We start from the raw sequence: 199358 nt of genomic DNA, 5'->3' as shown, positions 1-199358 counted from the left end.
GCAGCGGTAGTTCAGTTGGTTAGAATATCGGCCTGTCACGCCGAGGGTCGCGGGTTCGAGTCCCGTCCGCTGCGCCATTTATCTTTTTTCCTGAGATCAAGATATTTGGAAGTATAGGAATTTGAAAGAGAATTTTGTTTTCTTTTATCTTCTGATAAAGTAATATTGTGATGATCCTCACTCAGGGCGCTTAGCTCAGTTGGTAGAGCGTCTGCCTTACAAGCAGAATGTCGGCGGTTCGATCCCGTCAGCGCCCACCATATACAACGCAGCGGTAGTTCAGTTGGTTAGAATATCGGCCTGTCACGCCGAGGGTCGCGGGTTCGAGTCCCGTCCGCTGCGCCATTTATCTTTTTTCCTGAGATCAAGATATTTGGAACTGTAAGAATTCAAAGTTTTTGATTTTTAAAGATCAAATATTATATGCTTTGTATAGCTTATCCCCATCTTTAGGATAGAACTTAAAATTAAATCATCGATTTTCTATAGGTTCAAACAGAGTTAACAACTTTGTTCATCCTCGCTCAGGGCGCTTAGCTCAGTTGGTAGAGCGTCTGCCTTACAAGCAGAATGTCGGCGGTTCGATCCCGTCAGCGCCCACCATGTTTTCCGATCTAGTTATTTGTTTAGAACTTCTATATAATATATAAGCATAAGTATTTTAAGAATAAATTTTCAATGAGAAATCCATATCAACGTAAAGCTGCGTCCGCAACTCAAAAAAACTCAGTACAAACTCTAGATCAATACAAACATTTTGTGGAAACGATTGTTTCACAAACTAAGGTTTTTGTACTTTATGATGATGGTTGGGCTTTATGTGCATCACCTACCGGGCAACAGTCTTTAGCCGTTTGGCAAAGCCGAAATTCGGCACAAATTTTGATTAAAGATAACTGGAGCCGTTATGCGGTTCAAGAAATTGAACTCATTGTTTTTATTGAACAGATGATTCCTTTTATTAAACAAAATAATACTGCGATTTCTATAAATTTAACCCCAGAAGGGCAAAATATTTTAGTTTCAACAAATAAATTTCTACTTGATATAAAGAATTATTTATATCGAATGTATACGACTCAACCAGAACTATTTCAAAACAATAAGCGCTTGCCTTTACCACGTAAAATTCGCTTACATTAGTAAAGTCGTATACATAATCAACGTGATTGCGTTGTGCATTTTAATATTCGCCTAAAATCCAACCACTGATATAGGCAAAATACTCTCTTAACCATGCGTTATAGCGTGTCGTGAGTGGGGTTTCAGCGCCTACTGTAATGAAATTGTGATAGCCTTGTTTTCTTGCGATTGCTGCGGCACGTAAAGTATGAAAATCACTGGTGACAATTGCAATTTTAGAATTTAAAGTCAAATCATGTTCTTTTAAAATCGCTTGGCTATTTTTAAGATTTAAGTCAGTACTGGTGCTTTTATTTTCTTGTAAGATTCTACTGGCTTTGATTTGCAGATTTTCTTGTAAATATTGCGACATAATTTCTGCTTCAGTTTTTTCTTCACCAAAATCTAAACCACCACTGACAATGATCCAAGCCTGTGACTGTTGTTTGGCAATTTTACCCGCTTGATCTAAACGTTTTGCAAGAGTCGGTGAGGCTTTTCCTTGGGTAATGCCACTGCCTAACACAATAATTGCTTGTAGATTATTTTCTGCTGTATTTTGTTGGGATTTTAAGTGGATATAACCAAAGAAGCCGATTAAGCTGACAGACCAAAGCGTAAATAGAACCCATCCTAAACGCCAGATTTTCTTTAACTTTAAGTGTTGTGCTAAATACTGCTGAATGTGTTGGCTCCATAGCGCTGTAGTGATAAAGACTAAGCCAATCAGCAAAGGGAGTATTGTTCCTAAGTGGATTTTTTTATATAAAATTAAAATAAATCCATCGAGGAATAAGACAAATCCCAGCAAAAAAAAGACAATGCGGAAGAGTTTATTGTTATTCATGGGTGAAAACAAATCATTAAAAATTAGTCTAATTCTAAACGAAATCTGTGCATTTATTATATATGAATCAAAAAAAACCGAGCAATTGAACTCGGTTTTGGTGGGTAAATTTATTCAATAGCCCCTAATAAACATCACGACGATAACGACCATCTAAACGTAATTGTTCAACTGTGTCTTCTCCAAGGATATCAATTAAAGCGAGATCAACATCAGTCGCCATACCATTGATACTGCCACAGACATAGATCACCGCATCATTGGTAACCCATTTTTTCAGTTCTTCGGCATGATCACGCAGTTTATGATGTACATAAATTTTTTCAGCTTGATCACGAGAGAAAGCTAAATCAATACGTTTTAGCATTGCTGTATTTTGCCAAGCTTGAATTGTATCTTTAAAGAAATAATCGTTTGCTTGTTGGCGTTCACCAAAAATCAACCAGTTTTCAGTATAGTCCATACGGACACGGGCATGAATCAAACTCATTAATCCAGCAATTCCTGTACCATTTCCAATGCAAATAATCGGACGGTTATCCGTAATTAAATGGAATGATTCATTATTACGAATTCTCAACGCAATTTTATCACGTAATTGAACATGTTCCGTCAGCCAACCAGAGCCTAGACCAAGTTCACCTTGAGCATTCAGTTGCTGGCGAACTACTAAACGCAATACTTGCTGACTTGGAATACTGGCAATCGAATACTCACGAGTAGGTAGTGTAGGGAGTTGTTCTAGTAAATGCTGCATGTTGGCAAAAGGTTCAACATCAACCGTTAAATCGCGATCCCAAAGTGCTTCTTGAATACTTTGCTCGAGTGAATCCACGGTTGTATCTGCATGAACTTGATATTTATTTAAAAACAATTGAATACGTTCAGGACTATTCCCAGTTTGAATTTCTGCAATATCGCCAGCTTGCCAATCCGTATCATAGCTTGTTTGTAATTCAAGATTAAATGCGGGTGCGCCTAAGCTGTTTGGATTGAGTAATTCTCGTTTTGTTAGACGCCATTGATCAAATACTTTATCAATAGACATTGTTTGTAGATCGAGTTTTGTGGCTTTTGCTAAAGCATCATTCCAATGTTGGATATCTGCATTATTACCATTGTTGACTTCAAGCGTAGCAAACAATTGTTGCGCGCCAGAATGTTTTAACCATGCATCTATGCGATGCCCAAAGCTACAATAGGTCTCAGGATAGTCTTGTGAACCCAATGCTAGAACCGCATATTTCAAATGCGAAAGATCCAATGATGTAGCCATAAGCTTTTTCTCAAAGTGCGAGGCTAAGTCAGGTGCTTCACCTGTACCATAGGTACTTGCAATCAAGAGAATTTGTTTGGCTTGCTTGAGGTCATCTTCAGAGAGTTGTTGTACAGCTTTTACTGCTGTTGGCTGATGGGCTTCTTGCAGACTGGTTGAGGTGCGCCATGCCAATTGCTCAGACATTCCTGTTTGAGAGGCATAAGCAATTAACCAAGGTGTTGCGTTGGGATCAATTTGAATCGCTGAACCAGATTGTTTTGCAGCAAGGGTGAGTCGCTTTTGCTTACGACGTTTTAAATACAGCATCCATCCAGTAACAAAAAATAATGGCATTGCCAATGCTGCAAGCATTGCGATGAATTGAAAAACTGGGCCAAAGAAACTACCACGGTGCACAGGGAGCATACTTCCCATGATTTTTTCATTGAGTGGTTTACTTTCGTATAAGTCTAATTTTTCAATTTGTGCAGTTTGATAGTTATAGGTTGCTTTGTTTCGTGCACGCTCATGTTGTGGAATAGCATCAACAAAGGTGAGTTCAACTTTACCATCTGGCTTTTTAGGAATCGAAACAGTTAGTGTCGAATAGTCACGTTTAATTTGAGCATTAAACCCATTCCATGTTTGAGTAAGTACATGTTGAATTTGTTCTGGTTTTAAACCTTCTTTATTCTCATGCTTATTTTCACGGCCTGATTGTGCTTGATGACCTGCCGTTGGATTTTGCTTTTCGCCATGTTGTTGTTGAGGATTGCCAGAAGCTCCTTGACGTCCTTGACCTTCTCCACCGCGTACCGCTTGCATTTCAGGCTGAGGTCGTTCAACCCCCATTACTTTAAACATACCATTACGCCACCAGTCATACGACCAATACAGCCCTGTACATGCTAAAAGTAAATAAAAGATCACCACCCATGTTCCGACAACAGCATGTAGATCCCAAAGGAAATTACGACCTTTGAGTTTAGGCTTAATGGCAAACCATTGTTTAAAAGAATGCTTTTTCGGCCAGCGTAAATAGAGCCCACTGAGTACAAAGAAAATTAACATCAAGGTACTGGCACCAGTAATTTGTTTACCGACTTCACCCACAGTTAAGTTACGATGTAATTGCTGTATAAATTGAAAAAAATCTTTGCCTTTCACTTCAGGAAGAACTTCGGCCGTATAAGGGTTTACCATCATGGTATAACCTCTACGTGCGCCTTCTTTGACAATATTAATATTTGAAGCTTCTTCAGCGGCTTTCGCAACCGTAATACTGTTGATCTTCATTTCAGGGTTTTGGGTTTGGAAATGCTGATAAATTTCAGCAGGCGTGAGTTTTGCCTGATTTTCAACTTTTACCGTGTAGCTATCTGGGTTTAACCATCTTTGAATAGGTTGTTCATAAGAATAGATTGCACCAGTCACTCCCATAATTGAGAGAATTAAACCAGCTGTAATCCCTAGAAACCAGTGAATTTGAAAAAAAGTCTTTTTAAACATGGCAATGCAAAGGGCAGAATATTTTGATAGCAAATTATAGCTGAATAAATCGGAGAGATAATGAATTTTGCAGATAATATTTATTCTCATTATCATTTTTATTAAAATAGCGAAGTACAAAAAAACCTCCAAAAATGGAGGTCTTTTAAAATTTTAAATTAAAGTGTCTTGGGTTCACCAACAACTTCTTTTAAATGTTTACGCAGTGTTTCAAAGGGGAAATTCTTGCTATTCATACGTTTAGGTAGAATATATGCGCCTTGTTGGCCTTTTACTTTAAAGTTTACCAGTAAGAATTCAGGGGTGTTGTACCATTCATAAATGTCTTTCCAAGCGACTGTTCCAACACCTTCTTGTACACCCATTTGTTGACGCATCACAATACCGCTTGGCTGTACACCTAATTTTACACCTTTGATTTCCTGAACTGGAAATTCATTCATCTTGCGTTTTACATACCATTCAAGACCGAACTTGCGAACCAAAAGATAGATGGCAACTGCAGCAAGAACCACCCAAAAAATAATGGTTGAATAGTTTTTAATTAAAGCGATGCCAAGTAATGAGAGTATGACTGCTACACCCATGATTGCCCAAGCTTTAATCCCAATTTTATTGGTACTACGCCAAATTGCAAGTTGAGCGCCGCGTTGTTCGGCTTCCGAAACTTCGTACGGAACAGGTTGTAAGGTATAAGCGTAAATATTCTTGGCAGTCATAGTGTCAGTAATGTATGTAAATCTAGTCAGAGTTTAGCACTAAATCTCAAGATTTAGTGCACCTATTGTACCAAATAACGATGCAATTTTGATGCAGATTTATAAAGAAGCCAATTCAGTAGATTGATCATCTCGTTCATGGCTTAAATTCTGTTTCAAGCTACTCAGTTGCTTTAAAATACTGAACATTAATGACAATTGTTGAAGAATAATGAGTGATTTAGAGTCTTCTGACTCGGATTGGCTTAAACGGGCACGAATGGCTTTCAACATATTATGTGCGGTTAAATCAGGCATTTCATCCCGTAATAAAGCCCCAGAGATATCATCTAAAGCTTGATCCAATAGATTAAGTACCTGTTGGTCTTTCACTTGCTCACGATGTGCACCGAGTGCTGCGATATAGCTAAGAAAGGTATGATTTAGACATAAGAACTCAAAAGCTAAGCTTTTTTGACTTGGGTCAAAATCTGGTTCAGTGGCAAGGGTTGAAATCAGTGAGGCAACATCTGCATCGCGATTATGCGCAGCACGACGAACAATTCGATAATCTAAACTATTGTTGCGTCCCTGATGATATTGAACGACAACGTTTGCCAAATAATTGCATTGAGCTTCCAGTGAGCGTTGAATGGTGCGGGGTAAACGACGGAACTTCCAGTCAGGGAAAATAAAACTGACACCGAACCAGGCGAGGGCACAGCCAATAACAGTGTCGATCATACGGGGCAGAGCGGCTTCATACCCCAATCCGTCCAAGTTGAAATTGATCAATGCCATGATGGTAATAAAGGCTGTGGCTTGGGCATATTGTTTACTGCGTAAATCAAAAAACAATACACCACTGAGTACGAGTAATAAGAGTTGTCCTTCAATAGATGGCACAAAATACAAAATCATATAACCTAAAATAATACCACCCAATGTTCCAATAATCCGTAATCTCAAACGACGCTTGGTGGCGTTAAAGTTCGGTTGACTGACAAACAGCGCGGTTAATAGAATCCAGTAACCGTATTCAATATTGGTGAGTTGCACAAAAACGTAGCCAATAAACAAAACAATCGAAACGCGAATTGCATGTCTAAAAAGTACAGACTCGGGGGTTAAATTTTGTTTGATTCGAATGGCAATATCATCCCAACCTTTGAGGTCATCATCTTTGAGTTGGTTTTCAAAATTTTTACTTTGATCGTATTTTATATGTCGTTCAGTTTCGAGATTTTGTAATTGTGCATCAATCGACTTTAAGTTTTGATAAAGCGCAAACAGTGAATTGACCCAAATTAAGTCATAATTTTCTTCTTTTTTGAGTTTATCCAGCGAGTATCTGAGGTTTTTAAAAGCATGCTCAAAACGGACATTATGCTGGTAGGTGGTACGGTGTAAGATACTATCGCTTAGATCCTTGCAGGCTTTGCCTTGCAGCGCTAAAATGCGTTGAAAACGAAATAACACATCACTATGTTCAAACATTTTGGCCAGCTTTTGATAATCAATATGTGCTGAATCGGCCCGTTCATGAATATCTTGTGCAACAAAGTAATATTGTAAACTACGACGCGTATCTCGTTGACCTCGGTCACCCTTTAAACGCGTCAACAAGGCAGTACGCATATCATTAAAAATGCTGATGAGCTGCCCATTTTCCATAGACAAACTAATCATACTGTCTTGATAGCTGGTTGGTGTCATATCGACATCAAACAAATTGGATTTGGAAAATAGAAAATTACCTAATGATGAAAAACATTGAGACAATTTGTCTTGAACTTGCCGTACAGGGAACAGTAAAAAACTGATGGTTGAAATAAGCCCATACCAAATTGCACCAACCACCAATAGACTTGGCTGGATATACCATTGATCAAATAAATGCACCCCAAGCATAGAATACACAGAAACCACCAAACAGCCATAAGAAATGGTGGCATAGCGACGTCCCAAGGAACCCAATAAAATCCAACCGATACAAGAAACAATCAAACCTAAGGCAAACAGAATAGGGTAAGGAAAGAGCAGGCTCACTGAGGCAGCGGTGATAAAGAATCCAATATAGGTATAGATCAAATTCATGATACGTACAGAGAAGCGATCGTCTATATCACTGAGACCTGCTGCAACCACACCTAATGTAAGAGGAATAGTCATTAACTGCTGCCCCAACAGATAAGGTACAAATGCAGTCCCTGTAAAGGCAATGATCATTCTCAAGTTATACATGAAACTTGTGTTGTAGGTTGCTTTTCTGAGTTTTAACAGCCAAGTGTTCAAAGGAAATCCTTGTTAAATCAATAGGGTGTTATTTACTTGGGCAATGCGATTTGGCTTATATGGCTTTTCACTTATCTTTGTGACAAATCATACAATGGACAGTGTAAACTTGTCTGCAACATTCCTTATCAAATTATAAACCATCTATGTCTGAAAAAAACGTTGGTCAGCAGTATTCAACGGGCTGGATTATGCTTTTGGCTTTATTTACCTCTTTGGGCCCATTATCCATTGATATGTATTTGCCGGCATTGCCACAAATGGCGCAAGATTTTAATGTGACGACCCAGCAGATCGCCAATACCTTGCCGGCGTATTTTTTTGGTCTTGCTGTTGGTCAATTGATTTATGGACCAATCAGTGACCGTATCGGGCGTAAGAAACCGCTTTATTTTGGTATGACCTTGTTTGCTTTTGCTAGCTTGTTGTGTGTTTTAGCACCTGATCATTGGTCGTTGATTGCCGCACGTGTTTTACAAGCCTTAGGGGGCTGTGTGGGGGTGGTGATGGCACGGGCTGCAATTCGAGACCGTTTAGATGTGCAAGGTTCGGCGCAAGCTTTTTCCAGTATGATGATTGTGATGGGGATTGCCCCAATTCTTGCTCCAACCTTGGGTGCAGTCATTCTACAATTCTTTAGTTGGCAAAGTGTGTTTATCGCTTTGTTTATAATTGGATTATTTTGCTTGTTTTGTGTACATTTTTTCTTTAAAGAAACACTAGAATCAGAACGCAGGTTGCATCTCAATTTTAAACAAGTTTTTATCCTCTATGCTTCTATTTTTAAAGACCGAAGCTTTCGTTTTCCAATGTTGGCAGGTTGTTTTACCGGAGCAGCATTATTTTGTTATATCAGTTCCGCAGCAGCAGTGTTGATGGATGGCTATCATTTAACTCAGCAACAGTTTGCTATTGCCTTTGGTTTTAATGCTTTCGGTATTATTTTGCTGTCTTCTATCAATAAGCATTTAGCCAACCGACTCTCGGTGATTCTACGTTTAAAAATTGGTGGTGTGATTCAAGTAATAGGTGGGCTGATTGTTGTCTATGCAGGTTTCATGTCTATTGCGCCACTGGCGATTGTGATGTTGGGTTTATTCCTTACGGTTTCAGGTATTGGTTTTACTGGGCCGAATGCGATGGCATTAGCGATGTCTGGACAAGGCTCAAGAGCAGGAACTGCAAGTGCAATTATGGGCAGTATGCAGTTTGCTTGTGGTCTATTGGGTGGTGTTATATTGAATTTTCTCGTATGGAATCATTTATTGAATATGGGAATTTTGATGTTGGCTTTTACAGTCGCTGGGTTTATGGCGATTTTAAAAGTGGCTCAACAGTTCAAAATGAAGCAAACTTCACATTGAGCAGATGTTTAACCAGAGATTGTCTTACTTATTGACAATACAAAAAAGTGAAAATTGTTTTATCAACTACAAGGTGATTTATACATTTTTATTGAGGCATGATTTTAATTGCAAGTTTTAAAATTTTTTTGTCTTAGAACGAGTACACAAAGCACATGTAAGTTTTATCAGCAGAAACGCTAGAAACATAAACGCCAGAAAAACAAAAGCCGACGATTCGAGTGATGAGTAAATCGTCGGCCAAAATACTTCGTTATAAAGATTCAGGCTGCTAAGTTGAATCTTAAGAAGCATAAGTTTTTAGTTTCTCTGAGAGAAGGTCTCCAAATTTTTTTGCGGATGCCGTGCAATCAATTTGGTTGCTGCAGACCTTATACTTATATAACGACAACAGTTTCAAATTGGTTGACAAGAAAATGAAAAAAAGTTGAAAAAAAATTATAATATTGTTCTTTATGCAATCAAGGCTGTATTCATGGTGTCTTTAAACAAATATTTTTTGTGGTTTTTGCTGCTTTGTTTAGTCTTGACCATGGTTGCAGGTGTATTGGCTGCATTATTGCCCAATGAAATTGCTGGCGTTTTAACCGCAATACCTTATTTGATTGCGATGATTATCGTGTTATATCGTTTTCTCAAACAACAACGCCGTGCGCCTACAGACCAAGAGCGTAAAAAACTGACCCTTGGTTATACTGCAATATTTTGGGGCTATAATTTACTTGGGGTATTTGCGGGTGTTTGGTTTTTTTCTCAGAATGATCCAGAAGTGTTGAAAACCTTTGTGATGTATCTGCAAAATACTCAATTTTTGCTCACTGCATTGATCATGTTGCTGATGTTAGCAATCCCTTTATATTTAATTACCTATTGGTTTTATGGAAAGCAAGCGCAGCGTATGGCAGCTAAAATGTTTGGTCAATGAGCTATTTAAATTGTTGACTTTACTTTGAGAAATCAAAGTCATTGATGAAATTTGTATTAATACAAATAAGTAAAAAATAAATCTTATTTTTAAGCTATGGATATGCTGTTAGTGTACGAACATATCCATAAATTCGCGTAATTCTTGAATGGCAATTTCAATGTCTGTTGTTAACCACGTCGGTTCAAAGATCCCTGCATAATGTTCTAAACGATCTTGAGGTACAACAAGTCGTATAGGGCAGTCTTCTTCAAGTAAACGCCATGGCACGATTGGAACTTCGTTATCCAGAAATGGCACAATATTGCGAATATCAATAATCATGGCATTGATACATTCTGGGAATGGCATAACTGATAATTCATCTGTACGGCGACGGAAATACTCCAAATCGCCCCATTTTAGAATATAACTTGGCTTATTAAATTCAATAATTCCAATGAGATGATCATCTCTTGAGGTATGTGTGAAGCATTGATGAGTGACATCAGTGTCCAAGTCCAACTCGACACTTTGTCGTTGATAAGCCATATCTACAATAGCCAAAAAATGGGGTACATATTATAGCTCATTTATCTTTCAAGAACTGCCCGAATTAAAATTTACTTTTGCTTAAAATATTTTTACACACAGATCACAAATAGCCTGTTAGTATAAAAATACATCAATTGATGGAGGTGGACGTCATGAAACACGATTTCAATAAACCATCTTATGTAACAAGTACTGAAGATATAACGCATAAGAATCGCTTACCCATTTATATGCTAATTCTTGTGGGGCTATTTCTCGTTTCCTTGCTTGTTTACATGATCGCTGACTGGCTTTAATTTTTATTTATCACATATAAATAAAATATTCATAAGACAAGACTCTAGCTTTAAAGCTGGAGTTTTTTATTTTTTGCATGCTTTTGTTGTATTTATGCAGTTAAATTTGCTCGTTATATAAGCAATAGATAAAGTAGAAGAGTAATTCATCAAGTATTCAATTCAAATAAAGAATGTTGCTTAAAGTCATTTGAGCACGCTCATATTGCTATAAATCTATAACTTGAGGGAATAAAAATGAATGAAATTTTACAAACAAGGGGTCGATTTGATGCCATGTATTATTGGGATCAATTCCATCCGATTCTTGCTGCTGTAGCCATCCTTATTGTTGGATGGATTATTGCACTTATTGTTGCAGCAGGAATTAAAAAAATCCTAGAAAAATTAGGTACAAATACAAAATTATCTTCCGCAACAGGTCATCGTTCAAATATTGAAAATATTCTTTCACGAATTATTTTTTGGGTCGTGATGGTGATTGCTGTGATTGGTGCATTAAATGTGCTTAATCTTACCAGCGTAAGTAGCCCATTCAGTTTGATGATTCAGCAATTCTTATTATTTATTCCACAATTACTTGCTGCTGTAGCTATTGGATTTATTGGTTGGATTGTAGCAAATCTGGTTAAAGTTGGTTTAAAAAAAGCGTTGGATCGTACTCAGCTTGATGAAAAATTAAGTGCAGATGTGGGAGTGAGCCCGATCAGCCAAAATATCGCTGATATTGTTTATTGGCTCATTTTATTACTATTCTTACCAATTGTTTTGTCAATTCTAGGTTTACAAGGTTTATTGCTTCCAGTGCAGAATATGTTGACTGAAGCAGTCTCTTATATTCCAAATATTTTCATTGCGGGTGTAATCGTCTTTGTAGGCTATATCTTGGCAAAAATCCTACGAGGGATTGTCGAAGGTTTAATCAACAGTTTAAATTTACAAACCCAAATTGAAAAGGTAGGACTATTTAAAAACTCAAATCAAGGTTTAGCTAAGTTTTTAGGTTCTTTTGTTTTCGCAATTGTCATGATTACTGCTTTAATTGTGGCATTTGAAGCACTTGGTATACAAGCTATTTCACAGCCGGCAACCGCTATGCTGGGTGAAATCATGTATGCGATTCCACATATTATTGCAGCTGGATTAATTTTAATTGTGGCTTATGTGGTGTCTCGTTTTGTGGGGCGTTTGGTTTCAGAAGTTGTTGCTGGAACAGGTGTTGATGAGATTCCTGCAAAATTAGATTTGCAACGCTTTTTGGGTGACACTAAAGTTTCTTGTATCATTGGTTATCTGATTGTTTTCTTTACCATGTTATTTGCAGTTTCCGAAGCGGCAAATCGACTTGGATTTGAACAAGTCAGTCATTTGATCTCCATGTTTATTTACTTTGGTGCCAACATTTTGTTAGGCGCAGTAATTTTGGTGATTGGTTTTTGGTTGGCCAATATCGTGGCGAATGTGGTACAGCGTGGTGAGTACAATAGCTCAAGATGGTTAGGCAACTTGGTTCGGGTTTTGATCATGGGCTTGGTTATCGCAATGGGCTTAAAAGCTATGGGAATTGCTGACTCGATTGTTAACCTTGCATTTGGTTTAACCTTGGGTTCTGTTGCGGTTGCTTTTGCATTGGCTTTTGGTCTAGGTGGCCGTCAACCTGCAGAACGCGTTTTAACCGATTTAATTGATAAAGCCAAGAAAGAGGCAAATCAGCCGAATCCTTTAAAGCAAGAAAATACTTATTCATCACAGCCAAGTAGTACAGATGCTACGCAAGTAACAGCAGATACTCCTACGATTGAAAATGAGTACAAATCACTTACTGATTCGCTCAAACAGGATAAAGATGACCCGAATTAACATTTAAATTCTTTTAAAGATCGATCAGGATTGATGCTTGATCGATCTTTTTATTTTTAGGGCAAAAGTGAGAGGAAAATAAAGATGTCAAAGAAAAAGCCAAATAATTTTATTGCGCCGATTGTGATTGCAGGAATCACTGTAGGTTTTTTAGCAAGTGCTTATAAATTTGTATTTGCAAAACCCAAAAAGCAACCATCAGAAATCGTTAAGCAACAACATGAATCTCAAAACAAATCTCAAGAGTGATTGTATTTGCAACGCATGAATTTTATCGGCTTTTTTAAAGAAAATAGATAGACATCAGATGATTTATTGTCTAAATTTGATGGATAAATATGTAGGCGATATAAAATTTATATATCTGATAAATATCATTTTCAAAGGAATTGAAATGAAGATAATCTTTTTTTTAAACAAAATTCATCAGTCGTTATTTGCAAAAAACAATGATCTAAAGTCGATGGACTTGGCGATTCAACGGGTGACGCAGAAGCAGCAAATCCAAAGCCATCTTATTTTATTTAAAACAGATTATTTAGAATAAGCTTTCTATTGATCACTTTAGATTAAACATATTCTGAAGCGGCATGTGCTGAAGCCCATGCCCACTGAAAATTAAAACCGCCTAAATGACCTGTCACATCTAATATCTCACCAATAAAAAATAAACCTTTTTGTTTTTTACTTTCCATGGTTTTTGATGAAACTTCAGCGGTGTTGACACCACCTAAAGTGACTTCTGCAGTACGATAACCTTCAGTGCCAGAAGGCTTAACTTCAAATTGCTGTAATTTATTGGCTATATTTTCTAGTTTTTCATCACTTAATTGTCCAATCGCCGTTTCAGCCCACTCGGACCAAATGAGATTTTGGAGTTCAATCACCACACTTTTAGGTAGATGTTCAGTCAGTAAGGTTCTGATTAACACCTTCGGTTGGCTTTGCTTTTTGCGCTTTAAAAAATCAAACAGCTCAAGACTTGGTAGAAAGTTAATGTGGAATGCTTGTCCTGCATGCCAATAATTTGAAAGTTGTAATGAGCTTGGTCCGCTTAAGCCACGATGTGTAAACAACAACGCTTCAGTAAATGCAATTAGCTCGTTAGAAAGCGTGGCTTCAACCGCATTCCCGCTTAAACGAGTCGTAACTTCTTTAAATTGATCTGAAAAAGTGAAGGGAACTAAACCTGCGCGTGTAGGATAGATATGATGCCCAAATTGTTTGGCAATTTCATAGCCGATGCCAGAGCCACCCAATGTTGGTATAGATAAGCCACCTGAGGCAACAACAACAGATTCAGCTTGAAAATAGCCTAAATTGGTGGCGACTTGAAAAGTCTGATCGTCAACGGTATTTATCGCTTTGACTTCACAACTAGTTTTGATCTCAACACGATGTGTTTTTTCACATTCGTTGAGCAGCATGCTTAAGATTTCTTTTGCGCCATTTAAGGTAAACAGTTGTCCATGTTTGCGTTCTTCGTAGTCAATGCCATATTCACAGACCATTCCAATAAAGTCCCAATTGGTATAACGCGTCAGGGCAGAGATGACAAAATGTGGGTTATGTGAAATAAAATTTTCAGGCTCGACATAAAGATTGGTGAAGTTGCATTTACCACCACCTGACATGAGGATTTTTTTACCAATTTTATTGGCTTTCTCAACCACTAAGACTTTACGACCACGGGCAGCTGCTTTTGCCGCAAGCATTAAACCTGAAGCACCTGCGCCGAGGACAATCACATCATATTGGTTAGAAGACATATTACACTCATGGAATCTTTGAGCATGGGATTATAGACAAATTTAAATTAATTTTCAGGACAAATATAAACTGATGTGATTCAGCTACGTCCTTGCAAACCACCACTATGCAGGATCAAAATTTTTGAATTTTCTTTAAAGTAACCTTTTGAAATCAAATCAAAAACTCCATAAAACATTTTTCCAGTATAAATCTGTTCAAGCGGAATGCGATATTGCTGCTCAAAGTTATTTATAAAGCTAAGTAATTCATCATTGGTTTTGGCATAACCTCCAAAACAATAATCATCCAATATTTGCCAATTTTTTTTATGAGTGAGTTGACTGATATCTTGTTGTAAAAAATCACCTTTAAGTGCTGAAAATCCTAAAATTTCCTGCTGCGGTGAACTTGCGTTAATCAGACCGGTCATTGTGCCACCTGTTCCTACCGCACAGCAAATTACATCATAATGATTTAAATCTTTTATAGTTAAAATTTCCTGACAACCTTGTATAGCAAGCTCATTGGTTCCACCTTCAGGAATAATATAAGTGTTCGGATAATGTTGGGTTAATTCATCTATCCAGTCATGATTATTTTTTTGCCTATATTTTTCACGTGAAACAAAAACTAGCTGCATACCCAATTGTTGTGCTGTTGTCAGTGTCGGGTTGAGCGGTTTATGCGCTAACTCCTCACCCCTAATTATGCCGATGCTTTTAAATCCAAATAACTGTGCTGCATATGCTGTTGCAGCGATATGATTGGAATAAGCACCACCGAAAGTCAGAATCTGTTTTAGGCCAAGCTGACGTGCTTCAATCAAATTATATTTGAGTTTAAAAAATTTATTGCCAGAAATTTGTGGATGGATTAGATCAAGCCGTTTAACTATAAGTTGAACAGATCCAGCAACATCTAAATTTTGGTAGGGAATAGCTTGGGCAATATGATCAAACATGCTGATTTTTAACTGAATGGGGTTATATGAATCGCTTTGAATTAAGCCTGTTCAAGATATTCTAATCAAACCTGTAAAACAAGACAGGTTTGATTTAGTTTCATCCCTATATGCGTTTTTCAATCTCTAGGTTTTTAACTCAAGCTTTTCAATTAGGCGGATCATGGAGTGCTGGTATCTACGGAAGTCACTACAGACATCCCTGGTCGTAAAAATTCTAAACCTTTCTGATTGGGATCAATCGCGATTCGCACAGAAATACGCTGCACGACCTTGGTAAAATTACCTGTGGTATTGTCAGGTTTAAGTACACTAAACTCAGCACCAGCAGCAGGAGAAATCTGTTCAATACGGCCAGTAAATTTTTGATGTTTCATGGCATCTACTGTAAATGATGCTTTTTGTCCGATGTGCATATCGGCAATTTGTGTTTCTTTGAAATTGGCAATCACCCATGTTTGTTGTGGAATCAGATACATTAACTGGGTTCCAGCTGCAACATATTGTCCCACACGAGGGCTAACTTCGCCCAACTGCCCATCCATTGGTGCCGTAATCAGGCTGTAATCCTTTGTCGTTACCGCTTGATCAAATTGTGCCTTGGCATTGGTGACTTGTGCTTTTAAGCCCGATTGAGCCACTTGTGCTGTTTTTAATGCTTCTTGAGCAACCAATACATTGGCTTCAGCTTGTTTGAGTAAGGCTAAATTATTTTTTACATCCGCAGCCGCTTTGTCTTGCTCTGTTTTGGAGGTTGCACCACTATTTCCCAATTGTTGATAACGATTGAGCTGTGCTGTTGAAAGTTCATAACTTGCTTTGGCTTGTTCAACTTTGGCTTGTGCAGCCACAATGTCCGCTTTACGTTGTTCAATAGTTTGGGTTTGATTGGCTAAAGTGGTGTTGGCTTGATCAACTCCAGCTTCAGCCTGAGTCACTTTTTGATCATAGGTTGTAGTATCAATATGCATTAACGGCTGACCCTTTTTGACATGGTCAAAATCAGTCACCAACACATCTTTGACATAACCATTAATTTGAGAAGATAAAACTGTGGTTCTGCCTTTGATATAACTATTGTCGGTGGATTCTATGGTGCTATCAAAAGGACCAATTTTCCAAGCGCGCATAATCACAGCAATTCCCACTAACAAGACCAAGAGCATCAACAGCAATGTTCTTTTCGCTGTTGGAATAAGCTTACTGGATGGTGGTGGCGCTGCTGCTGTTGCAGGTGCTTGTGGTGGTGTAACTGCTGTTTGCTCTGTTGGTTTTTGATCTTGCGACATAAGAATTCTCAAATATTTTTTAATACATAGCGTGACATCATGGATCATCTGATCTAGAAATAGCCTGAGATCTGTCTAACTGCTATTGAGGAGCTGTTGCTGTTTTTTGAGTTGATAGCGTGTCCAAGCAATATTAAAGCTACTCCAAATCAACAGTAAAATGGCGAAAATTCCATTTAATGCAATCACATCATTATAGGCACGCACTTGCGCTTCTCGTGTCACAATCTGGTTTAAATTGCGATAAGCTTGGTTCTGTTCAAGTGCTACATCTAAAGTATATTTATTGGCTGCTTGCTGATAGGCTGCAAGTCGTTGTACCACCAATGGATCAGTTGGTGACAAGTCACTGACAATTTCAGCCCGATAATTTTGGGTGCGTAATTGTTGATAGGTTGAAAAAAATGAATTTCCAATTAAACCACCAAAGCTTTGTGTTGCAGAGAACAACACCACAAAAGTGACCATGTGTGATGGGCCTTTTTGTAAGGCATTAATAATCCCTGTCAGCAATAATGGTCCAATAAACATACCACTGGCAAAGCCAACGATAAATTGGCTGCGGTAAAAATTTTCTGGTCGTACATCATTGGTGAGGTGATAGTCTAGAGCGCAGGCAATAAGAACCAAGACCACAGCACCGACCAAGTGCCATGAGATGCGTTCTCTTTTAAAGGTCATGGCGCTAAAAACCGTGCCGAGCACAATGCCAAGAAAAATTACGCTATACAAGGTAACGAACTGATCAGGTCCCATGCCCATAGTTTTTAAAAAGTTAACAGCCGCATAACTTTGCTCAGACATAAGCAAACGAATTGCCAATGCACCAAACACAAACTTAAGTGTGGTGGCTGAGCCTAGCCAACGAGTGATGATAAGTGGATTGACACGGTAATGTTCATAAGTCAGTCCTATAATAATAAGACTGAATCCAGCAATTAAGGCATAACCTAACCATTTGACTTCAAACCACCAAAGGATTGGGCCTTGGGTCAAGACGATACATAGCAGCGCAAAACCGGGTGCAAGTAAGGCAAAAGTGAAAAAATCCTGTTTTTCAAAGACTTCGATTCTTAAGCTGCGTGGCAGTTTTAAAGAAACCACCATTGCCAAACAACATATCGCTAAACCTAACTCAAAGGTATAGAGCACAATCCAGTCATTTACATCGACCAGAGATGGGGAAATGATCCATGCTAGTGGAATACCCAATTGCTGAAAGCCCAGTGCGAGATAAATTCCTCGCCCAAAGTTTTCTCGTTTAAAGGCCTGCATGATGTAATACATGCCTAAAGAACTAAGAGGGGCAGCAACTAAACCACTGATCACACGGACAAATAATGCCATTTCAAAGGTATGCACAAAGATATGCAGCAGCAATACACAAATAAAAAGCACTAAACCAATTTCAGAAAAAAGCCGTAATCCATATTGTTGTCGAGCTTTAAACAGAATCATGTTGGAACTAATATTTGCCATCACATAAGCTGCGGGAATCCATGCGGCTTCTGAAGGCGTTAGCGAGTATTCACCCTGAATAAGTGGTAAATTTGCGGTAATAAAACCATTACTTAAACTGCCTGAAATGGCAACAAACAGACCAATAAAAAAATAAATCAGTTTTTTATGTGTTGGATGAGCGATAGCCGCAGGCGAACCTGGTAAGGTTGGACGCTCTTCAGGTGTCCAATCTGGAGCGGGTTCAAGTAAACGTGGCGATTTATCCATAACTGCCTCAATTACGCCTTGATGCCATCAATTAGTAAGTCGACTGCCCGTGCGGCCAGTTGAACTTGCTCTTCATCGGTTAATCCTTGAAAGGAAGCTCTTAGAATACCCGTAATCAGCGCATAATCTTTTGGGGTGAGATCTGGTCGGCAAATATGATGGTTAATGGCTTGATCAATCAGCGGTTGAAGAATTGCATCACGCCGTTGGTAAATATCCACCATACTTGGGTCATTACGATCAATCACGCGCCAATATTCCATCAATGCGGTGAGATAAGGCAGATTCTCGACATGGTTGCGAATTAACCGAATCAAACCATCAGGATATTCTGAAAAGCTTTTTGCACGTTCATCTAGACGAGTTAATGTTTGTTCCATTAAGGCGATGACCAACTCACGGCGATCTTGAAAATTTCGATAAAAGGTTGCTCGTCCAACACCAGCTTCATCAATCACAAGCTGTAATGGCGCACGAATCCCTTGTTTACGGAATATTTTCAGTGCAGCATTGAGCAAATCTTCGCGATTTTGTGCCGCTTGTTTTTGACGTATACGCATAGGGGAAATTGCATTAAATTTTATTATGATATTTAACGGACATTTTTGTCCGTTGTAAATTACTAACTCTGTGGATTTTTGTAAATAGCAGCTTTAAAGTGAATGAGATTGGTTAGAATGACTTATGGCAATGATTAATAAATCGTATAAATAGGTTTAGATTTCTAAATATTTACCCTTTAAAATAAAACAATAAGTGTGCTGAAATTGTGAAAATTTTTAAAAATATTGTTATTTCGATCTGCTGCATCGGTGTATTAGTTTTCAATGCCTGTACGCCATCTGAGAAAAAAGCAGATCAGGCCACATCTTCAAGAAAATCATCAGATCAACAGATTGAACAACAATTCAAGCTTTGGAAGGCGCAACAAGACCCCCAATTATTGGCAGATTATTATCAGTTTATGTCGCAGTATTTAAAACATCCGCCTAGTCTGATGGAGCTGACAACCAGCCGAAACTATATGCCAGAACAGTGTTTCTCAAAACGTTTTGCCATTCCACCTAAAGCCTTTTGGAAAAATGTGGTGAGTAGTTTGCAATTGGTAGAAAAATTAAATCGAAATGACTATTTTAAAACATATACGATTTCAGCGATCTATCGTGCCCCTGAATTAAATAAATGCATAGGTGGGGCTGAAAAAAGTAAGCATTTAAGTAATTATGCAGTTGATTTTCATGTGCTATCTCCCAAAGAAACGATTAAAAAAGATCGCGAAGTATTACTTAAAAAAATGTGTCATTTTTGGCAAGTGGAAGGCAAAAGTTATAAAATGGGTTTAGGCGTTTATGGTAATAATCGCTATCATATTGATACTCAAGGATATCGTACTTGGGGTAAGGACTTTAAATCGAAAAGTTCGCCGTGTGTAAAAAGTTAAAATTGTATTTTTTGAGCAAGAATTGAACTTGCATCTATATTAAAAAATGTTGAGATATCGGGAACGTTATTTATGTTGAAAATAATAAAGAGTTGTTTATTTGCTCTGCCTTTTTTGAGTAGCTGTTCTGCTTTTGCGCAAGCTGATACTGCTGTCGAAGTTGATTCTGAATACGAAGTATTGGGGCGTGCAGGAAAACTGAAAATTCAAAAAGAGTCGTGTACTCAGTATGGTTCTAGTTGTGACTATGTGCTCTATGATGCGAAAGGAAAGAAGCAGGTATTAATGGAAAAATGGAGTAAAACCGCAAACGTTTATCAATTTAATCCAAATTTAATGGGTTTTTTGTTGGGGGTAACAGGAAGTGAGTATAATCTCACTGTGATTAACGATAAAAACCAACAAAAAGATTATGGCAGTTTTCTTGCGATGAATGCGCAGCAAAGTTGTTTTACAACTTTTGAATCGAATTTAAAAAATATGCCAAATTCATTGGTATTTTATAGCATTCCTGATTTTCGGGTACGTTTAGTGCTCAATAACAAAGTGCCGCAATTTAAAAAACTGAACTATCCTACAACGGCGAATTTTGAGGATAATGGTGATTTTTCATTTAACTATAATATCAAGATCGGAAACGAGATGGGGGTACAGGATGTCATCATTCAAAACCCGTGTCAGTCTGATTATCGGGTGATCATGAGCTAACAATAAAATAAAGTTATTAATTTTATTAAAATTCATTATTTTTATTTTTAAATTGAGTTGTCTATTGTAGTTTTATTCAACAAGAAGGACACGATAATGACCACTCAACAGCAAGTTAATCAGTCACAATATCAAAATAAATCAGAAGCATACTTAAATAGCCAAGTACATGCACAAGGCATTGAGTTTGAAAAAATGCAAAATTTAATCCAACAGCATCAATTAAAGCGAGTTTTGGATCTTGGCTGTGGCGGTGGGCATGTGACTTATCAGATTGCAGCATTGACTGAGCAAGTGATTGCTTATGATATTACGCCTGAAATGGTCAATCTTGTGACTGCGCAATCTCAAAACAAGGGATTCAATCATGTCATAGGGCAGGTTGGTGCGGCAGAACAATTGGACTTTCCTGTTGAGCATTTTGATTGTGTGATCAGTCGTTATTCTGCGCATCATTGGCAAAGTATCACTCAAGCGATTCATGAAATTTACCGTGTATTACGCGCTGATGGTAAAGTAATCTTGTTTGATATTATTGGTAATTCTAACCCTATTTTAGATACCTTTATTCAGACTATAGAAACCATTCGTGATCCAAGCCATGTTCGAAATTATAGTTTGGCGGAATGGGTAACAATCGTTGAACAAGCGGGCTTTAAGGTAGAAACCATTGAAAAGCAAAGTTTACAGTTAAATTTTCAAAGTTGGGTAGAGCGTATGCAAACACCCTTAGAGGGGATCAATACCATTCGCTATTTACAGTCCAAAGCCGCTGATCAAGTACAACAGTATTATCAGATTCAGCAAGATGGTACATTTACCAGTGAGGCTGTATATTTGGTATTGAGTAAAACTTGATTAGAAGTCTGATGCCAAAAAAAATAATCAATACAATATTTCCGATATTATTTAGCATGATGGCTTATACAAGCAGTAGTTATGCTGAGCAGATTCATCGCACAGTGGCGAAGATAGGACAATTTTCAGTCATTCAGCAAACATGCGATGAAGATGCAAATTATCATTGTGATTTTGTACTCTATGAAGGTGATGATTATAGATTGCCCTTGGTCATGGATTGGGAGCGTGGTTTAAATGTCGAAAACCAAACCGAGGATTTCTTGCATTTAAGCTATGGCTATACTTTTAATGTTCATCATAGTCTTTTCATTTCGAAGGTAGGGATTGTTCAGGCTTTAGACAACGTTGTTGCTGTGGATGAAAACACCGGATGTATCGCTCGATTTGAATTAAACGATGCGCCTATGATTATTTTCCAAAAAGCATTTAACGCGAAAATTTTAAACAAAATTCAACTTCAGCCAGAGCAACACCCTAAAATTGAGTCTGTAAGTGTAGATGCTTTTCAATATTTTAGTGACATGGAGTTTGATGGAAATGGTGGCTTTCACTACCGTTACAAAAATAAAAATGGTGAAGATCAAGCTGTTTTAATGATACATTCTTGTGATGTATAGCTACTTTCTATAGATAGACACCTTTTGAAATAAAAAATAGCTGTATTTTTAATCAGAACTGTTATGCTCGAACTATAAATAAAACAAAAAATGGAGGAGATGCTATGAAAAAGCTAGCCATCAGTGTGAGTGTAATACTTGCAGTATTTTTGGTTGGGTGTGAAAAGAAACCACCTACACCAACAAAAACTGAAGTTCGTTCAATCCATATTGCAGGTATGCCTGTGTATGAAAAAGATTATCGTCTCAGTGCTCGTTCAGTGGATTCACAACCTTGATTTGTATTCAAAATATAAAAACGAGTGCATGAAAAGAGGATGCACTCGTTTGGTTTTAATTCTATTTAACTCAGTTGATTTTAAATGAATTAATGAAAAACAGTTTCTAAAGCTTTTAATCCGACTTTAGGATCAAGTAATCCATTATAGATCTCAGGAATTTTACGTTCTACGCCAAAGAACTCATAAATTGCAATCATGGCACCACGAACAGAATATTCAACAGTAAAAACCACATCATCTTCAATTTCAACAAATTGGCCCAAGAATGCGAAGTTTTTTGCACCTTGTGGAATAACCTGTGGGCGGTCACCAGGCTTACGACAGGCAAATAACGCCGATGCATAAGGCATCATTGCAGTTGTTACAATGGTATTTGCTAGAACATGCTCAAGAATGTCATCAAAACCGAGTTGTAGAATTAGTTCAGTAAGTATTTCATTACCTGTTGCTTGTGACATTGGTTTTTTGATGTAGTCACCAGTTTGATCAATTTGAAAACCATAACCCCAGAGGGTAAATGTGCCTTTTGGCAAATTTGCAAAATGAGGTTGAGCAGGTACTACAATTGATAAATGCCAGCCCGATTCAAACCAAGTCATCAGTGCCCCAGTACCTGGCTGGTTGCCTGTGTAATCAATGATGCGATTTAACAGAACATCATCTTTCATGGTGAGGGTAAAAGACTCCCATTTATGTTCATCAATGTTGCCATAAAAGGTCATTGGTCGACCAAAGTCAGGTGCTTTTTTCGCAAGGGTTTCCCATAGCGTCCAACCATGATCAAGTCGATCACGAATAAGCGCTGGAACATCATCATTCCCTGCATAACGAGAATCTGCTGTAATTGAACCTAAAGTAAATATGGCTAGATCATTCTCTTGAAGGTCAATTTGCTCTGTACCTTCAGGAAGGTTGACATACAAGCGTGTTGCACGACGCTCTAGGGTTGCTTCATCGGTTTGAAAGTCTGCATCTGTCACATAATTGCTAAAACGAACGTCTACGCCTTGTGCAATCAACCAACGTTGTAGCGGCAAAATCATTGAATCATATTGGTTGTATTTAGTTCTTTTTACTCCAGCTAGGGTATGAATGCGTGGTAACTCTTGGATAAAACGTAAGAAATAGCGACGAAGTTCTGCAGCACTGTGCCATTTTTGGAAGGCAAATGTAGTGCGCCACATACGCCAAAAGTTCGTTTCAAAGAAGGTCTCATCAAAAAACTCATCAATACGACGACTGCCAATTTTTTCTTCTTTCGCTGCCAATAAGCGTAGCATCTGCGCACGATGGCGTGTATTTAAACCCAGTTTAGCGGCGTCTGAAATCACATGTTGCGCATCAATTAAACGGGCTTGTGCATGAGTTTTGACTCGTTCATTGAACTCACGACATTCTTCACGAACAGAAATTTCAGGATTTTCTAAGGATGGAATACTCGAAAATAAGTCCCAAAGGCATAAATATGTTTCATCTGTTAGCATCCGCCCACCACGGGTAACCCATGCTTGCGCAGCATGTGGTGTATGACCGCCATCCATTGAACCACCTGAGACATCTAACTCTTCGAGAATGTGGATATTTTTAGCGGGTACTTTAGCATCACGTATGGCAAATGCGGCAGCTGCCATTCCTGCAATTCCACCACCAATGATCCATAGATGTGCTTGGTTTGCATCTAAACGATTCGTTTTGTTGTTGTGCATTTTTTACCCCTAAGTATAAATATTGATTTTGGATAATTTAAAACCATAGTTTTATTATGGTTTTTTATAGCCTATAAATACATGAAAATGGAAGTTAATTTTTGTGATTAAAATGGTCGATTTCATAATTTTTTAGGATGTTTTATATACGTTGATGATTTTATTGATATAATTAAAATATTGAAAAATAAAATTTTTATTGAGTTTTTGCTCTAAAATAATTTATTTGCTCTGTGCATAATAATACACAAGTGTATTTAAATTCATGATTGAGACTTTAATGAATTTGCATTGAATAAAAGCGTGGTCGCGAAATAATAAAGATTTTTATATCTTCAAAAATCGGTTGTAGCGTAAAATATCTATTCTTAAAAATAGTTTGGGTTGGGGTGTCTCTTGGAATCATTATTGATTTTAGGTTCAATTGCATTGGCATTAATGCTAGGCGCAATTAGCCCTGGTCCTACATTTGTTTATGTGGCTAAAAATTCAATTGCGATTTCTCGTAAACATGGTCTGTTTACCGCTTTAGGGACTGGCACGGGCGCAGCTTTATTTGGTTTTTTAGCTGTAATGGGGTTACAAGCAATTTTATTGGCTGTACCTTCTGCATATTTAGCTTTAAAAATTTGTGGTGGTCTGTATTTACTTTGGCTGGCCTATAAAATCATTAAACATGCTAAAGATCCAATGGCACAAGCATCTGACTCATCCACGGTGATGAGTTATCAACAAGCGTTTCGTCTAGGTTTAATTACTCAATTAAGTAATCCTAAAATTGCGATTATTTTAGCCAGTATTTTTACTGCGCTTTTACCCAAAGAAATTCCAACGTATTTTTATTTTGTTTTGCCTATCTTGTGCTTCTTTATCGATGCAGGCTGGTATTCACTGGTTGCTGTTGCGCTTTCAGCGGAAAAACCGCGTCGTGTTTATTTAAAGTTTAAAAAAGTCTTCGATCGAATCGCGGGTGGTGTTATGACATTACTTGGTTTAAAGCTAATTTTTGGTATGAAATGATTGTTTTTACTAACAAAAATAGTTATGCATTTTATCAGTAAATTCTATTTGTTAAAAATTAATTAATGGTATGTTTATTTTTTATTATATATTTATTCATTATAATGGTTCAAACCTTAGAGAGATGTAATTTTGAAAAAAATATTATTGATTGCTGCCTTAAATGGCTTGGTACTTACAGCTTGTTCTACCACTGAAAGTTCTAAAACCATCCAAGCACCCCAAGTGGCTGTAGCGACTTCAGCGGTTAAATATTCAGGTGTGAAAACAGCAGTTTCGATTGGTAAGTTTGATAACCGCTCAAGTTATATGCGTGGAATTTTCTCTGATAATGTAGATCGTTTAGGCGGTCAAGCAAAAACGATTTTAGAAACACACTTGCAACAAACAGGTTATTTTTCAGTCTTAAATCGAGACAACTTATCTGAACTGCAACAAGAGGCTGGTTTTGGTAAAGCATCTCAATCAATTAAGGGCGCACGTTATGTGCTTACTGGGGATGTGTCTGAATTTGGGCGCAAAGAAGTGGGCGACCATCAATTGTTTGGGCTATTAGGGCGTGGTAAAACTCAAATTGCCTATGCAAAAGTCAATATTAATGTTGTTGATGTAAATACAGCAGAAGTTGTCCATTCTGTGCAGGGTGCAGGTGAATACGCGCTCAGTGAACGTGAAATTTTAGGTTTTGGTTCTACAGCATCTTATGACTCAACTTTAAATGGTAAGGTTCTAGATCTGGCTGTACGCGAAGCGGTTAATCACCTTGTCACAGATATTCAAACAAACAAGTGGTCCGTACAATAGGTTTGAATAAATGAAACGGGTTTTATTATTCTTAAGTTTTTTTTCTACGTTAACTTTAGTTGGGTGTGCATCTGGAACACACTCTTTATATAGTTGGGGCGGATATCCACAGCAGACTTATTTAATGCTGGCGGTTCCTGAAAAAACTTCGCCTCAGCAACAAATTTTAGCGCTCGAAAAAGATGTTGAGAAAGCAAAAGCAAAAAATGCTGCAGTGCCGCCAGGTTTATATGCACATCTGGGGCTGTTAAATCTTAATATTCAAAATGGCCCACGTGCAATTCAGTATTTTGAGTTAGAGCGCCAAATTTATCCTGAGTCAACTGTATTGATGGATCGTTTATTGAAGAAAATGACCACTCAATCGACTGAGGTAAATTCCAAATGAAAAATATGAAACAATTATTCATCCTTGGTTTACTGATGATGCTTTTTACAGGTTGTGCGGTGTCACCTAAACAAAATCGTGATTTAGCAGCATATCGTGAGCATATCCCTAAGTCGATTTTGGTACTTCCTCCAATCAATGAGTCTCCTGATACCCGTGCAACCTATGGATACTGGTCAACAGTAACATTGCCTGTGGCTGAGGCTGGTTATTATGTATTTCCAATTTCGGTTGTTGATATAATGTTTAAAGAGAATGGGGTGACCAATGGATTTGATGCTCAAGCAATCCCACCTCAAAAGTTAAAAGAAATTTTCGGTGCTGATGCTGCGTTATATATTAAAGTTAAAGAGTATGGTTCTAAATATCAGGTGATTCAATCTGTAGCAGCAGTTGCAGTAGAAGCCAAACTTATAGATTTGCAAACTGGCACATTACTTTGGCAAGGTGAGCAGAGACTTCAGCAAGCCAATGATAATAGTAATGCTGGTTTGATTGGCGCATTGGTGGGTGCTTTAGTTGATCAAATATCTAATCATCTGTCAGACAAAGCCTATACTTTATCCAATACTGTAAGTTCGCAACTATATTCACCGAGTATAAATCAGCAAAAAGGTCTGTTATATGGACCACGATCTCCAAACTTTAGCCAAAATGCGGCGAAACCTTAAGTACTGGTATTGTTTGTAGGTATTAAATAAAAACCCCAATTAAAAATTGGGGTTTTTATGTTTAATGCATATTGCTGATTAGTGCACCATAGAAATCTTGTCTAAGAAGAATTTGGTTCTTTCGTGACGCTCATCAGGCTTATTAAAAAAGTCATCTGTTGCACAGTCTTCCAAAATCTTACCTTGATCCATGAAAATAACCCGGCTTGAGACTTTACGGGCAAAGCCCATCTCATGAGTTACACACATCATGGTCATGCCTTCTTTTGCCAATTGACTCATTACTTCAAGCACTTCACCCACCATTTCAGGGTCTAATGCAGAAGTAGGTTCATCAAATAACATGCACACAGGATCCATACACAGACCGCGAGCAATTGCAACACGTTGTTGCTGACCACCAGACAGTTGTCCTGGGAACTTGTTTTTGTGGGCTGCCAAACCAACGCGATCTAAATATTGCAACGCTTTTTTCTCAGCCTCTGCTTTAGAACGATTTAATACCTTAAGTTGTCCAATGGTTAAATTATCCAAAACAGTCATATGAGGGAATAATTCAAAATGTTGGAAGACCATTCCCACACGAGAACGGAATTTAGCCAGATCAGTTTTTGAGTCTTTTAACGCAGTTCCATCAACGACAATATTACCTTCTTGGAATGGTTCTAATGCATTCACAGTTTTAATCAGGGTAGATTTACCCGAACCTGAAGGCCCACACACCACCACAACTTCACCCTTTTCAATTGAAGTAGTGCAATCTGTAAGAACTTGAAAATCTCCATACCATTTTGAGATATGTTGTATTTCTATCATTGGCATATTGATTCTCCAATTATCGAATTATTGCTATTTTTTGATGTAAACGCTTCACAAGTCGTGAAAGCGCAAAGGAGATACAGAAGTAAACAACGGCTACAATCAGGTAGAAAGTTGCTTTGGTTTCAGCACCGTAGGTATTTGCTAAGGTATTGGCATTACCCAAGAAGTCTGGCGCACTAATCACGTAAACTAATGATACGTCTTGGAAAAGTACGATAGATTGAGTCAGAATTACAGGGAGCATGTTTCTGAAAGCCTGCGGTAACACCACATTAGACATGGTTTGTCCATAAGTGAAACCAAGTGCATAGCCTGCATTGACTTGACCTTTAGAGACAGACTGAATGCCTGACCGGACGATTTCTGAAAAGAATGCGGCTTCAAAAATTGCAAAGGTCACCACACTTGAAAACAGTGGGCCATAATAAGTATCCGACTGAAATTCAAAAATCTTTGGCAATAAAAAATAAAAAATGAAGATGACTTGAATCAGTGGCACACCACGGAAGAAATCGACATAAACTTTAGCAAAATTACTAGCGACTTTATTGTTAGATAAACGCATCATGGCCAAAGGTGTGCCAATCAGAATTCCACCAATAATGGATAAAATCGTCACAGTAACTGTAAATTTAAACCCTGCGAGTAGCGTTTGAATGACATCTTGATTTTGTAAAATACTAAAATCCATGACTATTTACCCCCCGAGCCTAGGCCAGGAACAGCCATACGTTTTTCAACCCAAGCCATGATCAATTTAATGGTATAGGTAATGACTAAGTAAACTGGTGTCGAAAGAATAAGAATAACAATATCTTGAGATGTTTCTTCACGCATGGTTTTAGTATAAGCAAAGAAGTTCAAAACACTGAGCGCATAAAGCACCGCAGAGTTTTTGAAAATATTCATTGCTTCAGAAGTGAGCGTTGGCCAAACAATACGATAAGCGACAGGGAGAATGACATAGCGATAACTTTGGCTTTGATTTAAACCAATTGCAAAAGCTGCATTTTTTTGTCCATTTGAAACCGTATTAATGCCAGAGCGTACTTGTTCAGCAATACGTGCAGCGGTATACAGACCGAGTGCAAATACCCCAACCACTGCGGGATTGTCATTGAGAATATTTTGCCACCATCCACCATGAACCATCTCACCACTACCCGTACTTAAGCTGAGTGGGAGTAATTGCGGGAATACGAATGCCCAGAAAAACAGTTGTACGATCAAGGGAATATTTCGGAAAAGTTCGACATAGCAGGTACCAATAAATGAAAGCGGTTTATTGGGTAATGTGCGTAAAATCCCGATCAGAGAACCAAGAAGAAATGCAATGAAAAATGCAGCAATCGCGGTCCACACCATTGTCCAAACACCTGAACCTAGGAGTTGTAACCATGTTGGTGCATCTGCAACCGGGGAATAACTTTCACCACCAATTGCTTTACAGACAGATTCAGCCCATGCAGCTTTATCAAGACTATATTCATTCGAGGGGAGACAATAAGCTGTCCAGTTAAGTGAGCCTACGGACATGTGTGCTCCTTGTATTTTTAATTTTATAAAAATTTATAGACCAGACTTTAAATATAATCTGATCTATAAACCGTTGTTTTAAACTACGTTTTTAGTTAATACCAGCATCCGTAGGATTCGCTTTAAGTTTTAAATATGATGAGCTCATTGGCATATTTAAATTGACATTTTTAGGTGCAATTGGTGATTGGAACCATTTTTTATATAGCGCCGCCATTTGACCATTTTTCCACATCGTCGTTACAGTTTTATCAGCAATTGCTTTATATGCTGCATCGCCTTTAGGTAACATAATGCCGTATGGTTCTGAAGAAAGTACTGGACCTACAATTTTAAAATCTTTTGGATTTGATGATTTTGCGATTAACCCTGCAAGAATATTATCATCCATCACAAATGCAGCAGCACGCCCAGAAGCCACCATTGCAAATGAGTCTGAGTGATCTTTACCATAAACATTGTTTACGTTAACTTTTTCGCCTTTCTCACCCATTTTGATATATTTGTCAGATGTTGTACCTTGTGTGGTAACTACCGCTTTACCATTTAAATCTGCAATCGTTTTAATTGGTGCACTCGCTTTAACTGCCATGCGTACTTCTGTTGCATAATAGTTTGTAGAGAAGCTTACTTGTTGTTGGCGTTGAATAGAGTTTGTCGTTGTACCACACTCCATATCAATGTTACCTGCTAACATTTCCGGAATACGCGTAGAAGAAGTGACAGCTTTATATTCAACTTTAAGATTTGGCATTTTGAGCGTTTTTTTCAGCTCATTGGCAAAGTTATTACAAATATCGACTGCATATCCCATTGGTTTACCACCAATAACATAGGAAATTGGATCAGATGACTCACGATATCCAATAATCACTTTTCCTGATTGCTTGATCTTTGCTAATGTGTCTGCAGCTTGAACCTGTGAAAAAGCACCGCCAGCCATAAGTACACCAAGCGCTGTGGTTAAAACTTTTTTTGATAGTGTTTTTGTAGATAGTGTCATTTTGAGTTCTCCATTACATGATTTTTTTGGCAGTTTAAGCCGCTCGTTTCTAAAATTAAGCAGTTATCGTGCCAAACCTTTTCCTTGAAACTACGATTCATCATATTTCTTTATATCATTATTTTTATACTCACTATTCCAATAAGTAAAGGATAAAAATAATAAATTTCAAAAACTAGAAATGTGACTGTTCTCACAAAGTGGAAACTATTTTATTTAAATATTTTGAAATAAATAGCCCTAAAGCCATTTATTTTTGCTTATAAGTTTTAAATCACTATTTATATAATTGATGACTATTTCAGCGCACCTAGAACTGATGATTTTTAAAAAAACTGAATAAAAAAACGACATAATTATAATTTATCTTTAATTGATAAATAACAAACATTTTTATGTAACGTATTCATTTTTTTTACTAGTCCTAATCTATTTCCTGTGATATAAAAAATGAGTAGGCATGAATTTTGCATTGCTTATTCACATAAGATGAAATGAAATAATACAGTGTGGGAACTATGGGTATGAAGTTATCGGTTGGATTAAAAGTTGCAAATTCGTTGTCGCTTACGCCACAACTGCAACAAGCCATTCGATTACTGCAATTATCGAGTTTGGAGCTTGAACAAGAAATTCAAATTCAACTTGATAGTAATCCTTTGCTTGAAAAGGTTGAAGAAGAGACACATGAAAGCCCTGAAAATGTAAAACAAGAACAACACGAGTATGAACTTTCAGATTCTTTAAATGCCAATCACTTACCTGATGAGTTGCCTGTAGATACGGATTGGGATGATGTCTATACCCATCAAACAACAGCTATGGAGCGCCCTGAGTTTGAAGATCGTGAAGATAATCGTCATTCAGAAGCATCATTAAAAGAGCATATGTTAGGGCAAGTTAATTTATTGCATTTTTCTCCAGTCGATAAATTGATTGCATATTGTATTGTGGATGCTCTAGATGAAAAAGGATTTTTGGCTGCCGATATTGAAGAAATAGTGAGCTCTGTACAACATCTACTACAACAAATGGATTATGACATTGACGTTGAAGAGGATGAGGTTTTGGTGGTTTTAAAACATATCCAACGCTTAGAACCTCTTGGTATTGGTGCTCGTAGTCTTGCAGAATGTCTTTTTGTACAAATTGAGGCTTTACCTACAACTACATTGTTTAGGAAAGAAGCGCTGATGTTGTTGAAACATTATGAGCTTTTGGTGAGTAATGACTTAAATAAATTGATTAAGCAAACGGGTTTAAATGCTGAGTTATTAAAATCAGCAATTGATTTATTGAAAACACTTAAACCTTATCCGGGTGCTGAATTCGACCAAAAAGAATCAGATTATCAAATTCCAGATGTGGTTGTGTCTAAGAAAAATGACCATTGGTATGTCCAACTTAACCCTGATATTTTACCAAAACTTCGAATTAACTCATTTTATTCAGGCATGATTAAACGTGCTGATCAAAGCGATGATAATCAATATTTACGCAATCAAATGCTTGAAGCTAAAAACTTTATCAAAAGTGTCGATGAGCGTCACAAAACTTTATTAAAAGTTGCAAGTTGCATTGTGCAACATCAACGTGAGTTTTTGGAAATCGGCGCTGAAGGAATGAAACCCTTGGTATTGCGCGATGTTGCAGAAGAAGTTGAATTACATGAGTCCACGGTTTCTCGTGTCACCACAAATAAGTTTTTGTTGACACCACGTGGCTTATTTGAGCTGAAATATTTCTTTTCTAGCCATGTGGGAACAACTACTGGGGGAGAGGCATCGTCGACTGCCATTCGAGCAAAAATCAAAAAACTTGTTGCCGATGAAAACCCACGTAAGCCATTGTCAGACAATACAATTGCCAATTTATTAAAAGAAGAGGGAATTGATGTGGCAAGAAGGACAGTCGCAAAATATCGTGAATCGTTACATATTCCGTCTTCATCTGACCGAAAAGTGTTGATCTAAATTTTAAAGTGTGGCTATTCTAATTGTTCATTATGACGAAATAATGAATCGCTTTTTGTCTTTTGGAGTAACTTAAATGATTGCATGATATAGAGCAAAGTTTTCCTTAGCGAAGGCTGTCATGAGATCGTTTGGGTTATGACTTTCATATTCCTATATAAGGAGAGGGATAAAGCTATGCAAATTACAATCCGTGGACATCATTTAAGTATTACACCCGCAATAGAAGAAAACATTCGAGATCGATTTACCCAAATGACCAAGCATATTGATCAGGTGAACAGTATGCAGGTCAAACTCAGTAAAGATCATCAATTGGATAAAAGATCAAAAAAAGGCAGTGCAAATCATATTGCAGAGGCAATTGTTCGTTTGCCAGGTATAGAGCTTTTTGCTCAAGCCACAGCAGATGATATGTATAATGCGATTACAAAATTGACTGACAAATTAAAAAGGCAATTACACAAGCATCGTAAAATGCAGTTGGATTATCAACCTGTAGAGATTTTAGCGACGTAAAATTGATATTTTTAAAAAGAGGTTGCAAAGACCTCTTTTTTTTATCTATATTTTTTGTACGAGTTAATGAATTATTTCGGTGAGTTATAGTAAAATAGCCAGTTTTTACACTGTCAGTCCTATAAGAGGTCGATGCAATGAATAGTGAACAGCTCACTGAAATCTTAAAAGCAGCTTTTCCTGATGCTGAAGTTGCTGTCAGTGGACAAGCAGGTAAATTTGACCTCCGTATTGTCGACAATCAGTTTGAAGGGAAACGTCCAGTTCCTCGTCAACAAGCTGTTTATGCGCCACTTAACTCTTATATTGCCAGTGGTGAGGTACATGCGGTAACTATTCGTGCAATGACTAAAGAAGAATGGCGCAAAGCCAGTATGTTTGGAGCTTAAGCGTCAATGGATAAATTTGTCATTCAAGGTGGTGTAAAACTCGAAGGTGAAGTTCGTATTTCTGGTGCAAAAAATGCGGCTTTACCTTTATTGGCTGCAATGATTCTTGCAGATACCCCGATTACATTAAAAAATGTTCCAGATCTTAAAGACGTTCGTACTTTAGTCAAGTTGATTGGTGGTTTAGGTATCACCATGAATTATGAGGGAGACACGGTTGTCGCAGATACATCTACACTGGATAATCAATTTGCTCCCTATGAACTGGTTAAAACCATGCGTGCATCTATTTTGGTGCTTGGTCCACTCTTGGCGCGCTATGGTAGTGCAAAAGTTTCACTTCCTGGTGGATGTGCGATTGGCTCACGCCCTGTTGATCAGCATTTAAAGGCTTTAGAGGCTTTGGGTGCACAAATTGAGGTCGAAGCAGGCTATGTACATGCCAAAGTGGATGGCCGTTTAAAAGGTGGCGAAGTCATCTTTGATATGGTGACTGTAGGTGGGACTGAAAATATTTTAACTGCAGCAGTATTGGCAGATGGTGTTACTACCATCCGCAATGCAGCCCGTGAACCTGAAATCACAGACCTTGCACTTATGCTCATTAAAATGGGTGCAAAAATTGAGGGTTTAGATACAGATACATTAGTAGTAACTGGTGTGGAAAGTCTACATGGTTGTGAATATTCTGTGGTTGCTGACCGTATTGAAACGGGCTCATATTTAGCCGCCGCAGCCATAACGGGTGGTAAGGTAAAAACCACACATACTGACCCAAATCTTCTTGAATCTGTTTTAGATAAATTTGAAGAAATGGGTGCAGAAGTCACACGTGGTGAAGACTGGATCGAATTGGATATGCTGGGGAAACGTCCGAAAGCAGTTAGCTTCCGTACCTTGCCCCATCCAGAATTCCCAACGGATATGCAAGCACAAATCATGGCGGTAAATGCCATTGGACGTGGTTTTGCAACAATTTCTGAAACGATTTTTGAAAATCGTTTTATGCATGTACCTGAGTTAGCTCGTATGGGCGCAAATATTCAGGTTGAAGGTAATGATGCTGTTGTAACAGGTGTGGAAAAACTATCTGCTGCGCCTGTTATGGCAACTGACCTACGTGCTTCGTTTTCTTTAGTTTTGGCTGCTTTAGCTGCTGAAGGGGAAACCATCATTGATCGTATTTATCATATTGATCGTGGTTATGAAGATATCGAAGCAAAGTTACAAGGTCTAGGTGCCCAAATTAAGCGAGTGAGCGAGTAAGTTAATGAGCGATATGAGAAACGATGATCCAAACTTTGACGTAATGGGCAATTTTGATCATGGTTTAACTTTGGCATTGAGTAAAGGGCGTATTTTAAAAGAAACGTTGCCTTTACTTGAAACTGCTGGAATTAACTTATTGGAAGATCCTGATAAATCTCGTAAGTTGATTTTTCCAACCACACATAAATCCGTTCGTATTTTAATCTTGCGTGCTTCTGATGTACCAACTTATGTGGAAAATGGTGCAGCGGACATAGGTGTAGCGGGCAAAGATGTGTTGATGGAACATGGCGCTCAAAATGTCTATGAACCATTGGATTTAAAGATTGCCAACTGTAAATTAATGACAGCTGGTAAAGTAGGCATGGTTCGTCCTAAAGGGCGTTTAAAAATTGCCACTAAGTATGTAAATTTAACTCGTCAATATTATGCAAGCTTAGGTGAGCAAGTTGATGTGATTAAACTTTACGGCTCAATGGAATTAGCCCCATTGGTTGGTTTGGGCGATTATATTGTTGATGTGGTGGATACTGGGAACACTTTGCGTGCCAATGGTCTAGAGCCTTTGGAAGAAATTTGTAAAGTCTCTTCACGTTTAATTGTGAATAAAGCGAGCTTTAAGCGTAAGCAAACTTTATTAAATCCAATTCTTACTCAGCTTGAAAAAGCAGTAGAAGAGCGTCAAAAAAACAATTAATCCATTCATGTTTGTTCAATAAAGATGCCGTCTAATTTTAGGCGGTTTTTTATGTAATTTATGTTAAAAAATAACCATGCATGAATCAAAAAAGAGCTTATGAAAACACCTCAACAACGCAAAGAACAGTCTATTTTAAAACTTAAAAATTATTCAATTCCTTATATTGACTGGTTACCTGTGATTGAATCTGCAGAAGATGTTCAAGCACGCAGTGCAGAACAAATTGCAAAACGCGCGATTGCTTGTTTATGGGTGATTCAGGTCGCATGTGACCTGAATAATGATCAATATGATGATGAAACAAAGATATTTATATTTGATGTTTTAAAAAAAATGCAAGTTTTTGATGCTTTAACAGAAAAAGAACAGGCAATTTTAAATCGTGATGCTTCCGCACAAGATGTCATCAATATGGTGTGGAAATATGAAGCATATTGGGTGCTGTTATGGGCTTTGGGTATTGTGGATGATTTGAGTTATCCGGTAGATATCGTTGATTGTGATTTTGCAATTCAAGCCGTTTCATCGTGCGATACATTTGCTGCATTTATGGAAAAAGTCCAATTACGAGATATTGAAGAAATCTTAGATCAGGCTGATTTAATTTATCGTTATGATTGGGCATGTGTAAATGCGCGTTTAAAGCAACAGGATGCACCTGAAAATTTAAATTCATCTGTTGTTGTGGAACGGCATGGCGCCTTGAACTGGCTGATTCAGACTGATAGTGACTGGGATTATCCTGATGTGAGTACCTAAATAAAAATTTGCTATATCAAAAGTCATTTGCAATCAAACTTTCCTCTGAAAGTAAATTGAAATGTTGCGGTGATGTTGCCCACAAGATACTTAAAACAAGGTAAACTAAATCTTTCTTAAACAACCTTGTGGGTAAATTGATGCGACGTTTATCGACTCAAGAGCAGAACTTTAAACAAGTCTTTGCTGACTTGTTAGCTTTTGAAACAGTGAGTGATCCTGAGCTTTTAAAAACAGTAGACCAAATTATTGCAGATGTGCGCCTACATGGGGATGCACATGTACTTAAACTCACTCAACAGTTCGATCGACATCCAGCGCATCAATTTTCAGATTTAGAACTGACACAAGAGCAACTTAAAGTTGCATTTGAAGGTTTAACTTCAGAAGTACGTGAAGCTTTGGAAATGGCGGCCAATCGTGTTCGCTCATTCCATCAGGCTCAAAAACAAGACGGTTGGTCCTATGTGGATGAATTAGGAAATACCCTTGGTCAAAAAGTTACCCCTTTAGACCGTGTGGGTATTTACGTTCCAGGTGGTTTGGCTTCTTATCCATCCTCTGTGCTGATGAATGCTCTACCCGCGCACGTGGCTGGGGTAGCAGAAATTATTATGGTGGTGCCTGCGCCAAATGGTGATTTAAATCCTTTGGTATTGGCGGCTGCTTATTTAGCGGGTGTAAGTCGTGTGTTTACGATTGGCGGTGCGCAAGCAGTTGCCGCACTTGCTTATGGAACAGAAACGATTCCTGCGGTAGATAAAATTACAGGACCGGGTAACCGTTTCGTTGCTGCCGCAAAACGTGCTGTTTTTGGTCAAGTTGGTATTGACATGATTGCAGGACCTTCTGAAATTTTGGTTTATGCAGAAGGTCATAATGACGCTAAATGGTTGGCGATGGATGTTTTGTCACAAGCTGAACATGATACGGTTGCGCAAGCGATTTTTATTACGCCTGATGAACAGCTGTTAAATGATGTCGAGCAAGCCATTGAAGAACATTTGGCTACATTACCCAAAGCTGAAATTGCACGAACTTCGATTGCAAATCGAGGTGCTTTGGTCTTGGTTAAAGATCGCCAAGAAGCCATTGATTTGATTAATCAAGTTGCGCCTGAGCATTTGGAATTGTGCTTAGATGATGCTGAGCAGATGTCAGAAAGTATTCGCCATGCAGGTGCAATCTTTATGGGGCGCTATACACCAGAAGCGATTGGTGATTATTGTGCGGGACCTAACCATGTCCTACCTACTTCTGGTACAGCACGTTTTTCATCACCTTTAGGTGTTTATGATTTTCAAAAACGTTCAAGTTTGATCATGTGTTCTGAGCAAGGAGTTAAATCGCTTGCTAAGGCCGCAGATATTCTTGCTCAACAAGAAAATTTAGATGCGCATGCCCGATCAGCTAGATATCGTTATCAATAATTTACCAATGGCCCAGTATCCGTACAAATCCTTCTCCCTTAGGGATAAGGTGAGGATGAGGGCGTAAAAATTTAACTGACTTACGTTTGGGGATTCTATTGAAATGCCCAAACCCTCTCCTAGAGTGAGAGCGCTTATATAAAGTAAGTCATGTGAGAAAAAATACGAGATAAAAATGCCAAATATTAGCCCTGAGCAAATGCGTTTTTGGAGTCCTGAAGTACGTGAGTTAGAACCGTATGTCCCAGGTGAGCAGCCTAAAATCCAAAACTTATTAAAACTGAATACCAATGAAAACCCATATCCACCATCGCCAAAAGTGGTTGCAGCAGTTCAGTCTGTACTTATAGATTCTGCAGATGTATTGCGCCTATATCCAGATCCAGATGCATCAGCACTCAAACAAGCGATTGCTAAGCAACAGCATGTAGCAGTAGAAAATGTCTTTGTTGGTAATGGTTCGGATGAAGTTTTAGCACATATTTTTAAAGCATTTTTTGTTCAAGAAAAACCAATTCTATACCCAGATATTACCTATAGCTTTTATCCTGTTTATAGTCAGTTTTTTGGAATTTCAACCCAAACTAAAATCTTGCCTTTAAATGAGAATTTTGAAATTGATGTGGCTGATTATAAACAGCCGAATGGTGGGATTATCATTACCAATCCCAATGCACCAACCAGTATTGCATTAGAGATATCTGCAATTGAACAAGTCTTGCAAGCCAATCCAGATTCTGTAGTTGTGATTGATGAAGCGTATGTAGATTTTGGTGCTGAGTCAGCCGTGAATCTGGTGGAAAAATACGAAAACTTAGTCGTTTGTCAAACCACTTCAAAATCTCGCTCTTTAGCTGGTTTACGAGTTGGCTTTGCAATTGCACAGCCACATTTGATCGCCGCATTGGAAGCTGTAAAAAATAGCTTTAACTCCTATCCAATTGATCGTTTTGCAATTGCAGCAGCTGTCGCATCATTTGAAGATCAAGAATACTTTGCAGCACAATGTCAAAAAGTGATTGTAAGTCGTGACAAACTTGTTGCAGATCTAGAGTTGCTAGGATTTAAAGTATTACCATCCTCAGCCAACTTTATTTTTGCTTGTTTACCCTCAAAAGATGCTGGTGAATTGGCAAAAGCATTACGTGAACATGGCATTATTGTTCGATATTTTAATAAGCCACGGATTGATCAATTCTTACGTATCACTATTGGTACAGATGAACAAAATCAACGCCTTGTTGATACGCTAAAACATGAGATTTTAGTCTAGAATTCATTTTGAGGTTGATGCCATGTGTTGAGTAAATCTAGCATGGCAGAAACTTTATCAAAACATTCTTGATATTCTGCATTACAATCTGAAGCAATGGTGATCCCACCACCTGCCCACAATGAAACTTCATCTTGATATTTTTGAATTGAACGAATCAAAATATTCCAAGAACCAGTTCCATCAAAATTAAAATACCCCAGTGAGCCGCAATAAGCGCCTCTTGGTGCACTTTCGAGTTCTTCAATAATTTGCATCGCGCGAATTTTGGGTGCGCCGGTAATTGAACCGCCTGGTAGTGCGGTGAATAAAACCTCAAATGGATTTACATCCGATTTTAAGGTTGCAGTGACTTCACTTACCATATGATGTACCTGCTTAAAAGATTCAATATTAAACAGTTTTGGGGTTTTTACTGAACCTGTTTCAGCATATACACTTAAATCATTGCGTAATAAGTCCACAATCATGACATTTTCAGCCTGATCTTTTTCAGAGTGAATCAAGGTATTTTTTGACTGCTCATCTAAAATTGGATCGTCATAACGAGGCATTGTCCCTTTAATGGGTTTGGTGGTGATTTTACGATCAGTCTCGAAATCAATAAATAACTCAGGTGAACAACTGAGTAACTCAAAATCATCAATTTTTAAATAACCTGAATAAGGGGCATCAGTGAGTTTCCAAAAATTTTCGGCTGTATCTAACAGTGAACCGTTTGCTTTTCCTATGAATTCTTGAGTTAAATTAATCTGATAACAATCACCAGCTTTAATATATTTTTGAATTTGTGCAAATGCTTGATCATATTGTGATTTTGTCCAAGTCGCACTACATTTTGATAAAAGTTTAAATTTTTGATTATTTAAGGATTGTGTTGCTAATAACTGTTGTATAAATTTAAAAAATGCTTCTGCGCAAGCTTCTAAACTATAAAAAAATAATTGCCCTTTTTCTTGTTTAATAAAGGTTTTATAAATCCCCACATAAAAATTGGGTTGAGATTTTGTATTAGCGTCAATGTGTTGCCGACTGGCATAGTTGTAATCAATAAAACCCATATATCCCCCCTGAAAAGTATGCTGTGTTTTTGGGGCAGATTGAGTTGTGAAATTAAAAAAGTGATTCAAAGAAGGATTGGTTTTGTCTTTTTGATAATGTGTAAAATGATTTCTTGAATAGCTAAAAAGTTGTTGCTGGATTGAAATGCAATATTGTTCAGGTGAAAAAGCAATAATGTCTTCACCTGAGTTTTTTAAATAGATACAACCGAATAATGAATCAAGTCGGTGTAATAAATCTGCAATGCCATTTGATGGAAAATCTAATAACTTCCGAAACATAGGGAGGTTTAACTCGAGCGCGAAAAGGGTTTGTAAAGCATTATTCTACCTGAAAATAGGACTTATAAAAGTGTTTACCGTTTATCGGTTTAATTGGCTTTTTGATAAACAGCAGTTGAACAAAAAGTAACATACAGTTAATTTAAAAGGGCAAAACGGACTACTCAAGGATTGGTGTTCTAAGTTGTAAAACAACTAAAACAACAGGGAACTACGGAGAGTGGTTAAAAATGAAAAAAAATGCTCTTGGGAGAGTACAGGTTATGAAATTATTTACTAAACTTGCTTTGGTTTCAGCTATCGCTATCAGTTCAAATGCAATGGCAATGCAAGCAATGGATGATGCAGCACTCAGTGCAACAACTGGTCAAGATGGTATTTCTATTGGAATTGGTATTTCAAAAGTTGAAATTGATAAAGTTCATGTGTTTGATGGTGATGGTTTATCTGCAACAGCTAAATTGGCGGATGGTGTAAATGGTACTACCGATGGGACAGCTATCACGGGTGGTACGGCAACAGCTGGTGCAATAACAATTAATAATATTGTATTAACTGCAAATACTGCATCTTTATTACAAAGCCATAATTTGGCAGATATTACTATTGATACTGATGGTAATGCGGGTAGTCCATTCCTAAATATTGGTGCTGCGGTTTCAGGTTTAAATATTTCTTTGGGTAAAATTGAAGTAAATGATGTAGATGCAACGACTACTACAAGCCCTTATAAAGTGGGTACTGGTACTGCAACTATTTTAAATGGTTTAACTTTGACTACGGGTAAAACTGCTGCAAATATCCAATTGGGTAACACTCCACAAGGTGCGATGATTAAATTGGCTGGTAGCATGACTGGTGGTTTAACAATTAGTAATCTTTCATTGCATGATGCATCAACTGGTGGTGGTGGTGATATTGTTCTTGGATCAATTAAATTGACAGATACAGGTTCTAATAACTTATCTACTGATGCAGCTATTGCTGTACGAGCAACAGGTGTGAGCGGTGCTACTGCAGATGGTCTTCAAATTACAGCGATGACTAAACCGACTGATATTTATATTCAAAAAATTCAACTGGGTAGTGCGTCAGCAGCTTCAATTGGTGATATTGCGATTAGTGGTTTGAAAGTTTATAACGGTAGTGCTGGTACAACTCCAGGTGCTGTGATCACAATTTCTGGTCACTAAGTTTAGTTATTAGAAAATGAAAGACGCATGCAACGCATGCGTCTTTTTTTTACAAAAAAGCTGAGTAAAAGCGACAAAAGTTGAAAAAAAAACTGTTTTTTTTTTCAAAAAACGTTATCTTCTAATCACAGGGAAGTAGAGTGTTCACTCTAAAAATAAAATCAGCACTTTAGGCAAAATACTGCCGATACTTGATAGTTAAAATTATGTTAGAAATTACTTTAGGTTCGGCATTAATGTATTATTTTGCCAACCATGCCCTAGATGTGAAACCCAAGCCAAAGGATGCAATTTACTATACTGAGCTTGCGGATTCCAGAGATAAATCGTTTACACGTAACCATCGTGAAATGGTACATGTTAAACCCGCCTTGGAAAATCAATTCCGTGGCATTGTACGTCAAGCATATGACTATAGCTGTGGTTCTGCTGCATTAACAACACTGTTAAATGGTTATGTTGGGACAAATTTAACTGAACAGCAAACCATGGAAGGCTTATTACGCTTTGGAGAATACAATCGTATTATTGAGCGTCGAAGTTTCTCATTGCTGGATATGAAGCGTTTTGTTGCTGCAATTGGATATGAGAGTGGTGGTTATAAGGGGGAGTTCACCGATTTAATCAACCAAAATCAACCCGTAATTGTTCCGATTTCTTATGCTGGTTTTAAACATTTTGTTGTATTTAAAGCATATAAAGATGGCCGAGTTTATGTCGCGGATCCTGCATTGGGGAATATTAGTTTTGATCAAGAGCGATTTAAGGACGTTTGGGAAAACAACACATTATTTGTGATCAATGCTCCTAAAGATCAACAACGGAATATGTTGGCCTTACAGGATGCCGATATGCGCCATGTGGATGATGCAACTATTAACCGCTATGCTTTAGTTGAAGCACAATATTCAACCGATTATACCAATAAATTAGCCGATAAGGCTTCTACGATGCGTAAGGTGATTGACCAAGATACCAAGTCTGCGACATACAATCAGCCAATTACATCCTATATGCGACTCTATTATAAACGTAAGTAAAGATGGATTAAAAATTACATAACTGAATTGGATTTTTGGAATAGGAATAATATGAATAATCAATGGATGAAAAGAACTTTACTTGCAATGAGTATTCAGTTTGCAATTGGAAGTTTATATGCAGCGGAGACAGATACAAGTGCTGAGGTTGCAGTAGATCAGGCTACAAGCACAGACAATAACAGTTCTGAAAACACGAGCCAAACAGTTCCTGTTACAGATGTTAAAGAAGATGTAATAATTAATAAAGATGAAACAAAATCTTTAGCACCTAAGCCTGGTACGCAAGCGGCAGAAGCATTACAGAAAAAAGAAGGCGATGCCTCACAAGAAACTAATTTACAAGAAGTTTTTACATCTAATGAGCGTCAATACTCTTTAATTAAAAAGGGTGAAATCTCAACTTTTTATGATTTAGATTATTCATACTATCGTGATTCACAGTTAAATTTAGGGATTAATGAAGGAACAGCCTACCAGCTCCGTGTTGATGAGGATGCTAGCCATACCATCAGTAATACTTTTACTGCGCAGTATGGGGTACGGGATAATTTAACCTTTACCGCATCTATCCCTTTTATTGCCAAATCAGATAGCTTGAAAGATGCCACGGCTGCAGGTTTGGGGGATATTAATTTAGGTGCTCGTTGGGAACCTTTCCCACTGAAAGCAGGACGATTACCTTTAATTTTATTTGGTAGCTTATCGACTAAAACTGGTGACAGTCCATATGAAATAAACCCTGAAAAAGACCTTTCAACAGGTAAAGGGTATTATTCAGTAGGAGTCGGTGCAAGTACCCGTAAATATATCGATCCAGTCGTACTCTTTGCATCTGTTTCTGCTAATTATGGATTTAAAGAAACTGGCTTGAATCAAGTCCGTGGTGGAGGTAATGCTAATGGGCAAGGTGGGGATCAGACTTATCAACGCGTTTTAGAAGAGTTTGATCCTGGTATGACAGGTGGTTTCTCTTTTGGTTTTGCATATTCATTTAACTATGATGTTTCGATGACTATGTCATACCAACAATCATTTAATATGAATACTTCATTTAAATATAAACCCACAGAAGGACTTGCAGATTCATATAAAGCAGCTGACCAATCTAGTGGAATGTTTTCAATTGCTTTAGGGGTTCGTGTTAATCCAGATACGATTGTAAATGGAACATTGGGTATTGGTTTAACTGAAGATTCACCAGATATTTCACTTGGCTTGTCTTTCCCATTGGACATCTTAGGCTTCGGTAAGAAGAAAGCTCACTAAAGGAGTGTAAAGTATGAAAAACATACGTTTGCGCCCATTAGTTACAGCGATTTTATTAACAGGGTGTTCGACTCAAGTATTTGCACATTTAGGACTTAACCTATCTGTAGATATACGCTCATTAACAATGGGGAATGCGGTAACTGCAGACCCACCGGGGATCAGTGCGATTCATTTTAACCCTGCCGGGTTAACTAAACTCAAAGGTTTGCAAACTGATGTACAGGGAATTATTGCAAACTTTGATGTACAGCGTGAATTTTCAGCCCCTCCTGGTTATAACGTGTTTGGGTATTCTGATGATCCTCTCATCTGTAATGATACGCCAGATAATCCTTCAAGTCTTTGTACAGATTATAAGGATTCAGTGCGTGGGGACGTGGAATACGCAAGTTTATATATTCCTATTCTAAAGAAAGTGGTGGATTTGGGGCCCGGTTGGCCAGTTTTAGCACCAACGGGGGGGATTTCTTATAATCCCCCTGGCTCAAAATTGACCTATGCAACAGCTGCATATGCTCCAATGGTTGCAGGCTTTGGTTCGGAAGATGGCAATCCTGGTAATTTTATGGGGCAACAAGTTGCGATTGAAAGGATAACCTACTTATCTCCATCTGTTGCCTACCAAGTCAGTGATGAACTGTCTATTGGTGCTTCAATAGGAATGTCATATAACGCAATGGCATTAAAAACCGATTTAAGATTTCCGAATGAAATGATCGGCGTTTTACGAATGATTGATGAGTCTGTTTGTGGTCCTTTCCGAAATAATTCAAATGTGATTACTGATCTCCTGCTATTTGGTATTTGTAATGCCGATGAAGGAATGAATCCTTTTGGCCAATTCGGAAAAATGCAGGTTAGTCTGGAGCAGAGTTTAAGTCCAAGTTATAACTTAGGCTTAATGTGGGAACCTACAGAGAATTTTGGTTTTGGTATGGTTTATCAAAGCTCAGCTAAAATGCGTATGAAAGGTAAATACTTTATCGACAATGCTAATGCACCACGAGAGCTGATAAAAGGTTTGAATTCTTCGGCAACAGGGCAAATTCTTGCTGCGATTTTAGGTTTTCCTGGTTATATCCCACCAACTGAATCTGGTTTGATTTCAATGGATTTGGAATATCCAGCTCACTTCCAAGCGGGGATAAAATATAAGGTTTTACCTGATTTACAGGTAAACTTTGACGTGGGCTGGACAGATTTTAAAGCATGGGAAAAGTTTCAGTTCGAATTCGATCGGCAAATTTCAGCATTAAAAATTGCAAAATTATTATCTAATCAAGTTACAGATACATCATTGGCTTTTCCATTGGGCTTTAAGTCTCCATGGAGTTGGGGCATCGGTGTTGAGTATTCTGCAAATGATCGCTTAAAGCTTCGTGCAGGTTATGAACCTCGTGCTAGTGCAATCCCAGATGATAAGCGTAATACCATGGTTCCGATTAACAATGCGCAATTATTTGGTTTAGGTTTGGGCTATCGTTTTGATGAAGATACGGATATTGACTTGTCTGTGGGTTTCCTGCGTAGTCGAGATAATATTCCTGCAAACACAAGTAGTTTGGCAAACAAAACAGGGGTAGATAACTTGCTACTGAACCCTTATGCTGGTTTGAATGTAAAAACCAATACAAAAGTTACAATTCTAGGGATTAACTACAGAACGAGATGGTAATGCGTTTAAACCTTGAAAAAAAAACAGTCGTAACCTCTTTGTGGCTAGCTTTAAGTTTTAGCTCAGCCACATCTGTTTCTTATGCTGCCAATTTTTATACCATTATTGGCCCTGATGGGCATCCAATGATTGTTCAGAAGCCTGAAACTAGTCCCAAAGGGGAAGTAAAGCAAAAAAACAAACAAATACAAGAAACTAAAGTTACAAAGTCAAATGTGCAAGGGATAGAAACCCTACCTGTAGTTAAACATAATCAGAAAGAGATTGAGCCGAAGAGTGCTTCATTGACTGTTCCGACTTCTCAGCCTGCCAGCCAACCTCCTTTAATGGATAACAACAAAGCTAAAGCTCAAATGAATCCTGTTCCGGCAACAGATCAGTCTTCATCGTCAGTATCACGAAAAACAACTCCTCAACTTGTCGTCGAACAGTCTTCACGGAAGCCCATTAGTACTGTTCAACAAAAAAATAAAGTCGAAAAACTAGCGAAAGAGAGTACACCACGCCAAGATGAAGTAAAGATCAATCAAGAGGTTGTGCCGAAAAATACTCAACCTGTAGAAGATCAGCATTTTACTGTCATTGATGGTGAAAAATATGTAAATAATGAGTATTTAGAAGATCGCGAATTCAATTTAGAAGGTAAAAAAAGATTTTATATGACGCCAGAAATTGGCGCAGTTCATGGGCGATATGAAACTATTGAACGACAAAAAGGGCTTAGTGCGAGTCTTTTAAACCGTATTCGTGGGAATTCAGAATCTGAAGAAAAGAAGCCCGTTGTTTTATCTTCTACCTATTTTCGTTTAGCTAAAGATGAGGTTGTTCAAAATTTAGAACAATCATGTTTCTCTGGAAAAAAATTAGTTAAAGCGAAAGATTTATCAATAAAAAATCAAGAAATTGGGCTTTGGCCAGTCGCACCAATTAAAGAAAGTTTTGCCTATGAAGTGGTGAAATTAGACCCTAAAGTGCAAAATGTATTATTAACATCGTATGCATCTTCTTCAAAGATCCAAAGTTATTATTGGCCATTAGTTGTATTTTTAGATGGACAAGGTTGTGTCCTTGAAGGTGTGAGTGGTTTTAAAAATGATGAATCTCACGACAATAATTTACAATACGCAGCGATGGAAGGCGTTTTAAGAAAACCTGATCAGGCAGTATATCTATTTTTAACACCATTATCCTCAGCATTAGATGTGGAAAATAAACAGTTAACAAATCATGGACAAATTAAGCTGAGTGTTATTCAGTAAGGATGAAAATATGAAAAAAAGATTATTAGCCCCTTTCGTTTTAACGAGTTTAGGCTTAGCACTCGCAGGTTGTGGCGGTGAAAGTTCGACAGTGAATGAAGATCCTTATAAAGGCATTAAAACGTATTCAAATGGTTGTGATGCTGATACTACAGAAAAATGTTTAGGTTTTTATGTTGACTATCCTGTTGATGGTTTAAATTTTGATTGTAGTACCGATACGAAAAATCATTATGTAACTAAACTTGAGGGTGGGTTAGCACTTGGTGGTTGTTTAATTGGAGATAAAGCGAAGTTCTTTATCCAAGGTTCTGAATCGGAAAGAAAAATCATTTTAGGTGATGTTGATCTTGCAAAAATTCGTCCGTTGAAAGTTCGTGGTCAACCTGCTGCTATTGGCTTGATCGATATTGCAAGTGCCATGACAGGTAAACAACCAGAAAGTATGACCATGAGTGATGATACGTTCAAGGTGATGGTTGGGTTGGTCCGAGTTTTCCAAGCGATAGGATTGGAACAGGATGCCAATCAAATAGGGGATGTACAACCAATTGAATTATCAGATAATATTAAAAATAATTTAAAAGCAGTTGATGCCAATATTGTCGTAACTGATTTTATTAATGGCAGTTATGTTGCAAAACTAAAACCATGGATCAATGTAGAAGCTGTTAATGAGGCTTCGGCAATTGCGACTGCGCAACGTTTGGTTCAACAGTCACTGGTTAATATTTATTCGACAAATTTCCTTATATTTAGTGGTGCGAACGTTGATATTCAAGGCTTTACAGGTAAAAGTGATTTAAGTACCAAGAATGAATCTATTGCCAACATGTATGTTGTTACTGACCGTCAAGGCTATACCTCAGGATATGCTATGCAATGGGTTGGCGTACCTCAAAAAGTGGAAGAGAGTACAATTGCTGACTCACTGTTAAAATTTTTACTGCTAAATCAAGTTGTTCCACAAAAACTTAATGTAAATGCCCAACAAGGTTGGATTAACCCACTCACACGTAAAATTACATCTCCACTTGTGTTTAAAAAAGATCAAAGTTCAACGGATAAACTTGAAATTTATCAGGGAGCTTTGCTGAATAATACCAATGTTGCTGGCACAGAGTATATGTATAAGCGAGCAACAGGCGCAACAACAGCACCTACCGATCCAACAGTATACGGGAAATGGCGTCAAACTTTAAATGGTGATCAGCTTTCTGGGGGGATTGATATTTATAAAACTAATCCTGCTAATTACTTAGATCGCAAAGTTTTCCTGACTAAAAATACAGTAAAAACTGGTGAAAAATATTACTTCCCACTGTATGCAAATATTACATTTACGTTTGATAACAAAGAAGTTTCTCCAAATACGCAAACACTCGGTATTGTGATTGATGAAAATGGAGATATACGTACCAATTTAGGTAAAAATAGTGCTCTAAATTCAGATACATGTGCTGATGTAGATCCAAGCACTTATATTGACAAAGAAACAGGGGTACAACAATATCGTATTGGAACCACAGGTACAGCCTATATTAATGGGAATGTTGAAAAGTCGATTACAATGCGTATGATTTTAGCAAATCCTGTATTTGGCAGCCTTGATGGTGCATTAGCAGGTTTAAATGAAACATTAGTGATTACACCAACTAGCGGTACATCTAATGATGATTTAGCCAAAGCATCTGTATCTTCAGGTGGTATACGTTTAAATCTTCAGAGATTAATCAATGAACAAAACACATCCAGTGGTGTAAATATTACCAGTTGGAATGGGGATCAAACGATTACTGCAACATGGGTAAATCTACAGGCAGTTTATCAATCAATCTATAACAATGTTGAAGCAAATAAAGAGAAAGTTACAGCTGAGCAAAAAGAGTTAGCGAAACGTTTATCGGGGACATTAACTGTAAGTTTACCGCAGTGTTATAGCATTAAAACCAAGTAGTTTATGTCGATTAAAAAGCCTCAATTCAAGTGATTAGAATTGAGGCTTTTTTTTACTCATATTTTTAATACTGGGCAGTTGATCAAAGGAATATCTATTCGATATTATCCTGTTTGGTCTAATCGAGTGCCCAAAGTTTCAAGATGCATTGGAAATGTATTGGTTTTCCGGTCTTCAAAATAATGTCTTAAGGTGCGTTCTACACTTGGAAAAGCTAAATCGTTCCAAGGAATTTCATGTTCATCAAATAAACGACTTTCAATGGTTTCTTCACCAGCACCAAATACACCATCTTTTATTTGTGTTTTAAATAAAACATAAACTTGCCCAATCCGTGGAATATTATACATGCAGTAGAGCTGTTCAATCTCAACCTCAGCTTCAGATTCTTCACGTGTTTCACGAGCTGCGCCTTGTTCCATGGTTTCAAATAGTTCCATATAACCAGCAGGCAAAGTCCATAGTCCATAACGTGGTTCAATAGCACGCCGACAGAGTAAAACTTTATTTTCCCAGATCGCCAGTGCACCACAAATAACTTTGGGGTTAATATAATGAATGGTGCCACAGTGTGTACAAACTTTACGGATTTTTTGATCACCTAAAGGAATTTTTTCTATGGTTGTATGACCACATGCACTGCAAAAACTCATAAGCTTCATTAAAAATGTGAGATAACTCAGCATAACTGAAAAATTCTACTTTCGCATCATTTATAGCCTTATCGATAAAATTTCCTATATGATAGAACAAGAACAAAAAAGATAGAGTGAGATCAATGAAGGATGATGAGCTAACCCAAGTATTGCAAAATAGATTACGTTTTGGCAAAAGAACCTATCCAGCCAATGCCGCAGTGCTCATTGCTATTACTCAAGAAGCTGATCCTAAAATTTTGCTGACAAGACGTTCTGCTTACTTATCAAATCATGCTGGAGAAGTTTCCTTTCCTGGTGGTAAACGCGATCCAAATGATACCAGTAATATCGTTGTGGCTTTGCGAGAAGCATGGGAAGAAACCGCACTCAATCCATTTGATGTCAAGCTGATTGGTGATTTACCCATGGAGCGGGCAAAAAGTGGAATAACGGTAAAACCTGTGGTGGGATTAATCCCGCCTGACATTCAGTTGATTGCTCAGCCAAGTGAAATTGATCGTATATTCTATGCCCCGATTAAAAAAATGATGGAATCACAGCCTATTCCTTATGAAGTACGTTTGGCACATCAATCGGTGTATTTTCCCAGTTTAAGAATTGAAAATGAAATCATTTGGGGTTTAACCGCTCGAATTCTGATTTCATTATTTAAATATGGTTTGGATTATCAAAAAAACTGGCCGTTTTTATTGAACTCTCCATCTTTTAAGTCACAAATATTCAATAAGAAGTAATGCTAAAAAGTTATGATCAAAGCCAATGGTCTCAAAATATCTCAAAGGAATGTAATACCATGATGTATAAATTTAAAGGTTTTGCACCACAAGCTTTGCATGCACCTTTTGATGGTTGGATTGCGGATAATGCTACAGTGATTGGCCAAGTGGAACTCGGGCAACAAGTCAGTGTATGGTTTGGTGCAGTCATTCGTGCGGACAACGCTAAAATTCATATTGGGAATTTTAGTAATGTTCAAGAAAATGCCGTTTTACATACAGATACAGGGATTGAATTAATCGTTGGCGATTATGTGACCATCGGGCATCAAGCCATGTTACATGGTTGTACGATAGGCGATAATAGTTTAATTGGTATTAACGCTGTAGTTTTAAATCATGCTGTGATTGGTAAAAATTGTATCATAGGTGCAAATAGTTTGATTCCAGAAGGTAAAGTTATTCCTGATAATTCCTTGGTGGTGGGTTCGCCGGGTAAAGTCGTAAGAACGTTGGATGAGAATGCGGAGAACTTATTAAAAATGAGTGCTTTGCATTATGCCTCCCATTACAAGAATTTTATTGATTTAGAAGAGTTTAAATTTGAATAAATGACTAGTTTTAAAATTTGTCACTTAAATGCCAAGCACAATGTCTTGGCATTTTTATGGATTATTTTGATCTAATGGATTTTATCTGACAGGCTTTATCTCTAAGCTCTCGCGCTATTGAAATGAGTGGAGTATCATAGGCAACATTTTTAACATGGTAAGGTTGTGCATGAAATTGCTGGCATTGGAAACTGCCAATGAGCAGTGTTCCGTTTCGATTGTTGATGAAACTCAAACACTCTATTTTCAACTTGATACGCGAGCAAAAGCACAAACTCAAACCATTTTGCCGATGATTGAGCAAGGTTTTGAGCAAAATAAAATTTCCAATAAAGACTTGACTGCAATTGCATTTAGTCGTGGACCAGGCTCTTTTAGTGGTGTACGTATCAATGCAGCTGTGACTCAAGCTTTGGCATGGGCAAATGATATTCCTGTGATTCCAGTTTCAACCTTGCAAGCGCTGGCTCAAGCTTCTTATCGTCAGGCCCAATTGACTGAAGTGACCGCTGTTTTAGATGCGCGTATGCAGGAAGTCTATATGGCAAGTTTTAAGCTTGACCAAAATAACATTATGCAACTTGTAGACGAAGAAAAATTATTGGACTATCAACACGCTGCGGAATATCAAAAATATATCTTGATCGGTTCAGGTTCAGCTTTGGTGAATGTTGAGGCAATAGCGTTTCAACAAATTGCTGCTTCCGCTGATGATATTGCCACAATTGCGCGTCAAAATGCACTGCAAAAGCAATGGTTCAGTGCAGAGCAGGCCTTACCTGTATATTTACGTGATAATGCATGGAAGAAAATTCCAGAACAAGGTAAACCATAATCGTTTTTCGCTTTAATTTTTAGGATTTCACAATGGATCTTTTACTGCTACTCAAAGCAGCCATTATGGGTATTGTTGAAGGTATTACCGAATTCTTACCTATTTCAAGTACAGGGCATTTAATTCTTGCATCCGAGCTAATGAATTTCTGGACCAAAGAAAAGAGTGATTTATTTGTTGTTGCCATTCAAATGGGCGCGATCGCTGCAGTGATTTATGAGTATTGGAGCAAGCTTTGGGGCGCAGCAACTGGTTTGTTTTCAGGTGAACCGAAAGGCCGTCATCTTGGGATCAGTATTATTGCGGCCTCTATTCCAATTATGCTTGTTGGCTTGACATTTGGGGATATCGTAAAAGAGCTGCTGTTTAATGATATTTCTGTTGCGATTGGTTTGATTGTCGGTGGTTTAATCATTTGGTGGGTTGAAAAAAATCCTCCAAAAGTCAATGCAGTTGAAGTGGATAATATTTCTATTAAAGAAGCCATTTATATTGGTTTAATCCAAGTATTGGCGCTTATTCCGGGAACTTCACGCTCAGGTGCAACCATTATTGGTGGCATGATGTTGGGTGTATCCCGTAAGGCTGCGACTGAATTTTCATTTTTCCTTGGCATACCTGTAATTGTCGGCGCAGGTTTATTAGATCTTTTTAAGAATTACCATATTTATGAAACGACACAAGATTGGACTGTATTCTTTGTGGGTCTTATCGTTTCTTTTGTTTCTGCTTTAATTTTGATCCGTATTTTGGTGGCTTATGTTTCTAAGCGTGATTTCATGGTCTTTGCTTGGTATCGTATTGCTTCAGGTTTGTTGATTTTATTGTTTGCATTAACAGGTTGGAAATTATGGTAAGCGAAATTCGCTTATTTACTGAATCCACATTTTTTGAGAAAGCACAGTCCTACCAAACTGTGCTTTCTTTACGTGGTGTCATAGTAAACATTGCAACAATTGAAAACCTCAATGCACGGTTTTTAAGGCTGAACCCTGAACTTGCCTTGTGTGTCGATGAACAAGGTTTAAGCCTGTGCGCCAATGGCATGAAAATGCAACCTGACTGGAAAGCTGAAATCCCACGTTTAAAACGTGCCAGTTTAAAATCTGAAATGATTGCACGGGCATGTAGTATTTCAGAAAAACCAAACTTAATTGATGCAACTGCGGGTCTAGGACATGACGCATTATTGATGGCGCATTTAGGGGCAAAAATAACCCTGATCGAACGTCATCCAATTTTATTTACTTTACTGGAAGATTCAAAAAAACAGCTAGAAAACGATCCATTTTTAGCCAAAGTTGTTGAGCGTATTGATTTGGTTTTTTCTGATTCAGCTGAATATTTACAACAATTGATAATCACGCATAAAACTGTTGATGTTGTTTATTTAGATCCGATGTTTCCGCAACGGGATCAAAATCAGCAAGCCATAAAAAAACAGGCTCAAGTCAAAAAGCAAATGCAGCTATTACACATGCTTTTACCAGAAGATGGTGAAATGGATTTAGGCGATCATCTTTTAGTCCTAGCACGGCAAATTGCGAAGCGAGTTGTGGTAAAACGTCCTAGACTGGCTGTATTTTTAAATGATCAGGCAACCGATCATCAATGGCAAGGTGATGCTTGTCGTTTTGATGCCTATTTTAACAGCAAACTTATTGAGTAATTTGGTAACTGTTTCAATAATAGTCGAATTATTGATATATAGTTAAATCAAAGATTGATAATTTTTTAGCCAAGCCTAAACTAGATAGGCTGATTGAAGCCACTGCCTTAACAGAATCTTTATGATAGATCTTAAACCCTCGATTAACTTTTGGCATGATTTGAAAAGTAACCAACGTGCAGGGATTTGGTTATTCTTAGGTTCGCGAAAGTCTTTACAAATTGTTCGTCCATCTATTCTTCAACTGATTTTTTGGGGACTGTTGGGTGCAGGTGCCAATACACTGTTTAGCTGGTTAGTTGCTGGTGATGGTGGTGTTTTTAATCGACAGGGTCTTGTCAGCTATGCATTGTGGCCTTTTATTGCCTTGATTGTGGGGATTTTTCTATCACAACGTACCAATAATCCACGCTTGATGTTGGTTCCAGCACTGTTATGGTTAGTGCTTGATACGCATATCATGTTGTTTCAATGTTTGCTTCAATATTTGGGCAACCAAGATCTACTGCCTTATTTCACTTATGATGTGATCCCATTGCTATTTTTTGCTTTGTTTATTTGGCAAAGCCTTGCTGTAGTATGGGTTTTTTCAAGAGAATTACAATGGCCATGGTGGGAACGTGCCTTAATCATGTTTGCTACAATAGCCACTTTGTTCACTTGGCAGGTTTCGATCAAGGAACAGCCAATTTGGAAAGTAGAAGAAGTTCCTCCGAGTCTCAGTGAAAGTGCTTTTTATGCACAAAGTCATTTGCTCAATAAAGCATTGGAACAGGTGCAGTTTGGTGAGTTTGCTCAAACACATTGGTACTTTTTGGGTGTTGCGGGTGCTAGTTATCAAGACGTGTTTAAATTTGAAATTGATCGAATTAAAGAACAATTTGATACCCGTTTTGGAACTTTTGGACGCTCTGTTGAGTTGGTTAATAACCCACAAAGCATTAAAGACACTCCTATTGCATCTAAAACCAGTATCGACCTTGCTTTACGCCGTATTGGTCAACAGATGAATCGCGAAAGTGATGTATTGTTTCTTTATATGACTTCTCATGGCTTACCTAATCGTTTTGAACTAGAAAATGAACCGATTAATTTGGATGATGTCGATCCAAAATGGTTAAGAGAAACCCTAGACAAATCGGGTATTCGTTGGAAAGTGATTGTGATTTCAGCCTGTTATTCAGGTAGCTTTGTTTCAGCACTCCAATCACCAGATACTTTGATTATTACTGCTTCTGCAGCAGACCGTGCTTCATTTGGTTGTTCAAATGAAGCTGATTATACTTATTTTGGTCGAGCTTTCTTTGATCAGGCAATGCGTGAACAAGGCTCTCTCAAAGCCGCATTTAAAGAAGCGACTGAAACAGTTGCGAAATGGGAAAATGCACAAGGCTTTGATCCATCTGAACCGCAATGGGTGATTGGGAAAAATATGGAAATGATGTTACCGCAATTGGAACAACATTTATTTCCTCAACAAGGGGCTATTACTACTGCTCAAACTCAAAATGTAAAACTGAATACACAACAAAAGCCATGATAAATAGCGGCGCTTTAAATGCGAAAGCAAAAGCGCTTTTAATTTATATTTAGGTTGATTGTATTGATGCTTTAAGACTGTAGTTCTAAACAATTTAAAGATCGAAATATGGAGCGATGCGCGAATGGAACTTTTAAGTAAAAATATCTGTTTTGATGGTGAACAAAGAATTTACCAAATTCAGTCAAATTATTTAAAAGGGGCAACGAAGTTTGCGACATATCTTCCGCCTCAAGCATTAAAAGGACAGAAATGTCCTGCATTATTCTATTTAGCAGGACTGACTTGTACGGAAGAAACCTTTATTATTAAAGCACATGCGCAACGGTTGGCATCTCAGCTTGGCTTGATCTTGATTACACCAGATACATCGCCTCGTGGTGAACAGGTTGCGCAAGGTGATTCATGGGATTTGGGACAGGGTGCCGGATTTTATATTAATGCAACTCAAGCACCTTGGGCTGAGCATTTTCAGATGGAAAGTTATATTGTAGATGAACTTTATCCATTACTGATAAAAACTTTTCCAATTCAATCTGAGGCAGTGGGAATATTTGGTCACAGCATGGGCGGGCATGGCGCATTAACACTTGCTTGGAAACATCCAAATTATTTTAAATCAGTGTCCGCATTTGCCCCGATTTGTGCGCCTACTGAATGCCCTTGGGGTGAGAAGGCTTTTTCTCATTATTTAGGATCGAATAATCGTTCAGAATGGGCAAAGCATGATGCAACCCAGTTACTGCTTTCTAAAGGTCAGTTATTTGACGAAATACTTATCGATCAAGGCTTAAAAGATCAGTTTTTTAGTCAATTGAATCCTGAGAAATACCAGAAAGCCTGTAATAAAGTAGGGCAAAAAATCACATTAAGATTTCATGAAGGCTATGATCATGGTTATTATTTCATTCAAAGCTTTATTGATGACCATTTACAGTTTCATGCTTTGCAATTGCAAAAATAGTTGGGTCACCTAACAAAAAATTAAATTTTGAGTAAAAGTAAACTATAGTTTACTTTTACTCTATTTCTTTCAGCTTAGAAAAAATATAAACTACTTTTTGAGGTTTTATTTCATATCATTTTAGATTGTCATTAAATAATTTAAATAAAGAGAAGAATATGCAAGAACAAATACCGCCTCCATTTCCAAGTCATTTGAATTTGGAAAAGGGCGCTACACCACCAGAAATACAGCAACCCATAGACCAGCAGTATCCTAAAATTCATCGTTTTAAATTTCACGGTGATGCGATGGAATATTTTGGTATATGGATTGTGAATATCCTATTGACCATCATCACCTTAAGTTTGTATGCACCTTGGGCGAAAGTGCGTCGTTTACGTTATTTTTATGGCAATACTGAATTCTTTAAAAGACGTTTTGACTTCACGGGTATTCCAACCAAGATTTTAGTTGGACGATTGATTGCATTGGGTATTTATGCAGCCTTTTCAATTTCCTCGCAGTATTCCATGATTGCAACGGTAGTTGGTCTAGTTGTGCTATATGCAGCAGTACCTTGGCTTATTCGGGCAACAATGCGCTTTACTGCAAGAAATAGTAAGTTTGGAAATAGTCGTTTTTATTTTGCGGGAACCACAAAAGAATCCTATAAAGTCTTTTTTCTTAGTATTTTAATTTATATTTTTAGTTTAGGTATATTTTCTCCTGTTGCGATCTGGTTGTATAAAAAATACTACATTGATCATTTATATGCAGGTCAGTTGGATTTTAAATTGAATGCCGATTGGTCAGCTTATATGGGTGCAGTCTACATTCCAATTTTTATGTCTTTTGGAATCATGCTTGTATTTGGCATTATCTATTTTGGTATTATCGGTTTTATTGCTGGGTATACACCAAACTTTTTTATCTTTGGTGTCTTTGCAATGTATGCTGTGGCAGGTTTGTTTATTTATCCATTGATCGCGGCACGTATTTTTATTACTACATGGAACAATACAACGGTGGGGAGCAGCCAATTTAAAACAGATTGTAATCAATGGCGTTATGCATGGATTGTGGCATCAAATTGGCTGGTTAAAATTCTAAGCATTGGTTTAATGTCTGCATGGGCGGCAATTCGTATTCACAAATATCAAGTTGATTCGATGAGTTTAATTTTGCATGATGATCCAGATCAAATGATGAATCTTGCACAGCAAGAGCAAAGTGCTTTAGCTGAAGAAATTAGTGACATCTTCGACATTGATATTTCTTTATAATGATATGAGTTGAATAATTTATGTCACGACCAATAGAAGTCATTTTCTATGATGGTGTGGTGTCTAAACCACACCATGCCCAACTTTCTGCTCAATCTGAGTTCGAAGTGCTGATTCAGTATGGTGAGCGTTTAGAGCATCAACGCCGTTATGCATATCGCGATATGGAATTAATTGGCGCACTGGGGCAATTAAATCCTGCGATTGAGCTTAAAGATGACGCTAGGATTGAGTTTCAGGGGGCTTTACCAGAATGGTTTAATTTTGGGACTAAAAATGTTCAGCATTCAATTTGGAAATTAGAACGTTCTCCAAGTTTAATTGTATTCAGTATCGTCTTTGTCGCGGTTTTTGTTTTTGCTTTAGTGAAATGGGGTGTTCCAGCAGCATCACATTATGTTGCTTTTCAGCTGCCTGAAAATAGTTTGAATAAATTAGGTGATGAAGCGGAAAAATATGTATTGAATAATTGGACTAACCCCAGTCATTTGGCACAAGGTCAAAAAGATCTAATTTCCAAGCAATATCTAAATACCATCGCTGAAGGAAAACCTGCAAAATTGGTCTTCCGTGAAGGTGGGCAATTGGGTGCCAATGCAGTGGCTTTACCCAACAATACCATTATTATCACTGATGAGTTGATTGAAATGGCGCATAGTGATCAAGAGATTTTAGGTGTATTGGCTCATGAGCAAGGGCATTTGGTTGAACGGCATAGTTTACAACAAGGCTTGACCAGTCTGGGGTTGAGTGTGTTGTATATTGCCATGACGGGTGATAGTTCAGACCTATTGACCTCGTTACCTGCCGCGATGATCGGTGCAAATTATTCACGTAAATTTGAAGCTGAGGCGGATATGTATGCGCTGAAATTGATGGATCGTAAAGGCATTGAAGTGTCTCATTTTGCGAATTTCTTACAACGCTTAAGTGATGAAACTGCACTGGAAGAAAAACCAAAGCAATCAGGTAAAACAGCAGAAGCTGATAAAAAAGCGGATCCAAATAAAAAACAACCTCAAAATGAATCTAGTGAAAAAGAAAGCTCTCTAGAGATTTTTGATGCCTTATCTTCACATCCTGCAACTGAAGAACGCGTTAAAATGGTTCGTGATTTTGAGAAAAAACAACAGGCTAAACCTTAAGCAGTATAGATAAGCGATGTTTTATCTATAGATTGTGCAAGGTGGTGGTGACTTGATCTAGGGCTTAATGAAGCCCTTTATTTTTTTTGTATTTTCTCAAAAGATTAGATTATTCGCTAAAACCCATATCATCAAGTAATAGACAGTCACTCATTCAATCAGATTAATTGCTATGACCTGATAAATGACCAAGATAAGTAAAACTGTTGCTTTTTAAAACAACCCAATAAGGTAAGTTTGTTATAATGGGAAAAATATTTCTCTTTGCCAGGTTGTTTCATGTCCAAGCCATTTCTGATTGCACCTTCAATTTTATCTGCCGATTTTGCCCGTCTGGGTGAAGATGTGGAAAAAGTATTGGCAGCTGGTGCAGATGTTGTCCACTTTGATGTCATGGATAACCACTATGTTCCAAACCTAACTTTTGGTGCGGGTATATGTAAGGCATTAAAGAAATATGGGATCAAAGCCCCGATTGATGTGCATCTTATGGTTTCACCTGTGGATCGTATGATTGGTGATTTCTTAGAAGCAGGCGCAGATATTATTACTTTTCATCCTGAAGCAACACATCATATTGACCGTTCATTACAATTGATTAAAGATGGTGGTGCTAAAGCAGGTTTGGTATTTAATCCAGCAACACCTTTGCATTATCTCGACTATGTTTTAGATAAAGTGGATCAAGTGCTTTTAATGAGTGTAAACCCTGGCTTTGGCGGCCAAAAATTTATTCCAACGACTTTGGATAAATTACGCGAAGCGCGTAAAATTATTGATGCTTCAGGTCGTGACATTCGGTTAGAAATTGATGGCGGTGTTGGCCCAGCAAATATCCGTGAAATTGCTGAAGCAGGAGCTGATATGTTTGTTGCTGGTTCGGCGATTTTTAGTAAACCTGATTATCAAGTTGTGATTAACGAAATGCGTGCTGAATTAGCAAAAGTTGGACAAGTTTCGGCTTAAACTTTTCCACAAGTGTATTGTGTGAATTGTGGATAACTCTGATGATAACTATATGGATAACCATGTTGATAAGCATATGGATAAGCTGGGTATAGATTAATCAAAGGTGATCAATCGTTTATCATGTATGCAATTTCTGTTTAAAAAGAGCCCAAATGGGCTCTTTTGTTATAAAAATTATCTGCTCTTCATCAATTTGATTATTCATTTTTTATTCAAAGTAGAATTGATGCTAAATTATTCAGTGATATTGGCAATCTTTCCACATGATATTTGCCAAAATCGTTATTATTGGCTATGCTCTTAGCTTCATTATGGATTAAAACATAGGTTTTAGTTTTGTTTAGACAACTGCACAAACAGCTTTGGTTTGTTTGTCTTATGGTTTTTGCCATAGGTTGGAGCAGTGTGTCTATTGCATCTGTAAATATGATGCAACATGCGCAAATGATGAATGCATCACTTTTAGATGAACATCAATCGATGATGAAAAACAGTACTGTAAAAGAAATGAAACAACACTGTTTAGACATACAACAAAAACAAAATGATCAAAAATTGCGTCTCAATCATGAGCAGCAGGTGCAAAATTTAAAAGATTGCCATAATCTACAGGTTCAATCTCAAGATACGCAGCAGAGCAAATGCCTAGACTGTGCTGCATTATCATGCCAATCTTCAGTGGTTTGGTTCAATCCTGATATTCCCAAATTGATTGCACCCGATCATCTGCACAACACTCAAGCCTATCAAATCAATTACCAAGCTCAGCACCTCGCAGGGCATTGGCAGGAAATCCTACGTCCTCCAAAAGCTTAATCTGATTTTAGACACTTTTTTATTCAAAATTGCTTGTTAAAATTTAGGTTAAGTTATGTTTATTCAGTTATCTCAAAAGCGATTAGCTCAAAGCTTGGTTGCCACATTGTGCTTGGTCTCCTCAACTTGGGGAATTGCCGCAATCAAAGAATATCAACTCAGCATTGATGAAGGAATCGTCAATGTAACAGGTAAACCGGTAAAACGAATTACTGTAAATGGCCAGTTTCCCGCACCACTTTTAGAATTTGAAGAAGGTGATGAAGCGGTGATTCGTGTTAAAAATAATTTAAAGAATCAGGATTCATCGATCCACTGGCATGGCCTATTATTGCCCGGCATTATGGATGGTGTACCTGGCTTTAATGGTTATAACGGGATCAAACCCAACGAAGAATTTGTCTATAAGTTCAAAGTTCGTCAGAGTGGAACCTATTGGTATCATGCCCATTCGAAAGGCCAAGAACAAGATGGTTTATATGGTTCTTTAGTGATTTATCCAAAGAATAAAAAACCGCTGGCAGCGCATGAACGCACAGATCGTGATTATGTGGTGATGTTGTCGGATTTCCATGAGCAAACCAGTGACCAGATCCAAAAAAATCTAAAGGTTTCCGCAGAATATTATCAAAATCGACGTGAAACATTAGGGGATGTTTGGAAACAGTTACAACGTGATGGTTTAAAAGCAACATGGTCTGATCGCAAAATGTGGAATCAGATGCGTATGTTAAAAACAGATATGTCTGATGTGACGGGTTACACCTTTCTTGTAAACGGGAAAACGCCTGAACAAAATTGGACAGGTCAGTTTAAGCCAAATGAAAAAGTTCGACTCCGCTTTGTGAATGCATCGGCAATGTCGTTCTTTGATGTACGCATCCCTCAGCTAAAAATGACAGTGGTCAGTGCCGATGGTCAACCAGTAAAACCTGTGAGTGTGGATGAGTTTCGTATTGGTACAGCAGAAACCTATGATGTGATTGTTGAACCTAAAATCAGTCATTATCAGATCGAAGCAGAGTCTATTGACCGTTCAGGATTTGCGATTGGAACACTCCACAATGAATTAACAGCAAAAAGTGCTGCTATTCATATGCCTGCTGCTCGTCCACGTGCTCTGCTAACTATGGATGATATGGGAGGTCATGGTGGCGGAGGGATGGGTCACTCCAAGATGAGTATGGGTGATATGTCAGGCATGGACCATTCAAAAATGAATGGGAATGATATGCAAGGCATGGATCACTCGAAAATGAGTGCGAATGATATGCAGGGCATGGACCATTCAAAAATGAGTGCTGATGCTATGCAAGGTATGGACCATTCAAAAATGAGTGCGAATGATATGCAGGGCATGGACCATTCAAAAATGAGTGCTGATGCTATGCAAGGTATGGACCATTCAGAAATGAATGCCAATGATACGCAAGCTATGGATCATTCACAGCATAGCAATTCATCGGCAGCTCAAAAAAATGACCAAGCGGTTTATGGTTGGGCAAATGCATCGACGCCGCAAGGAGATAAAGCACTGCAATACAGTGATTTAAAATCACTAACCCCTCAACCTGATACTCGTGATGCCACCAGTGAATTGGTGATTCGCTTAGGCGGAACCATGGAGCGTTATGTTTGGACGATCAATGGTAAAAAATTCAGTGATGCTGAACCACTCAAAGTGAAATATGGCGAACGTATCCGAATTAAATTTATCAATGACAGTATGATGGCGCATCCAATGCATTTACATGGCATGTTTATGCAACTGGAAAATGGTCAGCCTGCTGTGGATATGCCCAATAAACACACCATTGTTGTACCACCTGCAAAAACAGTTACAGCATTATTAACCGCTGATGAATTGGGTGAATGGGCAATCCATTGTCATTTGCTCTACCACATGAGTGCAGGGATGATGAATAAATTGATTGTTGCCAATGTGAGTGATGGCAAAGTGTCCACCCAGCCAGTTCAAACAACAAATACCACTCAAAAGGCTGAAGTGAAAGGGGACGAACATGCAAATCATTAATCTTTTTTCTAAATCAGCTCTGGCAAGTTCATTACTTATGCTGAGTGGTTTGGCTTTGGCCCATGAAGGGCATCAGATGCAAAGTGATGAGAGTATTGCGACTGAATCAACTGTAGTGACTGATTATTCAAGCATGGATCATTCAAAAATGAATCAGTTGGATAAGCAAAGCAATGTTGTAGATCATACACAGCATCAAGCGATTACAACCACTAAGGGGGAGGAAAGCGTAGCTTCGCATAGTACCCATGATCATGGTAAAGAACATGGTGCGCAGGTTTATCAGCGAGTGACTATTGATAATGCTTGGATGCTGGATGAAGATGGAAAAGGTACTTTAGATTCATCTTTAGAGTTACGCATAGGTACTGATGAAAATAAGTTATTCATTAAAGGGAGCTCCAGTAAGGCTGAATCAGACAAAATAGAATATGATCTAAGTGCCCTCTATAGCCGTAACATTGCTGATTTTTGGGATGTACAGGCGGGTGTGCGTTACAGTGATAATCCTGAGCGAACCACTGATCAGGAACGTGTAGATGCGGCTTTGGGTTTACACGGCTTGGCGCAGTACTTTTTTGAAACAGATGCTTATCTGTATTTCGGACAGGACAGTCGGGTTGCATTTAGCCTAGAAACTGAACGTGATTTATTATTGACACAAAAGCTGATTTTAAAGCCTTATTTAGATTTAAATGTGGTATTTAGCGATGATTCACGCTATGCCCAAAAAACAGGCCTAAACAGTATTAAAACAGGTTTAGAAACCCGTTATGAAATTACAAAAAAGGTGATGCCTTATGTGAGTGTGGCCTATACATATTCTAAAGGTAAAAAAGAGACAGCATGGCAAACTGCAACTAAGTCCGAATCAGGTTGGTTATATGGTGCAGGTCTGCGTTTTAGATTCTAAGCTTTAGTTTTTCGTATAAAGCAAAAGGTCACTTCTTTAGGAGTGACCTTTTACGTTTCTGCAATGCCAGCGACACATTCAAGCTGATTATTTACAAACTTAAATTCCATTCCATGCTCTGTATCTAAATCATAGTGAATAGAGAGGGTTAAGCTATCGGGCGCGCTCACACGCAAATTTAACATGGTCTGAATATAAGGATTATGGGATTCCACATCCTGAATATTCAATGCAGCCTCACCGGATTTTTCTGGATTTTCATAATAATGTGCATAAAGCTTTTGATAGCGTTCAAAAGCATGTTGCTGAATGGTCTGAATATGTTGTTCAATACTGTTGATAAATAATTGGTAGGTTTTTGCAAAAGCGTTGAGTTGATCAAGATTGGGTGCTTCTTCGATCTCTTCGCCATCTTCATCAAACTCTTCCCCTAAGAAAATCTCCCGATCAGCATTTTGATTAAAAAAACAATGTGAAAAAAATGTTTCTGAACTAAACCCAGCCCAGCTCGGGTGGATATCACCCCAATAATCATGTTTCATGGTTTTGATTCCTGATTTTTATATTTAGCATGCTTGATCATAAAGTAAGCCTCACGAAAAAAAATTATTCGAAATGTAAAAAAGGTCAAATTTTGTAAATTTTAATAAACTCCTCAACATGAGTTGATATAATTAGCGTTCTTCAGGAGGAACGACCTCCCTCAATTTGAGAAAAATCGTCAGGACGGCCTGATTCTAATTTAAATTTGGAGCTGGTCATGGCTTGGGTTTTTCTTATTTTCGCAGGTATCTTTGAAATCGTTTGGGCATATAGCATGAAATTGTCCGAAGGTTTTACAAAGCTTACACCAAGTATTGTCACCTTATTTTTCATGATTTTAAGCTTTGGTCTATTGGCATATGCGATGCGTACTTTGCCATTGGGAACTGCTTATACCATTTGGACTGGGATTGGAGCGATAGGCTCATTCTTGGTTGGTATTTTTATTTTAGGCGAACCTGCAACAGCAATGCGTATGTTCGCTGCTGTACTGATTGTTTCTGGCTTAGTTTTAATGAAACTTTCTTCGTCTTAATTTATTTAAATATTTAAGTGCTATTTCTGTAGGAGGTAGCACTTTTTTTATGTGTAGTTCATGGTGTAATCAATATTGGAAACACTCAATAGAAAATGGTGAATGTATAATGGCATGGGTTTTATTGGCAGTTGCTGGTTTGTTTGAAGTGGTTTGGGCATATTTTATGAAGGTGTCTGATGGGTTTACTAAATTGACACCTAGTATTTTGACCATCATCTTTATGATCGCAAGTTTTGCTTTACTTTCTTATGCAATGAAAACATTACCACTTGGTACCGCTTATACGGTGTGGACAGGGATTGGTGCGATTGGTTCATTTGCCGTCGGAATTTTCTTTTTAGGTGAACCAGCCTCAGCGATGCGGATGTTGGCTGCTGTATTGATTATTTCAGGTCTTATTTTGATGAAATTATCTTCAAGCTAAGTTAAGCTGTTGCTGAGTTGGAAAGGGAATAAGGACATGCAACTTGCATTTATGGAAATGAGTTCCCCAGTCGGGATATTAAAATTAGTCGCCCATGATCATGCCTTGGTTGCAGTACTTTGGGAAAATGAAAATCCTAAACGGGTTCGTCTGGCTGAATTAATTAAAAACAATACGCATCCAGTTTTGTTGGAGACGGCGAAACAATTGAATGAATATTTTCAAGGAAAAAGAACCCAGTTTGATTTACCGCTAGATTTTGCGGGGACTGAGTTTCAGCAAAAAGTTTGGCAAGCTTTATTGACGATTCCATTTGGTGAAACGCGTAGCTATAAAGAGATCGCAGAACAGATTGGAAATGTCAAAGCGGTTCGGGCAGTGGGTGCAGCGAATGGTAAAAATCCCATCTCTATTATTGCACCATGTCATCGTGTGGTCGGGGCAGATGGTAAATTAGTGGGTTTTGCGGGTGGGTTGGATAATAAGGATATTCTTTTAAAAATTGAACAAGTGCCATAGACTCAACTCTATTTATTATTAAATTACAATTTAAAATGCTTGCTCAAATTTTTACATCATTCTTATCAAATCTAGGTTGGATCGTTTTACTTTTCGTTGCGATTACGCTAGTTAAATTATTTAAGCCCTTTTTAAAAGGGAAAATAGGTGAATTTGCTGTCAGTACCCATGTAAAAGTCTATTTAGATAAAGAAAATTATATTTTATTAAATGATTGTACTCTGCCTGATGCGCAAAATCAGACCACCCAAATAGATCATATTTTATTAAGTCTTTATGGTGTTTTTGTCATTGAAACAAAGAATTATAAAGGTTGGATATTTGGTGGCGAGCGTCAAAAGATTTATAAAAAGAGCTATAAGTTCCAAAACCCATTACATCAAAATTATAAGCATCAAAAAGTTTTAGAAAGTGTTCTCACAGATATTGTTGATTCCACTCAGATCCATTCAATCGTGGTTTTTATGTCTGATTGCGAATTTAAAACCAAAATGCCAAACAATGTCTTTCGTGGTGCAGGTTGGACAGATTATGTAAAACAATTTAAGCAAATCAACATTCCTCCAATGAAATTAAAACGTATTCAGTATCGTCTAGAGAAAGAAATTTTAGAAAAGTCGTGGAAAACCAATCGCCAACATATACAAAGTCTTAAAGATAAATATACTGAGAAATGAACATATTACGCATAATCAACATTCTACAGATTAAATTATATTTTTTTGTATGATTGGATGCTTATATTATATCTATAGCATTAAGTTCAGTAGAGGATGAAGCGAAAATTCATTCATCCTCCACTTTAGATTTTAACCATTTCCATTGCCCATTTTTAAATTGATACGTGTCGACCCACCATCTTGCGCCACCTCGACATGAGCTGGTCATTTGTTTCTTGTGGGTAATCAGTTTGAGATCCGTCAATCCAGAACACTGTGCATGACTAAAATCAATTTTTCCTTGGTTCAACACTTGATAGTCTTTACTTTTAGGTTGATAGAGAAAAATATCAAAAATTGAATAAACCCCCATTCCCATATCAGGTGTAGACACAGCAATATCGGTAAATCCATCAAAATTGTAGTCTTGAAAATGAATTTGTCTTTTACGTTCAAATGGTAATTCTGCAAGATCAAATGCTTGCTGTTTAGCCGGTGTTTGAATGATGAGTTGACCTGATTCGTCATCGCCATCTTTAAAAATAAAATGGGTTTTTTGCCCATTCACTACATCGTTAATATTGCGACTTACAGTTTGTTGTTGAGGTTGGGCAAATGCGAATGGGGTTAAAAGTAAACTTGATAGCATTATTGTCGTGAGTGTTTTATGCATTGTTATTCTCGTTGTCATTCCCATTGTTTTAGGGGATTTCCAAGTTTCAGCTGTTTATTGAAACTTGGATGCTATTTTCAAAAATGCAGAGTAATATTCAACATTTAAAAGCGCTTTGGAATTTTTTGGCCACCTTCAATCGGCGTTTCGGCATTTTTTAATACACCAAATAACCATGTTTCAGCATGTTGTACCGCGATTTTAAGCGGATCTCCTAGTGCTAAACGTCCTGCAATAAAGCTTGCCAATGAACAACCTGAACCATGGTATTCACCTTCTAAACGGGGACATTTAGATTCAGCGATCATTTCACCGTTCACATATAAGGCATTACGAATATAGTTTGGGGTATCTTCATGACCACCTTTTACCAGAACAGCTTGTGCGCCCATTTCAAACAGCTTGGCTGTGGCTTTTTCTATGTCCTGTTCTGCTGTTAATGCACGTAATTCCACCGTATTTGGGGTAATGATTGTTGCCAGAGGAATCAGTTCGATAAAGGCTTTAACCAAGGTCTCTTGATTACCCAGTGAACCACCACTATTTGCCACTAAAACAGGATCAAGTACATATAGATAATCTGGATGTTCACGTAAAAACTCAGCCAGTGCAGCAATATTATCTGTCGTCCCCAACATCCCCGATTTGATGGCTTTAATGGGTAAATCACCAACAACTGCATTGGCCTGAGCAAGCAGTAGTTCTTTGGAGCTGGCTTTAAAACCAAAAACTTGTTGAGAGTTTTGAATGGTTAATGCTGTACAAGCAATTGCCGCATGTGCGCCACTTTGACCAATCGCTTCAATATCAGCCTGTATACCAGCACCACCAGAAGGGTCTAGACCTGAAAAACAAAGTACAGTAGGGCGCACGATGATGTCCTTAATTCACAAATTTACGTTAGTATAGGCAAGTTTGCGAGAACACTCGATAGTAATTTGATAATTGTTTCAAACACAGATTTAAAGGATTGGATGGTGATAAAGAATATTTTAATTGATCTCGATGGCACATTAACCGACCCAAAAGTAGGCATTACGACATCTGCACGTTATGGACTTGCAAAGGTTGGGCATCCGATTCCTGACAGTGAAAATATCGACTGGATTATTGGTCCACCGTTAAAGGCATCATTGGCAAAGCTACTCAAAGTTGAAGCAAATGATATTTTAGCTGAGCAAGCTTTATTAGGTTATCGTGAACGTTTTGCTGTAACTGGCCTATTTGAAAACCATGTTTTTGATGATGTAGTACAAACCTTGGAAGCCTTAAAAAGTAAGGGCTATCGACTGTTTTTAGCCACTGCAAAACCTGAAGTCTATGCACGGCAAATCTTAGATCATTTTGATTTATTAAAATATTTTGATTATCCCTATGGCAGTGAGTTAAATGGCGAGCGCACCAATAAAGGTGAGTTAATCACTTATATCCTTGAAAAAGAAAAGTTAAATCCAAAAGAGTGTTTGATGGTGGGAGACCGGGAACATGATATTTATGGTGCACGTAAAAATGGCATTGAAACCATTGCGGTAGAATATGGATATGGTTCAAAACAAGAGTTGGACGAAGCAGTGCCGAAAGCAAGAATTGCAAAGTTTTCTGAATTGTTAAATCTGGTTTAAATCTAGGTTATTGGAGTAATTCGAATCAAATTAATCATCCCCAACACATCGATAAGATATTCTCGGTTGGGGATTTTACTTGTAATCACATAGTGAGTAGCAATCACACATTTAAACAGGGACTGAATCCCCCGATAATCTTTTAATGTCATTCACTCAATTGGGTAGAGATACCGCATGATGGGGAAGCGTTAAACTCTTAAGTCCATCACCGCTCAATTTAAGATCTACTTGCAGTAAAATTTGGATCTAATGTGGAGAGATATTCAAATCTGCAATGCACCACGTCAATCCATCTAAAAATAAAAAATGATGGATTAGCGAACGTCCAAATACAATGATTCCTTAATTTCTTCCATCACAATATAGCTGTGTGAAGAAGCAGAGGAGGGAAGTTTTTTTAGTAAATCACCCAGTAAGCGTCGGTAAGCACTCATTTCTTTTAATCGGGCTTTGACTAAATAATCAAAATCTCCCGAAATAAGATGGCACTCTTGTACTTCTGGTATTTCCATTAAGTCCTTGGCCACTTGTTCAAACACGTCACCAGACTTTGCTGATAAGCTAATTTCTAGAAAAACCAATAAGTTGCGATCAAGATGTTTTGGATTTAGTCGTGCATGATAGCCCATAATGATGCCATCTCGCTCCAAACGTTTGACGCGTTCAGAACAAGGTGTGGTTGATAAACTGACCCGTGAAGCCAACTCGCTGATGGCAATTCGACCCTCATTTTGAAGAATATCTAAAATCATTCGATCTATACGGTCTAATTTACGCATCAATTATTCCCTTTTTTTTAATCATTTTTCACGACAATAAATTAAAACAACTAAATTTTAGCATTAAAAATAGTGAAATAAACTATTGAACCAAAAATATACTAGTGAAATAAACTAGTAAATGCATAAAGGATAAGAAATGCGTGTAATAGTATTAGGTAGTGGTGTGATTGGCGTAGCAAGTGCATATTACCTCGCGCAGCAAGGAGCACAAGTTACAGTTTTAGACCGTCAAGCAGGTCCAGCTGAAGAAACCAGCTTTGGTAATGCAGGTCAAATTTCTCCAGGATATTCGACACCGTGGGCTGCACCCGGTATTCCGTTTAAAGCGGTTAAGTGGATGTTTCAACATCATGCACCACTTGCGATTAATATCGATGGCAGTATGTGGCAGTTACAGTGGATGGCGCAAATGCTTAAAAACTGTAACTCAGAAAGTTATGCGATTAACAAAGAACGTATGACACGTGTTGCAGAATATAGCCGTGACTGTTTAAGAGAACTGCGTAAAGATACTGGCATTGAATACGAAAACCGTTCAAAAGGCACGTTGCAAGTTTTCCGTAATGAAGCTCAATTAGAAATGGTTCAGCGTGATATTGCTGTACTCAAAGAATGTGGTGTTCCACATGAGTTATTGCTTAAAGATGATCTTGCTAAAGTAGAACCAGCACTAGAACATGCCAAAGATAAATTGGTCGGTGGTTTACATCTTCCAAATGATGAAACAGGCGACTGCTATTTATTTACCAATGCTTTAGCCAATTTAGCCAAAGGTTTAGGTGTCGAGTTTAAATTCAACCAAAATGTTGAAAGATTGGTGGTTGAAGGTGATCAAATCAAAGGTGTAGTGGTTAATGGTGACGTGTTAACTGCTGATCGCTATGTATTGGCTTTTGGTAGCTATTCACGTGATTTCTTAAAGCCGCTGGAATTGAATTTACCAGTTTACCCAGTGAAAGGTTATTCTTTAACGATCCCGATTGTTGATCCAACATTTGCACCACAATCTACAGTTTTGGATGAAACCTATAAAATTGCGATTACTCGTTTTGATCAACGTATTCGTGTTGGTGGAATGGCAGAATTAAGCGGTTTTAATCATGGTTTAAATGCTGATCGTCGTGGCACGTTGGAAATGGTGACCCAAGATTTATTCCCGGGTGGTGATTTGGCACAAGCGTCATTTTGGACCGGTCTTCGCCCAATGACCCCAGACAGCACACCAATTATTGGCGCAACACGTTTTAAAAATTTATTCCTTAATACAGGGCATGGCACTTTAGGCTGGACCATGGCATGTGGTTCAGGAAAATTAATCAGCGATCTAGTACTTAATCATCAAACTGATATTAGTACCGAAGGCTTATCTATTCAGCGTTATCCACACGCTGCTTAAGTCAGCCACATTGTTAAAACAGTAATCAATAAATTGTTTAGCGATAAATAATTTACAACGCCAATCCATATTCAGGGATGAATAAAATGCCTAGACCAATTACTGCTGTCATTCATCAGGATGCTTTGTTGCATAACTTGAATGTCGCCCGTCAATTTATGCCACAAAGTAAAGTTTTTACCGTGGTCAAGGCCAATGCTTATGGACACGGTATTGAGCGTGTCTATGATGCATTCAAATCCGCAGATGGTTTTGCTTTGTTAGATATCGATGAAGCAAAACGCCTAAGAACATCGGGATGGACAGGTCCAATTCTGCTCTTAGAAGGTATTTTTTCAGCAGATGATTTATTGGACTGTGAAAAGTATCAATTAAGTTTTAGCCTACATAATGAAGAACAAGTGAATTGGCTAGAACAATTTCAAAGCCAATCTCTCAAAGACAATCCAGCACAGACTCAATTCGATGTATTTTTAAAAATGAATACAGGAATGAATCGCCTTGGTTTTAAAGCTGATGCGTATCGCGCAATGTGGCAAAGATTAAAGCAATTCGAGGTGGTGAAATCTATCACGCATATGATGCATTTTTCAGATGCAGATGGTGAGCGTTTGGGGCAATCTGGGATTGCCTACCAGCAGGCTATTTTTGAACAAACCATTCAAGATTTAGACGGAGAGCGTTCAGTTTCAAATAGTGCGGCCATTCTCCGACATTCACAAGATTTACGTTCAGATTATATTCGCAGTGGGATTATGCTGTACGGCAGTTCTCCTGACTATCCAACACACTCAATTCAAGACTGGAATCTTAAACCAAGCATGAGTTTACGCAGTGAAATCATCGCAATTCAAGATTTACAGCCGAGTGAAACAGTGGGTTATGGATCTAAATTTACTGCAACCCAAGCCATGAAAATCGGAATCGTGGCATGTGGTTATGCAGATGGTTACCAACGTATTTCGATGGATGCACCAGTATTGGTCAATTCTGTACGAACACAAACTATTGGTCGTGTCAGTATGGATATGTTGGCGGTTGATTTAACTCATATCCCAGATGCGCGAGTTGGAAGCGAAGTGGTACTTTGGGGACAGTCTTCAAATGGAACTGTACTGCCGATTGATGAAGTTGCAGCAAGTTCTGGAACCGTAGGTTATGAGCTCATGTGTGGTGTAACTGCACGGGTAAATTTTAAAATTTCAAAATAAGGACATCAACATGTCAAACAACGTTCAACACCCAGACATTCAAAAACTCAACAGCAATCAAGTAATGAGTGCAGTCACCATTTTCAATAAAGTGGTTTATTTGTCAGGCCAAGTTCCTAAAAACACCCAACAGGATATTATTGGTCAAACTCAAGAAATCTTAGCAACGATTGATCAATTATTGCTTGAGGCAAATACCGATAAATCACGTTTATTGTCTGCGCATGTCTACATCAAAAATTTAGATGATTTTGCAACTTTTAACACCATTTGGATTGATTGGTTAGAAGGTTGTGTTGCTCCATCTCGCGCAACAATTCAAGCTGATTTGGTTAATCCAGATTGGTTGATTGAGATCGCAGTTATTGCGGCGCAGGCATAAATTAACCGCTTGTCATAAAGTAGAATTGATTATTGTCAACAATTAAAGCAGTATTTGCCCCGAATTAAAGCTGGTCACATGTAAACCATGTGGCCCAGTTCGCGTTAGGTAGAACAATAGAACGGGAATGTTCTTATGCCACAAGCGGGTTTTACCTCCAAAAAATTGTCAAAAAGGATATTTTTATGACAACTTCAAGCCATTCAGATGACGTACCATCGTCGCCAAATGAGCTACAACGGAAATTATCCAATCGTCACCTACAATTAATTGCGATTGGTGGTGCAATTGGTACTGGCTTATTTATGGGTTCAGGGAAAACCATTTCCCTTGCAGGCCCTTCAATTCTGATCATTTATATGATCATTGGTGCAATGTTCTTTTTCCTGATGCGCGCATTGGGTGAAATTTTACTTTCAAATCTGCACTACAAATCCTTTATTGATATGGCACATGACTTAATTGGTCCGGGTGCTGGCTATTATATTGGCTGGTCATACTGGCTCGGTTGGATCTTAGTGGGTATTGCGGATTTAGCTGCAATTATTAATTATCTCAATTTTTGGCTTCCTGACGGAACCGCCTTTACCCCCATGGGACAAGCCTTAATTAGTGCTGGATGCGTACTCTTGGTATTGGGAATTAATCTCCTCACAGTAAAGTTGTTTGGTGAAATTGAGTTTTGGTTTGCTTTGATCAAAATTTTAGCCATTGTTGGATTGATTCTTATTGGTGGCTATATGGTGTTGAGCCATTTCCAAGCACCGACAGGTTCAGTTGCAAGCTTTAGCAATGTCTGGTCGCATGGTGGCATGTTCCCGAAAGGCGCAAGTGGCTTTTTAGCAGGTTTCCAAATTGCCTTGTTTGCTTTTGTCGGTGTCGAGCTGATTGGTACTATGGCGGCAGAAACCAAAGATCCTGAAAAGAACTTACCTAAAGCGGTCAATGCGATTCCGACCCGTATTATTTTGTTCTATGTATTGGCACTCTTTATCGTGATGTCGGTAACCCCTTGGAATGAAATTCCTGCGGATCAAAGCCCATTTGTCACATTGTTCCTACATGCTGGTATTGGTGCAGCAGCTGTGATTATGAACTTGGTGGTTTTATCCTCGGTAATGTCATCGATGAACAGTGGTGTATTTTCAACCAGTCGTATGTTGTTTGGATTGGCTAAAGAAGGGCAAGCACCGACTAAGTTGGCTGAGCTGTCTAAACGCGCCGTTCCTGCAAAAGGTTTGTTGTTCTCTTGTGGCTTTATTATGGCAGGTGCAGCACTACAATATTTTGTTCCAAATACCGTCGAAGCATTTACCTTAGCCAGTTCTTTATGTGTGATTTTATTCATTAGTATCTGGAGTATTATTATGGTGTGTTATATACGCTACCGTAAATTACGCCCAGAATTACATGAGAAATCAAACTTTAAAATGCCAGGTGGTGTATGGATGTCTTATCTTGTTTTGATCTTCCTTGCCTTTACTTTGGTGATTTTAAGTCTTGAGCCTGATACTTTAAAAGCTTTAATCATCAGCCCGTTGTGGGTGATTATTTTAGCGGTGACCTATCAAATGATGTATAAACCGCGTATGAAAAAACGTAATCAACAGCTTTAATGTTGAATATTCAATTGATCAGGAGATGGTGTTAGATCATCTCCTGAATAACTATGATATGAAAAATTTTGATATAAATTAACTCTAAAAATTAAACGCTTAGATTAAATATAAAATGCTCAAGTTTTTGGTTTTATCCGTGATTGATTACATAGATTAAATGTAGAATTTAACAAATTATTCAAAATAACATACTGAAATAAAAATAAAAAACACGTTTAATAGCATCATTTATGATAAGCAATAGCAGATATGCGCAATAACAAGATCGATCTCTTACGTGGAATTTCAATTTTATTGGTCCTTCTCCACCATTTTAATATTCCTTATAAACTGCATGACACATTTCTAGGTATACAGATCTTTGGAGAAAGCTTAAGTACTTTAATTGCCCGCAATGGTAATTATGGAGTGACTTTATTTTTTGTGATTTCGGGTTTTTTAATCACTCAACATACTTTACAAAGAAGTGGGACACTTGCACAGATTAAACTCAAAGATTTCTATATTCGCCGTATTGCCCGAATTATGCCTTGTTTGGTCCTACTGGTGGTGCTGGTCACAGTACTGGGTGCAATGGGGTTAAAACCCTTTCTCAATCAAGCGCCAAACGGTATTGAAGTTTCTTACGGCTTAACTGTATTTTCTGCTTTTACCTTTTGGATGAATATCCTAATCATTGAAAATGGCTGGGTGAATTATGCGCTAGGCGTGCTATGGTCTTTATCTGTGGAGGAAGTCTTCTACTTAGCATTTCCAATTTTGTGTGTTGTATTAGGCCGTGGTAAAGGGTTTATTATATTTTTATTGGCAATCATCATTTATGCACCTTATTTCCGTTCATTGCATTTTGCTGAGGAAAGCGGGGCTTATCTTTATCATTACTTCTCAAGTTTTGACGGAATTGCGATTGGTTGCTTAACTGCTTTAATGAATCAGCGGATGGGACAAAAAATTCAGGTTTCCAAAATCGTGGTTCCAATCATTGTCGTGTTGATAGCTGCTGTTTATTTATATGCACCAATCAAAGAGGTTAGTACGTGGGGAATCAGCATTTTTGCCATATTGTCAGCAATGCTGATCTTCTGTTTTGCTCAGAACCCACACACTGAATCTCGCTCTATATTGTCAAAAGGTGTAGCGTGGATTGGGCAACGTAGTTATGAAATGTACTTATTTCATTTGATTATCTTGGGTTTATTTAAAGTTTTTTATTTTCCTCAAGAAACCTTAGCTGTTGAAAAATTAATGCTATTGCCAATTTATTTTATTGCTGTTTTTGTATTGAGTTGGGCCATTGAAAAGTATTATTCAACACCGATGAATGCAAAAATTAGAAATTGGCTAATTAAGAGCCATTGAAAGAAATCCTATATATATTGAGTTTGCACAAGCAAATGATTATTCCGGAACAGATCTAATGGACTGATGTTGAGCGCAATAGAGTGATTGTGCAGTGTTTAAGGTAATAACAACTACTTTTTACATTATTGAATCGTGCATGCGCAAGGTTTGCTGTCCCCTACGAAAAATGGGGCATTGCCAGCACAAATGAAATTAAACCTTGTATCTAAGATGTGACAGTGAAGCCTCTATAAAGGCATGTATTAAGTGTTTTTAATGATATTGTTGATTAAGTTTTTATAATTTCATGTTGCTGAATTTATTAAAAAATTATTTAGGTGGGCCTGTAAATTACATACAATCAATAAAAAACCTCCATTTAGGAGGTTTCTATCTACAATTTAAAATGTGGGTTTAACCACCACTAAAATCACCACTGCAAATAAAATCAGGGTTGGCATCTCATTGAAAAATCGCCAAAACTTATGCGATTTATAATGTGCATTGCCAATCAGTTTTTTACGGTAATAACCGCAGACAAAGTGGTAAATCACCAAAAGACCAACTAAACCGACTTTTAGATAAAACCATAAAGCTTCATGGTAATGACGTGTTGCATCGCCCCAGTCTACGAGAAAATGTGCGGTGATCAAAGTTGCGATCATCGATGGCCACATAATGCCCCGATATAATTTACGCTCCATGATCTCGAAACGCTGATGACTTAGATTATCATCGCTCATGGCATGGTAGACAAACAAACGCGGGAGATAAAACAGTGCTGCAAACCAACACACGACTGCAATGATATGTAAAGCTTTTACCCAAAGGAAAGCTTCTGAAGGAGCATCCATCAATTTACCCTTTTAAGGGCAGTGTGGGAGATGCCGATCATCCAAACTTATTATAAATTTGAATGATCAACAATTCTTTGTTTAGCCTTCCCATTTTTTAAAAATGAGACAAGCATTGACACCGCCAAAACCGAAACTATTACTCATCACAGTATTCAATTTTGTATCACGTTTTTCAAGTACGATGTCATAACCTTTTGTGCCTTCATCTAGTTCTGTGACATTGATGTTTGGCGCGATAAAGTCATTTTGCATCATCAATACAGAATAAATGGCTTCTTGAACACCAGCAGCCCCCAGACTGTGACCTGTCATAGACTTGGTTGAGCTTAATGGTGGAACATTACCTTCACCAAATGCACGACCCATCGCAAGAAGTTCAGTCACGTCACCAGCAGGTGTTGAAGTACCATGGGTATTTACGTAGTCAATCTGATCCACGCCATGTTGTTTTGCTTCTTCTAAAGCCATCAAAATACAACGGGTAGCACCTTCACCTGATGGTGCAACCATATCCGCACCATCCGAATTTGCAGCATAAGCAACAACTTCTGCAAGAATATTTGCACCACGTGCTTGAGCATGTTCAAGTGATTCAAGTACAACAAAACCACCACCACCCGCAATCACAAAACCGTCACGGTCAGCTGAGTATGGGCGTGACGCTGTTTCTGGAGCATCATTATATTTAGAACATAGTGCGCCCATCGCATCAAACAATAAGCTTTGTGACCAGTGATCTTCTTCACCGCCACCCGCCAACATTAAATCTTGTTTACCTAATTGAATCAGGTTGTAAGCATAACCAATTGCATCAGCTGAAGTTGCACAAGCACTGGTGATTGAATGAGCAACACCTTGTAATTTGAATGCAACACCGACATTGGCAGTAATGGTGTTAGACATATTACGTGGTACGAAGAACGGGCCAATTTTACGTGCACCTTTTTCTTCTAAAAGTTTAACCATCTCTGTAACAGATGCAGTTGAGTTACCACCTGAACCCCCTGCAATACCGTAACGAGGATTACCGCCCAGTTGCTCTGGTGTTAGGCCAGCATGTTCTACAGCTGCAAGTGCTGAATTGTAGGCATACATTGCACATACGCCCATGAAGCGTTTAAGTTTACGGTCAATACCATCAAAATCTTGTTCAGCTGCGGCACTGACATGACTTTTAAAATTAAGTTCTTCGTAAGTTGAATTATGACGTGTCCCTGAAATACCATTTTCCAAAGAGTGCTTAACAGCTTCCAATGTATTACCGATACATGAGTTAATACCCATACCAGTGATGACAACACGACGGTTCATGCAAAGTCCTTTATTTTAGAATACAGAATGAATGTTTACATTTAAACGCGTTTACTTTTTTAGTTCAATGGCGAAAGATATTGATTCTTGTGCATCATTTAAAACCTTATATTGTATGCTCAAAAGTTAATTAAGTGGCTGAAAATAAATATATTTATTATTTTTATAATAATATGAATTCATGATGGATATTTACATCAATTAGGCAAAACCATCCATAAGCAGGACTAATTAGAGAGGGTTTGAAGCAGTAATTTTTGAAATAAATTTTAAATACTGGAATGAGCATGGTGTTTTATTGCCTATTGTAGAACGATGTCTGTATTTACATGCTGAATCGAATTACCCATATAACCGATATGATGACTATCAACAGTCATCATATCGGTTGCAATACAGCTGACATCCCCTGTAGCAAGTCTAAACAAAAATTCTTAGTCTTTATGAATTACCAAGGCGTTTTCTTTTCCCACTCTGGATCAAAACCTGATGTCGATGCAGCAACTTTTAAATAGTCTGCATAGCTCTCAGCCAATAAAATTGGTGGGATCTGTTTAAGTGGAAGTTCATTGTTATTCCAAGATCGACTGGCTTTTTTGCTAAAGGTGAGTTCATAAAGTACAGCTGGAATATTTTCCTCTGGTACATAACTTCCACTAAATGTAATTTCTACATCTATACCCAACTGTTTATAAGGTTTGGTATAGCGGTCAAATGAGCCACCATCTTCAATGCTGGCACGTTGATAGCCTAATTTGGTTACAACACCACGTAGGGTAAATGTGTCTGTAAGCCAGCCGTTATGATCCTTGATTTCAGTGACATTATCATCTTCAAGCTTTGGCAGGTGATGGGTCATCTGTTCAAATAAGAATTTGACTTTATAGTCTTTAAAATGTGCAATCCAATCTTTCGCTTCCTTTTCACCGACCAAAACCGCATGAGAAATTTGAATTTTACTGTCTGTGCAAAGCTCGATTTCATCATCGTCTAAATTCAGTAATGCACCATCATCACTTGGTCTAAAACTGATTTTTTCACCATTGGTTTTGATCTCAAGCCAAATCAGTTTTTGGATTAAGCGTCTCATGATTGGGTGGGCAAAGATATATTCTTGCCACTCAGCAACATTCCACTGACGTTCGCTACACATTGCCTCGTACAAACGACCTGTTTGCATATCAACGACTTGTTTAAACTCTTTTTTACTGGTACTAAACAGTGCTTTGGCTTCTTTGATCAGGCTTTCATCATCATTTTGGCGGGCAGCAGGTAGCGCTTTAACTTCTTTACCTTCTTCATTTTTAAGAATGAATTTATCTTTATCATCAACAATTGCACTAAAGTTACGTGAACCATATTGTAGCTGTAACACTCCATTTTCATCTAAACCTGCTGTTGGAATAGTGCGATCGGCCAACTCTTCACTTGTCCATTGATTACGTTCAGCAATTTCAGCAACCAATGTGTTTGCAAGTGTTTGCACCGAAGCGGTACGGTAACGACGTGAAAGTGAAAGCAACAGTTGGATGATTAATGGATCATTACTGATCGATAATGCACTAATCATGGCTTCAATTTGTGAGCGACGAGGGTAGTGTTGCTTCATATAGTTCTGCAATTGTTTTACTGCGAAACTTCCTTGCGCATTGGCCGTCAGTGAAAGCATACCTTTACTTTTGATCGCGGAACCCAGATAAAGTCCTAAACGTTCGCGTTTAATCTCTTCAATCACTTCTTCTAAGGTGATGGTGCCGTATTTGGCATAATGTTCAGGATATTTTTCACCATAACGTTTGTATGAATCACGATAAGAACTCAGACGGCCAGGTGCTTCTGTGGTTGCATATTGTGTTGCTTCATCCAATGGTGTTTGTAAGGTATCTTGATGAATAAAACTGTGTAATAAATGATTGGCAAGTTGTACCTGATCTTTTTGATCGAGTAAGCCACTATAGCGTTGCAATAGGGCATTGGCTCTAGGCTCTTTCAATTTTTCAGCCAATATCACCCACCATTTGACAATTCTAGGGTCAACCTCTTTGCCATTCTGCCATTTCACTTTTGGCAATGTTTCAAAATCAAACCATGTAAAACTGCTTGAAAGTTTGCCTTTCAAACCGTCTTCTGCTTCTTTCAACAGCACTTCTGGTTTGAGATAAGCATTAATATCTTGCCCAAGCTTTTCCAATGCAGTTAAAAGTGCAGCTCGAACAATTTCTTTTTTCTCTTTTTTAAGTAAAGCATTCAGAGGTTTTACTGCATCCTGATTTTGTAGACGTGCCAACCATTCAATTGCGGTGATTCGAATGTCTTGTTTACCTGACTCTAAGGCTTCTATGGCACGTTGATGAATGTCAGGAAGATGTTGTAAGGTTTCTTGCGCTTCATAACGCAAACGCTTATTTTCACCCAATGCAAATTCGAGTAAACGCGGAATAAACTGTACTGGCAAGGATGGGAAGCATTTAAGTACAAAGATGGCATCTGATGGATTAAAGCTTTGGTATTCATTTTGTTCTAAAGATGGAGAAAGTCCCAATGCTTCAGTTAAATACTCTTGATTTTCCGCAAAAAATGGCCAAATTTTATCTTTCTCATAAATATGATCTTGTAAACTTTGATAATAGGATGATCCCGCTAGAATCCCTTGAGCAACTCGACGTTTTGGATTATTAAATTTTGCCGCATTCAAGGCCTGAACGATATGGCGAAGTTCATAATTGGCATATTCTTCAGGTTTAAGCATTTCAAATAAATTAGGCCAATAGATCCAATTCCGATTGCGTATCGCAATGATTCTCATGGCATGATTAATGGAAAATTCAGGATATTTTTTATATTTATTTTTATGGGTAATAATATTTTCAACTTGGTGTACATTTTTAAAAGATGCATCACCGTTCAGTTGGTCAACAATCGACGTTAAAGTTTGATGATTGATTTTTTTAAGTTGCTTTAAATGATCTTGAGCCCAAGTTCTTTTATAACTTGCTGTTTTATTCTCTTCAATTTCATCGGCAGCATTCTGTTCAGCTTTTGCCAAAATTTCTTGATAATTTTCTAAAATAACCTCGGTAAAACTTGCTGGAATTTTTTGTTCAACAAACGGTTGAAAGATTGGTGCTTCAAAATCTTGTTGTAATTGCGCAGTATCAACAGATCTTAAGCGTTGAATCGCCATTTGTAAGATTTGTTGTACAGATTTTTGTTTTTCCAGTTCAAATGCTTGTTCTAGTACAGTCAGATTGTCAGCACCTAAACGTGCCAATAGATCTGCAGAGAAACCTCGTTCCTGACTTGAACCTTCCAATAGATTTTGATTTAAATATTTTTGGCTATCTTTTGGATTTAAATTCGTCAATAGACTGGTGGCTTTAGTACGAATAGTTTTAGATTTCCCTACAGAAAGTTTTACAATCAAGTCAGGGATTTGTTTGATCAATATTGTTTGTTTGGCGATATAGTCTAAAAAGTTTTCTTGTCCAATGATACTCAGTGTTGGAATAAGTTTTCTGAGTTGATCTAATCGGGCTGAAATGAAATCTTGGGTGTCCTTGAGTAATAATATTTTATCTAATTTACTAGAATGATAACTGTCGATATTTTGGCGTTCAAATAGATAAGGTAGCAGTTCATCGCCTAAACCCTGTTGATCACTTTCAAGTAAATCAAATAGTTTTTGTTGGGTCCAATTTTGCTTTAACAATTTATTCGGATCTGCTTCGCTAAAATGCTGGCTATCAAAAGCGGTAATAAATGTGTCTACTGTGAGATAAATAAACCAAGTGGGTACTTTTTCATAAATATTGGTAAAATTTTTCTGTTGTGTTGCAGCTTCAAGCACTTTGGCAAAACGAATGATTTGTTCAAACTCTAATTCTTCAAAGATCTCACCATAATAACGACGGCGTAGTTTTAGTGCTGTTTCAGCAAGCTTATTTTCTTTTTTATCCAGTGATTGATTGTTTTGAGGCCAGTACCAGCTATAGGTACCCGGCTTTCCCAGTAAAAGTAGTGCTTTTTCATTAGGGTATTGCTGTAATTTAAGTAATATTTCCGGATTTTCTCCATCCAAAATAAACAAAACCACATTTTGATCAAGTTGCTCTTCAATGACGGCCAAAGGCTGGAAAATATGGTAGAGCTTTTCAACTTTATTTTTTAGATCTTCATTATATTTTTGAATATGGTCATGATCATTGGTTGAGTTTGCTTGTTGTGCTTTAACCGCCTTATCCTCAGGCTTTAAAAACATCGACTCAATTTTTGAAAAAAGTTTATTTAACATCTGTATTCCTTTTGAGCAAATCGCTGTTGCTTTTCTATAGGCGCTAATACTTTAGGCTTTAATACTGTGCTTGGTAGTTCACTAAAATTATAGAAAAATATCATCAATTTAAATAGCAAGCTTAATTTATCACGACGTAACTTGTCCCTCTAAAGCGATTCTATGATTTAGGCGTTGTAGTTGTAATAAAACATGTCGCCATTTTAAAAGCTGACTGGCTAAACTGTGCTGGGTGGAATCTGATTTGAGTGAGTTTTGAATAAAGCTTAAACCCAAATCTGCAAACTTTTCAGCAAAATCATCTAGTTTAACCAAATCATCCGTATCCAATTTTGAACGACCTGTATTCGCATAGAATTCAAACAAGGCTTGTGACTCCAAGATCAAAAGGTCTAATACAGATAAATGTTGCTGCTGTTTCCACTGCTTTTTTTGTTCGAGCAGTTTTTCAATACGACCCGTAATCAGCTCAACCAAGCTACTTTTCTTCTGTACAGGATGGTCATAATCCAGACTGAATATTTTTAAACCTTTTGGCGTTGTTAAAAATACACTACATGGAATGAATTGAATTTGTTGCTGTGTTGTTTCGATACGTACCAACGTTGCGATAATTTTTTCATTATGAATCAGTTGGGTGAGATGTTTAATTCGTGCACGGTATTCAGGTTCTATCGGAATGACCAGTTTGAGTGCTCTATTTTCATCGTCAGTGATACGGTATTCAAAATATTGCTCTAGCTCGTTGAGTTCAGGTGCTGTGATACTTTTATGGCGAAGCAGTACATAACGTGATTTAAGCTGGTCTAGGCTTGAATGCGGAAGAAGCATTTGCTGTAAAGATTGCCATGTTGAAATGCCAATATTCATTTGTTCTAAATCGGATTGGCTAAGTGCATTCAACATGCCTTTTGGTAAAAAACGAGTATCTGTGCTGGCACTAAGTTGTGTCTCTGAACTGGATTTTGCATGGGTTAATTCAAGTTGATGTTGCAGTAAAAAGCTGAGAGAACTCCCCCAGATCCCAGTATTGGCTGCACTGTGCATATCAAAGGTGCGATCTAAATGATTGGCACGTGCCTGAGTCACTTCTTTGAGTTGTTGCTCTTTTACATCCCAGAAGCATACTGTTAGACCATGTGCACCACTCTCTGTATTCCACCATTCACAACCAAGAGGGATCAGATGCGCTATGCTTTCTTGTTGATAGTCACGTTGTACAGCACCTCGAAGTTGTCGCAATGCTTCGGCTTGAACATCTGGATTTAAATGCTCGATTTCTGACAGTGCAGCCAAATAGGCATACAAATGTGCCAATTGATTAAAAATCTGTTGCTCATCAACCTGTATATCTGCTTCTAAAAACTGCTTCATTGAACCATGTAAAGCACGCAATAAGCTCCCTAAACGTGGTAAGTTTTGTGCGCGTGCTTGCATATTTAAAATATGCAGTGACATGACCATTTCTTTGGCCAAATGTGACAAACCTTGCTGAATAAAGTTTTGACAAATGATTTTAAGTTCTTGGATCAATACCCGATCATCAGGTGAAAGTTGCTGTGTAGGATGGTGTTGTTGCGCTGTTATATCAATTGACCATTGCCATTTTTCAGGGACATTTTTGAGAAATAAATAAGCAATACATGCCAAATGCCCAGCAACTTTTTGTTTGTCTGCGATTTCTGACAACATGCCTTCAAACCCTGTTGCGGGGTAGAGAACAACTGGATTGGGACTTAAATCGGTTTGAAAAATGATTTTATATTCTTGAATACCAATTTGACAATGTTCAGATTGAAGCAACCAATTTTGTACAAATTCATAGGCCAAACGAATATTGGCTTTGCCTGCTTGTTTTTGGATTTTACTTAGATCAAATTCTAAAACAGTTTCAAGGGCCGATGTTGTAGCTTGTTTAGATGTCTCAGTATGTTGAGATGCTTCCTGTTGAGCGAGCAGTACTGTATCTTCTCGATTATTGTTAGGTCTATTTTCACTTGGGGTATTTGCGGTCGTCAGGAGTGTTTCATGTTCCTGAACCCATAAAATACTGCTGAGAATGTGTTTACAACAACCTTGTGCTGAACAACTACACAATGCTTTGGTGATGCCTTCAAAGGGCAGTTTAACTTCACATTCTTCGACTTTAAATACCAGTTGATCGTGCTCTTGTTGCAGTAGTTCAACAGCATCTAAGGCTTTACGGGCACGACGTAGAAGACCAGCATTGCTGTGCATGGTTAGGCTGTCTTCATCGTATTGAGTATAAATATGCCAACTCATTGCATCACCTCTGCAAACCATGTCGCCAAATGTTCGGGGGTCATTGCAGCGATTTGCATACCGCGTTCTTGGAGTTTTTGTGCCATATTGATGTCATAAACAGGATTGGCTGCTTGATCCAGCGCAGCAAGCCCAAGTAGTTTGCAGCCTTGTTGGTTGAGTTGACTGGTGGTGTTGAGCATTTGTTGAACGGATGCACCTTCTTCAAAGTCACTGATCAAGACTAAAATACTGCGATTGGGTTGTTTAATCTTTTTTTGACAGTATTGCAAAGCTTGACCAATGTTGGTTCCGCCACCGAGTTGAATGGTCAGTAAGACTTCAACTGGGTCATGTGCCAAATGGCTTAAATCAACAATTTGAGTGTCAAATAGGACTAGACTAATATTGACCGCAGGCAGAGCTGCCAAAATACTGGCACATACTGCTGCATACATGATCGAATCCATCATCGAGCCACTTTGGTCGACACACAGTACAATTTCCCATGGCAAATGCTTCTGTACACGGGCATTAAAATAAGGGGTTTGGATAATCAGTTTTTGTAAATCAGGCTGATAATTTTTGAGATTGGCTTGAATGGTCCGTTTCCAATCAAAGTTTTGTGCCTGTTTAAGATGTGAACGCTTAAAACGATTACGGCGACCTTGTAACGCTTTTAAAAATTGTGTGCGGATTTTTTGTAAGAGTTCTTCCACGACTTTTTGAATTAATTCTCGAATCGCATCTTTCATTTCATTACTTAAACGACCGCGCATACTCAGCAAAGCTTTGGCAACCGCAGGGTTGGGTTCAAGTTGTCTTACATGCTCTGGGTTTTTAAATAATTCAGTTAACTCATAACGTTCTATGGCTTGTTTTTGCATACGTTCAAAGGTCGATTTTGGGAACAGTTTTCGACTTTGGTTGAGCCAGTTAATCGCGTTAAGTTGAGAGGCTTCTAAACCGCCATGGCGGTTTTTCCCTTGTTGGATGCCCCGACGCTTATATTCATTTTGGTAGAGATAATCGAGATTGTGTTCAAGTTTAAGTTGATCGCCTGACAATGCCGCTGTTGATAAATTCTGGTCGGCATATCGACCGAGCATCAAGCGCCAACGGCGTGCTTGATCCATGGCATCAAGAGAAGCAGGGGGATCGGAGTTTTCATCAAGATTTGGTTCAGGAGGTAATTGACTCATTTATTCACTCCTTGTTGTTCTGATTGCTGTTCAAGCTGTTGTTCTTGATTAGAGCGATTGATTGCCCAGCGATCTAAGTGATCATATTCAAATATTTTGTGCAGTAGTTGGTTAAGTTGTATGCCCTGGAATACATCCTGTTCCCCAATATGACTAAGCACTTGATCGAGAATGACATTCTCTCCTAGTCCTGTGGTTTTAGCGATAATTTTAGATACTTTGGTGCTTTGCTTTGGGGTGAGCTGACTAAAGATATAGCGTAAATCAGGTAAAATCCGAATAAAGGTGTCTTCCGTCCAATGACTGACCAATTGGTGAAGTGCATCAATTGCAACATTGGATTGCACAAAGATTTCAGGCGCAATAAAAAACATGCCATGTAGGTATTGCACAGCGTTTTCAGGATCGCTTCCCACTGCAAAAGCCAGTTGTAATTGTTGTTGAAGTTGATTTTGCTCAATTTGATGATCTAAAAATTGCAAAGTATTTAGCGCGCCTTTGAGTGAGCTAAGATGAAATTCATCAATTTTTGCCAGATCAATTTGGCTATACATCAGTTCCAGTAAATCCACAGCTTGTGCATTCACGACTGCATGTTGTAGTGAAGAATTCCGTTGCTTGATATTTAAAATCAGTTCATGCAAGGTTTTTAAGTTGCTAAGATTTTGTTCAATTTTTTCTTCATGGGTATCGTAAATTTGATCAAGTAAAAAACAGGCCTGATAGACGGCAAAACTTAAACTTTGTATCACGATTTTTTCGGGTAAATTTAACAGTTTGTGACCATGCCATAAATAATACAATTGCTGTGCTGCACCAATCACCGATGCAAGGTTTTGATCGCTTTCTAAAAAAGTATCGAGTTGTTGACTGAGCAATTCTAAATGTTGCTTTAATCCTAAGCGGCACGCCAAAGCTAGCAATTTGGCAGTTTCAAAGGCAGATTGCCCGACACCTTTTGCTTCATTTCCTTGCTGTAGTTGAATAATTTTAAGCAGTGCAATTTGTTCGAGTTGGTTGCCCATTTCTGCCAGTTCAATCAAACGTGCTTCAACACTTGGTGTCCATGCATAGCGCCATTCCTCAAACAACAAATCCAGACTGGCACCCTGTACAAAATCTGGACCTGAAATACGTTGGGCAAAATTACAGCCTACAAATTCCAGTAAATGCAAATATTGGCTAATGTTCTGATGTAAAGGTTTTCGATAAATATCGAGTTTTCGATTGCGTATAATGGTGTCATTTAAATTAAAACGATAGGCTTTAATCTGTTGATAGGTATTTTGTAATAATGCAGGACTGTGCTGATTTTGAGCAACCTTACCAAGTTGTTGTCCACTTAAAAACTGAAAAATTAGGGTAAATAAATGCTGTTGTCCATCATCCATTTCCCCTTTGATGAGTGCTGATTGCAAAGCATCGAGTAAATCATAACGGCTTGGTTGATGATGTCCACGAAGGCAAGCCAATTGCCAAGCAAGTTCAGCGGTATTTTTTAGTGCGATATAAGGCGTTACATCCAGTGCATTTTCTTGGTTTAAAAAATGGCACAACTTATTTAAATATTGAAAAAATTGCAGTTGTGTCTGTTCAACTGTTGGATTGTTTGCAGATTTTAAATTTTGCCAATGTTGTTGATAATATGCAGGTGAGGGCATACCTGAAGCATAGCCATTTAAAGCATCTAAACGATCGAAACTATAGCGAATCAGCCAAGCTTGCTCTTGCCAGTTTTGCTTTTGATCTTGGACAATAAAACGTTCTGCTTGCTGTGGGGCTACTAGATTTTCAATTAAGGCAAGACTATGAAAGCCACCCGTGATCACCAAAATTTTATGCTTGGGATCAATACTATCTTGGATGCAATTCCACATCACATCTTCACGATGTAATGAAGCATCTTGCAAAAGTACCTCACGCTCATAATCCAAACGTGCTAATGAACACCAAGCAAAAACATCATCAAAAAATGTTTGAGCATGTTGCAGTTGTTCAACATTTTGCAGCTCGAATAAATGATCCCAAAGTTCATCATGATTTCGGCAATGCATCGTTTCAGCAAGTTTTTGGATATATTGGCTATGTGCAAAATAACGTTCAGACAGCAGACTTTTTTGTTGCCAGTCCAAATCAGACTGTTGCGTTTTTAAGGCACTTTGTTTTGCCCAATCCAAGTCAATAAATTTAACGTCTGCTTGAATGTGTTTTGCCTGTTGGATAGCGACCCATTCAGGGGAGTATTCACAAAAAGGGAAGTAGGCAGAAAAGATTTCTGGTTGAACTTCTGCATTACTTTCATGTGCTTCGTCAGCACCATTTCTATTTGCAGCGCCTTTTTGGGGGGAGGTTTTATTTGAAGAACGTTGCGCTTGTGCAAATATTGCCACAGGAGGCTGAGTGGCTTGGTTCTGTAAGCTTTCAATTAAGAATTCAAAACTTGTTGGTGCTTCGATTAAAATGTGTGTGGGCTTAAGTTCATCGATATATTGCTTGAGCGCGTATGCACAAGCGGGGCTATGATGGCGGATTGGCGCAAAAAAAACGTTTTGTTTTGCCAGTTGCTGTTTCAGTTGAAATGCCTGTTTTAAGCGTGCAGGCATTTCCCCTCTCTCTATATTTCGATCCAGCAGCTGCATGATTAAAACTCTCGGCTGGCTTCATAGAAACTTTTCCAATCAGCATCCTTACGTGCACGCTCTTTCACCACAGTATCAAGATAGTAACGCAGGCGTTTAGCATCATCTGGATTATCTTTAAACACAACCCCAATCAATTGTTGTGCGAGGTGTTCTGCTTTTAATTTTCCATCACTGAGATAAATGGCTTGTAGACCTGCCGCATGGGCAATATTGACTGCTTCAGCAGTAGACATAACAGCATCAGGCGTTTTAAGTGTTGCGCCTTGCAGACTTTGTCCTGTTCTAAGCTCATTGAAAATGGTCACCAAGAGTTCGATGACTTCTGGGCGAACTTGGATTTCACTGTATAAATCAGCAAGCTGGTTCTTAAGTTGTAATCCCACCAGTTCGATTTCAAATTTTTGGTCACGAATCGGTTTTACCGTTTCAAAGTTAAAGCGACGCTTTAATGCTGCTGACATTTCATGTACGCCACGATCACGCAAGTTTGCTGTTGCGATGATGTTAAATCCTTGTGTTGCTTGCAAACTAAAATCTTGTCCCATTTCAGGGATCATCATTTGCTTTTCAGACAGTAAAGACACCAATACATCCTGAATTTCAGGTGGGCAACGTGTGATTTCTTCAAAGCGGGCAATTTGTCCATTTTTCATAGCATAGAAGAGCGGGGAGGGAATTAATGATTTATCTGTTGGTCCTTCCGATAAAAGTAATGCGTAGTTCCAAGAATATTTAATATGGTCTTCGGTCGTCCCCGCTGTTCCTTGAATCGTGAGCTGAGAATTGGCTGAAATTGCAGCACTAAATAGCTCTGAAAGCATTGATTTTGCTGTACCTGGTTCACCCACCAGCATCAAACCCTGATTGCCCATCAAGGTAACCAAGGCACGGTCAACTAAAGCATCGTCACCATAAAATTTTTTTTGAATATCAAGTTTGGCATCACCCAAAATAAATGAGCGAACAGCGTAGGCAGAAAGTTGCCAACCTGCTGGCTTTCTATGTTGATCTTGTTCTTTTAAGCGTTCTAGTTCTGCTTGATATTTTTGTTCTGAACTGTGTTTAATTTGATTTTGAAAATTTTGCTTCATAATGATTCTGTATATTTTATCCAATGAATCTATCATAACTGGCAAAGACTAAGATGACCACTAGTACGTAAGTCGCTCGCGACAAATTATGACATCTGTTTGTTATAGAAAGTATTTTTAAGTAAATTGAGTACTGTAATTGCAAGTGAACTAGGGTTAGATTGTTTATAATTGTATAGTATGATGATCTGTATTGAAATTTTGTGAAATAGTGATTGTATTGATTCGCAAATCAGTACATTAATGTAAGCGTTGAGAAACTATTTAATACAAGCTTTAGTGTTTGAAAAACCACAGTTACGAGGGTGCACATGGCAAATTCTAATAAAAAACAATCCGGCGGATTTATTTCAAATGCTTTTGGCGTAGCCAAAAAGCTAAGCGAAACAGGTTTAAGTGTGGTCAATCATGTTGCTCCTGGTACGGTGAGTAAATTGAGCCACAGTCCTAAAGTTGAATCCGTTGTGCAAGGTACTGCTCAAGAAAGAAGTGCTTTTGAGCGTAAACAATATGAAAATCCTCAACAGATGCTACGAGAACATCTACCGAATGTAACGGGACAGCTTTTGGGGAAACATTTTAAAAAAATCAATAATGTCGCTTCGTTTATTTCGCCAGATTTAAACGATAAATTGTCTGATTTTATTTTTGATAAGCTCAATGAGTTTGTTTCAGAATTGACGTCTGTAGATGCTGTTCTAAAAGAAGTGGGTGCAAAAAGCTTGGCAGAATTGGCTAAGGATACTGAACGTTCACAACGAATCAGTATTGCATTGGCAAATCAGAATAAAATTATAGCTGCAATTCAAGGTGCGGTTACTGGTGCGTTTGGTGGCGTAGGTGCAATTCTTGATGTACCTAGTTCACTGGCTTTGGCACTTCGAAGTGTTTATCACACTGGAAGAGCGCATGGTTTTGAGTTGAATGCAAAAGATCATGCCGTTGTTGAATACATCTTTAAACAAATTGATCTAGGCACTGTTGCTGAAAAACACGCATTAATGGCGGCAATACGAACTTTTGCAGGGGTGTTGCAAACTCACAATGTGAGTCAATTGCAACAGCTTTTAGGTTCAAGCAATGATATAGAGCTGTTAAAAAAATGGGTGGCAAATGAGGATGGTACATTTAAGTTGCCGTGGATGAATAATCTTCCACATTTTAGCTTGCTGACACGACTTACACCCCTAGCTACGATGGGAATCAGTGCTGTATATAGCTGGAAGTTAGTCGATGATGCAACTGATAAAGCTCAAATCGTATTTTCAGGTGCAAGGCAATATTTGTTACAGCATTCTGATGAAAAAATTGATGTATTAGAGGCTTATGAAAAATTTAGTCAATTGATCTCAGATGCGCATCCCTTGCTTTTAGACGACAGTAAAGCACAAACACTTACAGAGAAAGCAGAGCCTCAGGTTGAAAATGAAGCAATTACTCATGTTGAAGTGAAAGAAAAAACCAGTGAAACTGTTGAAGAGCCCAATGCTGAGGAAAAAGTTGGGCAGGGGATTCAAAAACTGGCTGAAACTCACATTGAAGATAAACATGCGACTCAACTGGAAAATAAAGCGACACCAGTAAAACCTCAACGCACTGGGCAAAAGAAAGCAGTAACAGTGAATGCTTCTACAGAGAAAGCAAAAGAAGTAGCGAAAACATCGGCACCTGCGAAAACTGTAACAAAAAAGCGCACCCCTATAAAAGCTAAAGCGACTGCAGAAAATGTGGTAAAATTAACTGAAAAATCGCAAGAAGTTACTGAAACAAAATCAGAAAATAAGCCTGATTAGGTTGAATCATCTATTCAGCCAAAGCTTGAAATGGTCAATATTTGACACCATGTTGAATGTTGACCATTTTTACTTCTTGGCTTACAATTGCATGCCCTCAAAAAGTGGTAATTTTTTGAGGCTTTTTATTAACGGGAGAATTGCCATATGGCAACAACAAATCAGTTGATCCGTAAGGGTCGCACAACTTTGATTGAAAAATCAAAAGTTCCTGCGTTGAAGGCTTGTCCACAACGTCGTGGTGTTTGTACACGTGTTTATACAACTACACCTAAAAAACCTAACTCAGCAATGCGTAAAGTTTGCCGTGTTCGCTTAACTTCAGGTTTCGAAGTTTCTAGCTATATCGGTGGTGAAGGCCATAACCTACAAGAGCACAGTGTTGTTCTTATCCGTGGTGGTCGTGTTAAAGACTTACCAGGTGTACGTTACCATACCGTTCGTGGTTCTTTGGACTGTGCTGGTGTTAAAGATCGTAACCAGTCTCGTTCAAAATACGGTACTAAACGTCCTAAGAAATAATCTTTTAAAGATTAGCTTCTTAAGAAGATAGAGCCGCAATCCTTTAGCGTCTCGCTTGTCTGATTTCTGCATTAATTTTGTGAAATTCAAGCGACGTGTAGTAAGGCCAGTGAATAGCACACGACACTTTGTGCTGATGCTGGATAAACCTGAAGTGTCATATTTATAGGTAGATTAAAATGCCAAGACGTCGCGTAGTCGCTGCTCGTGAAATCCTTCCGGATCCTAAGTTCAGTAGCCAAACAATCGCTAAATTCATGAACCACGTAATGCAAGATGGTAAAAAGTCTATTGCTGAAAGTATCGTTTACGGTGCTTTAGACCGCGTTCAAGAAAAAAACAAAGTAGACCCAGTTGAATTTTTTGAGACTACTCTTGAAAAAGTTCGTCCTATGGTCGAAGTAAAAGCACGCCGTGTTGGTGGTGCTACTTATCAAGTACCTATGGAAGTACGCCCATCCCGTCGTACTGCCTTAGCTATGCGTTGGTTGGTAGATGCTGCTGCTAAGCGTTCTGAAAAAACTATGGCGTTACGTCTTGCTGGTGAGTTGCTTGATGCAGCTGAAGGTAAAGGCGCAGCGATCAAAAAACGTGAAGATGTGCATCGTATGGCTGAAGCTAACAAAGCCTTCTCTCACTACCGCTTCTAAGCGGCTAAAACAGTCCCTAATCAGGAGAATACTCATGCGTACTGCAGCACGATTTAACATCGCCCTCTACCAAAGTGGGGGATTTGCGGGTATTTAAGTTGCCCATTACGTATTGAGTATCCGTACGCATCAATGCTTCATTGATGCGTCCTGTTTTAAACAACAAAATTTAGGAATGCAAGAAATCATGGCTCGTCAAACCCCAATTTCTCGTTATCGTAACATTGGTATTTCTGCGCACATTGATGCGGGTAAAACTACAACTACTGAACGTATTTTGTTCTACACTGGTGTATCTCACAAAATTGGTGAAGTACATGACGGTGCAGCAACAATGGACTGGATGGAACAAGAGCAAGAACGTGGTATTACAATCACTTCAGCTGCTACGACGTGTTTCTGGTCTGGTATGGGTAAGCAGTTCCCTGAACACCGTATCAACGTAATTGATACACCGGGACACGTAGACTTCACAATTGAAGTTGAACGTTCTATGCGTGTTCTTGACGGTGCGTGCATGGTTTACTGTGCTGTAGGTGGTGTTCAACCTCAGTCAGAAACTGTATGGCGTCAAGCAAATAAATATAAAGTGCCTCGTTTAGCATTCGTGAACAAGATGGACCGTACTGGTGCAAACTTCTTCCGTGTTGTTGAACAAATGCGTACTCGTTTAGGTGCTCATCCTGTACCTGTAGTGATTCCGATTGGTGCTGAAGAAAATTTCCAAGGTGTTGTTGACCTGATCGAAATGAAAGCAATCATTTGGGATGAAGCTTCTCAAGGTATGCAGTTCGAATATGGTGATATTCCTGCTGATCTTCAAGCATCTGCTGAAGAATGGCGCACCAATATGGTTGAAGCTGCTGCAGAAGCATCTGAAGAGTTGATGGACAAGTACCTTGAAGAAGGCGATCTTTCTAAAGAAGACATCGTTGCGGGTATTCGTGCACAAACTTTGGCTGGCGAAATCCAACCAATGCTTTGTGGTACAGCATTCAAAAACAAAGGTGTTCAACGTATGTTGGACGCTGTAATTGAATTCTTACCATCGCCTACTGAAGTTAAGCCTATCGAAGGTATTCTTGACGACAAAGCTGAAACTAAAGCGATTCGTGAAGCATCTGATGAAGCGCCATTCTCTGCATTAGCGTTCAAAATCATGAACGATAAGTTCGTAGGTAACTTGACTTTCGTACGTGTTTATTCTGGTGTTCTTAAGCAAGGTGACCCAGTATATAACCCAGTTAAGTCTAAACGTGAACGTATTGGTCGTATCGTACAAATGCACGCAAATGATCGTCAAGACGTTGAAGAAATTCGCGCTGGTGACATCGCTGCATGTGTAGGTCTTAAAGACGTAACAACTGGTGATACGTTGTGTGATGAGAAAAACATCATTACGCTAGAGCGTATGGAATTCCCAGAGCCAGTAATTTCTCTTGCTGTTGAGCCAAAAACTAAGGCTGACCAAGAAAAAATGTCTATCGCTCTTGGTCGTTTGGCTAAAGAAGATCCATCGTTCCGTGTACGCACAGACGAAGAATCTGGTCAAACGATTATTGCGGGTATGGGTGAGCTTCACCTTGACATCCTTGTTGATCGTATGAAGCGTGAATTTAACGTTGAAGCGAACATTGGTAAACCAATGGTTGCTTACCGCGAAACAATCAAAAAGACTGTTGAGCAAGAAGGTAAATTCGTACGTCAAACAGGTGGTAAAGGTAAATTCGGTCATGTATATGTTCGTTTAGAGCCTATGGATGTTGAAGAAGCTGGTAAAGAATACCAATTCGCTGAAGAAGTTGTAGGTGGTGTAGTACCTAAAGAATTCTTCGGTGCGGTTGACAAAGGTATTCAAGAACGTATGAAGAATGGTGTATTGGCTGGTTACCCTGTTGTGGGTATCAAAGCGACATTATTTGATGGTTCTTACCATGATGTCGATTCTGACGAATTATCGTTCAAAATGGCAGGTTCTTACGCATTCCGTGATGGTTTCATGAAAGCAGATCCTATCTTGCTTGAACCAATCATGAAAGTTGAAGTAGAAACTCCAGAAGACTACATGGGCGATATCATGGGTGACTTAAACCGTCGTCGTGGTATGGTTCAGGGTATGGACGACTTACCTGGCGGTACTAAAGCAATTCGTGCTGAAGTTCCACTTGCTGAGATGTTTGGTTACGCGACTCAAATGCGTTCTATGTCTCAAGGTCGTGCGACATATTCTATGGAATTTGCTAAATATGCTGAAACTCCACGTAACGTGGCTGAAGGCATCATTTCTAAATTCCAGTCTGGCGGTAAAAAAGGTGACGACGAGTAATCTTTCGATTACTATAAGCCCAAACTAATTCATAGTTAAAAACCAAGTGCTCATGCAGTGACCCTGCATGAGTAGTTTAAAAAGGAAGCTCTCATGGCTAAGGCTAAGTTTGAACGTAATAAGCCACACGTAAACGTGGGTACAATTGGTCACGTCGACCATGGTAAAACAACTTTAACTGCTGCAATTGCAACAATTTGTGCAAAAACTTACGGCGGTGAAGCTAAAGACTACGCAGCAATCGATTCTGCACCAGAAGAAAAAGCACGTGGTATTACAATTAATACTTCACACGTAGAATACGATTCTCCAATTCGTCACTACGCTCACGTAGACTGCCCAGGTCACGCCGATTATGTTAAAAACATGATCACTGGTGCTGCTCAGATGGATGGTGCGATCCTTGTATGTGCTGCGACTGATGGTCCAATGCCACAAACTCGTGAACACATCCTTCTTTCTCGCCAAGTAGGTGTACCTTATATTCTTGTATTCCTTAACAAGTGTGACCTTGTTGATGATGAAGAATTACTTGAATTGGTAGAAATGGAAGTTCGTGAACTTCTATCTACTTATGACTTCCCAGGTGATGACACGCCTATCATCCGTGGTTCAGCACTTGCTGCACTTAATGGTGATGCTGGTCAATATGGCGAATCAGCTGTACTTTCACTTGTTGAAGCGCTTGACTCTTATATCCCAGAACCAGAACGTGCTATCGATAAAGCATTCTTGATGCCAATCGAAGATGTATTCTCTATTTCTGGTCGTGGTACAGTGGTAACAGGTCGTGTAGAGTCTGGTATCGTTAAAGTCGGTGAAGAAGTTGAAATCGTTGGTATTAAAGATACAGTTAAAACAACTGTAACTGGCGTAGAAATGTTCCGTAAACTTCTTGACGAAGGTCGTGCGGGCGAGAACTGTGGTGTTCTTTTACGTGGTACTAAGCGTGAAGACGTACAACGTGGTCAAGTACTTGCTAAACCAGGTACAATCAAGCCGCACACTAAATTCGACGCAGAAGTATATGTACTTTCTAAAGAAGAAGGTGGTCGTCATACTCCGTTCCTTAACGGTTACCGTCCACAGTTCTACTTCCGTACAACTGATGTAACTGGTGCAATCCAATTACAAGACGGCGTTGAAATGGTTATGCCAGGTGACAACGTTGAAATGTCAGTAGAACTTATCCACCCAATCGCAATGGACCCAGGTCTACGTTTTGCGATCCGTGAAGGTGGTCGTACAGTTGGTGCTGGTGTAGTTGCTAAAGTAACTGCATAATCGCTGATTGTGTAAAAAGAGCGCTCCTTTGGAGCGCTTTTTTTATCGATAAAATAAACCCAGCTATAAATTGTTAGACAATACCTATCAAAAGCTGTCCTTAACTGATATTTGTGTGACCTAATCTGCAATTATTAAACTTTCATAAAAACGTAATATAAAGAAAGAGAAAAACAAACATAAAGAATTTAAGTGAATCTCACTTAATAGGAGGAATCGCAATGAATGCAAAAGTGAATATTTCAAACCGTGCTGGTGCATCTTTCCCTGTACGTCGTATGGATTTTAATTTTGACGACGTACCTGAATATTGGGCAAGTGGTTCGGCGGGTATTACACATTTCATGACTGCATTGTCAGCATTGTTCCCAGATGGCGAAAAACTTTTCATCGACTCAGTACGTGCGGTGCGTTATCACCCTGCGATTAAGGACAATGAAGCATTACAAAAAGAGATTAGTGCTTTCATTGGTCAAGAAGCCATGCATACCAAAGAGCATGAAAACTTTAATGCTTCAGCAAAAAAGTTTGGTCATGATGTTGAGAAATACGAGCGTGAAACAGGTGTGTTAATTCAGGGTGCACGTAAATGGTTTGCACGTGCAGTCAAACCATTTGGTATGACTCAAGAAATGGTGGATTTAACCGCGACGACTGCATTAGAGCATTTTACTGCAACAATTGCTTCGCAACTGTTAGTCAATGGACATATCCAAAAGTTAATGACTGATCCAACCATGTCGTATATGTGGTATTGGCATGCTGTGGAAGAAAATGAACATAAAGCAGTAGCTTATGATGTTTATGAAGCTGTATTTGGTAAAGGTATCAAAGCTTATGGTTTACGTACGACAGCTTTAGTTTTTGCAATGGTACTGATCTTTATGGCGCAATCATCTTTTGTAGTGCGTTTATTAAAAGAGGATGGAAAGCTCAACCTAAAAGAGCTCGGTATTATTTATAAATATGCTTATAGCCCATCTAAAGGCATTATCACAGGAATGACCAAAGAAATGTTGGCATACTTTAAACCAGGTTTCCATCCAAATGACCTAGATACTGTAAGTTTGCTCGAGACATGGAAAGCGAAACTGGGTCTGTAAGGCTTTTAAAGTGAGTATTTAAATTAAGGAGCAACAATTGTTGCTCTTTTTATTAGACTTATTGGTTTAATTTCTTATAATTCATTTTTTATATTGAGTTGATAAACGCAGATGATTCGTTTAATGCAATCTTCAGATCTGCACACTGTTTCTCAAATTGAAGACTTGGTACAAAGTCATCCTTGGAAAAAAAGTCAATTTGAAGAGTCCATAACAAGTTATCTAAGTACGGTGATTGAGCAAGACCATCAAGTGGTGGGTTTTTGTATTCTGCAACCTGTTTTAGATGAAGCGAATTTATTACTCATGGCGATTCATCCGAGCCAGCAAGGTAAAGGGCTAGGCTATCAACTGTTAGATGAATCAATTGCATTATTAAAAAATAATCCAGTACAAATCTTTCTTGAAGTGCGTGAGTCAAATAAAGCTGCGATTGCGCTTTATGAAAAAGCCAACTTTCATCAAATTGATTTAAGAAAAAATTATTATCCAAATCAACAGGGTGGCCGTGAACATGCAATTATTATGGTCAAATCCTGTAGTGATGATTTTTCAAAGTTATTTAAATAAGTTCTAATAATTTATAGAATGTTTACAGTGAAAGCCGATTATTTAATAATCGGCTCATTCCATTCTGAAGGCAGGGTTGTCATCAGCATATCGCCCAATTCTTCAATTTCTTTGGCCTCCAAGTGACGATTGATCCGTCGCCATTGCCCATCTAATAATAATTCAAATGGTGCATATTGAGATTTGTAATTCATTTTTTCAGCATGTGGAACCCAATACCCGAGGTAAACAAAATCTAAATCCAACGATTTTACATATTCAATTTGTTTGAGAATCGCAAAAACCCCCAGTGAGCGCTTACTTTCATTTGGATCAAAGAAGGTATACACCGCAGAGACCCCATCATCCAATTGATCGCAGGTAGAGACACTAATTAAACGATCATCTTTCCATAGTTCAAGGAAAAAGCTGTTGGTACAGCTATGGATCAGGAATTTTTCAAATTGGTCATAGCTGGGTGGGAACATATCACCATCAGCATGTCTTTCAATAATATAGCGCTCATATAAATGGTAATGCGTTTGTGTCGCCTCTTGGGTCGAAATAATTTTAACGGTTAAATCTTGATTGCGTTTCCATGCTTTTTTTTGAGCACTGCTCATTTTAAATTCAGCAACTGGCACCCGACAAGATAAACATTGACGGCAAAGATGACATTCAGGGCGATAAACAAAGTCACCACTGCGTCTAAAACCTACACGCGATAATTCGGAAAGTGTGACAACATCAATACGATGTACAGGATCGAGAAACACCATACGTGCAGATTTATTTTCTAGATAACTGCAATCATGTGGTGGCGTAATATAGTATTGTAAGTCGTTTAATAGGGACTTAGGATGATAAGAATTCATAAATCATGTCCCTCCTTTTATTTTCATTCCATTAAGCGCGATAAAATCGCTATTGTTTTACTTGAAAATACACGCTCTTGATAATTTTTCCAATCTATTGAGGGTTGTTTTATTACATCTTGTAACGATTTAAGGTATTCATGGCGAGAAAGTGTACAAGCACCGAGGCTGAGTAAGTGATCATTGACCAACTGACAGTCAATCCACGGTAAGTTATTTTCTCGGCCCAATAACATCAGTGTGTAAAAAGCCATTTTAGAAACATCGGTTTGAGTGCTAAACATCGACTCACCAAAACAACCATGCCCAATCGTCACACCATACAATCCACCTACAATTTTATCTTGATCCCAGACTTCAACGCTATAGGCATAGCCAGCCTCAAACAGTTGGCAATAACCGTGAATAATCTCTTCAGAAATCCAGGTTTCATCCGCATAGCTACGTGGGAGTGAACAGGAACGGATGACCTGTTCAAAAGCATGATTGATGGTAATTTTATAATCAAACTTTTTCATATTTCGCAGTAGTGATTTACTTGGATGATAATCCTGAGGGCGAATGATGCAACGAGGTTCTGGACACCACCAACATATTGGCTCACCTTCGGAAAACCATGGAAATAAGCCATGTGTATAGGCTTCATATAATGTAGAAGGTGCTAAGTCTGCGCCTATACAAATCAAGCCTTGTTCATCTGGATCAGCTTCTATTGGATCTGGAAAAATAAATTGTGAAGGGGAGATTTGATTCACGAGAATTCATCAATAAAAAAGATCAGCTTTATCTTAGCTGATCATGTGATTAAATGTCTAAACAGACCCTATGCAAAAAGTTTCAAATGTTTTGCAATTTTGAGTTTATCACTATCTAGAAAGAATTGAGCTTTCTCTTGAATGACTTCAAGGCTGGTTTTTGGATCTGAAACAGTATTGCCTTGTTGATCTAATACTAACCAGCCTAATTGGATTAGCACATCCCAAACATATTGTGCAAATTGTGCGGCAGAGTCTAAACCATCGATAAAATGAGCGCGGTAGAAGAGTTGGGTAAACTGATCGGCTGGAATACCAATCCCGGTTAGTGGACAGGCCAAGACTTGATAATTGGTATGATAGCTAGCTTGCTCAAGGAAATAACGATTTAATTTCTGAGCATGTTCAACCATATCTTGATTTGAAGCTGCCTGACACGGTTGTGCTAAACCTAAGTGGCATAAAATCACCAAGGCATTGAGCAACTTAGAATAGGTAATATCAGGGATGGCTTGTTCAAGTTCTGCAATCGTCTGTGGCTTATAGTCACATTGTTTAAAATAGGCACCGAGTGGTTGATAAATCTCTTGGATTAAATCGAACTCACCTAAGTATCCTGAAATTGTTTTTGGTAATTTTTCTGGAGCTGTTAATAAGACAAAGGCTGTGTTTCTCAAGCGATGTTGAATTTCTAATGCGGTTAAGGTGTTTTTCCCGCGTATATATAAATCTTTTCTAAATTGTGTATTGGCAAAATAATCACGGCATTGCTCTTTAAAAACAGGGTGTTCAATGGTATTTAAAAATTGCTGATGCTGTTCACTAAAATTAATATTATCTAGATGCGAATTTAAATCTGTTGAACCTGCGTAGGTCAGTTTAATTTCTTCTAAAATTCTTACCACTTGTTGAAAAGAGAAACACTGCCAGTCTTGATTCAGGTATTCATGAATCAAATAGTTTGGATTTTGTTTTTTTAAGTCTTGCACTTTGTTGAGTGCATTTGGATTTCTCTGAGCAAATAGGGGATTTTGCGCTAACAGCTCTTCACTAAAGTTAAGTGAATCATTTACTTTTTGTAGCGGGTTGGTACTGGTGCTATTAAATTTAAAATGACTGTGAAATAACTCGCGGATTGGCATATTGGCAGCCCAACCTGTCAGGCAGTTATAGCTAATATAGACAATCCCATTGGGGCTTAAAAATTTTCGGATAAATTGCAAAATAATATGCTGGTTTTCGTGGCTAATCCAACTCCAGATCCCGTGTAAACTAATCGAGTCAAACATCGGTAAGTCTTTGTTGAGTAACTCTTCAAAACTTGCGTCATAAAAGTGATGTGGGACTTGATTTTGTTCAGCCAAGACATTGGCATGGGCAGCATGAGCAGGGTTAAAGTCTGTACCGAAAAATAAACCAAAACTGGATGCAGCATGAATATTTAGACTGACACCTTGACCAAAGCCGAGTTCACAATGTTTGTGGCGTTCATTGGTAGGTGGACAATCAACCCCATTGAGTAACAAGCAAAACTTTTGGTAATTCGGGCTTAAGTCTCTATAGTAACCATAGGTGTAATTTACTTCGGTCTGATAGCCATCTGTCCATGCTGTTGTCATGTTTTTTCCTATAATTTGTATTCATTTAAAGTCATTGGTCTTGTTTATTTATAAATCAAAAATAAACAAACCGCCATGTAGGCGGTTTGTTTTTACACAAAATAAATCAATTATTCTAAGCCATCTAAATAGCGGTCAGCGTCAAGTGCAGCCATACAGCCTGAACCTGCAGATGTGATTGCTTGGCGATAAACATCGTCAGCAACATCACCCGCAGCAAATACACCTGCTACAGATGTCGCTGTGGCATTGCCAGCAGTACCGCTACGTACTTGAATATAGCCATTACGCAATTCAAGTTGATTTTCAAACATTGCTGTATTTGGTTTGTGACCAATCGCTACAAACATACCCGATACGTCAACATCTTGAGTTGAATCATCTTGGGTAGACTTAATACGTACAGAAGTTACACCAGAGTTACTATCACCTAAAACTTCATCAACTTGATGGTTCCAAATGATTGAAATTTTACCTTCTTTAACTTTTTCATTGAGATGGTCTTGAAGAATTTTTTCAGAACGTAATTTGTCACGACGGTGTACCAAGGTCACGTGTGAGGCGATGTTCGAAAGATATAATGCTTCTTCAACAGCAGTGTTACCACCACCCACAACCATGACTTTTTGGTTTTTATAGAAGAAACCATCACAAGTAGCACAAGCACTTACACCTTGACCCATATAAGCCTGTTCAGACTCAAGTCCTAGATATTGCGCTGTTGCACCTGTTGCAATAATTAATGCATCACAAGTGTACTCATCCATATCGCCTTTAAGCACGAAAGGGCGAACCTGAAGATCAACTTCATTGATATGATCATATAAAATTTCAGTACCAAAACGTTCAGCATGCGCTTGCATACGATCCATTAATGCAGGACCTGTTAAACCTTCAGCATCACCAGGCCAGTTCTCAACATCAGTCGTGGTGGTTAATTGACCGCCGAGTTGCATACCAGCAATTAAAGTTGGTTTTAAATTTGCACGCGCTGCATAAACAGCAGCACTATAACCAGCAGGTCCAGAACCTAAAATAATTAACCGAGAGTGGCGAGCGCTCATGAGTCATCCTTTTTTATGAAAAATATAGAAATTGTTTGAATTATACGTGAAACTTTATCAAAGTTGTGTGGCTTCAATGTCGATAATATTGATCATCTAAATCGAATTGAGCTATATAGAATAATCAAATAATACTGTTTAGCATTTTTATCGAAATAAAAGCTTAAATTTCTAACAATGCTTTACAACACAAGTAAATAATAGTGCATCTTTTTTTTAAGAACAGGTGCATAATATAAAAATTTCTTCTCTCAAGAAAGCTGATCAAGCTTCAGAAAAGAGTAATTTGAACAATTGGTTACAGGATAGTATATGACTGCGGTGTCAAATGTTTATGCACAGCGCTTTTTAACAACAATATTCTTGATTTCATTTGGGATATATCTGTTCCTTGCAACAGTGACATATACTCCATTTGATCCAGGCTGGATGCATATTTCGAGTGATACACAACAGGTTTCAAATGCCAGTGGTGTAGCGGGTGCTTGGATTGCTGATTTGTTGTTTGGTTTTTTAGGTTGGGCAAGCTTACTCATTCCTGTATTTATTTTTATAGAAGCAGTCCAAGTGTGGTGGCCAAGAAGTTTTGTGAGTCGCCCGTTTCGTTACGCTGCTCAATTTTTTATTTTGCTTGCGAGCTCAAGCCTATTGTATTTGCTTTGGAATGTACCAGCAGACACATTAGCCAATGCTTCTGGTGGAATCATTGGTTATGAGCTCGGTGAAAGCCTATCCCAACTGATGAGTATTTATGGCGCAGTTGTATTTATTTTGCTCTTGCTCATTGTTCTATTTACCTTAGCATTTGGTATTCAATGGAACAGAACGTGGACAACACTCAAAGCCATACCTGCTTATTTACAAGATTTGTTTTATAAAAATGTTCCTGAAAGTGAATCTGCTTTTGATTTGACATCCCCTCAAAAAAATAAAAATCATGCGCATACGCATAAGGTTGAACCAATAACAGCTCAAGCTGAATTCGTTGAAGCTGATGATCAGGTATCAGTAAAAGAGCATTTGATTGTTAAAAATACTAAACATAATCAAACAGCTGAACGCTTATTTGATGACATGATTGAACAAGAAAATAAAACTCAACATCATGTTCAATTTGATCAAGATGATATTGATGATTTGGAATTTGAGCGGACTTTAGAAAAAGCACATCGTCTAGAACAAGACAGTCAACGTACTGTTTCATCTGGTGAAGTATGGAAAGCCTTGCATCAAGATCAAGACCATAATCGTGATATTGATGCCTTGATCAAAGCTTCAGAAGATCAAACTGAAGAAAAATATGCAGATCATTTACCACGCGAGCATCAACATGTTGTTGATCATAGGCAGATCAATAAAAAATCTTCGCTTGATTGGGATGATGATCAAGTGTTTGATGAGTTGCTGTCAGTTGTGCCAAATGGACAAACAGCCACAGATATCCATACCCCATTTAATACTCCTACGGCGCAGACTCAAGTGGAATCTGGTTATGTAGATACTGCTGTTCATGGTGGAGTAAGCTTTGCGAGTGGGGTGGCTGCAGCAACAAGTTCAGGGGTGGCAATACAAAATTTAGCCAATGAATTAGATGAGCTTGCATCGCTTGCAGATGAAGAGCTTACTGAAAGCCCAACTGCGTACCAACAAAATCAGCAATCTGCAGAAGTTCGCACAACCAGTAATTATGCTCAATCTACACCATTTACTCGTGCCAATATTCAAACTAATCTAAATAGTTCGACCTTGGTCAGTGAAGAAGAAAAGTCTTTAATTGTTGCAGATAAAGATGCATTTAGAGATGCTTGGCAAGAAACTGCAGGAAAACCGCTTGATGAGTCAGAAAATGAATTGGCAGCGCTGGATGATGAGTTTGACTTAGATGCACCATTAACAGATGCATTTGGTCGTCCGATGTCACGTGCAATGCAAGTTGCAAATAAGCGTCGAGACTTACCAACATTGCCAGGTTATGAATTGTTGGATAAAGTCGATCCAAATAAAAAAGTTAACTTTACCGCAGAACAACTGTCACGTTTATCAGAACTGTTAGAAATTAAACTTCAAGAATTTAATGTCAAAGCCAAAGTCATCGAAGCCCAACCTGGGCCAGTGGTTACACGTTTTGAGTTAGATTTGGCGCCCGGTGTAAAAGCCTCGAAAGTAACCAATATTTCCCGAGATTTAGCACGTTCTATGTCGATGGCATCTGTGCGTGTGGTTGAAGTGATTCCTGGGAAGCCTTATATCGGGATTGAAGTACCGAATAGCAGCCGTGAAATGGTACGCCTGATTGAACTGCTAGAAACTCCTGTTTTTAAAGATCCAAATGGATTGCTTTCAATGGCAATGGGTAAGGATATTTCGGGTAATCCTGTAATTACTGACTTAGGTAAAGCCCCGCATATGTTGGTTGCAGGGACGACAGGTTCAGGTAAATCAGTTGCTGTAAACTCAATGATCTTGTCGATGTTGTTGAAATATACACCTGATCAATTGCGTTTGATTCTGATCGATCCAAAACAATTGGAATTAGCGAACTACAACGATATTCCTCATTTATTGACACCTGTTGTAACCGACATGAAAGATGCTGTCAGTGCATTGAATTGGTGTGTCAATGAAATGGAACGTCGTTATAAGCTGATGTCTTTTTTAAAGATCCGTAAATTAGCAGACTATAACCGTAAAGTGGAAGAAGCCATTGCAAATGGTGAGGATCTCATTGATCCAACTTGGAAGCCAAGTGATTCTGCGACACAAGATAGAGCACCGCGTTTGCAACCATTGCCTTCGATTGTGATTGTAGCTGATGAATTTGCAGATATGATCATGCAAGTGGGTAAAAAGGCAGAGGAAATGATTACCCGTCTGGCACAAAAATCGCGTGCAGCAGGAATTCATTTACTTTTAGCGACGCAACGTCCATCGGTAGATGTCATTACTGGTTTGATCAAAGCCAATATTCCGACTCGTGTGGCGTTACGTGTAAACAGCAAAATTGATTCTCGTACTATTCTGGATGGTGGTGGTGCAGAAGATCTCTTGGGTCATGGAGATATGTTATTCCTAGGTCCGGGTAAAATTGATCCTGAGCGTGTACATGGTGCATTTATTTCCGATGATGAAGTCAACCGTATTTGTGACGCATGGCGTGAACGTGGTGAACCGAATTATGTTGATGAAATTCTTACGCCGTTTGATGAAGAACCGGCCACACGTGGTTTTGAAGATGGTGATGGTGATCCGAACCGTGATGCACTCTATGATCAATGTGTTTCATTTGTCTTAGAAACACGTAAAGTGTCTGTATCCTCACTGCAACGTAAGTTTAGCTTAGGTTATAACCGTGCCGCCCGTATTGTTGATCAAATGCAGGAGCAGGGTATTGTCAGTGAACAAGGACCAAATGGTAAGCGAGATATTTTGGTCTAATTTAAACAGCTTGCAATGAGCTTAGGCTCATTGCAATGATGTAGGTTTGAGAAATAGGTCGATTAAATACAAGAGCCAAAAAATAGAAAATAACATGATAAGTACCATTTGAGCTTTACTAAATTGCTTTTGTTCAATGACCATAAATTGATTGGCTTGCTGTTTGGCAAAACTGAGAGTTTTAAAGGCAGGTAGAGAAAATGAAATTCAATACAGTAATCGGGTCATAAGATTCAGGTAGTTTAATCAGTACTGAAAAAACAATAAATCCTATAGACATCAAGTCTTATGAGAAATTTTCTGTATATCCTTGTTGCTTGGTATAGTTGTTTAATTATCAAAAGTTTGTCATGTTAAACTTTATATCCAAAGTTTAAATACCTTTGTGTAGGCGATGCCTCACTTTTCGTAGGGGATGCCAAACCTTGTGCTGCAAACAAAGCAATGCTTTGTTTTTGCTCATGGGCGAGGGGGACGTGCTGTACTCACGACCAACAGAGAGATTCGTGTCGCCCCGCAGTAGAATAACCATCTATGATTCAAAAGTAAAAAACGAATGAGTAATCAATAATTTCTAAAAGTTCCTACAAAAACATAATCTTCATTGATGATCAATGAATTGATGGAAATTACTTGTATGAATAATTAGGTGGTTTAACTATTGTGATCAGTATAAAGAATTTTATGGATGTACAGATATCGATGGAAAAACATGAATTTTCACACTAATATTAATCTGTCTCACTGAACGGAATCTGGTCCATGTTGATCGCATTATGTACGTTAATCTTTATTCATTTTTGTGCCCTGATTACACCAGGCCCTGATTTCTTTCTGGTCTCGCAAACCGCAATTAGCCGTTCAAGAAAGCAATCTATTTTTGTGGTTTTGGGGATTACCGCAGGGGTGATGTTTTGGGCTTTTTTAGCTTTGGCTGGGTTGAATATCATTTTTGAAAAAATGGCATGGTTAAAGCAAGTAATGTTGGTTGTTGGTGGGATTTATCTGTGCTGGTTAGGCTACCAAATGCTTAGATCTGCTTTGAGTAAGAAAGAGACTGTGTCACAGCATCATTTTGAGTTACCGCAAAGCAATCTGCGTTTCTTTCTTAAAGGTTTCTTAACCAATTTATCAAATCCTAAAGCGGTGATTTATTTCGGTAGTGTATTTTCAGTGTTTTTAGCCAATCCACATTTAGATGGGGTGCATTCATTATTATTTATAATTGTTTCCGTAGAAACGCTGATCTGGTTTAGCTTTGTTGCCTTTGTATTTTCATTACCCAGCTTTAAAGCCGCTTACCAAAATGCCTCAAGATGGATTGATGGTATCTCAGGTGGGATCTTTACGCTCTTTGGTGCATATTTGATTGGCCATCGCTAAAAGCATGCTCCAAAATTTAAAAAAACCTGCTTGAAGCAGGTTTTATTTGGGTCTGTAGACATTTCATAAATGGCTTGCGTTGTAGGTTAAAATTGAGCAGGCAAGGCATGAAACGAAGAGAATAGCGAGACTATTTTCGAGTTTCATAACGTAGGCTGAGATAATTTTAGCCACAACCCTGAGCAAGAACAAAGCAGTGCTTTGTTTGCAGCGCAAGGCGCAGCGGGGACTAGTGTGTTTTTTGCCGTTACGTCGTTACGAACTACTTATTTAGAATGACTAAATTTCGTATTTCGCGCCTAGTATCGCCTAAAAAACACACGTAGTCGCAAACCTAGACGAATTGTCAACAGACCCTATGCTGTTCTTCGGAAATAATTTAAAAATTATTCCACGTCTTTGGTTAATTGATAAAGTTCAGCATTTGGACCTTCAATCTTTTCACCCGTTGCAAAACTACGTGCTTCTAACATATTTTCGCCAACAAAGTATTTGCGGTTATCTGCATTTTTATCTAGACCGATAATCGATCCAGATTCATCAAAACTAAAATGACCTTGAGTTTTAAATTCTTTGCCTTCACCTTTAACCCCTTCATATTCTTCAGTCAGTTCATAAGTGTGATCTGATTTGAGGATGAGTTTGGTTTTGATTCCTGAGCAATCAGCACACGGAAGTAAGCCTTTGTATTCCCCAGCCCAGTCCAAGCTACTTTGAGCATTGTGTTCTGAATCAATCGTTGGGGTTGCTGCTTCATGCGATGCAGCAGCCTGTGTTTGAGCTGTCGCTTTGATATCCTCTGATGCATTATGAGTCGGCTTAGAACAAGCGCTTAATGACAGCGCTAAAATAGACATGACGAAGAGTGTTTTTTTCATAACATAACCCAAATGAATAAATAATTATATGCGAATGATTTTATCCAGAATATAAATTATCTCCCTGATATGAAATGTGAATTATGTAAGAAATTGCTGAGTAATGTAGTTCGATGTTAAAAAGTTAGGCTATTATAGAGTTTCTCTTATTGTGCTATTTTAAGTAGTCGAATCTATGTCTCATTTGGCTGAATATGTTGCTCGTATTTACAATGAAAAAAACCACAATCAAAAAAGCAATGATTAAATTAAAATTGAAAATGTCATTTTGCAATGCGAAAAAAATTATGAGCAAGATATAGAGATCATTCAGACTAGCAAAATTTATACTTTTCAGATGGGACACAATTGAAACAAAGCATAGAACAAGACAATCAGTTGTTTGAAGTGGTGTCTTGTCTAGGAAGCTGGATTGAATATCAGGTCCTTCACCAGTTAAATGTGAATATTCAGCCGTAAAAAATTCATTTTGATAATCATTGTGGTGAATTATATTGGATTAACTATTTTAACCAAACGAAAAATTGATATATGCAAATTCATTGCAGAATTTCATCAAAACTGAATATTTACTGACAAGTTTTTCGATGAATTAATTTTATACATTTATATATTAATTGCTGGTTTTTTATACGAAGTGGATTTTTATCTGATCTATTGGTTGCTACAATCCAGCGCAAATTCTTTATATTTTGGTGTGCTGGGTGTTTGAAAAATTAGCTGAACAAAGTTTAGGCTGGATGGGATGGCAAATTGATAACCATTGGGATTTAAACATCGACCAATGTGTCATGATTGCAGCGCCCCATACTAGTAATTGGGATGCACTATATGCACGTTTAGCGCTGAAAGCTTTGGGCGTTCATGTACGTATTACCATTAAAGACAGCTATATGAAATTGCCTTTTGGACCTTTTGTGCGTGCTATGGGCGGAATTGGGATTGATCGCCGTCCTAAGCAGGATGGAGAGAAACGTCCAAGTATGGTTCAACTGATGAGTGAGCTGTTTAAGACCCACCCTAAATTGGTGATGCTGGTGACTCCGGAGGGAACGCGTGCAAAGCAAGAACAGTGGAAAACAGGCTTTTATCATGTCGCCACTAATGCTGGTGTACCTATTGCATTGGCGTATATGGATTATAAAAATAAGAAAACTGGGATTGGTAAAATTGTTTATCCAACTGGAAATTATGAACAGGACATGGCTGAAATCATGGGATTTTATGCTCAGATCAATCCGAAACATCCAGATTTATTTAGTATAGATACTCGATTTACTCACGCCTAAAATTAATATGTTATATATCTTTGAGACTGATTTAACACAATTATAGTCACTGTAGTGTGGAAAAGCGGCGAATAGCCTATATGCTTTTTCACATTATTTTTTTAAATACCAAGATATAAAAGCACTATGATTTTAAAACATAATGCTTTGCAATATTCAACAGTAAGCGGCTTATTTATTTTTAGCGTTGCTTACTATTGAGTGTTGTACACCGCCGAGAGATTCACAGGCTGTTTTATAAATATCGTATTGCTGTTGAACAACTTCGTCGAGAGGAATTTTAAATAGTTCATCTCCAGATTTATAGCGATCGATGTACTCAGTGGCTTTTTCTTTACTCACTACAAGTGAGCGTTCATGATAAGTATTAATTGAACTATGCGCTAATTCTGCTGTTTCAATATTATTACATTGAAATTGGCTAAGTAGTTTTTCCGCAGTTTTAATTTCACTAGATGTGCCAAGTACACATCCTGTTAAGAGAATACTGGCACTTAACAAAAATGAGTTTTTCATCACAGATATTTAAGAAAAATGAGTGGCGGAATTGTAGGATGAATCGGGTATTAAAAATAGAGCCGCTCGGATATTGTTTGCATTTTAGCAACCAGTTGTTGAATAAATAGCCAGTGAAATTCATTCAATTTTCTCTTTATTTTGCTAAAACAATGATGTTAGCAATAAGAAACAACCTGAGGCGAATAATAAACTCAGCACCAATTGTTTAAATTGTTTTTCTGATATTTTATAAAACATTTGCGCACCAATCAGCGCTGGAATACTCACTGTCAGTATGATGAGTGCAAAATAGGGGAGATGGATCTTATGGATGATTCCTTGCCACAAATAAATAATAATTGTGAATAATTGAATTGCAAAATTAAAATGTCTTAAAATATAACGTTGTTGTTGTTTGGGTAGGTTTTTAAGCATGACCCAAGCTGATGGTGCTGCACCACAAAAACCGCCGAGACCACCTAAAATACCACCAATAAAACCAATGCTTCCATCTGCAACTTTACCCAATGCTTGCATACGAGTAAACACAGGTGCAAAGAACATGGTTGGACACCAAATCACTAAAAATAACCCAAGAATGGTCTTAAAGGTATTTCCATCAATGAGGTGTAAAAGATAGGTACCGAGAGGTACACCGATCAATCCTGCAATAATATAGGGGAGAACAAGGGAAAACGGGAGTTGATGTTTTTGTTCTTTTCCTAATGCAATGATATGACTCCATAGCGAAGCAAACACCACCAATGGTGCTGCCAACTGTGGTGGTAATACCCAAATCCAAAAAGACATCGCAATTAAAGCAAAGGCAAAACCGGTTAGACCTTGAACAAATCCGGCAATCATGGCACCGAGAATAAAAATAAACCAAGTCATTTTAAACAAAATTGGATAGAGTTAGAGCATAGCATTGAGATGAGTAATCTTGGTTGAATCAGCCAATTTTAAAAGAAATTATGGGTTTCCATCATGACTTATTTTGATAAGCATATCTGTATCGTAAACATGTATACCATTAAAAACGATCAGATCATGAATAAAAATTTATGTAATAAAAAGCCCCTGATGACAGAGGCTAGTAATTAATTAAATAGGAGATGAGTTGTATTAGTCATTGCTTGGTTTTAACGATTGCGTTAAACCATTAATATCTCCGCCTTTAATGCCTAACTCATTCATTAAGCTATCAATCAGTGGGGCTTGAGAACGATAGCGCAGCGCACTATTAACCACTTGATCAGACAAAGCAATTTGATTTTGTTCACCAGATTCACCTGTTGCATTTGAACCTGCCATACCGCCTAAACCATTGACTTGAAGAATCTTGATATCATCAATATTCTCCATTGGTTTAACACTTTCACGAATGATTTCAGGTAAGTATTTCAATAAGGCTAAACGGATTTGCATCTCAACTTGTTCTGTTGATAGCACGTTGTTGGCTTCATTGACTGCACGCGTACCTTCAGCGTCGACTTGATATTGCTTTTCTTGTGCCGCAGCAAGCAACATTTTTGCATCTGCTTCACCTTTGGCTTTTAAACGTATTTTTTCAGCATCCGCTTGTGCTGCAATACGGACTGCTTCAGCATCATCTGCAGCTGCCTGTTTAGCGGCCTCTGCTGCTACAGTAATCGCAATCGCATCTGTTTCAGCAACTTGCTTTGCAGCCACCAATTCAACGGCTTTTAAACGCTCTGCACGCTGAGTTTCACGAACAGTTGTCACTTCTTCTTCCGCTTTTACAGCTTGTGCACGTGCTTGGTCAGCCAATGCTTTAGCTTCAGATTCAGCACGTGATTTTTCAGCAATCGCAATTGCACGATCTTGTTCGGCCAATTCAATGGTTTTCTTCTGTTCAACTTGGGCTTTTTGGATCAGCTGTGCTTTTTGAATATTTTCATTTTCAACATCACGTGCAGACGCAATACGCTTTAATTCGACTTCACGTTCAGCGGCAATCTGAGCTTCTTCTGCTTCGCGTTTTTTTGCGGCTTCTTGTGTTGCAATTTCTGCCGATTGCTCAGCTTTACGAATGGCGATTTCACGTTCTTGCTGAAGTTTTGCATATTCCTCTTCACGTAGAATTTGCAAGCGTGCTTGTTCTGTTTCTAAGTTTTTTGCTTTAATGGCTAAGTCATTGTCTTGTTCAATGTCATTGCGTTTTTTACGGCGGTCTTCAATTGTTTCAGTTAGTTTAGTTAAACCTTCTGCATCGAAAGCATTTTGAGGATTAAAATATTCAAAACTGGTTTGGTCTAAACCGGTCAGTGAAACCGTTTCTAATTCTAAGCCATTTTTAAACAGATCTTCAGAAACAACTTGCTGAACTTTTTGAACAAAATCAACCCGTTTTTCATGTAATTCCTCCATTGCCATTTCAGCGGCAACAGCACGCAGTGAGTCTACAAATTTACCTTCCACCAAATCTTTGAGTTCTTGTGGTGACATCGTTTTTTTACCCAAGGTTTGGGCAGCTGTCGCAATAGATTCAGCGGTTGGTTTAACACGTACATAAAATTCAGCCATCACATCCACACGCATACGATCACGAGTAATCAACGCTTGATCTGTGGCACGTTTGACTTCAAGACGAAGGGTGTTCATATTGACGGGAATCACTTCATGTAAAACTGGCAATACAATTGCGCCACCATTTAAAATGACTTTTTCACCGCCAAAACCAGTACGGACAAAAGAAACTTCTTTACTTGAGCGTTTATACAGGCGGGCGATAATAACCCCGATGACAATCAGTGCCATCAATATAATGCCTGCTAAAACAAGGATTTGATATAAATTTGAATTCAACATTTTATTATACCTAGGTTTGTTATTGAAAAATTAAAGTGGAGTTGCTTGAAAGCCTAGTTTTGTTCTTTGTGTCAAAATCACACTTTGACCTTGTTGGAAGATTTCATTTAATTCTGGTTCAACCAAAATATAATGTGTCTGTCCAAATTGATCGATAACTTTGGCTTGTGCAGGATAGTTTTGTTTTGCTTCGCCTAAAATAATCTGAGCTGTACGACCAATCAATTCGTCACTGTGAATTGCAGTGGTTTCATCTTTTGGTAAAATTTTTGCAATGAGTGCTGCACACACTCGCACAATCGGCATAGATAAAAAAAGACTGGCTGGCGCAATAATCCAAATTGAAAAATAATTTCCAGTGAAATTGAAAAAAATACTTTGCGCAATAAAACCAAATAACGCATAAACAGTTAGAAAAATGATCAACCAAACCAAGACGGGGACACGGCCAAGATAGAGCCAATCTAACAGCTGAACCAAAAGATTGTGATCTGTATGAATGTCTACATCTGCATGATGAGTTTCTAAGAGTTGATCTGGAATAAACTGGTCTAAGAAACCTTGTGAGGTTGAACCAATAATAAGGAGTAAACACTCCACAATACCCAATAAAAACATCAGGAAAAGACTCACGCTAAACAGTAAGTTGGATGAGTGTGTAAATAATTCCCACATATTGTTCTACTCTAAATTATTGTCGCGCGTTTTTATAAATAAAATTTTTAATTTGAACTGAATAATTAAATGATCATCAGTTAATTCAATTAATAAATTAAGTTTATCGGTTTTGTCGTATTGTTGCAACAAAATATTTTATGATATTAATTAAAATCAATATCTTATAATTTAATATATTGTTTCATATTATGAGAATTGGTTGAAAAGTAATGCTTGCATTTTAGCCAACTATTCCTTATAACTGATTGAGTTTACAGAGGGAACTGAAGACAAAAAAATACGCAATGATTGGGGTGATCACTGCGTAGAACAACGAATCTGCTTTCACAGTTCGGTTAAGGAGAAATGTTATGAACATTGGGGATTGTTCATAACTTAAGTTTGATAGTAGAGGTTCCCCTCTGTAAATTCATTGGTATTCACGTAAACAAGTGTTAAATCTCGTAAAGATGATTGAAATGTGATCGACATCAACTAAAAATAATACCTTAATAAATGTTTTTAAACATATTATTGACTGGAAATATGCTCTGTTGCGCTTTTTTTTAATCAGTTATTTATGTGATTTTTAAATGTAAAACAGACAGTTTCTATGCGCTATTAGGTTGATTTTTCCATATTTCAAATCTTAAATTGCATATTTCAAAAGAAATGATCAATTCGTCGTGGAGGACTGATTTATCTATTTGGTATCATCTTTAAAGAGGCACCATTTAAAAAATTATATTCGCAAATTGTAATTTAAAGACAATTCTATATTTTTTAATGAATTCTTCTTATTGCCGTAGCCATTAAAATAAACGCAAAACAATAACGTTTTTTGGGAATTTTGATTCAAAAATTATATTTCAGATCCTCATCTCAATTTTAGTGTTCGTTTTGCTTGCAATCATCCTGTATTTTTTCATAATAGCCTTAACTCTCATTATTAGCTTTTTACCATGTCACCATTAGAAATATTTGCGGTTATTATCAGTATTATTGGTGTCACATTGACGATTAAGCGAAATATGTGGTGTTGGGTATTTAATTTCTTTGCCTTTGTTTTATATGCCTATTTATTCTTTGAATTTAAATTATATGGTGAGACAATCTTACAATTGTTCTTTATGGTGGTGAATTTTTATGGCTTTTATCACTGGCTAAAAGGCAAGCAGCAAGATCATGAGATTCGAATAGAGCCGATTGCCGTACAAACCGTAATTCTACAAATGATCATCGCTGCTGTTGGAGGGGGAGTATTTGGGTTATCGTTGCACTATTTTACTGATGCAGCTTTGCCTATGTTAGATTCCCAATTGGCTGCATTTAGTTTACTGGCAACCTATTGGACCAGCCGTAAACATATTGCGACTTGGGTGCTTTGGGTCTTTGTTGATATTGTCTATGTCGGCATGTTTATGTATAAAGAATTATTCCTAACAGCTGCTTTGTATGCAGCGTTTGTCGGACTGGCTGCATTTGGATGGTGGCAATGGGAACAGGTCAAAAAGAAACAAACGAGTAGCATGTATAATGGAATTTAACATCATTTAAGGGGCTGCCATGATTATTGATTTTGTTCAATTACAAAAACAAAATTTTGAACAACTTGTTGAAAAAATCATGGCTCAACCTGAGCATTATCTTGACTTTGATTCAGTCTCTGATTTTTACAAAGCCCAATGGTTAGATCAATTTCCACAGGGTACAATTTGGAATACTTCTGGTTTGGATGATGGCGCAGAAGAATTTTGTATTCAGATCAAATTTAGAGAGCTGATTTTTAATATAGAAATTCAATCAACTTCTATCGTTTTAAAATTTAACAGTAAAAATATTAGAGTTTATAAAAAAATATAAAGCCAAGTATGTTTGTTAAGTGTTTGAAAAAAATATTTTTATTTGATTTTTACTTCAATTGTATTTTAGTAATTTTGGAGAGATGATGATAAAGTGATGTATGTACTGAATTTAAATAAAAGTAGTGATGGCTTGTTGTTTTAAAACAGTATGATGATTAATACTCAGGTCCCAGATCAAGACTAGCCTAATTGGATATTTCAATTTTTGACACGGCTGAAATTAACTTTTAGAAAGTTAAAATATAAAATAAAAATAAATTAGAGTAAATTAACAATAAAAATGATAAAGGCGGAAAATCTTATTTTAAAAAGTGCTTGTATCCAACTCAACGTATATGTCCAAATAGGCTAAAGGTTGACAAATAAAGCTATTAAAAAATAGTTGAATTCGGTCAAAGTGGGTAAGTGAAAATAACTTTACTCATTGAAATTTTAGGAAAACTTAAAATCTAAATTGATAAAATAAACGTAATAAAATGATAGTTCTTTAGGAAATATTTGCAAGGAATATGAAGGTTAATATCCTAACCTTAAGGTTTATTTAGAATAAAAATCTATGTTTTGAAATACACTTACATAAAATAGCTAGAATGTTATATTTAAGTGATAGATACAGATAAATAAAACAACGGATAGAAATTTACAAATTTATGGATTAGTTACTATATGAAACAAAAAAATAGAGTGGCAATACAGTGCTCAACGGAACACTTCATGCATGATGTCATGATTATGAATTGGAGTAATCTTAAGAAGTGTACTCTTGTGCTCCTCTTGGGAGGTGTTGCTGTTTTATCATGGATTGTCTGGTGGTTTTTTAGCAACGCTCAAGTTGAGCTACAAGCTTGGATTAATCAGGATTTTTATCCAACCTACATCAGATTATTGTCTTTTTCAGCATTGGGTTTTTTTACGCTTATTTTTATTATTCGTGCTTTAAATAAAATTTCTATTTTTGAAATAATAATACCGTATATAACCATCGCATATTTTGGTCTTATCTTTGTTTTTGGTGCACATTGCATCGGAGTTTTTAGTCCAGCATCAAGTGCAGGTTATGTCAGCTTAGTCACGGTGGCACTGGTATTATTTGAACGAAAAGTGGTGTATCTCATCATCATTCCAATCACTGGTTTTATGTTGATCAGCCTTGGATTAAGCCTAATGAATAAAATGACTTATGCACCAATTTTTAGTGAACACTTACAATCGATGTCGCTATATAAAAATACATTTTGGGTGTTTTGCATGTTGTATTTTTATATTCCGATTTTTTTTGCAAGTCTAGTTTTATTCGAGGTTCTCTTAATTCAATGGCGCAAAAGAGAGCAAATGATTCAGCGAATTAGCGTTCTAGATCCACTTACAGGTATTTATAACAGAAGGAGGATTGGTGAGAATATTGATTTATTAAAACAGCAGCAAAGCTCTTTTGCGATTGTGTTATTAGATTTAGATTATTTTAAGAGTGTTAATGATCAATATGGACACGATATTGGGGATGCAGTTTTAAAACAGGTTGCAAAAATTTTGACTGAAAATATTCGTGAACAGGATGTTGTTGGACGATTTGGGGGAGAAGAGTTTATTATTCTCTTGAACAATGGTGCATTAGAAAATGCGCTGAGACTGGCTGAGAGATGCCGTCAAGCAATTGAAAAAGAAGAAATACGATTAGATCATCAACAGACGCTCAAAGTGACAGCTAGTTTTGGTGTCGCAGTATCAACGAATCCTTTTTTAACAACAAAAGAGGAGTTGATTCGTCAGGCTGATCAGGCCCTATATTTGGCAAAAAATAAGGGGCGCAATCAGGTTTGTCATTTCTTTGAAGTAGAACTTCCGCATTCATTTGAATATAAACAACGCCGTTAAACTGTTTCAAATTTTTTACGATAAACTAGACTTGTGATAAGGGTGATTAGACAAAGCACAACAATATAGTACACAGCACCAATATCACGATATAAACTTATCCATTGGACTAATGGCAGGGTCAGGCCACCTGCAATCGCGTATGCAACATTGTATGAAAATGATATTCCTGAAAAGCGAATTGGGGCGGGAAACATCTTGACCAAGCTATAGGAAACCACACCGACTGTGCCAGAAAATAGCCCAAGTAACATGTACAATCCGAAGATCGTTGAATGAGCGGTATGACCTAAGCTGTAATAAAAAATACTTGCGGTGATTGCCACACTGAGCGATCCCAAACAAATAACGCGCCCTGAACCAAAACGGTCAGCGAGCAAACCTGCCAATATACAACCCAGCATTTGCATGAGAATCGCCATGCTTTGCATCTGAAATGCGTCTGCACGTTGAAAGTTAAATGTGGTGGTCAGTAAATTTGGAGTAGATAGGATAATCACTACAACACAACCAGTTAAGAACCAAGTGAACAACATCCCAATTAAAACAGCAGATTTATGTGATGCCAAAACTTGCTTGATGGGTAGATCTTTTGAGAGTTCTTTACGCGCCTCCATCGCTTTAAATACAGGAGTTTCTTTAAGATAACTTCTTAGATATAAGGCAATTAATCCAAAAACTCCGCCGACTATAAACGGGAGACGCCAAGCCCAAGCATGGATTTCTGCTTCACTAAACTTAAGTGAAATAAACAGCGACATCACAGCGCCTAATAAGATCCCCAGTGACAAACCCGCGGTAAGCAAACCATTGGCAAAACCAATTTTCTTTGTCGGTACATGCTCTGAAACAAATGTCCATGCCGCAGGAATTTCTCCACCAATTGCAATGCCTTGAACCACGCGCATTAACAACAATAACAGCGGGGCAGCTAAACCAATGTCTGCATATGTTGGCATTATACCGATGAACAAAGTAGGGAGTGCCATCAGTAAAATGGATAAGCTAAACAGTCTCTTACGTCCTACGAGGTCACCAAAATGCGCCATGATCACGCCACCTAACGGACGGAAGAAATATCCTGCCGCAAAAATTCCATAAGTATTCAGCATTGCCCAAAATGGACTTAAAGAGCTGGGGAAAAATAGTTCAGCAATGATTTTTGCGTAAAATACATAAATAACGAAATCATAAAATTCGAGCGCACCGCCCAAAGAAGACAACGCAAGCGTTCTTTTCGCTTCCTTATTGAGGCCCAATTTTTCGTCCATGATGATGCAATGCCTTAAAATAGAGATTGAATGTAATCATTTTAATTGACTATTTTTTACTTAAAAAATCAATATTTATTTTTATACATCCTACTTATTTTTATATGTGATCGAGGTTATTTAAAAATCATTTTTCTTTAAAAGGATTGTACTAAGCTAAATTTCAATCGGGTTGAATATTGATCATTTACATGCGAATTAACCACGGAATAAGACTCAGAATAATACCGCATACAGACATAATCATTGTATTTTCAATAAAATAAGGAAAAATCATCAAAGTCATGCCACAGATAAAAGGTATATTCATTCTCTGTATTTTTCCATAAATAAAATAGCCAAAGCCAATTGAGCTAAAGATCAAGCCTAAAAATAGGGATGCTGTATTCATTATTTTCAACGATAGACTGGACGTTTGTTATTTACACGATCATGATTAAAAACGGCTTAAAAGACAAGCTGTCATTTGGTTTGGATAAATAGAAACTCATTTGTACATAATCACATACTTTTGCACAATAATTGAATTGGAAATCGCATTTCAAATGCTAAACTCATATTTATTCGATTTACATTTGATCAAGGTACAAGATAATGAGTGCCATGCTACCTGTCGCCCAACGTGGCGAAGACGTTTTAAAATTAATCGCAGTGCCTGTGGCTGAAGCTGAGTTTTCAAGTACTTGGTTAAACGAATTATCCAAGGCCTTACAGGCCACCATGTTAGAGCGTAATGGTGTTGGGATCGCAGCACCACAAGTGTATGTTTCTAAACGGGTGATTATTGTTGCTTCAAGAGCGAATCCACGTTATCCAGATGCTCCTGAAATGGATGCAATTACAATGATTAATCCTGAAATCTTAGAAAAATCTGAACAGACTATCTTGGGTGAGGAAGGATGTTTAAGTGTGCCCAATGAAAGAGGGCAAGTGGCTCGTGCTGAAGCAGTTACTGTACAATTTTTTACCCTCACTGGCGAAAAGATTATTCAGCAATTTCATGGTTTTCCTGCACGTATTGTGCAACATGAAATCGACCATTTAAATGGGGTACTGTTTGTTGAAAGACTTTAAACTGAGCAAGCTTGGCTAAAATTTCATCTTGAATTTTATCTTTCACTTTAGCCAAGCTTTTCTAAGCAGAATTGTTAATTGGACTTTGCACGCTGCAACGCACCATTCCATAAGCTTAGGTGATATTGTCTTTGGTCTGCGCTCATCTTCGGCTCAAAAGCACGATCTAATTGCCAAGATTCGGAAATTTCACTGAGATTATTAAAAACACCCGCCTTTAATCCTGCTAATGCCGCAGCGCCCCAAGCGGTAGATTCTAAAAGTTTAGGGCGTAGCACAGGTACATTTAAAATATCTGCCTGAAATTGCATTAGCATATCATTTTGACTTGCACCACCATCCACACGTAATTGTTTTAAGGGGTGGGCGATATCTGATTGCATTGCAGTTAAAACGTCTGAAACTTGAAAAGCAATTGATTCTAAGGCAGCTCTGGCAATATGTGATTTATTGGTTCCACGTGACATTCCACAGAGTAAAGCGCGTGCTTCACTATCCCAATGTGGTGCTCCTAGACCTGTAAATGCAGGAACCAGAACGACACCATCTGTAGTGTCGACTTGGCAAGCTAACTTTTCAACTTCAGCACTATTTTTGATAATTCCTAAACCATCTCTTAACCATTGCACAATCGCCCCAGCCATAAATACACTGCCTTCTAAGGCATAATGCGATTGGTCCTGGCATTTCCATGCTAAGGTGGTGAGTAATTTATTTTTGCTATATTGAATATCAGTTCCTGTATTGAACAGCATAAAGCAGCCTGTCCCATAAGTATTTTTGGCTGTTCCAGCTTCAAAGCATGATTGCCCAAAGAGTGCAGACTGTTGATCCCCTAATACACCACAAATTGGAATTTCCGCACCAAGAAGCCCTGTGGCTGTATTGGCAATATAACAATCGGATTGAATGATTTTAGGTAGAACACTCGCCGGGATATTAAAAAATTCAATTAATTCAGCATCCCATTGCTGTGTTTTTAAATTCATCAGCATGGTGCGTGAAGCATTACTTGCTTCGATGACATGCTCTGAACCTTGGGTTAAATTCCAAATTAACCAGCTGTCGACTGTCCCGAATGCCACATGATTTTGTTCAGCAAGCGCTCTTAAGCCTTGTATATTTTCCAATAACCAAACCAGTTTTCCAGCACTAAAATAAGGATCTATTCTTAATCCGGTTTTTTTGTGTATTTTTTCAGATAAATTGTTTTGAACTAACTGATTGCACCAGTCTGTAGCGCGTCGGTCTTGCCATACAATGGCAGGAGCAAGTGGTTTTCCTGTTCTCTTATCCCAAACCACCGTAGTTTCACGTTGGTTGGTTAAACCAAGTGCTTTAATGTCTTTGGCCAATAGTCTTGCCGATGCGATTGCTTGCTGTACGACGGTGATTTGTGTTGTCCAAATCTCCATCGCATCTTGTTCAACCCATCCAGAATGCGGGGTTTTAATTTGGGTTTCGCGTTGAGCAGAGGCATATACCTTTCCACGCTCATCGAAGATAATTGCTCTGCTAGAGGTCGTTCCTTGATCAAGTGAGAGTAAATAGCTCATCTTTTTTATATTTGTCCCTTGAAAAATAGTGATAGTAGCGCAATTATAGAACTAGGCACATCATTTGATATAAATGTAGTGAATTATCTGCTTAATTTGCAACAATTATGTTATGATAGCTGTGTTATCTGGGGATGTTATTGGCTTCGACGCCGATGATGAAGCTCATAGATGCATGCCGAGAGCGCATTTTCTCTCGTAAATCAAATTTGCATATTTTAGTCGCAAACGACGAATCTTACGCTCTAGCTGCCTAAGGGCAGCTTGTCCGCTTCACTGAATACTTGTGGTCAGTGGACCCGACTGTAGCGCACGCACACAAGTCCGTATAAAGTCAAGCCTCGGGGCTTTATACTAAACTTAGAGGATCGCGTTTTGTACCCTGTTCGTCGGGTCACTTAATGTTAAAATAATTGACGATATCTAAGCATGTAGTATTCTCGAGTGTAGTGTTGGCGGACGCGGGTTCAACTCCCGCCATCTCCACCAAATTTGTAAATCATGATCTGTCACTTAGTTATACGATGTATCATGAAACTTAATAAAGCCTTGAAATTTAACAGTTTCAGGGCTTTTTTAATGCCTGAATTTCTATCATGGACATATACAAGCACAATTTGAAAATCACGCACTATCACTATATACAGCCTACTTAGGCGATTAGCTGACTGCCATGTAGGCAGCTTAGAAAATAGATGTGCTCAAAACTGAGTGCATCTAATTGTTCAATACCACATAAACAGCTCTAAAAAGTGGCGATTCTGATATTACTAATATTATTGATTTTTATGTTATAAATCCCTCATAAGAATGGGGGATAATATGAAAAAATTGATTTTAATTTGTGGATTTCTGGCTTCTAGTCTAAGTTATGGGGCGGACTGGATTTATGTTACTGAAGGTGGAGGGCTGAGTTTTTTTATTGACAAAAGTTTCTACAAATATGATTCATCCAATAAAACAGTTGACGTCTGGACTAAAACTACAAAAAAGAAAATTTTTGACGGAAGTTATTACACCTCATCAAAGACGCTTACTAAATATTCTTGTGCGAACATGGAGTCACGAATATTGGCGAACATTGAGTATGATACTGATGGGAGCGTTCTAAGTTCAAATACTAAGCCCAGCAGCAGATTTGAATTAATTTTCCCAGACTCAGTTGGGGAAACTATTTGGGTTTCTTCTTGTTTATCACAAGGAAAAGGTTTCAATTTTCCAAAATATGAACCAGAATTTGTTGATTTAGACAAACTTGGATATAAAGCACCCTAAGGTGCTTTTGTAAATTCAATGAAAATAAACATTTGAATCCGTTATTATCTTCCGCTCAATCTGCATAATTTGATCTGACCAATCCTCGCAGACATACATTCCAGTTTCAGCTAGTTGGTTGACTGCCATGTAGGCAGCTTAGAAATCGAATGTGGCTTTTTCATCAAGCATGTATAAGTTGACTGCCATGTAGGCAGCTTAGAAATACTCTTATTTATTCAATCGCAGGGGTTGAGTGTTCACTGCCATGTAGGCAGCTTAGAAAGACAGGCGAAGTGCCACAGGATGTGATTCCAGGTTGACTGCCATGTAGGCAGCTTAGAAATACTCTTATTTATTCAATCGCAGGGGTTGAGTGTTCACTGCCATGTAGGTAGCTTAGAAAATCGTGTAGACGATAATCAAAATTAATGGCGTTTGAGCAATTTAAAACACTTGATTGAAGTTAGGAAATAATATGTCTAATTTAGGTGATGAACTTTTGGACATAACCAAAAACTATTGCTTACAATAAGTTGGCTGATAATAGTGAGGAAAACAGCATGATTACCGGTAAAAGAACATTTAAAGCGACGGATGTTGAAGTGGAAGTAAATACCGTAACCAATACTGGAAAATTTACCGCTAGGGGGTTAGCTAATCCACCATCAGGTGCGGAAGTGCAAGGAACTTTTAGAATCGAAGGATTTAAAGTGGGTTCATTCTCTATAGAACCATCTGGAACAGTTTTAAATGTGATCACCAAGCATCTGGGATTTACTGTAGAGTAATACTTTAAATCTAATAAAACCGGACAAACTAAACCTATCTACACCTTTTCTTCACCCCCCAAACAAAACCCCAGTAGCTACCAACTATTGGGGTTTTTAGATATCTACTTAGTGCAAAAGAGACATAGATAAATTTTAACCTCAATTAAAGGTTTAATAAAGCTATGAATCAGACTCAAAACAAGCTTGGAAAAATTTCTATCGAATGTATGATGAAATCATCAAACAACAATGGCTTAGATACAATGAAAGTTAAATCATTAGAAATAAAAAATGTAGGGGGAATATCTCATCTAAAATTAGAAAATCTCAATGAACGAATGAATATTATTTGTGGAGCAAATGGTGTTGGTAAAACAAATATTCTTGATTCGATAGTTTATGTATTCTCAGAGTATGATCCTAAAAGTGTTGTAAATAAAAGTGTTGGTTCTACAAAAGGTAACATTGAATTAGAAACCGACGCATTTGAGAATGTTTTAATTAAAAGCATTAATGAGTATGAGCCATCAAATCACCGTTTTTCTTCAATATCTTCTGAACCAACAATTTTTACAGAATTACGTGACGTCATTTATCTCAAGGTTAATAGAATATTTGATTATCGTTTTCTAGATTCGATTAGCTTTAGTGAAAAAAAACTACAAAAACGACTAAAGAGTTTAGTAAATGGAATTGATGGCGAAGATTTAAAAGGATGGTTAGTATCTCAACTATTACTTAGTACAAGTCCTGATGCATTGGATTTATGTGATTTAGAAAATATTGAGGAACTTAAAAAATGTTTTTCATTATTGGATAGTGATATTAAATATAAATCATTAAAAAATAATGAAATTATTGTTAGTACTCCGACTGGAGATATATACTTTGAATATTTATCATCTGGTTTTAAATCAATTTTATTTATAATTATAAATATTTTTAGAGAACTTTCTGAGAGAGCTATTTATGTTACTACAAGCCATAAACTTTTTAATGGGATTATTTTAATAGACGAAGTAGAATTACATCTTCATCCTGAATGGCAAGGTCGCATTTGCACAATTCTTAAAGAAGTTTTCCCTAATGCTCAATTTTTCATAACTACGCATAGTCCTCATGTAGTACAAACTGCGATCAAAGGTGAAGTAATTGCTTTAGAGCGTAAAAATGGAGTAGTTGAAAGACGTGAATTACCTGAATCTGAATATGGATACCAAGGTTGGACAATCGAGGAGATTCTTGAAGACGTTATGGGGATGCCTGATTTAAGAACTAAAAAATATAATGAAATAAAAGCTAGGTTTGATAAGGCTCTCGATGAGCAGAATAAAGATAATGCAAAAGCAGCTTACCATGAACTTGATAAGATGCTGCATCCTCAATATCCTTTACGACCAGTTTTTAAAATGCAGCTAGATAGTCTTGGAGAATAATCCATGATCAAGTTGCAAAGAGGTGAAAAGCCTGAATATCTTTCAGTGGAAAAAGTTCATGAATTGACTGAAAGATTTAAAAAAGACAAAACTAAAGTAGTGTGGAAAGATGAGAGCATTGGTAATCCACTACTATTAAGTTCATCAAATAAATGTGCCTACTGTGAATGTAAGTTACAAATTGAAGATTCATATATGCAGGTAGAACATTTTAGAGATAAAGACTCATATCCTGATAACGTTGTTGACTGGGAAAATTTACTACCTTCATGTGGTCGTTGTAATAGAAAAAAATGGACATTAGATGTTGAGAAATTCCCAATAGTTAATCCATATGTTGATGAGCCCAAAGAACATCTGTGTTATGAATCATTTAGGCTTTATGGCAAAGATGAGAAAGGTAAGACAACAATTACCAAACTTTTCTTGAATGATGATGATCGCGTTGTTCTTCCTAGGTTTTTAGCATGTAATGAGGTTAATCTGCAATTATCAAAATTAGCGTTAAACCTTGCAAATATTGATGATACTAAGGATTCAGTGTCCAAATTATTATTATCATGCCAGGCAGATAAAGCATACTCTGCGTTCTTAACAAGCACATTACATTCGAGTAGTGACTATCAAGAAATTAAGCATCATCTAGAATCTATAAATGCTTGGGATCATGATATGGAAGAACTACATCAAAACTCTTTTAATCTTGTTCTAGATAGAAGATAAACCAAACCTCCTTCGGGAGGTTTCTTTTTGGCCTTAAAATTAGTATGTTGGTCTAAATATACTAGAGATATATCATGAAAAGTTTATTTATAATTTTCGGTTTATTGGTTTCAATTTTTTGTACTGGATCAAATGCTAAGGTTCAAGAAGTACAGAGAGACACATCTAGTGGAATGTTAATGAAATGGATAATACCGCCAAAAGTTAGAATTGATAATGAAATATTAAAGGGTTACGACAGAGATATATTAATCTATTTAGAAACAGATGAGAGTGGCAGGGTTCAAAAAGCGGAAGTAAGTAAAAGTAGCGGATTGGATGACTTAGACAATTTAGTATTAAGGGCTGTGAAAAGATCAAAACTCAAAGTTTGGAATGAATGGGATGTAAAAACAAATCACCCATCTCGCTTAAAACTACCTTTAGACTTTGCAGTTTCCAGAATTCCTGATTATGCTGTGTATCCTAAATTTAATTATAAAAATGCTGATTTAAAAGGAAGTGATAGAACGATAAGATTGAGTGTAGAGGCTAATGAAAAAGGTAAATTAACCAAAGTCAAAGTTTTTCGAGGGACTGGAATACCTGCTCTAGATAAATATGTTTTAAGTGAGTTCATCAAGCAGGCAAGTTTTAAGCCTTTGATTATAAATGGCAAGCCTCAACTTATCAAAACAACTGCAGATTTTAGCTTTGGTTTAAGTTCATCAAGTGATTAATATTCAAATACTTATTCAGCATTAAACTTAAAACCCACTCACCCGAGTAGGTTTTTATTGCGCTACACACTATTAATTCAATAAAAGACATGAGAAACCAAACCACCTTAAGGTGGTTATTTGCTAAGAATTATTTTAAGATTTAGATCAAATAAATATTTCACCTATTAAATTACTAACAGGGACGAAACAATTATGACAAATGAAAATAAACCTCAGATTATACAAAATTTTATATCATTAATTTGTATGGCTCTATTTTCAATTATTTTTTCTGGTTCTGCACATGCTGAAGGAAATTGTCCCTCTGGTTCTTATCCAGTTGGCGGTCAAGGTGTGCAAGGCTGTGCACCAATTCCAGGGGGTGGTGGTAATCAAGGAGCTGCAAGTAACCGCACTTGGAAAGTTGTAGGAGCAATTGCTGCTGGTACTAATGGTGTTGTCGGAACGTCATTTGCCAAAGTATTCCGCGGAAAAATACAGGAAAATGCACTTGAAGATTGCCAGAAGAAAGGGGGCACCCAATGTAAGCTTTGGTTTACCTATTCAGAAACTGAATGCGCTACAGTTGGACAAGCTGAAGGAACAACCTTAATGTATGGCCGTGTTACTGGCAGTAGGATTCGTGGCTGGAGTCGAAAGTTAGATGGTCGAGAAAATGTATATTCGCAATGTCAAAACGAAGGTTTTCCTAAAGAACGATGCAAAATCGTCTATGAAAATTGTAGTGGAATAATGTAATTAAAAACATATCCTCCCTCGTGAGGTTTTTACCCCCCCCAAACAAAACCCCAATAGCTAGCAACTATTGGGTTTTTTGATATCAACTTTATGGAAAAGAGGCATAGGATCAGAAAAACTAGAATTAAAACTTAATTAAATTTATAATAGTATTACATTGAAAATAAATATTTATTTAAAACAATCATTTAGTTAGTAGTGGAACTAATATGCCTAATATAAAAAGTAGTCCCAAAATTGGTCAATCATCTTCAAATTGTGTAAGAAATTTTACAGTTCAATTCCGACGTCCTTATGAAATAGGCATACCACCTGATAATTATAATGGTGAGTATGGGTTTGATTGGGTGCGGGATGAATATATTTATCCACTGCTTAGTATTGGTGGAAAGAAAGATACAGTTATAGATATTTTAGGTACTCCGCGTTTTGTTCATTCAGAATTATATAAAGTATTTTATCATGATGTTAATACTCGTATTAATTTTCCTTCTAGATACTTTCCATCATGGCTATACATTTTTGCTACTGATTGTAAAGGCGTCTATGGGAGTGAGGAGATCAACAAACAGGGTGCTTGCCTTGATATAGAAATTCATCAGGAATATTTGGAAAGTATTAAGGGAGAATATATTGAGGAAAAAGAAGCTTTAACTGACAATGGAACTGTTTTACAGTTTGAAGCATCAAATGATAATATAAAAATTTCAACTTTTGACAATAATCAAAATGCCAAAAGTATAGAAGAACCTTTAAGTAATTTTATCAATTCAAATCGAAATTTTATGAAATTAGGATTGGATTATGATGAACATAATAACTTAGTTGAAAGAAATAGATACTTTTATAAGAAAAAGAGTGCGATAAAGATAATCTGTTCTGGAGGTACATTAAAAAAGAATGAGCACATTATAGTTAAAGCAAAAAGAAATAATTGTGAGCCAGTAGATGTAGGGATAATTTATATTGCTCGAAACGAAACAATTTATACTATAAATATTGTAGAAATAGATGTGAAGGTTAATGGTAAAATTATACCAAAATCGAAAAATCACGAAATAGAACTAAGAAATAAATTTTTTAATCAAGCACTTACTGTTTTTAAAGTGGTTAAAAAGGAAGTTTTTGATTTGGACTTACTATCTGTAAGTGACACTGAAGTAAAAGATTTTGTTGATAAATGGTGGAACAAAAGATTAAAAAATGATGGTAAAGAAAAGTATCTTGAGGTTGTTTCGAATAAAGATGAACTACTTGATTTAAGTATAGAGCGAAAGAAAACTGTAGATCCCACTGAATTTGCTAATGCTGAATTCATTAGAGAGTTAAAAGAACTATATTGGCGGAAAAAAAAGGTGGGGTTGTCTCCATATAGTGAAATAGAAAGGAATACTTACATTTTTTTTGCACCAGTATCTGTTAGAAATGCACGTGTAAAGGATACTGACAAATGGAGTTATGTTTTAGGTAGCGCAAGTTTCAAGGCCCATTCAAACATACTCTATTCTGAAGGTGAGTATTCAAGTGATCAAGAATTTTCAAATGCAGTTGTAATATTTAAGGATAGTGTGGAATTTGGACTTCTTGAAACTTATGCTCACGAGTTAGGGCATGCGCTAGGGCTAACACATACATTTGAGTCTGGTGAGATGTTTATATATAAAAGGGGTTATACAGATAATTTCATGGATTATCCTCAGAGAGAAGATAATACAGATTCAAAATTTATAGATAGATTAAGTATATTTTCAAAATATCAAATTGATATGATCTATAACAGAAGTCGAGTAGTCGGGATATTGCTTCCATGGAAGTGGACATATCCTGAACTTCCACTCACTACTTCAGAAGAAAAGAAAGAAAAAGAAGAGGAAGAAAAATCTGGTTTAGATAAAATAATTGACGAGATAGAAAAGTTTATCTTTGACTAAAGAGACTCACTGCAACTAGTGACATTATAAGTGTTGCATCAAAAAAGATATTTTTAGAGTCTTTTCATTTAATTCAACTTAAAAAAACCTCATAAGCGGGTTTTTTAATTAATTTATTGATACTTTAAACACACCTAAAGGAATGTTTCAGAATGAATAAATTACTATTAATTGGTACTTTGGGGTTATTGCCAGCATTAGGTAATGCAGAGTTGGCCACAAACTCTAAAGGTGAAAAAGTAGAACAAAAGGACAATCAAACTTCGGCTATAGTAAGGCTCACAGATGATGATTATGTTTTAGATGGAAAATATTATGATGTAACACTTAAAGATGGTAATAAAAAAGACGTTATTGTGAATGTATCAACATTTGTAGACCAAAAAGATGGGAAAAAATTAACTAGAGATCAAGCTTTGTTTGGGATCAAAATGACAGAGATTCCAATTCTAGATGGTCTTAAAAATCGACACTCTTATGTTCCAATAAATGTTTATATTTATCAGGTTGGTAATTCAGTAAACATTACTATCGAGTATTTTGCAAAAATTTATGGTGCAAAAAAAATAGGAGCAAATTCTAAAGAATTTACTATAGATCAAAATGGTGAAATTCATATTGTGCAGTAAAGAAATTAAATATCTGGATCAGTTGTTAAAACCTCCCTCGGGAGGTTTTTTTAATGCTTTCATATTTAATAATATTATAAATAATGTTGATTGAGAAAGGCTCGGAAATTCCCAATCAACTACATTACTAGCGAGCGCTACAGGTCATTGCTTCGTTATAGCAAGTACATGTACCTACTGGTGGTACAGGTCCATCAGGCATACCTCGACAGTCATTATGACCGGCTAAAAAAGCACTAGAAAACAATGAACTAAATAAAGCTATTGTTAGAATTGAGCGAACTTTTTTAATGATTTACCACTATTATATTTGATAATGATAATTATTATAATTTTCAGGTAAGAATCATTATTATATACTCGTGTTGATAATGTGCAAGATTCAAGTAATGAATTGGTGTATTTTTTTATCAATTGTTTGAAAATTCAGTAGAATGACTTTGATAAGCACATTGAATAATTAACATAAGAGGGTCGGATTTTGAAAAAAAATATATTTTTAGTCTTAGGTGTTCTTGCTCTGTCAATTAGTGCCCATGCCAATAAAGGTGTAAATGATCTTAACGTATATCCTCCTGTTAAAAAGGATCAAAATAGGAATGTGATTGTCTTAGAGCCAAAAGAAAATGAAGATGATTATAGAGTTTTGATTACAGCTTCTATAGATGGAATGCAAGATTGCAATACTAAAAGCCGATCAGCTAAGTATACGGAAAAAGTAGTTGAAGGAATGCAATATCCATATTATGAAGTTGGTAAAATTGGTGATGTTGTAACAACTCTGATGGGCTGTTCTGAAATGCCCCAAATGGGTGAAATTCCAATTAATCTGAGCGGTAACACAATTCTACGTTACAACAGTAAACTTCCAATTGTTGTGTATGCTTCGAATGGGATTAAAATAAACTCCAAGATTTTTAAACTCGAAGAGATCAAGAAATCCAAAGTATTAAATGATTAGATATTGAATTTATCATAACCTCCCATCGGGAGGTTTTTTTAATTTAATTCAACCAGTTCGAAAGTACATAGCTCACAATTTCGATTAAAACTAGGCCTATAAAGATCGAAACATATATAGGCATTATGAGATTTTCTGTAGCTTTCTCTGACCTTTCTTGAGTGTGCTCTTCGCTTTTATTAATTAGCATATAAACCTCTAAAAATTTATGAAGTTAGTACTTATATCATGTGCTTATATTTGCGCTACATTGTGAATATATGTAGTGCAATGGTTGTAGGATGAAAGTGTAGAGAGCTCAAATATGCCAGTTGCATTGAGAAGAATTAGGTAAATATTTTAGAGAGTTAATCATTTAATAAACAAAACCTCCCTTGGGATGTTTTTTAATTTAATTCAACCAGCTTGAAAGCATGTAAATCACGATTGCGAGTAAGAATAATCCTATTAAGATCAAAATATATATAGGTATTCTGCGATTTTCTGTAGCTTTCTCTGACCTTTCTTGAGCGCGCTCTTTGCTTTTATTAATTAGCATATTAACCTCTAAAAATTTATGAAGTTGCTACTTATATCGTGTGCTTATATTTGCGCTACATTGTGAATATATGTAGTGCAATGGTTAGTGGATGAAAGATTAGATGGCTCAAATATTGCTTCAATCCAGTCAAGGTTTGAGAGGTTAAGAAGAGTAATAATTTGCGCACTTAGAATATTTCTTTTAAAGTGCTTGTCCAATAGTTTTATGGTTAATTGAATATTTATGAAAATATTAAAAATTTCTGATTTTCCGGACTATTTAGAAATAGCTGCTATTTGGTTTTCACATAAGTGGGATATCCCAGTAGAGATTTATAAAGAAAGCATACAAATATCTATTGATAATAAAGAAACTATTCCTCAATGGTATATAACTTTAGATGACAATCAGAACATTATTGGTGGGTACGGAGTCATTGATAACGATTTCCATGATAGAAAAGATTTGACGCCAAATTTATGTGCTTTATATGTTGAAGAAGAATATAGAAATCTTAATGTTGCAAGAAAACTATTAGATTTCGCTAAAAGAGATATAGGAGCAATGCATTTTAAGAAGTTATATCTTATTACAGATCATATGACGTTTTATGAAAAATGCGGGTGGGAATTTCTAACTATGGTTAAAGATGAAGACGGTGAATTAGTAAGAATGTATGTTACTGATCTTTTTAGTATGAATTAAAAATTAATATGATAATTTTTTTTCAACGCCAATATCCTAGTCAAAGCTATTTCAGAGTTCAGCGTACCTGAGTGGCTTTGCTGCATTTCATAGACAGTTATAATAAATTTCTTCGAAAGAAATTCAAAAATTACAATTCTGTAATCTTCATCCAAGATAAAGTAACAATTATGTGCTAAAAGTAAGATATTTTTAAAATTTGAGCTTGGACATGGAGCGAAATATTTGTAATTCAACAGCGCACTATGAATCGGATAGCGAAAAAAGCAAAAGCAACTTATTTCCAATATCTGTATTTATACTAGCAATGATTATGTATGCATTCATAGCAACAAAATTCTTGATTGTCGAAACTCCGCATGCAGATAAAGAGCCGACAGTATCTGGTAATACCATGAGTGTTACGTCAAAAAGATATTTCTAAATCCTTCTCATGTACTTCAACTTAAAACCCATTCAACCGAGTGGGTTTTTTATTGGACCCAATTTATGAGCAATGAATAATTTACATTCCCAAGGGTTTCAGCAGAAAACTCAACGCTGACAGCATGTCAATGCCGCTCAAAGTTAAAAGTAGTCGCTTGACCTGTGCTTCCAAAGAAATCATTTGATGAGCACGTAGATGATGCAGAAAGGTTGATAGAGGAATAGCTCTCTGAGTGAGGGGCAATTCGCATAAACCCCATTATGTTAGATGGATAAATTATTGTTTCCAGATTAAAGTTTCTGTTTTTTCCATCTTTGGGTAGCTAAAGTACTAATAATTGGCAACCATGGTAAAGTTAGGATTGTAATATTCCATACATAAATTCGAATAGGAATAGAGTTTTCTGAGTAAAATATTCCCCACCAAATAAATTCTAAAATGAGAATCATGACTAAAGTAGTTAATAGAATACTGAATATAGACTTTACGTTATTGCCATAGATTTTTGAAATGATTAAATCAATGATCATAAATATTGCAAGATAAAAAATATGACCTATTAAAAACCCAACAATGACAAAAATAGGTGAAGTAAGTACGAATAAAGCAATTCCTAACACATATGAACCATTTGCATTGTCAGGCATCTGTGGATGATTTAAGTCTTTAACATAGATAAGCCAAACAAGCGGAAGAAGACATATACAAATCCCAAAACTGCGTTTCATAAATGAATAAATTTGAGTGTTACTATATTTTTTATCAAATGTGGTTTTAATAAATATAACAAAAAAAATAAAAACTGTAATAATACATATAGTTATAATCAAAACATGTTTTCCTTACTAGCGGATCATATTTCAGATCAGTGACTATCAAAAGATAGAATAAATTTTTTTTGACTAAAATTATTGATGGAATATATTTGAGTTTTTCTAAATTAACATAATACAGCTTATGCGTAACTTATCATATCACCAACCGAATCACAACTTACCCTAAAATCCTTTAACTGGAATCAGGGTAAGATAAAGAAATCACATTTTTGATCGTTGATACATTTGCTATATACAACGAGTGCAGTGCTTTGAATGATGCAAAGATAAGGCTATTAAATAGGGATTTATCTTTAGGAATAAATTTGGAGTAAAAACCACCAACAAAAACAGACAGTATTAGTCAATACTTTAATGTAATAAAAAATAGTAGTTAACCACTACTTTTTTTTAAAATAAAGTCGCTATTGATGTTTTGTAATCTATTACAATGAATAATGCTAAATAGCTTTCTTTAAATGATTTTTCCTAAATCAATTTGTCTATATAATCAAATCTAATTAAAGATGGGATAAAACAAATGAAAAAAATAATCTGTATTCTGATTCTCAGTTGTAGCGTACTTTCAAGTTTCAGTCATGCCTGTGAATCGACTTCATTAGACTGGGAGAAATTTTATCAAATCTATGATTCAAATAAAAATGGTACTTTTGAACTTAATGAATTTTTAAAGGTTAAAGATTTTGAACCATATTCTTGGCCAGATGATAGACGGTTTCAAGGCAAAGATAAAAACATTAAATTATTTAAATATCTAGATGAAAATCAAGATGGAAAACTTGTAGAAGATGAATTTGTCAAAATTTACGGTTTATTCCCTGACCCTTGTGCTAATTGGCCTCATAAAGCTTGGTGGAAATTTTGGTAAGTGATTCAAAATATATATCTTAAGGTGAGTCAGAGTACGACGTTTTGTTTTTATAATGTTTTGCTTTAATAGTGAGGAAATGATGGTAAAATTAAGAAAGAGGATTGAGTTCAATTCGGAAATCGGAAACCTAACTCAGAATAAGTTTTAAACTGTCACAAAAAATCATTAACTATCAAAGTAGTGTGTTACACATAAGTTACACAATACATATCCTAGACAATAAATATTTAATATATATAATGAGTTAAGGCTTTAATTAAACTCCCGCCATCTCCACCAAATTCTTGTTATAAAAAAGCCACTTATTAAGTGCGCGTATTTACTTTTGCCATCTCTTTCCTGTTTTTATCACCATGAATCCATTTTGCATATCGTTTGATTCGCATTTGTAAGCTGTTGTGCAAGGTATTGCAAATGGTTTGCAGTCAGTAGCAGAGTTTGTTATTTTTAATTTTATGCATGACATTTTAACATGAAAAGTTGATCAAAATAATTTTGTTAGTAGCTTGAAATAAAGCGTTGGTACTACCTTAGTTATTATTTTGTCACTAATTGAACTAATATTTTATTGAATAATAAGCAATCAAAAATCTGCGTAAATACTGCAAAACTCAATTGGAAATCAGCTTTAGTAATTACTTTGCCTGGTATCTAAATTGCTATATTAATTTTATTTTCAATTGATTAGACTTAAGTAATCCTTAATTTAATATCAAGGTTTACTTTATAAATAGATATGAATATTTTGAATTAGGGAGGCTATTGGTTGTATGAAATATTTATTTTTCTTAGCAATAATAGCATCACTACTCATAATTCTATATAAACCTAGTATTCCTTCAGAAAATAAAAAGAGTAAAGAATTTCCTAGACTAGGGACAGTACTAACGGAATGTCAGGGCATAGACCCACCCAAAGAGCTGGATAAAAAAAAGTATTACGATTACTGTAGTTGCGTTAAGAACTCGGTTGATACACGAAATAAGGAAGAAAAAGAGAAAAGTTGTATTGAAGATTTAAGAAGCGCGAATTAATCGGGCTTATTTAATTGTTCAGCGTAAAGTTTGACAGCTTCAGTGATAATTTTTGCTTGAGACTCTCCAGTAGATTATGAAAGTACTTTGATTTGCTCAACCGTACTTTCATGAAGCTTATAACTTTTGCTCAGAATACCACGACGCTCATTACTTCTTTGATTAATTTCTGATCTTGATTTGGTCATAAGTATGTCCTAATACGGCTTTGTTGCACAAAGGTGTTGGTAAGGTCTGATTCAGTAATATAATTTCCGAATGAATAAGTCTGCACCTAAAACCTATCGTACAACGAATTGGTCTTATTACAACTAAGCTTTGGTGAATCGAGGGAATCTCTCGATCTGGTTTGATCCTACTACCCAATGGTATGCGCCATTAAAAGGCACACAAGGACGAAATCAAACCTACTCCGATACAGCAATTCAATGCTGTTTGATGATCAAATCTCTATTTCGTTTAACTTTACGAATGACCTCGGGATTTATTTAAAGCCTCATTCAAATTTGTGGTTTAGATTGGGCAGCACCAGATTACTCAACTCTTTGCAGAAGACAAAAGCATATTGATATTGCGATTTACTATCAAAAAAGCAGTAATGGATTACATCTACTTGTGGATTCTGCTGGTTTAAAGTTTTTAGATGAAGGTTGATGGAAAAGAAAGAAACACCAACCCGAGTATCGTCGCCAATGACGTCAATTACACATAGAGATAGATGCTAAAACCCTGCAAATACATGCAGTTTAGCTCACAACAAACAATCTCAATGATTCACAGGTACTCGGTGATTTATTTCATCAAATTCCACAAGAAGAACAAATAGACTCAATCTATGCCGATGGTGCTTATGACACTGAGATTTGCTGTCAATTGATTGCATCTAGAAAAGCTCATGTCGTTATTCCACCAAGAAAGAATGCGAAGCTGTGGAAAGATATAAAAACTCATTCACTAGAAAGAAATGAACGATTAAGCATTTGGGCAGGACGATATGGAAAAATTGGATAGGCTATCATCGAAGAAGTTTAGTGGAAACTAAGATGCACTGTATCAAACTATTAGGAGATAAACTGACTGCTGGGAACTTCCAAAGCCAAGTGAGTGAGATTCACGCACGCGTAGCAGTGCTCAATAAATTTACTAAATTAGGTCGTCCATATACTAGAGTTGTGACTTAAATTTATGTCACTTAGGAAAACTCTAACTTTCAAGACTTTGTGCAACAAGCCGATTAAAACTCAAAAACTCACTCACCCGAGTGGGTTTTCATTGCGACACACATTTAATTCAATAAAAGACATGATAAACCAAACCACCCTAAGGTGGTTTTTAGCTAAGAATTATTTTAAGATTTAGATCAAATAAATATTTCACCTATTAAATTACAAACACGGATGAAACAATTATGACTAAATACAATAGACCGCAGAGCATTCAATATTTTATATCATTAATTTGTGTGGCTCTATTTTCAATTATTATTTCTGGTGCTGCACATGCTGAGGGGAATTGTCCTCCGGGCTATTATCCTGTCGGTGGTCAAGGTGTACAAGGCTGTGCGCCTATTCCCGGTGGTGGTAATGGGGGGTATTCAGGTTCAAGCTCACGTACACCAAGTACAGAAGGCTACGTAGCTTCGAGTACAAATGGCGTTATTGGTTTTGCTACTGCGAAGATTTTCCGTGGAAAGTTGGAAGAAAAAGCATTGCAAGATTGTGAAAAAAAAGGTGGGACTGATTGTAGAATTTGGTTCACTTATGATGACAATCATTGTGCGACTGTAGGGCAAGCGGTTGGGACAAATAAATTATATAAAGCTAGAACAACAGCAGGAGAAGTAAGTGATGTTGTTCCTATGTTGGTTCCTGGTAGTAGAAAAGCTTTGGGGCGGAAAAAAGTTTTAGAGGCATGTAGTTATGATGGCTTTCCTGAGAGTCAATGCAAAATTATTTATGAAGATTGCCGTAGACTCAATCTTCCATAAGATTTTTTTTTGTGATTAAAATATGAAATGCAAAGCTTGGGAATAAGGATTCGGAATCGAGCTAATATGATTTTTTAGGATAACAAAAACTACTTTCGGGTAGTTTTTGTTTAATGGATGATTCTAGCTTGGTACTGAAAATACCTGCTATTTCGTATAGGAATCATTTTGTTAATGGAGGAAGTTTCGAGCTAGGGTGATCAAATTTTGTATTGTTTCTTTCTTATGCTTTAATATCAATGTAATGGGCAGAGGAGTAGTGCTACAAACATTAGAGCGGACTTTACCTGATTCTGTCTATGACCCATATAATTATGAATTAAATAAAGATACAGATTTTAAAAAATTGAATCCTGAGCAACAGGCTAATATTGTAGCTGATTATTTTGGATTAATTGAAGGATATAATCAGATTAATTTCAGTTTAGCTTGGCGAAATCATAAAGCTGATAATTCACAATATATAAGACAGGTAATGCAACCGATTATAAGTAATCCTTCAGGATATACATTGGTTTCTAATTCTACTCCGATTCCACTAGTTCCTTTAATTTTTTTAATTTTCTGAATTATCATCTCATGAAAAATATTAATATATTAAGTGTTTTTTTTATATCAATAATATTAATTGGTTGTAAAGAGAAACGTGTAGCTGATTTCCAATATGAAATATTAGAAGATAAGAGCATTTGTTCATTAAAACCCCAAGAAATTTATGATTCTAATGAATTTTCAATGTTTGACACATCATTTAAAAATGAAAGTGGAAGTTTCAATGATGAATTATCAAACAAAATATATGCACAAAGTTTAGAAAATTTATCTAATAAAGATAGTAAGTATATTTTTTGCTTTTCAAAAGATATGCTTATGTCAAATTATTTAGAGACTCAGATCCGTATTGAGTTAAAAAAAGGAAAATCCTTTAGACAATATGAATTTATAAATTACTTCTGTCTAAGTAAAAAAAATTCAATTATGAATTTCAATAGTCGGGATAAGAGTATACAAGAATGCCAATAATTCGGATTTCCGTAAAATTACCACAATACAGGTGACTTGAAATCTTACTTTCAACATCTATATCTTAGCCAAAGCAGTTTTATAATTCACTATGCTGAAATAGTTTTACCGAATAAGTCGTAAGTTTTCAGAAATGGGCTTTGATTTGTTTATCTGCTGTTCTGCATCGTATTTTTTGCTGTTCTATAGGTAAACCAATGAGTTCATCATAAGCATTCATTACCTGTTCATCTGTAGGCTCAATCTGTTCACGGGAAACTTTACATTTCTTTTGATTTTTTAAAAACAAAGCACTTAAGCTTTTTCCGTAAGTTGAATTTTCATCTTTATCACAAAGACTACTAAGAGCAACTAAACGAGCAAATTTTAATTGTTGAGCTTGGATTTGACATAATGATTTGGATTTTGGCAACTCAGCCCAAGTTTCACCACTAATTAAGAGGAAGAGAAGTAGGAATTTTTTCATTTTTTGATCCTTTATTTTGTTTATTCAATGATAGATTTTTTATTGGAAAGAAAATTTCTAACTTTATCTTGTTTTTGAATTAACACATAAGGCGAGTCAATACCAAGATATAAAAGAGTCAAAATATAGTTTTAAAAAGTTTGAAGGCGAAAGTGGCTAAGGTTTAAGTGGATGTATTGCAATTGCTTTAAAAATAGCTGCCTTATTCAAATTGCATTATGCTGATGTCATCAACACATTTAATATCTTATGCTGATTTTTATAAGTTTTATCAACATATCTATATATACGTGTCGAATTTTTCATTAAATATCGACATGAGGCTTTACGGATTTTACCCTTTGACTTCGATATTGAAGTGGGATGTAAAAAGAGGGAAAGATTTATATGTATTAGCTCAAATTTGAGCTGGCAGTTCCTTTTTTAGGGAATATCTGTTTTATTTTGGGGGGAAGTATTCTGATCATAAGTGATGCTATGCTTGGTCTACGCTTTTTTCGCCCGAATTTTATCTGGTGATTGAATGCCGATTTTAGCAATATTGTGATTTATCTTAGAACAATAGCAAAAATCTCCGGTGACTCGGTCTCATTTTTCCTTTTAATCTTTCAATCCTTATGTAAATGGGGTGTTGTGATTTGTTTCGTATTATTTTTGAATTTGTAGGTTCTGTTATACTCAGCTCGCAAATCTTTCCTTAAAAGGGGAAGTAATGAAAGTGTATCACCAATTTGTTTACTAATTTTTTGGTCTGTGGCGATTAGCATAGTATGCATTTGACAGGTGTTGGTAGGAAGTTTCGACTCTAACGCGCTGTTCTGGTATATCGTTTTCTATCATTATTGTGCTGTATATGTTTGGCTCAGCCAATACACTTAAAGAGGACCAATTTAGTCCTATAGCAATGCAAGTGATAAAGACATTAACTCAGTCATCACATAACTGAAAAAATCTGAAACATTTTAATTGGGTAAATAACTTTTGTTTTTCATTTTCTATTCAAATATTTATTTTCATTGATTTAGCGATGGAAAGACGTAGATGAATATCTTCTTTTTCTTCTCTAACTTCCTGAGGATTGTATGGCGACAGATAATCCAAGAGCGGTTGATGATGCTACATTAGCGAATAAAGATCATTTGAATCGTGTGGTCTTTTATGTTTCAGCTCTACTTATTTTAACATTTGCACTTGTTACGATTTTATTTAATGACTTTGCCAATCATTTATTGAATGTGGTATTGGCTTGGGTCAGTGATAAATTCAGTTGGTATTATTTATTAGCTGCAACATTGTATTTAATCTTTGTGATTTTTATTGCCTTTTCACGTTATGGCGATATCAAACTTGGTCCTAAACACTCGAAACCTGAGTTTAGTTTACTGAGTTGGTCAGCGATGTTGTTCGCTGCGGGGATTGGGACAGACTTAATGTTCTTCTCGGTTGCGGAGCCGTTATCACACTATATGAATCCACCCATAGGTGAAGGACAGACTTATGAAGCTGCACGTCAGGGCATGGTCTGGACATTATTCCACTATGGTTTAACAGGGTGGGGGATGTATGCTTTGGTGGGGATGGCATTGGGATATTTTAGTTACCGCTATAATTTGCCATTAACCATTCGTTCTGCACTATATCCAATCTTTGGTAAAAAAATTGATGGTCCTATTGGGCATACTGTGGATATTGCTGCCGTGATCGGCACAATCTTTGGTATTGCTACTACCTGCGGTATTGCAGTAGTTCAGATCAATTATGGTCTACATGTGCTGTTTGATATCCCAGAAAATCTCTGGGTTCAGGTTGCCCTGATTTTAGTCGCTGTGATTGTGACCATTATTTCGGTGACTGCTGGGGTAAATAAAGGCATCAAGGTCCTGTCAGAAATTAATATCTATGCTGCAATTGGCTTGATGCTGTTCGTATTGTTCCTCGGAAATACTGAATTTCTGCTGAATGCGCTGGTACAAAACTTTGGTGATTATATTAGTCGCTTCCCAAGTTTAGCTTTGGAAAGTTTTGCCTTTGATCGACCAAAAGACTGGATGAATAGCTGGACCTTGTTCTTCTGGGCATGGTGGGTAGCATGGTCTCCATTTGTAGGCTTATTTCTGGCGAGGATTTCTCGTGGCCGTACGATCCGTGAATTCGTCTGCGGTACTTTGATCATTCCGCTATTGTTCACCATCACATGGTTGTCTATTTTCGGTAATAGTGCCTTACATAGCGTGATCTTTGATGGTAATACCACATTGGCACAAACCGTATTGACCAATCCCGCACATGGCTTCTATGATTTACTTGCTCAGTATCCAGGCTTTGCCTTTATTGCGGGTATTGCCACAATTACCGGTTTACTATTCTATGTCACTTCGGCAGATTCAGGAGCTTTGGTTCTTGGGAACTTCACGACCAAATTCTCAAATGTTGATAATGATGCACCTCGTTGGTTGCGTATCTTCTGGGCTACTGCAATCGGCTTACTGACTATAGCCATGCTGATGGCTAATGGAATTACCGCCTTGCAAAGTGCAACGGTCATCATGGGATTACCCTTCAGTTTTGTCATGTTGTTAGTGATGGCAGGTTTGTATAAATCCTTGCGCTTAGAGGATTATCGTAAAGCGAGTCGTAGCCCAAATGCAGCGCCTGTTGTAGGTAATGTTGATATTCTAAATTGGAAGCAACGTTTGTCTCGCGTCATGTATCATCCTGGCAGCAGCGAAACACTAAGTATGCTCGATAGTGTGTGTAAACCTGCAGTTCAGACGGTTGCGGATGAGTTGGTTAAACGTGGGATGAATATCGAAGTAATGCAGGGAGAGGTTGAAGATAGTGATACGCTGTATCATCTTGATTTAACCATCTACATCGAAGAAGAGTTTAATTTCGTTTATCAGATCTGGCCTGTGCGTTATATTGCGCCGACTTTTAGTGAACGGGGTAAACGCGGTATGCAATATTATTATCGTTTAGAAACCTTCTTGTACGAAGGTTCACAGGACAATGACTTGGTTGGATACACCAAAGAGCAGGTAATTAATGACATTCTGGATAAGTACGAACGTCATATGACCTTTTTGCATATCAACCGAATTAGTCCCGGAAATCGTCCTTTGTATCCTGACTCACAAGACTAGTGTCTTAACATAAAAATACCCCATGAGTTGTGCTCAACTTATGGGGTCAGTTCACTATGAGTCTAATTTAAAATCTATTTTCTATATATTTTTACTGACGATTGTCTAAAATTCATAGTAACCACGCAACAAATTGAACAAGTCAAATTGTTGAGTAAAAGGTAGTTGTAATAGATGTCTAAGTAGTTTTTTTATTTGTTGAGATTGGGTAAGATTACTGAAAATTTAGTACTTTATAAAATGTAGATTAGGATGATGATGAAAAAAATTTTAGTGATCGCCTTAGGGATATTGCCAGTATTTGTACAAGCACAAAGCTTCAAATACAAAAATACCGAGTCTGGTTTTAAAAATTATCAGGGACTAGCCACTTTAACTGGAAAATTTTCACGTAATTTAGACCCTGAATATTTGGATTATATGGGCGATGATATTTGCTTTGAACCCAACAAAACATCAGCTACACTCATTCCACGTCCAAAAGGTGATACCCGAGATGTATGGTTTTGCTTTAGCAACTTTGATGTCGCAAAAAAGACGTTTAAATTACCAAACAATATTAAAAAAGGGTATTGCCAATATGAAGGACAGGCAACGATTCAAATTAAAAACTATCATTTATTTATAGAGGAAACAGAAGGTTTTGATTCTACTCAATTAGTTTCAGCAACCAATATTACTCCAGCACAAGCAATAAAATGTAAAGTGCAAAATTAAGACTGTTTGAATACTGTTATGAGATTTGATAGCTACAGGTAAAAGAGTTTAACTTGGCTATTCATTCATAAACAAAAAAGATCGTATTAATGCGATCTTTTTCTTTTAAAAAAAATCATTAAGCTATCAATACTTATTTATTCTTATTGCTGACTTTTTTATATTCCTGATAGGCTTCTTCAGCAAATTTTCGTAATGAAGCTCTGATTACTGCATATTGGAATTCCTTTAAATTGGTTAGCGAGACATCGGCAGAAGGATATTAAACTCCAAAAACTGAACCCAGAAGCAGTACTAAACCTGTTTCATCAGCAACTCGGAAGAGTAATTCTGTTGGAATCTTATTTTTCCTCAGCCAATCAGCAAACGCATCACCATATAGTTTTTGTGAGGTATTTTCTAAATTGACCAAGGTAGAGTAATCAACTGCATTCGGAGCTTGTGGAGTTTGAACGCCAAGGAGTCTATAAAGGGCCGCATCACGTTCTCGAACTAGCGATTTCACTGCTTTTTATAGCTTTGGAGCTTCTATCATATTAAATAAGGCAAAGAGAACCATTTGAACTTGTTGAGGTGTGGATAATTCAGCCGTGTAATTTAATGCAACATTTTCGTCTATCGGCAAGAAGGCAGTCGATAAACTTCATAATAGATGGATCTGTGGTGAGGGATGAGTAATATAGTTCTAGTTCATTTTTGTGCTTAGTAGATAGTACCGCACATTCTTATCTAAAATATTATGATTATTCGAGGCAATGACTCCAAGTCTCTATCCATTTGCACTAAAATATTTAGCGAAAGAATAAATCAAGATGGTATTGTCAGGGTAAACTGCAAACAAAGATTTAAAGTTATCTGCAAATGTTCAATAAGCATTATCTATTAAAATAATTAGATCAGGATATGTTTTGATAATATTAGCCATCAGACATTCATCACTCATTTTGACCTAAGCTAGATTAGTTGGATTTATCAAGAAAAATACTCTAGAGAAATGAGCTTCTAACTTGCGTAATGAAAATTTATTGGATCTATGAGGGAAATCTAGTATTCAAAAGAATTAAATTATTTTATTAAAATTCATAGTTTTTAAAACCTTGAATTAAAAATTTTTATAATTAAAAATGATTGAATAAATAAAAATATATTTATCTCTATCTAGAGGAGGATTTTTTTGTTATAAATTTTATTTATTAAATATTTAGCAAATAAAAGCTCTTGAAATGTGAGGTAAAATTTAAAAAAATTATCTACGTTATAAAATTTGAGTGTTGAAAAAATGAATAAAGAGCAACTCATCAAAGCTTTGGAAAAAGCAGAAAAAGAAATAAGCAGCCTTTGTTCTGAGAATGAGCAATTACTTGCGATCGTTATTGACTCCACACAACATGTTATAAGTGCTCAGAATAGGGCAGAGAATTATCAGAACATGTTTGATGAGTTGGTTTACCTTATTAAAAGAAAATATGATGCTGATTTTAAAATTGAAGATATTCCCAGATTGTTGGATTAGTAAATTATTTTAAGAGATAATTAAATTAATTTATATTTTTTTGTTTAATCGAGTAAAATATGAGTTTTTTAAAATAATAGATATAAGTTTAATATTAAAAAATGTAAATAAATCATGTAATTTAATGCACTAAATAAAAACAGGAATTTTTAGGATTTGGATTTATCTAATTTTTATTGGATATTTACCTAATAAATATTTAACAAACTAAACCGCTCTTTATTTATGAACAAATTTATTGAAATTTAACCTCTCAATACGCTCATAAGTAAATTTTTTATGTACTTTAATCAGAAATGGTTTCTAAAACATGTATTTAAATTTAAATAAAATTGAAATAATTTTGTTTAGTCTATATTATTAAAGTTAAGAAAAACGCTTTGTTAAGTTTATATACCCATCTTTCCCCAAAGCATGGGTATTTTTTTCTAATATATATTTTGTAAGTATTTATTTGGCACTCATAAATTCTTCTTGATGTCATCTGGATATAGATTGTATTTGATTAGATGAGATAAAGTTATGATCATAATTCCGGCCTATGAGGCAAAGAAAATCTCAGATTCATCTCAGGATGATTCTCTATATCAACTTAAAAGTAACTTGATCAATAATATTATAGCCAATGCTGGTCGTGGAGAAAAATTTGCTAATGAATATATTGCAAGTGGTATTAGTTTATCTGAAATTGATGCTTTGACAAAAGAATTTAAAAGTGCAGGTTATAGCGTTAAGATCACACATGTCGTTAATCAAAAAATTTTTTCAATTTCATGGTGAGAATTCAACTATTTATTTTAATACTCTAGGCAACGAGTAAAATAAAATCTGATAATATAGATTAGGCCAGATAAAGATTATTGAAGCTTAGATAAAAATATAGAATGTTGTAGGCCTCTGAGTATAGTTTAAAAAGGCGATTAGAAGGGAGTTTTCTACTAATTCATGAGATAAATTTAATAAGTTTTATATATGTTTAATTTTTCTTGATTCAAGCTCGAATTTTAGGCTTTTATAAACTAAATCTTTGCGTAAACATTACTTTAACATTGGTGAAAATACTTTCAAATAAAAAGCTTTCTTCAGGTGTTTTTTATGTTCTGATTTTTATACATATCTGAATAAGAAGGTTATTAAGATTTGACAATAAGAGCGAATACCTATAGCGTGTAAATGATTTGTATTATCATTTAAGTGGAAGTCTGATGAATAAAAGTTTAAAAACCTTAGTCGTTGCGGTAATCGCAGGGCTGAGTTTTTCTGCGAACGCTGAATTCAAGCAAGCACCATTACCTTATAGTGTTAATGCACTAGAGCCGGCAATTGATCAAACAACCATGGAGATCCATTTCGGCAAGCACCATAAAGCTTATGTTGATAATTTAAATGCACAAATTAAGAACTATCCTGCTTTAGATAAATTAAATATTGAAGCCATCCAAGCTCAAATTTCAAAGTATAACGCAGCAGTTCGCAACAATGGTGGTGGACATTTCAACCATGCTTTTTTCTGGGAAAGCTTAACCCCCGTATCCAAATCAGGAAAACCTTCAGTAGCATTGTTAAAACAAATTAATAATGACTTTGGCTCATTTGAAAATTTCCAGAAAAAATTTAATGAAGCTGCCACAGGACGTTTTGGCTCAGGCTGGGCTTGGTTGATTGTGACACCAGAAGGTAAGCTGGATGTAAGCTCTACCCCAAATCAAGATAATCCACTAATGGATATTGCTGAAGTCAAAGGCAAGCCTTTACTTGGTTTGGATGTTTGGGAACATGCGTATTATTTAAAATATCAAAATCGCAGAGCTGACTATACCAAAGCATTTTGGTCAGTTGTGAATTGGCAGAAAGTTAGTGACCGTTATGCGCAGGCGATTAAATAGTATCTGATTTTTAAAAAGCACCTTCGGGTGTTTTTTCAATTATGAATGCTTGAGGCTTGATGATGTGAGTTTATAGGCACTATCAAGCTTAGATGAATCCGCCTAAGAACACCCTCAGTGCACTATGATAAAGCGAATGATGAGTATATTGGTCAAAAGAGTAAGACTATAAATATGCGCAAACTACTAAAAATTGGTGTGGTAGCCGTTTTAACAATAGCGCTACTCATAACTATAGGATGTACGGGTACTATACTAAAAGCATTTTAAAATATTGTTCCTAAAACTCAAGCACCTAAAGGACCATTGCGTAAATTGAATCTTAATCCACAACATACTTATAAAATTCACTCCACTTTAAAAAATCTACATGGAGGTTTTCAAAAAGTGCTTTAGACAGCTCAATTGAATGTGTAAAACTTAGCATATGTGAAGATTCATCCTTTATCGGGAGCAGTTACCACTATAAACAGTAATGAATATTTTTGAATTAACTCAAGTTTCAGAAAATAAATATGATAATAATACGGTGAATGATTTTGGTAGAATAGGTCGAATTGAACCATTGTTCCCCAATCTGGTGCCTTTTACATAAAAGCCAGCTATTTCTAAAATAAAAAAGGTATTTAGTAATTTCGGTATTCATAAAAAAGTTTTTGGAATAATTTTAAACCATACTTCTCAATTCATAAGCTGTATTTCTTAGTAATGGTAAGACCTGCTGAATCAGTTGTTCTTCAGTGACCCGATATGTTTGTGCAATACAGTTTAATGCAGCGACCGCTTTACCTTGTGCATTTAATACGGGGACTGCAATGGCAATAACCCCTAATTCATGTTGTTCTTTTGATAAACAATAATCTTGTTTTTGAATTTCTGCCAATACTTGGTAAAACTGAGCTTCATCTTGAATGGTATAAGCGGTGAGGCGTTTCAAACTATAGTTATTTACCCAGTGTTTCTGTTCTTCTAAATTTAATGCTGCCAATAAAACCTTGCCTGTTGAAGTTGCATGTGCAGGCAAACGATTGCCCAAATGCATCCCATAAGGGCTTAAGCGCAAATTATCGTGTTGAGGTAAGTAGCTTCGGGCAATCGGAACGACTTCATGTTCATCTAAAACCACCAGTGAAAAAGTTAGACTGGTTTGTGCGCTTAACAGATTGAGAATAGGTTGCACAACTTTAGGCAAATGTGCAGAACTTAAATAGGAGCTCGATAAGCGTAATACTTTGTGAGTTAACCAAAAATAGTGGTCATCAGTTTCTAAATAACCTAAATATTTTAAAGTTCGTAAATATCTTCGTGCCGCTGTACGGCTCAATCCAGTGCGTTCTGCAATTTGAGTTGAATTGAGTTTTTGGCGATCAACCCCAAAGGCTTCAAGTAAACTTAGTCCTTTGGCCAGTCCAGCGATGTAATCATCTTGCTTAATGGTTTCACCTGAAACTTCGTTCTCAATTAAATCGTATCTCATCGTTCATCCCTTCCCGATTATGATTTTATGGCCGATATACGGTCATTACTGCCACTATACGGTGATTATCCAGTTTTCACCATATCAAAAATAGATCAAAAAAATTAATTTAATGGTCAGGATATGGAGAAAATGTTATGGAAAATTTAACCACACAAGTTGCGATTATTGGTTCAGGTCCAGCCGGGCTATTGCTTGGACAACTGTTGTTTAAAGCGGGTATCTCGCATGTGCTCATTGAGCAACGTAGTGCTGAATATGTAGCTGCACGTATTCGAGCAGGGATACTTGAACAAGTATCGGTTGATTTATTGAAGCAAGCGGGTGTGGATGAAAATCTCAAGAAGTTTGGCTTAGCGCATGATGGTATTGAAATTTTAACCAATGGCTTGAAACATCGTGTGGATTTATCTGAGTTAACTCAGGGTAAACAAGTTACGGTTTATGGACAAACGGAAGTCACAAAAGATTTAATGCATGCACGTGAAGCGGCAGGTTTATGCACTTACTATGAAGCTGAGCATGTGCAAATTCATGATTTTGAGCAAAACCCGTATGTTAGCTTTCAGCAAAATGGTCAAACCTACCAACTTAGATGTGATTTTATTGCAGGCTGTGATGGCTATCATGGGATTTGTCGTGCAAGTGTGCCACAAGATAAAATCAAAACTTTTGAAAAGATTTATCCATTCGGTTGGTTGGGGGTACTTGCAGATGTTCCACCTGTTTCAGATGAGTTGATCTATGTGCAGTCAGAGCGTGGTTTTGCTTTATGTAGTATGCGTTCAAAAACCCGTAGCCGATATTATTTGCAAGTTCCTGTGACAGATCATGTTGATGAATGGTCTGACGAACGATTTTGGGATGAATTAAAAAATCGCCTTGATGAAGAAAGTCGTAAAAATTTAGTTACAGGCACTTCAATTGAAAAAAGTATCGCACCTTTACGCAGCTTTGTGACTGAGCCGATGCGATTTGGCAAACTATTTCTAGCTGGTGATGCGGCGCATATCGTTCCGCCAACAGGAGCAAAAGGTTTAAATTTAGCTGCATCTGATATCGCTTATTTGTCAAATGCCTTTATTGAATTTTATCTCAATGGTTCAGAACAAGGCATAGAGGAATATTCTGAAAAATGCTTAAAACGTGTGTGGAAAGCAGAACGTTTTTCATGGTGGATGACGCATTTACTGCATCGTTTTGAAACGGAAAGTGAGTTTGATCATAAAATTAAGCAGGCTGAATTGAGTTATATTTTAGACTCACATGCGGGTTTAACTACATTGGCTGAAAACTATGTGGGTTTACCTTATGAAATTAAAACGCTTAATGAGATAAAGGGGCACTATTCAGACTTGGTTAGTTATTAATTTTGAAAAATAGAAAGTTACCTATTTTGAGCAAGGTTTTAAATCTTGATTAAAGATGGTGGCTTTCTTTTAACTCAAAAATTACAAACCATTGAACACAAAGTTGGTTTCTTTAATTTAGGCATAGAAATTTAGAATTTCTTTAATGCTTGTAAAATAATTAAAGCCAAGTGTACTTGTTGTTATCTTCAGGCGTTCATTCGAGAGAATTAGAGCAAAGAAAAGGCTTTGTTGCACAAACCTGTTCTTAAAGGCTTCTTTAGCAATATAATTTTCGAATGAAGAAGCCTACCCCGAAAATCTATCGTACTATCAATTGGTCCTCGTACAACCAAGCTCTAATTAATCGTGGTGATCTCACCATTTGGTTTGATCCAAATACCCAGTGGTATGCTAAGGAAAATGGCAAACAAGGGCGTACTCCAACCTATTCAGATGCAGCGATACAATGTTGCTTAATGATTAAATCTCTGTTCAGACTCACGTTACGCATGGTCAAGGGTTTTATTCGAAGTTTAATTAAATTATCAGGATTAAACTGGACAGTGCCCGATTATTCTACGCTGTGCCGTCGCCAAAAACATGTTGATATCGCAATTCACTATCAGAAAAGTAATGATGGACTTCATCTATTAGTCGACTCCACTGGGCTAAAGTTTTTGGGTGAAGGTGAGTGGAAACGTAAGAAACATCAGCCTGGATATCATCGACAATGGCGTAAATTACATATTGGTATCGATGCTGAAACCCTGCAAATACGTGCAGTTCAGCTCACTAAAAACAACGTCAGTGATTCTCAGGTACTCGGTGATTTACTTAATCAGATTCCACCAGATGAACCAATCGATTCCGTTTATACTGATGGAGCTTATGATAGGAAACAATGTCGAGAAGTGATTTCCGATCGGCAAGCTCATGCAGTAATCCTACCCAGAAAAAATGCTAAACCTTGGAAAGATAAAAAAGTTCATTCGCAATAGCGAAATGAATTACTTCAAACAGTTAAACTTTTAGGTAGGACACTATGGAAAAAATGGTCAGGCTATCATCAGCGGAGTTTGGTCGAAACCAAGATGCATTGCATCAAATTATTAGGCGATCGACTACATTCAAGAAACTTTCAAAGCCAAGTCAATGAGATTCATGCACGTGTGGCCGTACTTAATAGATTTACAGAGTTAGGTCGTCCTCATACCCGAGTTGTAACTTAAATTTGAGTGAGTTGGGGGATGCTTCAAATTATAAATCTTTGTGCAACAAAGCCCTTTGCATATTAGATTGGACAGCGCCAGACTACAAAACGCTTTTTAGAAGACAAAAACATATTGATATTGCGATTAGCTATCAAGAAAGTAGCGATGGACTGCATCTACTCGTAAATTCTACTGGCTTGAAATTTCTAGGTGAAGATTGACCAATGTTTCATGTAGATAAACCCAATAACATTGACCTGACTCAACTTTGATACAAGCCGTCGATATCCGTAATGTATCAGGTTCATGGCTTTGTTGATGTTCTTGATATTGAATCCAGCAGTGGTTGTCTGCTTCAAATAACGCGCGAGTATTTAAAATTTTAATTTTTAATGCAGGTTTATTCCCTATATTTTGACTAAACAAGGCATTTATTTCGGGTAAACCAATGACATTGCCTTGCGGCGTAATCATTTTAAAATTTGGGTCAAAACTGGCTAAGAGTTGATTTAGGCTTTCTTTTGCATTTTGACCTGTAAATACGTTTTCAATCAAAATATGTAAATCGATGACATGTTGTAATGCATTGTCCATAGGATTAGACATGGGTTTTCTCCTTAAAAATGGAAATTAATGATAAAAGGCACAGCACAGCTGCAATCAAAAAAGTATGCTGATAACGTATTAAGTCATTTGCAGCAGGCAACAGACTAAAGATTGAAATAAGGGCAACTGTACCTAAACTAAAAGCGACTTGTCGATTAATGTTCCACAGCACACTGCCTTGTAATAAGTCTTGGCCGTTAAAATCGATGAGGGCACTGATTTGGGCAGTATTGGCACTTAGACCACCACCCATTCCCATCAGTAGATAAGCAACAATTAAGGTACTTAAATCATTGGCGTTTGAGACCCAGAACAACAGTGAAATTCCTAAACTATGTAGCGTAATACCGATTATAAAAAGCTGCTTTTTACCGAGATGGCGATAGAGAAGTCCACCACTGGTCATCGATACCAATGCACCCACTGCATAGAGCAGCATAAATAAGCCAGTCTGTTTTGCATTAAACTCAAGGTTACGTTGTAAATTAAAGATATTCAGTAAATTCACACCAGTAAAAATACCGGGTACTGCGTAATAAACGATAAATGCATTGCGTAAATTATAATTTTTTAACAATTGCAAATTAAGGATTGGATGAGCAGATCCTTTCGCGTATTTGAGATAAATCAGAAGCATTGTGACGGAAAGCAGAAAGCTACTGATCGCGAGTACAACACTATGGTAATCGTTAAATAATGAGAAAGAGAGTAACAAACACAACAGGCTGACATTGACCATAAACAGTCCTAAAAAGTCAGGTTTCCCAGACGTTTTAGCTTGAGTTTCTTTGATCCATCGCCATGCTAAAAAAGCAGTGATCATGGTAAAGGGGATATTGGCAAAAAACACCCAACGCCAAGATAAAGCATCAATAATTATGCCGCCAATCGTTGGTGAAAAGGCGGGTGCAATTAATGCGATTGCCATGATCATTGTGGAGATACGTTGCCGTTCATGGTTTGGAAACAGTGCAAATACCAATGCTTGACCGACAGGGATTAATAATCCGCCAGCCACACCCTGAACAAATCTCCAAAAAATTAAACTATGGATTGATTCACTCATGCCAATCAACCAAACGCTGACGGAAAAGAGCAGCATTGAATAACACAGCAATTTCCGATCACCCAATACGCTTGCTAACCATAAGCTCATGGGCATGATTAAAACCAAACCTAAAATATAAGCATTGCTTACCCATGCAACCATCGATGGGCTGACTGAGAAAGCTGTTGCTATATCGGGTAAGGCAATTGCAGACATGAAAATATTGATGCAATCAATAAAGAACCCAAGTAAAAACACTGTTGCTATTTTATAGCGATATGACATAGCGACCTCCAAGATGCAGGAGGGTACGATTCAGTCCTTTTATTGTCGATGCATGCGAAGTAAAATCATTGTTTAATAATTTCAAACAATCAGTGTGATTATGCAAAAAAACCTAAAACAGATTATAAGTTTTCTGCAAGTGGTTGATTCAGGATCATTTACCAAGGCAGCAGAGATTTTGGGTTTAAGTCGATCGATGGTGAGTATTGATATCAAGCATTTAGAACAGCATTTAAATGTGAGTTTGCTAATACGTAATACGCGTAATATCGCACTGACTGAAATAGGCAAAAGCTTTTATGAGGATTTCAAACACATTCAATTGCAAATCGAAGAAGCTTTTGAGCGCAGTCAAAACTTAGCCACAAGTATCACAGGGATATTACGTTTTTCATCGACCAATGAATTTGGGCGGAAATTCATCTTGCCTTTGCTGGGGGAGTTTTGCCACCAATATCCTCAATTACAACTACAATATTCTTTTAATTCCTCTTTAGATGATTTGGTCACTGAAAAATTAGATTTGGTCATTCGGTTAGGAAACTTAAAAGACTCATCCATGCGGACACGAAAAATTGCTGAATATCCGATTTATTTAGTTGCCAGCCCTGAATTTTTAAAACGTTATCCGATCAATAGTATTGCTGATTTAGCACATGTTCCTTGGATTGGTCATCGTTTATTGAATTGGCAGGATGCGCAATATGTTTTACAAAATGATCAAGGTGAAAAACATACATTGCCTTTTGTTAGAAGTCAGTATGAATCTAATTCGGCAGAAGCGATACATCAGATGACACTTGCTTCATTGGGTGTTGCGATATCTCCAGCTTGGTTGGTCGATGAAGATATTCAGCAAAATCGTTTAACTCGGGTGTTAGCTGATTTTGATTTACCTGTACAAAACGTCCAATTGCTTTATCCGAATACGGGAACCTTGCCTGCAAAAACCCGTGTCTTTATCGATTTTTTGGTGCAACGACTGTGTATTTAATCATGTCAAAATATATGTTGATATTGAGAATAGATAAAATGCATGGTCAATTGTTCGACTAGATTTAGCCAGATCAATTGTTTATATAAAACCAACAGGATATCATCAAAAAATATCACAACTCATCTGTATACATCTCAGTAAAATATAGCAAGATGAGCTTCGGTCTAAAAAGAATCTATAAAATGGTGTTGATGTTCTATGCGTGAGCCGTCCTCCTATCCGCCAGTTTCTGTGCCCATGAATCAGCAAGCATTGATTCAAAAAGGTGATATTGCACCGCAAACGCTGGTTGCCTGTGAGGAATGTGACACGCTCTATCATCGAATTCAGCTGACCCAAGGTGAACGTGCTTATTGTCTCTGTTGTGGTGCTGAGCTTTATCGGCAAAGCAAGCCATTTAGTGTTTTATTGGCAATGGTCACAACAGCGCTGATCGTATTTGTGATTGCCAATAGTTTTCCGATTGTTAAGGTGGAATTGCAGGGTAATGATTCCCAGACAACCCTACTGGGTGCTGCATGGGCGATGTTTCATGCCGGGCAAGGGCCCGTAGGTGTGCTGATTCTTATCACGACTTTCGTGGTGCCTCTATTGGATTTGTTACTGCTGTTCTATGTCCTTTCATCAGTTCATTTCTTTAAAGTTCGGCCTCGTTATTTAGTTGCAGCATTTCGTACCTTGTTTTTATTTAGAACATGGGGAATGGTTGAGGTATTTTTGATTGGGGTATTGGTCACCTTGGTTAAACTGGTCGGAATGGTTGTGGTGATTCCAGGCGTTGCATTATGGGGATTCTCCATACTGAGTGTATTACTGGTTTATATTGCCTCAGTAAAAGTCAAAGATCTTTGGGATGAGATCGACAGGAGACTTACATGAAAACTGAACCGTCTCAGGCTAATTTTTCAAAATACTCAGCGAATATAGACAGTAACAATTCGCTGCAATATCCAAGAGCCAAAGATTTGTCTTTAGTGCTTTGTCATTGCTGTGGAACGCTCAATAAAGAGGTTCCAGAGGCTGAAGCAAAACACGCTTCACATTGCTTGAAATGTCATAGTGTGCTGCATCAACGTAAACCAAAGAGCTTAGACAGAACCCTTGCTTTAGTGATTGCTGCGAGTATTTTGTATATTCCAGCCAATGTACTTCCGATGACCGTCACAGATTCTTTGTTAGGTAGTCAGCAAGATACGATCATGAGTGGTGTGATCTATTTTTGGCAGAATGGGGATTATTTGGTTTCTGCTGTTATTTTTATGGCCAGTATCTTTATTCCCATGTTAAAACTTTTGATTCTGTGTTTTCTGTTGATTGCAGTAAAAATGCAGTCTTCTAAACGTTTGCATTTTTCACCTGAGCATTGCTCAATGCTTTATCGGATTGTCGAGTTTATCGGTCGATGGTCGATGATTGATGTTTTTGTGGTGGCTTTATTGACCGCCCTGATTCAGATTCAATCACTGGCAACTATTCTCGCTGGGCCGGGCGCGGTTGCTTTTGGTGCAGTCGTGGTTTTAACCATGTTTGCTTCACTGAGTTTTGACCCGCGTATTATTTGGGATAATTATTCTGCTGCCCAGAATACGCGTAACAAGAACGGGCTTTCCCTGCAAGGCTCAGATGTGATTCACGTGGATCATCCTCCCTTGAATCATGATTTATCCAATTCCAGTCAATAAAACAATGATGGGTGTGTATGTCTGAAAATAAAACCAATAACGAAAGCTCAGATCATCAGGATCCTCATGCTGTAGATGAAACGCAGCAGATTTTACCTGAACCTGAGAAAAATAAAGGACGCTGGCGACCATCGTTGATCTGGCTGATTCCGTTTATTGCATTGCTGATCGGTCTGTCGTTGGCAGTCAAAGCGGTATTAGATACTGGTCCGACCATTAATGTTGCTTTTAGAACCGCTGAAGGGTTGGTTGCAGGTAAGACAACCGTTCGCTTTAAACAAGTGGATATCGGTCTTGTTCGCCAAATTGATCTTGCTGATGATCATTCACATGTTATTGCCAAAATTGAACTACGTAAGGATGCCAGTAATTTTGCTGCAAAAGATTCACGATTCTGGGTGGTTCGTCCTCGCATTGGTGCCAGTGGTGTTTCAGGAATTGATACCTTATTGTCGGGTGCTTATATTGAGGTTGATGGCGGTAAGGCTGAACAAAAACAGGATGAATTCACTGGCTTAGAAGTTCCTCCAGTCATTTCATCAGATGTACCGGGGAAAATCTTTTTCCTCAAAGCCAATAATTTAGGTTCACTGGATATTGGCTCTCCTATTTATTATCGTCAGATCAATGTGGGTCAAATTACTGCTTATCAATTGGCCAAAGATGGAAAGAGTGTTGAGCTACAGACCTTTATTCAAGCACCTTATGATAAGTTCGTGACAACCGATGCACGTTTCTGGCAGGCCAGTGGTGTCGATGTCAGCTTAAGTGCATCAGGATTTAAGCTAGATACCCAGTCTTTAGTGAGTATTATCGCAGGCGGTATTGCATTCGGTTATCCTGAGAATTCACATGCTGCTGTTGCTTCGGATCAAAGCCGTTTTAATTTATGGGATTCTCGTACTGAAGCATTGAAAGAGCCTGATGGAAATCCTCATCGCATTATTATGTATTTTGATCAGTCTCTACGTGGTTTGTCAGCAGGTGCACCGATTGACTTTATGGGAATTGAAATTGGCAATATACAGTCAATTAATGCTGAATTTGATGCAAATTACACTCAGATTCGTATGCGGGCTGAGGGGGTGATTTATCCATCTCGTTTAGCCAACGGTAAAGAGCTAGACCCTGATGGTGAAATTTTTAAACGCTTCATCGAAAGAGGCTGGCGTGCTCAAATGCGTACAGGAAATTTACTCACAGGGCAGAACTATATTGCCTTTGATCTATTCCCTAAAGCAAAACCAGCAAACTTAATCATCCGATCAAATGGTGTGATTGAGGTTCCAACCACACCAACCGAGTTGAAGGGATTACAAGCACAAGTATCGCAAATTGCAGATAAATTGAATAAATTCCCATTGGTAGAAATTGGGCAGGATGTACGTAAAACCCTCAATAATATGAACTCAGCGATTAGCTCAACAGATAAATTAGTGAAGCAGTTAGATGGTAAAGTTGCACCAGGACTACAAGCGACTTTGGATGATGTACGTAAAACCATGCGCTCTACTGAAACTATTTTGTCGAGTGACGCGCCAATGCAACAGGATGTTCGCCGTGCTTTACAGCAAATGACACGTGCTGCCGCATCTTTACAGTTAATGGCAGACTATATTGAACAACACCCTGAATCACTCATTCGTGGGAAAACGCCTGAGGTTAAAAATGGTAAATAAAAAAAATAGTCCACATTTTATGTCCTATTTACCGCAGTCTAGTCGAGCAGGTTGTGGACTGCTACTGGCCATTGTAGGTTTAATTGGCTGTTCCAGTTCGCCTACTCCAAATTACTATACCTTGACCCCAACAGTTAAACCCTTGGTGAGTTCAAATGTACGGGTAATTGAAGTACTGCCAGTGGGATTGCCAGACCGTTTAAACAGGGCACCCTTAGTCTTACAGGACAGCAGTGGTAAATCTAATGTATTGGATAATGAACGCTGGACGTCCACTTTGGCCGCTGAGTTACGTGATGGGTTGTCTGCAGGCTTACAACAGAAATTAGGTGCTGTAGATCGTTATAGTAGTGGTATGACTGGTGGTAAAGTGTCATACCGTGTTGCAACCGACTTTTCTCGGTTTGATATTATCGAACACTCCAACACACGTTCGTTAATGGGAGCGATGAATCGGGATATTGAGGTGGCGGTTGCTTGGATTATTAAACGTGATGATCCAGCCCGCCCCTTAAATCAGCCAACAGCAATACAGAATGCTGTGTTGCCCAACCGACAACTCAGTTGTCGAATGGCATTTACCGACGCAGTTGGTGCAGATGGCAACAAAATTGTTGATATAGTCAGTGTTTCACGGCAGTCATTGAGTAAGGTGGTTGAAGCGATTGCCGCTTCTGTTGTTGCAACAGAAGCCAATAAAGCTGTGGTGATGGAAGGGGTGACCTGTTCCTAAGCAAGCACTAAAAAAAGCACCCCAGTTTTAAATAAAATCTGAGGTGCTGTTAAATTTGATTCAGTGTTAACAATCTAAAAAATTGAATATTTACAACTGCTTAAATATTAAACCATCGCTGGATCACTGACAGAATCTGCTCCTGTTTCAACGCGTCCTGCAAAGCGTCGATAAAACTTAGTATCCTGAGTACAAGTTACGGCAAAATCATACCATTGCCATGTATCTTTCAGTTCCCAATGTCGTGTTGATGTTTGACCTGCTTTTACAGTGATTTTTAACGCTGCGTCACTACGATAGACGACTGGATTAATGACCAGTTCAACATCTTTTGTGCCCGTATTGGTCAGGTCTAAATAAACATTACCATTGGCAATATCATAACACACACGAATTTCAGGATTGATTTGCAGGGTTTGATTACGATTTAAATCACCTTTGAAATGGCGATGAAAACCATTCGGTCCCATTATCCAAAGATCATACAAACCTTGATTATCCTTTTTCACATTCCAAACATCATCCAGTGTTTTACCCGCTTCTACAATGTAACGACGTGGGACACGGCTGAGATTTAACTTGTCATAGACATGAAAAACTGCGCCTTGAGTCCCTGTATTTGAGAACAAGAGTTTAACTGTTCCATCATTTTGACAACGTGCACTGGTGTGTAATTCATAAGGCAATGCTTTAGACGGGCGAATACCACTGGCTTGAATTGGAAGTTGTAAATTGGTTGGAATCGGAACATTGGGCAGCTTTTGTTGAGCTGAACGAAGTTGATCTGCTTGCTCACGGGTTTGTTTACCTGTTAATTCTGGCAGAACATCTTCATTTGGGGTTTTAAAATTAAATGCTGAGGTTAAATCACCACAAATGGCACGACGATAAGGGCTGATATTCGTTTCTTTTACCCCAAAGCGTTGTTCTAAAAACATTAATACGGACGTATGATCAAACACTTGAGAGTTAACCACACCACCACGACTCCACGGTGAAATTACAAAGAGTGGTACTCGTGGGCCCGGTCCATAAACACCATTGTCTTTTTTAGGCTGGCTGTTGCTTCCTAGTGGCGCATCATGTAGATAATATTCATACTGCATATCAGCTTGGCTAAGTGTGGATTTACCTGCATACGTATTGTCTGCTTGTAAGGTCGGTGCTGATGGAGACGGAACATGGTCAAAATAACCATCATTTTCATCAAAATTGATCAAGAAAACGGTTTTACTCCAAACCTCTGGCACTGCTGTTAAAGCATCTAAGATTTCTTGAATAAACCAAGAACCTTGTACTGGGCTTGATGGACCTGGATGTTCACAATAGATGGATGGTGCATTGATCCAAGACACTTGGGGAAGTTTGCCTGTTTTGATATCATTTTTAAAAGCATCTAAAAACTCTTCGGGTTTATTGCCGGGCAGAGTGTTTGCGATACCTTTATACAGTGGATTTTTAGCATTATCGGTTGTGGCATCATAAGCTTTATAAGGTAACGGTTGCGCTGCTTTATTGTATGGACTATTCGGCGCACCACCACTTGAAACTGGGTAACCTGAGGCAATATTGGCTTTTTTAAAGGTACGGAATGCACCGAGCATGTTATCACCCCATTCATCCGGCATATTTTGATAGCAAATCCAGTTAACACCTGCCTCTTCTAAACGTTCAGCATAGGTTTTCCAAGTGTAGCCGACATCAACGTTTTTGGGATCACCATCAATCCAATCCCATTCATTATTCACAAACGCAGTACTGGTCGGTACTGCACCATTGGTGCCCGTTAAATGAAATGAACGATTGGCATCTGTACCCGTGTGCATTGAACAGTGATACGCATCGCAAATGGTAAAAGCATTGGCTAAAGCAAACTGATAAGGGATTTCCTGCTCTTTAAAATAACCCATTGCATAATCAGTTTTATGGGTGGGCCAGTTTGACATACGGCCGTTGTCCCATGCTTTTTGGCTATCCACCCAAGTATGATTTGTACCGGGTGCACGTTGTGCATTATTACTCGATCCATCTAAATGAAAAGGTGTTAATAAAGCACCATTACTTCGTTGTTGTTGCCATACAGTACGATCATTTTGCAAAGGAATGGTTAAGCGGTCGGCAAAACCACGAACGCCTTTTAGTGTACCAAAATAATGGTCAAATGAACGGTTTTCCTGCATCAGGATAACCACATGTTCGACATCCTGAATGGTTCCTGTTTTATTATTTGCAGGAATAGCCAATGCTTTTTGAATGCTGGCTGGAAATGTAGATAAGGCAGCAGCACCAAAACTTGTTTTAAGTGTATTTGCTAAAAATTGACGACGATTAATCACAATATTTCCCTTTGGTATTTTTATGTTTATGGTGCGCAACGCATTAATGGTTTTTTAGATCCATCAGGCTGTGTGGTGGTCTTATCATCATTTGAATCATTACAAGCTGTGAGTGCTAGTAAAATGGGGAAAATATAAATGTACGATAGCCATTGTTTTGATTTTCTTAACATGTGTTTCATCCATTATAAAGATGCCCACACATTAGACAGCGCTTGTGACAGCAAGGTGTCACCTTTATGACAAATCATTGACATGGCAATAGCGTTAGAAATCGAGACAGAAATCCAGATAGAAATAGAAAATAAAATTGGAAAAGCTTAATCGGTTTTGATGGAGAGGTTAGAGGGGAATGTTTAATTTTAATTTGAACTGTTGTTGAAATCTAGATATCAATTCAGTATTTTTATTTTAAGTGGTTAATTTTATTGTTTATATTTTATGGGGTGCGTAATCATGCATCTGGTCAAAAAGTGATGGATGAAAACAGTTTTTAAGTTTTTTTACTTAGATCGATTGTCTTTATAGGAACAGGTCTGTCATTTAAGGACAACCTGAAGCTTTAACGTATTCACATCATTGACAAGATCAACATGGATCATTATTTTAACTCATCAAGTTCTTTTTTAGAACTTGTTATTTTAAGATAAATTCTTGAGGTGAACCATGTCTATATCAGCGGTGAAAGAAAAATCAAAGCAAAAAACACCTGCATCATTTCCAGTACGTCGTATGGATTATGAATTTCAGGATATGCCCAAGTATTGGTGTAATGACGAACCAACCTTTACCCATTACTTCACAGGTTTATCGACGCTTTTTCCTGAAGGTGAGTCGTACTTTGTCCGTTCAGTGCGCGCTTTGCGTGAAAAAATTAAAAACAATCCACAATTAGATCGTGATATTGGTGCCTTTATTGGACAAGAAGCCATGCACTCTAAAGAACATCATGCTTTTCATGTTAGTGCACAACAATATGGTTTAGATCCTGAATCTTTAGAAAAAGTCACAGGAATCATATTAAAAGCGATTGAGCGCACTTTCCCTAAGAAATGGAATCTCTTGGTGACTGTGGGTCTAGAACATTACACCGCAGTTTTGGTGGTAGAAATGATGAAAAATGTCAATGAGTTAATGACCGATACTACCATTCGTAATTTATGGTTATGGCACAGTGTAGAAGAAACTGAACATAAGGCCGTGGCTTATGACATGTATGAATATTTATATGGCAAGGGCTTAGATGCCTACATTCCTCGCGTAGCGATTTTTACATTTAGTCTTGTGCTGATCACGCTATTTTCTAATGTATATCAAGTGGTGTTGATGTCGAGAGATAAACAATTATTAAACTTTAAGTCTTGGACTAAGTTTGCTGGGTTTACAGTGCAAGCCTATCGTAAGCTGGTACCGCAATTTTTCTCTTATTATCAGTTTGATTTTCATCCGAATGATACCGATGAATCTGAAATTGTTGCACAAACTAAAGTAAAAATTGGTTTATCCCCTGAACAATCAACATTTATTCAATAAATATTTATCAAAATAGGAAATAGTGATGAACCCACTCAATATGACGGGTCTGGAAATTATGCAAGCATTCCAAAAAGGACTGGTGCCAGCGCCTGGTATTGCAAAAACTATGGGAATGGAGGAAGTAGGAGACGTTGAATACGGTCGCATTGTATTTATCGCAATTGCGGATGAACGTCATGGCAATCCATTGGGTGGGGTACATGGTGGTTTTGCCGCAACTGTACTTGATTCGGCTACAGGTTGTGCCACCCATACAGTATTAGCTGCGGGTGAAGGTTATGGAACCACAGATCTGGCGATAAAAATGTGCCGGCCGATGCCGTTTAATAAAAAGCTGATTGCAGAAGGAAAAGTGATTAACGTGGGGAAAAATTTAGTTATATCTGAAGGTTATCTTCGAGATGAAGATGGAAAATTGTATGCACATGCCACAGCAACCAATATGATCATCCGTCGTTGAAAGACTCTGTTTCTGTATCATGGATTTGAACCAGAATTTTTGGATCATGGCTTTTAATTCAGGTTTTTTGATTTATCGCCTTTGAATCAGGTCTGTGATGTATTAAGCGTTGATCCTGTGATGTCGCTCTTCAAATGTCAATCGACCCAAAGTTAAGCTGAGAATATAAAATGAATCCAGTTGTATTACATCAATGGGAAATTTCACCGTTTTGCCAAAAAGTTGCCAGAATGTTGCAATTTAAAGGGATTGCTTATCGGACTGTGGATTATAACGGTGTACTGGGTGCAAAGGTGCCAATGCTCAGTAAAGCAGGCAAGGTTCCGGTACTAGATATTGATGGTCAACGTATTCAGGACAGTACACGTATTGCGCGTTATCTAGATGAGGCTTACCCAGCTTTACCACGGTTATATCCTATTGATCCCTTACAAAAGGCTTATGTTGAACTTTGGGAAGATTGGTCAGACGAGTTGTTATATTTCTATGAAATGCACTTTCGTGTGAATGATGCTGATGCCTTAGATTATGCGGTTGAAATGAGTGCAAAAGGTCGCCCCAAACATGAAATATATTTGTTGAAACCTTTGCTCAAAGCAACATTAAACCTGCAACTTAAAATGCAGGGTACAGGTCGCATGACCAAGCAGGATATTGAGGCAGAATTTCTTCGTCATTTAGAACGTATCGAATTGGTATTGGCTCAAACAGGATGGTTGGTTGGCGAGGTTAAAACACTGGCTGATATTGCGGTTGGTTCGCAGCTTTTAGAGATTGTCCGCACCAGTAAAATTTGGGGCGCTAAAATTAAAGCTTATCCTTCTATTGCTCAATGGTTAGACTTGCTATGAATACGCAGAATGCAACATCTCAAAATATAGCAACACTTCCATGTGTGGTTGTTATGGGCGTAGGGGCTGAACAAGGAATTGGAGCAGCAGTTTGTCGTCGTTTTGCTCAAGAAAAATTAAAAGTACATGTTGTGGGGCGTACTTTAGCGAAAGTGCAAGCCGTGGCTGATTCAATCAATGCGCAAGGTGGACACGCCGTAGCACATGCTTTGGATGCTGAAAATGAACAACAAGTGCAGACTTTTTTTGCGGAGAGGAATGCGCAAAAGGAGCATCTCGTCGCTGTTATTCACAATGTGGGGGGCAATATTCCCTCAATTTTTTTAAAGACCTCTCTTCAATTTTTTACTCAAATGTGGCGTTCTACTTTTTTATCGGCTTTTTTAGTGTCGCAACAAGCCTTAAAAATCTTTGAACAACAGCAATATGGCACGTTGATTTTTACTGGGGCAAGTGCATCTCTTCGTGGTAAACCTTTTTTTGCGGCATTTACTATGGGCAAATCCGCATTACGCACCTATGCACTGCATCTCGCCCAGATATATAAGCCTCAAAATATCCATGTTGCACATATTATTGTTGATGGCATGGTCAATGGTGATCGGGTCAATAAGGCGGTATTAGGTTTAGGACGCTTATTGAGACTAACACGAGGCACAGGTGGATTAAATATCGAAGCGATTGCTGAGAATTATTGGATGCTTTATCAACAAAATCGTGATTTATGGACCCATGAACTGGATTTACGTCCTTATCAGGAGAAATTCTAATATGTACAATTTAATTCCTCCATTGCTGAGAAAAAAATCCAAACTACAGGGCTGTATTGTTGTTATTGGCAATGAAACCCACTCGCTCAGCCAGCTTTTTGTGGATCAAGCACATAACAGGGCAATGCCTGTATATCAAGTTCAGCATGATCCTATGCAAACCAATCTAAAGATTGAGCAACAAGATTCAGGTCTAAAGCGGGTTCGTTTGAATCTGATCAATCCGACTGCTTTAAAAAACTTAGTGGGCTATATTCAACGCACAGGGCATTCAGTTAAACTGTGTATTTTCCAAGCTGATTTTTCAAAATCATTGTCGAATTCCGATGCTTCAGCCCAACAGATCGAACAACTTTGGCAAAACACTGGTTTGGCTGCGGTAAATATTTCCCAAGCGATCATTCGACAGATGCTGATTAAGTCACAAGGAACTTTGATCTTTCTAGGAACACAGCCCAACCTGATCGCTGAAAATAATGGCTTAACTCAGAGTATGTTTGCCAGTATTCGGGCATTGGCACAATCTTTGGCAAGAGAGTTTCATCCTAAAGGTATCCATATCACTTATTGTATGTTGGAAAGTTGGGATAGTCAGAATATTGCCTTGATGGATTCGGTTAAAAATATGTGTTGGCATCTTTATCACCAACCTGATTCAACTTGGAGTCAGGAATTGAGTGTTGGTGTATAAATGCTATGGGGATTAATGCGAGAGCGCGCTAGTTAATCATATCCATCCCAAGCAGCGTGATTCAAACTTCAAAGCAATCGATTATCCTGAAACAATCGTACAATCCATTCGATAAAAACTTTTTGTCGTGGTGAAACCAGTGTTTTTGATGGATAAAGTAAAGAAATAGGCAGGGATGGAACAGGATAGTCAGTTAAAATTTGACAAAGTGTGCCTTGTTCTAGCTCAGATAAATAACCATAACGTGGTGCTTGGATGATCCCAAAATGCTGTTTGGCTGCTGCTGCATAGGTATTTGCACCATTGACTTGAATCTTCAACGGCAACTCAAAAACCTGTGTTTTCTTGCCTGTCAGAAACTCAAGCGGCAGTGGCTTTTGTCGAGCAGATGAATAAAATCCGACCATAAAATGTGCTTGCAGATCTTCTAAGCGTTGTGGTGTGCCATATTTTTCTAAGTATTTTGGACTGGCTAAAGTCACTTGTTGAATATCGCCCAGATGCCTGACAATTAACTCACTGTTATTGAGCTGACCTATACGAATCACACAATCAATGCCTTCTTTTATCAGGTCTACATAACGGTCGCTTTCGGTGAGTTGCAACTGTATCTGTGGAAACTCTGTTAAAAAATCATCTAATTTTGGCAGAATAAAATACGCAGCAAAAATACCATGAACTGCGATTTTTAAAGGCCCTTGAGGTTTTGCATCAAGAAAATCATGATCAGACTCATTGATATAACCTAAGATATATTTGCAACGCTCATAATAAATATGGCCTTCATCTGTTGCTTTTACCTGACGAGTGGTACGCAACAATAAGCGCGTATTGAGTTGGAATTCTAATTGTTTAATTGCATCAGTCAGCGTTGAGCGTGGCAGGTTTAAGATCTGCGCAGCTTTGGTAAAACTTTGTTGTTCTACCACATTGACGAAAGCAGACATTGCATTGAGTTTATCCATACGCCATTCCAATTGTTCGATTTATTCGGATAAAGATGTCAGATTTAACTAGATTATCTGGTTTTATCTGAACAGTATCATAGACGCGATTAGAGGTATATTTTATTCCATGAGGTCATCACCATGCATACAACAGATCAAACACAGCAAGAAAAAGTGATTTTAATTACAGGCGCTTCTCGCGGAATTGGTGCATTTACTGCCAGCTTATTGGCACAGCAAGGCCATAAAATCATTATTAATTATGCCAGTAATGATAAAGAGGCAGAGCATGTTTTGAGTAGTATTCAAGCGTTAGGCGGAACAGCGAGTTTATTTAAAGCCAACATCAGCCATTCTAATGAAGTGATTGCATTATTTGATTATGCAATTCAAACCTATGGTCGATTGGACGTGCTGATCAACAATGCAGGGATTTTGAAATTAAGTAAGATTGAACAATTAGACGATGAAAGTATTGATCAAGTTTTAGCAATTAATATTAAAGGCCCTTTATATACCATGCGTGAAGCTGCTAAGCGACTGCAAAAGGGCGGTAAAATTATTAATTTATCCAGCAGTGTGGTGGGAATGAAGCTCGAAACTTATGGTGTTTATACTGCATCAAAAGCTGCTATTGAATCCTTAACAGCTATTTTAGCCAAAGAGTTAAGAGGAAAAAATATTACGGTAAACGCAATTGCACCTGGGCCTACGGCAACTGAACTTTTTCTTGAAGGCAAAAGTGATGCATTGATTGCTCAGTTAAGCAAAGCTGCACCTTTAGAGCGTTTAGGCACTGTAGAAGATATTGCCGCAGTGTTGGATTTCGCCGTAAATGAAGCGAGTAATTGGGTCAATGCCCAAGTCCTTCGAGTCAATGGTGGGATCGTTTAATTCCAGATGGAAAATCCTGACTCAAGTCTTTAATGGGGGGCGATAGAGGATAATCACTTTATTTATCTGCTATCGCCCCAGATTCTGATGAGATCAAGGTCTGTGAGAATCAAGGCTATACAAATTATTTTTTATAGGCTTTCGCTTGGGTTAAATATTTTTCCATTTCTTCATCTGGAACCATTCCTCCTCCAGTCCCCCAGACAATATGATTAGCATTTTCCAATTGCTGTTGGCTAAAGTGATGTAGCGCGGCATAGTCTTGATGTTGATTGGTCAAAATTGGTCCAAGCATACCCGCCAACGCAGAAGGTTCTAATTTAAGCTGTTCTGCATCATTGAGCATGCCCAAGAGTACATACATGGTTTCATCAGTTAATGTATAAAAACCGTCTAATAACCTTTGCATGGCTCGACCAACAAAGCCAGATGCTCGCCCAACAGCGAGGCCATCAGCAGCGGTGATATTGTCTATACCCAGATCTTGAACTGAAATTTCATCATGTAAACCTGTTGCAACACCGAGTAACATACAAGGTGAATGGGTCGGCTCGGCAAAAATACAATGTACATGATCACCAAAGGCCATTTTTAAGCCAAATGCAACGCCACCAGGGCCTCCGCCAACACCACAAGGTAAATAAACAAATAAAGGATGTTGTTGATCAACCAAAATATTTTTTTGTTCTAATTGTTGTTTTAAACGCTGCCCAGCAACTGCATAACCTAAGAATAAGGTTTGTGAGTTTTCATCATCGATAAAAAAGCAGTTTGGATTTTCTAATGCTGCCTTTCTGCCTTGTTCTACGGCAACACCATAATCTTCAGCATATTCAACTACTGTGACATTGTGCGCACGTAACTTATCTTTTTTCCATTGACGTGCATCTGCTGACATATGCACAGTCACATCAAAGCCTAATTTTGCACTCATGATACCAATAGAAAGGCCTAAATTTCCGGTAGAACCGACCGCAATACTGTATTGACTAAAAAACTGTTTAAACTCTGGACTATCCAGTTTTGCATAATCATCTTCAAGGTTTAAACGTTGTGCTTGAATCGCAAGCTTTTCAGCATGACAAAGTACCTCATAGATGCCACCACGGGCTTTAATTGAACCCGATATAGGAAGATGGCTGTCTTTTTTAAGCCATAATTGACCATGGATCGATTGTCCAAAATACTGTTCCAACTGTTGCTGCATTTGAGGAATCGCTGCCAGTTCGGACTCTATAATACCTTGAGATGCCGCTGTTTCTGGAAAGGCTTTCATCAAATAGGGTGCAAAGCGTGTCAAACGTGCACTGGCATCATCAATATCTTTTTGGTCCAACCCGACATAGGGCAGCCCTTCTACCAGTGAGGTAAAATTGGGATTAAACCACGCCACTTCTTTGAGTGCGATAAGGTCTTTAACAATCGGATATTGGGCAATCAGCTGATGAATCTGTTGAGCGTTCATAAAATACTCCTAAAGGCTTAAATAAAATGAGAAAGCAGGAAGGTGCAGCCCAATGCAGTGAGCGAGGCAAGGAAAGTTGCAGAGGTATAGTATTTAAAGGTTTCGTTTAATGTAGCACCACAGTATTGTTTGACTAACCAAAATAGAGAGTCGGTCACAATGGTAAAACCGATGGCACCTGAACCAATCGCAATCGCCATGATTTCAGGACTAATATCCGGATAGAGCGGTAACATTGGCGCAACGATTGCAGTTGCACCCATCATTGCAACAGTGGCAGAGCCTACAGCTGCATGTAAAATCAGCGCAACCAACCAAGCAAGTAAAATTGGATGCATATGCAAGTGGGAAAGCGTGACAGCCATTGAGTCAGCTAAACCACTGGCTTTTAAAATACTGTTAAATGCACCACCAGCCCCAATGATGAATAAGATGTTGGCAATTGAAGAAAATGAGTCTTCTGTGGCTTTTAATAAGCTTCCCATCTGCATATTACGGCGTAGACCAAGGGTGTAGTAAGCAACAAATACCGCAATAAACATGGCGGTGATCGGATTGCCGATAAAGCCTAAAATGTGTGAAAGCTGAGTGGATGTATGGGGATTTAATTCAGCCACTGTTTTGATTAACATTAATCCGATTGGAAGAAATACTGTAAATAAGGTGATTTTTAAAGAAGGTAAGTTGTGTTCTTCTTTTAAGGTAAGCTTTGAAAATTCGACAGGCACTGCTTTAAACGGTAAACGTTGACCAACCAATTTTAAAAACAGTGGGCCACCAACCAGTGCTGCGGCTAAACCCACCATTAAGCCAAAAATAATCACGGTACCGACATCAGCCCCTAGTTTATTGGTGACATAAAGTGCGGCTGGGTGTGGCGGTACCACACAATGTACAGCCATTAATGCTGTGCATAATGGAATAGCCAATTTAAACAAAGAGGTTTTTGTATGCTGCGCTATAGAAAAAGCCAAGGGAATTAATAAAACCACACCAACTTCTACAAATAAAGTGATGCCACAAAATAGCCCAATCAACACCATGACCACATCATTAGATATCCAGTGACATCGCTGCAAAGACAGGGCGATACGTTCAGCAGCACCAGAGATTTCCATCATTTTGCCGAGAATAGTACCCAGTGCAATGACTGTGGCAAGGAAACCCAAGGTGCTTCCGATCCCATTTTCAATTGCATTGACCATATCCAGTAATGGCATTTTCATTGCTACACCGACAAAGAAACTTGCCAGAAGTAAAGCTAAAAAGGGATGCAGTTTAAATTTTAAAATAGTGAAAATAATTAACCCGATACTGGTTAATAATATACCGACATCCACGAAATTGGTTTCCATACCATATATCTCTGTGACAAAAGTTGTTCTTGGTCTATTGAAGTTAAACCAGAGAAATCCGTCAAACGATGATATTTGATCTACGGGTTAAAATAATTCACTTGAAAAATAAATCCTAAATAAATTTTGATTTTTAAATGATTTATACGTTATTTATATGGGCATAGGACAGCAAGAAGCATGTGATCAATCATTTTGTTTCAGCAAAAAGGAAAAGGCATGACCAACGCACATAAAAATCTAACCGGTTTTCAGCTCTCAAAACTGTATACATTTGAAGTTGCGGCAAGACATGAGTCTTTTGCACTCGCCGCTGAAGAACTGTCTTTAACCCCAAGTGCGGTAAGTCACCAAATTAATTTGTTAGAAAAAGAACTTAATATCAAACTGTTTTTACGTTTGCATCGTAAAGTAAAGTTAACCACTGAGGGACAGCGGATTTTAGCTGCTTTACAATTTTCATTAGACTCGTTAAACGTTGAAATTAAGGCACTGCAAAATCAGCAACTTGTCGGCTCACTCACGATTTATGCAAGACCATCGATTGCTCAGTGTTGGTTAGTGCCTCAATTGCCTGATTTCATTCAACGTTATCCATTGATCCAACTCTCAGTTTTAACGGGTAATGAGGATGTAAATTTTCAACGTAGCGGAATTGATATTGCGCTTTATTTTGACAATCAACCGTCTTTTCAGTTGAATTATCAGCATTTAATGGACGAATATATTATCCCCGTATGTAGTCCTGCATATGCTGAAAAATTTAACCTCCACGATCATCTAGACAACTTAAAAAACTGCACATTGCTGCATGACTGCCAAGCATGGAGTAACGGCACAGGCGCAGATGAATGGAACAGTTGGACGCAGCATTTTAATGTAAATATGGATCATTCTTCAGAGATGAGTTTTGACCGATCTGATCTGGCTTTAATTGCTGCTAAAAATCACTTGGGTATTACCATGGGACGTAAAAAACTCGTAGAAAAAGACTTAGAAAGTGGTGAACTGGTAATGCCATTTAAAAACATGTATTTAAAATGCGATCAGCATTACTATATTACATCATTGAAAAATAATGAATTACCTAAAGTTAAAGCATTTAGTGACTGGATAAAAGCACGAGCAAACTCAGAGATTGGATATTAATGAAAAAGCCTTGAATAAAAAATCACGAAATCAATTTTATACTAAAACCTAAAAATTAATATTTTTTGCTGTTAGAATTTTTATAATACTTGATTATTATGGTTAATATTTGAGTGTTTATATTTTAATAACGCCAATCAGAATAAAAAATAGACAAACCTAAATATAACGAGAAATTAAAGAGAAATAAAAAGGAAAGATGTAATAAGTTTTTATATTAACAATAGGATGATTGGGTGGAAAAGCTAAACTGAAAACGACATTGTAAAACTATAAACAACAACAAAATATACGAATTCTAAGGCAATAAGATCATCCAAAAATACAGATTCTCCCCTAAAATCATGTACAAATTTTGATAAAAGAGTTAATTTTTAATTATAAATATTTATTATTTTTCATTATCTTAATTATTTTTTTGATGCTTTAAAATACATCTGGCAGCACCGTTATTGTAAATGATATTGTTATTGATTATTATTCTCATTTGATAGATTGTATGTGTATATTTGTAATCCATGTTTTGACTCCCGATTTGAACATATTGGATGAGTCTAAATATACACATTTAATGATGATTAATATCATTTAATAAGGTTTCTCCCTCATGAATTTAAACCCTGTTGCGCTATATAATATAGCCAAGTCTGATACTGTGGTTTTAAAACCACGTTATTTGTCATTATGTTTGCTTGCGTTAATGACAGCAAGCATCACTACGGTAGGCTATGCAGAAGAGAATAATTCCGAAAAGCGTAAATTGGAAAAGAATGAGAATGCTTTGACGACGATTACGGTCTATGCCGAATATAAAAATGATGCGCCTGTTTCTCGAACTTCAATCAACCGAGAAAACATGGATAAGACGGGTGTAACCGATATGGCAGGTATTGTGAAATATTTGCCTTTGGTCAATGCGCCGTTTTCCGTTGGAGGGAGTGGAACATTTTTTGATGGTACTGGCACCAGTAGTTATAACATCCGTGGTATAGATGCAAATCGAATTGGCTTAGATGTAGATGGGGTAGATTTAGCCGAGGCAACAGTAAGTACTTATGTACCACCTAAAAGCATGAGCAAGCGCGGTGCTGGTCGGGATTATATTGAACCAGAGATGTTTACCAGTGTCGATATTGTTTCAGGAACAACTGATGTATCAACAGATGGTATTGGTGGTCGGGTTTCTTTTAAAAACAAATCACCAGAAGATTATTTAGTTGATGGCAAAACAGTCGCTGGAACATTAAAAGCAGGTTATAGCTCTGCGGACAGCGCATGGTTAAGTTCTGTGACAGGCGCTGTCGGCAATGATAATCTCAAAGCACTTGTGGCTTATGCGCATCGTGAGGGAAGTGAAACCAAACCAAATTCAAAAACGGCAGCTTTTCCAGCAGATTGGACCTCGGATGCAGTGCTTACCCGATTATTGTGGAATGTATCTGACCAACACCAACTAAATTTTACTGCGGATTATTATAAGAAAAAGTCTGACACAGATAATATTGCAGCCGATTTATTCTCTAATTTTAAGAGCGATGCAAAACAACACCAAGAAATAGATCGAACACAATTGAGTATTGATTATATTTATAGACCGAATGACTTTGTGCTCTTTGATACATTAAACAGTAAAATATGGTATCAGGAATCGAACAATGATACTGATACTTCGTTTATGAATAGTGCGACAGTTGCACGTGATTTTTCAACCACTTATAAAGAGAAAAATACTGGTATAAAAATTGAAGCAAGCAAAGAATTTACAAACCAAAAGCTTAAATATGGCATTACAGCAGACAAGAAAGATTACGCAAGTACTAAATTAGATCTTCGTAATGGCGTTCCAATTACAAGCATATATCAAGGTAGTTATTTATTAAATTCTGAATTAAAACGTTACTCTGCTTATGTTGCTGATGATATCCGATTGGATGTATTGGGACGAGATTTAACTCTAACTCCAGCGGTTCGTTTTGAACGTCAGGAGTTTAGACCTGAAATTACCTCTTATAGTGATATACAAGCCAAAGACTATAATTATGTTTCGCCAAGTTTTTCTGCAAGTTATCAGTTTACTCCAGATAATTATAGCTATTTAAAATATTCAAGAGGTAATCGTATTCCATCGCCAACTGAAATTGGCGGGATTTATCAAACAATGTTAGCTAATCCTGCTTATATTGTGGTGGGTAATTCGAACTTAAAAAAAGAAACCAGTGATGCTTTCGAAGTGGGTTTAAGAAACACCTCAATTGAAGGGATTAAATTTGATTTGACAGGTTTCTACAGCAAATATAAAGATTTTATCGACTACTTTAACTATGGCAATACGCCTCAATATCCTTTTGGCTATTATCGCGCAGAAAACTTAGCTAATGCACAGATCTGGGGTGGAGAGCTTTCAACACGAATTGACTTAGGTCAGTTTATTCAAAACTCAGATGGCTATAGTCTTGCACTTGTTGCAGGTAAAACCAAAGGCTCGGCAAAAAATAAAAATGGCGGAAAAAGTGGTGTAAATTCTGTTCAGCCAGAAAAAGGCAGCTTTACCTTTGCTTATGATGATCCAAATAAAGTCTTTGGCTTAGGCATGACCGCAACTGCTGTTGGTGGAAGGATGGCAACGCGAGATGTCAGTTCTTATCAGGATGATATCAAATATCAGAATGTGGCAGGTTATACCGTATTTGACTTATCCGCATATTGGAATGTGACCAAGTTTACCAAGCTGAACGTAGCATTGAATAACATCTTTGATAAGACCTATTGGGATTATGCTGCTGTGGGAACAATTACAGGAGCGAATCAGGCTAGTGTAATCGATCGTGCTGCTGAACCAGGACGTAATGTTGTGGCAAGTATTGAATTTAAATATTGATTTTTTAAATAGCACAATGGAAAGAATTTTTTAATTCAACAAATATTCACCTACAAGGAAACGAACATGAAAAAATTGGCGCTATGGATGACCAGTTTAACTGCAATGGCAACTGCTGGTTCAGCGATTGCTGAAACAGTAGATCAACCCAATGCTTATCAACAGGCATATGCATTGTATGTGCTTTACCATCCTAATAATAAAGAGCAGAACAGTAGCACCTTAATTAAACAATATACTCAGGACTATGCCGAATTGTTTAAGGCGAATAAAAAAGTCAATCAAGTGCAGTTTGTTCAATACGAGCAAGCTCGTTTAGAGCCATTACTTAAACAGCGCCGTGAAATGTCAGAAAAACAGGCGCATGTACGTTATGGTATTCTCGATAATAATAAAGACCAGAAACTGACTTTAAAGGAATTTCAGGAGACAGGTTTAAAAACCTTTAATGAGTTTGATAAAAACTTGGATGGTTTAGTAAATGCAGAAGATGCCAAATTAGCGGGCAATAGTAATGCAACACATGATGGATTCCGTGTGAAACTACCAATTTCAATGCCAATGCCTAGCAACATCAACGAATTTATTAGTCAATATGGTCAAGGGAAAAACTATGTAACGCTTGGAGATTATCTAACAGCGCGTGACAAACAATATTTTGCAACCGATGCGAATGGTGATCATATTGTCACTGAAAAGGAATATGTGGATGAGTTTATGCAACGTTTTGATGCCAATATTGCAACAGGTAAAGTCAAAATGCAGGAAACGGCAGCACAACAATTTCAAGTGATTGGTAAAGGTAAAACAACAATTCAAGCCAGTGATATTCAAAAATTTGCTAAAAATATAGATCAAGCGATTAGCAAATAAATTATAGTCAATACCTAATAAACAGTTTCTCGGTCATCTTGAGGATGATCGAGAAATTTTTTTATTTAAAAGTGATAAGTTTTTGATAAAATTATAATAATTTTGAATTAAATGTTCTTTTAGAATTACCATATGTCCCATTTGAGTATGTTGCGTAGTCTTATAAATGAGTTGGATAAATTAAAAAATTCAATTAAAAGGGCAAACTGAGCTCTCATTTTCTTTATTTTTTTGCTAAGATATTGCTAATAATTCTCATTCTCTTTAAACATGTCTGATCCTATTAGCACGCTATATCGTCATCACCATTCTTGGTTATATCAATGGTTAAAACGTCGCCTCAACCATAGTGAAGATGCCGCTGATTTAGCCCATGATACTTTTCTGCGTATCTTAAAGCGTAAAGATGAATTGTATTTTGATCAGCCGCGTGCAATTTTGACCACTGTTGCCAAGGGAATCTTGATTAATTGGTATCAACGTAAATCGATTGAAAAAGCCTATTTAGAGGCGCTTTCAAGCAGACCTGAATATGATGAAATTACACCTGAGCAAAAAATATCGGCAATTGAATCTTTATGTTTGATTAATCAATTACTCAATCAATTGCCTGAGCGCCAGCAACAGGTCTTTATTTGGTCACAATTAGAAGGGCTGACTCAACAGGAAATTGCAACACGCTTAAATATTTCTACCCGAACCGTGATGCGTGATCTGGTTTCAGTACTGAGTCAATGTTTAGCTGTTATGGATTAATGCCTGCATGTTGCATGATCAAATTTATCAAGAAACAGCGCAATGGATCATTAAAATCCAACACGCACCATTGAATGAAACTGAACAGCTTGAATTTGAACAATGGAAACAGCAAAGTTCCCAACACCAAGCTGCATGGTCTAAAGCCGAACGCTTATTGTATAGCCTTGAGGAATTTCCCAAAGATGGGCAGCAGCTGATTCAGCAAGGCAAGAAAAATGCCCAATTTAATTTAAACAAACAACTGGTGCTTGCCTGTTTACTCTGTTTTGGCAGTGTCATGCTATGGAACTCGGATTATCGCTATATATGGTTATCGGATTATCGTACTGCGGTGGGTCAGCAGAAACAGGTTGAGCTGGAAGATGGGACACAACTTCAATTAAATACTCATACGGCTTTGGACGTGCGTTATACAGCGCAACAACGTATTGTAAAATTACATTATGGCGAAATACAAATACGTACGGGCAAAGAAAAAAATCATGCTTATCGCCCATTCTTGGTCGAAACTGAATCGGCAAATCTGCAAGCGCTTGGCACTGTATTTAATGTTCAGTATTTCAACAACAGTGAAAAGCAAACCTGTCTAGGCGTCATAGAAAGCGCAGTGAAAGTCAGTTTGAACCAGTCCAAACACACTAAAATTGTCCATGCTGGTGAGCAGCTATGCTTTGATGATCGCAATTTTAAAGCATTACAAAGTTTAGATCCGAATATATTGGCATGGAAAAACCACATGGTCATGGCTTTTGAAATGCCGTTGGAAAAATTGCTTCAAGAGATTGGGCGCTATCAACACCAATATATAGATATTGCCCCTCAATTGAAGTCGTTAAAAGTTTCAGGTTCATATCCAGTCAATGACTTTGGCACCTTACAAACAGCATTGCAATTCAGCTATCCAATCAAAGTAGAACGTTATTTCGGGGATCGTGTGTTGAGTATTCAGCCTAAAGCTGAAAATCAGAAAAGTAAAAATAATTAAGAAATGATGTCAGTTTTTACAGACAAGGCGGGTAATACAGTTAAACCAAACAAACTGGAGAAAATTGATGAGCACCTCATTCACACTCAACCGCCTTGCATCTCGTTTAAAAACAGAGACAGCCAGTCAACATGAATATATGCATCAATTAATGGAAAAAGCCCAAGTATTTAAAGACGTCGCACATTATGCAAAATTTACTTTGTCACAGTATTATTTTCAAAAAAATGTCGAATATTTATTTCAACATCCCAAGGTTGCAGCCTTGATTTCTGATTTAGATATTCGTGGACGTTCGCAAGCAGCTTACTTAGACCTACAAGACCTTCAGATCGAACCAGAATCGCTGGCCTTGGTTACTGAAACGATCGGCTTTCCTGAAGCGCTGGGTTGGATCTATGTGTCTGAAGGTTCTACGCTGGGTGCAGCATTCTTATTTAAACAAGCGCAACAAAGTTTGGGGTTTTCCGCAGATTTTGCTGCAAGAAATTTAGCTGCCTATCCAGAAGGGCGGGCCAACGTCTGGAAACACTTTATTGAGGAACTTGATCAGGCTGACTTTACTCAAGACGAGCAAGATCGTGTCATTTACGCTGCTCAACAAGCCTTTGATTATTTTGGCGCATTATTAAAAGACATTCATTCAACATGAAGAAAGCGTCTTCTGTCAGCAATCACACCCAAGGCAAAGACTTAACGCTGTTAGCGTCTTTGCCAGTAACGCCATCCGCAAATTTACATTCATCCTCAGTGGTGCGTGTGATCTGCATCATCTTGGCAATTTTATGTCTTGTTCTCGCTGTGGTGGGCATTGTATTGCCGGGGATCCCAACTTTTGATTTCCTCTTTTTAGCAACGATTTTTGCCTCAAAAGGTTCAGCACGCTTGCATTGTTGGTTACATCAAAATCGTTATATTGCAATGTTGCTCGCACAGTATCGTGGCGGTTTTAAACAGATTTCGCGTTCACGTAAATGGATGATGACATTGAGTATTTTATTCGGTACGACCATGTTAATGGTGTCCTCACTGCATTTGCACTTGAAACTTAGCCTGCTGGTCATTTTGCTGATTGGGTTGATCGGGATTTGGACCAGACCAGAAAAAATATAAATTTTCATGTCATGTTTTAACAATTCACTGGGTAATGATTATTGAAAATGAAAATCATTCACAAGTGTGGGCGTTCCTATGAAGTTTAAAAAACAAACTCTAGCCATGTTAATACAGTGCTTTTGTATCAGTGGTGTTTATGCACAAATGACTCCAAATGTTTCAATGGCAGCGAAAAAAGCGCCAGAAAAATATTATCAAATTTCAGAGAATCAGTTGGGCTATGTGTTATCAAGTTTTGCAGCACAGTCGGGTATTGCCTTAAGTTATGATGCAAATATTTTAAAAGGGCTAAAAAGTAAAGGAATTACCGGGCATTATAGTGTAAAGCAAGGCTTCGATTACTTGCTTGCAGATCACCCTTATCGGGTAGAGCAGCAAGGTTCGACTTATGTCTTAATTGCTAAATCTGGCTCAGTTAAACCGAATACAGAGAAAAACACTGCGATTGCAAATACAAGCACTCCGTTAAATAACCCTTCGCTTTTCAATAATACGGACAGTGATGTTGTTACGCTTCCTCAGATTAAAGTCAATGCTGTACAACAAAAACAAAAGGTCAATACAACACAGCTGAATCGTGAACACATTAGCCGATTTAGAGGCACGGGGAATGGCGATGTGTTTTCTGATATCGCTGGCGTGCAAGTCAATAGCCTACGTAACGAAGCGGGTGCAATTGATATTGGTATCCGTGGAGTACAAGGTGAGGGACGTGTCCCTGTAATTATTGATGGTAGCCTACAATCCAGTCATACCTTTCGAGGCTATCAAGGAGAGAGTGACCGAACTTATATCGATATGGATTTGATTAGTCAGATTGAAGTCGAAAAAGGCGCATCGCGAGCGAAATTTAGTGTGGGCGGTATTGGCGGAATCGTGAAAATGCGTACACTCAGTGCAAACGATATTTTGCTGCCTAATCGTCAATCAGGTGTCATGCTAAAAGGCAGTTTTTATAACAATAACAAAGCACCACAGACCTCAGATAATGAGCGTGAGCAGATGTCTTATCTGCTTCGTAATAAACTGTCCTCGAATAATTTTCAAAATGGCGCTGGCACAATCGCTGCTGCTTATCGGAATGATGTATTCGATCTGGTGGCTGCTTATAGTAAACGGGAAGTCGGTAATTACTATGCTGGAAAACATGGCATTGATTATTATGAAGCGCGAGATATTGTTGATGTTGGACCCGGTCAAGAGGTGGTAAACACCAGTTATAAAAGTGATTCAGGCATCATCAAAGCGGGTATGAATATTACAGACGAACATCGTGTTGAAGTGAATATGCGCCGCCATATGCAAAAAGCGGGTGAGGTCATGGCTTTTTATTGGAATAGATCGCAAGTGATTGATCCCAACTCTCCACCTTGGGGATACATCGATGGTGATTATGTTCTACCCAAATATATAGAGGGCGCATATACCATGCCACAATGGTCCCTTGGAACCGCAGCGATTAATGCATTCAGTGCCAACTATACCTATAAGCCCAAGAATAATCAGTGGTTTGATTTAGAGTTAGGGGTTTGGCATACCAATGCCAAATATCGCCAGCACAATGGTATGCTTGGTATTGCGAATTCACAGTATGGTGATCAATATTGGGGGAGTTTTCAGGACTACCGTAGCGGGATTAATTTAGAAAATACCAGTAAAATTGATGCTTTAACCTTGAATTATGGTCTGACATATGATGAGCAACGGATGAAGCCACAAAATCTTATTGATAATGAAATCGCACGTGATGGATTACGTCAGGAATCCTCTCTATTTCTCAATGGCGATTATCTCTTTAAAGATTTTACTTTGAGTTTAGGCAGCAAATGGCATAAGGCAAAAATTAAGGATTATGGAGACCAGTATGTCGCAATGAGACCGGTCGCCAATTCAGATTTAAATGACAAAGGCTATGCGCTTCGAGACTATGACGGAAAGATCGACTGGATGGCGCAGCTGAATTATCAGTTGCTGAATGGTATTGATGTCTATGCAAAACTTTCCAATATGTACCGCAGTCCAAGTTTGTTTGAATCGACAGTTTCCAAACAAACCTTTAGTTATGATCCAGATTTGCCGATTAAATCAGAGAATTCTCGTCTTGTTGAGTTTGGCTTTATTGGGCACAACGATAACGTTTTCACTGAAGCAGATCAGTTAAAATTCAATATCAATTATTTCCGTAATCAAACCCAAAATTTCCTGACCCAAGGAGTACAACGTAAAGATATTGTTAATGAGATTACGCCTGATTTTATTTTGCCTTATACCACCTCCTATACTTTCCTAAATTATGAGCAAGTTGTATTGAAAGGTTTAGAGTTTAGTCTTGCTTACCATCATCCAAGTTTCTTTGTAAACATGAATGGAACTTTATATCAAGCACCGAAAGTATGCCCAGCGACGAAAGATGATTGTAATGAGGTCGGTGATTCTTGGAGTTTGATTTCAACACGCTTGCCACCACGTAAACTTTTTAATATGAGCTTAGGCAAGAGTTTGTTTGAAAATAAACTTAATGTGGGGGTACGTGCTAGATATCATTCTGAAAAGAAAAATCCTAAAGGTTGGTTACAGGGTACAGGGGTGAGTGGGCGTGCGGTGACCGAAATTTCTTCGGAAACCTTAGTTGATATTTTTGCGAGCTATAAACTGAATCCAAATCTAAATCTCTCGTTTAATGTTGATAACTTAACCAATCGTTATAACTTTGATCCTGGTACAGTGATTGGTATGCCGATTCCCGGCCGTACCATCAAAGCAGGGTTCGAAATGAGATTCTAGAATCATAAAACAATCAAATCGGCAAAACTCAACTGTAAAAATATGAGTGAACCATGTCGTTAAAAATCAGTAGCTCTAAATCAGTGGTTAGAATCACGCATTAAAAAATTGATAAAGTTCTATAGATATAGAACTTTATCAATAAAAAATTATATTCAAGCGATCTGATCATACACAGAAGCTTAGACAGCAGCATGCTGGTTGTTCAGCCCACTCAACGTCATGATTTTTGCGCCTGTTGGTCAATCTGTTGTAGCGCTTGTAAACGGCTAGAGTGAAGGTCTTGATTGTGTTGACGAGCCAACAGACTGTAAATGGTAGGTAAGACAAAAAGCGTAAAGAAGGTCCCGATCAACATACCGCAGACAATCACAAGCCCTAAGCCAAAACGACTATGTGCACCAGCGCCTGTGGCAAAAAGGAGTGGAATCAGCCCAAACACCATTGCTGCTGTGGTCATCAGAATTGGACGTAAACGAATTTGAGCAGCTTTTAGAATAGCCGCTCGCCGATCTAAACCTTCATGAACTTGCAATTCATTGGCAAACTCAACCATTAAAATACCATGTTTACTAATCAGTCCAATCAGTGTGACTAAACCAATCTGAGTGTAGATATTGACTGTGGCAAGTCCAAAAGCCAAGGGGATTAATGCGCCACAGATCGACAGCGGAACCGTAATTAAAATAATAAATGGATCCATTAGGCTTTCATATTGAGCGGCTAAAACCAGATAAATCACAATCAGCGCGGCTAAAAATGCAAACATCAAAGCGTTACCTTCCTGTACATACTGACGTGCATCGGCTTGCCAGTCATAACTAAATCCAGTCGGTAATTCAGATGCAGCCTGTTCCAGAAAACTTAAAGCTTGACCTAAGGAAACCCCAGCGACGGGGATTGCCTGAAAAGTTGCAGCATTTTGTTGATTAAATTGAGTGAGTTTATTGGGTTCTACCTGTTCACTTAGACTGACCACAGTCGATAAGGGAATCAGTGTGTCTTGGTCGGTACGAATAAACTGTCGTGTCAGTGCTTGAGCTGTCAAACGTTGTGTATTGATGCTTTGAGGAATCACATCATAGGCACGACCTTGCATACTAAAACGATTGATATAATTCTCACCAACCAATGTCGCCAAGGCTTCACCGATATCTTGCATACGAATACCCAGACTATTGGCTTTGGCCCGATCAACCTCGATTCGAATCACGGGGTTATTAAAGTCGAGATCACTGTCGACCACCACAAAAAGGCCACTTTCACGGGCTTTTTGCTTGATGTTCTGCATCGCCTGATAAATGGTTGAATAGTCTTGTGCACTACGTAACACCATTTGTACGGGTAAACCACCTGTTGAACCGGGAAGCGCAGGATTTTGGAATACAAAAATACTGCTGCCTTCTACATCACCAACTTTGGCTTGAAGTTGCTGTTGAATTTCATCCGCAGAATGCACTCGCTCAGACCATGTGGAAAGGGTTGTTCCACCAAAACTTGATGCAGGCCCATCTGTACCATTAATAATCCACGTGGTACTGGTTTCGGGGAAAGTCCAGAAGATTTCATCGAGTTTTTGATTAAAGTGCTCAGCATAATTCAGATTGGCATGTTGTGGTGCTTTGATGGCTGCCAATACACTGGCTTGATCTTCATTGGGCGCCAATTCTTTTTGAGGGAGTTGGTAAAGCAATGGAAGGCTAATAAAAATAGCGATCGCAAAAACGACTGTGATCCAACGATGATGTAAGGAAAAATTGAGCAATTTACTGTAAAGCTGGGTCAAATGTTCAAAGAACCATTCGGCTGCTTTTGCCATTTTACCTTCCTGCTGTTTGGATAGAAGTAGAAATGAACTCATAACAGGAGACAGGGTTAAGGCAATAATCCCTGAAACCAAAACTGCACCGGCTAAAGTAAAAGCAAATTCTTTGAATAAGGAACCAGTTAATCCACCCATTAAACCAATCGGAGCATACACTGCGGCCAGTGTAATGGTCATTGCAATTACAGGGCCTGCGACTTCTCGTGCCCCGATCAAAGCTGCTGCAACTGGGGATGCACCTTCTTCAATATGCCGATGGATATTTTCAACCACTACGATTGCATCATCTACAACCAAGCCGATGGCGAGTACCATGGCTAAAAGTGTGAGTAAATTGATGCTAAAGCCACATAACAGCATTAAACCCAAGGCACCTAACATTGACAGTGGAATTGTCACTACAGGGATCAAGACACTACGTAAAGAACCTAAACACAGATAGATCACCGCAATAACAATAATCAGCGCTTCGATAAAAGTATGTAAAACTTCATCAATAGAGGCATCAATAAAACGGGCTGTTTCATAGGCAAGATTAACTGTAACCCCCGGTGGCAAAGTTTTCTTGATCTCAGGCAATTTATCTTTAATTCCCTGTACGATCACCAAGGGGTTGCCTGTAGGCGTCGCTTGTAGACCAACAAAAATTGCAGGTTTACCATCCATAGAGGCACTTGTTTCTGTCGAAGCAGCGCCAAGTTCAACTGTTGCCACATCTTGTAGACGAATTAGATTTTGAGCATCATTGCGTATCACCAGATTTTTAAAGTCCTGAATACTGGTGAGATCTGTGGAAACATTGACATTTGAAACCACCAATTCGCCTTTGACCTGACCCGGTGCGGCTTGATAGTTATTTTGACGGATCGCATTGGCGACATCGGCGGCAGTTACACCACGACTGGCCAAACGATCGGCATCCAACCAAATCCGCATAGCCAAACGCTGACTGCCATAGGTCTGTACCTTAGCAACGCCATCAATTGTAGACAGCATGGGCTCTACCACCCTAGACAAATAATCTGTTAATTCCGCCAAGGACAGTTGTTCGCTGGAAAATCCGATATAGGCAACATCGGTAGATTCACCTGAAGAACGTTCAATGACTGGATCAAATGCCTGTTCTGGTAATTTGTAACGGACTTGATTAACCTTTGCCATCACCTCTGTTAACGCTTGGGTTGAGTCACGATTTAATTGCATGCGTAAGGTTACAGCACTACGACCTTGTACAGTAGAAGAACTGAGATAGTCGATGCCTTCTACCGAAGACACTGCTTGAGCAATGGGTTGGGTGACAAAACCTTGCATAAGCTCAGCAGATGCACCGGGATATTCTGTATTGATACTTATCGTTGAAGTTTCAAGTAAAGGATACTGTCGGATAGGCAGTTTATTCAGGGAAAACAAGCCCGCCAGCAAGATCAAGGTGCTGACGACCAAGGCCAATACAGGGCGTTTTACAAAAAGGTCAGTAAATTTCATTCGCTTATCTCCCTAGACTTTGGGCTTGATCGAGGAAGGTTGGGGATGCTCAAGTGTATTTATGGTCGGCTCAACTTGCATACCATCACTTAATTTAAGTTGTCCTGATACAACAACTTGATCACCTGCTTTGAGCCCAGATTTGACTACAACTTTGGCTTGATGGCGCTCACCGAGCACTACCGCCACACGTTGTACAATCAGCTTGTTCTGGTCTTGTTTTGCAAGGAAGACAGTATTGCCATAAGCCGTATAGGTAATTGCAGTTTCAGGAACGACCAAGCTTGGGCGTTCAGATTCTTGGATGTCTAATTTGGCATACATGCCCGGTTTTAACTGTTGATCATGGTTATTTAAAATTGCTTGCCCCTGCACAGTTCGCGATGTTGTGATCATCGGTTCGATTGCACTGACCACAGCTGTAAAGGACTTTTCAGGAAATGCATCAATTTTGAGTTGTACAGATTGTCCGATTTTTAACCTTGATGCCAATTGTTCATCCAATGTGAAATTGGCAAGAATTTGTCGAAAGTCGACCAGATTAGCAATACCAGTGCCTGCCTCTAAATATTGTCCTTGATGTACTTGGCGTATTCCCATGACACCAGAAAAGGGGGCTCGAATCGCTTTCTGTTTTATGCTGGCTTGTAGCTGTTGGATTTCTGCACGCGTCATATCTCGATCAGCCAATGCGGTATCCATTTCTGCCCGTGAAATTGCATGACTATCAATCAAAAGTTTGCTGCGGTGATAGGCCATTTCGGCTTGTTTCAATTTGGCTTGCAAGCGACCTAATTGAGCTTGTTCCACATCGGTATTGAGTTGAACCAGTATTTGACCTTGTTGAACAGCTTGTCCAGATTGGAAATAAATCTGTTTGATCATACCTGTTGTTTCTGTTGACACTTTGACTTGTCGGATTGCTTCCAACTCACCAATACTGGAAAGTGTCTGTGGAATACTTTGTTCGACCACTGAACTCAATGCCACTTTGACTGGAGGATAAGCGCCAGATTGATGCGTTTCACTGGAACGAGAATTTAAATAAAAATAGATTGTGACACCCACGAGAATTAAAATGAGCGCGATTAGAAAAAGCCATTTGTTGTTTTTCATGCGACAACTCCAATGTTGCTGAGTTGTTGTCGAAAATGACTGGCAATGGTCAGCGCTAAAAGACCGCCAATCACTGAAATATGTTCAAGTGCAAAGTAAAAGGCGATATTGGCTTGAAGACCAGTCATGTTCCAAAAGTGATGCACAATCACAATTGTCAGTGCTAAAAATACGGAAAGAATCAGTGTGCCAAACCACATATGTCGCTCAAATAAAATACAATAAGCGCCCACAAGCAGAATCAACGCAGAAGCATAATTAAATAACCATGCAGGCTCTAGACCAGCCGCCTGCATTTCCAAAAATCCTGTTTCTACAGCAAGAATTTTATTAAGTCCTGAACTTAGAAACAGAAGCGCAAGACAACATCTGCTGATGGCCCACAGCCATTGGCTTTCTAAACTTAATTTAATGAAACATGGCATGAGAATATTTCCTGAAGAAATAAGACTGGATGATTAAAACCTTTAAAATGAATAGCTTGTTGTTACTCGTAACAGCTGTGGCAAGCAGTCTAAAACCTCAAGTTATATTTAGGTCAATGGGCTTTGATCAGAAAATTTGTAGAGGGATAAGATTTTTATAATGGCTTAAATTGGCGATAACGTTTTTTGTATTTTGAGTTGTAATGATGAAAAGCCATGGCAGCTAAGATCAATTGACAAATGTACTTTGCTGAATTATAAAACCTCAAGTAATGTTGAGAAATATCAAAATGCAGGCAGAAGAAAAAATTGATTTTAATCGAATGATGACAGTAGGAGAGGTGGCTAAACGGAGTGGTGTAGCCGTTTCAACCTTGCATTTTTATGAGTCAAAAGGGCTAATTAAAAGTATCAGAACAAATGGAAATCAGCGTCGTTTTCCATCAATTGTCTTACGTTATATTGGAATTATTAAGGTTGCACAAAAAGTCGGAATTTCTCTGGAGGAAATTAAAAATGCATTAAGTGTTTATCCTATGGGAAGCAAATTAACCGCAGAACAATGGTCAGTGTTATCATCGCATTGGCGTAAGGATTTAGATGAGCGTATTCAAAAACTAACACGTTTAAGAGATGAAATGGATTGGTGTATCGGTTGTGGTTGTTTATCTCTAAAACAATGTCCTTTACGTAATCCAGAAGATATATTAAGACACGAAGGATCTGGTCCCCGTATTTTAGAGCGTGAATAAGAACCCAATATTAATATTATATACGTTTGATATTTTAGCTTTTTATCTTGAGCTGTTGATCACTTATGTTTGGTGAAAAAACTCTAAGCGCGCTTTCAAGTTTTTAATCAGTGCAAATGACCATTATCAATAATGATATTGAGCTAAAACGGGCATATTCAAAACCTAGTCAGTGTTGTGTAAATAACCAATAATAAATAGACAGGTCTGTATAGACAGTCCACCTAACTTTTTAGTAGAATACATCACAATTTAAAATTAAATAATAATGCATGTCTAACAATATTTACGCTGCTTTGGAGCAGCTTGGCTTATCAGCACAAAAACGTGCGATTCACGTACAATTTTCTAATTCGGCGTTGAGCCAACAGGTGTTCCTACAACGTATCGATGGAACACATCAAATCAATGAGGGTGTTCGGCTCCAACTCATCTGTCTTGCAACGTCAGCAACTATCCCTTTAAAAAGCTTTATTGGAACTCAAGCTGCAATTGATATCGTCACAGATAAATCCGAATTAACCCGTATTTCAGGGATTGTGACCCAAGCCGATATTGGCGCATCTGATGGTTCTCTTACTATCTATCGTTTGACTGTAGAAGACCCAACAGCACTTTGGAAACATCGTAGAAACTCTCGAGTATTTATGAATAAGTCGGTTGTGGATGTGATCCAGACCGTGTTTCAAGAATGGGCACAACGCAGCCCACTGTTTGCCTCAAGTCTGAGTCTAGATAAGAGTGGCTTAAGCAAAGACTATGATGTGCGCCCATTCATTATGCAAGCATCTGAAAGTGATTTTGACTTCCTGACCCGTTTGATGAGAAGTGAAGGGATTAACTGGTTGATCGATGAAGCTCAGCTTAAAGTATCGAGCTCAACAGAACAAATTCAAGCACAAAAGCTTCGTTTAATTGATGATAATTCGCAATTCAGTGCCTTAGAACGCCGCAATATTCGCTTCCATAGAAGCAGCGCCGTAGAAAAAACTGATTCAATTACCAATTTTATTGGTCAGCGTTCCATTCAACCGACTTCAGTGTATATCCAGCGTTGGCAAGCTGATGTATTGGATATTGATGAAGGCGCTGGCAGTGTTCAAAGTAAACACAGCCATAGTGAAAATTATGACAATGCCAGTTTAGCTTTAGAACAAGCCTGGCACTTTAGTCCTGCATGGATTCAAGACCTTAATGGCGAAGATGGTGCCACGCCATCGGGCAATAGTCAGATTGAAAAGTTTAACCAAAACCTCAGCAACTACTACGATTCACAAGCCAAACAATTTACAGCAACATCAACTGTGCGCGATGCACATGTTGGTTATTGGTTTGAACTAAATGAACATCCTGAGATAGATCAACACTCAGGTGCAGACAAAGAATTTTTAATCACGGCTAAAAGCTTTTATAACCAAAATAACTTACCTAAAGATCTCACCGATCAAGTCACCGCTTTAGTCCAACAAAGCAATTGGCAAACAAGTCAAATCACCAGCAACACGAGTGATGAACGTCAAGCCAGTAATTTAACCATTCAACGTCGTAATATCAGCACGGTTCCAGCCTATAACCCATTACAACACCGACCGATTGCATCACCACAACGGGCCAAAGTGGTGGGGCCAAGCGGAGAAGAAATTCATGTTGATGAATGGGGGCGTATCAAAGTTCGCTTCCTGTTTAGCCGTAATGAAGACAATACCCATGATGGCGGTGCGGGTTCTAATGACAATGACACAGATTCAGCTTGGGTCGATGTCCTGACCCCATGGGCAGGCGAAGGCTATGGTGCGCGGTTCTTACCGAGAATCGGTGAGATTGTTGTAATTGACTTCTTTGATGGCAACATTGACCGTCCCTTTGTGGTTGGGCGCATCCATGAAGCACAACGTCATCCAAGCAAGTTTGATGACAAAGGCAAACTGCCTGATACCAAGAAACTGGCAGGAATAAAAAGTCGAGAGTATCAAGGTAGTGGCTACAATCAACTGAGGTTTGACGATACTACTGGCCAAATCAGCAGCCAGTTACAGAGTAGTCATGGCGCCAGCCAACTCAACTTGGGCAAACTGAGTCATCCAAAAGACAAAGCAGAAAGTGATGATCGTGGAGAAGGTTTTGAGCTGAGAACTGACCAATGGGGAGCACTACGCGCAGGGCAAGGTTTACTGCTTTCGACCTACAAACAAGACCAAGCCAAAGGTGATCACCTTGATTCAGAGCTTGCCAAAAAGCAACTTGAAGGTAGCCAGACCAACAGTAAAGCCTTAAGTGATATTGCCAAGAATCAAAAGACGGATGAAATAGAATCGATTGAGCAACTAAAAGAATTTACAGAACAGCTCGAGCAAAAAATTGCTAAATTCAATAAAGCCCTGCTTTTATTAAGCTCACAAGATGGGATTGCCTTAAGTACCCCTGAAGATATTCATATCTCTGCAGATTCGCAGATCAATCAGATTGCAGGCGATAGCATCAACTTGAGTACGCAAAAGAATTTGATTGCACACGCGCAAAACAAACTCAGTTTATTTGCTGCTCAAGGTGGCATTAAAGCCATTGCAGCGCAAAGTAAAGTTGAAATTCAGGCACAGTCAGATGCTTTAGATGTATTTGCCAAGCTGGGAATTACCATTTCATCTACTGATGACAAAGTAGTGATTAGTAGTCCTAAAGAGGTTGTGATTACAGGTGGTTCATCGCAAATTGCACTGAATAATTCAGGAATTTTCCCAAAAACAGGTGGAAAGTTTGAGGTGAATGCTGGGCAGCATGTGTTTAAACCTGGAGCGCATATCAATACTTCACAGCAATCATTGAAGTCAAATAATGCCAAAGGTGTGTTGGAGCTTTTCAATAGCTATATTCATGGTGAGGCGATAAAACAAGGGAAATTTAAAGTAGTTGATGTTAAGGGTAAAGAGTATCAAGGCGTGCTTGATGATAAAGGTTTTGCACGTGTTACAGGTATTGTTCCTGGCTCAGTTAAAGTATTTTTTGAAGGGGATCAAAGAGACCCTTGGGCTGAAACTAGCGATTTAAAAAGACAAGCTGAATGGCCAACAGTACAACAATTAGAAGGTTTTAATCCAGATATGATATTTAATTCGATTTCAAAAATGAAAAATACAAGATCAGATGTGTCTAAGGCATTTAGTAATGCTTCAAGTTTGGTAGCTAATCTTCATAAATTAAAAAAATAAGGAATAAAACATGGGTCTATTAGGCATGGTTCCTTCAAAGCCAGGAAACCAAACTCCAGAACAAAAACAAGCAATAGTAACATTAGCAAATAGTTTAAAAACACAAGTAGTGGTTGCCCCACTTCAAAGTATTGCACCTCAAGATATTGTATCAAGTCGAAATAGCATCAATGATTGGCTAAAACAAAATATTAGTCCTGATTTTGATTTAAATACTCTTGCTCAAGTTGCAGGCGTTATTCCTGTAGTCGGTAATATTATTGCTCTTGTTGATGTGGTCGAAGGTATTATCAATTTGGTTAACAATCCAAATCCAGCCATATTAGATTGGGTAGATCTTTGTATTAATTTGATTGGTGTTATTCCAGTCCCTCCAGGAATGAATACAGCTCGTATGACCCTAAGGCCGATGGTCATGGCGGCAAGAAATGCAGTATCTACAGGTAAAACTACTTTAGCTTTGGCTGTGGAAAGTGCAATACAAGCTAGTTTAAATGATGCTCTTGCGGGTCAAATACAACCTTTCGTAGATAAAGCGACAGGGCAAATTGATACTTTAATCAATGGCTGTTCAGATTATGCGATGAAAATATCTAATGATTTTTCATCGGGCTTAATCAATATTGCAAATGGTCAGGCTGTTAACCCTATAGCGATTGCAAATGCTCAAAAAGATGCACAGAAAAGTTTTAGCAAGGTGACTACAGGTAGTTTAATCCGAGATCCTAAAAATACCTTTGATAACTTGTTTAAAGCACTCACCTTATCTGCCTCAGCGCAAGTGGGACAAGTTGCAAATCAAGTTTTACAAAAAATTTTGGCAAGATTGGGGGCAGCTGGGAAAGCGGCACTTTTAGCAGTTGCAACTAAAATAAAAACATTTGGTGCAAAAGCTGCTCAAGCAATTAAGGCAAAAGCAAAGACGTATCTATTAAAATTTATTGAAATATTAAAATCAGTATTAAAAAGAAGACCAAAAGGTGGTGCTGTAAAACCAAACACAACAACACAAGTTAAAAGCGTTACACCCGCGGCGCCTTTGGAAAGTAAATCAAAAGTTACAAAACCTAAAAAAGATCCAAATCCATGTAATTGTGGTGGGGCTGTCGCAAGTAAAAAAAGTATTAGTTTTATAACTGGTGTTGAATCTCTCACTCATCTTGATGCTGACATATTTTCAACAAGAGGAATTTACCAAACTCGAAGCTACGCTTCTAATTTGGAAGGCTATGATAAGAGTGAGTTTGGTGCAAGATGGCTTACACCTTGGACACTGAAAATTTTTGTTGAAGATGACAAATTTTTATATGTCGATGAGACAGGGCGAATTATTCACCTTCCTAAACTCGCTGAAAATACAACTTATTTATCTGTTGCTGAAAATTTGTATATTACCAATCTTGGTAATAGTTTGGTCATTGAGTATAAAAATAAGGAACAATATTTATTTGAAAAATATAAAGATCACTACATTCTGAAAGCAATTGTAAAACCTGATCAAAGCACCATACTTATTGGGCATGAAGAAGGTATATTAAATAAGATCGAGTTTTTTAATGATAAAAAACTGGACTGTTATATTGAATGCATAAAAAATTCAAATCAAAAAATTGAAAAGCTGATTCTTAACAAAGATGGTAAGCGTTCGGATATAGCAAGTTATTCTTATGATCAGCAAGGTGATTTAATACAGGCAACCACTCGAGATCATGCGAATTATCACTATTCTTATCATAAACATTTACTTACCCGTTATACGGACTTAACCAATCGAGCAATAAATCTAGAATGGGATGGTGAAACATATGAAGCCAGAGCATTTCATGAATGGGCAGATGACGGTAGCCAAGAATTATCTTTAGCATGGCTAGATGATAAGCGTTGTACCTTAGTAATTGATGGCGAGGGTAATGTAACTCAGTATCATTATGATATTGATGGTTATAATTATCGTATTGTTTACCCTGATGAACTAGAAGAATGGTTTATCCGTGATAGTAATTCAAAAATCACTCAGCACTTTACAACGACTGGTGAAGTCTATATTTATCGGTATAACGATCAGGGTGATTTATTAGAATCTATCAATCCCGATGGCAGTTCAGTCGAATATAAATATGAAAATGGTAATCCAGTAGAAATTAAAAATGCTGAAGGAGCTATCTGGAAAAATGAATATGATAATAAAGATCAGTTGATCAAAGAAATAGATCCGTTACAGCGTGAAACTTCATACAGTTATAGTGCTCAAGGATTACCGACCAGTATTATTGATGCCAAAGGTGGCTCGAAATCATTTAAATATGATGCACAGGGTAATTTACTCAGTTATCAGGATTGTTCAGGCAAAGAAACCAAATGGGGATATGATGAGCGTGGTCGGGTTAAGTTTGCCGAGAATGCATTAAAACAAAAAGTCGAATACTTTTATTCTGAATCAGACCTTGAACAAAGAACGGCCATTATTAAAGGTGTTCCATTAAATGCTTTAGGACAACTTGAAAAAATCAAACATGCTGATGGCACTGAAGAACATTTTGTACATGATGCCGAAGGGCGGTTACTTGCGCACCTTGATCCAAATCAACAACAAACCCGATACGAGTATGATGAGTCGGGTCTAATCACTGTGCGAACAGATGCATTAGGTCATAAGCTTAAGTACAAATGGGATCAGCTTGGTCGCCTGCAGAGGTTAATAAATGAAAATGGTGCAAGTTACCAGTTCTTCTATGACGTCATGGGGCGTTTGCTGAAAGAAATTGATTTCGATGGAAAAGAAACAGTCTATAAATACGATGACAGAACTAAACAACTGACAACCAGTATCGAAGTTGCTTCTGCTTATGGTCAGGATTTAAAAGACCGTGTTGTACAAAAAGACCGTATACAGCAATTTGTATTTGACAGCATGGGACGACTTGAACAGCGTACGGCAGGTTATGGCTATGACTCTCATGAAGTTGAACAGCAACAAATAGAAGAGTTTGCCTATGACAGCAATGGGCAACTTGTCTTAGCAAGAAATGCAGACAGTGCTGCACACTGGTTCTATGATGCGGTTGGTAATCAAATCCGTGAACATCATCAGGATTTAAAAACCAATAAAACAGCCGTGTGGAAACATACTTACGATGAGCTGAATGTGCGGATTCAGACGATTCGACCTGATGGGCAAAATATCGACTGGCTCACTTATGGCAGTGGTCATGTTCAAAGCCTAATCTTGAATGGTGAAGATGTTGTTAGCTTTGAGCGTGATGATTTACACAGAGAAACCGCACGGCACTATGCCAATGGAATTAGCCAAGAACAGAAATATGATGATATCGGACGCTTAACACAGCAAAGGATTGTCAATGGTCATGAATTTGGTTATCGATCTCAAACCCAACAGCAAAATAATGCAATCAATACAACCCAGCAACTGATTCAGCGTTTATATCAGTACGATAAAACAGGACAGCTCACAGGTATTCAAGATACACGTCGCGGGAATATTAACTACAAATATGACCCTGTAGGACGTTTATTGGATGCAACGAGCAAACTAGGCAAGGAAACATTCCGTTTTGACCCTGCCAACAATATTATTGACCCTTACAATATGGCTTCTGATAAGTCATCTAAGCAAAATACAGAAGAAGGACATTATGGCTATAACCGTCTGGTCAATAATATTGTTAAAGAATATTTAGAACAACAATATCAGTATGATGAATTTGGGCAGCTCGTTCGACAAAAGAACGCTCAGGGTGATTTACATCTTGAATGGGATGTATTTGGTCGTTTGATGAAAAGCCGTAATGCTGAATATACAGCTGAGTATTGTTACGATGCGCTAGGTCGTCGTATTCAGAAACGTAGTAAGCACCATCATACAGGTGCTGAACAGAATGTGTTTTATGGATGGGATGGAGATACAGTTGCTTTTGAATCTACTGAAGATTACACCAAACATTATATTTATGAAAAAGGCAGTTTTATTCCTTTAGTTCAAGCGGTTTATTTGGGTGAGGTAGAAGTACATCAAAGTGTAGATTGGAGTAATAAACCTTATAGTATTTATCGTGATCCGTTATGGAAAACAACGAAGAAGAGCAAAGGCTTTAATGATGTATGGTTCTATCATTGTGACCATTTAGGTACACCGCAAGAAATGAGTGACCATACAGGTGCAATCATTTGGAAGGCGCAATATAAGGCATGGGGTGAGTGTAGAGCTGAGAAAAACAAATCTAATTTCTTTGAGAACTCAGAAATTATAAGCAACAACATTCGCTTCCAAGGGCAGTATTTCGATGAAGAAACGGGACTTCACTATAACCGTTATAGGTATTATTCACCTTATGTAGGAAGGTTTGTTAGTAAAGACCCGATTGGGTTGTTGGGTGGAAGCAATATTTATCAGTATGCTCCTAATCCGATTGAGTGGGTAGATCCTTATGGTTTACAGGCAACTAAAAATACTTGTAAAGTATCCTTTGGACATAAAATTACAAGATATGTTTCTAAAGCGGAAGCTTTGGCAATTAAAGCAAATAATGGGTTAGTTCCTATTATTGGAAGTAATGGAAAACCAAGCGCTAAAGCTATTTGGGTTAATGATGGATCAGATTTTAATCCAGGAAAAGAAAAAACGAGAGTTGTTATTACTGTGACAGAGAAGGGGCGAGCTATTCTCAATAAAAATGTAGTAAATGATGAGATGTTATCCGGTGAAAGTACACATCCAGATGGTATTATGGTTAAAACAAATGAACCTGGTGCAAAAGGGATTGGAAGAAATGTCGTTCCTGAGCTTAATAAAGAAATAGAGAATATTTGTATTCAAACTAAAGGTAGTGATGGAAAATGGAAATAAACAACCTATTAAATAGCCATTGTTCTTTGTTTTTAAATTCAAGAAGTAATGACGAGTTTTTAATCGAAGATAGCTGGGTTCTGAAAAAGGATTTTGATAATGACTTCAGTTTATTTTATGTGAATGGAAATGAAGAAATTGATTTGGTAGAAAGCATAAAAGATTTTTTTTCGTTAAATTATATATCAAATTTATACGATTTTTTAAATAAACAGGGGTATGAAGATAAAGAAATTGAATATGCAATAAATATTATTCAGTCTGTTGTTATTTCATTTTGTTTTAGAACAGAGTTACAATACTATGAAAATCAGTTTATAAAAACTTTTTTTTTATTTCAATTGATTTTTGGAAGCAAAGATAACTATTTGTATAATTTAAGTAACTTTTTCAAGTATGTTTATGCTGATAAAGAGTTATGGTCAAATTTTAGTATTGATGAACGTGTGTTTTTAATTGTTGAATCTAAGAAATTGGATGTAATGAAAATTTTGGAAGTGATCTTAGGTAGAATGGAAAATAAAAAAATTTCAAAATTCTTGAATAAGTTATTTGTACATATTTTTAATGTGAGTGAATTTGAAAATAAATTTGATAATTTTTATTCTATAAAGAGTGATAAATTTTATAAATATATAATTTGGGATTCTAAATATTTTAATTGTAAAGATTATTTAAATGTTATTTTGGATTGTATTAAAATAAACCAAACCACCTTAAATATATTTGTTTCAAAAATGATATTGAATGGATTTGTTCATTACTTCTTGTCAAAAAAACATGATGATTTAAATGAAATTAATGAGTTTTTTATTCAAGAAAGTAATGATAATAAAATTTTAAGTAAGCTATATACAGTACTTTATAATTTAAATCAGGTTAAGTTGAGTTTTTTTGATTCAATTCCATACGTTGAAAAAAATATTGATCAATTTTATAAGTATGAAATTGTATATGGATTATGTTATGGGGATAATAATTTTATTATTAATGAATATGTAGGATGAAAGTTTTTTAATCAAGATTATTCGGTTTTTCACTTTTAAGTTCAATTATTTTGAGGGGGATTACCGTTTATTTGGTGGTCTTAATTTTTATCAATACACACATAACCCTATAGATTGGGTTGACCCTCTAGGGTTGAAACAAAGAAGTTTAGATGAAATAAAAGCAGATAGGCGACGTAGGGAAAATTCTAAATCAGGAGTGTATTTAAAACATACACAAGCAAAATGTAAAGATACTGCAATAAAATATTCTAGTTATGGAAAACCTGCTCAATACTGGGGGGATAGTTTAGGTTGTAGTGCGACAACACCAAAAGTTACAGCTTTCAGAAATAAAATTGAAAAAGAAGGCTTATCAAAAGGCATAGAATATGAGAATGATGGTAAAGGTTCACATTATTATATTTATGATGCCGGAAGAATAATTGGCTACAATGAAGGAAAACCAACACAATATATGCGTATTGAAGTTTCTTCAAGTACTAACGAGTTTCATGGGCATCCAATATCAGAAGCACGTTATAATGGTTATTATCGTAAAAGGATTAATTAAGTATGAGTTATGAATCTTTTTTAAATGAAAATTATTTGCTTTCATTAAAGGTTACTAGAAATTGGACGATTGTAAAAAATTATTTATATAATATTGATTTACAATGGTTGAATTCATTAGATGATGATGAGAAGTTTGATGTAATAGATGCATACTTTTATACAAATATTTTTTATGCGTCAAGTGAAGTTGATGTGAAATCAGTTAGATATAAATTAATTTTAGATGTATATATTATTCCTATAATTGAAAATGATATATATTTAGATTTTGAGTATGAGCTTACAGTAAATTTAATTAATTTAAATAAAAAAAATGAAAGTTTAGATACGATTGAATTTGAAGTGAAAAAAATAAGTAATTTATTGAAATTGATTGATAAAACTATGTCTTATGTATCCTTAGACTTAATTAATAACATTGAAAGTAATGATTTTAAAATTGGTCTAGTTCTAGAGAATATTGTTAATTCACTAAACCTAGGAAGAAAGATAATAAGGGATCAGTAATGGCTTTGTTTACACAAAACTATTATTAAAGGCATCTTTAGCAATAAATTGATATTAAATTTAGATCAAAACCATGTTTAAAAGGGATGAGATGTGAAAGTTTCGGTTTTAGAGTATTTAAAAACCATGAACTTGATGATTTAAGCCCAAAAGCGATATACAAAATAAATTATGAAATGAAGCATAGAAGATTAACATTTAAATTAAATCCTAAATTTTATATCAAAGAGAATGTAAGTTTATTTGATAAAGCATTTCAAATTAAGCTAGAAGAAACAGATAAATTTGAAGAAAAATTAGGATTTATTGCGCAAAATGAAATTTTTTCATTGGCATTAATGAATCGAGAGGATCGAGAGTTTGGCGTGCTAAATGATGCGTCTGATACTGTTGAATTCAAATTTGTACAATACTTAAATGAAAATCAAAAAAGTGATTTTGAGATAAATACTTTAGAAACTTTCAAAAAATTTAATATAAATTGGGATAGTGGTATTTGGGTAACGGACGATAGTCAAGTTTTTCGAATACATAATAGTGATAACTAAACTATATTTGTTTTGGCGGCAGTATTTTTTGAGGAAATAGGGCTTCATTATAACCTTCATAGATACTACTCACCTTATGTAGGACGATTGAGTCTACAGAAGATTACACCAAACATTATATATACGAAAAAGACAACTTTGTACCAATGTTACAAGCGGTTTATCAAAGCTCAATAGAACTACACCAAACACTTGATTGGACAGATAAACCTTATAGTATTTATCGTGATCCTATATGGAAAACCATCAAGAAAAGTAAAGGCTTTGATGATGTATGGTTCTACCACTGTGACCACTTAGGTACACCACAGGAAATGAGTGATCATACAGATTCAATCATTTGGAAAGCGCAATATAAGGTATGGGGTGAGTGTAGAGCTGAGAAAAACAAATCTAATTTCTTTGAGAACTCAGAAATTATAAGCAACAACATTCGTTTCCAAGGTGCATGAGCAAAGACAGAGCATTGCTCTGTCTGAAGCGCAAGGATCAAGAAACGGGACTTCACTATAACCGTTATAGGTATTATTCACCTTATGTAGGAAGGTTTGTTAGTAAAGACCCGATTGGGTTGTTGGGTGGGCACAATGTTTATGCTTATGCACCAAATCCTGTTGCGTGGATTGATCCTTATGGGTTAAGTGCTTGTCCAATAAAGGTAGATATAGTTCGATACAAAAAGGATAAAGTTACTCCTTTAGCTGGTAGTTATACAAGTGGTATAAACAGAGCTTGGGCTTTAGAGAAGCAACTAGTTACATTGACAGGCTATGGTACAACTAATTGGACAGAAGCTCAAAAAACTGAATTAAAAACTACTGGTAAGGTTAAAGGTTATACAGGTCATCATATAAATAATGCTGCTTCTGCACCTGAATGGGAGGGAGATCCTAGAAATATTGTATTCTTAACTAACTCTCCAAATGGTGGGGAACACAAAAATGGTTTACAAGGACACAGAAACAGTCAAACTGAAACCACACGCAAATGGACTAATCCAACAACTGGAAGACTAATTGATAGGGCGGAAATGATGAGGTAATACAATCTAGCAAAAGACAAAATGGATAAAAAAGGATGTAAATTATGAGTTTAGACAATTTAAAGAAATATGCTGAATTTGATAAAATTACAGAAGGAAAAAAAGTTAATATTGAATTACCATCTGATTTTTTAAGTTTTGTAAATGCTGTTGGTTCAGATAGTCTTATATTTGATTGGTCGGCTGAGAATATTACCTTATATGGTATTTATGATATTTATGATATGCAAGATGTGTATTCAAATGATCTGAGTTTATACGTTTTAGGGGATATTATAGCTAATCCAATTTTTTATAGTTCAACTACTGATTATAAAGTAAAAATTGCTAAACATGGGGTTGGAAAAATAGAATTAGAACCCTTAGCCAAAAATTTTGAGGAGTTTATAGCTATATTAGATTGTTATGTACAATTGTTTTATATTACTTACAATAAAAAAATACTTAATGATGATTACGAAGTATTAAATGACTTTAAGGATAATTTGATTGGGGAATTATTAAACATTACTGATGAAAATTGTATAAATACATTTATTAAGTTTTTATAAGTAATTCATATTTATTTAAGTCAAATTATTTTAAATAATATTTTTTCCATTCAATACCAATATGATGCCAATGGTCAACTAATTCGACAAAAAACGAGACAAGGTGATTTAAATCTTGAATGGGATGTATTTGGTCGATTAATCAAAAGTCGAAATACTGAATATACCGCAGAGTATCTTTACGATGCATTAAGTAGACGTATTCAAAAACGTAGTAAACATCATCACACAGGTGCTGAACAGAATGTGATTTATGGTTTGGATGGGGATACAGTAGCCTTTGAATCCACTCAAGATTATACAAAACATTATATCTATGAAAAAGATAGTTTTATTCCATTACTCCAATCTGTTTATATGGGTGGAGCAGAAGTACATCAGAGTGTAGATTGGAGCAATAAACCTTATAGTCTTTATCATGATCCATTGTGGAAAATGACTAAGCATAGTAAAGGTTTTGATGATGTATGGTTCTATCATTGTGACCACTTAGGTACGCCACAGGAAATGAGTGACCATACAGGTGCAATCATTTGGAAGGCGCAATATAAGGCATGGGGTGAGCTCGTGTCAGCAAAGCAACGCTTTGCACGAGCGCAAGACGAGAGCTATGCTCGAAGTGGTAAGTCTGAAAAAGCTAAATCCAGTTTCTTTGAAAACTCAGAAATTATTTCAAATAATATCCGTTTTCAAGGTGCATGAGCAAAGACAGAGCATTGCTCTGTCTGAAGCGCAAGGATCAAGAAACAGGATTGCATTATAACCGCTATCGGTATTACTCGCCTTATGTAGGACGGTTTGTAAGTAAAGATCCGATTGGGTTGTTGGGAGGGAGTAATAATTATCAATATACTCAAAATCCAATAGATTGGATGGATCCCTTAGGGTTGTCAGCATGCAAATTGAATAAAAAAGTTAATGTTGATGCGATTGTAAAAAAATATGGTGGAAAACATATCACATCTGATTATTATGAGATGCCGTCACATAAAGCAGCGAAGCAAGCAGCATCAGAAATTGCTGGTAACTTATCAAGTGCACCGAAAACGACACGTAGGCAAGACTATCGAGGTGGACCGAGAACATGGAGTAATAGTAATGGTGTAATCGGAAAGAATAGTGGAGGAGATAATCCTTGCTCTGGTTGGCGAGATGATTCACCAGGTCATTCATTTAATGATAAAAATGGTAAAACCGAAATACCATCTCATTTGAATGCTTGGAATAAGCTAGGAGGAGTAGAGAATGTGCATTTGTTATATAAGAAGGGTTTAATCGTTAATGGAAAAAAATACTAATGAAAAATAAGCCTTGGAAAAAGTTTAAATATCAAACAGAGTCTAATAAATTTTATTATATTTTAGCTGGTGAAGATTTCAACAAAGAAGATGGTGTTAAACTGAATCCATTTTTGAATAGCGAAAATTTAATGGATAAAGAAGTTATTATTGTTCAACAAGAAGACTTGGCTGATTCACCATGCTTTAATATTAAGAATACTGATACTGGTATTTTTTTGGAAATATATAGCTTAAATAAAGCAGAAATATATATTGTTAATAAAAATTTTGATATGCCTGATTTAATTGAGCTCATTTTTAAATTAAGCCAATTTAGTTATGTGGCTGCTTTGAAATATATTAAGTTTAAATATGGATTCAGAGAAAACTATCTTTTTTTTGAAAGCTAGTCTAAATTGTTAATATAATTATAGCCTAAGGATTAATAGTGCTTAATAATCATGATCTTGGTTTTAACCAAACTTCGATGATAATAGCCTGACCATTTTTTCATAGTGTCCTGCCGAAACGTTTAACCGTCCAAAGTAGTTCATTTCGCTTTCGCGAATGAACTTTTGTATCTTTCCAAGGCTTTACATTTTTTCTGGGTCGAATCGTGGGCGAAGAGGGCAATTTTATTAAGAGGCAGTATGATTGAATTTAAGTCACTCATTAAAATTAATGAAAATTATGTAGATATCAATGATTTTACTTTATCTCATCAAGTAAAGAGTCTTGATTGGGACTATGTGCAAGGAAAAATCATAATTTTTTATTATGGGAAGGAAATTTTTGGATCAGAAATTGTAGATGATATTAATTGGTTTTGGGGATTTATTGCTGATGGATTTAATGATTTTTTTGAAAAAGGAGTTTATGGTATTGGCTTTCCTTCGCAGGATATACGTTTTGTTTTGGTAAAAATTAAAAAAATATTATTAGTCTTGAAATTACATCAGAAAATATGGTTTATTTAAAGAAAGAATTTGATTTGATTGATTTTTTAAATTCATTTTTTAATGGTGCTATTAATTATTTTGTTTTTGAAAAAAATTTAATAAAGATGAAAATGTTGAAATGGATAGAAAAATTGGTTTAATAGAATTATATAAGAGAAATCTTTGAAGTTTAAATAGGATCTTATTTCTGAAATAATAACATATGAAATATTCAAATGAAGGTTTAGAAAGTAATGATTTTTACTTCTGTGTACAAGGTGTAAAATGAAAAAAAGTTTTTTTTTAACGTATGCTTCAAAACTTAAAGTATTTGATTTGGCTGAAATTTTTGAAAAAAAATTTGATATTTCTTTTATTGAACATAGCAGCGATTATTTGGGAAATTATTACTCTTATGAGGGATTATTTTGTGATAATTTTAAAATATTGCAAAATAAGTTACCTGATGGTGATTTGCAAATAAATGACGGTGGAATAGAAACTATTTTGAAATTGGGTTTTTTAAATGGAAAAAATAAAGAAAAACAAAGTAAGTATGAATTTATGAAAAAACAATTAGCGAGTTTGAATAATATAAATTTACATTCATTTGATATTTTTGAAGAGGAATGAAGGCACTAATATGATAAGAGACCATGTGAAAGGAACATAAATGAAGACTTGGGATCAAGTAGTAGAAAGTGCAGTTGAATTTATATCTTTTTTGGAAAAAGGTAATTTTTATAATACTAAGTTTAGTACTGAAAAAGATTACAAGATTATTTTTGATGCTAATTTAGGGATAGATTATGCGACTAATGATAGTTTTGATGATTTTGATGAATGGGAAACTGTGACTGATACCCCCGAGATTTTTCCAGAAAGCTTTGAATGGAGCGATCGGATTAAATATAAACTAAAACAAAAAAATTATTTTGGATTTGAAAATCAAGACCTTAACGGAGCTAAAGAAAAATGGATAACGGGTGAAGCTTGTCTGATAGTAGAGTTAATGTATAGAGATATAGGTATAATATTTCAATGTTATGCAAATGACTATTTTCCTACAATCTGGAAAGAAATTTTAGAAATATATTTAAATGGTGGTTTTCCGTGTGGATGGGATGGTCATCTACCTGAAGGGAAAATTGTAGTTTTTTCTAATCAATAAAATTTAAAATCAGATAAGTTATTTCAAATTATACAAAGCTCAATGATAGCTTCATTGAGCTTATTTTTATTTTAATTATTCATATAACGTACGCCAAAATTTGCTATCGAAAACCACCAAGCAAAGCAAAGGCTTCGATGATGTATGGTTCTACCACTGTGACCACTTAGGTACACCGCAAGAAATGAGTGACCATACAGGTGCAATCATTTGGACGGCGCAATATAAGGCATGGGGTGAGCTCGTGTCAGCAAAGCAACGCTTTGCACGAGCGCAAGACGAGAGCTATGCTCGAAGTGGTAAGTCTGAAAAAGTGAAATCTGACTTCTTCGAAAACTCAGAAATTATTTCAAATAATATTCGTTTTCAAGGTGCATGAGCAAAGACAGAGCATTGCTCTGTCTGAAGCGCAAGGATCAAGAGACAGGATTGCATTATAACCGCTATCGGTATTACTCGCCTTATGTAGGACGGTTTGTAAGTAAAGATCCTATTGGATTAACAGGTGGAAATAATCTATACCAATATGCACCTAGTTCAACCAGTTGGATTGATCCTTTAGGATTGGAACGTATAAAGTCAACTAAAACAGTTAGGTACAGTCAAAATGGTTATAGTCCTTGTTTTGGAAATGGTGGTAATGTTAATGGCCTAGCACATAGATTGCAGGCAGATCCATCTTATGCTGCCAAAGTTGAGCCTATTAGGTTAGTGAGATTTAAAGATCTTCCACAAAATGTTCAAGCCAAATTATTAGAGCAAGGTGCTAAAAGTAATATGGTATATTCTCTTGATAATCGAAGATTAGCGGCCGCGAAACAGGCGAAAGTTGGAGTAAATACAAGATGGGCTACTCCAGAAGAAATACAGCAAGAAGCTACTTTACGTCGATTCTCTACAAATGATGCAGGAAAAACAATATGTCACAATTAAATTTTTTACCAATCAGTACCAGATTTGGGATACTTTCATCTCGTACAGATTTTTGGTTAAATGAGTTTAAATTTAATCCTCAAGGTAATAGCTTAGAATTTAATTTGACATATAGTCAAATTAAAAAAAATGAAAATGGTAAAACTTTTAAAACTTCCGAGTTGCTATCAATCATGTTTACTAATGTAAATAATTTTAAAATGCTTCAATATGATGAGTTTGAACATTTGTACTCACATAAATCTAATTCAAACTTTGATTATGTAAATTATGATGGAAATGGAATGAATTTATATTTATTATGGACTTATGATCATTGTTTTGAAATATATGCAAAAGGTTATTCATTTTTACCAGTATCTTCTGAAGAAAATAGAAGCTAATTCATAGCAGAATCACGACAAAGTAGTAGTAAAAAGTTGAAAAGCTATAAATGAAATACTAAGTTTTGAAAATGAATATGATTGTTAAAAATAATCATATTTTTTGTAATTTAATGAACAGATATGCATATCACAATTTTATTGTGGGAATTCAAAAAATATAAATTAATTTTAGATATTTATATTTATCCAAAAATTGAAAGTGATATGTATATAGGGTTCGAATATGAAGTCACAGTAAATCTTGTTAACATGAATGAAAATAATATAAATTTAGATATTGTCGAATTTGAAGCGAAAGGAATTAGTGATTTAATTAAGTTGATGAATATTTTCTTGCCTTATATATCTTTAAATTTAAATAAATATATCGAGAATAAAAGCTTAAAAATTAGTTGTGATTTGGAAGTGATGGTGAATGAATTTAATTTAGGCAATAAAGTATTAAGAACCTAAATAATATAAGTTGAAATAGATATCACTCAGTCCCTTATGTTTATTGATAATATCAAACTAAAGAAAAGTGAAAAGAACCTTAAATAGAAAACTTA

The 199358-nt window shown here is 37.3% G+C and carries 172 protein-coding genes, 4 tRNA genes, 1 other RNA gene and 9 pseudogenes; 131 read left to right on the top strand and 55 right to left on the bottom strand.

What is annotated here, in order from left to right:
• The 5 genes from WFN33_RS06340 to WFN33_RS06320 all read left to right on the top strand — a co-directional run bounded on the left by WFN33_RS06340 (position 1) and on the right by WFN33_RS06320 (position 1143).
• Positions 1-77 (top strand) — tRNA-Asp (locus WFN33_RS06340).
• A gap of 107 nt (positions 78-184) precedes the next feature.
• Positions 185-260 (top strand) — tRNA-Val (locus WFN33_RS06335).
• 8 nt (positions 261-268) lie between these two features.
• Positions 269-345 (top strand) — tRNA-Asp (locus WFN33_RS06330).
• Positions 346-527: 182 nt separating this feature from the next.
• Positions 528-603: transfer RNA gene (locus WFN33_RS06325), tRNA-Val, on the top strand.
• Positions 604-678: 75 nt separating this feature from the next.
• A complete protein-coding gene (locus WFN33_RS06320) occupies positions 679-1143 on the top strand; it encodes a DUF2750 domain-containing protein (RefSeq protein ID WP_336952126.1) in 465 nt (154 codons plus the stop codon).
• A 40-nt stretch (positions 1144-1183) separates the two neighbouring features.
• Here WFN33_RS06320 and WFN33_RS06315 read toward each other — a convergent pair whose 3' ends face one another.
• The 4 genes from WFN33_RS06315 to yccS all read right to left on the bottom strand — a co-directional run bounded on the left by WFN33_RS06315 (position 1184) and on the right by yccS (position 7729).
• Positions 1184-1969: a YdcF family protein gene (locus WFN33_RS06315; protein WP_336952125.1), complete on the bottom strand. Its 786-nt coding sequence runs from the start codon at positions 1967-1969 to the stop codon at positions 1184-1186.
• A gap of 124 nt (positions 1970-2093) precedes the next feature.
• Entirely contained in the window at positions 2094-4736 is a 2643-nt protein-coding gene (locus WFN33_RS06310; RefSeq protein WP_336952124.1) for a PepSY domain-containing protein, read from the bottom strand.
• A 158-nt stretch (positions 4737-4894) separates the two neighbouring features.
• Positions 4895-5455 (bottom strand): hypothetical protein, encoded by a 561-nt coding sequence (locus WFN33_RS06305; protein WP_336952123.1) that lies wholly within the window; start codon positions 5453-5455, stop codon positions 4895-4897.
• Between the two features lie 99 nt (positions 5456-5554).
• On the bottom strand, positions 5555-7729 hold the full coding sequence (gene yccS / locus WFN33_RS06300; protein ID WP_336952122.1) for a YccS family putative transporter: 2175 nt from the start codon (positions 7727-7729) through the stop codon (positions 5555-5557).
• 146 nt (positions 7730-7875) lie between these two features.
• Here yccS and WFN33_RS06295 point away from each other — a divergent pair, with 146 nt between their 5' ends.
• Together WFN33_RS06295 and WFN33_RS06290 are read left to right on the top strand one after the other, a co-directional pair.
• Positions 7876-9093: a multidrug effflux MFS transporter gene (locus WFN33_RS06295; RefSeq protein ID WP_336952121.1), complete on the top strand. Its 1218-nt coding sequence runs from the start codon at positions 7876-7878 to the stop codon at positions 9091-9093.
• 475 nt (positions 9094-9568) lie between these two features.
• A complete protein-coding gene (locus WFN33_RS06290; protein ID WP_336952120.1) occupies positions 9569-10018 on the top strand; it encodes an ABZJ_00895 family protein in 450 nt (149 codons plus the stop codon).
• 108 nt (positions 10019-10126) lie between these two features.
• Here WFN33_RS06290 and WFN33_RS06285 read toward each other — a convergent pair whose 3' ends face one another.
• Positions 10127-10549, bottom strand: a complete 423-nt coding sequence (locus WFN33_RS06285) for a hypothetical protein (RefSeq protein WP_004817681.1) — start codon at positions 10547-10549, stop codon at positions 10127-10129.
• 536 nt (positions 10550-11085) lie between these two features.
• Here WFN33_RS06285 and WFN33_RS06280 point away from each other — a divergent pair.
• The 3 genes from WFN33_RS06280 (at position 11086) to WFN33_RS06270 (ending at position 13255) form a co-directional block, all read left to right on the top strand.
• Entirely contained in the window at positions 11086-12708 is a 1623-nt protein-coding gene (locus WFN33_RS06280) for a mechanosensitive ion channel (protein WP_336952119.1), read from the top strand.
• Positions 12709-12792: 84 nt separating this feature from the next.
• The gene (locus WFN33_RS06275) at positions 12793-12957 is read left to right on the top strand and encodes a hypothetical protein (RefSeq protein ID WP_004723765.1); all 165 of its coding nucleotides are present in this window, start codon (positions 12793-12795) and stop codon (positions 12955-12957) included.
• A gap of 145 nt (positions 12958-13102) precedes the next feature.
• Complete coding sequence (locus tag WFN33_RS06270) at positions 13103-13255, top strand: hypothetical protein (RefSeq protein ID WP_336952118.1); 153 nt, start codon at positions 13103-13105, stop codon at positions 13253-13255.
• Between the two features lie 22 nt (positions 13256-13277).
• Here WFN33_RS06270 and WFN33_RS06265 read toward each other — a convergent pair whose 3' ends face one another.
• The 5 genes from WFN33_RS06265 to WFN33_RS06245 form a co-directional block, all read right to left on the bottom strand.
• Positions 13278-14477 carry an NAD(P)/FAD-dependent oxidoreductase gene (locus tag WFN33_RS06265; protein WP_336952117.1) on the bottom strand — a complete coding sequence of 400 codons (1200 nt, stop codon included), beginning with the start codon at positions 14475-14477 and terminating at the stop codon, positions 13278-13280.
• An 80-nt stretch (positions 14478-14557) separates the two neighbouring features.
• Complete coding sequence (locus tag WFN33_RS06260; protein ID WP_336952116.1) at positions 14558-15421, bottom strand: 1-aminocyclopropane-1-carboxylate deaminase/D-cysteine desulfhydrase; 864 nt, start codon at positions 15419-15421, stop codon at positions 14558-14560.
• A gap of 161 nt (positions 15422-15582) precedes the next feature.
• Positions 15583-16710 (bottom strand): HlyD family secretion protein, encoded by a 1128-nt coding sequence (locus tag WFN33_RS06255; protein WP_336952114.1) that lies wholly within the window; start codon positions 16708-16710, stop codon positions 15583-15585.
• A gap of 75 nt (positions 16711-16785) precedes the next feature.
• Positions 16786-18438 carry an MFS transporter gene (locus WFN33_RS06250; RefSeq protein WP_336952113.1) on the bottom strand — a complete coding sequence of 551 codons (1653 nt, stop codon included), beginning with the start codon at positions 18436-18438 and terminating at the stop codon, positions 16786-16788.
• Positions 18439-18449: 11 nt separating this feature from the next.
• Positions 18450-18998 (bottom strand): TetR/AcrR family transcriptional regulator, encoded by a 549-nt coding sequence (locus WFN33_RS06245; RefSeq protein WP_336952112.1) that lies wholly within the window; start codon positions 18996-18998, stop codon positions 18450-18452.
• A 209-nt stretch (positions 18999-19207) separates the two neighbouring features.
• Between WFN33_RS06245 and WFN33_RS06240 the strand changes: the two genes are divergently transcribed.
• The 5 genes from WFN33_RS06240 to WFN33_RS06220 all read left to right on the top strand — a co-directional run bounded on the left by WFN33_RS06240 (position 19208) and on the right by WFN33_RS06220 (position 22343).
• The gene (locus WFN33_RS06240) at positions 19208-19879 is read left to right on the top strand and encodes a D-Ala-D-Ala carboxypeptidase family metallohydrolase (protein ID WP_336952111.1); all 672 of its coding nucleotides are present in this window, start codon (positions 19208-19210) and stop codon (positions 19877-19879) included.
• Between the two features lie 72 nt (positions 19880-19951).
• Positions 19952-20587, top strand: coding sequence for a hypothetical protein (locus WFN33_RS06235; protein WP_336952110.1), 636 nt, complete (start codon positions 19952-19954; stop codon positions 20585-20587).
• 96 nt (positions 20588-20683) lie between these two features.
• The gene (locus tag WFN33_RS06230) at positions 20684-21445 is read left to right on the top strand and encodes a class I SAM-dependent methyltransferase (RefSeq protein WP_336952109.1); all 762 of its coding nucleotides are present in this window, start codon (positions 20684-20686) and stop codon (positions 21443-21445) included.
• A gap of 59 nt (positions 21446-21504) precedes the next feature.
• Positions 21505-22065 carry a hypothetical protein gene (locus WFN33_RS06225; protein ID WP_336952142.1) on the top strand — a complete coding sequence of 187 codons (561 nt, stop codon included), beginning with the start codon at positions 21505-21507 and terminating at the stop codon, positions 22063-22065.
• Between the two features lie 104 nt (positions 22066-22169).
• The gene (locus tag WFN33_RS06220) at positions 22170-22343 is read left to right on the top strand and encodes an NF038215 family lipoprotein (RefSeq protein ID WP_336952108.1); all 174 of its coding nucleotides are present in this window, start codon (positions 22170-22172) and stop codon (positions 22341-22343) included.
• A gap of 89 nt (positions 22344-22432) precedes the next feature.
• Here the strand turns inward: WFN33_RS06220 and WFN33_RS06215 are convergent, their stop codons facing one another.
• Positions 22433-24052, bottom strand: a complete 1620-nt coding sequence (locus tag WFN33_RS06215; protein ID WP_336952107.1) for an oleate hydratase — start codon at positions 24050-24052, stop codon at positions 22433-22435.
• 396 nt (positions 24053-24448) lie between these two features.
• Here WFN33_RS06215 and WFN33_RS06210 point away from each other — a divergent pair, with 396 nt between their 5' ends.
• The 4 genes from WFN33_RS06210 (at position 24449) to WFN33_RS06195 (ending at position 26935) form a co-directional block, all read left to right on the top strand.
• Positions 24449-25072 (top strand): LysE family translocator, encoded by a 624-nt coding sequence (locus WFN33_RS06210; RefSeq protein WP_336952106.1) that lies wholly within the window; start codon positions 24449-24451, stop codon positions 25070-25072.
• Positions 25073-25204: 132 nt separating this feature from the next.
• Positions 25205-25876: a CsgG/HfaB family protein gene (locus WFN33_RS06205; RefSeq protein WP_336952105.1), complete on the top strand. Its 672-nt coding sequence runs from the start codon at positions 25205-25207 to the stop codon at positions 25874-25876.
• 10 nt (positions 25877-25886) lie between these two features.
• On the top strand, positions 25887-26264 hold the full coding sequence (locus WFN33_RS06200; RefSeq protein ID WP_336952104.1) for a DUF4810 domain-containing protein: 378 nt from the start codon (positions 25887-25889) through the stop codon (positions 26262-26264).
• Positions 26261-26935 carry a DUF799 domain-containing protein gene (locus WFN33_RS06195; protein ID WP_336952103.1) on the top strand — a complete coding sequence of 225 codons (675 nt, stop codon included), beginning with the start codon at positions 26261-26263 and terminating at the stop codon, positions 26933-26935. The genes WFN33_RS06200 and WFN33_RS06195 overlap by 4 nt, the downstream gene beginning before the upstream one ends.
• A gap of 78 nt (positions 26936-27013) precedes the next feature.
• Here the strand turns inward: WFN33_RS06195 and WFN33_RS06190 are convergent, their stop codons facing one another.
• From WFN33_RS06190 to WFN33_RS06175, 4 genes are all read right to left on the bottom strand, one after another.
• Positions 27014-27757, bottom strand: coding sequence for an amino acid ABC transporter ATP-binding protein (locus WFN33_RS06190; protein WP_004723740.1), 744 nt, complete (start codon positions 27755-27757; stop codon positions 27014-27016).
• Between the two features lie 13 nt (positions 27758-27770).
• Positions 27771-28448 (bottom strand): amino acid ABC transporter permease, encoded by a 678-nt coding sequence (locus WFN33_RS06185; protein ID WP_336952102.1) that lies wholly within the window; start codon positions 28446-28448, stop codon positions 27771-27773.
• Between the two features lie 2 nt (positions 28449-28450).
• Positions 28451-29293, bottom strand: a complete 843-nt coding sequence (locus tag WFN33_RS06180) for an amino acid ABC transporter permease (RefSeq protein WP_336952101.1) — start codon at positions 29291-29293, stop codon at positions 28451-28453.
• A gap of 91 nt (positions 29294-29384) precedes the next feature.
• Positions 29385-30296, bottom strand: a complete 912-nt coding sequence (locus tag WFN33_RS06175) for an amino acid ABC transporter substrate-binding protein (RefSeq protein WP_004723734.1) — start codon at positions 30294-30296, stop codon at positions 29385-29387.
• Positions 30297-30820: 524 nt separating this feature from the next.
• Here WFN33_RS06175 and WFN33_RS06170 point away from each other — a divergent pair.
• The 8 genes from WFN33_RS06170 to hisC all read left to right on the top strand — a co-directional run bounded on the left by WFN33_RS06170 (position 30821) and on the right by hisC (position 38608).
• A complete protein-coding gene (locus WFN33_RS06170; protein ID WP_336952100.1) occupies positions 30821-32269 on the top strand; it encodes an RNA polymerase factor sigma-54 in 1449 nt (482 codons plus the stop codon).
• 177 nt (positions 32270-32446) lie between these two features.
• Positions 32447-32788, top strand: coding sequence for a ribosome hibernation-promoting factor, HPF/YfiA family (gene hpf, locus WFN33_RS06165; protein WP_336952098.1), 342 nt, complete (start codon positions 32447-32449; stop codon positions 32786-32788).
• 137 nt (positions 32789-32925) lie between these two features.
• A complete protein-coding gene (gene ibaG, locus WFN33_RS06160) occupies positions 32926-33177 on the top strand; it encodes a BolA family iron metabolism protein IbaG (protein WP_004723729.1) in 252 nt (83 codons plus the stop codon).
• Positions 33178-33183: 6 nt separating this feature from the next.
• The gene (gene murA / locus WFN33_RS06155) at positions 33184-34443 is read left to right on the top strand and encodes a UDP-N-acetylglucosamine 1-carboxyvinyltransferase (protein ID WP_336952097.1); all 1260 of its coding nucleotides are present in this window, start codon (positions 33184-33186) and stop codon (positions 34441-34443) included.
• A 4-nt stretch (positions 34444-34447) separates the two neighbouring features.
• A complete protein-coding gene (gene hisG / locus WFN33_RS06150) occupies positions 34448-35143 on the top strand; it encodes an ATP phosphoribosyltransferase (RefSeq protein WP_056515646.1) in 696 nt (231 codons plus the stop codon).
• 99 nt (positions 35144-35242) lie between these two features.
• Positions 35243-35905, top strand: a complete 663-nt coding sequence (locus WFN33_RS06145; RefSeq protein ID WP_336952096.1) for a DUF4272 domain-containing protein — start codon at positions 35243-35245, stop codon at positions 35903-35905.
• A 128-nt stretch (positions 35906-36033) separates the two neighbouring features.
• Positions 36034-37335 (top strand): histidinol dehydrogenase, encoded by a 1302-nt coding sequence (gene hisD, locus WFN33_RS06140; protein WP_336952095.1) that lies wholly within the window; start codon positions 36034-36036, stop codon positions 37333-37335.
• A gap of 175 nt (positions 37336-37510) precedes the next feature.
• On the top strand, positions 37511-38608 hold the full coding sequence (hisC, locus tag WFN33_RS06135; RefSeq protein ID WP_336952093.1) for a histidinol-phosphate transaminase: 1098 nt from the start codon (positions 37511-37513) through the stop codon (positions 38606-38608).
• Here hisC and WFN33_RS06130 read toward each other — a convergent pair.
• Entirely contained in the window at positions 38605-39951 is a 1347-nt protein-coding gene (locus WFN33_RS06130; RefSeq protein ID WP_336952092.1) for an anthranilate synthase component I family protein, read from the bottom strand. The genes hisC and WFN33_RS06130 overlap by 4 nt on opposite strands.
• Positions 39952-40214: 263 nt before the next feature.
• Between WFN33_RS06130 and filA the strand changes: the two genes are divergently transcribed.
• The 6 genes from filA to filF all read left to right on the top strand — a co-directional run bounded on the left by filA (position 40215) and on the right by filF (position 48347).
• The gene (gene filA, locus WFN33_RS06125) at positions 40215-41144 is read left to right on the top strand and encodes a putative pilus system protein FilA (RefSeq protein WP_336952091.1); all 930 of its coding nucleotides are present in this window, start codon (positions 40215-40217) and stop codon (positions 41142-41144) included.
• A 206-nt stretch (positions 41145-41350) separates the two neighbouring features.
• On the top strand, positions 41351-42184 hold the full coding sequence (gene filB, locus WFN33_RS06120; RefSeq protein ID WP_336952090.1) for a putative pilus system C39 family peptidase FilB: 834 nt from the start codon (positions 41351-41353) through the stop codon (positions 42182-42184).
• 51 nt (positions 42185-42235) lie between these two features.
• On the top strand, positions 42236-43453 hold the full coding sequence (gene filC / locus WFN33_RS06115; RefSeq protein WP_336952089.1) for a putative pilus system protein FilC: 1218 nt from the start codon (positions 42236-42238) through the stop codon (positions 43451-43453).
• Between the two features lie 13 nt (positions 43454-43466).
• Entirely contained in the window at positions 43467-45131 is a 1665-nt protein-coding gene (gene filD / locus WFN33_RS06110; protein ID WP_336952088.1) for a putative pilus system OmpP1/FadL family transporter FilD, read from the top strand.
• Complete coding sequence (gene filE, locus WFN33_RS06105) at positions 45131-46390, top strand: putative pilus assembly protein FilE (protein WP_336952087.1); 1260 nt, start codon at positions 45131-45133, stop codon at positions 46388-46390. The genes filD and filE overlap by 1 nt, the downstream gene beginning before the upstream one ends.
• A gap of 10 nt (positions 46391-46400) precedes the next feature.
• The gene (filF, locus tag WFN33_RS06100) at positions 46401-48347 is read left to right on the top strand and encodes a putative pilus system protein FilF (RefSeq protein ID WP_336952086.1); all 1947 of its coding nucleotides are present in this window, start codon (positions 46401-46403) and stop codon (positions 48345-48347) included.
• Positions 48348-48451: 104 nt separating this feature from the next.
• Here the strand turns inward: filF and WFN33_RS06095 are convergent, their stop codons facing one another.
• The gene (locus WFN33_RS06095; RefSeq protein WP_336952085.1) at positions 48452-49000 is read right to left on the bottom strand and encodes an NUDIX hydrolase; all 549 of its coding nucleotides are present in this window, start codon (positions 48998-49000) and stop codon (positions 48452-48454) included.
• A 125-nt stretch (positions 49001-49125) separates the two neighbouring features.
• On the opposite strand from WFN33_RS06095, the gene WFN33_RS06090 reads away from it, so the two are divergent.
• The 13 genes from WFN33_RS06090 to WFN33_RS06030 all read left to right on the top strand — a co-directional run bounded on the left by WFN33_RS06090 (position 49126) and on the right by WFN33_RS06030 (position 62484).
• Complete coding sequence (locus tag WFN33_RS06090; protein WP_336952084.1) at positions 49126-49740, top strand: CoA pyrophosphatase; 615 nt, start codon at positions 49126-49128, stop codon at positions 49738-49740.
• A gap of 59 nt (positions 49741-49799) precedes the next feature.
• The gene (locus WFN33_RS06085) at positions 49800-50333 is read left to right on the top strand and encodes a gamma carbonic anhydrase family protein (RefSeq protein ID WP_336952083.1); all 534 of its coding nucleotides are present in this window, start codon (positions 49800-49802) and stop codon (positions 50331-50333) included.
• 169 nt (positions 50334-50502) lie between these two features.
• Positions 50503-51168, top strand: coding sequence for a tRNA (adenosine(37)-N6)-threonylcarbamoyltransferase complex dimerization subunit type 1 TsaB (gene tsaB / locus WFN33_RS06080; RefSeq protein ID WP_336952082.1), 666 nt, complete (start codon positions 50503-50505; stop codon positions 51166-51168).
• 32 nt (positions 51169-51200) lie between these two features.
• Positions 51201-52025 (top strand): undecaprenyl-diphosphate phosphatase, encoded by an 825-nt coding sequence (locus WFN33_RS06075; protein ID WP_336952081.1) that lies wholly within the window; start codon positions 51201-51203, stop codon positions 52023-52025.
• Positions 52019-52837, top strand: coding sequence for a class I SAM-dependent methyltransferase (locus WFN33_RS06070; RefSeq protein WP_419820030.1), 819 nt, complete (start codon positions 52019-52021; stop codon positions 52835-52837). Before WFN33_RS06075 ends, WFN33_RS06070 begins: the two co-directional genes overlap by 7 nt.
• Positions 52838-52958: 121 nt before the next feature.
• On the top strand, positions 52959-54377 hold the full coding sequence (locus WFN33_RS06065) for a C13 family peptidase (RefSeq protein ID WP_336952080.1): 1419 nt from the start codon (positions 52959-52961) through the stop codon (positions 54375-54377).
• A gap of 124 nt (positions 54378-54501) precedes the next feature.
• Positions 54502-55341, top strand: a complete 840-nt coding sequence (fghA, locus tag WFN33_RS06060; RefSeq protein WP_336952079.1) for an S-formylglutathione hydrolase — start codon at positions 54502-54504, stop codon at positions 55339-55341.
• Positions 55342-55499: 158 nt separating this feature from the next.
• Positions 55500-56606 carry a YjgN family protein gene (locus WFN33_RS06055; protein ID WP_336952078.1) on the top strand — a complete coding sequence of 369 codons (1107 nt, stop codon included), beginning with the start codon at positions 55500-55502 and terminating at the stop codon, positions 56604-56606.
• Positions 56607-56626: 20 nt separating this feature from the next.
• Complete coding sequence (locus WFN33_RS06050; protein WP_336952077.1) at positions 56627-57751, top strand: M48 family metallopeptidase; 1125 nt, start codon at positions 56627-56629, stop codon at positions 57749-57751.
• 279 nt (positions 57752-58030) lie between these two features.
• Positions 58031-58717, top strand: coding sequence for a ribulose-phosphate 3-epimerase (gene rpe / locus WFN33_RS06045; protein ID WP_336952076.1), 687 nt, complete (start codon positions 58031-58033; stop codon positions 58715-58717).
• A gap of 408 nt (positions 58718-59125) precedes the next feature.
• Complete coding sequence (locus WFN33_RS06040) at positions 59126-59536, top strand: hypothetical protein (RefSeq protein WP_336952075.1); 411 nt, start codon at positions 59126-59128, stop codon at positions 59534-59536.
• Positions 59537-59591: 55 nt separating this feature from the next.
• Entirely contained in the window at positions 59592-61571 is a 1980-nt protein-coding gene (locus WFN33_RS06035) for a multicopper oxidase domain-containing protein (RefSeq protein WP_336952073.1), read from the top strand.
• Positions 61558-62484 (top strand): copper resistance protein B, encoded by a 927-nt coding sequence (locus WFN33_RS06030; RefSeq protein ID WP_336952072.1) that lies wholly within the window; start codon positions 61558-61560, stop codon positions 62482-62484. The genes WFN33_RS06035 and WFN33_RS06030 overlap by 14 nt, the downstream gene beginning before the upstream one ends.
• A 50-nt stretch (positions 62485-62534) precedes the next feature.
• Here the strand turns inward: WFN33_RS06030 and WFN33_RS06025 are convergent, their stop codons facing one another.
• Positions 62535-63026, bottom strand: coding sequence for a DUF6985 domain-containing protein (locus tag WFN33_RS06025; RefSeq protein WP_336952071.1), 492 nt, complete (start codon positions 63024-63026; stop codon positions 62535-62537).
• Positions 63027-63244: 218 nt separating this feature from the next.
• Here WFN33_RS06025 and WFN33_RS06020 point away from each other — a divergent pair, with 218 nt between their 5' ends.
• From WFN33_RS06020 to WFN33_RS06005, 4 genes are all read left to right on the top strand, one after another.
• A complete protein-coding gene (locus WFN33_RS06020; protein ID WP_004723678.1) occupies positions 63245-63562 on the top strand; it encodes a DMT family transporter in 318 nt (105 codons plus the stop codon).
• 109 nt (positions 63563-63671) lie between these two features.
• Positions 63672-63989 carry a DMT family transporter gene (locus tag WFN33_RS06015; RefSeq protein WP_336952070.1) on the top strand — a complete coding sequence of 106 codons (318 nt, stop codon included), beginning with the start codon at positions 63672-63674 and terminating at the stop codon, positions 63987-63989.
• Between the two features lie 36 nt (positions 63990-64025).
• Complete coding sequence (locus WFN33_RS06010) at positions 64026-64508, top strand: methylated-DNA--[protein]-cysteine S-methyltransferase (protein ID WP_336952069.1); 483 nt, start codon at positions 64026-64028, stop codon at positions 64506-64508.
• 35 nt (positions 64509-64543) lie between these two features.
• On the top strand, positions 64544-65185 hold the full coding sequence (locus WFN33_RS06005) for a nuclease-related domain-containing protein (RefSeq protein ID WP_336952068.1): 642 nt from the start codon (positions 64544-64546) through the stop codon (positions 65183-65185).
• A 109-nt stretch (positions 65186-65294) separates the two neighbouring features.
• On the opposite strand, the gene WFN33_RS06000 is transcribed toward WFN33_RS06005, so the two are convergent.
• Together WFN33_RS06000 and WFN33_RS05995 are read right to left on the bottom strand one after the other, a co-directional pair.
• Positions 65295-65840: an XAC2610-related protein gene (locus WFN33_RS06000; RefSeq protein ID WP_336952067.1), complete on the bottom strand. Its 546-nt coding sequence runs from the start codon at positions 65838-65840 to the stop codon at positions 65295-65297.
• 104 nt (positions 65841-65944) lie between these two features.
• Positions 65945-66712, bottom strand: a complete 768-nt coding sequence (locus WFN33_RS05995) for a hydroxymethylpyrimidine/phosphomethylpyrimidine kinase (RefSeq protein WP_336952066.1) — start codon at positions 66710-66712, stop codon at positions 65945-65947.
• Positions 66713-66814: 102 nt separating this feature from the next.
• Between WFN33_RS05995 and WFN33_RS05990 the strand changes: the two genes are divergently transcribed.
• Positions 66815-67462: an HAD-IA family hydrolase gene (locus WFN33_RS05990; protein ID WP_442892774.1), complete on the top strand. Its 648-nt coding sequence runs from the start codon at positions 66815-66817 to the stop codon at positions 67460-67462.
• A 317-nt stretch (positions 67463-67779) separates the two neighbouring features.
• Here WFN33_RS05990 and WFN33_RS05985 read toward each other — a convergent pair whose 3' ends face one another.
• A complete protein-coding gene (locus WFN33_RS05985; RefSeq protein ID WP_004723670.1) occupies positions 67780-68244 on the bottom strand; it encodes an Lrp/AsnC ligand binding domain-containing protein in 465 nt (154 codons plus the stop codon).
• A gap of 139 nt (positions 68245-68383) precedes the next feature.
• Between WFN33_RS05985 and WFN33_RS05980 the strand changes: the two genes are divergently transcribed.
• The 5 genes from WFN33_RS05980 to WFN33_RS05960 all read left to right on the top strand — a co-directional run bounded on the left by WFN33_RS05980 (position 68384) and on the right by WFN33_RS05960 (position 74214).
• Complete coding sequence (locus WFN33_RS05980) at positions 68384-69643, top strand: D-amino acid dehydrogenase (RefSeq protein ID WP_336952064.1); 1260 nt, start codon at positions 68384-68386, stop codon at positions 69641-69643.
• Between the two features lie 86 nt (positions 69644-69729).
• Positions 69730-70854 (top strand): alanine racemase, encoded by a 1125-nt coding sequence (alr, locus tag WFN33_RS05975; protein WP_336952063.1) that lies wholly within the window; start codon positions 69730-69732, stop codon positions 70852-70854.
• A 10-nt stretch (positions 70855-70864) separates the two neighbouring features.
• A complete protein-coding gene (locus WFN33_RS05970) occupies positions 70865-71236 on the top strand; it encodes a RidA family protein (RefSeq protein WP_336952061.1) in 372 nt (123 codons plus the stop codon).
• A gap of 185 nt (positions 71237-71421) precedes the next feature.
• On the top strand, positions 71422-72852 hold the full coding sequence (locus tag WFN33_RS05965) for an amino acid permease (protein WP_004723666.1): 1431 nt from the start codon (positions 71422-71424) through the stop codon (positions 72850-72852).
• Positions 72853-73104: 252 nt separating this feature from the next.
• The gene (locus WFN33_RS05960) at positions 73105-74214 is read left to right on the top strand and encodes an acyltransferase family protein (protein WP_336952060.1); all 1110 of its coding nucleotides are present in this window, start codon (positions 73105-73107) and stop codon (positions 74212-74214) included.
• 383 nt (positions 74215-74597) lie between these two features.
• On the opposite strand, the gene hemJ is transcribed toward WFN33_RS05960, so the two are convergent.
• From hemJ to WFN33_RS05920, 8 genes are all read right to left on the bottom strand, one after another.
• Entirely contained in the window at positions 74598-75050 is a 453-nt protein-coding gene (gene hemJ, locus WFN33_RS05955; protein WP_004723664.1) for a protoporphyrinogen oxidase HemJ, read from the bottom strand.
• An 81-nt stretch (positions 75051-75131) separates the two neighbouring features.
• The gene (locus WFN33_RS05950; protein ID WP_336952059.1) at positions 75132-76364 is read right to left on the bottom strand and encodes a beta-ketoacyl synthase N-terminal-like domain-containing protein; all 1233 of its coding nucleotides are present in this window, start codon (positions 76362-76364) and stop codon (positions 75132-75134) included.
• Between the two features lie 302 nt (positions 76365-76666).
• Positions 76667-76792 carry a hypothetical protein gene (locus WFN33_RS05945; RefSeq protein WP_336952058.1) on the bottom strand — a complete coding sequence of 42 codons (126 nt, stop codon included), beginning with the start codon at positions 76790-76792 and terminating at the stop codon, positions 76667-76669.
• A 20-nt stretch (positions 76793-76812) separates the two neighbouring features.
• Positions 76813-80655 carry a DUF4132 domain-containing protein gene (locus tag WFN33_RS05940; protein WP_336952057.1) on the bottom strand — a complete coding sequence of 1281 codons (3843 nt, stop codon included), beginning with the start codon at positions 80653-80655 and terminating at the stop codon, positions 76813-76815.
• A 129-nt stretch (positions 80656-80784) separates the two neighbouring features.
• A complete protein-coding gene (locus tag WFN33_RS05935) occupies positions 80785-82938 on the bottom strand; it encodes a hypothetical protein (protein WP_336952056.1) in 2154 nt (717 codons plus the stop codon).
• Positions 82935-84119, bottom strand: a complete 1185-nt coding sequence (locus WFN33_RS05930; protein WP_336952055.1) for a VWA domain-containing protein — start codon at positions 84117-84119, stop codon at positions 82935-82937. The genes WFN33_RS05935 and WFN33_RS05930 overlap by 4 nt, the downstream gene beginning before the upstream one ends.
• Positions 84116-86758, bottom strand: a complete 2643-nt coding sequence (locus tag WFN33_RS05925; protein WP_336952054.1) for a DUF5682 family protein — start codon at positions 86756-86758, stop codon at positions 84116-84118. The genes WFN33_RS05930 and WFN33_RS05925 overlap by 4 nt, the downstream gene beginning before the upstream one ends.
• A gap of 2 nt (positions 86759-86760) precedes the next feature.
• Positions 86761-87852: an ATP-binding protein gene (locus WFN33_RS05920; protein WP_336952053.1), complete on the bottom strand. Its 1092-nt coding sequence runs from the start codon at positions 87850-87852 to the stop codon at positions 86761-86763.
• Between the two features lie 311 nt (positions 87853-88163).
• Here WFN33_RS05920 and WFN33_RS05915 point away from each other — a divergent pair, with 311 nt between their 5' ends.
• From WFN33_RS05915 to rimI, 7 genes are all read left to right on the top strand, one after another.
• Complete coding sequence (locus tag WFN33_RS05915) at positions 88164-89645, top strand: EcsC family protein (protein WP_336952052.1); 1482 nt, start codon at positions 88164-88166, stop codon at positions 89643-89645.
• 147 nt (positions 89646-89792) lie between these two features.
• Complete coding sequence (rpsL, locus tag WFN33_RS05910; RefSeq protein ID WP_004648013.1) at positions 89793-90167, top strand: 30S ribosomal protein S12; 375 nt, start codon at positions 89793-89795, stop codon at positions 90165-90167.
• A 179-nt stretch (positions 90168-90346) separates the two neighbouring features.
• Positions 90347-90817, top strand: a complete 471-nt coding sequence (gene rpsG, locus WFN33_RS05905; RefSeq protein ID WP_004655203.1) for a 30S ribosomal protein S7 — start codon at positions 90347-90349, stop codon at positions 90815-90817.
• Positions 90818-91004: 187 nt separating this feature from the next.
• Positions 91005-93143: an elongation factor G gene (gene fusA / locus WFN33_RS05900; RefSeq protein WP_336952051.1), complete on the top strand. Its 2139-nt coding sequence runs from the start codon at positions 91005-91007 to the stop codon at positions 93141-93143.
• Positions 93144-93236: 93 nt separating this feature from the next.
• Positions 93237-94427 carry an elongation factor Tu gene (tuf, locus tag WFN33_RS05895; RefSeq protein WP_004723653.1) on the top strand — a complete coding sequence of 397 codons (1191 nt, stop codon included), beginning with the start codon at positions 93237-93239 and terminating at the stop codon, positions 94425-94427.
• A gap of 221 nt (positions 94428-94648) precedes the next feature.
• On the top strand, positions 94649-95530 hold the full coding sequence (locus WFN33_RS05890) for a metal-dependent hydrolase (RefSeq protein WP_096735010.1): 882 nt from the start codon (positions 94649-94651) through the stop codon (positions 95528-95530).
• 111 nt (positions 95531-95641) lie between these two features.
• A complete protein-coding gene (rimI, locus tag WFN33_RS05885) occupies positions 95642-96100 on the top strand; it encodes a ribosomal protein S18-alanine N-acetyltransferase (RefSeq protein WP_336952050.1) in 459 nt (152 codons plus the stop codon).
• A 38-nt stretch (positions 96101-96138) separates the two neighbouring features.
• Here the strand turns inward: rimI and WFN33_RS05880 are convergent, their stop codons facing one another.
• The 4 genes from WFN33_RS05880 to trxB form a co-directional block, all read right to left on the bottom strand.
• On the bottom strand, positions 96139-96954 hold the full coding sequence (locus WFN33_RS05880) for an arginyltransferase (protein WP_336952049.1): 816 nt from the start codon (positions 96952-96954) through the stop codon (positions 96139-96141).
• A 23-nt stretch (positions 96955-96977) separates the two neighbouring features.
• Entirely contained in the window at positions 96978-97709 is a 732-nt protein-coding gene (aat, locus tag WFN33_RS05875) for a leucyl/phenylalanyl-tRNA--protein transferase (protein ID WP_336952048.1), read from the bottom strand.
• 68 nt (positions 97710-97777) lie between these two features.
• Entirely contained in the window at positions 97778-99328 is a 1551-nt protein-coding gene (locus tag WFN33_RS05870; protein WP_336952047.1) for a class I SAM-dependent methyltransferase, read from the bottom strand.
• A gap of 110 nt (positions 99329-99438) precedes the next feature.
• Positions 99439-100392, bottom strand: a complete 954-nt coding sequence (trxB, locus tag WFN33_RS05865) for a thioredoxin-disulfide reductase (protein ID WP_004723647.1) — start codon at positions 100390-100392, stop codon at positions 99439-99441.
• A 312-nt stretch (positions 100393-100704) separates the two neighbouring features.
• On the opposite strand from trxB, the gene WFN33_RS05860 reads away from it, so the two are divergent.
• Both WFN33_RS05860 and rhtC read left to right on the top strand, forming a co-directional pair.
• The gene (locus tag WFN33_RS05860; protein ID WP_336952046.1) at positions 100705-103827 is read left to right on the top strand and encodes a DNA translocase FtsK; all 3123 of its coding nucleotides are present in this window, start codon (positions 100705-100707) and stop codon (positions 103825-103827) included.
• Positions 103828-104589: 762 nt separating this feature from the next.
• A complete protein-coding gene (rhtC, locus tag WFN33_RS05855) occupies positions 104590-105210 on the top strand; it encodes a threonine export protein RhtC (protein ID WP_151957848.1) in 621 nt (206 codons plus the stop codon).
• 386 nt (positions 105211-105596) lie between these two features.
• Here rhtC and WFN33_RS05850 read toward each other — a convergent pair whose 3' ends face one another.
• Positions 105597-106088, bottom strand: coding sequence for a copper resistance protein NlpE (locus tag WFN33_RS05850; protein ID WP_336952045.1), 492 nt, complete (start codon positions 106086-106088; stop codon positions 105597-105599).
• A 704-nt stretch (positions 106089-106792) separates the two neighbouring features.
• On the opposite strand from WFN33_RS05850, the gene WFN33_RS05845 reads away from it, so the two are divergent.
• Positions 106793-107377: a 1-acyl-sn-glycerol-3-phosphate acyltransferase gene (locus WFN33_RS05845; protein WP_336952044.1), complete on the top strand. Its 585-nt coding sequence runs from the start codon at positions 106793-106795 to the stop codon at positions 107375-107377.
• Positions 107378-107548: 171 nt separating this feature from the next.
• Here WFN33_RS05845 and WFN33_RS05840 read toward each other — a convergent pair whose 3' ends face one another.
• The 4 genes from WFN33_RS05840 to WFN33_RS05825 all read right to left on the bottom strand — a co-directional run bounded on the left by WFN33_RS05840 (position 107549) and on the right by WFN33_RS05825 (position 111382).
• Positions 107549-107893, bottom strand: a complete 345-nt coding sequence (locus WFN33_RS05840) for a hypothetical protein (RefSeq protein ID WP_336952043.1) — start codon at positions 107891-107893, stop codon at positions 107549-107551.
• A gap of 144 nt (positions 107894-108037) precedes the next feature.
• The gene (locus WFN33_RS05835; protein ID WP_336952042.1) at positions 108038-108769 is read right to left on the bottom strand and encodes a sulfite exporter TauE/SafE family protein; all 732 of its coding nucleotides are present in this window, start codon (positions 108767-108769) and stop codon (positions 108038-108040) included.
• Positions 108770-109000: 231 nt separating this feature from the next.
• On the bottom strand, positions 109001-110707 hold the full coding sequence (locus tag WFN33_RS05830; RefSeq protein WP_336952040.1) for a flotillin family protein: 1707 nt from the start codon (positions 110705-110707) through the stop codon (positions 109001-109003).
• A gap of 30 nt (positions 110708-110737) precedes the next feature.
• Entirely contained in the window at positions 110738-111382 is a 645-nt protein-coding gene (locus tag WFN33_RS05825; protein WP_336952039.1) for a YqiJ family protein, read from the bottom strand.
• A 944-nt stretch (positions 111383-112326) separates the two neighbouring features.
• Between WFN33_RS05825 and pnuC the strand changes: the two genes are divergently transcribed.
• The 3 genes from pnuC to WFN33_RS05810 all read left to right on the top strand — a co-directional run bounded on the left by pnuC (position 112327) and on the right by WFN33_RS05810 (position 115104).
• Positions 112327-112911, top strand: coding sequence for a nicotinamide riboside transporter PnuC (pnuC, locus tag WFN33_RS05820; RefSeq protein ID WP_336952038.1), 585 nt, complete (start codon positions 112327-112329; stop codon positions 112909-112911).
• A 19-nt stretch (positions 112912-112930) separates the two neighbouring features.
• Positions 112931-113227, top strand: a complete 297-nt coding sequence (locus WFN33_RS05815) for a hypothetical protein (RefSeq protein WP_336952037.1) — start codon at positions 112931-112933, stop codon at positions 113225-113227.
• 734 nt (positions 113228-113961) lie between these two features.
• The gene (locus WFN33_RS05810; protein ID WP_336952036.1) at positions 113962-115104 is read left to right on the top strand and encodes a GGDEF domain-containing protein; all 1143 of its coding nucleotides are present in this window, start codon (positions 113962-113964) and stop codon (positions 115102-115104) included.
• Here the strand turns inward: WFN33_RS05810 and WFN33_RS05805 are convergent.
• Positions 115101-116375, bottom strand: a complete 1275-nt coding sequence (locus WFN33_RS05805; RefSeq protein WP_336952035.1) for an MFS transporter — start codon at positions 116373-116375, stop codon at positions 115101-115103. The genes WFN33_RS05810 and WFN33_RS05805 overlap by 4 nt on opposite strands.
• Before the next feature lie 187 nt (positions 116376-116562).
• On the bottom strand, positions 116563-116766 hold the full coding sequence (locus WFN33_RS05800; protein WP_336952033.1) for an amino acid transport protein: 204 nt from the start codon (positions 116764-116766) through the stop codon (positions 116563-116565).
• A gap of 203 nt (positions 116767-116969) precedes the next feature.
• Here WFN33_RS05800 and def point away from each other — a divergent pair, with 203 nt between their 5' ends.
• Positions 116970-117449 carry a peptide deformylase gene (gene def / locus WFN33_RS05795; RefSeq protein WP_336952032.1) on the top strand — a complete coding sequence of 160 codons (480 nt, stop codon included), beginning with the start codon at positions 116970-116972 and terminating at the stop codon, positions 117447-117449.
• 74 nt (positions 117450-117523) lie between these two features.
• On the opposite strand, the gene glpK is transcribed toward def, so the two are convergent.
• Entirely contained in the window at positions 117524-119005 is a 1482-nt protein-coding gene (glpK, locus tag WFN33_RS05790) for a glycerol kinase GlpK (protein ID WP_336952031.1), read from the bottom strand.
• Between the two features lie 130 nt (positions 119006-119135).
• Here glpK and ssrA point away from each other — a divergent pair.
• From ssrA to WFN33_RS05735, 11 genes are all read left to right on the top strand, one after another.
• Positions 119136-119494, top strand: a transfer-messenger RNA (tmRNA) gene (ssrA, locus tag WFN33_RS05785).
• 333 nt (positions 119495-119827) lie between these two features.
• Positions 119828-120280, top strand: coding sequence for a surface-adhesin E family protein (locus WFN33_RS05780; protein WP_336952030.1), 453 nt, complete (start codon positions 119828-119830; stop codon positions 120278-120280).
• Positions 120281-120822: 542 nt separating this feature from the next.
• Positions 120823-121050, top strand: coding sequence for a hypothetical protein (locus tag WFN33_RS05775; protein WP_336952028.1), 228 nt, complete (start codon positions 120823-120825; stop codon positions 121048-121050).
• A gap of 164 nt (positions 121051-121214) precedes the next feature.
• Entirely contained in the window at positions 121215-122468 is a 1254-nt protein-coding gene (locus WFN33_RS05770) for an AAA family ATPase (protein WP_336952026.1), read from the top strand.
• Between the two features lie 3 nt (positions 122469-122471).
• Positions 122472-123191 carry an HNH endonuclease gene (locus tag WFN33_RS05765; RefSeq protein ID WP_336952024.1) on the top strand — a complete coding sequence of 240 codons (720 nt, stop codon included), beginning with the start codon at positions 122472-122474 and terminating at the stop codon, positions 123189-123191.
• A gap of 74 nt (positions 123192-123265) precedes the next feature.
• Entirely contained in the window at positions 123266-123910 is a 645-nt protein-coding gene (locus tag WFN33_RS05760; RefSeq protein ID WP_336952022.1) for a TonB family protein, read from the top strand.
• A 249-nt stretch (positions 123911-124159) separates the two neighbouring features.
• Positions 124160-124651, top strand: coding sequence for a DUF4189 domain-containing protein (locus tag WFN33_RS05755; RefSeq protein ID WP_336952021.1), 492 nt, complete (start codon positions 124160-124162; stop codon positions 124649-124651).
• Positions 124652-124860: 209 nt separating this feature from the next.
• The gene (locus tag WFN33_RS05750) at positions 124861-126582 is read left to right on the top strand and encodes a M43 family zinc metalloprotease (protein ID WP_336952019.1); all 1722 of its coding nucleotides are present in this window, start codon (positions 124861-124863) and stop codon (positions 126580-126582) included.
• Positions 126583-126734: 152 nt separating this feature from the next.
• Positions 126735-127211 carry a hypothetical protein gene (locus tag WFN33_RS05745; protein WP_336952017.1) on the top strand — a complete coding sequence of 159 codons (477 nt, stop codon included), beginning with the start codon at positions 126735-126737 and terminating at the stop codon, positions 127209-127211.
• A 481-nt stretch (positions 127212-127692) separates the two neighbouring features.
• Entirely contained in the window at positions 127693-128172 is a 480-nt protein-coding gene (locus WFN33_RS05740) for an ecotin family protein (RefSeq protein ID WP_336952015.1), read from the top strand.
• Positions 128173-128935: 763 nt separating this feature from the next.
• Positions 128936-129397 (top strand): GNAT family N-acetyltransferase, encoded by a 462-nt coding sequence (locus tag WFN33_RS05735; RefSeq protein ID WP_336952013.1) that lies wholly within the window; start codon positions 128936-128938, stop codon positions 129395-129397.
• A 717-nt stretch (positions 129398-130114) separates the two neighbouring features.
• Here the strand turns inward: WFN33_RS05735 and WFN33_RS05730 are convergent.
• The gene (locus WFN33_RS05730; protein ID WP_336952011.1) at positions 130115-130654 is read right to left on the bottom strand and encodes a hypothetical protein; all 540 of its coding nucleotides are present in this window, start codon (positions 130652-130654) and stop codon (positions 130115-130117) included.
• A gap of 526 nt (positions 130655-131180) precedes the next feature.
• Here WFN33_RS05730 and WFN33_RS05725 point away from each other — a divergent pair.
• The 5 genes and pseudogenes from WFN33_RS05725 (at position 131181) to WFN33_RS05705 (ending at position 135575) form a co-directional block, all read left to right on the top strand.
• The gene (locus WFN33_RS05725; RefSeq protein ID WP_336952010.1) at positions 131181-131528 is read left to right on the top strand and encodes an EF-hand domain-containing protein; all 348 of its coding nucleotides are present in this window, start codon (positions 131181-131183) and stop codon (positions 131526-131528) included.
• Positions 131529-132883: 1355 nt separating this feature from the next.
• Positions 132884-133746: pseudogene (locus WFN33_RS05720) on the top strand (IS5 family transposase).
• Positions 133747-133973: 227 nt separating this feature from the next.
• The gene (locus tag WFN33_RS05715) at positions 133974-134552 is read left to right on the top strand and encodes a DUF4189 domain-containing protein (protein ID WP_336952009.1); all 579 of its coding nucleotides are present in this window, start codon (positions 133974-133976) and stop codon (positions 134550-134552) included.
• 259 nt (positions 134553-134811) lie between these two features.
• Positions 134812-135120, top strand: coding sequence for a hypothetical protein (locus WFN33_RS05710; RefSeq protein WP_336952008.1), 309 nt, complete (start codon positions 134812-134814; stop codon positions 135118-135120).
• A gap of 11 nt (positions 135121-135131) precedes the next feature.
• The gene (locus WFN33_RS05705) at positions 135132-135575 is read left to right on the top strand and encodes a hypothetical protein (RefSeq protein WP_336952007.1); all 444 of its coding nucleotides are present in this window, start codon (positions 135132-135134) and stop codon (positions 135573-135575) included.
• A 127-nt stretch (positions 135576-135702) separates the two neighbouring features.
• Here WFN33_RS05705 and WFN33_RS05700 read toward each other — a convergent pair whose 3' ends face one another.
• The gene (locus WFN33_RS05700) at positions 135703-136041 is read right to left on the bottom strand and encodes a hypothetical protein (protein WP_336952006.1); all 339 of its coding nucleotides are present in this window, start codon (positions 136039-136041) and stop codon (positions 135703-135705) included.
• A 630-nt stretch (positions 136042-136671) separates the two neighbouring features.
• On the opposite strand from WFN33_RS05700, the pseudogene WFN33_RS20430 reads away from it, so the two are divergent.
• The 3 genes and pseudogenes from WFN33_RS20430 to WFN33_RS05690 all read left to right on the top strand — a co-directional run.
• A pseudogene (locus WFN33_RS20430) lies at positions 136672-136987 on the top strand (BCCT family transporter); the annotation flags it as partial.
• 136 nt (positions 136988-137123) lie between these two features.
• Entirely contained in the window at positions 137124-139184 is a 2061-nt protein-coding gene (locus WFN33_RS05695) for a choline transporter (RefSeq protein ID WP_336952005.1), read from the top strand.
• A 258-nt stretch (positions 139185-139442) separates the two neighbouring features.
• Positions 139443-139901 carry a hypothetical protein gene (locus WFN33_RS05690; protein WP_336952004.1) on the top strand — a complete coding sequence of 153 codons (459 nt, stop codon included), beginning with the start codon at positions 139443-139445 and terminating at the stop codon, positions 139899-139901.
• A 133-nt stretch (positions 139902-140034) separates the two neighbouring features.
• On the opposite strand, the pseudogene WFN33_RS05685 reads toward WFN33_RS05690, so the two are convergent.
• Positions 140035-140916 (bottom strand): annotated as a pseudogene (locus tag WFN33_RS05685) (aminotransferase class I/II-fold pyridoxal phosphate-dependent enzyme); the annotation flags it as partial.
• 264 nt (positions 140917-141180) lie between these two features.
• Between WFN33_RS05685 and WFN33_RS05680 the strand changes: the two are divergent.
• From WFN33_RS05680 to WFN33_RS05670, 3 genes are all read left to right on the top strand, one after another.
• A complete protein-coding gene (locus WFN33_RS05680; RefSeq protein ID WP_336952003.1) occupies positions 141181-141414 on the top strand; it encodes a hypothetical protein in 234 nt (77 codons plus the stop codon).
• A gap of 522 nt (positions 141415-141936) precedes the next feature.
• On the top strand, positions 141937-142194 hold the full coding sequence (locus tag WFN33_RS05675; RefSeq protein ID WP_336952002.1) for a hypothetical protein: 258 nt from the start codon (positions 141937-141939) through the stop codon (positions 142192-142194).
• Between the two features lie 425 nt (positions 142195-142619).
• Positions 142620-143300: a superoxide dismutase gene (locus WFN33_RS05670; RefSeq protein WP_336952001.1), complete on the top strand. Its 681-nt coding sequence runs from the start codon at positions 142620-142622 to the stop codon at positions 143298-143300.
• 667 nt (positions 143301-143967) lie between these two features.
• Here WFN33_RS05670 and WFN33_RS05665 read toward each other — a convergent pair.
• The gene (locus tag WFN33_RS05665; RefSeq protein WP_336952000.1) at positions 143968-144777 is read right to left on the bottom strand and encodes an IclR family transcriptional regulator domain-containing protein; all 810 of its coding nucleotides are present in this window, start codon (positions 144775-144777) and stop codon (positions 143968-143970) included.
• Between the two features lie 137 nt (positions 144778-144914).
• On the opposite strand from WFN33_RS05665, the gene pobA reads away from it, so the two are divergent.
• The 3 genes and pseudogenes from pobA to WFN33_RS05650 all read left to right on the top strand — a co-directional run.
• The gene (gene pobA, locus WFN33_RS05660; protein WP_336951999.1) at positions 144915-146147 is read left to right on the top strand and encodes a 4-hydroxybenzoate 3-monooxygenase; all 1233 of its coding nucleotides are present in this window, start codon (positions 144915-144917) and stop codon (positions 146145-146147) included.
• A gap of 278 nt (positions 146148-146425) precedes the next feature.
• Positions 146426-147358 (top strand): annotated as a pseudogene (locus tag WFN33_RS05655) (IS5 family transposase).
• Between the two features lie 53 nt (positions 147359-147411).
• Positions 147412-147555, top strand: a pseudogene (locus tag WFN33_RS05650) (transposase); the annotation flags it as partial.
• Here WFN33_RS05650 and WFN33_RS05645 read toward each other — a convergent pair.
• Together WFN33_RS05645 and WFN33_RS05640 are read right to left on the bottom strand one after the other, a co-directional pair.
• Positions 147530-147946, bottom strand: coding sequence for a hypothetical protein (locus tag WFN33_RS05645; RefSeq protein WP_336951998.1), 417 nt, complete (start codon positions 147944-147946; stop codon positions 147530-147532). The pseudogene WFN33_RS05650 and the gene WFN33_RS05645 overlap by 26 nt on opposite strands.
• Entirely contained in the window at positions 147939-149279 is a 1341-nt protein-coding gene (locus WFN33_RS05640; RefSeq protein WP_336951997.1) for an MFS transporter, read from the bottom strand. Before WFN33_RS05640 ends, WFN33_RS05645 begins: the two co-directional genes overlap by 8 nt.
• Before the next feature lie 100 nt (positions 149280-149379).
• Between WFN33_RS05640 and WFN33_RS05635 the strand changes: the two genes are divergently transcribed.
• The 5 genes from WFN33_RS05635 to WFN33_RS05615 all read left to right on the top strand — a co-directional run bounded on the left by WFN33_RS05635 (position 149380) and on the right by WFN33_RS05615 (position 154370).
• On the top strand, positions 149380-150273 hold the full coding sequence (locus WFN33_RS05635; protein ID WP_336951996.1) for a LysR family transcriptional regulator: 894 nt from the start codon (positions 149380-149382) through the stop codon (positions 150271-150273).
• A gap of 240 nt (positions 150274-150513) precedes the next feature.
• Positions 150514-151155, top strand: a complete 642-nt coding sequence (locus WFN33_RS05630; protein ID WP_336952138.1) for a paraquat-inducible protein A — start codon at positions 150514-150516, stop codon at positions 151153-151155.
• Complete coding sequence (locus WFN33_RS05625) at positions 151152-151958, top strand: paraquat-inducible protein A (protein WP_336951995.1); 807 nt, start codon at positions 151152-151154, stop codon at positions 151956-151958. The genes WFN33_RS05630 and WFN33_RS05625 overlap by 4 nt, the downstream gene beginning before the upstream one ends.
• An 11-nt stretch (positions 151959-151969) precedes the next feature.
• On the top strand, positions 151970-153637 hold the full coding sequence (locus tag WFN33_RS05620) for a PqiB family protein (protein WP_336951994.1): 1668 nt from the start codon (positions 151970-151972) through the stop codon (positions 153635-153637).
• Positions 153627-154370, top strand: a complete 744-nt coding sequence (locus WFN33_RS05615) for a PqiC family protein (RefSeq protein WP_336951993.1) — start codon at positions 153627-153629, stop codon at positions 154368-154370. The genes WFN33_RS05620 and WFN33_RS05615 overlap by 11 nt, the downstream gene beginning before the upstream one ends.
• A gap of 107 nt (positions 154371-154477) precedes the next feature.
• On the opposite strand, the gene WFN33_RS05610 is transcribed toward WFN33_RS05615, so the two are convergent.
• Positions 154478-156706, bottom strand: coding sequence for a phosphocholine-specific phospholipase C (locus WFN33_RS05610; protein WP_336951992.1), 2229 nt, complete (start codon positions 156704-156706; stop codon positions 154478-154480).
• A gap of 666 nt (positions 156707-157372) precedes the next feature.
• Here WFN33_RS05610 and WFN33_RS05605 point away from each other — a divergent pair.
• The 5 genes from WFN33_RS05605 to WFN33_RS05585 all read left to right on the top strand — a co-directional run bounded on the left by WFN33_RS05605 (position 157373) and on the right by WFN33_RS05585 (position 161014).
• The gene (locus WFN33_RS05605; RefSeq protein ID WP_336951991.1) at positions 157373-158239 is read left to right on the top strand and encodes a metal-dependent hydrolase; all 867 of its coding nucleotides are present in this window, start codon (positions 157373-157375) and stop codon (positions 158237-158239) included.
• Between the two features lie 25 nt (positions 158240-158264).
• A complete protein-coding gene (locus tag WFN33_RS05600; protein WP_336951990.1) occupies positions 158265-158702 on the top strand; it encodes a PaaI family thioesterase in 438 nt (145 codons plus the stop codon).
• A gap of 170 nt (positions 158703-158872) precedes the next feature.
• Positions 158873-159553: a glutathione S-transferase family protein gene (locus WFN33_RS05595; protein ID WP_336951988.1), complete on the top strand. Its 681-nt coding sequence runs from the start codon at positions 158873-158875 to the stop codon at positions 159551-159553.
• Positions 159550-160323 (top strand): SDR family NAD(P)-dependent oxidoreductase, encoded by a 774-nt coding sequence (locus WFN33_RS05590; RefSeq protein ID WP_336951987.1) that lies wholly within the window; start codon positions 159550-159552, stop codon positions 160321-160323. Before WFN33_RS05595 ends, WFN33_RS05590 begins: the two co-directional genes overlap by 4 nt.
• Position 160324: 1 nt before the next feature.
• Positions 160325-161014: an oxidoreductase gene (locus tag WFN33_RS05585; RefSeq protein WP_336951986.1), complete on the top strand. Its 690-nt coding sequence runs from the start codon at positions 160325-160327 to the stop codon at positions 161012-161014.
• Positions 161015-161082: 68 nt separating this feature from the next.
• On the opposite strand, the gene WFN33_RS05580 is transcribed toward WFN33_RS05585, so the two are convergent.
• Positions 161083-161979 (bottom strand): LysR family transcriptional regulator, encoded by an 897-nt coding sequence (locus WFN33_RS05580; protein ID WP_336951984.1) that lies wholly within the window; start codon positions 161977-161979, stop codon positions 161083-161085.
• A gap of 123 nt (positions 161980-162102) precedes the next feature.
• Here WFN33_RS05580 and WFN33_RS05575 point away from each other — a divergent pair, with 123 nt between their 5' ends.
• Entirely contained in the window at positions 162103-162855 is a 753-nt protein-coding gene (locus tag WFN33_RS05575) for an SDR family oxidoreductase (RefSeq protein WP_336951982.1), read from the top strand.
• A 124-nt stretch (positions 162856-162979) separates the two neighbouring features.
• On the opposite strand, the gene WFN33_RS05570 is transcribed toward WFN33_RS05575, so the two are convergent.
• Together WFN33_RS05570 and dsdX are read right to left on the bottom strand one after the other, a co-directional pair.
• Positions 162980-164320: a D-serine ammonia-lyase gene (locus tag WFN33_RS05570; RefSeq protein WP_336951980.1), complete on the bottom strand. Its 1341-nt coding sequence runs from the start codon at positions 164318-164320 to the stop codon at positions 162980-162982.
• Between the two features lie 17 nt (positions 164321-164337).
• Entirely contained in the window at positions 164338-165675 is a 1338-nt protein-coding gene (gene dsdX / locus WFN33_RS05565; protein WP_336951979.1) for a D-serine transporter DsdX, read from the bottom strand.
• A gap of 219 nt (positions 165676-165894) precedes the next feature.
• Here dsdX and dsdC point away from each other — a divergent pair, with 219 nt between their 5' ends.
• The 8 genes from dsdC (at position 165895) to WFN33_RS05525 (ending at position 176219) form a co-directional block, all read left to right on the top strand.
• Entirely contained in the window at positions 165895-166824 is a 930-nt protein-coding gene (gene dsdC / locus WFN33_RS05560; RefSeq protein ID WP_336951977.1) for a DNA-binding transcriptional regulator DsdC, read from the top strand.
• A 607-nt stretch (positions 166825-167431) separates the two neighbouring features.
• On the top strand, positions 167432-169702 hold the full coding sequence (locus WFN33_RS05555) for a TonB-dependent hemoglobin/transferrin/lactoferrin family receptor (protein WP_336951975.1): 2271 nt from the start codon (positions 167432-167434) through the stop codon (positions 169700-169702).
• Positions 169703-169768: 66 nt separating this feature from the next.
• Complete coding sequence (locus tag WFN33_RS05550; protein WP_336951973.1) at positions 169769-170575, top strand: hypothetical protein; 807 nt, start codon at positions 169769-169771, stop codon at positions 170573-170575.
• A 270-nt stretch (positions 170576-170845) separates the two neighbouring features.
• Positions 170846-171331: a sigma-70 family RNA polymerase sigma factor gene (locus WFN33_RS05545; protein WP_004717675.1), complete on the top strand. Its 486-nt coding sequence runs from the start codon at positions 170846-170848 to the stop codon at positions 171329-171331.
• Between the two features lie 7 nt (positions 171332-171338).
• Positions 171339-172319: a FecR family protein gene (locus WFN33_RS05540; protein ID WP_336951971.1), complete on the top strand. Its 981-nt coding sequence runs from the start codon at positions 171339-171341 to the stop codon at positions 172317-172319.
• A gap of 67 nt (positions 172320-172386) precedes the next feature.
• Positions 172387-172971: a biliverdin-producing heme oxygenase gene (locus WFN33_RS05535; protein ID WP_336951969.1), complete on the top strand. Its 585-nt coding sequence runs from the start codon at positions 172387-172389 to the stop codon at positions 172969-172971.
• Positions 172968-173432: a YbaN family protein gene (locus tag WFN33_RS05530; protein WP_336951967.1), complete on the top strand. Its 465-nt coding sequence runs from the start codon at positions 172968-172970 to the stop codon at positions 173430-173432. Before WFN33_RS05535 ends, WFN33_RS05530 begins: the two co-directional genes overlap by 4 nt.
• A gap of 78 nt (positions 173433-173510) precedes the next feature.
• The gene (locus WFN33_RS05525; RefSeq protein ID WP_336951965.1) at positions 173511-176219 is read left to right on the top strand and encodes a TonB-dependent receptor; all 2709 of its coding nucleotides are present in this window, start codon (positions 173511-173513) and stop codon (positions 176217-176219) included.
• A 220-nt stretch (positions 176220-176439) separates the two neighbouring features.
• Here the strand turns inward: WFN33_RS05525 and WFN33_RS05520 are convergent, their stop codons facing one another.
• The 3 genes from WFN33_RS05520 to WFN33_RS05510 are packed head-to-tail and all read right to left on the bottom strand — an operon-like array spanning position 176440 to position 181070.
• Positions 176440-179529, bottom strand: a complete 3090-nt coding sequence (locus WFN33_RS05520) for a MexW/MexI family multidrug efflux RND transporter permease subunit (protein WP_336951963.1) — start codon at positions 179527-179529, stop codon at positions 176440-176442.
• A gap of 12 nt (positions 179530-179541) precedes the next feature.
• Positions 179542-180645 carry an efflux RND transporter periplasmic adaptor subunit gene (locus WFN33_RS05515; protein ID WP_336951961.1) on the bottom strand — a complete coding sequence of 368 codons (1104 nt, stop codon included), beginning with the start codon at positions 180643-180645 and terminating at the stop codon, positions 179542-179544.
• Entirely contained in the window at positions 180642-181070 is a 429-nt protein-coding gene (locus tag WFN33_RS05510; RefSeq protein WP_336951959.1) for a DoxX family protein, read from the bottom strand. Before WFN33_RS05510 ends, WFN33_RS05515 begins: the two co-directional genes overlap by 4 nt.
• Before the next feature lie 290 nt (positions 181071-181360).
• Here WFN33_RS05510 and soxR point away from each other — a divergent pair, with 290 nt between their 5' ends.
• The 11 genes and pseudogenes from soxR to WFN33_RS05455 all read left to right on the top strand — a co-directional run bounded on the left by soxR (position 181361) and on the right by WFN33_RS05455 (position 195792).
• On the top strand, positions 181361-181822 hold the full coding sequence (gene soxR / locus WFN33_RS05505) for a redox-sensitive transcriptional activator SoxR (protein ID WP_336951958.1): 462 nt from the start codon (positions 181361-181363) through the stop codon (positions 181820-181822).
• Between the two features lie 272 nt (positions 181823-182094).
• Complete coding sequence (locus WFN33_RS05500) at positions 182095-185028, top strand: type VI secretion system Vgr family protein (RefSeq protein WP_336951957.1); 2934 nt, start codon at positions 182095-182097, stop codon at positions 185026-185028.
• A gap of 10 nt (positions 185029-185038) precedes the next feature.
• Positions 185039-189892 (top strand): RHS repeat-associated core domain-containing protein, encoded by a 4854-nt coding sequence (locus WFN33_RS05495; protein ID WP_336951956.1) that lies wholly within the window; start codon positions 185039-185041, stop codon positions 189890-189892.
• On the top strand, positions 189883-190899 hold the full coding sequence (locus WFN33_RS05490) for a hypothetical protein (protein WP_336951955.1): 1017 nt from the start codon (positions 189883-189885) through the stop codon (positions 190897-190899). Before WFN33_RS05495 ends, WFN33_RS05490 begins: the two co-directional genes overlap by 10 nt.
• Before the next feature lie 133 nt (positions 190900-191032).
• A complete protein-coding gene (locus WFN33_RS05485) occupies positions 191033-191452 on the top strand; it encodes a hypothetical protein (RefSeq protein ID WP_336951954.1) in 420 nt (139 codons plus the stop codon).
• A gap of 2 nt (positions 191453-191454) precedes the next feature.
• On the top strand, positions 191455-191961 hold the full coding sequence (locus tag WFN33_RS05480; RefSeq protein WP_336951953.1) for a hypothetical protein: 507 nt from the start codon (positions 191455-191457) through the stop codon (positions 191959-191961).
• Positions 191962-192047: 86 nt separating this feature from the next.
• Positions 192048-192509 (top strand): hypothetical protein, encoded by a 462-nt coding sequence (locus WFN33_RS05475; RefSeq protein WP_336951952.1) that lies wholly within the window; start codon positions 192048-192050, stop codon positions 192507-192509.
• Positions 192510-192598: 89 nt separating this feature from the next.
• Positions 192599-193551, top strand: a pseudogene (locus WFN33_RS05470) (RHS repeat-associated core domain-containing protein); the annotation flags it as partial.
• A 44-nt stretch (positions 193552-193595) separates the two neighbouring features.
• Positions 193596-194102 carry a hypothetical protein gene (locus tag WFN33_RS05465; RefSeq protein ID WP_262783028.1) on the top strand — a complete coding sequence of 169 codons (507 nt, stop codon included), beginning with the start codon at positions 193596-193598 and terminating at the stop codon, positions 194100-194102.
• Positions 194103-194153: 51 nt separating this feature from the next.
• Positions 194154-195007, top strand: a pseudogene (locus WFN33_RS05460) (RHS repeat domain-containing protein); the annotation flags it as partial.
• Between the two features lie 392 nt (positions 195008-195399).
• A complete protein-coding gene (locus tag WFN33_RS05455) occupies positions 195400-195792 on the top strand; it encodes a hypothetical protein (protein WP_056513207.1) in 393 nt (130 codons plus the stop codon).
• A gap of 41 nt (positions 195793-195833) precedes the next feature.
• Here the strand turns inward: WFN33_RS05455 and WFN33_RS05450 are convergent.
• Positions 195834-195997 (bottom strand): annotated as a pseudogene (locus tag WFN33_RS05450) (IS5/IS1182 family transposase); the annotation flags it as partial.
• 35 nt (positions 195998-196032) lie between these two features.
• Here WFN33_RS05450 and WFN33_RS05445 point away from each other — a divergent pair.
• The 6 genes and pseudogenes from WFN33_RS05445 to WFN33_RS05420 all read left to right on the top strand — a co-directional run bounded on the left by WFN33_RS05445 (position 196033) and on the right by WFN33_RS05420 (position 199263).
• Positions 196033-196359, top strand: a complete 327-nt coding sequence (locus WFN33_RS05445) for a hypothetical protein (protein ID WP_336951950.1) — start codon at positions 196033-196035, stop codon at positions 196357-196359.
• A 246-nt stretch (positions 196360-196605) separates the two neighbouring features.
• A complete protein-coding gene (locus tag WFN33_RS05440) occupies positions 196606-196953 on the top strand; it encodes a hypothetical protein (protein WP_336951949.1) in 348 nt (115 codons plus the stop codon).
• 40 nt (positions 196954-196993) lie between these two features.
• Positions 196994-197491 (top strand): hypothetical protein, encoded by a 498-nt coding sequence (locus WFN33_RS05435; protein WP_336951948.1) that lies wholly within the window; start codon positions 196994-196996, stop codon positions 197489-197491.
• An 82-nt stretch (positions 197492-197573) separates the two neighbouring features.
• A pseudogene (locus tag WFN33_RS05430) lies at positions 197574-198424 on the top strand (RHS repeat domain-containing protein); the annotation flags it as partial.
• Entirely contained in the window at positions 198412-198807 is a 396-nt protein-coding gene (locus WFN33_RS05425) for a hypothetical protein (RefSeq protein ID WP_004717653.1), read from the top strand. The pseudogene WFN33_RS05430 and the gene WFN33_RS05425, both read left to right, overlap by 13 nt.
• Positions 198808-198930: 123 nt before the next feature.
• The gene (locus WFN33_RS05420; RefSeq protein WP_336951947.1) at positions 198931-199263 is read left to right on the top strand and encodes a hypothetical protein; all 333 of its coding nucleotides are present in this window, start codon (positions 198931-198933) and stop codon (positions 199261-199263) included.
• Positions 199264-199358: the final 95 nt, after the last annotated feature.

Source organism: Acinetobacter sp. AS167 (assembly GCF_037152175.1).
Taxonomy (GTDB): domain Bacteria; phylum Pseudomonadota; class Gammaproteobacteria; order Pseudomonadales; family Moraxellaceae; genus Acinetobacter.
Note: the sequence above shows the minus strand (reverse complement) of the source record. Positions and strands in the feature narration are given on the sequence as shown.

Coding starts and splice junctions, on each gene's coding strand:
- WFN33_RS06320 (WP_336952126.1), top strand. CDS start 679: ATGAGAAATCCATATCAACGTAAAGCTGCGTCCGCAACTCAAAAAAAC.
- WFN33_RS06315 (WP_336952125.1), bottom strand. CDS start 1,969: ATGAATAACAATAAACTCTTCCGCATTGTCTTTTTTTTGCTGGGATTT.
- WFN33_RS06310 (WP_336952124.1), bottom strand. CDS start 4,736: ATGTTTAAAAAGACTTTTTTTCAAATTCACTGGTTTCTAGGGATTACA.
- WFN33_RS06305 (WP_336952123.1), bottom strand. CDS start 5,455: ATGACTGCCAAGAATATTTACGCTTATACCTTACAACCTGTTCCGTAC.
- WFN33_RS06295 (WP_336952121.1), top strand. CDS start 7,876: ATGTCTGAAAAAAACGTTGGTCAGCAGTATTCAACGGGCTGGATTATG.
- WFN33_RS06290 (WP_336952120.1), top strand. CDS start 9,569: ATGGTGTCTTTAAACAAATATTTTTTGTGGTTTTTGCTGCTTTGTTTA.
- WFN33_RS06285 (WP_004817681.1), bottom strand. CDS start 10,549: ATGGCTTATCAACGACAAAGTGTCGAGTTGGACTTGGACACTGATGTC.
- WFN33_RS06280 (WP_336952119.1), top strand. CDS start 11,086: ATGAATGAAATTTTACAAACAAGGGGTCGATTTGATGCCATGTATTAT.
- WFN33_RS06275 (WP_004723765.1), top strand. CDS start 12,793: ATGTCAAAGAAAAAGCCAAATAATTTTATTGCGCCGATTGTGATTGCA.
- WFN33_RS06270 (WP_336952118.1), top strand. CDS start 13,103: ATGAAGATAATCTTTTTTTTAAACAAAATTCATCAGTCGTTATTTGCA.
- WFN33_RS06265 (WP_336952117.1), bottom strand. CDS start 14,477: ATGTCTTCTAACCAATATGATGTGATTGTCCTCGGCGCAGGTGCTTCA.
- WFN33_RS06260 (WP_336952116.1), bottom strand. CDS start 15,421: ATGTTTGATCATATTGCCCAAGCTATTCCCTACCAAAATTTAGATGTT.
- WFN33_RS06255 (WP_336952114.1), bottom strand. CDS start 16,710: ATGTCGCAAGATCAAAAACCAACAGAGCAAACAGCAGTTACACCACCA.
- WFN33_RS06250 (WP_336952113.1), bottom strand. CDS start 18,438: ATGGATAAATCGCCACGTTTACTTGAACCCGCTCCAGATTGGACACCT.
- WFN33_RS06245 (WP_336952112.1), bottom strand. CDS start 18,998: ATGCGTATACGTCAAAAACAAGCGGCACAAAATCGCGAAGATTTGCTC.
- WFN33_RS06235 (WP_336952110.1), top strand. CDS start 19,952: ATGTTGAAAATAATAAAGAGTTGTTTATTTGCTCTGCCTTTTTTGAGT.
- WFN33_RS06230 (WP_336952109.1), top strand. CDS start 20,684: ATGACCACTCAACAGCAAGTTAATCAGTCACAATATCAAAATAAATCA.
- WFN33_RS06225 (WP_336952142.1), top strand. CDS start 21,505: ATGGCTTATACAAGCAGTAGTTATGCTGAGCAGATTCATCGCACAGTG.
- WFN33_RS06220 (WP_336952108.1), top strand. CDS start 22,170: ATGAAAAAGCTAGCCATCAGTGTGAGTGTAATACTTGCAGTATTTTTG.
- WFN33_RS06215 (WP_336952107.1), bottom strand. CDS start 24,052: ATGCACAACAACAAAACGAATCGTTTAGATGCAAACCAAGCACATCTA.
- WFN33_RS06200 (WP_336952104.1), top strand. CDS start 25,887: ATGAAACGGGTTTTATTATTCTTAAGTTTTTTTTCTACGTTAACTTTA.
- WFN33_RS06195 (WP_336952103.1), top strand. CDS start 26,261: ATGAAAAATATGAAACAATTATTCATCCTTGGTTTACTGATGATGCTT.
- WFN33_RS06190 (WP_004723740.1), bottom strand. CDS start 27,757: ATGCCAATGATAGAAATACAACATATCTCAAAATGGTATGGAGATTTT.
- WFN33_RS06185 (WP_336952102.1), bottom strand. CDS start 28,448: ATGGATTTTAGTATTTTACAAAATCAAGATGTCATTCAAACGCTACTC.
- WFN33_RS06180 (WP_336952101.1), bottom strand. CDS start 29,293: ATGTCCGTAGGCTCACTTAACTGGACAGCTTATTGTCTCCCCTCGAAT.
- WFN33_RS06175 (WP_004723734.1), bottom strand. CDS start 30,296: ATGACACTATCTACAAAAACACTATCAAAAAAAGTTTTAACCACAGCG.
- WFN33_RS06170 (WP_336952100.1), top strand. CDS start 30,821: ATGAAGTTATCGGTTGGATTAAAAGTTGCAAATTCGTTGTCGCTTACG.
- hpf (WP_336952098.1), top strand. CDS start 32,447: ATGCAAATTACAATCCGTGGACATCATTTAAGTATTACACCCGCAATA.
- ibaG (WP_004723729.1), top strand. CDS start 32,926: ATGAATAGTGAACAGCTCACTGAAATCTTAAAAGCAGCTTTTCCTGAT.
- murA (WP_336952097.1), top strand. CDS start 33,184: ATGGATAAATTTGTCATTCAAGGTGGTGTAAAACTCGAAGGTGAAGTT.
- hisG (WP_056515646.1), top strand. CDS start 34,448: ATGAGCGATATGAGAAACGATGATCCAAACTTTGACGTAATGGGCAAT.
- WFN33_RS06145 (WP_336952096.1), top strand. CDS start 35,243: ATGAAAACACCTCAACAACGCAAAGAACAGTCTATTTTAAAACTTAAA.
- hisC (WP_336952093.1), top strand. CDS start 37,511: ATGCCAAATATTAGCCCTGAGCAAATGCGTTTTTGGAGTCCTGAAGTA.
- WFN33_RS06130 (WP_336952092.1), bottom strand. CDS start 39,951: ATGTTTCGGAAGTTATTAGATTTTCCATCAAATGGCATTGCAGATTTA.
- filA (WP_336952091.1), top strand. CDS start 40,215: ATGAAATTATTTACTAAACTTGCTTTGGTTTCAGCTATCGCTATCAGT.
- filB (WP_336952090.1), top strand. CDS start 41,351: ATGTTAGAAATTACTTTAGGTTCGGCATTAATGTATTATTTTGCCAAC.
- filC (WP_336952089.1), top strand. CDS start 42,236: ATGAATAATCAATGGATGAAAAGAACTTTACTTGCAATGAGTATTCAG.
- filD (WP_336952088.1), top strand. CDS start 43,467: ATGAAAAACATACGTTTGCGCCCATTAGTTACAGCGATTTTATTAACA.
- filE (WP_336952087.1), top strand. CDS start 45,131: ATGCGTTTAAACCTTGAAAAAAAAACAGTCGTAACCTCTTTGTGGCTA.
- filF (WP_336952086.1), top strand. CDS start 46,401: ATGAAAAAAAGATTATTAGCCCCTTTCGTTTTAACGAGTTTAGGCTTA.
- WFN33_RS06095 (WP_336952085.1), bottom strand. CDS start 49,000: ATGAGTTTTTGCAGTGCATGTGGTCATACAACCATAGAAAAAATTCCT.
- WFN33_RS06090 (WP_336952084.1), top strand. CDS start 49,126: ATGAAGGATGATGAGCTAACCCAAGTATTGCAAAATAGATTACGTTTT.
- WFN33_RS06085 (WP_336952083.1), top strand. CDS start 49,800: ATGATGTATAAATTTAAAGGTTTTGCACCACAAGCTTTGCATGCACCT.
- tsaB (WP_336952082.1), top strand. CDS start 50,503: ATGAAATTGCTGGCATTGGAAACTGCCAATGAGCAGTGTTCCGTTTCG.
- WFN33_RS06075 (WP_336952081.1), top strand. CDS start 51,201: ATGGATCTTTTACTGCTACTCAAAGCAGCCATTATGGGTATTGTTGAA.
- WFN33_RS06070 (WP_419820030.1), top strand. CDS start 52,019: ATGGTAAGCGAAATTCGCTTATTTACTGAATCCACATTTTTTGAGAAA.
- WFN33_RS06065 (WP_336952080.1), top strand. CDS start 52,959: ATGATAGATCTTAAACCCTCGATTAACTTTTGGCATGATTTGAAAAGT.
- fghA (WP_336952079.1), top strand. CDS start 54,502: ATGGAACTTTTAAGTAAAAATATCTGTTTTGATGGTGAACAAAGAATT.
- WFN33_RS06055 (WP_336952078.1), top strand. CDS start 55,500: ATGCAAGAACAAATACCGCCTCCATTTCCAAGTCATTTGAATTTGGAA.
- WFN33_RS06050 (WP_336952077.1), top strand. CDS start 56,627: ATGTCACGACCAATAGAAGTCATTTTCTATGATGGTGTGGTGTCTAAA.
- rpe (WP_336952076.1), top strand. CDS start 58,031: ATGTCCAAGCCATTTCTGATTGCACCTTCAATTTTATCTGCCGATTTT.
- WFN33_RS06035 (WP_336952073.1), top strand. CDS start 59,592: ATGTTTATTCAGTTATCTCAAAAGCGATTAGCTCAAAGCTTGGTTGCC.
- WFN33_RS06030 (WP_336952072.1), top strand. CDS start 61,558: ATGCAAATCATTAATCTTTTTTCTAAATCAGCTCTGGCAAGTTCATTA.
- WFN33_RS06025 (WP_336952071.1), bottom strand. CDS start 63,026: ATGAAACATGATTATTGGGGTGATATCCACCCGAGCTGGGCTGGGTTT.
- WFN33_RS06020 (WP_004723678.1), top strand. CDS start 63,245: ATGGCTTGGGTTTTTCTTATTTTCGCAGGTATCTTTGAAATCGTTTGG.
- WFN33_RS06015 (WP_336952070.1), top strand. CDS start 63,672: ATGGCATGGGTTTTATTGGCAGTTGCTGGTTTGTTTGAAGTGGTTTGG.
- WFN33_RS06010 (WP_336952069.1), top strand. CDS start 64,026: ATGCAACTTGCATTTATGGAAATGAGTTCCCCAGTCGGGATATTAAAA.
- WFN33_RS06005 (WP_336952068.1), top strand. CDS start 64,544: ATGCTTGCTCAAATTTTTACATCATTCTTATCAAATCTAGGTTGGATC.
- WFN33_RS06000 (WP_336952067.1), bottom strand. CDS start 65,840: ATGCATAAAACACTCACGACAATAATGCTATCAAGTTTACTTTTAACC.
- WFN33_RS05990 (WP_442892774.1), top strand. CDS start 66,815: ATGGTGATAAAGAATATTTTAATTGATCTCGATGGCACATTAACCGAC.
- WFN33_RS05985 (WP_004723670.1), bottom strand. CDS start 68,244: ATGCGTAAATTAGACCGTATAGATCGAATGATTTTAGATATTCTTCAA.
- WFN33_RS05980 (WP_336952064.1), top strand. CDS start 68,384: ATGCGTGTAATAGTATTAGGTAGTGGTGTGATTGGCGTAGCAAGTGCA.
- alr (WP_336952063.1), top strand. CDS start 69,730: ATGCCTAGACCAATTACTGCTGTCATTCATCAGGATGCTTTGTTGCAT.
- WFN33_RS05970 (WP_336952061.1), top strand. CDS start 70,865: ATGTCAAACAACGTTCAACACCCAGACATTCAAAAACTCAACAGCAAT.
- WFN33_RS05965 (WP_004723666.1), top strand. CDS start 71,422: ATGACAACTTCAAGCCATTCAGATGACGTACCATCGTCGCCAAATGAG.
- WFN33_RS05960 (WP_336952060.1), top strand. CDS start 73,105: ATGCGCAATAACAAGATCGATCTCTTACGTGGAATTTCAATTTTATTG.
- hemJ (WP_004723664.1), bottom strand. CDS start 75,050: ATGGATGCTCCTTCAGAAGCTTTCCTTTGGGTAAAAGCTTTACATATC.
- WFN33_RS05950 (WP_336952059.1), bottom strand. CDS start 76,364: ATGAACCGTCGTGTTGTCATCACTGGTATGGGTATTAACTCATGTATC.
- WFN33_RS05940 (WP_336952057.1), bottom strand. CDS start 80,655: ATGTTAAATAAACTTTTTTCAAAAATTGAGTCGATGTTTTTAAAGCCT.
- WFN33_RS05935 (WP_336952056.1), bottom strand. CDS start 82,938: ATGAGTTGGCATATTTATACTCAATACGATGAAGACAGCCTAACCATG.
- WFN33_RS05930 (WP_336952055.1), bottom strand. CDS start 84,119: ATGAGTCAATTACCTCCTGAACCAAATCTTGATGAAAACTCCGATCCC.
- WFN33_RS05925 (WP_336952054.1), bottom strand. CDS start 86,758: ATGCAGCTGCTGGATCGAAATATAGAGAGAGGGGAAATGCCTGCACGC.
- WFN33_RS05920 (WP_336952053.1), bottom strand. CDS start 87,852: ATGAAGCAAAATTTTCAAAATCAAATTAAACACAGTTCAGAACAAAAA.
- WFN33_RS05915 (WP_336952052.1), top strand. CDS start 88,164: ATGGCAAATTCTAATAAAAAACAATCCGGCGGATTTATTTCAAATGCT.
- rpsL (WP_004648013.1), top strand. CDS start 89,793: ATGGCAACAACAAATCAGTTGATCCGTAAGGGTCGCACAACTTTGATT.
- rpsG (WP_004655203.1), top strand. CDS start 90,347: ATGCCAAGACGTCGCGTAGTCGCTGCTCGTGAAATCCTTCCGGATCCT.
- fusA (WP_336952051.1), top strand. CDS start 91,005: ATGGCTCGTCAAACCCCAATTTCTCGTTATCGTAACATTGGTATTTCT.
- tuf (WP_004723653.1), top strand. CDS start 93,237: ATGGCTAAGGCTAAGTTTGAACGTAATAAGCCACACGTAAACGTGGGT.
- WFN33_RS05890 (WP_096735010.1), top strand. CDS start 94,649: ATGAATGCAAAAGTGAATATTTCAAACCGTGCTGGTGCATCTTTCCCT.
- rimI (WP_336952050.1), top strand. CDS start 95,642: ATGATTCGTTTAATGCAATCTTCAGATCTGCACACTGTTTCTCAAATT.
- WFN33_RS05880 (WP_336952049.1), bottom strand. CDS start 96,954: ATGAATTCTTATCATCCTAAGTCCCTATTAAACGACTTACAATACTAT.
- WFN33_RS05870 (WP_336952047.1), bottom strand. CDS start 99,328: ATGACAACAGCATGGACAGATGGCTATCAGACCGAAGTAAATTACACC.
- trxB (WP_004723647.1), bottom strand. CDS start 100,392: ATGAGCGCTCGCCACTCTCGGTTAATTATTTTAGGTTCTGGACCTGCT.
- WFN33_RS05860 (WP_336952046.1), top strand. CDS start 100,705: ATGACTGCGGTGTCAAATGTTTATGCACAGCGCTTTTTAACAACAATA.
- rhtC (WP_151957848.1), top strand. CDS start 104,590: ATGTTGATCGCATTATGTACGTTAATCTTTATTCATTTTTGTGCCCTG.
- WFN33_RS05850 (WP_336952045.1), bottom strand. CDS start 106,088: ATGAAAAAAACACTCTTCGTCATGTCTATTTTAGCGCTGTCATTAAGC.
- WFN33_RS05840 (WP_336952043.1), bottom strand. CDS start 107,893: ATGAAAAACTCATTTTTGTTAAGTGCCAGTATTCTCTTAACAGGATGT.
- WFN33_RS05835 (WP_336952042.1), bottom strand. CDS start 108,769: ATGACTTGGTTTATTTTTATTCTCGGTGCCATGATTGCCGGATTTGTT.
- WFN33_RS05830 (WP_336952040.1), bottom strand. CDS start 110,707: ATGTTGAATTCAAATTTATATCAAATCCTTGTTTTAGCAGGCATTATA.
- WFN33_RS05825 (WP_336952039.1), bottom strand. CDS start 111,382: ATGTGGGAATTATTTACACACTCATCCAACTTACTGTTTAGCGTGAGT.
- pnuC (WP_336952038.1), top strand. CDS start 112,327: ATGTCACCATTAGAAATATTTGCGGTTATTATCAGTATTATTGGTGTC.
- WFN33_RS05815 (WP_336952037.1), top strand. CDS start 112,931: ATGATTATTGATTTTGTTCAATTACAAAAACAAAATTTTGAACAACTT.
- WFN33_RS05810 (WP_336952036.1), top strand. CDS start 113,962: ATGAATTGGAGTAATCTTAAGAAGTGTACTCTTGTGCTCCTCTTGGGA.
- WFN33_RS05805 (WP_336952035.1), bottom strand. CDS start 116,375: ATGGACGAAAAATTGGGCCTCAATAAGGAAGCGAAAAGAACGCTTGCG.
- WFN33_RS05800 (WP_336952033.1), bottom strand. CDS start 116,766: ATGAATACAGCATCCCTATTTTTAGGCTTGATCTTTAGCTCAATTGGC.
- def (WP_336952032.1), top strand. CDS start 116,970: ATGAGTGCCATGCTACCTGTCGCCCAACGTGGCGAAGACGTTTTAAAA.
- glpK (WP_336952031.1), bottom strand. CDS start 119,005: ATGAGCTATTTACTCTCACTTGATCAAGGAACGACCTCTAGCAGAGCA.
- WFN33_RS05780 (WP_336952030.1), top strand. CDS start 119,828: ATGAAAAAATTGATTTTAATTTGTGGATTTCTGGCTTCTAGTCTAAGT.
- WFN33_RS05775 (WP_336952028.1), top strand. CDS start 120,823: ATGATTACCGGTAAAAGAACATTTAAAGCGACGGATGTTGAAGTGGAA.
- WFN33_RS05770 (WP_336952026.1), top strand. CDS start 121,215: ATGAATCAGACTCAAAACAAGCTTGGAAAAATTTCTATCGAATGTATG.
- WFN33_RS05765 (WP_336952024.1), top strand. CDS start 122,472: ATGATCAAGTTGCAAAGAGGTGAAAAGCCTGAATATCTTTCAGTGGAA.
- WFN33_RS05760 (WP_336952022.1), top strand. CDS start 123,266: ATGAAAAGTTTATTTATAATTTTCGGTTTATTGGTTTCAATTTTTTGT.
- WFN33_RS05755 (WP_336952021.1), top strand. CDS start 124,160: ATGGCTCTATTTTCAATTATTTTTTCTGGTTCTGCACATGCTGAAGGA.
- WFN33_RS05750 (WP_336952019.1), top strand. CDS start 124,861: ATGCCTAATATAAAAAGTAGTCCCAAAATTGGTCAATCATCTTCAAAT.
- WFN33_RS05745 (WP_336952017.1), top strand. CDS start 126,735: ATGAATAAATTACTATTAATTGGTACTTTGGGGTTATTGCCAGCATTA.
- WFN33_RS05735 (WP_336952013.1), top strand. CDS start 128,936: ATGAAAATATTAAAAATTTCTGATTTTCCGGACTATTTAGAAATAGCT.
- WFN33_RS05725 (WP_336952010.1), top strand. CDS start 131,181: ATGAAAAAAATAATCTGTATTCTGATTCTCAGTTGTAGCGTACTTTCA.
- WFN33_RS05715 (WP_336952009.1), top strand. CDS start 133,974: ATGACTAAATACAATAGACCGCAGAGCATTCAATATTTTATATCATTA.
- WFN33_RS05705 (WP_336952007.1), top strand. CDS start 135,132: ATGAAAAATATTAATATATTAAGTGTTTTTTTTATATCAATAATATTA.
- WFN33_RS05700 (WP_336952006.1), bottom strand. CDS start 136,041: ATGAAAAAATTCCTACTTCTCTTCCTCTTAATTAGTGGTGAAACTTGG.
- WFN33_RS05695 (WP_336952005.1), top strand. CDS start 137,124: ATGGCGACAGATAATCCAAGAGCGGTTGATGATGCTACATTAGCGAAT.
- WFN33_RS05690 (WP_336952004.1), top strand. CDS start 139,443: ATGAAAAAAATTTTAGTGATCGCCTTAGGGATATTGCCAGTATTTGTA.
- WFN33_RS05680 (WP_336952003.1), top strand. CDS start 141,181: ATGAATAAAGAGCAACTCATCAAAGCTTTGGAAAAAGCAGAAAAAGAA.
- WFN33_RS05675 (WP_336952002.1), top strand. CDS start 141,937: ATGATCATAATTCCGGCCTATGAGGCAAAGAAAATCTCAGATTCATCT.
- WFN33_RS05670 (WP_336952001.1), top strand. CDS start 142,620: ATGAATAAAAGTTTAAAAACCTTAGTCGTTGCGGTAATCGCAGGGCTG.
- WFN33_RS05665 (WP_336952000.1), bottom strand. CDS start 144,777: ATGAGATACGATTTAATTGAGAACGAAGTTTCAGGTGAAACCATTAAG.
- pobA (WP_336951999.1), top strand. CDS start 144,915: ATGGAAAATTTAACCACACAAGTTGCGATTATTGGTTCAGGTCCAGCC.
- WFN33_RS05645 (WP_336951998.1), bottom strand. CDS start 147,946: ATGTCTAATCCTATGGACAATGCATTACAACATGTCATCGATTTACAT.
- WFN33_RS05640 (WP_336951997.1), bottom strand. CDS start 149,279: ATGTCATATCGCTATAAAATAGCAACAGTGTTTTTACTTGGGTTCTTT.
- WFN33_RS05635 (WP_336951996.1), top strand. CDS start 149,380: ATGCAAAAAAACCTAAAACAGATTATAAGTTTTCTGCAAGTGGTTGAT.
- WFN33_RS05630 (WP_336952138.1), top strand. CDS start 150,514: ATGAATCAGCAAGCATTGATTCAAAAAGGTGATATTGCACCGCAAACG.
- WFN33_RS05625 (WP_336951995.1), top strand. CDS start 151,152: ATGAAAACTGAACCGTCTCAGGCTAATTTTTCAAAATACTCAGCGAAT.
- WFN33_RS05615 (WP_336951993.1), top strand. CDS start 153,627: ATGGTAAATAAAAAAAATAGTCCACATTTTATGTCCTATTTACCGCAG.
- WFN33_RS05605 (WP_336951991.1), top strand. CDS start 157,373: ATGTCTATATCAGCGGTGAAAGAAAAATCAAAGCAAAAAACACCTGCA.
- WFN33_RS05600 (WP_336951990.1), top strand. CDS start 158,265: ATGAACCCACTCAATATGACGGGTCTGGAAATTATGCAAGCATTCCAA.
- WFN33_RS05595 (WP_336951988.1), top strand. CDS start 158,873: ATGAATCCAGTTGTATTACATCAATGGGAAATTTCACCGTTTTGCCAA.
- WFN33_RS05590 (WP_336951987.1), top strand. CDS start 159,550: ATGAATACGCAGAATGCAACATCTCAAAATATAGCAACACTTCCATGT.
- WFN33_RS05585 (WP_336951986.1), top strand. CDS start 160,325: ATGTACAATTTAATTCCTCCATTGCTGAGAAAAAAATCCAAACTACAG.
- WFN33_RS05580 (WP_336951984.1), bottom strand. CDS start 161,979: ATGGATAAACTCAATGCAATGTCTGCTTTCGTCAATGTGGTAGAACAA.
- WFN33_RS05575 (WP_336951982.1), top strand. CDS start 162,103: ATGCATACAACAGATCAAACACAGCAAGAAAAAGTGATTTTAATTACA.
- WFN33_RS05570 (WP_336951980.1), bottom strand. CDS start 164,320: ATGAACGCTCAACAGATTCATCAGCTGATTGCCCAATATCCGATTGTT.
- dsdX (WP_336951979.1), bottom strand. CDS start 165,675: ATGGAAACCAATTTCGTGGATGTCGGTATATTATTAACCAGTATCGGG.
- dsdC (WP_336951977.1), top strand. CDS start 165,895: ATGACCAACGCACATAAAAATCTAACCGGTTTTCAGCTCTCAAAACTG.
- WFN33_RS05555 (WP_336951975.1), top strand. CDS start 167,432: ATGAATTTAAACCCTGTTGCGCTATATAATATAGCCAAGTCTGATACT.
- WFN33_RS05550 (WP_336951973.1), top strand. CDS start 169,769: ATGAAAAAATTGGCGCTATGGATGACCAGTTTAACTGCAATGGCAACT.
- WFN33_RS05545 (WP_004717675.1), top strand. CDS start 170,846: ATGTCTGATCCTATTAGCACGCTATATCGTCATCACCATTCTTGGTTA.
- WFN33_RS05540 (WP_336951971.1), top strand. CDS start 171,339: ATGTTGCATGATCAAATTTATCAAGAAACAGCGCAATGGATCATTAAA.
- WFN33_RS05535 (WP_336951969.1), top strand. CDS start 172,387: ATGAGCACCTCATTCACACTCAACCGCCTTGCATCTCGTTTAAAAACA.
- WFN33_RS05530 (WP_336951967.1), top strand. CDS start 172,968: ATGAAGAAAGCGTCTTCTGTCAGCAATCACACCCAAGGCAAAGACTTA.
- WFN33_RS05525 (WP_336951965.1), top strand. CDS start 173,511: ATGAAGTTTAAAAAACAAACTCTAGCCATGTTAATACAGTGCTTTTGT.
- WFN33_RS05520 (WP_336951963.1), bottom strand. CDS start 179,529: ATGAAATTTACTGACCTTTTTGTAAAACGCCCTGTATTGGCCTTGGTC.
- WFN33_RS05515 (WP_336951961.1), bottom strand. CDS start 180,645: ATGAAAAACAACAAATGGCTTTTTCTAATCGCGCTCATTTTAATTCTC.
- WFN33_RS05510 (WP_336951959.1), bottom strand. CDS start 181,070: ATGCCATGTTTCATTAAATTAAGTTTAGAAAGCCAATGGCTGTGGGCC.
- soxR (WP_336951958.1), top strand. CDS start 181,361: ATGCAGGCAGAAGAAAAAATTGATTTTAATCGAATGATGACAGTAGGA.
- WFN33_RS05500 (WP_336951957.1), top strand. CDS start 182,095: ATGTCTAACAATATTTACGCTGCTTTGGAGCAGCTTGGCTTATCAGCA.
- WFN33_RS05495 (WP_336951956.1), top strand. CDS start 185,039: ATGGGTCTATTAGGCATGGTTCCTTCAAAGCCAGGAAACCAAACTCCA.
- WFN33_RS05490 (WP_336951955.1), top strand. CDS start 189,883: ATGGAAATAAACAACCTATTAAATAGCCATTGTTCTTTGTTTTTAAAT.
- WFN33_RS05480 (WP_336951953.1), top strand. CDS start 191,455: ATGAGTTATGAATCTTTTTTAAATGAAAATTATTTGCTTTCATTAAAG.
- WFN33_RS05475 (WP_336951952.1), top strand. CDS start 192,048: ATGAGATGTGAAAGTTTCGGTTTTAGAGTATTTAAAAACCATGAACTT.
- WFN33_RS05465 (WP_262783028.1), top strand. CDS start 193,596: ATGAGTTTAGACAATTTAAAGAAATATGCTGAATTTGATAAAATTACA.
- WFN33_RS05455 (WP_056513207.1), top strand. CDS start 195,400: ATGAAAAATAAGCCTTGGAAAAAGTTTAAATATCAAACAGAGTCTAAT.
- WFN33_RS05445 (WP_336951950.1), top strand. CDS start 196,033: ATGATTGAATTTAAGTCACTCATTAAAATTAATGAAAATTATGTAGAT.
- WFN33_RS05440 (WP_336951949.1), top strand. CDS start 196,606: ATGAAAAAAAGTTTTTTTTTAACGTATGCTTCAAAACTTAAAGTATTT.
- WFN33_RS05435 (WP_336951948.1), top strand. CDS start 196,994: ATGAAGACTTGGGATCAAGTAGTAGAAAGTGCAGTTGAATTTATATCT.
- WFN33_RS05425 (WP_004717653.1), top strand. CDS start 198,412: ATGTCACAATTAAATTTTTTACCAATCAGTACCAGATTTGGGATACTT.
- WFN33_RS05420 (WP_336951947.1), top strand. CDS start 198,931: ATGCATATCACAATTTTATTGTGGGAATTCAAAAAATATAAATTAATT.